Source organism: Haladaptatus sp. SPP-AMP-3, assembly GCF_049568665.1.
In the GTDB taxonomy this organism is placed as follows: Archaea; Halobacteriota; Halobacteria; order Halobacteriales; family Haladaptataceae; genus Haladaptatus; species Haladaptatus paucihalophilus.
The window spans coordinates 229,245-459,930 of record NZ_CP145901.1 but is presented as its reverse complement, the minus strand read 5'-3'; the positions used below and the strand labels follow the sequence as shown (position 1 = coordinate 459,930).

Genomic DNA, 230,686 nt, shown 5'->3' with positions numbered 1-230,686 from the left:
ACTCGAACGCCGTCGCCGACGGCGGGTCGAGGGTCGAGGAGTTCAGCTTCGAGACGACCACCTCGGACGTCGAAGTCACGTGGAAGGAGCGACTCGGGGACTTCTACACGGAGTTCGTCTATAAGCCGGGCCTCGTCGCGTGGGACGACCGCCGGACCCGTATCGGCGGTATCATCCTCTTCGTCTACGTCTTCATCGGAACCGTCGGCGCGTGGTTCTACCCCGAGCCGATTTCGAACCAAGTGCCGCGGAATCTCGCGCCGTTTCAGGACTGGAGCGCGCCGCTGGGGTCCACCCAGTCGGGCGTGGACGTGCTGGCGATGGCGATTCACGCGACGCCATCGATGCTCATCATGATCGCGACCGGCGGCATCTTCGCGACCGCCATCGCGCTGGTCATCGGGACCGTCGCCGGGTACAGCGGCGGAACCGTCGACGCCGTGCTGACGTCGTTTTCCGACATCGCGATGACGATTCCGGGGCTTCCCCTCATCATGGTGTTGGCCGTGGTCTTCCGACCGGACAACCCCGTCCTCATCGGCATCCTCATCACCGTCAACTACTGGGCCGGGCTGGGCCGGTCGATCCGGTCCCAAGTGCTCACCCTGCGCGAGGCGTCCTACGTGGAGGCCTCGCGGACGATGGGCGTCAGCACGCCGCGCATCCTGTTCAAGGACATCATCCCGAACCTGATGCCGTTCGTACTGGTCAACTTCGCCAACGCGGCCCGGTACGTCGTCTTCACGTCGGTCGGTCTCTACTATCTGGGAATCCTCCCGACGTCGGTTCCGAACTGGGGAATCCAGCTGAACAACGCGTACAAGCAAGCCGGTGCCCTCGTCGGGACGAGCGCGCTGTACCAACTGGTCGTGCCGATGGTCATGATAATGGGTATCGCGCTGTCGCTCATCCTGCTCGCACAGGGCCTCGACCGCGTGTTCAACCCCCGCGTTAGAACCCGTCTCGCGGGAGAATCGTCGTCGCTCGAAGAGTCAGACGAGAACTCCGAAGTGATGTCACAATGATATCCGAACAAACGAACGTCCACTCCTCCGAGGTAACGGATCCGATACTGAGTATACAGAACGCGTCGGTCACCTACGACGACGGCGAGTCGTACGTCCTGAACGACGTAAGTCTCGACATCGGGCGCAACGAAATCGTCGGCGTCGTGGGCGAGAGCGGGTCCGGCAAATCGATGTTCGCCGAGACCATCCTCGATGCGATTCCCGACCCCGGGATACTCGAAGGGCGGGTCGTCTACCGGCCGGACGAGGGAACGGAAATCGACGTCCTCGAACAGAGCGACGAGGAGCTACGGTCGATGCGCTGGGAACAGATATCGATGGTGTTCCAGGGTGCGATGAGTTCGTTCAATCCGACGATGTCCATCGGAGACCACTTCCACGACACGTTGGACGCGCACGATGCCGACCGAACGGCGGGAATAGAGCGGGCGCGGGAACTCCTCTCGGACCTCTACCTCGACCCCGAGCGCGTCCTCTCTTCGTACCCGCACGAACTTTCCGGCGGCATGCAACAGCGGGCGCTCATCGCGCTGTCGCTGGTACTGGAACCCGATATCCTCGTGATGGACGAACCGACCGCCGCACTCGACCTCCTGATGCAACAGTCCATTCTCATCCTGCTGAAGGAGCTTCGGGAGAAGTACGACCTGACGATGGTGTTCATCACCCACGACCTGCCGCTCGTTGCCGCGCTGGCGGACAGACTCGCGGTGATGTACGCCTTCGACATCGTGGAGGTCGGACCGGCCGAGGAGATAGTCGACGACGCGGCACATCCGTACACGCGGGCGCTACTGAACTCGACGCCGAGTCTGAACGCGCCGCTGGAGGAGATGCGTCCCATCGAAGGCCAGAGTCCGGCACCCATCAACGTCCCGGACGGCTGTTCGTACCATCCGCGGTGCCCGCTCGCAACCAGCGAGTGCGTCCGAAACGACCCAGCGTTCGAAACGCCGTCGCCGAACCACGCGGCCGCGTGTTTCCACTGGGAGGAAGCACGGGAGGAAATAGCGTTGAACTACGAAGACCTATTGGAACAGCCGTCCGAGCAGCCGGGAGGTGAGGACCGATGAACGACGCGCCGCTCCTCTCACTGAAGAACGTGGAAGTCCACTTCGAGAACGAGCCCGGACCCCTCGATTTCGACGGGGAGGCACAGACGGTCCGCGCCGTCGATGGAGTCACCATCGACATCGAGGAGAACGACGTCATTTCGCTCGTCGGCGAGTCCGGGTGCGGGAAGACGACGCTCGGCAAGACGGCCATCGGACTCCAGCGGCCGACCGCCGGGAGCGTCGAGTACAAGGGCCACGACATCTGGGACATCCGCGACGGAAACAGCGACGCGGACATCGCGTGGAGCGACGTGCGCCGGTCGCTACAGATAATCCACCAAGACCCGGGGAGTTCGCTGAATCCCAACCGTCGCATCGTGTCCATCCTCTCGGAACCGCTCCGGCAGGTCAGTCCCGGTCTCAGCACCGGCGAGCGACGGGAGCGCATCTATTCGCTGCTCGACAGAGTTGGCATGAGCCCGGCACCGGACTTCGCCGAGCGCTACCCCCATCAACTGTCGGGCGGAGAGAAACAGCGCGTCGTCCTCAGCCGCGCGCTGTTGATGAACCCGGACGTGATTCTGGCGGACGAGGCCATCAGCGCGCTGGACGTCTCGTTGCGCGTCGAGATGATGGACCTCATGCTCGAACTGCAGGACGTGTTCGACACGTCCTACGTGTTCATCTCGCACGACCTCTCGAACGCGCGCTACTTCACCGAACACGGCGGCGGGAAAATCGGCGTGATGTACCTCGGAAAGCTCGCAGAACTCGGCCCCGCCGAGCGACTCATCCAGAATCCACAGCACCCGTACACCGAGGTGCTCCGCTGGGCGACGCCGAACCTCGGCATGAACATGTCCGTCACGAGCGACTTCCCGATGCGGAAGATAGACGTCCCGGACCCGATAAACCCGCCGTCGGGCTGTCGGTTCCACACGCGCTGTCCGAAGGCGCGGGAAGTCTGTACGCGCGAGACGCCCGAACCGATTCCGGTGGACGAATCGTCGGAAGCGGCGTGTTTCCGGGTCGACGAGCGACACGAGTACTGGAACAGCGAGCCGCTCGACGGCGTGGAGCCGGAGTCCGACCCCGATTCGACGAGCGGCGGCGTCGAGATGGACTGATTCGAGCGCTCTGTCCGTACTTCGTAACCCGTTTTTCGATTTTACCGCCAGAAAAGCGGCCGAACGGCGTCGAGCGACGCGAAGAGGGGTTCTCCGTCTACTGCTCGGCTTCCTCGGGAGCGGGTTCGGGGACGATAGCACCCGAATCCACCATCGATGTGAGCGGGTTGTCGTCGATGTCGAGGGGTAAGTCCACTCGGCCGCGACGGCGTACCGATTCGTAGCCCGCGAACAGTATCTCAGTCGTGTTGAGTCCGATGCGGCCGCTGATGGTAGATTCCTCGCCCGTTTCGAGCGAATCGACGATTTCGGCGACCGCACGGTCGTGGAACCCCGAACCGTATCGCCCCTCCTCCGTTCCCGTGTGGTGCATCGTCTCGCCGCCGACGTCGATTTTCGTTTTAGTCCCATCCCGTTCGAGTTCGAGCATCGGACCGTCGGTCGCGTCGATTCTGATGACGCCCTCCGTTCCGCGGAGGAGGAGCGCCGCGCCGACGAATTCCGCCTCGGGTTCGGTGGAAGCCATGCCGTACACCCCGTTCGTGTAGCGCCATTGGGCCCACATCTGGTTCTCCTGATGCACGCCGAACCGAACGTCCTCGTCCCGGTAGTCCAGTCCCGCGATGACCCACTCGGCCGGTCGGTCGTCGTTGAACATTCCGGCGAGGTCGACGGTGTGCGCGCCGGTGTCGTAGAAGTCACCCCAACCGATTTCGACGCGTCGAAGCTCGCCGATTTCGTCCGCATCGAGCAGTCGTTTGGCCTCCGTGAACGGACGGCCGAAGCGCCGCTGTCGGTTGAACGTCAGTTGAACGTCACGACGGTGGCACTCCTGTACCATCCGTCTGGCGTCACCCCATTCGGTCGCCATCGGCTTCTCGCAGTGAATCGCTTCGACGCCGCGCCGAGCACAGCCGACGACGATATCCGCGTGTATCGCGGGTGGGACGGTGACGCTAACGATGTCCGGGTCCAGAGCGTCGATCATCTCCCCGTACGATTCGAAGACGCCGTCGTCCGGAATGTCGAACGTGTCGGCGAAGGCCGCTGCGTTCTCCGGGACGACATCCGCACAGCCGACGAGGCGGCAGTCGTCGTGGTTCGTGTACGCTTCCGCGTGTCGATACCCCATAGCGAATCCTTTGACGGTCGGGTTGGATGGGTCTGGCCCAGTCCCGACTATCGCGACGGTGTGCTCACTCATTGAGACATGTACTCAGTGGGAGAGCGGTATCATAGTGGTTTCCCCTGCTCCGCACCGTTTCCCGTCCCACCGGGTTCGTTCGTTGCCACTACCCCGTTATTTTATGGTGGTCGATTCGCCTACCGTGGGTATGAAACGCGGAGTGATAGCCATCGACGAGACGGAAACGCACGAAACACTTCTCCGAGAGGCCGGGCAGTGGGCCGCCGCGGCCGACGCGGAACTCGTGGTACTGACCTTCCTCGACGAATCGGAGTACGAAAAGGGCGTCGAGACGCTCGAATCGGTCGGGAAAGTCGAGAACGTGAGCTACGACACCGGTGCCGTCACGGAGGCGGCGGCCGACGACGCCACGGCGTTCGCCGCCGGTGTCCTCGACGGGACGGGCGTCGAGTTCACGACCGTCGCCGCCGTCGTCGGGGACAGGGAACGCGGCTCCCGCGTCGTCGAGGCGGGTGAGAAATACGACTGCGACCACGCCTTCGTCGTCGGGACGGGACGCTCTCCGGCGGGAAAGGCGCTCTTCGGCGATTTCGCACAGCAAGTGATACTCAACTTCGACGGACTCGTCACAATCACGATGGAGTGAGCGGTGTGGTCGGGGACCGGGGTAACGGAAAAAGCGTGAATTCGGGGCCGTTCTTCGCCGGTCGCTAGAACCGTCCCAAAACGTCGCCTCCGTGGGAGAGCGATTCCAACGGGACTTCGGGTTCGTCGTGTTCGTAAATCGCCCACTCGACACCGGCATCGCGGACGGCGCTCGCACAGGCCGGGACGTCCAGCACGCCGTCCCCGACCTCCGTCGGCGAGCGCGTCCCGTCGGCGTCGGAGACGTGAACGATCGGAATCCTGTCGCTCCAGCGTTCGAGGAACGCCGTCGGGTCCGCGCCCGCCGCCGCCGCCCAGCCGAGGTCGACTTCGAGTTTGAGCGCGTCCCCGGACGCTTCCGCGAACCGTTCGAACGCCGGGCGGTCCCCGACCGTCTCGAACTCGTGGTCGTGGTTGTGGTAGCCCAATTCGACGTCGTGTTCCGCGACCGACCGCGCGAGTGACGTGAGTCGCTCCGCGGTTTCGTCGATGGCCGCTTCGCTCTCGAAGTGCTCCGGGTCGAGCCACGGGACGACGAGTCGGTCACAGCCGAACGAGCGATAGAACGAGACCGTTTCGTCGAGGCCGTCCTCCAGTTCGTCGATACCGACGTGCGCGGCGACGGATTCGATACCGCCGTCGTCGAGCGCCGCTTTCACGGCGTCGGCGTCGGCGTCGGTGATTCGGTTCGCGAATTCGACGCCCTCGAATCCGGCGTCCCCCGCACGGGTGATCAGTTTCGAGAGGGGTTCGTCTACGGTACGGAGCGAGTACAATTGCACGGCTGGTCGTGCCATACTCGTACCACTCGAACGGGCGGGTGAAAACAGTTGCTTTCTCGGAAATCGTATCGAAACGCACCTCGACGGGTCGGCCGTAGGGTAGCGGTCGGTCTCGGCGGGGACGACAGGGAAAACTGAATATCGTCGCCTCCAGAGCAATGGGCATGCGTAACGACCAAACGCTCGACGTCGGGGTCGTCGGTCTCGGAACGCACGGGTTGAACCGTGCACAGACGCTGGTCGATTTCGACCAGCGAGTGTACGGTTCGGACGCGAGTCCGGACGCTCGAAATCGGTTCGAGCGGCGGTTCGGGAGTGCCCACTTCGAGAGTCCGACCGAACTGTTCGAGGAGGACCTAAACGCCGTCGTCATCACCACGCCGAACAAGTTCCACGAACCGGTCGCGACGGCCGCGATGAAGCGGGGTATCGACGTGTTTATGGAGAAACCGTTAGCCCACACGTTGGCGTCCGCGGAACGCATCGCGGACACCGCGGCCGAGACGGGCCAAACCTGCATGGTCGGCTTCCAGAGCCGATTTCTAAACGTCTGCAAGATACTCAAATGGTACATCGACAGGGGATTTTTCGGGGAGATAACGCACGTTCGGTCGGCGTACATGCGCCGCCGCGGTGTTCCCGGCCGCGGGTCGTGGTACACCTCGAAGGAACTGGCGGGTGGCGGCGCGCTCATCGACATCGGTATCCACGTGATAGACCTGCTCTTTTACTTCCTCGACGAACCGACCGTGACCGACGTCGCTTCGACCACGCGACGAGATTTCGGCAATCAGGAGTCCTATGCGTACCTCGATATGTGGGGCGAGGACGACGACGCAAACATGTTCGACGTGGAGGATTCGGCGTCGGCGTTCCTGGAGTTCGAGGGCGACAGGACGGCGACGATGGAAACCGCGTGGGCGGTCAACGCCGATTCCGTACACGCGTATCAAATCCACGGCACGGAAGCCGGGGCGCTCTTGGATATCACGGACATCCCTAACACGGACGGCGAGGTGTCCCAGACGCTCGAATTCTTCGAGACGCGGAGCGGCGGTGTGGACCACTACCTCGACACGTCCGTCACCGCGAACCGGAACAACCCGTACCGGGAGCAGATACGGGCGTTCCTCGACGCCGTCGCGGCGAACGACACGCCGGACACCAACACGGTCGAGCAGGCGCTCGCCGTCCAACGCCTCGTCGACCGCATCTACGCCAGCAACGAGTGACGGACGGCGTTTGACACCATCAAATCGAGAGGTACATTCATATATCGACGGGATACAGGTAGGGTCATGGCGAGAAACGGTCACGGAAGCAAGACCATCAAATCGGTGGGGAACGCGTTTCGGATTCTGGAAGCGCTGGAAGCGAACGAACCGATGGGCGTTACCGAACTGAGCGACGACGTTGGACTCTCGAAGGGGACGGTACATCACTACCTCGCGACGCTCCTCGAACACGATTTCGTCGAGCGGTGCGACGGGAAGTATCAACTCGGCCTTCGACCCCTGACGTACGGCGGCGCGGTGCGCGAGCGGGAGAAGGTCTTCCAAATCGGCAAGGAAGGGGTCGATAGGCTCGCGACGACGACGGACGAAACGGCCCGTTTGGTCGTCGAACGGGGCGGTTACGGAATCACGCTCTACCAGTCCACCCATCACGACCGCTCCGGGATACGGACCCACCTCGGAACCCAAGAGGACCTTCACAGCACGGCCGCCGGAAAGGCGATGCTCGCGGCGATGGACGACGAGCATATCGACGACGCCCTCGAATGGGGAGCGTTGCCCAGACACACGGGCAACACCATCGTCGACGAATCCTCGCTCCGAGCGGAAATCGACGATATCCGGTCCCGCGGTATCGCCTTCGACGACGAAGAGCAGTTCGAGGGAGTCCGCTGCGTCGCGACCGCGCTGGTGACGGAGATGGACGAACTCCTCGGCGCGATCAGCGTCAGCGGTCCCGTGGACCGAATCGACGACGGGACCTTCCACGAGGACATCCCACAGGAGATCCGGAACGTCGCGGGCGTCATCGAGGTCAACACGACGTACCTCGACTGGATGGAGTAGTTCAATGGCTGAACCAAATACCGATATTAATTTTAATTTAATCTGAATAACTTTTATTTCCATTTGAGTCATCTATTCGGCCGCGAGTGAACTATGATAACACGACGCGAGATACTGCAATCATCGGCAGTAGCATCGAGCATTGGAATCGGCGCGCTAAGCAACAGCACGACAGTCACGGCGACGGGAGCTTCGTTCGGCGATGGCGTTAACCTGCAACCGGCATACTTCTGCAACGGCGACCAGAACCTCGGTTGGGACTTAATGGACGACTATTCGGACATTCAGTCCGTTCGAATCGAGATAGAACCCGACGCACAAGCGACGGTGAGTGACGCGAAGCGATGGATTCGGGAGGCGAACGATCACGGCTATCACGTCGTCGCGAGTTACCATCAGGCGAGCCAGAACGGATCGGCGAACGGGTCGGCGCTCTCCGACGCCGCCGACTGGTGGGTCGATAACTACGACACCCTCGCACGGGGTGGGTCCTTCACCGTGAATCTGATGAACGAGTGGGGAGACCACAGCGTCACCGCGAGTGAGTATGCCTCAGCGTACAACGACGCTATCAGCGCGGTTCGGACTGTCTACAGCGATACCATCGTCTGTGACATCCCCGGTTGGGGACAGGAGACGCACGTCGCGGCCGATGCGTCGTCCGATATCGTCGACGACGATATCATCTTCTCGGCGCACGTGTACCCGGGCGCGTGGAACTCGGTCAGCGGCGACTGGCTGTCCACGTTGGACCTCGACTATCTGAATGATGCTGGAAGGCCGTGCATGCTCGGCGAGTTCGGAAGTGGCGGCAGTGGCAGCGCCAACTGGTCGGGCTTGGTCAACCACGCGAAGTCGCTCGGATGGCCCGTTCTCGGCTGGGCGTGGAACGGCGACGGGTCGTCCGACCCGATGAACATGAGTTCGCCGTACTGGGGCGACAGCTGTAGTGCCAGTTCGTACTCAAGGACATCGTACTTCGACACGGTATACGACAAGCTTGGCTGACGGTGCAAAGCGGGCGTGTGACGGCCGGGACGCCGAGAGGTATCTCTCTAACTTCCACACCCCGAACCGTCCGAGCGACGGGAAGGATTTATATACTTTCTTCGAGAGCTACCTCTCGTATGAGCGAGTCGTCCGCCTCGTTAGCAGAGGCATATCTACCCGAGTTGCGACGAATCCTGACCGACACCGTTCTCGATTTCTGGTACCCCCGCTGTCTCGACCGCGAGCACGGCGGCTACGTCCTCGGATACGACCGGGAGGGCGAGTTCAACGGGAACGACCACAAGATGATCGTCAGCCAAGCGAGAATGGTCTGGCTCTCGGCGCGTCTCGACCGTGAGGGGTACGGCGACGGCGAGTTCCGAGACGCGGCGGATCTGGGCTACGAGTTCCTCCGCGACGAGATGTGGGACGACGAGCACGGCGGCTTCTACTGGGAGGTGGAACGCGACGGGACGACGACCAAACCCGACAAACACCTGTACGGCCAGTCGTTCGGCCTGTACGCGCTGTCGGAGTACCATCGTTCCACCGGGTGCGAAGAGGCACGGGAACTCGCCGTCGAACTGTTCGAACTGCTGGAGTCGGAGGCCAAGGACGAACGGAACGGCGGGTACGTCGAGTACTTCGAACGCGATTGGACGCCCATCGAAACCGGCCAGACGTACCTCGAAACCATCGAACCCGACTGGTCGCCGAAGGAATCCGGCGACACCGTCCTCGACCCGACGCTCAAGCTGATGAACACGCACCTCCACCTGCTGGAAGGGTTCACGACGTTTCACGAGGCCATCGGCACGGACCGGAGCGCGGCGCGACTCCACGAACTGCTCCACATCCTCACGAGCACCGTCGTTCGGCACGACGTGACCGCCTGTACGGACAAGTACGATCCCGATTGGTCACCGAGACTCGACGACGAGGAGTTCCGTATCGCCTCGTACGGTCACGATTTAGAGACGGTCTGGCTGACGATGGAAGCGTGCGACGCGGTGTCGATGCCGGAGTCGCTGTTCACGGACCTGTACGAGGAGCTGTTCGACTACTCTCTCGAACACGGTTACGACGACCAGCACGGCGGCTTTTACTTCTACGGACCCCTCGGAGAGGGCGCGACGAACCGAATCAAGGCGTGGTGGGTGCAGGCCGAGTGTCTGACGAGCGCGTTGAAGATGTATCGCCACACGGGTTCCGAACGGTACCGCTCGGCGTTCGAGAACACCTTCGAATTCATCACCGACCATCAAATCGATTGGGACGACGGCGAGTGGTTTTCCGGCATCGACGAGGACTTACAGCCGGTCGGGAGGAAAGGCGCCGAGTACAAAGCGGCATACCACAACGGCCGTGCGCTGCTCGAATGCATCGCGGAACTTGAGTCACTATAGCGACGGATACAGCCGCCGCGGGGCGCAACCGCGATGCTCGAAGGGTGGCTGAGAGCTGTCGAATTGAAATCATCCCTTTATGAATGAAAAAATTAAGTGACAGATAGTCGTTTAGTATATTCACATCCAATATTTTTGAGAAATGGATGGGAAGGTACGCTATTCGAACGGACCTCAGCGGAGAAATTAGCACCCACTATGCCCTTAGAGATTATCTCACCTATCATCAATACGTCTTAAATTGATGTACGGGAATCGGAATGACTATCCACTCACCTCGGAACGGACATTATCGATTCATATATCGAAATATAGTATATCATTCACTGCGAACGTCGGTCACTCTCGCCTCGTTTAAACTCCCCCATATGTCGAGGGGAAACTCATTACTCCGGCGCTAGCAACTATCTATATAAGGGCGGATACATTGCATCACTAGCAACTGTCTCCACAACGAAGGAACCGATATCCAATGAACGAATACGAATTCACCTGCTCGGAGTGTGGGCAACAGATCGAAATCAACGGGCCGATGCGCGAGGCGACCCTCACGCACGGGTGTCCCGTGTGCGGGGCGGCCGTCAGCCAGGACAATTTCGCTCCGTGTTAGGAACCCGACCGTTCGCTCGTCTTTTCGACACTCTCTGTCTCGACGGTCGTTATTCGTCCTCTTCGCGGTCGATTTCCGTTCGACGGCCGCTCAACGTGGTCGGTTCGAATTCGTAGAGTCGGATGTCGAGGTCCTGTTTCGACTTACCCCAGATTTCGAAGAGGGGACGCTTTGCCGCACCGTACTGTTCGATGCGTTCGACGGTTAGTTCTTCGGGGGGAATCTCTTCGAGCAGTCCGACGGCGACGGCGCTTCGGTACGTCGTTTTGTCACCCGTCTCATCGTACACGACGAGGCGAGCATGCGGTGAGGACGCGAGGAAGCGTCGCTTTTCGCTCTCGGGCGTCGAAACGAGTCGCATGAAGAACGTCCGTTCACTGGCGTCGTACCCATACGAGATGGGAATCGAATACGGCTGTTCGCCCTGAGCGAGAGATAAGACGCCAGTCTCGTGCTCGCCGAGGAAATCGTCGATTTCCGACTCCGTCATCTCAGTTTCGTGGGCGAGTGTCATGGTCAGTACGTTTACCGACCGCGCGTTCTGCCTTAAACTATTCCCACTGCGATAGGCCACCCCTACCACAATCGGTACGTGCTGGCCAACGGCTCAGACGGGCGTGAACACGTCGGACGAGACGACGCTCCCACAGACCGCGCATCCGTGGTCGAGAAGGGCGTCCCTCATGACAGAGTCGACCGCGATCGACCGGGTGCACTCCGGGCAGACGAAGGTGTAGTTCTCGGTCCTGCTCATCGTTAGTTTGTAGTACGTCGTTCGGGGATAAATGACGTCCTCTATTTCCAAGGGCGTGAGAACACACCCGTCGAACCGCCACCCGACGGACGGCAGGGGTTCCTGCGTGCGTCACCACCAGTACGCTAAAGGTGTGCGGAGGGAAAGACAGGAATGGTACGATGGCGTCCGGGATACGAGCGACGGTGAAATTCGATTCTCCGGGTGAGTGTCCGCTCGCCCGGTTCTCGGAGACAGCGGACACGACTATCAATCACGTCTCGTCGAGCGTCGCCCTACCGAATTCGACGGGGAGCGTCACCGAGTTTTTCGTCGCCGTGGACGACCTCCCGGACGACGGAGACAGGGAACCGGTGTTCTCGTACGGGTCGTCGAACCTGTATCGAATCGCGCACGATGGAGACGTATGCTGTCCGTGCGAGTGTCTCGGTCAGTTCGGCTGTCCCGTCCACCGATACACCGCAGCGGAGGGTGCGCTGACGCTCGTGTTCCACGCGGAGGATTTCCGCCAACTACAGGACGTGATGGCGGAGTTCCGGGAGCGGTACACGTCGGTCGACGTGCAGCAATTACTCCAACCGCCGCTGGAAGGAACGCCGGAAGAGCGGGTGTTCGTGAACCGAGGGAAACTCACGGACAGACAGCTGGAGGTGTTACAAGCCGCCTACGAGAAGGGGTACTTCGAGCGACCGAAGCGGGCGAACGCGACGGAAATCGCTTCGGAACTCGGTATCAGCCAATCGACGTTCACCGAACATCTGGTCGCGGCACAGTCGAAGATTTTCGAAGACGTTCTGTGAATCGGCACGTCCGTTCGGTTCGCTTCTCGAACCGCCTCGCGCCGATATTCACCGGGAGTATATAAACCACCCCCGATATGAGTGGTGCAGACTGGTTTCGATGGCAGCCATCCAATAGTGTATGAGCCAATCATCTATGGCGGCGGTCGGAACGCAGGTACGACAGGGATACGCAACCGATTCGACGGTCGTCACCGATGCCGCCGAGGTACAGGCGATTCTCGATACGATAAACGACGCCGACTGCCGTGCCATCCTCGACGTGACCGGCAATGAGGTCCTCTCGACGAAGGAGATATCCGAACTCTGTGACATCCCGCTCTCGACCACGTATCGGAAACTCGACTGTCTCACCGACGTCGGACTGCTGGAGGAAACCATCAGTATCCGTCGGACCGGGAAACACACCAGCGAATACTACACGCGCGTCGCCGACGTGACGATGTCGGTCAACGCCACCGACGGACTCTCGGTCACGATTTCGTACTCCGCACCCCCGAACTAGTTCTCGAACACGCCGACGACGGGAGGACGGGAAATCCTTATTGTGTACTGACCGATTACCGACGGGTAGTATGGACGGATTCGGCGACGCCGTGGACGGGTATTTCGACGTCGAAGATCAGCTCTCCCGCTATTTACTGCAGCGTGCGGACGACCTCCGCTCGAAGGGACGCGACCGAACGGCCGCCATCGATTCACGAGAGGACTTCGAAGCACACCGCGAGCGCGTGCGTTCGACGCTCCGCTCGCGTATCGGCGGCGTCCCCGAGCGACCCGACGAGCTGTCGGTCGAGACGACCGGCCGCCGTCGGGGAGACGGGTACTCGGTCGAACTACTCACCTTCGAGAGCCGTCCCGACTTCCACGTGACCGCGAACTGTTACGTCCCCGACGGCGACGGCCCGCATCCGGGAATTCTCTTCCTCTGCGGGCACGCCGAACCGCCGAAGTCCGACCCGTCGAACCAGAAGGCGTGTATCGAACTGGCGCTACACAGGTTCGTCGTCCTCATCGTCGACCCGATAGGACAGGGGGAACGCAAGCAGTACCGCGACGTGGAGATAGAGGGAACGACCGTGAGCGGCGGCGGCGGGACGTTTCCACACAGCTACGCGGGCCAGAAGTGCTTCTACGCGGGGGCGAACCTCGCGCGATACATGATAAACGACGACCGATGCGCGCTCGATTACCTTCACAGTCGAAACGACGTGGACGACGACCGAATCGGCGTCGCGGGCACCTCTGGCGGAGGCGTACAGACCCTGTACCTCTCGCTCCTGGACGAGCGAATCGATGTCGCGGTCCCCTGCTGTTCGATTTCGCACCGGTACGAGCGGCTGAAAACGGGGGGACGAACCCACGCGGAACAGGCGATTACCGGCAGCGTCGCCGAGGGAATCGACGACGCGGACCTCGTGGCCGCGATGGCACCCCGGCCGGTCTGCATCGGCGCGGCGGCGTCCGACCGGTACTTTCCCATCGAAGGCGTCCACGAGGCGGTCGCCTCCGTCCGGCGTCTCTACGATATCTACAACGCCGGAGAACGGGTGAACCTCGTCGTCGGCGATACCGGACACTGTTCCGTGTACGAACTCGGAGAGGGGGTGTTCGAGTGGCTATGCGAGCGACTCGGCGACACCGAGCACGAACCACACGACGAGCTACCAACCCTCGACGAAGCCGAACTCCACTGTACACCTCGTGGGAGCGTCCGCGACGCGTACGCGGACGAACGGACGATAGACGACCTCATCCGGGAGTACGTCGCGAAGACGTATCCGGATTCGGGGACGAAACCTGCCGCCGATGCCGACTGCGAGTACGCCGAGCGGTTGCGACGGACGCTCACCGAGGCGTTCGTCGCCGACCGGGAAGGGTGTGAGCTGTTCCCGCGTTTCATCAGTCGAACCGAATCGGACGGGGTGGGGGTCGAGCGCGTCTGGTTCAAAACCGAACGGGACCCGGACATCGTTTGCACGGGCGCGTTGGTCACGGACCCCGAATCGGCCACCGAATCCCCCGCCGTGGTCCTGTACGAACGCGGGACGGACGAACTCCCGGAGCGGAGCGAAGACGTCGCGTCCCTCGCGCGCGAGCACGGGACGGCGTTCGTCTTCGACCCGCGCGGCGTCGGCGCGGTGCGGAACCGAAATATCCCGGTGCCGAACTGGGCCGACCACCACGACGGCATCTACGGCACCGAATTCAAGCTCGCGAACGACGCGTTGCTTCTGGGGTCGTCGCTCCTCGGAATGCGCGTTTTCGACGTTTCCCGCGCCGCGTCGTTCCTCCGCTCGGAAACCGACGCCGAGCGCGTCTCGTTCGTCGGCGACGGAATCGGCGCGTATCACGCCCTGTACGCCGCGGGCATCGCCCGGAACGTGGACCGGGTCACGCTCCGGTCGCTCGGACCGAGTTTCTTCGAGTTGGCGACCCGTCGGGAGGCCCCGTTCCGTCCACAACTCACCGCGTTCGACGCGGTTAACGACCGTGACGTCCCCCACGTGCTCGCGGCGCTCGACCGGCGAGGGGTGCGCGTCGAGCGGGAAATCAGCGAACGGAAAACCGCCGACCGATGACCGCCGACGATGGACGCGGGCGACGGCACACCGGCAAACGGTGAAGGGGGAGGACGGCGAATCTCAGCGTAGGACAATGTACTCTCACATCGTGATCGCCGTCGATGGAAGCGACGAAGCGAACCGGGCGGCGCGGCGGGGTCTCGCATTCGCGGGGGAGTTCGACGCGACCGTCGACCTCCTCCACGTCGTCGAACGGAAAGCGCTCGGACTCACGACGAGCGCCGACGAAGCGGAACGGCTTCGAGAGCGCGGCGAGCGAATCCTCGGTGACATCGAGGACACCGCTTCGGAACGCGGGCAGTCGGTGACGACGGCGCTTCGGGAGGGCAAGCCCGCCGTCCAAATCAGCGAGTTCGCCGCCGAACGTGACGCGGATCTCCTCGTCATCGGTCGTCAGGGGATGAGTGGGGTGGAAAAACAGCTCCTCGGCGGCGTCACCGAACAACTCCTTCATCGGAGCGCAATTCCCGTGTTCGTCGTCCCCAAGGATGTGAAGCAGACGGCGAAATCGACCGGCTACGCTCGCATCCTCGTCCCGACGGACGGGAGCGAAAACGCCGACGTCGCGGTCCCGCACGGAATCGAAATCGCTCGGCGGTACGATTCGGCCGTTCACGTCCTGAACGTCGTGGACCTACAGGTGGCCGGGGGAGCGTTCGACGCGGGTGGCCTGGAAACCGAATTTATCGAACGACTCGACGAGCGGGGACAAGCCGCGGTCGAGGAGGTTGCAGGTGAGGTCGAAGAAGGCGTTTCCAGACCGGTGAAAACCGCCGTCGAACGCACGACGTCCTTCGAGGGTGCCGCCGCGGGCATCCGAGAGTACGTCGAGAAAAACGACATCGAACTCGTCGTCATGGCGTCCCACGGCCGGTCGAACGTCGGGCGGCAGTTCCTGGGAAGCGTCACCTCGACCCTGCTCCGAACGGTCGAGGTTCCGATAGTCGTTGTGAAACGGGATTCGTGAGTCGCGACGCGACGGAACCCGTTTTTGAAGGGAGTGCGCTCACCGGAGAGTACACCTACGGAATCGGGAACGCGATTGAAGTCGTTTCGAGACGAACGCTTCATGGGGGTTCGATGTACGACTCGATTCTCATTCCGACGGACGGCAAAGACGGGACGAAGCCAGCGATCACACACGGTATTCAACTCGCAGCCGCGTGCGACGCGACGGTACATGCGCTGTACGTCGTCGATTTACCGTACCTCTCCGGGTCGCGGGCCGAACAGCGGGTCGAACCGCTCGAAGCCAAGCTGAACGAAGAGGGGCGGGACGCGACCGCTTCGGTCGGAGAGCGGGCGCGCGAACACGGTCTCGACGTGACGGAAACGGTTGCGACGGGGCTCCCGTTTCTGTCGATCATAGAATACACCGACGCGCACGACATCGACCTCGTAGCGATGGGAACCGAGGGTGCCGGAAGCTCCAAGGCCCGGCTCGTGGGGAGCACGGCGAAGAAGGTGGTCCGTCTTTCGGAGGTGCCGGTACTGACGGTTCGGTCGGTCGAAACCGCTCCGACGACGGAGTATACGGACGTCCTCCTCGCGACCGACGGAACGCGAGGGTCACGACGAGCGATTTCCCACTGCAGCGAGTTCGCCGCCGCGTACGATGCGACCGTCCACGTGGTCTCGGTCGTCGATTCGCGGGTGACTCGAAAGGGGGCGGGGCGTGAACTCATGGCTCAGCAAGCCGAACAGGCGTGCACGGATGCGGTCGCTCGGATTTCGAACACCGGCGTTGCGACTACCAGTGACATCCTTCACGGTCACCCCGCGGACCGAATTCTCGACTACGCGGACGACCACGATATCGACCTCGTGGTCCTCGGGACGCACGGCCGCTCCGGCGTCGACCGGTTCGTGATGGGGAGCGTCGCCGAAACGGTTCTAGGGCGAGCCACGACGCCGGTCCTGACGGTTCGGGACCTGAGCGAGGAGGACTGAGCAACGGCGACTATGCTTCGTGAGTGGAGAACTCGGTAGCTCAGCACGAATCGCTTCAAGACGGGCGTCGCGGTTCGTTTTGCGTCGATGGCGTTCGCTCTCGCGGCGAGCGTTTTTGTCACCCTTCGGAGGTCAACCGGGGAGCGCAGTCGGAACGGACAGCAAGGAGTAGATGTTCACAACCGCATCACTCGATTTGACGCCAACTCCATCGAGGTTCCCATCCGAACAGGTCGCCCGCCTTCCCGGTATCGACCAGCGACGAGTAGTCGTCATCGCCAAGCGCATCACGAACCTCGACGTCGGGGAAGACGTCCTCGATGAGTTCACGAGTGGGCGTCTCGGCGCTGGTGTCGGGTGCGGACACCCAGACGCGTTCGTGGCCTCGAACGCTCGCCTCGACGGCCAGACGGACGAGTTGGACCGCATCCGACATGTGAACGTACGTGAACAGCGTGTTTCGCTGGGTGTGAAAGTTGTCGGAGTTTCGCATTCCGTCGAGGGTTCGGTCGGCCTCGACGAACGTCTCTCGGGCGAGGTGGTCGTCGACGACCCACGGGAACCGCAAGGAGATTATCGTCCGGGGGCGGTCTTCGACGCGACGGGCGAATCCGTCGGCCGCGATTTCGACCGTTTGTTTTCCCAATCCGTAGGGGTTCGATGGCGTCAGGCGGTGATGTTCGTCCAGCGGAAGATAATCGACGGTGATTCCCTCGGGCTCGAATCCGCCGCCGATAGCGCTGAAACTCGATGCCAGTACCACCGTCTCGATTCCCAACGCGCCCGCGGCCTCGAGAACGTGATAGCTGGACATGACGTTACTCTCGTAGGTACGGTATCCGGGCGTTTCGTCCGGCGTCGGAATCATGCCCAAGTGCACGACCGCATCGGCGTCACTCTTCCCGAGCGAACTGTAGACCTCCCCCGCATCCACTAAGTCGGTCCGCAGATAGACGTCCGAGTGGTTCTCGTCGCGCTTGCCCCGCGAGAGGTTCACGGTTCGATATCCCTCCTCGTTCAGGTGCGCCAGCACGCCACGCCCGACCCGGCCGTTTCCGCCGGTGACGACGACTGTCTTTGTCACGACCCCCCCGTTCTCGCTCCTGCCGTAAAAATACTCGCCGCGTGTCGCTCCCCCGGTGGCCACAATTCATATACCCGTTCGGTGGCCCTCTCCGATACACTACCCCTCTTCTTCAATGAGCCATATCGAAAGCGACGATGATGAACGTACGGGAAGTATAGAATACATCCTCGGAAGGTCGTACGAACTCTTCGCGACTACCCTGTTCAGGGGGAACCGAAAAGTCGTACTCGTCCTCACGACTGCCGTCTTCGTTAGCATCGCCTATCTCCTGACGCATCGCTATCCGGCGTACGGTGCCGGACTCTTCCTCAAAACATCCGAAACCATCGTGAGCGGGAACTACGCGTTTCCCGACCGGGTGATGGGCTATACGCGAAGTGGGATTCCGTTCGCGTATCCTCCCCTCACTTTCTACGTCAACGCCATCCTTCTCGACCTCGGCGTGAGCCCGTTCCAAATCTCGCGCGTGCTACCGGCGATGGTGACGTCCATCGCCTTCGTTCCGTACTTCTATCTCGCCCGCGAGTTCCTCCCATCGTCCGAACGGGCGGGTGTTGCGGCGATCATCGCTGCCGTCACGCCGACGCTTCTCCAGTGGCATCTATCCGCCGGGGGAATCGTTCGAGCACCCGCGTTTTTCGTCCTCCTGTCCGGATTGTACGTCGGAATTCGACTGTTCCGCTATCGAACCCGCCGTTCCCTCGTCGTCGGCACTGTCCTGTTCGGGGTGATGCTACTTACTCATCCGACGTATTCGATGTTTTTCGCGGCCAGTTACGTCCTCTTTTTCCTCGGGGAGGACCGGTCGCTCGACGGTCTCGGACGGGGACTCGTCGTCGCCGGAGGTGGACTGCTAATCGCAAGCCCGTGGCTCGTGCGGGTCGCCTCGACTCACGGCATCGGCGTGTTCACATCGGCGGCAGGGACGCACGGTGGACTCGGAGCGGGCGTGACTGTATTTCTCGACCGGCTTGGCGACCCGTTCGCCGGTTTCCCCGTTATTTTGGTCTGGTACGTGTTTCTCACCTTCGGCATCTACTACCTCCTCCGGCGGCGACAGTACTTTCTTCCCCTCTGGTTCGGCGTTTCCGTCTTTCTGATGGACGAGATACGGTTCGCGTTCATTCCGGGCGTCATGATTCTCACGCTCGGGGTGACCGACGTGATGCCGGCCATTCGTGCCCGTCTCTCCCGGTCGGAACGGACCGCCACGTCGCAGATTGCCGTTACCGCGGTCGTCCTCTGCTTGTTCGTTAGTCTCGGCGGGATGTTCGTCGCGAATCAGTCGGTCACGAATCACGACCCGATGCCGTCGTTTATCGACGGCGAGGACACGTCGGCGATGTCGTGGGTACGGGCGGAGACGCCATCCGATGCGGAGTTCGTGGTCATCGGCGACGCCGCGGAGTGGTTCCCGTACTTCACCGACCGAACGATTCTCGTCGGTCCGTGGGGCGTCGAATGGAAGACACCCGCGGCGTATCAACGGCAGATGGACGCCTATCGGAGCCTCTCGGATTGCGACACGGCTCGCTGCCTGACCGATGCGCTCCGTTCGAGTGGCCGTCACCCGGCGTACCTCTATATCCCGAAAGGGCAGTACACGGTACGAGGAATTTCCACTGTACAATCGAGCCGTATGCGTCGTTCGCTCGAACGAAGTGACCAATACGAAATCTCGTACGAAAATACGGGCGTGCTGGTCGTCCGGATTCGTCCGCATACGTGACTCGCGTTGTACGCGTTCACGTTCGCTCGGCCGCCTATCACGAGGACGAGGAGGAACACAACTCAGCGATATGTAAAATCATCTCCATCGGGCACAGTCTTTATCGTACGACTCGACAATCGACCTTCTACGAATGGATTCCCGGATTTCCCGCCGTCGTTTCCTCCAAGTGGGTGCAACCTCCGCTTCCATCGGAGTCGCTGGCTGTAACGCGTGGTCCGTCTCGTCAGCCGATGAGACGGGTCGCACACGAGGCGCAAACGCTTTGTCGCGCGAACTGGCATCGAATCGGGACCCGGTGGACATCCGTGGGGCCATCTACATCCCGACGCGGGCGTTCAACCGGTACCAGATGTGGCGCGAGTACGACCCTGCGATTATCGAGCGCGACCTCGGGTACGCCGCCAGCCTGAACCTGAACGCCATTAGAACGTGGTTGAGCTACGAATTCTGGCTCGAAGACCGTACGGCACACGAGGAGCGATTGGAACACTTCCTCGAAACCGCCGACTCGTACGACATCGAGGTCCTTCTCGGCCTGTTCGACAGTATCGGCGAAGAGCCGACCTTGGAGAACTTGTACGACACGGACCTTCTCACAGGCGTCCAAACGTTTTCCCCATCGACGAGAACGATGTTGGACAAGGAACTCTGGGGGAACCCCCGCGACTTCATCTACTGGTTCATGAAAAAATACCGAGACGACGAACGGTTGCTCGCCATCGAACTCTCGAACGAACCGGGATGGAAGCGGTCGTCTCGGAAGTTCGTCGAGGCGATGACGAAGATGTTGACGCACTATCGGGGTTCGATTCCGCTCACCATGGGGTCGACGAGCCTCGCGAACAATACCGACTATCTCGACTGGGGGTTGGACATCCTTCAATTCCATTACAATTTCGCGCAGACCCCGGCGCTGTTTCGGCGAGTGCTCGAACAGGCGGCGCTCACGAAATCCAGACAGGGAAAGCAAGTGTGGCTCTCCGAATGGCAGCGGGTGCGGCCGGGTGAGGGGTTCTTCGCGGACGTGACCGGTGAGGCACGCTATCCGGACTACTCGTCGCTCGCCCCGCTCATTCACGAAGCGAACGTCGGGAACTTCTTCTGGTCGCTCATGCTACGGCCGGCCTCGGAACTCCACTTCCGTCGCCAAGGCGTGGTGAACGGCCTCTTTCACGAAGACGGTGCCGTCTGGAATCTCGACGACGCCCGCGCCATCAAAGCGATGTCCGGCGACCCGGAATACGACGGAACCGAACGCAAGGAGTACCCGGACTGGATGACCGAGATGAAGGGGTCGACGATTCCGAGAACCGGCCCCCGTCCGAGATGATGCGTGCCAACCACGCGGTACTGCCTAAGGTGCATCGTTTACCCCTCCCGAGTCGTTCGACAACCAGGGCAGCGGTTACCAGCGAACGGAAACGCCGCCCGTTCGGATCGAAATCGACGACACGTCACCGTTCGTCGGGAGCGTTATCGTCGTCGGTTCGACGATGATAGCGATGTGCCCACTGCCGGGTATCGGCACGTTCGCGACGCCGGTCCCCGCAACCGTCACCGTCGTGTCTCCTTCTACCACCGTCACGTCGCCGTTGACTCCCGTGCCCGCCGGAACGACGGGCGTGACCGGTGCGTCCGCTGGCTGGTCGGCCACGAGCGAGCCGAGCCAAATCCCCCCCAGGAAGAGCGCCAGTACAACCAGCATCGCCAGCAAGAGAGCGCCAATCGCTCCGATGACGACGGACAGCGTTCCACGGCGATTCGACCGCCGAGTGCGGCGCGATGCCTGTTCGTACCCCTCGTCGTAGCCACGGTCGTACTCCGACCCCACTTCTTGTTTTTTATTTGTCATTGTGCCACCCCCTACCGAGTAGGAACGCGCGAAATCCGTCGCGGAATAGCGCGACGGAAGACGAAAGTCGATGGAACCTCACGGACACCGTACGCAACGGCTGATTCATAGCGGTCCTCTTGCCCCCCGACGACCGGTCGTTCGTCGGTACCCCCGGTGAGTGCCCCTCGCCTCTCCAACTATAGATAGGACAGCTATCAGTATAAAGATTTGTAGAAATGGAGAACAGTCGGGGGGCGAGAGTGGGGAGGGTCGGCCGCTCCGACGCGAGGGTCAGCGGCGACGAAATGCCGATATCGTGGCCGAGCGCGCCGAGAAAATTAGACCTCGGTGAGAGAAAGTCCGAAAGATACCGTTCCGACTCCGATTTCGCCGCTATCGATTCGCTATCGGTCGGATAGCGACCCCGGAGTCCACGACCCGACGAAATCCTCGTGCGTGAACGGCTTCGCGTCCGCCCCGGCGTAGGTTCCGACGACCTGTCCGTCGCCTTCGAGGTAGTACTGGTAGGTCGTCAGGCCTTCGAGGCCGACCGGTCCCCTCGCGTGTATCTTTCCGGTACTGATTCCGACTTCGGCCCCGAGTCCGAACCGGTAACCGTCGCTGAACCGGGTCGAGGCGTTGTGGAACACGCTCGCCGAATCGAGACTCCGCATGAAACGGCTCGCACGCTCCGCGTCTTCGGTCACTATCGACTCCGTGTGTTTCGACCCGTACGTGGTGATGTGGTCGATGGCCTCGCCGAGCGAGTCCACGACTTTGACGGCGACGACCAAATCGCCGTACTCCGTCGCCCAGTCGTCCGACTCCGTCCGTTCCATATCGACGATTGCACGGGACGCCTCGTCGCCTCGCATCTCGACGTTCGCGTCCTCGTACCGCTCGACGATTTTCGGCAGGAACTCCGCGGCCGCGCTCTCGTGGACGAGTAGGGTCTCCACCGCGTTGCACACGGCGGGGTACTGCACTTTCGCGTCGTACGCGATGTCCGTCGCCATCGAGAGGTCCGCCGCGTCGTCAACGTAGACGTGACAGATTCCCTCCGTGTGGCCGAGGACGGCGATACTCGTGTTGTCCTGTATGTATTCGACGAACGCCGAACTGCCCCGCGGCATGAGGAGGTCGATGGCGTCGTCCATGTCGAGCAGCGCATCGACGTCCGCTCGCGCCTCGATGAGCTGAGACCATCCGTCGGGCATCTCGGACGTCGCGTCCCGAATGATTTCGAAGAGCACCCTGTTCGAATGGCTCGCCTCGCTGCCACCCTTCAGTATCACCGCGTTCCCCGACTTGAGGCCGAGGGCGGCGATTTGGACGAGCGCGTCGGGCCGCGATTCGAAGATGGTTCCGATGACGCCGATGGGAACGGTGCACTTGTACAGTTCCAAGTCCTCGTCGAGTTCGCGCGCCGTTTGGGTCTCTCCTAACGGGTCGTCCTGGGCGGCGACGCTCCGAACCATCTCGGTGATACTATCGAGCTTCGACGGCGAGAGTTCGAGTCGGTCCACGAGGGCCTGACTGTACTCCCCCGCCGCGAGGAGCTCTTCCGCCTCGCCAACGTCTCGTTCGTTGGCTTCGAGTATCTCGTCGCTTCGCTCGATAATCGCATCGGCAATCGCGTTCAGCGCCGCCGACCGCTCGTCGTCGGACAACTGTGCGAGTTTCAGTGCGGCACTCTCCGCCTCTTCCACTTTCGTTTCCGTCGATTTTTCAGTCATCGTTGGCTCCGTCTTCGGGAATGAATATCGTTCCGACCGCGGTTCCGTCTACGATTCGGTCTACGACGTCCTCCTTCGTGGACCGTGCGATGATGGCCGGGATGCCACGCTCGCTCACCGAGTGTGCGCCCGCAACCTTCGTTTGGATGCCGCCGAACTTGGCGGTCGCGCTTTCGTCGACCATCTCCTGTACGTCCCCGTAGTTGCGACCCACCGCTTCGATGCGCTCCGCCGCGGGATTTTCCTTCGGGTTGCTGGTGTAGACCCCGCCGACGTCGGTGAGCGTGACGAGCAGTCCCGCGTCCACGCCGACCGCCACCGACGACGAGAGCATGTCGTTGTCGCCGATTCGAATCTCCTCTGTCGCGACCGCATCGTTCTCGTTGATTATCGGGACGATACCCCACTCCAGCAGCGTTTCGACGGTGTTCTTGAAGTTGGTGAACCGTTCCGCGCTGTCGAGGTCGTTCTGCGTGACCAAAATCTGGGCGATCTTTTGGTCGTAGCGTTCGAAACTCTCCGTGTATCGACGCATGAGGTGAGATTGGCCGACGGTCGAGAGGGCCTGTGATTCCTCGACGGTATCGTTCGGATAGCCGACCCGACCCTTCCCGGCACCGATGGCACCGGACGAGACGAAGAGCACCTCCCGCCCGCGCTCCCGGAGCGTCATCACGTCGTCGACGAGTTTGTCGAGCTTTTCGTCGTCGAGCTTCGACGTCTCGTCCGTCAGCGAGTTCGTCCCGGCTTTCACGACGATTCGGTCGGCCGTTGCCGCCGCCCGTCTCGCGCGTTCTAGTGCCCGCGTTTCTCTGGCTTCATTCGTCGTCATAGTCAGGCGCCAACTCCTCCGAGCGATTTTCCGCCGCCGCAACTGCTTCCCCAATCGTTGCCTCAACGGAACTGTCGCGAAGGACTTCCATCCCCGCTATCGTCGTTCCTTTCGGTGAACACACCGCGTCTATCAGGTCCTCGATGCTCTCGTCGGACCGGAGCACGGTCTCGGCGGCCCCTTTGAACGTCTGTGCGGCGAGTACCGTCGCGTCCTCCGGACGCAGGCCGCTCTCGACGCCGGCCCACTTCATCGCGTTGAGTAGATAAAAGACGAACGCGGGTCCGCTGCCGTTGACGGCGGTTGCAACGTCCATCTGCGCTTCGTCTATCTCGACGAAGACGCCGAGGTCTTCGAGGAGCGACGCGACGTCATCGGATATCTCCGCTCCGGCGACCGCCGCCGCCATCGTTCCCGATTCGGCCGCGAGATTCGGCATCAGACGAACGACCGTCGCGTCGGTTCTCGCTTCGAGCGCCGTCGTCGGAACACCCGCGGCGATAGAGAGTAGCGTTTGTTCCGGGGAGAGGTCGAGTTCGGTAACGACGTCAGCGACCAAATCGGGTTTGACCGCGACGAACACGATTTCCGGTTCGGTTGCCACCGCGATATCCGTCGTCGTTTCCGAGCAGTGCCCCGATATCGCATCAAGGGCGTCCGGGTCCACGTCGTACGCGACCACGGAATGGTTTCCAGTTCTGGAGAGTCCCCGAACGAGGGCACCCCCCATGTTTCCACACCCAATAACGCTAGCCTGTACCATCCTATACTGACCCGTCGTAGGGACGGAGACTAAATAACGTTGGTAACGGCAGGGACTGCCATTCGAGTGAACCGGTATCGAATGGAGGGGAATTCGGCCGGTTCGTATCCTTTCCGCGGACCGACGAACGGGACACGACCGTGGTGGCAGATATCCCAGCGTGGAATCCCTGTCGTCGCGGGTCCGACGATGCGATTGTTCGACAATCCCCGTAGTGCGTTACTTCACTGCGCCGAATCCGTTTGCGATGGACTCGGCGTTTGTACGTCCGAGAGATACCCGGTGAGGTCCGTCGTCGAAATCATTCCGATGACGCCCTCCGTCTCGTCGACCACGGGCATGTGATGGAATCCGCCTTCGACCATGCGGTCGGAGACCTCCCGAATCGAATCCTGTATCGACGCGGTACTCACGTCGGCAGTCATGTAGGCGGAAACGGGCGTTTCGTCCTTGGGCTGGCGTTCGGCCACGATTTCGACGAAATCGGTGGTCGTTAGGATACCTTCGAGGTGGTTTTCGTCGTCGGTGACGATAACCGACCCCACGTCGTTAGAAAGCATCTTCTGTGCCGCCTCTTCCACGAGCGTTTCGGGCGTTACCGTCTGGAGCGTGGTCGACATGAGTCGCCCTACCAAAACGTCTTCCATACCGTTGTCTCTCTCCGAATATGGATAAAAGTTGCCGCTGATACAGTTTCAACTATCGGAACGATTGAACCGTTTGGGACTACTCCACGGGTACCCAGTTCGGCACCGGTAGCGGACGAAAAGCGCCGTGTTCCACAACCGGCGATTATGTCGTCACCTTTGTCATTGTCGTTTACAAACCACAATATCTGCCAGTCTCACTCACCTTATATGGGTCTGGGTAGCACACTGAACTGGCTATCATGACCAGGGATCGATTTATTCGGGGACTTCCCCGAACAAACTCCACCTTCCGATTCTGACGTACAGTTCCTCGATACCACGCTCCGCGATGGCGAACAAGCGCCCGGCATCTCACTGACGCCGACGGACAAAGCCGAAATCGCACGAAAACTCGATGCGACCGGCGTCGGCGTCATCGAGGCGGGCAGTGCGTGCACGGGAGCGGGCGAGAGAGAAACGATTTCGCGCGTCGCCGACCTCGGCCTCGATGCGACGGTGACGAGTTTCGCTCGCGGTATCAAGGGCGACATCGACTTGGCGCTCGACTGTGCCGTCGACGGTGTCAATCTCGTGGTACCGGCGAGCGACCGCCACATCGAGGGGAAAGTCGGGACGACGCGCGACGATGTTGTCGAGACAGCAGTCCGTCTCACCGAATACGCGAAGGACCACGACCTGTGGGTCGAAGTCCTCGGCGAAGACGGGTCACGCGCCGACCTCGACTTCCTCGAACGACTGATGCGCGCGGCCCTCGATGCTGGTGCCGACCGCATCTGCTACTGCGATACGGTCGGGCACGCGACGCCGGACCGCACGGCGGACGTCATCTCTCGATTGGCCCCGCTCGGTCCGACGAGCACCCACACCCACGACGACCTCGGCTTGGCGCTCACGAACGCGCTGGTGAGCGTCGCGGCCGGAGCCGACCTCGTTCATGCCACCGTCAACGGCATCGGCGAACGCGCCGGAAACGTCGCGTTGGAGGAAGTCGCTGTCGCGCTCGACCACGGATACGACGTCAAGACCGTCTCGACCGAGAAGTTGTACGACCTCGCACAAACGGTCGCCACGGCGACCGACGTTCCGCTCGCGCCGAACAAAGCCGTCGTCGGCGAGAACGCGTTCACGCACGAGTCGGGCATCCACACCGACGGGACGCTCAAGGACGACGCGATGTACGAACCGTACTCTCCGAGTGCCGTCGGCCGCGAACGGCGACTCGTTCTCGGAAAGCACGCCGGACGGGCGGGTGTTCGTGCGGCACTCGACGAACACGACGTCGACGTGACCGACGACGAGTTGAACGCGATAGTGGAGCAGGTGAAGGAAATCGGCGAACGCGGAAAGCGTATCACCGACACCGACCTGCTCGCCATCGCCGACGAAGTACAGGGCCGCGAACGGGACCAGCGCGTCGAACTGCTGGACCTCACCGCGACGAGCGGCGGTGCGACGCCGACAGCGAGCGTTCGACTGGCCGTCGACGGCGAAGAACACGTGGCGAGCGGCGTCGGGAGCGGTCCCGTCGACGCCGCCATCACCGCCACCCGGCGGGCGCTCGACATCGACGCGACGCTCGAATCGTATCACGTCGATGCGATTACCGGCGGGACGGACGCGCTCGTCACCGCCGAAGTCGAGGTCTCGCACGGCGACCACTCGGTGACGGTGAACGCGAGCGATTCGGACATCACTCGCGCCAGCGTCACCGTCATGCTCGATGCGTTCAATCGACTCCTCGACAGGAATCCGGAACCCGCTGTGGCCGACGATTAGCGCCTCGTACGGGGACCGGACGGGAACTCTTTTTTAGGGATACGTCCGTCGAGAGCGGAGTGCCGTTCGGGTCTCGGTGGGAACAGAAATCTACACAGTGCGTCTGTCTAATAGCAAGAATTATGTGAGAGAATGACTAACACAAAATCGTCGTCGTATAGTCATCCAACCAAGGTGGTCAGGAATGATTGCCTGTCGTCCACGCCACGGGGCAGACGTCACGCGACGTCTGCTTTCGATACGCTCCTTCATCCCGAACTAAGAGTCACGGAGACCGCAGGGACCGGCGACGAGATGCGAGTCTGACGATATCGGATTCCGTACATCGACCGGGCGAACCGCCCACAGATAGCACCGCTTCGGTACGCCACCGTGAGATTGCGATTCAGTAGAGCGTTCCACCGGGAGGAACCGATTTCTCGGGGGTGACGAGAACCGGATTTCCGTCGTCGCCCGGGACGCCGACGGTCAGCGCCTCCGATTCGAACCCCGCAATCCGAACCGAACCCAAGTTCGTCGCACAGAGCACCTGCGTCCCTACGAGGTCGTCGACGTCGTGGTGATACCCCAACTGTGCTGCGGATTGGAGGGATTCGTCGCCCACATCCAACCAGAGTTTGACCATCTCGGGCTTCTCCGCTTCGGGGAACGCTTTTGCCTCTCGCACCTCGGCCACGCGAATGCTCGCGTCGAACGGACTGTCGGTCATACGGCTTCACTACGGAAGACGCGAAGTAAGTAGTGACGTTCGCCGTCGGCCGTTGTTCGATGGATAGTGCAGTGGAGACGGTGATTACTTCGACCGAAGTCGCTCGATGATGCTCGCCGTCTTATCCATCGCCTCGATGTCGGAAATCGAATCGCCGACGCCGATCCGACCGGATTCGACCACGTCCGCACAGATTCCGCCGCGGCCGTCTTTGAGCGCTCGGGCGACGCCCTCCTGTTCGTTGAGTTGTTCGACGTGCGCACAGGGCGGCCGCGGTCTCGTCCCCTCCAACAGCGCGTCACCGACTCGAAAGCGGTGTTTCAGGAGGTCGTGTACGTCGATGCCCTCCGTGACGACGTTGCGACGATGCTCGCCAGCCGTCAGGTCGAGGCCGAACTCCCGGTCGATTTCGTCGATTGCTTCGTTCGCTATCAACGTAATCTGACAGACATCGTAGGGGGAGTAGTAGCCCGTCCCGTTGAAATATCGGTCCCCCCGCAGTCCCCTGTCGGCGACCGCGTGTACCTCCGTGACCGACTGCATCGGTTCGGACCCGGCCCCTGTGATGAAGAGGTCCGTAATCTGTGCCATACCGTCCCTTCGTCACGAACACGGATAACGACTCATCTCGGGTTTTCTCTCTGACGTGATGTCCAAAGCGGTGTTTTCGACCGCCCGATTCGAGCACCTATGCAGGAGGGTTCCGGGGGAGAACTCGGGGACACTCACTGGAAATCGTGAAGCCGATTCCTCGACGGTCAAATTACGGCTTGAATATGCAGCCCCACCGAGTATAATGCTCAAATACCACATCTTGTTGGAAGGAATTATTATGATACGACGGTGCTCGGAAAACGATACCGGACCCCCTGAAAAGCACGAATCGCTTCGACACCTCTCTTCTGATGACACGAGCGAATTGAATCGCGATAGCGAGCGAACCACGCATCAGGATAGCTCGGATTTGACTAGCACTGGTCCCACGTAAAATGGTCGAGCATACCCGTACACTCGGATTCAAGGTTGCGTTCGCGCTCGGCCTCGGGACCATGATTGCCGCCGGTATCTTCTCGCTGTCCGGGACGGCGGTGGCGGCGGTGGGGAGCAGCGCGATTATCTCGTTCGTTATCGCGGCGGTCATCGCGAGTATCACGGCGTACACCTACTCGGAGTTCGCCTCCATCTACAGCGAAAACGGCGGCGGATATCTGTTTTCCTCGCGCACGTTCGAGGAGGACCGATTGCTGTTCGCCATCGGTTCCTCGTTGTTCCTCGGATATTGCGCGACCACGGCGTTCTACCTCGCCACCATGGGCGAGTGGTTTCACCAGTTCATCATTCCCCACGGCATACCGATTCCGCACGGCGGTATCGCCGTTCTCACCGCGGTTCTCCTCGGCTACCTCAACTCGAAGGGGACCGAGGAGAGCGGCACGTTTCAGGTACTCGTGACCAGCGCGAAGGTGGCCGTTTTGGTGGTGTTCATCGCCGGTGCCTTCGGATTTGCCGGACCTACGCAAGCGGTCGGGGAGTTCGCGACCGGTTTTCAGACCGACGTCGGCGGCATCGTCTCCGTCGCCGCGGTCGCGTTCATCACGTTCTTCGGCTTCTCCGCCATCGCCGCCAGTGCGGGTGAAATCATCGAACCGCGGAAGACGGTCCCCAAAGCAATCGTGGCGAGTATCCTCACGGTGACGGTCCTCTACATCTTCGTCATCGTCGCCATGGTCAACTCGCCGATTCCGGCGGAGGTCGTCGCGAAGCAGGGCGAAACCGCCATGGGGAAGGTCGCCGCCGCGTTCTTGGGTTCGTTCGGAAAGTGGCTCATCGTCGCCGGTGCCATCTTCAGCATGGTGTCGGCGTCGAACGCCTCCATCCTGGCGGCGTCGGGTATCGGTTCGTTGATGGGGAAACAGGGTCAGGCACCCCGGCGATTTAACCGCATTCATCCGACGTACGCTACCCCGTTCTGGAGCGTTATCACGACGACGGGAGTCATTTCGACCCTCATCGTCGGCTTCATTACGCTGTTTCCTAGCGAGGGCGGGGTCGGCCCGCTTCACCTCGGTCTCAACGCGCTGACCGGGTTTGCGAACCTGAACCTCCTTGCACCGTTGGCGGTCGTCAACGTCGCGCTCATCGCCTCCCGACGTCGATTCCCCGACCTCGAACGGCCCATCCGGGTCCCGTTCTCACCGTGGTTGCCCGTGTTGGGAATCGTCGCCAATCTCGCGCTCATCGCGAAGTTGCCGCCGACGGGAATCGCGGTCGGCGTCGCCGTCGAACTGCTGTTCATCGCTGCGTATCTCGTCTGGGGCGGCGCACCCAACGTGGACGAACTGGTCAGACACGCCGTCGAACAACAGACGCAACCGCTCGGAACGACCGGGGACGGTCGAGCGGAAGAAGGGACGCTATCGGAACTCGATACCGACGCGGAGGCGACAGGAGAGGAACCGGAAGACCGCTATCGCGTACTGGTACCGATGGCGCGCATCAATCGCGCCCCTGACTACGTGCGATTGGCGGCGAAGCTGGCGAACGCACGCGCCGAAAACCCCATCGTTCACGTCCTCAACGTCACACACATACCAGATCAGACGCCGTACGAGATGGTCCAAGAGACCGCCGAAAAGCGAGCCGACCGACTCATGGAACGACTCGAGACCGTGGACGTGAACGCGGAGTATACCGTCGGCGGACACATCTCACGGGACGTCGGGTTCGATATCAACGAGACCGCTCGCAGTACCGGGGTGGACCTCATCCTGATGGGATATCCCGAGGAACACTACGAAATCGCGGAGTCGGTCGAATACAACGCTCCCTGTGACGTCCTGTTCGCACAGAACTTCGACATGGAGGGTTCGGAGGACCTCGACGCCATCAACGTCGGTGTGGGCGGCGGTCCGCACCACGAATCGATGCTCTCGCTCGTCGGAACGCTCGGGAAAGCGGGCGCAACGGTTCACGTCATCAACGTCAGCCCGACCGGTAACAACGGGACGCCGGAGGAGATGCAGGAAACCCTCGATGAACTGCCACCCGATATCGCCATCGAGCGCCACGAGGTCACGGCCGAAAGCGTCGCCGACGGAGTGGTCGACGTCGCCGCCGAGAACGGCGGGCCGCTGTTCATCGGAGCATCCCGGACGCGGTTGCTCAAACGATGGGTCCTCGGGTCGACTCCCGATCAAGTCATTCAGCAGGCCGACGCCGTCGGTGTCCCGGTCATCGTCTACGCGACCCCCACCGGCATCACCGGCCGTCTCGGTGAAGCGTTGACCCCACTCGGTCGGCTTACCCGACGAGTGTTCAGGCGAGACCAGGAACGAGATTCGGCCACGCCGGTTCGGTCGGACTGACGCCCATGTCGACGGTATTCGAACGCACACTGCGACGAACGTTTCGACTGGGGGCAATCGGCATCACCGTGTTCTCCGGTCTTTTCTTCCTCTATTTACTCGGTGGTGAAGCGATGGTCTCGCTCTCGACGGTGCATCTCACGTACCACTTTTTGGGCGTGCGGTCCGACTTCGCGTTCGACCTTCTCACGTCCCTCGTTGCCCTCTTCGTCTGTCTCTTTTCGCTCTCAGTCATCTGCTTGACCGCCCTCGGAAGTTCTGTATCGACGTATCGGGACGAGGTATCGCTCCTCGCCGCGTTCACGGGACTCGGGTTCGGCATGGGCGTGCTGAATACGACCGTACCGGCAACGGTCAGACTTCTCATCGCCCTCCTCTAGCCGCTTTGGCCAGTTCCCCGAAATCATCCGTCCGGGTACGGTCCTCACTTTTCCGCTTTCCAGTCTCCAGCCTCTTCGCCGTGGAACTCGCCCTTCGCTTCTCGCGTCGTCGGCCAAAACGTCACGACTGCCGCTAGCAAATAGAAGAGGAGGACACCACCGATGACGACGACACCGGGGATTCCCGGGACGGCAGCGGTCGCGAGCGGACTCTCGTTCGGAACGAAGACGGTGATGCGGAAGAACCACGCCACAAGGAGGACCGTGAGCAGCGGAAAATAGATCCGTTTCAATCGGCGAGACAGCGCTTCCCGTAGCGATACTTTCACCGTCGGTTTCCGAAGGTCCGCGCCGATCTTTTCTCGCCAGTCTCGGTGTACCGCGCCCTCCGGGTCGAACGCGTTGGCGAAGATATTCTCTTCGATCATCCGCACACGCGAGCGGGTCGCATCGTACGTGCGATACCGTCGAACGTCGAACAGCAGGAACATGACCATCGCAAACATCCCGATCAGCAGGAAATAGGGCGGACTATCCGTACTTTCGAACGAAAGCGCGAGCATCGCTACGATAACGGCAATCGCCCAGTCGATAGTGAGGTCCAAGCGGTCCAACCGAGTGGACATCTGTGAGACTTCGCCCCGGTAGTAGTGGGGCATCAACGAGAGGAAATCGGAACGCTCCTCTGCCGCCTTCGTCGCTACTTCGCGGGCGTGACGTTGCTCCGGGTCGAACTCCTCGTCTTCGCGGTCCCCCATACGAGTGAGTTGGAGATACGCGGATAACTATCGCTCGGTAGGTACGACGGGTACCACGTATCGAACAGCGCGGTCTCTGCGTCTCGCGACTGTATGGAGCAAGTTGTTCGGCAACGAGCGCAACCGTGCGAACCGCGAACAGGAGCCGATAGTTTCCCGTTCAGCGGTTACTGGACGATTTCCGGCCGTAAATCAGAGTTCACGAGCGGCCCGTTCCCCTTCGTGAATGGCCTCTTTGATGGTCCTCGGGGCGACCGCATCCCCGACGACGCGAACCTCCGATACCACATCCGACAGTGGGGCTTCGAGGCCGTCGTTCGACCGGTGAAATCCCGCGAGAACGATGCCGTCGAGGTCGGATAGTTCGACCGCTTTACCTTGTGTTTTGAGTGTCACTGTCGGCCAGTCGATGCGGTCGACGGTTGCAAACGTATGTAGTTCGACCGGGTTTTCCATCCCGAAGAGGTCGCGATGAAGTTTCGCCTTCGTCGGGCCGGTGAGTTCACCACCCGGGTCACCTCCCGGTTGTGCGAAATGCACCGTCCGCCCTTCTTCGGCGAGGAACTTCGCGGTGCCAACGCCCTTCCAGTGGTGCTCCCCGTCATCGATAACGAGAACTCGGTCTCCGGGGTCCTCGTACGTCGTTCCACCGGGGCCAACCGCTTCGGACAGTACCTGCGTGCTCGTCATCACTCGGGCGTCGTCCCATCCCGGAACGTCTTTCGCACGAATTCCGAGGCCGTGATACCCCCGCGGGAACGTCGGCTGTGCGGACCCAGTCGCTACGATGACCGCGTCCGGGGCCGCTCGTTCGACGAACTCGGTCGTCACCTCGACGCCGGTCCTGACATCGACGTTCTCCCGGTCGAGCGCTTCACGGAGCCAGAGGATGGGTTTCTCGAACTCCGCCTTGTTCGGAATCTCCTTCGCGAATCGAACCTGTCCACCGAGCGTCTCGTCCCGTTCACACAGGGTAACCTGATGACCAACACGGGCGGCGACCTCCGCGGCCTTCATTCCTGCTGGGCCGCCCCCGACCACGAAGACGTCCTTCGGGTCGGTCGTTTTCGTGACCATCCCGACGCCGAGTTCGGCTTCGAACCCCGTCGCCGGATTCAGCACACACCGGCAGGCTGCACCGTCGTAGATGCGCTGAATACAGCCTTGGTTACACCCCATACACTCGATGAGTTCGTCGAGGCGGCCCTCCTGGGCTTTGCGTGCGATGTGAGGGTCAGCGATGTGACCTCGCGTCATCGAGATGATATCCGCAGCACCTTCCTGGAGAATCTGGTCCGCTCGACGCGGGTCGGTGATTCGTCCTGTCGTGGCAACGGTCATCCCCGGATTTACTTCGTCGACGGTGGTACGGATTCGCTCGGCAAGCGGCGCAAGCAGCGCGCGTTCGCGTTGCATATCGGGAACGATGTAATCCTGTTTCTGGTACGTACCTGCTTTCACGACGAGATAGTCGATCTGTCCCGTCGCTGCAAGCCGACGGGCGACTTCCTCGTACTCGTCGATACCCATGCCGTACGGGGCATCGTCCATCGCATTCACCTGCAGTCCGACGACGAAGTCCCCGCCAACCTCGTCTCGGACGCTATCGACCGTCTCGTAAACGATACGCAACCGGTTCTCCAGCGAGCCACCGTACTCGTCGGTCCGTTCGTTCGAGTACGGTGAGATGAATTGCGAGAGCAGGTAGCCGCCGTACCCGGAATGAATCTCGACGCCGTCGAACCCGCCTCGTTGGATAACGCCCGCGGTCGTTGCGTATCCCTCGACCAACTCCTGAATCTCCTCGCTGGTCATCCGTCGAGGCATTTCCCGGTTCACCGGACCCGGAATATCGGACGAGGAGAGCACCGGTTGCTCGCTGATGAGACTCGTCATCTGCCGTCCATAGTGGAGGTCCTGGCAGAATATTTTCGCACCCGTTTCGTGAACGGCATCGGTCAGCCGTCGGAGTTGGGGCACGATGTCGTCATCCCAACCCCGAATCGCGCTCCCGGACATCGAGCTCGGATGGTTCGCGAGATACGCCATCACGATGAGCCCGATACCACCCGCACCGCGTTCGACGTAGTAGTCGATGAGGGTATCCGTGATTTCGGAGCCTCGGGCGTAGTTCGTGGTGTGGCCGGTCATCATCAAGCGATTGCGCAGGTCGACATCGCCGATGCTCGTCGGTTCGAACAGCCGCTCGTAGTGATACTCGTTCGGGTCGGTGTCGCCGACAATCGAGACGTCTTGTGTATCCTTTGTCATTGAATTCGAAGTGTGAATGTGTGAGATGCTATTCGTCTATCCGTTCCTCACCACCGTCAGCAAGGACACTCGGTGGCAGACGGCCACCCTTCAGGCGTCCGGTGTCGAGAACCGCCTTCACTTCCGGTTTCAATTGGTCGTACGTGGCCGTCGACGTGACCAACGAAACGAGGACGAACACCGCGATACCGATGACTTGCGCGACCTGACCGCCGAGAAAGCCCATCGGAATCGTCCAACTGAAGTACTGACCACCATAGGCCAGGAACAACGTCAGCAAGAGACCGACACTTCCGCCCCAGAGAATCCCTTCGGTAGTGGCACCTTTCCAGTTGTACGCGAGTGCGACGCCGGGGAAGATGACCGTCGCAAAGATGGCCCAGCCAGCAGCACCGAGAACGAAGATGAGACCGGGGAACGTTGCCGCGATTACCCCCGCGATGACGAGAATCGAAGCGGTTGCGATTCGCCCGTAAAGGACTTCCTGGCGGTCGGTCATCCCGGTGTTTCTGTACTCTTTCATGAAGTCGTGTGTGACGGCCGACGCACCGACGTTGAGGAACGCGTTGCTCGTGGACATGATCGCGGCAACGATGGCCGTGAGCACGAACGCCGTCACCACGTCCGGGGCGAAGTTAATGAGTGCGAGCGGCAACACCAAATCCGGGTTCTCGAAGCTCTGGATATCGCCACGTGCGACGGCGGCACGGACGTACGGACCGGTCCACCAGAACAGCGTCGTCATCAGATACGCCGCCCCCGAGATGAGTGCACCCCACTTCAGCAGCGAGACGCGACGAATCATGTAGAACTTCGTGATCGCCTGTGGCTGTCCAGCGTGTGTGAGGTTGATGATTAGAATAGAGAGCAAAAGGCCGATGGGCGCGAGACCGTTCCCGCCCAACGTCGTAAACTGGAAGTACTGTGGAAAGTCGGCCTGGACGGTGCTGATCATCGCGCCGACGCCACCGGGGTTAGAGGTGACGACGAACGCGAACGTCAGCACACCGGACAGTGCCATGATAACACCTTGAATCGCATCCGACCAAATCGCCGCGAGGACGCCACCGATGACTGTGTAAACTCCAACGACGAGAAGTCCGATGACGAGTCCCGTGATGAAACCGACGGGGAAGATTATCGACATGATAATGCCCAACGCCGCGTACTGTGCTGCGAGATATCCCATCGACCCAAGAAAGACGGCGACGGTTCCCAGCAATCGAACTCGCTCGTCCTCGAACCGATGATACATCGCATCGGGGACCGTGATCGCGTTGACCGTCGTTCCGAGAACGCGCATCTTCCGGCCGACGAGCCAGTACGAAAGAACGAACGAGAAGATGATGACCGTCGTCGCCCACATCATGAACTCGGTACCAATGGCGTACACCGTCCCGGAGAGGCCAACGATACCCCAACCACTCTGTGTCGACGCGAAAATGGACAGGGCGATGACGAAGATTCCGGCGTTGCGCCCCGCGACGTAGTAGTCCTCTTCACTGTTCATATGCCGACTCGCTACGTAGCCGATGCCGAGCATCAACACCGAGAAGAGGAGGAAAAAGACCATCGCGGTGGCCGATTGGTACTGCACGCCGAGGTTTTCCCCCCATGACTGAAGGACGATCCAGTCCATGATTCAGTCCTCCATGAGATTCGTGTCCTGCTCTGGTTGGGTTCGCTGCACGCTCGGTTGTTCGATACCCGAAACGTCCTCAATGTTCGTCCCGAGCGTCACCGCGCCGATGAGGAAGAGAACGACGCCGACGATGAAGAATTCGAGAACAGGCGACGGGAAGCCCCCGAGCCACAGAAGCGGGTCCATACTACCGTCCCCCGCGTTTTCGCAGACGAGTGTTCGTTCCTACCTGCCACCGATAGAGGTTGGTATGGTTGGACATGACATTCATAGAATCGCGAGTATATGACTTAAACTTTAATTACATTCACCCATGTTTCCCGCTGACGGGGACGAACATCCATTCGGGTACAGATCGATACTCGCGCGCTAGAAATTGAAGTTAAGGTCCCGCTCGGGTCGCCGACTCAGCGGTCGTTCGCTCTCGCCATCCGTCGCGCCGCTTCGACGAGGGTTCCGAGCGCCTGTTGAACGTCACTGTCCCGTAACGCCGCGATTAGGCCGAACAGGCCGAGTTTCTTCGGCTTCGTCTCGTCTGTGAACGCGCTCAATCCGGCGTCGAGCGAGTTGACGACCTCGGGTTGGGCGGCCGTTTCGGTCAGCGCGACCAAGCCCTCCACGTTTCGCCCCAGTTCGTACATGTCCGGCGTCTCGCGCTCCCGGCGGGCGTCCGCGAACCCCTCGACGGCAAGCCGCAAGTCCGCGATGGGTTCGCGGTTGTTCCGAGCGACGTCCGTCAGTTCGGGAACGAGGTCGTCGGCCAGTCCACGCGTCACGTCGAGGAGTTCGAGGAGTTCAACGAGCGCGTCGGCGTTCTCGCCGAGTCGTTCGAGGAGGACGATGGTTTCTTCCTTCTCGAACGCCGCTCGCAGTCGTTCGACGGTCGCACGGTTCTCGCGGACGACCGTGACGAGTTCGGGCACGAGGTCCTCGGTCAGCCCGGCACTGACTTCGAGCACGTCCAGCAGTTCGACCAACTGTTCCGAGTTGTGCCCGACCTTCTGGAGCAGGACGAGCGTCTCTTCGCGCTCGAACGCGACGCGAAGTTCGCGGATGGGTTCGCGGTTGTCGCGGGCGACGTCCGTCAGTTCGGGGACGAGTTCCTCCGCGAGCCCCTGCGTCGCGTCGAGGGCGTCGAGCAACGCGATGAGGTCCTCGGCGTTGTCGTCGATTTTGTCCACGAGCGCGTCGAGGTCCTCCGAGTCGCGTTCGGTAACCGCTTCCTGGGTCTGTGTATCACTCATTCGTGATCACCTACGGGAGCGGGTCGTAGCCGTGCAGCCAGAGGTTCCAGTACACCGACGGCAGCACGTTGACGTCCAAAATCCAGTTCATCTTGCTCTCGACGGGCGCAGAGATGCTCTCCTCGTAGTCGAACTCCGCCATCATCGCCTTTCCCTTCTTCGTGAGGAGCGGACAGGCGGCGTAGCCGGAGTACTCCGCGTGCGGCGTCCGTCCCTCGATGAGTGCTTCGAGGTTGTCGGCAACGACGTGCGCCTCTTTGCGGGCGGCCGCCGCGGTCTTCGAGTGCGGCGCGTTCTCACAGTCACCCAGCGCGAACACGTCGTCGTACTCCGTGTGCTGCAGCGTGCGTTCGTCTATCGTCACGTACTCGCCGTCCTCGCTGCCCTCGGTCAGGGGCGAGCCTTCGGTGATGGCCGTCTGGCCGTACTGGGGCGTCACCGGCGCGAGGATGTCGTACTCTATTTCCCGGCCGTCGGCGGCGCGGACGACCTGCTCGTCGGGGTCGACTTCTTCGACTGAGAAGTTCGCTTCGAACTGTATGTCGCGGTCGTCCCACAACTGGTAGAGTTTGTCCCGGTAGGGCTGGACGCCGAAGTGGTGGTCGGCGTTCCGGGTCATGATGAACTCCGTCTCGTCGCGGATTCCCTTGCGCCGAGCGAAATCCTCGGCGAGCATCGTCATCTTCAGCGGCGCGCCGGGACACTTGATGGGTGTGTCCGGTTGGGTGACGACGAACGTTCCGCCGTCGAAGTCCTCGAACGCCTCCCGCATCGCCATCGCCGCCTCGTAGTGATAGAACGGATAGACGGAATCGGTTTCCTCCCACCCTTCGAGCAGTCCGGGAGTCGCTTCGGGCGCGAGTCGGTGGCCGGTGGCGACGACGAGATAATCGTACTCGATGTCGCCCTCGGCGCACTCGACGACCTCCTCGTCGGGGTCGACGCCGGTCACCTCGTCCTGCACGAACTCGATGCCGTTGTCGAAGAGTTCGCGGACGTCCCGAGCCTGCTCTTCGGCGTCGAGATAGCCGAAGGGGATGAGGTAGAACGACGGCTGATACATGTGCTTCGTGCTCTTGTCGACCACCGTGATATCCGCGTCAGTGCCCAACTTCCGCCGAAGGATGTTCGCTGTCATGGCACCGCCCGTACCCGCACCGAGAACGACTATCTTTACCATACCTACTTACACGTGTAGTCCAACGCCCATCAAACTAAAGATAGAAGCAACATTGTTGTGCAATACTCACAACACCGAGAGGCGGCGGCAAAATTTGTATCCGAGCGGAAACGGGCGATACAGACCGATTGTGGTGTGTAGGGTCACTCCGTCTCTATCGGTGCGTCCACGAGGTTCCCCCATTCGCTCCACGACCCGTCGTAGTTTCGCACGGTCTCGTAGCCGAGGAGTTCGGAGAGGACGAACCACGTCAGGGCGGAGCGTTCGCCGACGTGACAGTAGACGATAACGTCGTCGTCGGTCGCCACCCCTTTCGCCTCGTAAATGGCCCGGAGTTCGTCGCGGCGCTTGAACCAACCGTCGTCGTCGAAGATGTTCGACCACGGAACGTGGACGGAATCGGGAATGTGACCGCCCACCATCGTCGCGGGCATCCCCTCGCCGTCCGGCGGTGCTCGGAGGTCGCCGACGAACTCCTCGGAACTCCGCACGTCGAGCAGCGTCACGTCCCCCGCGAGCGCCCGTTCGACGTCGTTACGAGTCGCTCGAAGGTGGTCGAACGGACCGCTCGCGTCGTACTCGCGCTCCGTAACCGACGGAACCTCGGTCGTCGTGGGATAACCCGCCTCGACCCAGTAGTCACGACCGCCGTCGAGGAGATAGAGGTCGTCGTGGCCGAAATATTTGAACAGCCAGTAGGCGTAGGCGGCGAACCAGTTCGACTCGCCGCCGTAGAGGACGACGGTGCTTTCGTCGGTGATGCCGTGCCGACCGAGCAACTCCTCGAACGTTCCTTTCTCCGGAACGCCGCGGCCGTTTTCCGCCGTTAGATGCGTCAACCAGTCAAATTTGATCGCGCCGGGAATGTGACCGTCCTCGTAGGCGTCGCCCGCGTCCGCTTCTATCAGGCGAAACGACGGGTCGTCGCTTTGCACCTCGTCCAAGCGCTCGGCGAGCCACTCCGCCTCGACGAGGGCGTCCTTCGCGTAGCCACTCTGTTCCGGCCCATCCAACGACAGTCCGTAACAGGTCTGTCGGGCGTCGCGGAGCGCCGGTGACGATTCGAGTAACCCAGCGTCGTCGAGCTGTTTGATACCGTAACGCGTCGTTCGTGCCGACAGCATCGTCTCCTCGATGAGGGCCTTTTGAGTCATTCGACCGTTCCGTTCGAGCGTCTTGTAGATGAACTTAGAACTGGGAGGGAGCCCATCGAGTTTCTCACGTATCGAGTCCGAATCAGACATCGCAGGTCACCTATCCGTCGTAGTGGTCCCAACGTAATGTGGTTGCCGGTTTGTTCCAGACAATTAGGACATTACCACACAATACTGCCGAGACCACCCCGAGCCTCGCCGGGCGGTCAGTGGAAGATGCGGAAACGGCCGGAAAAGAGGCAACAATGTAGTTTACCCGTGTCGAATATCCGATATCGGAGCGATAACCCGGCAACAAAACCGTCCTGACGAACCCTTATTATTGCATGGACAATACAATTCGATGCAATGGTTCAGGAAATCACGGTGGAGGAGTTGCGAGATAAGATCGACGCGAACGGAGACGTTACCCTGTTCGATACGCGAAACCCCGAAGACTACGCGGACTGGCACATCGCCCAGGCCGAGAACGTCGAGTACTCGGGCGCGAACGACGAACTGGTCGGCGACTTCGACGACCACCGCGAGGAACTCGACGCCGACGACGAGATTATCACCATCTGTGCGACCGGGAGTTCGGCCGGACAGTTCGCCGAGTGGCTCGAAGCGGACGGGTTCGAGAACGTGCTGACGGTCGAGGGCGGCATGGAATCCTGGAGCATGCTCTACGACGTCGTACCCATCGCAACGCGGAACGACGACGTGGAAATCCTCCAGTTACAGCGCCGTTCGAAGGGCTGTCTCGGCTACGTCGTCGGCGACAAGCGCACCGGAGAGGCCGCCGCCATCGACGTGACGCGCGCCACGGAGACGTTCAAGAACGCCGCCGCGGAGCGCGGGTTCGACATCAGGCACGTCTTCGATACGCACATCCACGCCGACCACATCTCCGGCGGTCGCCGACTCGCCGACGAACTCGGCGTCCCGTACCACCTCGGTTCGCCCGCCGCGACGCGCGACCCCGAATACGACTTCGACGGCGTCGACCCGAACGACACGATAAACGTCGGTGACGTCGATATCAAGTCGGTTCACACGCCCGGCCACACGACGGGCATGACCTCGTGGTTGGTCGACGACGAGGCGCTGTTGACCGGCGACACCCTGTTCGTCGAGTCCATCGGCCGCACCGAACTCCAGTTCGCCGACGCCGACGCGCGCGACGGGGCACGCGTCCAGTACGCGACGCTCCAGAAGGTCATCCTGTCCCTTCCCGACCACGTGAAGATTCTCCCGGGTCACTTCTCGGTCACCGACGACGGCGAATACGTGGACGTCACGCCCGGCATGCCGATGGTCACGACGGTTGGCTCCGTTCGGCAGACCAACGAAATCGTCCAGTTGGACGAGGAGGCGTTCGTCGAGCACATGTTCGAGAACCTCCCGTCGAAACCGCCGAACTACGAGACGGTCATCGCCACGAACCAGGGTAGCTACCGACCGGAAAGCATCGACGAGGAGAACGAACTCGAACTGGGACCGAATCGCTGTGCGGCGACCGAAGACAGCGTGGTCGCCGACGACTAACGATTCGATATCAACGCTCCTCCCGACGGCGTGAACGCCCGAGAACTCGTCGGAATCTCACTCACAGGTAGGCTAATCACGAGCTTTGTCTATTCGACACTCGTTTTGAGGACTCCGCCGAACACGTCGAAGAACGCCCGGGGCGAACCGCATGGCGGGCGAATAACTCGGCTGAGATACACATGTATATCTCGAAACTTACTGACTAGTCAATCCAACGGAACCGGGTGGGAAGACATCTTATACCAGCCATATCCGTCCGAATTCCCGCATTTCAAGCGTTCGTTCCTGTCCGTCAGCCGGTCGGAACCTCCCACGCCGGAACGTTTATCCGCGTGGCTAACTGAGTAGTTAGTAAGAAATGATTCGGAGCCACAGCACACATCATCGCACCGAGGAGGGACCCCGATAGTGGGCGTCCTCGATACGGACCGTCGAATTCTCGCGCTCGCGTTCGCGCGGATGGCCGACTCAATCGGGAATTCGTTCCTCATCGTCGTCCTTCCGCTCTACATCGCCAGCGGCGTGGTCAGCGGCGGAACGTTCGGCCTCAGCACCGCCCTCGTCACGGGACTCATCCTGTCGGCGTTCGGGTTCTTCATGAGCGGCGTCCAGCCCATCGCGGGGACCCTATCCGACAAGACCGGGAAGCGGAAAGCCTTCGTGGTCGCCGGACTCCTCATCCTCGCGGTTTCGAACTTCACGTATTCGCTCGCCGGGAGTTACGGCGCGATGTTGCTCATCCGCATCGGACAGGGAATCGGCGTCGCCGTCACCGTCCCGGCGACCATCGCGCTCGTGAACGACCTCTCCACGGACGACACGCGCGGCGGTTCGATGGGCGTGTTCAACACCTTCCGCATGCTCGGATTCGGTATCGGTCCCGTGGCGGCGGGCACCGTCATCTACGGCGGTCCGTACGCCGTCCTCGGCTACGCGGTCACGGGTTTCGAGGCGGCGTTCTACATCGCCACGCTCGGTGCGCTCGTCGGCGCAGTCCTCGTCGTCGCGCTGGTGAGCGACCCCGACATCGATGTCGACGCGGAGAACGCTGCAGACGCGGGCGGCGAGCACAGCGTCGCCGTCTTCGAGCGAGACGGCCACGGCGTGCTCGACTCCGTGTTCACGCTCGGCGTCGCGTCGCTCTTCATGGCCATCGGCATCGCCATCCTTGCGCCCTTGGAGAGCATCATCAACCAGCATCTCGGCCAGAGCGCGACGCTCTTCGGCATCGAGTTCGCGGCGTTCACGCTCGGTCAAGTCGTCACGCAGACCCCCGTCGGCACCGCGAGCGACAGGTACGGCCGGAAGCCGTTCATCCTCGCGGGCCTCGTCCTCCTCGTTCCCGCGACGCTCGCACAGGGACTCGTCGCGACGCCGCTCGGGATGGTCGCCGCTCGGTTCGTGCAGGGAATCGCCGGGGCGATGGTGTTCGCACCCGCCTTCGCGCTCGCCGGTGACATCGCGCGGAACTCGAACGCCGGGACGACGCTCTCCGTGCTGACGATGGCGTTCGGTCTCGGCACCGCCATCGGCCCGCTCGCGGGCGGGTGGCTCGTCGGCTTCGGCTACGTCGTCCCGTTCGCGTTCGCCGCCGCGCTCGCAACGTTGGGCCTCGCTCTCGTCTACACGCAGGTCGAGGAGACGCACGCTGGCGAGAATCTCGGCGAGGACCTCACGCGGGTCCTCTTCGGCCGCGACTCCCAGCCCGCGGACTAGCTCGACGGGGGAGCGCGGTTTTACACGGTTACTCGAATAATCGAAAATACGGTTAGGCGGCGGGCCGTCCCGCGGTGCTGTCGTCGGTTATCGTCTCACCGAAGTCCTCATCGTCGGAGGCGTCGAGTTCGGTGTACGCCGTCGCGAGCACGGCGGTCGCGAAGACCGTCGCAATAGCGCTGGCGGCTTGCGCGAACACCAAGGCGACGATATCGCCGACGAAACTGCCGCTCGCGAGGTCGCCGAAACCGAAGACGAGGTTGACGAGGAGCGCGATGAACGCCACCGCCACGCCCAGCACGAAGAGGTTGAGGCGGTAGCCCCGCGTCAGTCCCCAACTGCTTCGAAACGCCTCGACGAAGTTCTGGTCTTCGACGGCCACGAAGACCGTCCAGAACACCAGGGTCACGAGCAGGAAGATACCCGGAACGACCAGCGCGACGAGACCCAGTGCCACGATGATTGCGAAGACTATCGTCCCGACGAAGAGGTTGACCGCGGCCCAGACCATGTTCCGGGTGAAGAACTCTCGCGGGAGCCGCTCGGTCTCGTCGCTCACGAACACGCGGATGGCCGCGATGCTCACGACGAGCGAGGCGATGCCCAGTATCAGGGAGACGATACCGGCACCGAGCGGCGGAACTATCACCAACGGATTCGCCTGCACACCGGCGGCCCCACCCTGCCTGGCGACCCACCGGTCAACACCGAGTCCTAACACGCCGTTAAAGACAGAGATGACGAAGAGAATCCCCATGAGCATGAGGCCGTTTCGCTCGATACTTCGACTGAAACCTCGCTTGAGGATGGTTGTAATGTTGATCGGCATGGTCGACAGTATATATGTCACGAGAGACGATATACTCGCCGAGTAGTTCTCAGCGGGCGGGAAAACGGGGAGAGAGTGGGGTCAGTTCGAGCGACGGACGAACAGGCCGAGGACGAATCCGAACGCGAGCGCGAGCGCCACGTTCCGCGACTCCGAAAAGCGGACGAACCGCGTCTCGTCCGGCGTGATTTCGAGGACGCCGACCGGGGACGCTCCCACGCCGCCACCCAGTCCACTTCCCTCGTCGCCTCCGCCGCCGCCGAACCCGTAGCCGACTGTCGCAACCGGGACGACGGTCCGGTCGCCGGTCGAAATCGGGTCGCCGTACACCGTTTCGACCGTCGCGGTGCGCCGGAGTCGTTCTATCAGCGAGTCGAAATCGTCGAAGCCGTTCATAGCCCTCCGAGACGACGAGCAGCGACAAATGAGTTTGGGGAGCCGACACGATTCGGCGGGGGTGCTTCGGCACCATCACGGGCCGCAGCCGAGAATTCGGTCGGGAGATACACCGAGACCGCTCGTGACCGTGGTTCCGAGGTCAGTCGGGAGACGAGCCGGGCGGCGTCGAGTCGGTGACGAGGGCGTCGACGCGGGCCACGGTTCGCGTCGCGACGAGTTCGAGCGCATGCCTCGCCTCGCCGCCGTCCTCGCGGAGTACCATCGGCTCGGCGCTCGTGGAACGTTCGCGTTCCGCCTCCGTTCGGGGCAGTTGCAATCGGCCGAGGAGCGGAACCGAGACGCCGGGCGGGTCGGACGGGTCCTCACCGCGTTCGAGTTCGCCGACGGCGGGGTCGAGCGGAATCCGCCCGAGAACGGGCACCTCGAACGCCTCGGCCAATCGGTCGCCGCCGCCCGCGTCGAAGATGTCGTGGACGGAACCGCAATCGGGACAGCGGAACCCGGCCATGTTTTCGACGATACCGAGGATGGGAACGTCGTACCGGGCGAACCCTTCGAGTCCACGCCGGGCGTCGTCGACCGCGACCGCTTGCGGCGTCGTCACGACGACCGCACCTGTCACGGGCAGGTGCTGGACGAGCGAGAGCTGTACGTCCCCGGTACCGGGCGGGAGATCGACGACGAGGTAGTCGAGGGGACCCCAGTCCACGTCGCCGAACAGTTGCGTTAGGAACCCGTCCACGACCGGGCCGCGCCAGATGACCGGGTCGTCCTCGCCGACGATAAACCCCATGCTCATCACCGAGACGCCGTGCGCTTCGCGGGGAACCATTCGGTCGTCGGGGGTTGCGGTCGGCGTCCGTTCGCCGACACCGAGCAGTTGGGGCGCGTTCGGCCCGTAGACGTCGGCATCCAGCACTCCGACCGACGTGCCCGCATCGGCGAGCGCGACGGCCACGTTGGTTGCGACGGTGCTTTTGCCGACGCCGCCCTTCCCGGAGGCGACGGCGATGACGTGTTTCACGTCGGGGAGCAACTCGACGCGGACGCCGGGGTCCGGTACCCGCGGCTCGAAGCGGCACGTGACCGCATCGATGCCGTCGATAGCGCCGACCGCCGCTCGAACGTCGCGCTCGACGACCGCTCGGACGTCGCTCGCGGGGAGCGGCAGCGTCACCGGGACGATGGCCATCCGGCCATCGACGCGAACGCGTCCGAACCCGTCGAGTTCGTCCAGAGAGTAGAACAGACCGTCTCGCCCGATGTGGGCGTCCGCCAGCGCGCGTTCCACTTGAGCGGCGAGCGACTCGTCGTCGGATGGTGTCGTACCCATCGGTGTTAGTCCTCGTCGGCCGTCGTCGACAGGGATTCGGGGTCCCAGCGGCCGGGGCGTCCGATGGGACCGTTCACGAACCACCCCGCGTCCGCTCCGGAGTCGGTCGGGGGGGCGATGGGGCGTTTGAGCCACTTCGGGCGGCGAAGCCCGTCGGGTCCCGGAGCCGGTTTCGTCTCGGCGAGCCACTCGCGGTAGATTTCGAACGACCGCTCCGTATCGACGTAGATGTCGCCGTAGTAGTCGTCCGCCTCCGCCGGTCGGACGGTCACCTTCTGGTGCCAACAGTGCATTCCCGAGACGGGGTCGGGATGCGGGGCGTGCGTGAGGTTCTGTGCGACGCCGCCGTCCGTCCACCAGACGCGCTCGCTGTCGCGGTCGTCGCTCTCGAACGGATGGATGCCCTCGACCTGTCGCATCCCCCACCGGCCCGCCTCGGTGTTCAGGTCGACGGTCACCTTCCCGTACGGGTCGCCGCCCTCCTGAACGTCCGACTCGTCGTTGTCCGGGCGGTCGATTTTCCACTGTCCCATGTGGTGGCTCATCGCGGCGATTCCCGGTTTGATGGACTCCGTGACCCAGACCTCGTTGACGTAGTAGCCGATTTCGGTTTCGACGCGACAGAGGTCGCCCGTTTCGAGGCCGAGTCGGTCGGCGTCCTTCGTGTGAAGCCACACCGGGTTGTTGTGCGAAATCTCCTCCAACCACTTCGAGTTGGACGACCGGGAGTGAATCGCCGTCGGGAGGCGGAACGTCGGTACCAGCACCATCTCGCCGTTCTCGTAATCGACGTTCTCGGGGTGGACGTGGGATTTCAGGTAGTGCGGAACGGTGTATTCGAGGTCGTCCCAGCCCCACTCGGCCATCGTCCGCGAGTAGAACTGCTGTTTGCCCGTGGGCGTCGGGAACCCGCGTTTGGGTTCGCCGTCGACCATCACGCCGAGAACGTCCGAGCCGTCGGACGCGGACGCGCTCGACGGTTTCTCGCCGCGACGAATCGTCCCGTACTCGTCGACGGTTACGTCGTCGGCGTCGAGGATGGACTCGTCGAGCGGTTCCCGATGCAGTTCGTAGTCGTTCTCGGACGCCTCGAACGCCCCGTGGTGTTTCATGTATTCGAGGGGCGTCATGTCCTTTTCCGCGGCGAGTTCCACGAGGTTGTCCTCGTGCTCGAAGATGTACCGGTAATATTCATCCACGGTCATCTTCGCCGGGTCGTCGCCGTCGCGGTAGGGTGACTCGAAGTGCTCACGGATGCCGAGGGTTCCGTCCTCGTCGAGACGCCACGACAGTTCGATCCAAAATTCGTCTTCCTCCCAGACCTCACCAGGGTTGGCCTCGTAGGTGAACTCGACGTCCTCACCCTCTCGTTCGGCGTACTCGCGGAGGACGGGCTGTCGGTACGTGACCCACGTCCCGGCGTGCGTCTCTTGGCTCTGGATGTCGTGTCGTTCGGGCGAATGACCCATCGGGAGCACGTAGTCGGCGAAGTACGCCGTCTCGTTCCACGTCGGCGTGAGTGCGACGTGCATGCCGACCTTCTCCTCGTCCGTCAGCGCCTCTATCCACGAGAAGCCGTCCGGGTACGTGTAGACGGGGTTGAACACGCGCGTGAAGTACACCGAGAGCTTCCCGCGACCCTCTTTCAGGAAGTACGGGAGCAGTTGGCTCAGCTCGTAATGGGCGAACGGATACTCGGGCGGAAGTTGTAATTCGTCCCAGAGCCGCTGGCGTGGTGGCTCGTTCGGCAGGTGCGGGTCGAACGTGTGCCACGCGTTGGGCGCCGTACCGCCCTTGGTTCCGACGCTTCCCGTCAACACCGAGAGAAAGTGGAGGGTGCGCGAAACCTGCCAACCGCCGTCGTTGCCCGAGGCCGCCGAGCGCCAGATGTGGCTGGCAAAGCGGTCCCCGGCGGTGCCGACCTTCCGAGCGACCGTCTCGATTGTGTCGGCGTCGACGCCGCTTTCGGCCGCCGCGAACGCGGGCGTGAACCCGGCGTACACCTCCCGAATCGTCTCGATGTAGGACTCGAAGCTTCGCTCGCGGTCCGGGAACTCCTCGTCGAGAAACTGCTCCCAGTTCACCCAGTTGCGGACGAACTCGGCGTCGTACAAATCCTCTTCGAGGATGACGTTCGCCATCGCCAAGAGGACGGCCGCCTCGCTGCCGGGCTGGGTCGGGAGCCAGAAGTCGGCCATCGCGGCCGTGTTCGACAGCCGCGGGTCCACAACGGCCAACTGGCCGCCGTCCTGCATGCTTTCCATGATTCGCTGGGCGTGCGGGTTGAAGTAGTGGCCCGATTCGAGGTGCGCCGACAGGAGGAGGATGAACTCCGCGTTTGCGAAGTCGGGGCTCGGACGGTCGTACTTGTGCCAGAGGCCGTACCCGGCGCGGGCACCGGCGCTACAGATGTTCGTGTGGGAGTTGTGGCCGTCGACGCCCCACGCTTGGATGACCCGGTCCATGTACTCCTCGTGGCCGGGGCGACCGACGTGGTAGGTGATTTCGTTGCCGCGGTCGGCCACGATGGCCTCGCGCATCTCCCCGGCGATGTCGTCGAGGGCCTCGTCCCACGAGACGCGGGTCCATTGGCCGCTCCCACGGGGACCATCGCGCTTGAGCGGGTGCTCGATGCGTTGGGGGTCGTTGATCTGGTTGACGGTCGCGGGCCCCTTCGCGCAGTTTCTGCCGCGGGAGCCGGGGTGCTCCGGGTTCCCTTCGATCTTCCTGATGGAACCCGTCTCCTTGTCGATGTAGGTGAGAAGTCCGCACCCGGCTTCGCAGTTGAAACAGGCGGTCGGGACGACCGAGTACTCGGTCGGTTCGCCGGTCGAATCGTACTCCACCCACTCGTGCCACGTTTCGGGGTCGGGGTAGCTCGATAGTTCGCCCGGTTCGGCGATTCGATTGACAGCGCCACTGGTTCCCTGTCGTTGCTTCGACGTGCCCGTCGAGCGGTCGGACAACAGCCCGAGGCTCTCGGCGAGTTTCTCGATTCGACTGAGTTCGTATCGGTGTCCCATGGTTATGCGAGCGAGATGGTTTGTGGAGCGGTTATCCAGCAGTACTCGAAGGCGAACAGCCCGGCGAGGGCGAGCACGCCGCCGACCGCGACGACCGCGGGACTGGCGCTCACCGCGAGGGCGACGAGCGGCAGCGCGATACCCACGAGGACGCCGCCGAGCCAGAACGCCCGGCTGAATCGACCGCGAGTGATGCGCGCGGCGGCCTCCTCGGCGTCCTCGGTCTGGTGCGGCGTGAATATCTCCGAGGCGATTATCAGCAGATGGACGACGAGGCCAGCGGCGAGCGTGAGCCGAGAGAGGCCGACGAACGCGTCGAACCCGGCGACACCGGCCAGCCCCAACAGCCCCGTTACGCTGGCACCGGCGACCACCGCCTGGGTGAACATGTGGAGCGGCATCGTCGGACTCTGCCAGAGGTCGCGGCCCTTCGACTGGCTGAACAGGAATGCGGTGTAAACCGCCGTCGCGGCCGCCAGTACCGCCCCGACGCCGAGCGTGACCGGGTTGGTCACGAGCGTCTCGACACCGAGCAGCCAGCTCCCCGCGACGAGCGTCAGGAAACCGCCGGTGGCGGTCAGGATGTATCCGCCCTTCACGAGCCACGAGTTCCAGTTCGGGCGCAACAGGACCCAGTGGAACCGGGTCGGCTGTTCGAGGTCGAGGACGAGCAACAGCGTGGTGAGGCCGAGGAAAACGAGGCTCACGAGCGACGCGACGCCGATGGTGGTCGCGTTCGGCTCGACGAGCCCCGCGAGCGTGAACAGCGCCGGGAGCATGAACACGCCCGCGGCGATGGATTTGGTCCACGTGTACGAGTAGACCTCCCATCCCCACGATGTGTAGTGGCTCTCGCCGATATCGTAGACGCGTCGCGCCTCTTCGTGGAGGAGTTCGTACGCGCGCTCGGTCCGACTGTTCTCCCGTTCGTCCGACCCACCGCTGCGGTGTTCGTCCGCCCTTCCCGCGGCCGATGTCGCTGCCGTACCCCCGTCCGAGGCAACGCGGTCGTCGCACCGGCACTCACCGCCGCACTCACCGCCGCAGGCACACCCACCGTCGGACCGCGCCTCGTCGCTCCGTCCGAGGTCGACATCCGAGTTAGCGAGCGATTCGGCGGCGCGACGGATGTCGAACTCCTCCCGCGCTGCCCCGCGCGTCTCCACGCGGTTCGGGGCGTCCGACCACATGTAGTGGTCCTCGCGGGCGGTGGTTCCCGGCGTCGTGCTCCCCTCGTCCCCGTTGACGTAGAACAGCGTCGGGTCCGTCCCTTTCTCCGGTTTGCGCGCCTGCACCTCCTGTTTGGAAATCGTCTCGGCGATTTCCGTGTCGGGGTTCTCCACGTCGCCCGCGATGATGGCGTCTTCCGGGCAGACGGTGACGCAGGCCGGTTCGCGCCCCGTATCGACGCGGTGAGAACAGTAGTTGCACTTCGCCGCGGTCGAGGTCTCCGGGTCGATGTAGAGCGCGTCGTACGGACACCCTTGCATGCAGGCCTTACAGCCGATACATCGCTCGGGGTCGAAATCCACGATTCCGTCCTCGCGCTCCCAGAGCGCGGTGACCGGGCAGACGTCCGTACAGGGCGAATCGTCGCAGTGGTTACACCGCATCACGGAGAAGTTCCGGTTCGTGTTCGGAAACTCCCCTTTCTCGATGTACTTCACCCACGTTTTGTTGACGCCGATGGGGTCGTCGTGCTCTGTTTTACACGCGACGGTGCACGCGTGGCAACCGATACATCGCCTGTTGTCGATGACGAAGCCGAAATTGGTGATTGTCACCACCTCTCTTGAACAATGTTATCATTAAACGTGACATGGGCACTTATACTTTTCTTACTATTCACAATACCACACAATACCGGTAGCACGGTCGTCGGGAAGCGGATTCGAAGGGTATCCGAATGCGGAAGACAGTCAGCAGGTAGCACGTCACTGCCGGGTATCGACGGGTCGTCCGCTTGCCGCGCATCGAGAAGCGACCGATGGACGAAAACTCGAACGAACGCTCTCCGAACGACCGGTATGTGAAGATGGGTATTGCACGGAGGGAGCATACGTCACCGAGACGCGACGGGAACCAAGAGACGCGCCACGGAAACGCCCGACGCCGCCGACGACCGTCGTTCAGACGCTCGGTCGCACACCGCGAACGAGACCACGTGTGGTAAGGACCGCGAACGCGAGCGCAAGGAGCAGGCTCACCGCGAGGTGGACCGGGAACGTGAACAGCGCGTCCGCGCCGGGGGCGTTGACGTATCGGAGTCCGGCGATGGCGAGGAACGCGACGCCGAAGGTCGCGTACGCGACGAGCGCCGACAGGGAGATTCCGGAGAATCGCCCCGCCGTAACCGCAACGCCAGCACCGACCGACGCGCCGACGGCGAGACCGACGACGAGGCCGAGCATGCCGACGCCGGGGTTTTCGCCGTACAGGGCACTCAGTAGTTCGATAGTCGCGGCACCGGCGAGCAGGACGGTCGTGACGGCGCTCGCAATTCCGAAAAGAATGGCACGTGCGTTCATAGGTATATATTGGCGCGAGAAGAATATAACCGTAGACTGTGGCTCTTGCTCGGTGAGAACTAACTCGGCCGAGCGACCGATTCGACACCGCGCTCGCAAGAGTTGGGTAGGTCAACGGAGCACGTCGGACGTGGCTCGAAACGTCTCGTACGTCCGCTCGGCCCAGTCGCGGACGTCGGTCGAACTGCTTTCAACGAGGGCGCGCGGCATGCCGTCGTCGTCCTCGACGCCGATCTGGACCACGGTGTCGAACAAACCGAGATAAAACGGAACGTCTCGGTCGGTGACGCGAACGTCGAGGCAGTCGGATTTCCGCGTCTTATCGAACAACTCGGCGTACTGTGAACTGGATTGGAGGGTTCGGGCACAACCATCGCCGACGATGAGTTCGTATGCTACGTCGTCGTCTCGGATGCGTTGCCACGACGTTTCCAGCGCGTGTTTGCCGACCACGGGAAGCAAGAAGCGGGCGGTGTCGGCGGCTTTGATGGCATCGATATGACGATTCACGGTGGCGTACGGATTGGTCCGAGTGGCGAGGACCAACTCGGCATCGGCGAGTGCGTAAAGGTCGAGGTCGAATCGGTCCGGGTTAAGCCAGTCGAGGAAGGGTTTCAATCGTTCGAGCGTCGTGACGTATCGTTCGAGACGACGGTACTCCCGAACGGCAAACCTGCCGTACGTGGTTAATTCGTAGCCGTTCGACGTGAAGGCGAGAAGGTCGTTCACTTCTAACTCCCTGACGCCGCGGTCGACAGTCGACCGCGAGCTATCGAGTTCCTCGACGAGCGATCGCTTATCCACGGGTCCGTTCCGTACCGCGTTCAGGATTTCGATTCGCTTCCCCATGAGTTCTATCACCGCACCCCCAGTGTGCATTGGTATCATTACTCATCCCCACACTAGGTGTCCGACGAAACAGGTCAAATAGCTTCTGTTGACCACGACGGTCGTTTTTACTCGTCAGTGGAAACACGGAGTAGAAAAGGTGACATCCGCCTCGTCGATAACCGAGGCCTCGTGCAGGTGCTGATCCGTGCTACGGCAAGAAACCCGTACGACCGACAGCGGTGGGCAGCACCGATCAATCGTCTCCCGGCACGGCTGTCGATGGGGGGTCACCGGTCGCGGGCGACACCGTTGCGGCCTTCCACGCCATGATGAGCATGGTCGTGATGAGACAAAGCGCCCACAAGAACGTCGTCGGCATCAAGACGAACAACCGGAAACCTTGCCCTATCCAGATGGTGAGCGGAAGCAGCCACTGCCCGACGACGAAGAGGCCGACGACGGCGGTTCTGAGGGTACCGACGAGTTCGAACGCATCGACGGTGAATCCCAGCACGATTGCGAGTATCGACAGCACGCCCAGATGGGCGTGACCGCCGATCAACCACGGTGGAACGGCTCCCGAACTCTCCAACAGTGTGAACTGGTAGACGCCGACGACCATCATCGTCGCCAGTCCAAGGAAGCCGGACGTTTTCAGGATGCGACTCATGACACTAGATACTCGTTCCGACGCCGCTGTTACACCACTGGTCGTGATTTTGTCCAGTCGATGAACAACACTATATAAAACTATGGCACTGGGATGGGAGACGGTCAGATGCGTTGTCGAATAACGATATCGACGTTCCCGGAGGAGGTCCAGAACCGTTCGATACGGCCGCTGAATCGGTATTGGTCCCACGTCGGTTCGCTTCCCCCGAGTTGCCATTCGACCTGATGGTACTGGCTATTCGGCGAATGTCTCCGGGTCGAATAGATGCTATCGGAGACGCGGATGAGATAGTTCACCGGACGACCAACGTCTCTACTCTGAAGTCGGATTTCGCCGGGTCTGTAGTTTGATTCGTTCGTTCTCGATGCGCGTAGTTCGTCCCCATCGCCAGAACTGGACTGGGCGGTGGCGGGGGCGCTAAGCAGTGACCCCGCCCCGAGAACGGCGAGGAGTTTCATCGACGTTCGTTTCGTATCTTCCATAATCGTGGTCTGTGCCCGTACGAATGCGGAGCGGTCGGTGTGTCGGTACTGGTTCGTCCGTCAACGGGCGTTTCGTCACTGCGACCCGTCTGATACCTTCCTCCCGCCGCTAGCACCCATCGACAACGAACGTTACACGCGAACTCCCAATACCTCACTTGTTGCCATCGGACCCGGACGATGGAACGTCCTATATAACGATACCGGGAGAGCGGGAGGCGCCCTCGGGCGTCGAAGACGAACGAATCGAAGAGCGGATGAGAGCGAGCGGAACGGTATTCAGCGGATTTCGATGTCCGTCCAGTCGAGATATATCTCGAAGTCCTGATAGTCGCCGGTGACGACGCGACCGAGGGTGGCTTGATAGGGCGTAATGTACCGGGTACCGTCCTCGTCACGTTCGGGCAACGGGATAGCCGCATTCCGTTCATCGACGGAAACGATGACGTGCGATTCGACGGGAGACGTTCCGTAGAAGAGATAATACTCGTAGCTACGGCTCGGCGCGGGGAGTTCCGACGTCCACTCCTGTTCGACATCCGCCGCCAACGCCTCGGTTCTCTCCAAACGGAGGTTTACGTCGTGTTCGTACACCCAACACGCGCGCACCGAGTCGTCGTCCGAGCGAACGGGATGCATCGTGAACGGGTGTTTCTCCCAGCTTTCGATTTCCGATTTGCCGACCGCATCTCGGATTTTTGATTTCGAAACCATGATGCTATTCCAAAAGAATGTTTGATATATAAATTTTTCAGCTGGGCTGTCCATTGACCACAGCGTGAATACCGACATCGAGATGCGAGCGGAGCGTCGTAAACACCGTCAAAAAAAAAAAGATTCCGCCGAGACGGGCGACATCTATCCGAGAGTTGATTTCCGAAGTGAATGAATTCAGTACGGATACTGACGGAGAATAACGAGAGTATCATTCAAACCAAAATTAGGAATTTACAAAATTTAAAATGAAAGCCTATGAGAATATATGAACGAGATAATATCAGTGGTACGTACAGTATGCCGATGTTCGTAGACATTTCCTCACACGCCCGAATTATAATCGCATAATATTAGACGGAATATAATACAGTTCACACAAACATGATTTACAATTTGTAGATTGACGGGACAAACCACAATAGTTTCTCTGACTAAATCAAAAAATCAGTGTTATATTCTCAATAGGGAAAGTTTTAATATATTATGTATTAATGTGTTAATTGCATGTCCGTTGCAATCAACAGCACGGCGGCACAGATCGATAAAGAAAGCTACGACGCGGAATTCGACGCCGCAACGTCGGAAACCGAATTCGACGAGGACGACCTTCTCGGACCGGCCGAGATGTGCTGGTTCTCGTGCGGCCTCAGCTGCGGCCTCACCGGATGAAATAACGAAATCACAGATGCCCTTGCATCTGTTGCCCGAACGCTCCAGTCGAATGCGACAAGGGTCGAGGGTGCGGATCGTTTTGGTCAGTCACGTAAAAATAGTAGTTTGAGATGAAGTACGCCAAGCATGTCCGAACAAGAAATTTTAATAAACGCATACGATTCGCATCGATATATGTCGGTTGAAATTTGTGATATGTCCTTCGAGACGTATGAAAATTGGAGCGGCGTCGGTTCGACGGTGGTCGGCCGGCGTCATCGGTTCGGCGGTCGGCGTGCCGTCTACGGGCTAGATTGTACCACCCACACGACGCGGTTCGAATCCGTCACGGACGACACGAATTGAAACGACGAGACACGCCAACGGATTCGACAACAAACCACACTACGGACGTTTTCGAGGATACGATGGACACGACATTCACGGAACAGGAACGGCGCGAGATTGCTGGACGGGCACGAACCGTCCACGAACGAGTTGAAGGGCCCGCGAACGGGCCGGGAGCGGAACCGCCGATAGAGCCGGAACGGATTCTCCACGAGTGGAAGGACAAGTTCCCAAACGAAGAGGCGTTTTACGAGCGTCTCGAGCGCGACGGACTAACGGAGGAAACCGTCCGCGAACAGATCGCCGCAACGCGCTGGCCCGCCGACCATCCCCTTCCCGACTGGATACACACGGTCGAAGAGATGATTCGACACGTCGAAGCGACGCCGACCGGCGACCGACGTGAAATCGACGTTACGGTTCCCGAGGAGACGCCGTTCGTGGAGCTGTTGGCCAGCATCGCGGAGTACGCCCGGGAGCGACTACCGACGGATACCGTCACCGCCGACGCGGTGTCGCCGATGGTCGAGGGGTTCGTCTCACAGCTCTCGAAAACGTGTGTTCGGCCTCTGTACGTCGAATTCAAGAGCTTCGTCGAGTATCACGACCCGGAGTTGGCGAAAGCCGACCCCGGCGACGTTGCGAACCCGGACACGACGTACTACGACCAGTTCATCGACGCAATGTTCGAACACGGCTTCAAAAATCTCTTTGTGGAGTATCCGGTGCTCGGACGGCAGGTCGTCGTGTTCGTCGAAAACTGGATCGACGCGGTTACCGAGGTTTGTGAACGGTTGGAACGAGACGAGGCGACCCTCCGCGAACGGTTCGGGATCGGGGGAGATATCACGGCACTCTCCCCGCTCGCCGACGACGTTCACGGCGGGGGTCGTATTCCGGTCCGCGTCTCGTTCGAGACGGGTGACGTGATTTACAAGCCGCGACCAGTCGATGGGGGCGTCGCGTTTTACACGATTCTGGAACGGCTCGACGAGTATCTCTCGCTTCCGTCCTTCGAGACGCCGACGTACGTCCCCCGCGAGGGATACGGATGGATGGAGTACGTCGAGTATCGGGACGTACCCGACGAAACCGCCGCCACTCGGTACTACGAGCGTGCGGGTGCGATGTTGTGTGTCGCGTACGCGCTCAACTTCACCGACTGCCAGTTGGAGAACCTCATCGTCGACGGAGAGAACCCGATGATAGTCGACGGGGAAACGCTCTTCCACCCGCACATGGACGCGGACGCGAAACAGGTCCCGGAGGAGATATTCGACGTGATGGACGGCTCGGTCCTGCTGACCGCGCTTCTTCCGTGGTCCGCCGGAGACCCGCGCGAACCGGACAAGGAAGGGTTGGCGGCGTCGGTGGCCGGTTTCGGGAGGAAAAGCGGCCAGACGCAACTCGCGAATCGGTCGCTCCCGTCCGTCGAGGGCGTCAACACCGACGTGATGTCGGTCAAAGAAGAGGAGATGACGGTCGGATTGAGCACGAACACGCCGAGCATAGACGGGGAAGACCAGTCGCCGGACGACTACATCGACGCGCTCGTTCGTGGGTTCGAGGAGACTCACGAAACGATTCGTCGGCTCCACGTGGACGGAAAATTCCTGTCGACCATCGCAACGGACGACCTCATCGACGGCATCGAAAACCGTCTCGTGTACCGGGCGACCATGCAGTACCGGTCGATTCGGCGCTCGACCACCGCGCGAAACCCGCTCCGGGACGGTGCACGGTTCACGGTCGAGTTCGAAGACCTCGCGGTTCCGTTCTTCGACGGCCGGATCAAAACGGACCGACACTGGGAGTTGTACGAAGCCGAGCGGCGCGACCTTCGGCAGCAAGATATTCCGCGGTTCACGTCCCGGCCCGACCGACGACGGCTGTTTCACCACGGGGAACCGCTGGACGTAGTGGCGGACGAGTCGGGATACAACCACGCGAAACAGCGTCTCGACGCGATGGATGAGGGCGATTTGGCGGAACAGGTCTGGTTGCTCAGACAGATATACGATACCGCGGAAGCGGACGAATCGACGCCCGAACCGGCGGAGGTAACCGAAGACCGACTGCGACGCGACGCGTCGGAACTGTTCGACGACGTGATGGACGCGGCCATCGACACACCGGACGGTCACGGATGGATTTCGGTGTGTCCGACCAATACGATGGTCAATCTGGCTCCGGCGAGTTATTCGTTGTTCTGGGGACGAGGTGGTATCGCGCTCTCTGCGGCGGCGCTCTACGACGCGACCGGCGAACAGCGGTACCGACGGATGGTTTCGGAAACGCTCGACCAACTGCTCGAAGACCTCTCCAGCGGAAACTTTTCCGCGTCGCTGGGCGGAACGAAGGGGGTCGGGTCCGTCGTGTACACCCTGTCGGTCATCGCCGAGCTGCTGGACGACGACGCCTACCGAGCGGGTGCGTTGGCGGCGTCGCAGAAAGTGACCGAGGACAAACTCGCACGCGACGACGTGTTCGACGTCATGGAGGGGACCGCCGGGACGTTACTCGGACTGCTCGCCTACTACGAGCGGTACGGCGAGTCGAGCGTCCTCGACTGCGCAATCGAGTGTGGCGAACGACTGCTCGAAGCGCGCGTCACGGTCAACGGGTGTCGGGTGTGGAACACGGGCGACAGGGAGACGCCGATAACCGGCTTCTCGCACGGGTCGAGCGGAATCGCGTACGCGTTGGCTCGGCTCGCCGCCGCGACGGACGACGCGCGATACGCCGAGGCCGCGCGGGAGGCGCTCGATTTCGAATCGAGTTTGTACGCGCCCGACCAGGACAACTGGGCGAGTTCGTCGGCGGTCGAGAACTATCGGGACAGGTGGTGTCACGGGCGGGCCGGAATCGCCCTCGCTCGCATCGGTATCAGCGAACAGCTAAACGACGAGTCGTTGCTTTCAACGGTGAACGATGCGCTGTCCGCGACGGCGACGGAGCGGCCCTCCCATCTCGACAACGTTTGTTGTGGAAACCTCGGCCGCGTCGAGACGATGCTCGTCGGCGCGACGCGCGCCGACGGCGACCTCGATGCGGCGGAAACGTTGCTGGGTCGCTGTCTCACTCGTCGGGACCGCGACGGCGTACTGTCGCTCCCCGGCCACTCGGAGGCGTTCGTCAATCCGACGTTCTTCGACGGGATTTCGGGAGCGATTTACACGCTCCTTCGGCTCCGGGACCCCGACTCGCTCCCCAGCGTCCTGTTGCTGGAGTGAGCTCGCGACACCACAGTCGCGGAAATCAGCTGTGTACCGTTCGAATCGGTACAAGATACGCCACCGAAGAAGTCACTCGTCGGGTAGAACCACTGTTTTAATAATTTAACTAGAGCAATAAGTTTAATATGATTGCACTAATATGATTGTATTGCATGTCAGTTGTGATAGAAAATAAGAGTTCGATTCAGTTCGACAAGAAAAAATACGATGCGGAATTCGACGTGCCGATAGAAACGCCAGATATCGATGACGACGAGTTCGTCGCAAAAGCTGACGATTCGTGGTGTCTGATTACGTGTGGCGTGTTCACGTGCACGATCACCGGCTAACGCCGCCGCATCAAACGACGGTCCCTATTTTTAGTCGAGCGATGGTGCTACTCCCCCACAAAGGATTCTCAAAAGAACTACACAGACGAGGGATGATGACAATAATACAAAATAAAAGAGGAGTTAGTCGGACACACCATTAAATATCATCCTTAAATCGAGAATATTAGTATAGTACTATATAACGTAGGTACAATTTCAGTCCGGTAGTAAATTTTAATATATATCATGATATACGTATTGTATGTCAATCGTGATTGACAATCCGGTGGCAGCACAGCTTAACAAAGACGTCTACGATTCAGAATTCGAGATGGATGCGCTGGTTCCTGAATACGAGGACGAAGAAGACCTCGGCCCGGCGAAGCTGTGTCTTCTCACGTGCACCGTCAGCTGTGCAGTTACGGTCAGCATCTAAGCGACGGCGAGTGCTCGAACAGATCGACACATCACGCTATTTTACGCGACGCGCCATATCCAACTGAGTCACGACAGGATTATTTTCCACACCACAATATAAGAATATAATACAGAAATACAAAATTGAATATAATACTAATATTTAATACTGTACAATTTAAAGTGAACAATGCATGTCAGTTGCAATTGACAACACGGTGACGGCACAGCTCAACAAGAACGCGTACGACTCCCAGTTCGACGTCGAGATGACGGCCGACCTCGACGATGACGCGCTCGGTCCGGCGAAAATGTGCATCATCACCTGCCTCATCACGGGCATCTAAGCCGTCGGTACTGAGGAGGGAACTCCCCTCAATTCGAACGAATTTTATGTATCACCGTTCCCGTCCCCCAGCACCGCATACCGAAGCGCCCGCAGTAACAGGAACCGCCATCCGCCGTCCGTACAGTCGTCCGAAACGGGAAGCCGTCAGTAGTGTCCCATCACGCCTCTCGTGCGCGCTGTAATACCTGCTCGGTAGAAGCAGTAGTAGCCGATCACGAGGTAGAAGACGCTGGTTGCGACGAACAGCGCGAGTTCGGAGGTGGGAACCTCCCAGAGTCGAATGCCGTTTTGCATCGCCATCCGCGTGAGATAACTGCCGTGTGCCACCGGCAGGAGCTTCAGCCACTCGATGTCGCCGGTCGGTGCGGCGATGAGGCCGATGAAACCGAACTGGACGATTTGGAACACGTTTTCGATGCGTTTGTACACGAGGGCGAGTCCCGCGAACAGGAACCCGATTCCGATGACGGACATGAGGGTCAACAGCACCAACGGGACGACCGTCAGCGGGTCGATGGTCAGCCAGCGCCCCGTCGTGAGCATCATAAACACCAGCAGAACACCCGCCCAGAGGACGCTCATGCAGACGTTGACGACCGTCTTGACGGCCATCACCGTTCCAAGCCCGTGCGGGGACATGAACAACCGCTCCAGCGTCCCCCACTGGGCTTCGCGCGTCACGTTCCACGCCAGTCCCGAGTAGGCGATGATCGACAGGGTGAACAGGAAGAATCCGACGATGATTCCGTCCCACGAGTCCGTCAGGGCGGCACCGGAAACCGCCTGCCCGCCGAAGAAGACCACCGCGAAGAGGATTATCAGCGTGAGCAGTCGAGCAACGGTGTTGACGGGATAGCGGACGAGGAGGATGAGGTGTTTGAACACCATGACCTTCACGAGCGCGAGCAGCGAGGCGTCGTCCCGCGTCTCCGTTCCGGTATCAACGGTCGCCATCGGCGCTCACCTCCGTCGTGGCCGCGGTAGGCGGACCGTCCGAATCGCCGGGAACCGGCCGAGTACCCGTCGGGACGGACGATTCGTCCATCTCCGAACCGTCGGTCGGTCCGTCGCCGGTCTCGGTGAGTCGGAGGAACACCTCCTCCAAGTTCGGGTCCACGGACTCGACGTCCCGTAACTCCGCTCCCGCGTCCCGAATGGTGTCCATCACGTCGTATATCTCGTCGCCGTCGGTCGCGGTGAACGTGACGGTAACGCGGTCGCCGTCGTCGGAGCAGTCGGCTCCGACCGCCCGTTCGAATCGACGGAGAACGTCGTCGGCGACCGGCGATTCGAGCGTGACCTGATACTCGCGGGTTCGGAACAGTTCGAGCAGGGAATCGACGGTATCGTGTTCGACGACGGAGCCGTCGTTGAGTATCAGAACGCTGTCGCAGACGGTCTCGATGACGTCCATGTCGTGACTGCAGAGGACGATGGTGACGTCCTCTCGGTCGGCGAGACGGTCGAGTTCCGAGCGGAGTTCGAGGGAGGATTCGATGTCGAGTCCCAACGTCGGTTCGTCCATGAACACCACGTCGACGTCGCGTGCCAGCGTCGACGCGAGCGAGACTTTCTGTTTCATGCCGCGAGAGAGGTCGTTTACCGGCGTATCGGCGTACTCCGAGAGACCGAACTGTGCCAAGAGGGACTCGTGTCGCTCCCGAAGGTCGCTCGGGTCGTCGCCGCCCAGTCCCGCGAAAAACGAGAGGTTTTCCTGGACGGTGAGCCGCCAGTACACGTTTCGAGCGCCTTCCAAAATCGCACCGACGTTCCGATACGCTCTCCGTGGTTGCTCGTGGACGTCGATACCGGCGATTTCGACGGTCCCGGAATCCGGGATTACCAGTCCGAGGATGGACTTTATCGTCGTCGTCTTTCCGGCCCCGTTCGGCCCGAGCATCCCGACGACGGTTCCCGTTTCGATTTCGAAGGAAACGCCGTCGACGGCTGTGACAGCGTCGTCGCCGTCGCCGAACGACTTCCGTAATCCGTCGACCCGAATCGCCGGGGTCCCGCCCGAGCTCGTGTCAGTGACCATAGTTTTCTATTTGAATTTTACTTCTTCAGATACTTTAATTGTTATGATTATTTTTAACAGAGATTGCGTCTCACAATCCTGAAAGCGGCCGATTCAGGTGTCGAGCTTCGAATCACCGATATCGGCCAGGTGCCGAGAAACGGGACGGGCACCGTCAGGTTGGAATGCGGATGGTCACGACGCTCCCCGACGGGTCGTTTTCGCCGATGGCGATATCCGCACCCAAGCGAGAGACCCCCCAGTACACCAACCACAGGCCCAATCCGCTTCCGTGCTGGAGTGGCGTCTCTTCGCCGTCCAGCAGAACCGCGCGCTCGTGGTCCGGAATCGCGGGACCGTTGTCCCGCACTTCGACGACGACGGACTCGTCCGCTCGCCGGACGAAAATCGTGACTCTGGGGTCCGCCGTCCCGGTGTGTTTGAGCGCGTTATCGACGACTTCCGCGAACGTCGCTTCGAGAATCTCCCGGTCGGTGCGCGCGTCGATGCCGTCTCCCGGTGTCGAAATCGTGAGTTCTCCGTCCGGGTACGTTCGAGCGACGTCGGAAGCGACCGACCGAACCAACGCATCGACGTGCACCGGTTCGCGGTCGAGGGCCTCGCGCGCGAGCAATCGCTCCGCCCGTTCGACGGTCGTTCCGAGGTGGGCCAGTTCCTGCGAGACGTTCCGAATCCGCGCGGCGACGGTCGGCGTCTCCATGGGGCCGTCGTCACCGAGCGTTTCCGCGAACGCTCGAACGGCGTCGAGTTCGTTCCGGAGGTTGTGTCTGAGGACGCGATTGAGGACTTCGAGGCGCTGTTCGTGCGTCCGTTGTTCCGTCACGTCTCGGAAGAGGTAGACGTGGCCGATGTGCGTTCCGTGTCGCTCCGTCAGGGACGAGCGACTGACCTCGAACTCGCGGCGACCGTCGACGGTTTCGAGAGAGATGACTTCGCCCGTCGGGACGTCGAGCGCGACGCCGAGAACCTCGTCTACCGACTGGCCGATGGCGTTCTTCGTTTCGATGTCGAAGGTGCGCGTTGCCTCCCGATTCGCGTCCAGGAGGCGACCCTCTCGGCCGACGACGCAGACGGACGCCGACAGTTGGTCGAGAACGGTTTTCCGAGCGAGATGACCCGTGCTCGGGCCGCTTTCGAACAGTTGGTAGTTGCGCTGGACGAGAACGGCCGTCGCGCTGATGGCGACCGCACCCAGCAGAACCACGTCCGTTATCACCTCGAACCGTGCCGTTTCGAGGCTCGCCGGAAGGGCGAGGAGGGTAATGGTCGCCCCGAAAACGGTCAGGACGAGCGCCCTGTCGGACGGCAGGTCGTCGTACGAGATGGCCGACTGGAGGACGAGAAACACGCCGAAGCCGCCGGCCGAGATGGTCGCTAGCAACACGACGCTCCCGAAGGCGAACGAGGCGGATTTGAACGGGCCGGAGAGCGAACGTCGAATCACCGCGTTCACCCAGACGAACGCGGGTAGCAACAGCAACCCGGCGACCCGGCGACCGGTCATCGTCGGACCGCGACCGGTGTACTCGAACGCGAAGACGGCCCATATCACCGACGCGACCATCCAGCAGATGATGAGGCCGCCGAGAGCGAGTTCCGTCGAAAGGACCCCCGTTCGCCCGAGAACGACGAACCCCGTCATCGAAACCAGCGCGAGCAACAGGAAGACGAACGCATCCGCACCGGGGAGTTTCCGATGACGAACGGCCATGGCGGTTGCAACGGCGAACAACCCTATCGCACCGACGCTGGAGACGAGAACCGACGCGTCGGTCACGGTTCGACACCTCCATCGACGGGAGATGGAGCGCCTCGACCGGGGGAACCATCCCGACCGGACGAATCCGTCCGTCCCGAAGCACGCGACGCCGAACCGATTCCGGGAAGTCGGACGCGGATACGTCGACCGCCGGTTTCGTCTGGTGAAACGGAGACGGATCCGTTCGCGTGTTCGACCGCGAGTCGGGCGATCCGCATCGAGATGCCGTCTGAGAACTGTCCTTCGTCCTCGGCGGGGTCCGAGTCGGATGGACCGTCATCGACGATTCGTATCGTCACCATCTCGTCCATCTCTTCGACGGCGACGGCGACGGTTTCGACGGCGTGACGGACGGCATCGTCCAGCAGCGTTTCGACCGTGGTCCGGAGGAGCGACCCGCCGATTGCAACCGGGACCGGACCGTCAGGGAGCGTCGGCACGACGTCGATGGCAGCCGAATCGGCGTTCACCACGTCCCGGACTATCGGAACCGCATCGGTTCGCTCGTCGGCGCCGGTCCCGTCTCCGTTGGCCAGCGCGCGCTCGACCTCGCGGGTGCGCTCGACGAGCGTCAGCAGGTCCGTCGTCGTCGTGTAGATGCCGTCGCCGACGCCTTCCGGGTCCGTCGCCTCGGCCGTCTCGGAATCGAGCAGCGCGGTCACATCGTCCGCGACGGCTCCCATCTGCTCACGCATCGCGCCGGTCAGCAGGTGGTTGAGGACCGCCAATCGATCCTCACGATTTCGGCGGTCGGTGACGTCCTGACACACCAGGAGGTGGCCAAACAGGCGGTCACGGTCGTCCGTGACGCTCCGCACGGTGACCGACAGAATCGTGTCGTCGTCCGTTCGGACGTGGGTCGGTTCTTGGGCGGCGGCGGCGCTCACCGGGTCGAACGGAACCGGGAAGACATCGCCGAGCGACCGTCCGAGGACCGCGCTCCGGTCGATGTCGAACACCGTCTCGGCGCTCGGATTGAGGTCCCGAACTCGACCGTCGCGGTCGACGACCACGACCGCATCCGATAGCTCTTCGATGATTCGGTCCCGCCCGGCGACGCGGACGACGGGAAGCGTCTCGAACGGACGATAGCGGCTCACGGCCACGCTCAGCAGTCCGCTCGCGACGATGAACATGGACGGAACGACGATAGGGTTCGGAAACTTCGACGCGACCACCGGAACGAGGACGAGGACCGCGGCACCGCCCGAGAGTAGCATCGACCCGCGAATCAGGAACTCGTTTTCCTCGTAGGAGACCGTGACGACGACGATGAGGCCGATGACGACCAACGACGCCAGCACGAGGATGACGGAGTTGAGGAGAACGTTGACCAGAACGAACCGCTGGAAAAGCGACGTCGCACCGGCGATATCGATGCCGAGCATAGTGACGGACAGCCCAGCGACGAGCGCAACTGCTAACGGAGTAACGCGTCCGCCGCGGCCGGTATACCGGAGGGCGAAGAGGAACCAGAACCCACCGCCGAAGACGATGACGGAGTACATGCTAAGGAACCAGAATTTCGTGAGGAACGTAGTCACGAGCGGGTGGACGACGGCGCCGAAAAACACGACGACCGCAACGCCGAGCAAGGGCAGGGAGGTCGGTTCCGACCGAACTCGCCACATGGTCACGAGGAAGTATCCCGTCACGAGGACCGAGACGAGATTTATCGCGACGCGCAGCCCCAACTCGACGTCAATCATTCGACTAGCACATCACCGCGTGCGGCGCTGGGTTCCTGCTGACGGTGCGATACACTTCGCGGGGGAGAGACATGGTGTCACGGTCGGGGGTCGAACGGATGGAGCGCATATAACGGGCGGACACTGACGGATAGGTCTTATTTGTGAACGGTATTAAACCAAGAGGAAACCGACGCGGCCCGGAACGGTCGACGATAGCGACATCGGAACGGAGGGACGGGAAAGACGCCGCGGTCGTCCCGAAAATCGGCAGCAGACGGGTCGGGCACCGCATCTGACACGACCGCCGTTTCGAGATCGACCGGTCCGTTCGACAATCCATATGAGGTAGCTAGCGTCCAGCACTGAAAACGTCCCCTCTAGGAGTACAGATACCGTACGGGTCAGCACCGCGAGACGGCACCGACGTCGCGCGTGAACGTGGCATTTTCCCGTCGAGAATAGTTGGTGATTATATGATGGCGACGAGATACGACGGGTAAGGCTCGATTCAGATGGATAGCGATACGGACGACGAAACACTGGCGAAGGCACTCATCGTGGACGACCAAAAGGAAGTCGCGGACGCGTACGCGCTCCGACTCCAAGGACTCTGTTCGGTCGAGACCGTCTACGACGGGGAGGCCGCTCTCGCAACGGTGGAGGACTCGACGGTCGACGTCGTGCTCCTCGACCGCCACATGCCCGGCATGTCCGGGGACGAGGTGCTTTCCGAACTCACCGAGCGGGGGTTCGACGGCCGCGTCATCATGGTGACAGCCATCGACCCCGGCTTCGACGTGCTGGATATGCCGTTCGACGACTACCTCTGTAAACCCGTGGACCGCGAGGACATCCGAACGGCCGTCACACAGCAGTGTACGATTCTGGGATACGAAACGCTCGGCGAGTACTTCAGCGTCGAGTCCAAACGGGCGGTTATCGAGGCGGAGATACCCGAAGGAAAGCGCCAAGACCATCAACGGTATCTCGACATCGAGCGCAAAGCGGCGCAGTTGGCCCACCGAATCCATCGGTTACTCGACGACCCGCGCGAACTGTTCGAGGCGTTCGACGCCATCGACCGCGAGGGACGCTAAGTCCACTGGTACTCCCACACCGAACCGTCGCCGAATCGAGAGCTGGTGTGTTCCCGTTTCGTCTCCTACTTTCGAACCACCGAAACCGAGTCGTCGAAAAACGAATCCAACAGCTTCCGCTGTGCCGCCCGAAGGTGATAGAGGAGAGTCGAACCGGTGATACCGAGGGTGCTTGCGACCTCCTCGGCGGTGCTTCCCCGCGGCGATTCGAAGTAGTCGGCGAAAAAGGCCGTCCTGAGCACGGCCTCCTGTTGGTCGGTCAACCTGTCGCCGAGTTCGTCGCGGAGTTCGTTCGCGGTCGTAACGGGTCGCTCGCGTTCCCGCACGGCAACGACGTCCGCGTCGAACTGCCGCGTCACGGCATCGGCGATTCGACGAACGCTTTCGTCCGGGGAGAGTTCGACGACGATTCGCCCGGACCCGTCCTCGAACTCGGCGGACCGGATGGAGACGCCCAGCGTCGAGAGCACGCCGAGCAGGGTTTCGGTGCCGAGTTCCATCTCGACGGAACCGGTCTCCGCGCTATCGGTGACGATGCGGGAGACGACGGCATCGTCGCCGAAATCGAGCGTCTCGGCCACCGTCGCTGGCGGCTCGCCATCGACCCTGAAATAGCAGAGCAGTCCCCTGTCGTCGTGTGAAACCATCCCGGCGAGCGAGAGTGCAGCCGAGAGGTCGGCGCTGGCGGCCACGAGAGGAGAGGCCGGGTCCGTCACCTCGAACGTGAGTTCGGTGACGGTATCCGATAAGAGGAGGTTTCGATTGCGCGTCGCGTTCACGGCGAATCCGGCGATTTCGCCGACCGTCTCGAAACTCGCGCGCTCGCGGGAGGAAAACGCCTCCCGTTCGGACGAGTAGACGCCGACGACGCCGTGAACCTCCGTTCCGAACGTGAGCGGAATCGCGAGCATGGACTGCAACCCCTCGGCGAAGGCCGCTCGACGGACGGCCTCGGGGACCGTCTCGTCGCTCGCCAGCGAGCGAACGACTTGGAGCGTTCCCGTCTCGACGGCGCGTTCTTCCGGACCCATCGCGGGGGCAGACAGACTCTCCGCGAGGTTCTCGAACGTCCGACCGGTCGCCCCCGAGGACGCGCGGACGACGATTTCGTCCGCGCCGAGTTTCCGCTCCCCGACCCACGCGAACTCGTAGATGTCCGTCTCGCCGAGGCGCTCGCAGATGGTCTCGGCGATCTCGTCCCGCGTGGACGCGTCGACGAGATCGGTGAGAATCTCGGAGATGAGGCCGTTGAGGAGAATCAACCGGTCGAGTTGCCCTCGGACGTCCGCGACGGTCCGCTCGTGGCTCCGGCGGTCGGTCACGTCGCGGAGGTAGACCGTCACCTCGTCGCCCACCGGGACGAGCGAAACCACGAGCCACCGTTCGAGGTCCGGGTAGTACTCCTCGAACTCGCGGTCCTCCGTGAGCGGTCCCGCATCGAGGACGGTCGAAAGCGTGTTCTCGACGCTCCGCGGAAACACGGTTCCGACGTCGGCACCGGTTACGTCGTCCGTTCCGACGTCGAGGAGCCGCCGGGCGGCTTCGTTCACGCCGGTGACCGTACCGTCCGTCGAACAGCCGAGAACGCCTATCGGCGCTCGATCGAGTTTTTCGTCCATCGTTGTCTGGTGTCGAAGTCGCCCCTGTCGGTTTATCGATACGATTCCTGGTATTTCACCGTGTCGCTCGCTACGACCGCGGTGTCGAATCGTCGCGGCGAACGTCGCGGACATCGAATCTGGCTCCGCCGTCCGCCGACTCATCGATTCGAATCGTCCACTCGTGGGCCGCGACGATGCGAGCGACGATGGCCAACCCCAAACCGGTTCCCCGTTCGCGGGAACTGTATCCGGGTTCGAACACGACCTGTCTGTCCCGCGGCGGTATTCCCGGCCCGTCGTCGGCGACGTAGAAGCCGTCGTTCGAGTCCCGCGATAGCCCGCCGATGCGGACGGTCGGCGTCTCGCCGCCGTGTTCGACCGCGTTTCGGAACAGGTTCTCGAACAGTCGGCCAACGTGGTCCGCGTCGGCGACCGCCGTCGGAAGCGAGTCTTCCACGGTCAGCGTCGCCCCGTCCGTCTCCACCGTCTCCCACGCGGCCGCGGCCAGCGCCTCGAAATCGACGGCTTCGGAGGGGTCGACCGCTATCGTATCCGTCCCGCGGGAGGCGGTCAGAACGTCCCGTATGATGCGCTCCATGCGCTCGTGTGCCCGCTCGACGTGCTCGAAGTGCGCGTCGTCGCCGGTTTCCCGACCCGCGCGGAGACGGGCCTTGGCGACATCGAGCGGATTCCGGAGGTCGTGGGTGATGACGCTCGCCACCGACCCCCACCGCTCGTCTCCCGGTTGCGTCCGCGGACCTTCGCCACCGGGTGCGAAGACGACGTGTCCGCCGGACCCGTCGGACGCGGGTACCACCCGGACGAGATAGCTCGTCCCATCGGTTCCGTCGTTTCCGCCGTCCCCGTTGTCCCCATCGGCGTCGGCCCGTTCCGGGACGCGAAGACGAGTACTGAACTGCTCGTGCCGAGAGACGCGAGTCACGAATTCGGTCGGGGAAGAGGTCCCGGAAAACTGAAATCGGTCGAAGACGGTTCGAAGCGAGACGTTCGACGCGGCCGCGTCGAACGTCGACCGGAACGCCTCGTTACCCGCTCTCACCGTCGGTCGTTCGTCCTCGAAGTTGTATTCGAGCACCGGGTCGGGGTACCCGTCCACCGGGAGCGGTTGCAGTCCGTCGTCGGAGTCGTCGTCGGTCATGTGTCGTTAACGGTTCTGACGGCTGTAAGCTCGAAAATACGCGGAATCCGGCGTCCCGTTCCCGAGAGAGCGCGTCGCATTTATCCTACGTTACGCCGCCTCGAACTTAGTGGTGGATTCTAGCTATGCAGAGGTCGGCGTCGAAAGGAGGGCTGTCGAGAAGAAGGACTGTCGAGAAGGGAGTCAGTCCGGAAGAATGTCGGCGGGAGGTGGGTAGGTTGGGCGGGGGACGGAAGTGAGAGTGGAGGTGGAGTGGCGTCAGCGGGGGAGCGAATGGAGGGCGTCAGCAGGTTAACAGCGAGGGAGGAGGAGCGCTGAAGGAGGGAGCCGAGAGCGCCAGCGGGGAGTCGGTGGGAACCGTGGTGACTGAACGAGGTGCTCAGGTCTGTCGAAGCGCTTCGATGGGGTCGATTCGAGCGGCGCGCACGGCAGGGTACAACCCGGAGACGATACCGACGCCGACCCCGACCGCGGCGGCGATGGTGATCCAATCGACCGGATACGTCATCGGCCACTCCGCGAGGGTGACGGCGAGGTAGCCGAATCCGATACCGACCAGGATACCGAAGACCGCGCCGATGGCACCGAGGATGATGGATTCGACGAGGAACAACTGAACGATGTCCCGTTTCCGTGCGCCGATGGATTTCATGATGCCGATCTCCCGCGTTCGCTCGGTGACGCTGACTATCATCATGTTGGCGATGCCGATGGACCCGACGACGAGCGAAATCGCGGCGATGCCGCCGATGAGGACCGTCAGTTGGTCGAGAGTGGAGGACACGCGGTCAACCTCGTCTTGAATCGTCTGCACGACGATATCGAAGTCGTCGGCCTTGAGCTTCCGAGCGTCCGACCGTTCGTGCATGTAGCTCGCCGCGGCTTGCTTCACCGAATCGGCGTCATCCATGCTGGTCGCCCGTATTTCGACGCCGGAGTAGGCGCGCTTTTCCTCGCCGCCCGGCGTCTGGACGGTGGTCGCGTATTGTGAGCCGAGCGGGACGTACACGATGGGAGACGCGGCGTGACTGCCGATATCCTCATCGACGATGCCGGTCACGGTGACGGTCTTTTTCGAGCCGTCCTGGAACGAGAGGGTCACCGTCTCGCCCGCCGAGACGTTCCTCTCGAACAGCTGTGCCGCCCGCGTGTTCATCACCGCTTGGTCGTCCCCGGAGAACACCTCGCCCGCCGTGAACTCGTTCGGTTCGCCGTGTTCGAACCGATCGGGGGTCGTGGCCTGCACCGCGAACATGCCGGTGATGCTGTCGTTTCCGTGCGACAGTTGGGCGGCCGGAACGCTGCCCAACGGGGCGACGTACTCGACGTTATCGAGCTGTCGCAAGGCCTCGACGTCGGATTCGGTGTAGATGGGAGAGTGGCTCTGTTGGATACCGACAGCGCCCGTCGACCGCTGCGTCGATATCTTCATCACCGGTTCGTTCATCGCGCCCACGTCACCGAGGATGTTCGCGGAGAACGCACCGCCGAGAATCATGAACGTGATGACGGACCCGATGCCGACGATGACGCCGAGCGTCGTCAGCGTGGACCGGAGTTTGTGCGAGGTGATCGTCCGCCAACTGATGCGGAGGCTTTCGCCGAGCTTCATTCGTCGGTCCCTCCGGTGTCGTCGGTGTTCGAACGCTCCATGGAGGCCGATAGAACCTCGATGTCGTCGATAGCGCCGTCGACGAGGTGGATGATTCGGTCGGCGTATTCGGCGATTTCCCGTTCGTGAGTGATCATCACGATGGTCCGCCCCTCGTCGTGTAGCTCGGTGAACAGCTCCATTATCTCCTCGCCGGTTTCGGTGTCGAGGTTGCCCGTCGGCTCGTCGGCGAGCACGAGCGTGGGTTCGTTCGCCAGCGCGCGTGCGATGGCGACCCGCTGGCGTTGCCCGCCGGACAGTTCGTTGGGCGCGTGGTCCAATCGGTCGCCGAGGCCAACGCGGTCCAAGAGCGTGCGAGCGCGCTCGCGGCGGCTTTCTTCGACGGCATCGTGAAACACCATCGGCAGGGTGACGTTTTCCGCCGCCGTGAGTTTCGGCATCAGGTTGAACTGCTGGAAGACGAATCCGATTGCCGTGCCGCGGAGGCGCGCCCGTTCGTTGTCCGAGAGCGAATCGACCGCCTGCCCGTCGATACTGACGGTGCCGTCGTCGGGCGTGTCGAGACAGCCGAGCATGTTCATCAGGGTGCTCTTCCCGGAGCCGCTCGGTCCCATGACCGCGGTGAACGACCCGTCCGGGAGGGAAACGGAAACGTCGTCTAGCGCGTGAACCGGCTTTCCGAGGTGGTAGGTCCGTCGAACGCCGCTGGCCGAAACCACGGCCGTCCGGCCGTTCGCCGCCTCATCGTTCGTTCCGGGGCGAGATCTGTCGGTCGACGAGTCGCCGTCCAACACCGAGCGTTGGGAGCGACCCCCGTCGTCAGCGTCACTCATCATGTGTCGAAATAATCGAGGAGGTCCACCCCCCTGTCATGACACGCTAGCTATCACGATGCGTCACCGAACCGCGTCTAGTAATCACGACGGCGGCGACGAAGCGGGGTGAAAGCGTCACGACCGCGGTGCTGTTCCGTGGAAAACGACGCACCGAACCGGGCGCTCGCAGTCTCGCCGAGTCGTGTGAGGTTGTGACGGCTTCGTTCGAACGACGATACGATGGATCCGTTCGACCTCGTTGCCGATAAATTCGTTCAACCACGTTGCCGAGTCGGGCGCGCGTACGCTGAAGACTTCATATGTTGGGACGGGGGTTCAGACGAAGAGAACGCCGTTCCCGTCCAAACTGATAGACCCGTCGTTCGGCGGTCGTCTGCATAGTAAGACACCCAAACCAGAAGGCGGTGAACCATCCGTACGGGTAGAGATGAACGAGTCCTCATCGAACGACCGAGAACGGCACGCGTCGAATCGAACCACATCCCGGTCACGGAGACGGGTGCTGCAGCTAGCCGGGACGGTCGGAGTCGCGCTCGCCTCCGGCTGTCTCGATATGTTTCCCAGTGGGAGCGTCGAAGCGGAGGCGACTCCCGTCACCATTTCCGACGAGGCGCTCTCGAAAACGGGGTACAGTCTGGTCGAGACGAAGGGGTTCGGACTGACGAGCGGGTTCGACCTCCCGGACGGATTCAAGGGGGTTTCGGTGCACAGCCAGATTTCCAAATACCGTCGGAACGGGACGGATGCATCCCTTCCCGCATTGTATTTCGGCCTCAGCGTGCCGATAGCCAAAGCGAACGGGCGGACCATCGATCCGCTTCGGGAGATGAACGAACGGGAACTCATCGAAACCGAAGGCGGCGTCATCGACACCACCTTCTCGAACAACTACGGGACCGTGACCGTGAGCGGGAAAGACGGCACCGAGTCCATCAACCTCCTCGGAACGACGACGGACCTCGTTACCTTCGATGGCACGGCGAAGAAGGACGGAACCTCGACCGACTTGCGGTTTTTCGTCGCAAAGACGGTCGACAACGGGGACCAAATCGCTGTCATCGGTGCACAACCCTCGAACGCCGCGGACGAGGACGCGTTTAGACGGTTGACGAGGGCGCTCCAGCACGGCTAACGGGTCGGCAGCGACGGGATTCGTGAGGAGTCGAAGGCAGGAGCGTCGAACTCGTCCGGTTACTCCCGTTCGTCGAGCACGTCCCGAATCTCTTCACGGACGATGCGTCGGAGTTCCGCCTCGCTTCGCCCCCCGTCGTGTCGAGTTCGACGTCGCGCGGGACGGGAATCGGCGTGAGCATCTCGTTGCGGACCGGCGCTCGGTTTTGAAAAACGCGGTCCCGCGTCGGTTAGTAAAACTCGCGTCGGTGGCGGATATAAAGCCGTTCATCGAGAGGGGACCCGTCGTGCGGTTTCCACACTCAGCCGAGACTCGTTCGAACGGTCGGGAGCCGCCAACCGAACCGAACCGCGGCGACCCGCGTGACGAGCGTGACGGCCGCGCACCCGCTGGCCGCGACGTTCGCGTCCCCGCCGAGGGCGAGCAGGCACCAGTAGGCGGAACCGCCGATGACGGCGCAGCTCGCGTAGAAGTCCCGCATCAGCACGAACGGCGAGCGGTCGAGGAGGATGTCCGCCATCGCGCCGCCGCCGACGGCGTTTATCGTCGCCACCGCGACGACGCCGAACGGGGAGACGCCCGCTCCGGACGCGACGATGGCACCGGCGGTGGTGAACGCGGCGAGGCCGACGCCATCTGCGGCCAGCGAAATCGGGTGTCGGTCCGGCTCGTCGAGCAGGATGGACAGCGCGACCGCGGTGGTCACGCCGACCACGCCGAACCCGGTGTTCGAGAGGGTCTGGAGCGAGAGCGGGACGCGATTGACGAGCACGTCGCGGGTCGTTCCGCCGCCGAACGCGGTGACGAGGCCGACGACCGTCACCCCGAACGGGTCGAATCCCTCCCGAATGGCCTTACTCGCGCCGACGAGCGCGAAGGCGACCAACCCGACGGCGTTTGCGATATAGAACAGTTGGTTCGAAAGCATCAGTCACCGTCCCGTTGTGTCACCGCGGTTAATACGACAGCGATTGCGGTCGAACCGTCGGAAGTCGGCCGCGGAGTTCGTATCTGGTCGAGCGTCCGTGTGTGAAAAGACATGTTTTCGGCAGTAAGATACGCTCATCCCGTCAGACAATAATGATTAACCATGGTTGATGCAACCATCGACGTGATCCACCGGGGCGGACTGGAGTGCGACCTCAACTACCTCATCGAAGGCAACACGCTCGGGTCTCACGACGAACCGAATCCGGACACCGACTACGTGGAGATTCCCGTGTTCAACCTCGTCATCGACCACCCCGAGGGAACGATTCTCTGGGACACTGGTAACCACGAGGACGCGCTCGACGGTCACTGGCCGGAGGGGTTGAAACAGGCGTTTTATCCGCACGACGTTCGGGAACACGACCTTCGGGACGACCTCGCGGATGCGGGGTACGACATCGACGACATCGATTACGTGTTCCAGACACACCTACACCTCGACCACGCGGGCGGCCTGCACCACTTCGACGGGACGGACACGCCCGTCTTCGTCCACGAGGAGGAGTTGAAGTTCGCCTACTACAGCACGAAGACGGACGAGGGAAGCGGCGCGTACATCCTCGGCGACTTCGACCACGACCTCAACTGGCGGGTGCTCCACCGCGACCGAGAAACGCACTTCGAGGACGTCGAGTTCGTTCGTCTCCCGGGTCACACGCCGGGGTTGACGGGGACGGTTTTCCACCTCGACGGTGCGGGAACGGTCGCGTTCGCGGGCGACGAAATCTACCAGACCGAGAACTACGAGAACGGGACGCCGCTCGGCGCCGGACTGCTCTGGAGTCACCGCCACTGGTTCGACAGCCTCCAGAAACTGAAGGAGATAGAGCGCAAGCACGACGCCGAGGTGGTGTACGGCCACGACCCAGAGCAGTTCGAGGAGATTCAGGGAGGGTGGCCCTGAGATGAGTTACGAACGCTCCGTCTCCGCGCCGTCGCACGAACTCTCTCCGGAAACGGTCTGGCACATCCAGATGCCCCAGATTCGGTTCGGGCGGGACGCGACGGAGGAACTGGCGTTCCAGTTGCGCGACCTCGGCGTCGAGGAGGGCGCACACGGCCTCATCGTCACCGACGAGACGCTCTCGGACATCGGCCACGTGGGACGCGTCGAGACGCACCTCGAAGACGCCGGGTTCGCCGTCGACGTCTACGACGAATCGGAGCGCGAGCCGTCCATCGAAGCCATTGAGAACTGCTTGGAGTTCGTCCGCGACGAGAAGGGCGAGGTGGGTTACGACTTCTACGTCGGTCTCGGCGGCGGCAGTTGCATGGACACCGCGAAGACGACCCGCGCGGTCATCGCCAACGGCGGCGGCCCGCTCGACTACATCGCCGAACCGACCGGCGAGGGGAAAGCCCTTGACGAGTCGGGGCCGCCGCTCGTCCTGATGCCGACGACCGCGGGAACGGGGGCCGAAATATCGCCGGTTTCCATCCTCTCGGTGGAAGAACAGGAAATAAAGGAGGGCATCTCCAGCAACCACATCCGGGCGGACGCGGCGGTCCTCGACCCGACGCTCACGACCACGCTCCCGCCGGAACTGACCGCGAAGACGGCGATGGACGCCCTCGGTCACGCCATCGAGGGGTACACCACCCACGAGTACGACTCGCTCCTCCGGCCGACGGACCCCCGCGAACGGCCCGTGTACGCCGGACGGACCCCGCTCACCGAGATGTTCTCCGAGAAGGCCATCGACTTGCTGTCGGGCAACGTCCGAAAAGCGGTTCACAACGGGGACGACCTCGAAGCGCGCGAGAACATGTTGCAGGGTGCCCTCTTCGGCGCTATCGCGGGGCTGACCGCGGGCGCGAGCCTCTGTCACGCGATGGCCTACCCCGTCGGGAACAAGTATCACACCTATCACGGCGAGACCATCGCGGTGCTCACCCCCGCGAGCACGTTGGGATACAACGCCGCGAGCGACCCGGAGCGGTTCGCCTCGCTCGCCCGTCGGTTCGGCGTCGACACGACGGGGATGAGCACGAACGAGGCCGCGGACGCCCTGAAAGGGGAGTACATCCGACTCCAGCGGGACTTGAACGTCCTCCCCAGCGGCCTCGCCGAGTTGGCCGGGATTACGGAGGACGACGTGGATTGGCTGGCGAAACAGACCGTGGACACGCAAGCGCGGTTGCTCCGCTGTAACCCCCGGCCCGTGACGGAAGAAGACGTCCACGACATCTTCACGGACGCGCTGTACAACTGGGAACCATAGCACGGAACGCATCGGGTGCCGTGCGCCGCGAGCGATGTAGTTGACATCGATAACTATTCCCCGTATAATCTTTCCAAAGATAACGAATATTGGTCCGTCAGTCACCATCAATAAACACTTTTGCCGGTGTGGACACACGGCACGGACGACGCATGAATCTCGTTCACCACGTGGCGGACGCGGCGGCGGAACGCGGCGACGCACCGGCGCTCGTCTACGACGGACAGGAGACCTCCTACGAAACGTTCTGGACGCGAACGGGGCGGTTCGCGGCCGGACTCGCCGAGCGCGAAATCGGCGCGGGCGACCGGATCGCCATCTACCTCCCGAACCTTCCCCAGTTCGTCACCGCGTTCCACGGCACGCTCCGCACTGGCGGCGTGGTCGTCCCGATGAACCCCCAGTACAAGCGCCGCGAACTCCGCCACCTCCTCGGGGACAGCGGTGCGAAGGCGGTCGTCACCCTCCCGGACCTCGTACAGCACGTCGATGCGGTTCGGGAAGATACCGACGTGGAAGCCGTCGTGACCGTCGGCGAGGGTGACGGCGACGTTCGGTTCGAGGCATTCCTCGCCGACGAAACGCGTCCCATCGCCGACCGAGCGGACGACGACGTCGCCGTCCAACCCTATACCTCGGGGACGACGGGGACGCCGAAGGGCGTCCTCCTCACGCACCACAACCTCGCGTGGGACGCGGACGCCTCGATGGACCCCATCCCGGACGGAATCCGCCCGACGGACCGCCACCTCGGCGTCCTTCCGCTGTTCCACATCTACGGAATGACGGTGACGATGAACGCAACCCTGTTCGACGGCGGAAGCTACTACCCGCTACCGGCGTGGGACGCGGAGGCGGCCGCATCCCTCATCGAGAAAGCGGAGCTAACGCTGGTCCACGCCGTACCCGCGATGTACAACGACCTCGCGAGTCTGCCCGAAGACACGGAGTTCGACCTCTCATCTATCCGGTTCGCCAACTCCGGCGGAAGCGGCCTGCCCGAAGAGGTTCGCCGGACGTTCGAGGAACGGTTCGGCGTCGAACTACACGAGGGCTACGGCCTGACCGAGACGAGTCCGGTCACGCACGCCAACCACGCCGGGGAGCGGCGACCGGGCAGTATCGGCAGACCGCTGGACGGCGTGTCCGCCCGCATCGTCGACAACGCGTTCGACGAGCGACCGCCGGTGGAACGCGGCCCCGTCGAGGAGGGAAGCGTTGACCTCGACGAGATAACCGGCGAACTCGTCGTCGCGGGACCGAACGTGATGGCGGGGTACTACGAACGCCCCGAGGCGAACGCGGAAGCGTTCACGGAGGCGGACGGAAAGCGCTGGTTCCATACGGGCGACATCGCCTACGCCGACGAGGACGGCTTCTTCTTCGTCGTGGACCGCAAGAAGCACATGATCAACACGGCGGGGTACAACGTCTATCCGCGCGAAGTCGAGGAACTCCTCTTCGAACATCCGGCCGTCGCGGACGCCGCCGTCGTCGGCATCCCCGACGAACGCCGGAATGAGACGGTCAAGGCCTTCGTCGTCCCCGAACCGGACGCGGACGCGACGACGGAGGACGTGCGGGAGTACTGTCTCAAACGACTCGCGGCGTACAAACATCCCCGCGAGGTCGAGTTCGTGGAGGAGTTGCCGCGGACGACGACCGGGAAGGTCCAGAAGTTCCACCTCGAAAGCCGGGACTGACGGGACGAAAGGGGAAGAAACAGCGGGAGACGGAGACCTTTGAACGCGGACGAGAAGGGGGAAGTATGGCACACCCCAGCGTGCACCACCACGGAATCTCGGTTTCGGACCTCGACCGCGCGGTCGAATTCTACAGCGACGTGCTCGGACTGGAACTGCTCGACCGTTACACGCTCTCCGACGACGCGCTCGCAACGGCCATCGGGAGCGGACCGTTGACATCCTCCCCGCCCTGAAGGGCGAGGATTCCCGACCGCGTTGGGATATTACGGTTCGCGGTTCACGACCTGTTCACGTGGGGCGAAACAGCCCTCACTACGGTCGAACAGGTGAACCGCTGGCTGTGCCAACCAGCCGTTATCCCTATCTCCGCCGTCTATGGCGAGACTCGGGAGTACCTTTTGCCGAATGTTCTCCGCGCCGTTCACGTCCGCGTTCGCAACCGTATCGCACGTCTCACACACGTACAACCCGCGTTCAACCCGCTGGTTATCGTCCGTGTGACCACAACACGAACACGACTTCGACGTATCGCGTTCTGACACCAACTCCACGTCGATACCCTCGGCTTCTGCCTTATAGTCGAGTAGCGTCGTGAAGCGGTCGAACGCCCACCCGTGCAAGTCGAGATTACCGTGATCGCCCCAATTCCGGGGGTCGCCGTTCTCATCGTCTTCTCGGAGGCCGCCGAGGTCGCCAACGACAAGTCTACCGACACCTCGTTCGACGCACTCCTCAACAATCGCTTTCGAGAGTACGTGCAAGAAGTGCGTCCGACGACCCGTCCGTGTCCGGTCGAGACGAGTAGCCTCTCGGGACGACGAATCGTCGCACTTGGCTTTCTTCTTTGTGAAGTAGTATTCGTCTTCTTTGAGTGCGCCACCCGGATACAAAACCGACTCACCACCAAACGAGATAGCGGCAAAGTTGCAAATTCCGAGGTCAACACCAGCCACCTCGTCACCCGGCGGTTCCGGGTCGATAGTGGTGCGACAGACGAATTGTAACCGCCACTCGTCGCGTTTGTAGACGGCGCGAACCTGTTGAATGTCCCACTCGGTCAGGTCAACATCCGGGCGCGTCTGGTACTCGCACAGGATGAAGTCCGAGCGGTGTTCTTTGAGGTTGCGACCTTTCGAGAGGCGAACACGGGTGAACTGTGCGTCGTGCTTGAAGCCAGCCACTTTGAACGACACGGTTGAACGCGGGTGGGAGTCTCCGTTTTTGCGGTAGCCGGGCGGTCGGGCACGGTCGTCGCCGTTCCGACGCTTGCCGAACCAGCCGTTGAACGCTTCAGCGAGTTCTTCGAGAACGCGCTGACTGGATTGCGAATGCAAGTCCGTGTAGCGTTCGTGGCCTTTGAGTTCGGCTTTGAGTTCCCCGTCATCGGGAATCTCGCCCGTTTCGTCCCACTGTTCTTGCGTGTAGTAGCGACCGACGTTCCAGAGTTTTGAGGCGGCCCATCCGAGTTGGTCGAGGTCGTCACGAACCTGTCGCTGGTTCGCAATCGTGGCCTCGAAGGTTCGGACGGTTCGACTCATTTCTGGCTTCATAACTGGTTATGAAGCTCGTTCTCTTAATAGTGTCGGCAGCGTTGAATATCCGACCTTGCTATTGGTGGTGGATAGGGTAGGAGTTGTCGGCTGTATCCCCGCCCTAAAGGACGGGGTTTTAGCCTTGCAACTTCCATAATCGGCCGCTTCGCCCAACTCGGGGACGAGACGGCCCGCGTCGAACTCATCGAGTACGAGAAGGCTGACGGCGAGACGGGGAATTCGGACGACGGCGACGAGACGAGTGGCGCGGACCGCGCGGGCGGCGGCGACGACGGCCGCGCCCGTGACGTGTACGAAACCGGTGCGAAACACCTCGGGTTACGGACGGACGACATCGAGCAAGCGTACGCGAACCTGCCCGATGACGTGGAAACCGTCAGCGAACCGCAGACGACCGGCAGCGGGACGCGGATTTGCTTCCTCCGGGACCCTGACGGGAACGCGGTCGAACTCCTCGAACTGTAGGAACCCGTTCGAGCGATGCGGGACGGTTGGACGCGGGTTTTTTCTTCCAACCATAAAAAGAATCAAGTATTCAGCTGACAGTCGTTGCGTATGCGGCTCGAAGGTAAAACAGTGTTCGTCACGGGTGCGGGACAGGGTATCGGCGAAGCGACGGCCAAGCGGTGTGCGAGGGAGGGTGCGTTCGTCGTCTGTACCGACGTGAACGAGGAGACGGGACCGGAGACAGTTGCGGACATCGCGGACGACGGCGGCGACGCGGAGTTCTTCGAACTCGACGTGACGGACGCCGAGTCGTTCTCGAACCTCGTGGACGCCGTGGTCGCGGAGCACGAACTCGACGTGCTCGTCAACAACGCGGGGGTCGGTCACCCGCCAGCGTACGTGGAGGACGTACAGGATTCGGTCTTCGAGGGGGTCTTCGACGTGAACGTCCGCGGCGTCTGGAACGGCTGTCAGGCCGCGCTCCCGCACCTGAAAGAGCAAGGGTCGGGGAACATCGTCAACGTCGGGTCGCTGGCGTCCTTCTACGGACTGCCGATGCAGTCCGTGTACTCGCTGACGAAGGGTGCCGTGCTCAACTTCACCCGCGCCGTCGCCGCCGAGGCGGGCCGTGCGGGCGTCCGCGCGAACGCCGTCCTCCCGGCGTTCACGGACACCGAACTCGGGCGCGAGTTCTTCGAGACGCGACCCGACCCGGAGAAGGCGAAAGAGGAGTTGCTGAAGCGGTATCCGCTCGGCCGACTCGCGCGTCCGGAGGAGATTGCCGACGCGGTATTGTTCCTCGCGAGCGAGGAAGCCTCGTTCGTGAACGGCCACGGCCTCGTGGTCGACGGCGGATTTTCGGTGCAGTAAGCGCGCTTCAGAGAGTCGGGTTCCACGGACTCCGGCCGACGGATAAATCTCAACGCCGTGCTAATTCATCACATCTATCAGAAATTCATAAAAGATTTCATCAAACGGCGGTGGTAATTTTCGGTCGCATGGTCACACGAAAGTCCCTCCTGATACTTGGTCTCCTCGCGCTCGTCGTCGCCGCCTCGGTCGGCGGCTACGCGAGCATGAAGAGTTCCGACCAGGCACAGGATACCTCGACGCCATCGGAATCGACCATCGAACAGCACGCCCTCGGCAACAACACCACGGTCACCAGCGTCACCGGAACGGTGACCGTCGAAACCGAGCGGGCGAACGACACGCAGACCGTACGCGCCGACGTCTGGCAGCGACTGCCGAATCACGTCCGGTACGAGTACACGGACGGACCCACGGCGGGCGACGTGATGGTCTCGAACGGATCGGACGTCTGGATGTACAACGACACGCGGAACACCGCCCGTCACCTGCGGCTCAGCGGCGAGAACGCGGGTCTCGTTCAGAACCTCACTGAAGCGTTCCAGCAGTTCTCGGACGCGTTCACCGCGGAGTACCAAGGGGAAGCGATGGTCTCCGGTCGCGAAACCTACAAGGTGACGCTCCAGCCGAAAAACGAGTCCTTCGGAAACCTGATGCAGAACCAGACGGTCTGGCTCGACCAGGAGAACTGGTTCCCCGTCAAGACGCACGTGGAGACATCCGTCGGAAACGATACGACCGCGACGACGATGACGTATTCGAACCTGTCGTACAACGCGTCGATTTCCGACGAGCGGTTCACGTACACTCCGCCGGAGGACGCAAAGGTCATCGACGTCGGGCTGCCGGAAACCACGACGTACTCGTCGGTCGCTGACGCACAGGAGGCGGTCGATTTCGCCATCCGCGAGCCGACCGACGTTCCGGACGACTACTCGCTCGAAAACGTGACGGTTACGACCTCGAACGGCAACGCGTCGGCGTCGCTGCTGTACTCGAACGGAACCGACTCGCTGGTCGTCTCGCAGACGTCCGCGATGCGCCCGTCTCGCGGGGACCAGACCGTCTCGGTCGCCGGACACGACGCCACCTACAGCACCGTCGGCGAGCAGGGCCTGCTCCAGTGGTCGGACGACGACAGCGGCTACTCGGTGACCGGGTCGCTCTCCAAGGCGTCGCTCATCGACGTCGCCGAATCGATGTACTGCTGATTCGACGCCGATAAACCGGAGGTTCGATTCCTCCAACGATTTTTATTCGTCCCTGCCAACCGAGATGGGCTTCGGTTTCACGGGTCACGCTCCGTGCGCTCGCAGAAGTGCAGGCACTGAGTCGTCACGAAAACCGGTTCAGGGACCGCCTACTCGGCACCCACGGTACGGACTTCGACGTTAATTTTCGTACGTCCGGTTGATTCCGTGTCGTCGCAACAAGTGCCGAACGATGTTGAGTTCCCAACGAGTCCGCGTTTTGAGGCTCGTCCCGTACCGGGTCGTCTCGACGATGAATCCCGGCTCGTTCAGGTCGGCGTCGACCTTGTGGATGAGTAACGGACGGTCCCCGTCTATCAGATTACCGCGCTTGAATCGATAGTAATCGGGGAGCGAGTCGTCGAGGTGATACTGATTCATGTACTCTTTCGTGCGGACCGCGTCACGGGCGGCACCCGAAACGGTCGTCGGGTAGACGGCCTGGCCGACGCCATCCGGTCCGATGTCTTCCCGATAGATGCCTCGCGAACTGTGGAGATTGATAACCACGTCCGGGTCGTACGACGTAAGAACGCCCCAAATCGTCCGTGCGAGCGGTGTCGTCGGCGTTTCCCCCGGTGGGAACTTCCGATTGAGGTTACCATTATCATTGAAGTAGGTATCGCGTCGAATCGCAACCGGATTGGCCCGCGGAATCGTAACGAGCATTCCCTGGTCTATCGACCACGTTTTGATATCCTCGGCCGCTTCGTAACCGGCGGGTTCGTTACCATGTATGCCGCCTACCACGACCGCCGTCGGTCCCGATTTCTGCGTATCAGTCACGTAGACATCGGTTTCGTCCGGCGTATCATCGCGGATAGTGTATCTGGTCCGAGTCGCGGCTCGAGTCGTCCCCTGCGTTGCGAGAAACGCCGAAGCAGTAGCCGCGACTCCGGCGTGACGAAGGAACGAACGCCGTGTTCTATCGACTCCCGCATCCTCTCCTCTCTCGTTGTTTGACATCGGGTTACAAATTAAGGATTTTAATAATTAGTTATGTGCCGATATCTATCACGTCCGGAGGACGTACCGTTCGACAGGGGGTAATCAATTGAAATGAAGGGTTCAGGTAATTTACGACAAGGAAGGACAGAAACGACGATACCGAGGAACGTTTCGAAATCAAGGTGCAATGACGCTCATCAGAGCCTTTAGCCGGGGACTCACCTCGATTCGCCACATTCGCCACATTTGTTCGCGGATACGATACGGAAGGAGAGCAGGAAAGGCCTGTTCGCGCATCACGCCGGAACGATTTTGCTCGTCGTGATTGTGAATATCACCCATGGGAGAGAGCACTGGACGGGATTCACGGCACGGAGAGATAAACGGCATCCTCGAACGGAAACCCGGGACGCGGGAGGCCCGTGACGAGGAGAACCGGTACACCGTCGTCGGCGCGGCGAGTCGGGGGACGTTCGCGGACTGGCTGACGCCGGTCGAGGAACACTTCGTCTGCCATCGGAACGACATCCCGGACGCCGACGCGGAGACGTGGCGAGTCCGGGTGACGGGCGTTGACGACGGCGAATCGCTCTCGATGGAGGCGCTCCGGGAGGACTATCCGACGGTCGCCGTCGCGCACACGATGGAGTGCGCGGGGAACAACCGCGGCCAACACGACCCGGAGACGGGGAGCGTCCAGTGGACGTGGGACGCCGTCGGGACCGCGATGTGGAGCGGAACGCCGGTGAGGGCGGTACTCGAAGACAGTGGCGTGGACGTGAACGACGATTCGGACCGCTGGCTCACCGCCGTCGGCGGGGACATCCCAGCGGACGACGACGTGTACGTGAAATCGATTCCGCTGTCGAAGGCACTCGACGATTGCGTTCTCGCGTACGAAATGAACGGCGAACCGCTCCCGGTCGAACACGGGTATCCAGTCCGACTCATCGTGCCCGGATGGTACGGCACGAACAGCGTCAAGTGGGTCGAGGAACTCCGGGTGACGGACACGATGGTCACGGACGCGACGTTCGCCGAGGAGGACGACGGGCGGACGTACACCTACTGGCAACACGGTGCCTACCGCATCCATCCGGCGGACGCCGAACCGGAAATCGAGGAGACAGTTCCGACGGCCGATACGTGGGAGCAACTCGTCGGCGACGTGACTCATCCGTACACGTTCGACGAGAACGTGATGTCGCTTATCGGGGAACCGGACGGCGAACGCCCGGTCACACCCGACGCGGACGGACGGGTGGAGGTTCGGGGCGTGGCGTGGGCGGGGGACGACAGGGTGTCCCGCGTCGAGGTATCGACGGACGACGGCGAGACGTGGCACGACGCCGACCTGTACGGCCCGGACTACAGCGGCGCGTGGCGCTTGTTCGGCTACGCGTGGGAACCGAAGACGGGGTTCGACGGGACGGTCACGTTGCTCTCGCGGGCGACCGACGAGGAGGGACGGACCCAGCCGTCCCGCATCGCCGTCCTCGACGATTGGGCGGAGATTCCCGAGGAAGTTTACCCGTGGAACGAAGGCGGCTACGCGGCGAACGCTTACCGACCGAACGGCATCGAAGTGGAGGTCACGTCACGACGGGACGAGTGAGAGATTCGAAGAACGAAGGCGGATCGATGGCGCGCGACACCATCGATGTACTCCCGTTCGATGTTCACCGACTCTGCAACCCGAAACCATCCCGATTTTAATTTTCGTACGTCCGGTTGATTCCGTGTCGTCCCAGTAGATGTCGAACGATGTTGAGTTCCCAACGAGTCCGCGTTTGCAGATCCGTCCCGTATCGGGTCGTCTCGACGATGAATCCCGGCTCGTTCAGGTCGGCGTCGACCTTGTGGATGAGTAACGGACGGTCCCCGTCTATCAGATTACCGCGCTTGAACCGATAGTGGTCGGGGAACGAGTCGTCGAGGTGATACCGATTCATGTACTCTTTCGTGCGGACCGCGTCACGGGCGGCACCCGAAACGGTCGTCGGGTAGATGGCTTGGCCGACGCCATCCGGTCCGACGTCTTCCCGAAAGATGCCCTGCGAACTGTGGAGATTGATAACCACGTCCGGGTCGTACGACGTGAGGACGCCCCAAATCGTCCGTGCGAGCGGTGTCGTCGGCGTCCGTCCCGGTGGGAACTTCCGATTGAGGTTACCATTATCATTGAAGTAGGTATCGCGTCGAATCGCAACCGGATTGGCCCGCGGAATCGTGACAAGGGTTCCTCGGTCTATCGACCACGTTTTGATGTCCTCGGCCGCTTCGTAACCGGCGGGTTCGTTGCCCTGTATGCCGCCCACCACGACCGCCGTCGGTCCCGATTTCTGCGTATCGGTAATGTACACCTCGGTTTCGTCCGGCGTATCCTCGCGGATGGTATATTCGGTCCGAATCGTAGCGTCGCTAGTCCCCTGGGTTGCGAGAAAAGCAGAAGTAGTCGCTGCGGCACCAGTAAAACGTAGAAACGAACGCCGTGTTCGATTACATAACGCATCGTCCCCGTTCTTGTTATTTTGCATCGAGTCGTAGATATAGATAACAGCACTTAATTGTTCACAATTTAAAATACATTATAGATTTATAATAAGATAATAGTTTTTAATTAAGGTTTCCAATATAGATATTTTCCGAGGATATAAGCAATCCGACGTCGAGCCCACCAGCAATAGCCACACACGAGAGATGTAATGGGAAAAGACGGACGCAGCCATCCAGCATCGAGATTCTCGATAACTGGTCCAAAGGTTCTGAATGCGACAATTCGAAGGACGAAGACGGTCACTACTTTACACGCCGCGTCCATCGAGTACGCATGCACCTCTCCGAGTACGTCCACACGCCCGGAGCGCACTGTGGCTCCGCGTCGCTTCGAAACCTATCGGACTTCTACGAGTGGGGATTCGACGAATCGCTCTGTTTCGGCCTCGGTTCCGGACTCGGGTTCGGATACTACGAGCGCGGCCCGGCGAGCCGTCTCATCATGGGGCGCAACGGGCAGTTGGAAACGGGGTTCTTCGAGACGCTCGGCATCGACTACCGGGAGGACAGCGAACGGCCGTGGGATTCGGCGTGGAGCGACGTTCAAGAATTTCTCGCGGACGACGTTCCGGTGATGCTGTTCGTCGACCTCTACTACCTCGATTACTTCGAGACGGACACGCACTTCGGCCCGCACATCCTCCTCTGCGTCGGCACCGACGGCGACGACGTGCTCCTATCCGACAGCGAGTTCGACGCGATACAGCGATTGCCCGCCTCCCACCTTCGGGAGGCGTGGGACTCCGACCACGGCTTCGGCCCGCTCGATAACCGATGGCTCGTCGTGACCGACCCGACCATCGAAACCGACCGCGCGACCGCGAGTCGGGACGCGATTCGACGGACGGCAGACCTCATGCTCTCTGCGGAGGACGGCGGCTGGCACTCGCAAGGCATCGACGGAATTCGCCGGTTCGCGGCGGACCTCCCCTCGTGGACCGAGTTGGAGGATTCGGGCTGGTGCGCCCGATTCGCCTATCAGAACATCGAGCGGCGAGGAACGGGCGGCGGCGCGTTCCGCCGGTTGTACGCCGATTTCCTCGACCACGTTGCATCCGACCTCGAACTCGAAGGAAAGATTCCCGACCGCTTCCACGCCGTCGCGGACGACTGGACCGAACTCGGCGACACGCTCAAAGAGGCGAGCGAAGTCGAAGAGGAAGCGCAGCGAGCGCTGTTCGAGGACGCCAGCGAGCAGGCGGCGGCGCTCGCGGATCGCGAAGAACGACTGTTCACGCGACTTCGAGAAAAACTCTAAGACCGCACCCGACCCAACCACCCAGTCGCCGACGGAAGTCCACGATTCTCGATTCCGGATTCTCAACTCCCGATTCACTCCGACGGCGCGACGGCGCACGCGTCGCCCGCGGACGCGCCGGTCGCCCGAATGATGCTCCAGAGGAGCAACAGCACGCTCGCGGCGAAGAACGTGGACCCGACCGGCGACGACGGAATCATGAACGACCAGTAGACGGGAGTCACGGCGGTCCCGAACAGGACGCTGAGGGCACCGTAGAATGCGGGCGCACAGCAACAGCACGCGGTCGCGCCGGAGGCGGCGAGCGAGCCGGAGAACAGCGGTGTGGCGGAAACCGACTCCGAACCGGTCCACTGTTGGGTCACGATGGACGCGTTCAGGCCGGTTAAGCCGCCAAGGATAGCCATCAAGAGGAACGAGCCGACGGAGAGATAGCCGGTGAACGGAATCGACGGGAAGTACCACTCCACGGCGGGCCAGACGACGAGCGGACTGGCGACATCGTAAGGGATGATGAACGCGCTCGTCGGCGCGTTGATCCCGGAGTCCGGTTTGATACTCATCGTTCCGGCTGAGAACGCGAAGAAGACGCACATCAACAACCCCGCGACGATGCCGACGAGCTTCGGCGTCGTCTGGAGGCGGAGGCTCTGGAGGACGCCTCGCGCGTCGGTCCAAACGATGTACGCGATTATCGCCGGAAGCGAGAGCACGAGCAGGTACCCGAGCGGGTTGTAATACCCCTGTCCCGGCATGACGGTCGGGTAGAGTATCCACCCCGCCAACACCATGCAAAGCAGGGCGTACTGCGGTTTCGTCGGGTACCTCGTGAGCACGAGGAGAAAGCCACCCACGGCGAGGAGGCCGCCGATGAACAGGCTCAGAACAGGATAGATGGCGATGAGCTGCGGTGCCGCCCGACCGACGATTTGGGTTTCGACGAGGCCGATACCGCCGAAGACCGCGGTGACGGCGCTCGCCGTCAGAAGGACGCCAGCGAGCGGTATCGAGAGGAGTTCGCGCCGAATCGCCGCGGCGACCCCGGCCATCACGCAGATACCCCCGACGAAGAAGGAGAAGAGAATCCAGTGGGGCGTTGCCGCGTGCGTCGTCCCGGTGTGTGCCGCAACCGGAGACGCCGCGACTTCCAAACCGATACCGAGGAAAAGGAGGTTCCGGAGGGTTCGTTCGACGTTCATGGTATCGTTCGGGGTTCAGACTGTCGTGTGGCCGAGAATGCGCTCGACCGTCGCTTTCGTTTCATGTGCGTCTCCGTCCAGTACGGTGTCGGTTATCGGTGGCGTTGAAAGTAGGTTCTGGTGTGAACATCGAAAGAGGTGTCGATACGGGAGGAAAGGTCGGGACTCGGGGGAAAAAAGTCGGAACCCGGGAGAGAGAGGAGGTCAGGACTTGGGACGGAAGAGGGGGTGATTCTCCCGCTTCGACGGACGAACCGGACACGGCCTATTCGGCGAGGAGGCTGTCGACGAGTCGGGTGAACCGGTCGATGAACCGGTCCGGAATCGACGGCGCGATTTGCTTCAGGAGCGTTCGCGTCCGGTCGGGGCAGTTCACCACGAGCGTCACGCGGTTTTGGCCGTCTCGTTCCTTGACGATGACTTCCTGTTCGACGAGGCGACTCAGGTGCCACTCCAGCGTGCTCCGGGCGATGCCGAGGTCGTCGGCGACCGTTTGCGGGTCGGTCGGTTCGTGTTCGAGAACGTACCCGATGATGTCGCGCGACGTTTCCCGGCGGAACAGCGCGAGGAGACGCCGTTCCCACGGGTCGAACGACGGCGAGTAGTAGTGCGTTCGGCCGTACAGTTTCTCTTCGACGATGGAATCGTCGTCGAGCAGCCGGTGGACGTGATACTGAATTTGACCGGGAGCGAAATCGACCGACCGCACGAGTTCGTTGAAGTGAATGCCGGGGTTTCGCCGGATCTGAAGTTCGATTCGGGTACGTGTTTCCGTCATGTGTAGCTGTGGTTCCGTGTCGCTGTTCCTACCCGTTTCTCAGGTGACGAGACTTCTAAACCTCACGATGTTCCCGCGTGCTGTCGCGGTGAGCGCCTCGAAAAATGGGACCTCACGGAGCGACCGGGGTGCGGTCGGAGAGAAATCGTCGAAGTCACTGTTCGAACCCGTTCGAGAAGTCGGTGTCTACCCGGTCGTCGTCGGCGTCTTCGCGTCGAGGGCGGTCATCGAAGCCGTCGGATTCCATCCGAGCGAAGACCACGGCCGTGATGAGCAACAGCGCCGTGGCGAAATCGAGCGCGTGCTCTATCAGGTGATGGGTCGTCCCGGGCACGAACCCGAAGGCAGTGAGTCCGCCGACGAACGCCTTCGCCGCGAGCATCCCGAGCGCGAGCGACACGAACAGATAGGGTCGGGAGCGGCGCTGTGAAAAGGCGAGCACGCTGGCGCTAGCCAGCACGCTCGACGCGATGCCGCCGAGCACGATGAAGGCGAACGTCATATCCGTCGTGGTACTAGCGAGATGCAAGGGCGTAACCGGGTCGGCGAAGCCACCGCTCGTCGAACGAGCGAGCGCTCGCATCCACGGGGAGCCAAAGACGAGTGTCGGGATACCGAGATTCATACGGAGTCAGCGGCGTTACGTGGCGAGTTTGCTTCGATAGTGTATAAACCCTGCCACGACCGTCGTCGCGTTCGAAGGGTTACTCATCATGGATTCCTCCGGGCCGTATTCGGTTTCTCTTCGGGCGTTCGTCGGATCGGAACCGAACAACGTCGAGAGCGCGATGCGGAGCGGGCGCGGTACCGATTGGGCAGGGCAGGAGAGGCGGATAAGACGGACGAAACGGGCGAGACTGTCAGGTGTGTCATTGACGGCTATCGCCGCGGGTCGGAAAAGGCCGTTCTGGTGCGAGCCTCGAATGCGGGTCCTCGGGGCCGTATCATCCGTTGTCGATCCCGGTACGATTCGACGCGGCGAATCGCCGCCGCGTTTCGAGACGCGCGTTGGAGCGGTGTCGCCGCTGGACCGCTCCGCGCTAAACGAACGAAATGGGGCGAAAACGGCGCGTACCGCTCCGAGACCGGAATTCGAGGACCCTACCAGACCGTATTTGGGGAACGACTAGGTAGAACAGATAATGACGAAGCTTCGACCCGCCCCGACGCGGCGGGCGGTCCTCGTAGGTGCCGGAACGACGGGCGTCGCCCTCCTCGCCGGGTGTCTCGGGAGCGGAAACGCGAAATCGGTGGAGCCGATGGCGCTGACGGGGACGAAACAGTGTGAGACCTGCGGGATGATTCTGGAGCAACATCCCGGCCCGAAAGCGCAGTTCTTCTATCGGGACGAGGGACCCGAGCACGACGGTCCCGCGTGGTTCTGCAGCGCGTGGGAGGGATTTCAGTACGATATGCGAGCGAGCGACCGCGACTGGACGCGACGGGAGGGGTTCATCACGGACTATTCGGCCGTGGATTACGAGGTGTTCTCCGACGGCGGCGACCGATTCATCTCCTCGCATCTCCAAGAAGAGGCGTTCTCGCCCGTCAGCGAACTGGTCTACGTCGTCGGGAGCGATGTCGTCGGTGCGATGGGCGACGACCTGTTACCGTTCGGCGAGCGCGCGGACGCCGACGCGTTCGCGGACGAGTACGGCGGTGACGTCATCGACTACGACGCGGTGACGCCGCGGCTCATCGGACAAATCGGTCGCTAAAGGCTGAACGGTGCGGCGGGGCGCTACCAAACGCGACGGATGGCGACGGCGAGCAGAACTGCTGCCCACGCGAGAAGCGCCACGGTCGGAAAGAAGGGGGAAATCGTCGTCACGCCGCTCGTCGTCGCACCGATGACGGTCGTCATCACGAGCGCGCGATACGCGCTGGCCGGACCGAGCGCGAGGGCGGCCGCGAGCGTTCGTTCCCCGAGCATCCCCTCCGCGAGTCCGCTGAGCACGAGTAGGTCGAGACCGAGGGAGAGCGTCACGACCGAGATGACGGCGACGACGACGCCCGTGCGAACCGAGCGAGCGGTCGCGGAGACGGCGATACCGCCCACGAGGTTCACGATACCGTAGAGGAGCGTCAGCGAGACGAACCGGACGTAGAGGACGGGAGAATCGGCACCGTTCGTCGTGGCGAACAGGTATTCGGCGGGTTCCGGCCGAAGGAACGCTATCGCGCCGACAAGCGCGAGCGGCACGGTGAGGAGCACGACCAGCGCGCACAGTCGCGCCGACACGACGCCGACGACGTAGGCAGCTCGCGGTAGCGGAAACGTCCGCAGTACGGCGAGTTCGCCGCTGATTCGGTCGTCGAGCACGGCCCGGTAGCCGAGTGCGAACGCGACCACCGGGACCAACACCTCGACGTAGGTCAGGAGGTCGATTATCATGGGCACGTACCCGACCGTGACGCCGCCGCCCAGAAGCGTGAGTCCGATGACGGCGACCGCGAACCCGCCCGCCAACCCGAGATAGGCGCGGCTCCGTCGGATGGTCGTCAGTTCGCGGCGGAAGACCGGCCCCGCGGCGCGGAGTCCGAGGCCGCGGTCGGCGCGCGTCGGCCGTTGCGTGCCCGTCGCTGTCTCGTCGCTCACGCGTTCCCTCCGGCGCTTCGAACCGCGACGCGACCCTCGTGGTCCGCGACGAGATCGTCGAACAGCGTGCGGAGCGACCCCTCGTCGTCGGTGACGCTCTCGATACGTCCGCTCGTCGCCACTTCTCCGCGTCGGAGCGCCACCACGCGGTCCGACCGTTCCGCCACGAGTTCGAGGTCGTGCGAACTCAACAGGACGGCCGTCCCGTCCGCCGCGACCCGGTTCGCGATATCGAAGACGCGCTCGCTCATGGACGGGTCGAGGCCGCTCGTCGGTTCGTCGAGGACGACGAGCGGCGGCGAGCCGAGGAGCGCCGTGGCGATTCCGAGTAACCGCGTCATGCCGCCGGAGAGGTTCGACGCGCGTCGGTCGCGGGCGGATTCCAGTCCGACGCGAGCGAGCGTCGATGTCACGTCGTCCTCGCCGACGATGGCGGCGTACGCCGCGACCGTCTCCTCGACCGTCAGTTGACCCCGGAACGAGGGCGTCTGTGGAAGGTAGCCGATTGCCCGTCCCCGGTTCTCGGGACGCGTAATGTCCCCTTCGGTCGGTTCGATGAGGCCGGAGAGGGTGCGAAGCAGCGTCGTCTTCCCCGACCCGTTCGGCCCGATGAGCGCGGTTACGGTTCCCATCGGCACCGCGAGGGAAACGCCGGACAACACGGCGACGTCGCCGAAGCGTTTCGTGACGTCGGCGGCGGTGACCGCGGAGCGTTCCGTGGATTCGCGGGGTCCAGCGTCGTCGGTCGCGGACTGTTCGACAGCGTTCGGAAGGTCGGGATGCGTCGTCATGAGTCGTATGCAATCGCGGTTCGGTTGGCTGAGTCGTGCGCAACCACGGTTCGGTCGGAGAACTGTTCGGCGCGGGAAATCCGGTCGGGGTTGGACGGGTTCGAGAGCGGACGACGGTCCACCACGCCGTCGGTGCGCATCCCGGGGACGGTTCCGCGGAGGAACCGCGTCAATCGATACCCCGGTGACTCCGCCACCACGCGAACGGCGGGCACAGTGGCGAGTCGTCGTCCGACCGGGTCCGTCGGGGAAAACGAGCGGTCGAGGCGATCTCCCGCTGTTCGGCCGGGAGCGCCGCTCCAGTAGTTACCGACGCCATCGTACGTCCAGACGTGCAACGTGCTGTACGTCGACGCCGCGTGGCGCTCGTTTGAGACGAAATCGTTGTTCGAAACCGAGTTCGACGCGAGGAGGTCGGTCGCCTGCGCGCCGATTCGGTTTCCGTAGACGACGTTCTCCTCGTAAATCGAGTGGCTGGTCGTCACCTCGAAGCCGTACGTGTTGTTCGCCACGATGTTGCGCGCGACGTAGGCTCGACTCCCGGCGACGGAAATTCCGATGTCGGCTCCCGCCACCCTGTTATCGACGACCGTGGTGTTCGTCGGCTTCGTCATCACGCTGATTCCCGAGCGCCGCTGGTCGCGCATGGTGTTGTTCGCCACGAGCGTCCCGGAGGTGTACATCAGGTGAACGCCGATGCGTCCCCCGATCATGGTGTTGTTCCTGACGGTGAGGCCGTCCGCGCGGTGGGTTGCAACGCTGTCGCGGCCGTCGAGAAACCGCGAGTTCTGGACGACCCCGTTCGAGTACATCCACATGACGCCCATGCCGCCCTCGTACCGGTCGTCGCTCCCGTGAAGCGTGAGGTTCGTGACGACGGTATCGGTGCTGTTCGTGACGAAGACGCCGGTATCCGGCGTCGTGACCGTCACGTCGGCGACCAGCGCGGCGTCGGCGTCGTCGACCCGCATGGCCGCGCTGCTGTCCGCGTAGGCGTTTTTCACCCACGAATCCCATCCGCGACCGCTTCCGACCCACCCGGACGAGTCGGACCCGGCCCCGGACTCGGTTCCGGTGATGGAGAGTCCGACGACCGCGGCGCGGTCAGCACGAACGGTAACGACACCCGTCGAGTCGTTACCGCGGACTGTCGCACCCGGCGCTCCTCGGAGCGTGATGGGTTTACGGATGGTCACGTTCCCCTCGTAGGTGCCGCGGGGAACGAACACCGTCGTGTCGGCGGGCGCTCGGTCGATTGCCGCGGCGATTGTCGGCGCGTCGCGGCCGACGACGACGGACGTCGGCCGGTCCCGATAGGCCGCCGTCGCTCGCACGTCCCGGTCCGCCCCGTCGCGCTTGGACGACGCGTCCACTCCCGCACGGCGGTCGTCCGCCGTCCCAACCGTCTCCACGGCGGTCTCCCACCGAACGACGCGACCGCCGTGGTCCGCCGCGAACCGTTCCGCGTCGGTTCGGTCGCTGAACGCGGGGACGGCCGGTCCGGCCATCGTCCTGCCGTCGCTGTCGCGGACGAAGAACGCCCGGTCGGCGCGAACCCAGTCGGGAGTGCCGTCGTGCGCGAGATAGCCGTCCTCGGTCGTGCGGAGCGAAACCGTCGAGAGGTCGCTCACGTAGACGGCGATGGGCGTCCCGTACCGCTGTGCCGTCTCCGGAAGCCGGGATACCCGCGCGTACGCCGAGACGCCGTAGTATCCCAGAACGTACCGGTAGCCCGAGTAGAAGACCTCGACCTGCGGCACCAATAGGTCCCGCTCGCGGCTCTCCTCGATGGCGGTCGACGAGAGACCGGCCGAGACCGTTTCGTGGAACGCCACCGGTTCGGGTGTCGCCGTCGTATCGGCGGCGAACGAGCCGACCCCGACGGCGGTCGTTGCGATGATGAACGCGACACCGAGCACCGTCACACGTCGAAACACATCGATACTTCCCAGGCGACCAGTATAGCGTGACTGGTACACATCTCGAACCGCGCGACCGCCACCAGTGGTCCGTACGGTCGAAGAACACAGTCGAGCGCGATGTTTCTACCGAGTGATATCGCGTACATGCCGTTTTCAGCGTCTGTTCGGGCTGATTCGCCCGCCGTACCAGAATAACCTAATAAATATACTGGGACCGTTACTCCATGGTACGAACAGACCAGTCAGAGACCGAAGGGAGACTCGGCCGTCGGACGGTGCTGAAAACGGGTGCGCTCGGCGCGGGAATCGCTCTCGCGGGATGTCTCGGCGGCGGACCGGGCGCTGACGACGGCGAAACGGTCGCGGCGACGATGAGTCAAACGGGTACGACGAACGACGGGGAGACTCGAACGGAGGACGGAACGGAAACGGAGGACGGAACGGAAACGGAGGAAGGAGAGTCGGAACGAGACGACGAGACGACGGACGGTGAAACGTCCCGCGAGGACACCGCCGAGGGAACCCCCGAAACGCCCGCGAAGGACGAGAAATGCGCCGTCTGTAACATGAAAGTCGCGATGTATCCGAAGTACAACGCGCAGTTGCAGCGGACGGACGGCGAGCACGTCCACTTCTGTTCGACGGGGTGTTTGGTCGCCTACGTCGAAAAGCCGAGTCAGTTCGACGACGACGCGTCCCCCGACGACATCGGGACGAAGTGGGTTCACGACCACGAGTCGAAAGAACTCGCCAGCGTCGCCGACGAGTACTTCGTTCTCGAAATGAACGCCGAACACGTCGACGACCCGATGATGAAAAACCCGCTCGCGTTTTCGACCGAGAGCGCCGCGACCGCGTACGTCGAGGGCTACGACGACCTCTCGACGGACGATATCGTTCGGTTCGATGCGTTCACCCTCGAAACCGCGAAACAGTATCGAGGACGGTTCTTCTAGCGAGGCGAAGCGTTTGCAAGAACATCGATGATTTTCGCGGATAGTCTTGTGCAGTCGTCCGTTTACTCTGCACGTCCGCTCGACGACCGTGGCCGGACAATCACGGAGCGGTCACGATAGGCGCGGACAGTTCGGCAAGAGGAACCGTCAATCACCGTCGTACCGTCGCACCGGACATCAGTCACCGTCGTACCGGGCGTAGAGCGTACACCACGCGTCGGGTGCGATATCCCCTTCGACGATGGCGCACGCGCCGAGGTCGTCGCCGTTCTTGTCGGGGAGGTAGTGAATGCAGTTCGCACAGGTCGCGGTCCCTCGTGCGGCGTGGTAGTTGACGCCGCCTTTCGAGCGGAGCGCGTCCGGGTTCCGAGCGGTTCCGCCCTGCGCCGTCGCGGTCCGGTACGGTTTCGGAACGGGGTCCGCCGGTTCGTCGCCGGACGGACCGCCGAGACAACCCGCCAGCGCTACCGCGGGGGAGGCCCCGAGCCCTCGAAGCAGTCGCCGTCGAGAGAGACGAGTCGAACGGTCCATACGGCGATAACCGGGTGGACGGTAAATCGGCGTTCTGGTGCATCCCTCGAATTCGAGAATCATGCCGGTCGGTGGAGGGTTCACCGATATGCGTTTGAAACCTATTTGGTGTATTTTCGGTTGCATCGTGAAGTCGATGCGGGGTTCGAGAGGGGTCGATTTACACGCTGTCGGCCTTCTCGACTCGCTGTCGAGTGAGTTTGAGGACGCCCCGATAGAGGTCCAGCTGGACCTCCTCGTCGAGTCCGAGGAGGTCCCGGACCACCAACCGGTCGAGTTCGAGTCGGTCGGGAGCGACGCGCTCGAACGATACCGATTCCGGGTTGGAGGTTCCTAGTTCGTCGAAGATGGACGCGATGGGACGGGCACCGAGTTGCTCGAACCGCGTCGCTATATCGGCTTTCAACCGTTCGTCGACGACATCCAACCGCGGAATCGGCGTCCTTCCGTGGTCGTCGGTCGCGATGTCCAGCGCGCCCTGTCCCAGATTCACGCGGCCGTTTACCTCCGCGGCGAGCGCGCCGTACGTCGAATTGAGCAGTCCCGCGACGAACCGCCGGTTCCGTTCGCCGCCGGGAACTTCGATTCCGTGAAGGCGGTTGTCGATCCACGGTTGTTGGGTCGGAAACCAGTAGGCGTGGCGGCGGTCGATGTTCTTCATCGGGAGCACGTCCCCACGCTGGAGGTCCTCGGTGAGGTCGTACCACTCGACACCCCGGCCCGAAACCGAGGACGGGAACGGCGTGCGTTTGCGTCCGATATCGTCCCGGCTCGGGTCGTACTCCTCGCCCCAACGGACGTACTCGGCGACGTCTCCATCCAGTTCGTCCCGCGGTTCGTCGATGCGGAGGACGTATCGGAGCCCCCGACCCGGTTCGAGCGATTCGGGGTCGAACATCGGCGTCTCGAACGATTTCGGCGTTTTCAACACGAGATTCGGCTCCCATCCGTCCGCCGTCTCGTGCATCCAGTACGACCGCGGTATCTCCAGTTCCGTCGCGTAGCCGCCGTCGGGCCACTCGCCGGTGGCCGTCAGGACGAGGGAGTCCCCCTCCGGACGCGCGTCGTAGTAGTCGCTGGGAAGATAGAAGAACTGGTTCGCGCCGGTTCGGGTCCCCCGCTGGACGGCACAATGGGAGCCGAGCGGGACAAGTTCAGGGTCCGCGTTGCCCACGATATCGAAGAAGACCGTCGGCGCTCTGGTGTATTTTCCCCACTTGCCCGAACGGTAGTCCCCCCGCGGCCGCACCGACCCGTCGTCCTCGTCGGTGGTCATACTCGCGCCGCCCAGCCGCCACAGCGTGGGTTCGGGAACGCCGATGGACCGCCACCCGTCACCGGTTTTGAGCGTCAACCGTTCTCCGCGGAAGGGGAGGGAAGTGCCAGTTCCAGACCCGACGAGGACGGGTTCAAGGACATCCCCGGAGACGAATCGGTCGTATCCCGTGTACGCCGCCACGAACTCGACGTCGTTCGACAATCGGTCGGAGGAATTCCGATTTACGACGGAGAGAGCGGTGTTGACGTCCGCTTCCTCGAACGTCCGCCGGGCGCGGCTCTCGAAGAGATAGCGGACGTCACCCTCGGAGAGAAGAAACTCCTGTAATCGAACGCCGTAATCGACGTCCAACCACGCGTTCGAGGTGACGAACGACAGCGTGCCACCCTCCCGAAGCACGTCCATCGAGCGGAAATAGAAGTACAGGTACAAGTCGCTCGTCTTGTACGGTGCGATGTCGAACCGCCGTTCGACGAACTCGCCGAGCGCTCGTTTGTACGCCGACTTCGACTCGCGGGACGCATCGGTGCGGAACGCATCGGTAGCTGTGGCCGCGGTGGCGGTGGTCGTTGTGTCGGTCGTCGCATCGGGACCGGACTGGTGGGCGGTCGGCGGGGTGATGTTTTCGTGGCGAACGTACGGCGGGTTGCCGATGACGATATCGAACCCGCCGGTCGTCATCACGGCCGGGAAATCGAGTTCCCAGACGAACCCGTCTCGGTCGTCCGATTCGACCCGCTCCCGAAGCCGTTCGAGTCCGTCGAGCGTGGTGGGCGTACCCGTCGAGGACGCCGACTGCCGGTCGATGGCCCGCTCCAGGGCGGCGAGGACTAGATTCGTTCGCTGTGCTTCGACGAGCGTCGGGTCGTCGAGTTCCCCCTCGAAAAACCGGGTCTTTCGGTTCACGAACTCGCGGCGTTCCCCCTCCAGTTTCCCTCCCGTATCGTCCCCTTCATCGGCGCAGTGACGGAGTTGCTCGAAGGGGAGGTGCTCGTCAGCGCTGGCGTTCTGAACCAGCGTGTCGCCGACCAGCAGGTCGAACGAGAGGTCGGGAAAGAGGGATTGTTCATCCGGACGGGGAGCATCGGGATGAGTATCGCCGGGATGGGTATCGGTTGGGCAACCGTCTTCGGAGCGGAGCAACGAGAGCCAGAGACGCATCTCCGCGACGTGAACCGCCCACGGTTTGATATCGACGCCGGAGACGTTCTCGGAGAGGACTCGCTTTTTCAACCCGTACGTCCCCGCGTAGCCGAGTTTCCGATAGAGTTCGGTTAGAATCTCCGTCATCCCGACGAGGAACGCACCCCCGCCACACGCGGGGTCCACGATGTCGAGCGAGCGAAGGACGGACTCCAATTCATCGGTCGGGTCGGCGGGTTCGGGGTTCCAATCGATGGGGTCGCCGAAGACGAACCCGACCAGACGCCGTTCGGCGTCCGCCTCGTCGATGTCGAGTCGGTCGCGGAACTGTTCGTACAGCGCCATCCGGCACAGCAGGTCCACCTCGGTACGTGGCGTGTAGAAGATACCCGCCTCGCCGCGTTCCCGCTCGGCGATGAACGATTCGTAAATCGTCCCCAATATCCGAGGAGAGACCGCGATGTCGATGTCGTCCGGTCGCTCCTCGGCGAGCGTGAAGGAGTACCCCTCGAAGAAGTCACGGACGACGGAGCGCAAGGTGGCGTCCGAGAGGAAAGCGCCGTTCGTCTCGACGACATCCGGTCGGAATATTCCGCCGTCGAGTTCCGGACGTTCGGAAAGAGCGTCGGCGACCGGACCGGGGAACGCCGAGGAGTTGGGGAACGGCGCGGAGTCGGAAAGTGCCGAGGAGTCGAAAAGTGCCGTCGAATCCGATACTGCGGTATCGTTGGAAGCAGTCGTATCGGTGGGCGTCCCGTCGGGTTGATCGACGCGACCGAAGAGCGCGGAAAGCCATTTTTCGTGGAAGCAGTCCACATCGTCGGACCGTTCGTACTGCCGTAGAAACCACGGGAGGAAGTCCGTTCGCCCGCCGAGTCGCCCCGTTTTCTGCAGGAAGTAGAGAAGCGACAGCCGATTCAGCGTGAGGTGCGCACTCCGGTCGGCCGCGGTCTCCGCCACTCCCTTCTCCCGGAGTTCGGTGCGGAGGGTATCGAACATCTCCGTGTACCCCTCGTGGAACCGCCGCGTGACCGGCTCGAGACGGAATGCGTCGTGAATCCGGTCGTCGAGGTCGTCCGCGGTCGCGTTCAGCCCCCCCAGCGCGCTGGCGACGGTTCGATGCGTTTCGCCCGCTCCGAGGACGTGCCGCCGGAGAGCGGGTCGGCCGGTGGTGATGTCACCGATTCCGTCCTCGTACGGCGTCACGAGATGCCAAACGTCGGCGCCCGGAGCGTGAAAAACGGCCACGAAGGAACCGCTACCGCCCCACGCACCCGACAGGTCGGAATCGGCGATGTCCCGGACGACGCTTCGCTCGGCGGTCCGTGTGAGTTCCTCCAGTTCCACGTAGACGACCCGAAACGGCCCGGCTTTCGCAAACACGCGGGCGGCCATCGCCCGCGATTCGCGCGACCAATCGCTGACCGGGAGGTCCCCCCACGGAGTCTCGCCGGGCGACGAGGGGGTCGCTTCGAAATCGAGCACTTGCACGAAGAGGGTCCGAAAGAATCGAGTCGCCGCCTCCTCCGTTGGACGGGACTCGCGCTCGAACGTGCCGATCGATAGCCCGTCGTCGAGGTGGCGACGAACGACCCGCGTTCGGTCATCACACATGTTCGACGGGGAAGACGAGAAGTATTGGACCGTCGATACTGGTTCGCATGCGGGACCATGGTGTTCCGCCTTGCTTAAAGGTTACAAACGCGACTCGGGGTATCCACAGATAGAAGTGTGGTTGATTTAATGGATGAGAGAACGGTGCGGTGATACATCGGACAGCGACGGTTTTCCTCACGCCGTTCCGAAATAGTTTATTACGAATGGAACGGATTCAAGACGTGTTTCCAGAGTCCCCGCGGGTTTCACGCCGACAGCTACTCACCGCGGGAGGTGTCGCCGCCCTCGGTGCGTGGTACGTCCGCCCGTCCCTGTTCACGAGCGAGCAGTCACTCGACCCGTCGGTTCCGCCCGACGCGTGGCCGATGCGCGGTCGGGACCCGTCCCGGTCTGGATACGCGACGACGACGAGCGCGCCGACGGACGACGTTCGAGTCGCCTGGCGGACGACCGTCGGCGACCCGCATCTGTTCCAGTCGCCGACCGTCGCGGGCGACATCCTCTACGCCCTCACGCGACACGAGTTGGTCGCGCTCGACGCGGCCACCGGAACGGAACGATGGCGGTTCGCTACCGGAGGCGAGCTCCCGCAGGGAGGGCCGGTCGTCGCCGATGGGCAAGCGTGTTATAGGGCAGGAGTGAGCTTGTACGCCGTCTCCGAGAACCAAGCCCGGTGGAAGTTCGCCACGAACAGCAGTTTCGACGAAGTGCTCCCGGTCGGGAACACGATTTTCCTCGCATCGTACTTCGGGAGTTCCGACTCGCTCATCGCGTTGGATACATCGAACGGGATTCCTCGCTGGAAAACACCCAGCGAACATCGACATCGACCCCTCGCGTACGCGGACGGTATTTTCGTTGGAGCGGAAAGCTCCCGAAACACTCTCGTCGGCCTCGACGCAACGAACGGCGAAACGCGCTGGCAACTGTCACGGCCCGGGCTTCCCGGCGATATCGAAGCGGCGTTCGGGAACGGTCCGGTTATCTCGAACGGAACGCTCTACGGCGGCGCGGGGCGACTCTACGCGGTGGACGTTCGGGAAGGGTCGGTCGAATGGACCGCCGACGCGACCGGGGCGGTGATGGCGACGAACGGGAAAACGATATTCCGCGCCGGAGAGGGACACGTCGTCGCGGTCGATTCGACGGATGGTTCCACGCGCTGGAAGACGTCGGTGGGACGGACGGGGGAGAACCGGACGAGTTTCATCTCCGGCCTCGCGGTAACGGATACCGCCGTGTACGTCGGAGCGGAGTCGAGCCTCGTCGCGCTTGACGCTGCCAGCGGGGAACGGTTGTTCGCGTTCGAACCCAAGGAGGGAACCGGTTCAGTCGGACCGCCCGCCGTCGTCGGAGAGAGGGTGTACGTCGGCATCGAAAACGCGGTGTTCGCGTTGGAGGAAGCATGACGGACGAGAAAACGGCAAGTGGAAAAGCAACAGATAGCAAAGCGACGAGTGGCAAACCGACAGATAGCAAAACGGCGGATGACGAGGAGGGAGTAATCCGTCGAATCGAGACTGCGCTCGACCAGCCGCTTCGGCTGGTCGGCGTCTGGGTCGGGTTATCCGGTATCGTCAATAGCGTTCTCGGGTCGTTGCTTCAAGCGTGGATGATACGACCGCTCCCGATTTCGCCGTTTGTCGTCGGTAGCATTGTAGCTGTCTTCCTCGCGGTTCCACTCGTCGCGTATCGACCCGGCGTGGGGTTCGGAACGGCGTTCGGGTTTACCATCGTCGCTGTCGTCGCCTTCGGCGTACTGAACGCGATTGTTGGCAATGGATACGACACCGGCGCGGGGGTCAGCGGGTCGCTCTATCCGGTCCTCGATATCGCACTCCTCTGGACCGCCGCACTGCTAATCGCCGCCGCGCTGGTCGTTCGTACCGACAGCTAAGTGCACGGTTCCGCTTTCGACGGTGGATTACTCTGTTCGTACTCGGGAGGACGGCGACCGACTCGAGCTCGAGACCGAGCGATGAATTGATAGTTAGGATACATACTTTGGTTCACACACACCCCTCGTCCAGAGTGTAACGGGAGAAGGTGGGGGTGGGGTGGAGAGATGGGACAGTAGCGGTGGGGCAAAAAACGGAGTGTGGTAGATCGAGGAAAAAAACGAACGGATGGCGAAACGCATGGACGGTCCCGGAACATTACACCCCACACATCACACTCCCACAAACCCACGTTTCAGCGGTCTTCTGCGGGGTCGCTTCGACTGGAATGGAGTCGAAGACGAATAGAAATTCGTCTTCTATAAAGTGAAATTAGCTTAATGGACTTTTTGTGTTCTAGCATATTATACTTAACTATTTAATGATGCCCATAGACACGTGATTGATTATTAGTTCACTCCCGCCACCTCACGACGTCATCCTATATATTCCTCTATCTCTCATTTCCATTATATAGAACACGACGAACCGATATTGAGTATCCATTAAATTACTGTTGAATATATATCTGTTAGTTCTGCCACTCCGAGCAACGTCCCGAGTTACGCGACTGTCTCAATACTACCGTTACAATCCGTCTGAGCCCTTTAGACCGTGTTTTCCCCTTCTATCATAGTACGCCCCGTATCTCTTCTATCCCACCCACCATCCTCCCCGTTACACTCTGGACGAGGGGTGTGTGTCACCCCTTCCTTGCTTCCGACAAACCGACGCTAACCTCCAGACGAAACGTACCTTCCTTCGTCCAGTAACGCGTTTTCTCGCCCGTTATTTTCAACTGTCGTTCATTCGGTCTTTATCATCGAGATTTACTACCGACTTTCAGGAATACCTCTTTCAAAGACACCCGATTTTGCCACCGTTACACTCTGGACGAGGGGTGTCCAACATCACACAAAAAATATACGTTACTGCTCCGTTCGACTCCCCTGACGGTTTTCTACACGTCCGTTTTACGCTCCCGCTTTCGCTTTTTTGCTCTCCCGTCTTGTTCTTCTCTCCTGTCTTGCTCTCCTGTCTTGCTCTCATTTCATCTCGACTGCTCTCGTCGTTCGTGTTTCACTCTGGACCGGGCGTCTGTTCGGCGAGCAGGCTTCGACTTTCCGGCTCGTCGTATCCACCCTGTCCGTCGTATCCACCCTTCCCGTTCTCTTCTCATCCACTTCCCTTTCTCACCTTCTCCCTATCTTCTTTCGTCCTCTCTCCATCTTCTTCCGCCCTCTTCTCACCCTCTCTTTCCCCTTTCGATTCTTTTCACTCTTTCTCGGGTCTTGGTGATGAGAATATGACACCGACGAATTACGCCTCTTCTCTAGCATATTCGGTCGATATACACTCGACACGTTGTGTGTGGGGAAGGCCTAGTTATTTATACTGAGCGCACGCTGGCTGTCGTATGTCCGATGAACCTCCCCGGCTCTCCGATTTCGATACCACGGACGACCCGGCGAGCGACCCCCTGTTCAACGTGAACGACGAAACCACGACACAGGTGTTCGAACGAAAGGAGTTGCTGAAAGTCGGTCACGTCCCCCAGAGTACGCGCATCGTCGGGCGTGATTCCGAAATCGAATCCGTCGCGGCCGAACTCCGACCCATCGTCCGTTCCGACCCGCCGAACAACGTCATGATATACGGCAAGACCGGAACCGGGAAATCCCTCGTCACGCGGCACGTGACCGAACGCGCACGACAGGCTGCCGGTGCACAGAATGTCGACGTCGGTACCGTGTACGTAGACTGCGCACAGCACAACACCCATACCAGGGTCGCTCGGTCTATCACCCGAACGCTGAACGACGAGGACAAGACGGCGATTTCCATTCCGCGGACGGGTATCGGAAGCGGGGAGTACTACGATTACCTCTGGGAGGTTCTCGACCGCTGTTACGACGCCGTGATCATCATCTTGGACGAGGTTGACCGACTCGAATCCGACGACGTACTGATGCAACTCTCGCGCGCGCGAGAATCGGGGAAGGCCGATTGCCACCTCGGTATCGTCGCCATCAGCAACAAGATAGAGTACCGCGACCGGCTCAACGAGCGGGTCAAGAGCAGCCTTCGGGAGGAGGAGTTCGTGTTCCAGCCGTACGACGCGAACCAACTTCGGGATATCATGGAACACCGGCGCGACGCGTTCAAGGAAGGAGTCCTGACCGGCGACGTCATTCCGCTGACCGCCGCGTTCGCCGCACAGGAACACGGTGACGCGCGAAAGGCAATCGAAATCCTCCGCCACGCCGGGGAACTCGCGGAACGGCAAGGCGACGAACTCGTCACCGAGGAACACATCCGCGACGCACAGGAGTGGGCCGAGGTGGACCGCTTCGAGGAACTGCTCCGTGGGTCGACGACGCAGGTGAAGTTCATCCTCTACGCACTCGCGCTCCTGACGAAGGAAAACCGCGGCTCGGAGTTCTCGACGAGCGAAATTTTCACCCGCTATCAGCAGATCTGCAAGCAACTGGATGCGAACGTGCTGAGCGAACACCGCGTCTACGAACTCCTCAAGGAACAGGCGTTCCTCGGCGTCGTGGAATCGACGCGAACCGGCGGCGGCCGCGGACAGGGAAGCTACCTCGAACATCGACTCGTGCAGGACACCGACATCGTCCTGAAATCCGTGCTCCGTGATAGCCGATTCGACAGCATCGACATCGACGAGTAATCTGTTTTGTGTCACCACCGGACGCGCGTCTGACACCCCTCGTCCAGAGTGTAATATCGGTCGAGTGGGCCACTTACCGTCGTCTCCGTAGCTTCGCGCTGTCTGTTTCTGTTTCTTGAGTTACCGCTCTCCGTTGCGCTTCGGGCAGGCAGTACCACTATCCCGTTCGCCCTCGTTGGGCGAACCGATGTACGACGAGATTCTCGTTCCGACGGATGGCAGCGGCGGTGAACAGCAGTTCGTCGAGGAAGCGATTTCGCTCGCCGAACTCACGGACGCAACGGTTCACGTCCTTCACGTCGTTGATTCCGGACTTGGCGATTCGCTCTCCGAATCGACACAATCTATGGTTCACGACGACCTCAAAACGACGGGCGAAACGGCCGTATCCTCTATCGAAGGAACGGCGGAGCGTGCCGGTCTCGAAACGCGGACCGCCATCGTAAACGGCGACCCGGCAGAAGAAATCGTGAACTACGCCGAGGAGAACGACATCGACGCCATCGTGATGGGCACCCACGCCAATACGGGCGTCAGCCACCTCCTGCTCGGGAGCGTCACCGAGCGAGTCATTCGATTGACGACGGTTCCGGTGCTGGCGGTCAACCTGACGGAACACCACAAACAAGGGTGATTCCTGACCGACGCCGCGGTCGGAATCCTGACTGACGCTGCGGTCGGAAACGATTTCCCCACCGGGCCGTGTGGAAGCCACGGAAAACCGTGGGGCGGCTATTTGCCCGTCGCCCTCGAAGGAGTTCCATGACCAACCGACGGCTTGCGACGCTGGGCGTCCTGCTCGGTATCTTCCTCGCGGCCATCGACGGAACCATCGTGAGCACGGCGATGCCGACGGTCGTGCAATCGCTGGGAGGACTCGAACTGTACGCGTGGGCCTTCGCGGCCTACATGCTGTTCGCGGCAGTTTCGATGCCCCTGTACGGTCGCCTCGCCGACATCTACGGCCGGAAACGGCTGTTCTTCGTCGGCGCCGCCATCTTCGTCGCCGGGAGCGCGCTGTGCGGTGCGGCGGGGAGCATGCCCCAATTGGTCGCGTTCCGGTCGCTCCAGGGAGTCGGAGCGGGCGCGATGTTCGCCATCCCGTACACCATCCTCGGGGTGGTGTATCCGCCCGAGGAGCGGGGTCGAGCTATCGGCCTCGGGAGTACCGTCTGGGGGATTTCGAGCGTCGTCGGTCCGCTTCTCGGCTTCGTCATCGTCGAAACGATCGGCTGGCGAGGGGTGTTTTACCTCAGCGTTCCGGTCGGGTTGGTGGCCGTGGTCCTCGTGGCCATCTCGCTCGACGAATCGACCGGCAGCGCCGACCGCGACGTCGACTTCCTCGGCGCGGCCGTGCTGTCGGTCGCCGTCGGGGCGCTCCTCGTCGGGCTTCAACTCCTCGAAACGACGAGTTCGTGGGCGCTTCCGCTCATCGCGGCCGGAATCGTCGGCCTCGGCGTGTTCTACGCCGTCGAACGGCGCGCGACCCAGCCCATCGTCCCGCTGTCGATGTTCGACGATACTGTGTTCATCACGACGAACGTGACCGGATTCCTCACGAGTTTCGTGCTCTTCGCGGCGATTACGTACGTGCCGCTCTACCTGCAAAGCGTCCGTGGCGGCGCGGGAAGCGCGGCGCTGGCCGTCTTCCCCATCTCCATCGGCTGGTCGGGGACGAGCTTTCTCTCGGGCCGACTGGTAAATCGGGTCGGCGAACAGCGACTCGCCACCGTCGGGACCGTCCTCCTCGTCTTGAGTTTCGGCGCGGCGACGGTCCTCTGGACGGCAGATACGGCCCTTCCGCTCGTCATCGGCAACGTGTTCGTGATGGGCGTCGGCATGGGAATGGTCACGCCGCCGCTGTTGACGGCGATTCAGAACCACTTCGGGACGGCACAGATGGGCGTCGTCACCTCCTCCCAACAGTTCTTCCGCAACCTCGGCGGGACGATGGGCGTCGCACTCCTCGGGTTCGCCCTGAATCTCGTCATTCGAAACCAACTGACGACGATTTCCGGCGTCTCGAACCTCGGTCAGCTCCAACAGCGGTTACTCGGGTCTCCCACGCCGCCCGCCGGATTGGCGACGATTCTGACGGATGGACTGACGACCGTGTTTGCGCTGTCGGTCGTCGTGTCCGTTCTCGCGGTCGGGTTCGCCTACTACATCCCGCGTGAACGCGGCGAGTCGTCGGCCTCGGCGACGAGCGGCGACTGAGAATTTATCCCCTCGATTTCCCCAGCCCTCGGCTATTTGTTTCGGCTCCGCCAATCCATCCGCATGAGCAACCGGGATTTCGAAGATCTCGTCGTCGGCGACCGCGAATCGTTCGGCAGCTACACCGTCACCGAGGAGGAAATCCTCTCGTTCGCGGAGCAGTACGACCCGCAGGAGTTCCACGTCGATTTGGACGCCGCGGCCGAATCGATGTTCGGCGAACTCGTCGCCAGCGGGTGGCACAGCACCGCCATCTCCATGCGAATCCTCGTGGACAACTTCTTCGAGAACAGCGGCAGTTTAGGCTCGCCCGGCGTCGAATCCGTCACGTGGCCCGCTCCCGTCAAACCGGGCGAAACCCTCTCGCTCACGCTCGAAGTCACCGACAAACGCCCGCTCGAAAGCGACCCGAACCGCGGCCTCGTCACCTTCCACCTCGAAATGCAGAACGAGGCGGACGAGACGAAACTCACCATGGAGCCCAAGGTGTTCTTCGCGCGCCGCGGCGGGAACGAAACGGATACCTCGTAACAACCGTAGCGGACATCGCATACCAACCGAATACCAACCGAAGTGGACGACCCGTAACTACAATCGGTGTTTGTGTCTTACCAACGTATTTGCTCGCGAAGGTGAAACGTGGAGTATGTCACCCACCCGCCGCCGCGTTCTCGCCCTCTCGAACGCGCTCGTCGCCGGAACTCTCCTTTCGGGTTGTCTCGCCCCGCTCTCGTCGAACGATACCGGAACGAACGTTCGGACGGTAACCGGAGCAGAGAAGTCGAATCCCGTTTCGACCGACGAAGCGGCGATTCGAACGCTCGCCCGCGGAAACTCGGAATTCGGCCTGACGCTGCTCTCCTCGCTCGCCGAAACCGACCCGAACGAAAACCAGTTTCTGTCCCCGTTCAGCGCGTCAGTGGCGTTGGCGATGACGCACGCCGGGGCGCGCGGCGAGACGCGGGCAGCGATGGCCGACACCCTCCGGTTCCCCTTCGACGGCGAGCCGCTTCACGCCGCGTTCGGCGAGACGGACGAACGACTCGAAACCGCGGACGAGCGGGTGAACACCGACGCGGACAGGGGGACGCCGTTCCAGTTGACCACCGCGAACGCGATTTGGGGACAGGAAGGTTACCCGTGGCGCGACGACTTCCTCACCACGCTTCGAACGTACTACGACGCCGGTCTCAACGCCTGCGACTTCCAAGAGAATGCCGACGAAGCCACGGAGACCATTAACGCGTGGGTCGCCGACCAAACGGCGGGCAAAATCACCGACCTGCTGGGGAAAAACGCGCTCGATGCGCGAACGCGACTCGTCCTCACCAACACCATCTACTTCCGGGCGACGTGGGCAAGCACGTTCTCGGAGGAGAACACGAAACGGCGGCCGTTCACCGCGCTCGACGGGACGACATCGCGGGTGCCGATGATGTCCCAATCCGACTCGTTCCCCTACGCCGCCGTGGACGGCCAGCAGCTGATAGAACTCCCCTACGTCGGCAACGAGGTCGGGATGGTCGTCATTCTGCCGAAAAGCGGCACGTTCGAGTCGTTCACGGCCTCGCTTTCCGCCGACCGACTGGAGGCGTTGCTGGGAGAGATGGAGCGAACGGACGGCTCGATTGCGCTGCCGAAGTTCTCCCTCGAATTGTCGCTCGACCTCGGGACGACGCTCTCGGACCTCGGTATGTCCCGCGTATTCTCTCCGAGTGCCGATTTCGGCGGAATGGCCGACATCGAGGAGACGGGCGACAACCTCTTCATCGACAGCGTCCGTCAGAAGAGCGTTATCGAAGTCGACGAGAACGGAACCGAAGCGGCGGCCGCGACGGCCGTCGAAGTAGGTGTCACGTCGGCACCGCTGAATCCGTTCGAAATGACCGTCGATAGGCCGTTTCTGTTCCTGATTCGCCACAAACCGACAAATACGGTCCTCTTCCTCGGCCGCGTCGTCGACCCGACCGCCGGTCGTTCCGACTGAGTTCGCGGTCTCGAGACCGAGTGACTGTTCCGCTGTCGTGCTGGAGTGGCTGTTCTGCTGTCGGTACTGCTGTTCACCGCTCGCCGTTCACGTGGCCTCTTTGCGTCGCATCTTCGTCATCAGTCGCTTCGCCGACTCCGCTACCGAGTCCCGCCGCTCGGGTTTCGTCCACGTGTATCGAACGCGGCCGTCCTCCAACTGTCGTTCATCTCTCATCTCCCATCCTCGCCGTTCCAGCACTCGTTCGACCGTCACGTAGGGAAAGTACTCCTCGATGTACTCCCCGTTCGTCTCGTAGATGTTCGGCGCGTACAGTCTGGAAACCATGCCCTCCTTTTCCAACCCCCACTTGAGGTGGTAGTACCAGTAGTTGAGGTACGACGGCAGGTCGAGTTTCGGCAGTTTCCCGTAGCGTAATACGCCCTCCTGATTTTCCTGGGGGCCGTTCCACGACAGTGACGTGATGGCGTCGTACTCGTCCCCGTGACTCGGCGAATCGTTGAACGTTTCCAGCCATTGATGTTCTCCGCGCTCGGCCCTCGCGGTTTCTACGACGATTCTCCGCGACATGGACGACACTACGTCGTGCAAAACTATGATGATTGTGCACGCATCGTCGTCCGAGTTAGGTACGCACCGGTGCGCCAGGGGACGCACCGGCATCGGAAGTCAGAGGCAAGTGACGGTAGCACGGGGAACGGGTATCCGCTCGCTTTCGTGACGACTGCACGCCGTTCCGCGTCAACGACCGTGAAACTACCGCCACGGGTCCCAAATCCATCGAATCGTGCAAATGCTTTGTGGCGGAGACGACGCTCGATGCCATCTGCATCTCACCAGCCGTCGGGTTTATTGCGTCTCGGAAACAGGTGTGTCCATGAGCCGCAATTCGGATTTGAAAGACGAGTTCGATTTCGAGGGTGAACTCCCACCGACCCTCGACCGTGCGGCAATCGACAGAATGCGGACGGTAGCGCGCGTCTTCGACGACTTCATGCGCGTTCCGGGGACCGATTTCCGCGTCGGTCTCGACCCCATCCTCGGCGCGCTTCCGGGGGTCGGCGACGTCATCAGTGCCGGATTGTCCCTGTACCTCGTCCTCGAAGCGGCCCGCTTGGGCGTCTCGTTCACCACTCTCTTGCGGATGATAGCGAACGTGAGCATCGACGTGGTTGGCGGGTCGATTCCGGTCGTCGGCGGCATCATCGACGCGGTGTGGAAGGCCAACAAACGAAACATCGAACTGGTGTTGGAGGACCTCGCACACGACCCGCTGGACGATGACTTCGACAACGACCCCGAGGTCGTCGAGATAGAAATCGAGTAACCGTCACGAAACCTCCAGTCCGAAACGCGGCCGATAGTCTCTTCGCTTCCCTACGATACCCCCGGACGAACGCGCAACCCATCCGTTTCGAAGGTAGTTCTCCGCGGGCGCGATCGAAGCCGTAAGTTTCTCTACGCGGAACTGCCATGCTCTGCTCGATTGGCCATCCCCATGTTCGAGACGACCATCGGTGTCCTCCACGAATCGCCGTCCGCCATCGTCCCGCTCGCCGTCGTTCTCTGGCTCGTCGTGCGGGGCGTCCGCCGGAGCGGCTTTCCCACTCGACTCGCGCGATACGCCGTCGTTTTCGGCGCGCTTCCACCGTTCTGTCTCTTCGTCCTCGCGGAACTCCTCGGGAGTCGGTCGAGTCGGGACCTCGCACGCGCGCTCCTCGACGGCGAGATACGACTGCTCGCCGACACGCTCGGCCTTATCGACGCCGTGACCGCCGCGCTCCTCGAAGCGACCCTCCAGTTCGCTGCCGGTGTCCTCCCGAGCGACCGGCTCGGCGGCATCGCGTCGTGGGACCCGTTCGCGGCCGTTTCCGCCCTCGGCTTTCTCGCCGCGGTGTTCCTCGTCCAGTTCGTCACGGGCGTTGCCGTGACGCGACTCGCGGGACGGGCGGCCGACGCGTCCGATACGAACGAGTGGCTGACCGTCGCCGGAGTGGTCCTGTTCGTCTCCGGGTTGTTGTGGACGCTCCTCCAACTCGATCCCCTCGAATTCGGACGCCTCGAACTCCAAACCGCGGTGCTGGCGTCCTCGATGGGCCTCACTACCGGCGTCGCCGCGTCGAACCTCGCCGTGGACCTGCCCGTGGACGTCTCCGGGAACCTCCGTGCGTGGCGGTCGAAAGCCGAGGAGACGGACCCGACGGACGTCGGAACCTCCTCGTCCGAAGCCTCCACACGTGATACTCCCTTGTCTGAACCCCACACGTCCGGCACCTCGTCGTCCGAAACCGCTCCGTCGGAATCCCCGTCGAGTTCGGACCCCGGCGCTTCGCGGTACGCCGATTCGCTCCGGCGGTTACGGGAGTCGGTTCGGTCGCTCCGGCGTCGATAGCCACCGGAGCGATTACGACGCCGTTCCCTCGTCGCTCACCGCTTCGGCGGACGCGGTTTTTCGCCACTCATCGATGAGGTCGTCCGTCGTCGTTATCTTCGCATTGTACACGTCCGCGAGGTATTCGAGTCCTTCCGTGTGAGCCTCCTCGCTGAAGGCCTCCACGCAATCCCCCGGAATCACGATGTCGTAACCGCGGAAGAACGCCCCGGCCGAGGCGTGACGGATGCACATGTTCGTGTGCAGGCCGGTCAGGACCACTCGGTCCACGCCCAGACTCCGAAGGTGTTCGTCGAGCGCCGTTCCGTAGAACGCGTCGTAGGTCCGTTTCTCGAACACGTGGTCTCCCTCGTCGGGTTCGAGTTCGGGAATCACCGCCGCTCCTTCCGTCCCCTGCATGGCGTGTTCGCCCCACACGTCCAACTCGAAGTCTTCCGGTCGGTGGGCGTCGTTCGCGTAGACGACCGGAACGCCGTTCTCGCGCGCCGCGGCCGTGAGTCGGTCGAGCGGCGAAATGATGCCTTCCGCGCGCTCGGCGGCTATCTTCCCGGTCACGAAATCGTTCAGCATGTCGATGACTAGCAGTGCGTCAGTCATTGTTTCCCCCTCTGAAGGGGGTTGGCGTCCGACGGACAAAACGGTTCCAGTCGGGTCGATTTTCCTACCGAGAATCGTCCGGCGAGATGCCGACAAATCCCGCGCTCACGTCCCACAACCGCCGTCGAACGTCGTCGTCGTGCGCCTCGTCGGAGGCGTCCGCGATTACCCCGTCGCTGACATATTCGCCGGTCACGTCGGCGAATTCGGGCGAGGCGGCCGCCTCGATGACGGTCTCCGCGCCTTCTTCGACGTTCTTCGTGAAGGGAAGCGGCAGGACCGAGAACAACCCTAACAGTAATCGATTGCGAATCGAGGCCTCGCGGGTGAATCCCGTCCCCGGAACGAAACCGGGGTTGACCGCGGTCGCGGTCACGCCGGTGCCGCGGAGTCGCTCGGCCAGTTCGCGGGCGAACAGGACGTTCGCCAGCTTCGACTGGCTGTAGGCCTCCATGCCGTCGTAGTCGCGCTCGTGCCCCAAATCGCCGAAATCGATTGTACCCCGCTCGTGCAACTCGGAGGTCACGGTGACGACCCGAGCGGGCGCACTTTCGACTAGCGTATCGACCAGCAGGTGGGTGAGCAGGAACGGCGCGAGATGGTTGACGGCGAACGTGGCTTCGATGCCGTCCCCGGTTTCTGACCGACGGTGGCGGAACGTTCCCGCGTTGTTCACCAGTACGTCGAGCCGGTCGTGTCGGTCCCGAAACGCAACCGCGAGGTTGCGGACGCTTTCTCGGGACGCGAAGTCGGCGATGTACAGTTCGGCCCACCCGTCGCCGTTCCGCGCTTCGATTTCGCGCGCAACGCGCCGCCCGCGCTTTCGGTTGCGCCCCACGATTGCGACCGAGGCACCGCGGTCCGCCAACGCGAGCGCCGTTTCCCGACCGATGCCGCTGGTACCGCCGGTAACCAGGGCGACTTGACCGCCGAGATTCGAATCCGAGAACATCTGTACCCACTCTTCGAAGCGGGGGAAAGTGTGCGTATCGACGTGTCGTCGGACCGCCGTGTCAGAATATATTTCTGTTTCGGGCGAAACACTGTTTGTTCCATTCTAACTCTTCAATACATCAATATCTTACAGGTGGCAACAATGCCTTAGTAACTTCGAACCGACTCAATAATCGGTCCCACCATGCCAGATACCGACAAACGAGAGACGCTGAAACTGCTGAGCCTCGGAGCCGTCGCCCTCAGCGGCGTCGGCGCTGGAGTAGTCGCCGGAAACGATGACACCGATTCGGACTCGAATTCGGGTTCGGACGCCGAACAGCAACCGCCGACCGAACTGTTCAGCACGGGGGTGCTAACTGGGGAGAACGAGGTTCCCCCGAACGAGAGCGACGGACGGGGGGTCGCCGTCTTCCAGTGGACGACCGACGGCGAACTCGAATACGGACTCCTCGCGTTCGGACTCGACGCGTCGGTGACCAAGGCGCACATCCACACGGGCGAGTCGGGCGAAAACGGCCCGCACGTGGTCAATCTCATCGACGGCAGCGGCACGGAAGAGCAGTACCTCTTCGGCACCAGCGTGGTCGCAACCGGGACGATTTCCGACGACGATCTGGTCGGTCCCTACGAGGGATCCTCGCTCGACGACCTCGCTACCGAGATGACGGCCGGGAAGACCTACGTCAACGTTCACTCGAAAGCGTATCCCGACGGCGAGATCCGTGACCAAATCTATCCCGTCGGGGCGGTCGACGTCGGGTTCGAGACGACCATCGACGCGGGTAGCGACGAGGAAGCGAGCGCACTGCCGTCGCTCGACGTGAACATCTCGGGAACCGAGTGCCGATAACTCCGCCGAGGTGACACCGACGTTTCCCGTAGTTCCCTTTTTTACTCGCACGGTCGAACCGAACAGCGGGTGAGCTCAAGGATTAACAATCCTCCTCGTCGTACGGTTTCGTGGTGCTCTCTTCGATAAAGACGGTCTTCTGGAACGCGACGGACCGACGGCTTCGACTCCCGTGGCGGTTCGTCGTCGCCGGAATCGTGTTCGTGGTCGTTTCGCTCGCGGCGGCGGTTTCGCTTCGTCCGGTGTGGGTGTCCGCGTTCGTCGGGTTCCAATTCGCGTCGTTCGGGCGTCTCGGCAGCCTGTTGTTTCGAACCTCGTTCGAACTGGTTATCGTCGGTCTCTTCACGTACCTCGTCGGTCGGTTCATCGACCGCCGTCGGTTCGCCGACTTCGGCTTTCACCTGTCGGGGACGTGGTGGCTCGATTTCGGGTTCGGCCTCGCCCTCGGCGCGACGCTCATGACCGCCATCTTTCTGACCGAACTCGCGCTGGGATGGGTGCGCGTCACCGGCTTCTTTCGAACGGTGTCCGACTTGTCGTTCGTCACCGTCTTTCTCACCTCCGTTCTCGTGTTCGTCGTCGTCGGCGTCAGCGAGGAACTGCTGGTGCGAGGCTACATCCTGACGAATCTCGCGGAGGGTTTCCGCTGGTTTCCGCGGGTGTCAGGTGAGGTTGCGGTCGCGGCCGCGACGCTCTGTTCGTCGATTCTGTTCGGCGTCGCCCACATCTTCAATCCGAACGCGACGCTCACGAGTACGGTCGTCATCGTCCTCGCGGGAGTCATGCTCGCGTCGGGCTATCTGTTGACGGGCGAACTGGCGATTCCGATAGGATTGCACATCTCGTGGAACCTGTTTCAGACGAGCGTCTACGGCTTTTCGGTCAGCGGGCTTCGCCTCCCCGTGACGATTATCGCTACCGAACAGGTCGGTCCCCGCGTGTTCACTGGAGGACCGTTCGGTCCCGAAGCGGGGCTGGTCGGCGTCGGCGCTATCGTCGTCGGAACGGTCGCCATCGCCCGATGGGTTCGTTCCCGCGAACCGCCGCTCTCGCTGTCCTCGTCCGTGTGGACCCCGGAACTTCGATAAAACGGGTCGATAGGCGGCTCAGACGCCGGGGATTCCGAGCGCGCCCGAGGCGACGATATCGAACAGCGCGAACAGGTAGAGGACGATTGCGGCCGCGAACCACGCGACCAGTCCGATGACGACGGCCGTCCCCCACCCCCCGGGATACCGCCAGTTGATGACGCCGACCCACGCGACGAGCGCCAACAGCGCGCCGAGGATGGGAATCCATCCGACGAAGAAGCTGATGATTCCCCACACTATCGACCCGATAAGCGCCGTGACGATGGCGTGGCCGTAGCTTCCCGCGTACTCGGTCGTCACCCGCGCCCCGGCGTAGATGCCGAACCCGCCGATGAGCAGGCTGACGATGAAGACGATGATGGTGTCCACCACGGCCATACTATCGCCTCCGCTCCGTCCGTCGTCGTTCGGTTTCGAGACCGTTCCCCGCCGTATCGTATGAACTCACTGTCTTTCCCCCGACGGTCATAACGCTCCCCGGCATCGTGTGTCTGTCGGCTGTTCAGTTCACGTTCTCGACATACAGAGAAAAACCGCAGATCGGTTCGAGCCGCGTTCCAGCGGGCTATCTTTCTTCGCTGAGGCTATCACCCTTGCCCGATGAGCCGCTCCTCGTCCTCCCAGAATTCCTTGCGCAGTTGGTACTTCTGGACCTTGCCCGTCGCCGTCTCCGGCAAGTCCTCTTGTACCAGAATCTTGCGCGGAATCTTGTATCCGGCCATCTTGTCGCGGCAGAACGCCTCCACGTCGTCCTCTGAGAGGTCAGCGTCGGGTTTCGGGACGACGACGGCGGTTACCAACTCGCCCCACTCGTCGCTCGGCGTGGGGATGACGGCCGCTTTGGCGATTTCGGGGTGGTCGTAGAGCACGTCCTCGACTTCGATGGACGAGACGTTCTCGCCGCCCGAGATGATGATGTCCTTCTTGCGGTCCTGGATGGATATCATCCCGTCCTCGTCGATGGTGGCGAGGTCGCCGGTGTGGAAGTAGCCCGCGATGCGGTCGTTGAACGCTTCCTCGGTCGCCTCCGGCTTGTTGAGGTAGCGGTCCATCACCTGATTGCCGCGGACGACGACTTCGCCCATCGTTTGCCCGTCGGCGGGAACGTCCGTTCCGTCGTCGTGGACGACGCGAACGTCGGTACCGAGCACTTCGCTCCCCTGTTTGACCTTGAGTGACCGGCCGCGCGTGGCGAGGCGGCGCGGCGAGTTCGAGGTCGTGATGATGGGTGCGGTTTCGGTCAGGCCGTAGATGTGGATGATGCGCCAGTCGATGTCGTCCTCGACGGTCTCGATGGTCGCCGTCGCGGGCGCGCTTCCGGCGGTGGCGATGCGCAACTCGCGGTCGCCCGTCGTCTCCACGTCGGGATTGTTCTCCGTGTAGGCGATGACGCGGTTGAGTACGGTCGGCGCGCCGCACATGAACGACACGTCGTGGGTTCGAATCTTTTCGAGCGTTCGCTCCGGGGTGAACTTCCGGAGACAGACGTGCGTACCGCCGGTGCCGGTGATGGCGTAAGTGTGCCCCCAGCCGTTGCAGTGGAACATCGGGAGCGTCCAGAGGTAGGTGTCGTCGTCCCGAATCTCCATGTGCTGGTTGAGCACGAGCGCGTGCCAGTGTTCTGTCCGATGGGTGCGAACGACGCCCTTCGGGTCCCCGGTCGTCCCCGAGGTGTAATTGACGCTGGCGTCGTCGTCCTCCGAGATGTCGGCCCGCTCCGGCGGGTCGGCCGACGCCCCGTCAACGAGGGTCATGTAATCCTCCCAGTCGCCGTCGATTTCGTCGGCCTCGTAGCCGATGAACGTCTCCGCCGGAACAGAATCGCGGACCGCCTCCACCTTCTCGGCGAAGTCGTAGTCCGCGATGACGACCGACGCCTCGCAATCGTTCAGGATGTATTCGTAGTTCTCCGGAACGAGACGGTAGTTCATCGGGACGTACACCGCGCCCAGATGGTTGGTCGCGTACAGCGCTTCGAGGAAGTAGTGCGTGTTCGATGCGAGCATCGCCACTCGGTCTCCCTGTTCGATGCCGCGGTCGGCCAACACGTTTGCGAGACTGTTGACTCGCTCGTTGAACTCCGCGTACGTATATTCCGTGCCGTCATCCGCAATGACGCCAACCACGTCGTCGTAGAGATCGACGGCGCGGTCGAGGAAATCCATCGTCGTCATTTCCTTCTTCATGAACTGTCATGTACATGGTTTCCGGACGACGGCGTAAAGATTTCGACTCGTGCTAGCAATTACCGGATGGAAAAGAGACGCACTCTCCGCGGTCGCGACGCACATTTCGTTCGACGACGACCGACCCGGAACAACGCTCCTGTCCTTACGACCGTTCGTGAATCAAACAAAATACTTTTGGATTTTTAGGCCAGCCTAAAAACATGGCGGTGACACGGGTACCGTCGGAGGGTCCTCCTGACCTCCGCGACGGAAGCACGACTGACACATGGTAGGAAACACCCTCCACGACATTCGTCGGCACGTCGAATCGCTCGCGACCAACGGCGGAACGTACCACATCGTTTGCGGTCGAACCGGGACGAGTCCGGTCCCCGTCGCGGGACAACGGTTCGAGAGCAGGGACACCGCACAGACCGCGCTCCGTTTCGCCGAACGATACCGGGCGGCGCTTCGACGCTACGACCCGCACCTTCCCTATCACGACCTCATCGTATGCGAGACACCGAGGAGTTCCGACGCGGCGAGGGACGCCACGCCACCGTTCCGGCGTCCCTCCTTCCAGCGTTTCCCCCGTTCCGTCGGCGATGATTCGGTCACGGACCACCAACCCCTCATCGACTTCTGTCACGACGTCACCGGCGCGCTCTTCGAGACGCTCGCAACGGAGGGGTTCGCCGCCGTCGAGCGGGCGGTGATGGACGTGTATCTGGACGCCGCGGAGTCGATTTCGGACCGCGACGAGTTCTGTCTCATCCTGCTCGAAAGCATGGTCGAGGAGTTGACCGACCGACTTTCCGCCGACGAACAGGCTCGCGTGCTGGCGTCGGCAGCGGCCCGATTGCCGCCGACGGTCGATGACGGGGCGACGATAGAAACGGTGCTGGAGTACCTCGTTTCGGTGTCCATCGTCTCGGACTACCGGCTCACCTCGCTGGACGACACGGCGGACGAGCGCGCGTGGCTCGTCAGGCTCTCCGAGTACGCCCTGCAGGCGGACGAACGGTACCTCCCGACGCTCCCGCTCGCCATCGAACTCCGCCGAATCTACCCCGATTCGGTGTCGGTAGAGTGGGCTCGATCGGTCGATGCCGACGACTGGGAGTTGTGTCTGTCAGTGCGCTCTCCGACGGAATCCGACGGGACCGGACTCCTCCGTGCGGCGGTGCGCGATAGCTGAGTTTCTCGACCGCAAACCACACGAAGAACCCGTCCTCAGTCGTCGCTCGGAACGACGATGGGCCGTTCGTGGTCGTCCTCGCCGAGCAACGTGAGCGCGGCGAGAATTCCAGTCAGAATCACCAACAGCACGCAACCCAGATACTCCGTCGTGTAGCTGAACCGTACCGCGAACGGGAGGGCGACGAGCGGGCCGACCGTGGAGCCGAAGTCGCCGAAGACGTTGTACACGCCGCCGAGTTTCCCCACGTCGTTCTCCGGGCTGATGTCGCCGAGGTACGCGAGGAGCGGAATGTTCACCCCCTCGACGCCGATTCCGATGGCCGCCACACCGACGAACGTTCCCACGAGCGAGGGAACCAGCGCGAGGAGACCGAACCCGACGGCCAGAAAGCCGAGCGACGGAATCGAGACGAACGCCCGGTTCGAAACGCGGTCGGACGCCGGTCCCGCCACGAGCGTCGTCCCGCTGGAAAACAGCACGCTGACGGCCATGACGACGCCGCTGATTCCGGTCGCATCGAGGAATCCGATGCGGATGCCGACGACCGCCGCGTACTCCACGACCGTCGAGAGGAGCACCCCCGCGAAGAGAAACCGGACGACGAAGTTCACGAGACCAACGGAGAGGATGCGGACGTCCGAGGCGACGATGCCCGGAATCTCTCGGAGTCCGGTGTCGGTCTCGACGGTCGGGTTCAAATCCGGCAGGACGAAGAACGCGACGAGCGCCGCGAACAATCCCGCGAACCCAGCCACGAGGAACGCCGGGGTGAAGCCGTAGAGGTTGGCCACGAGTCCGCCGACGACCAGTCCGGCGGGAAAACCGAGACTCTGGCCGCCGCGCAAGTAGCCCGTCCACTTGCCCCGGTTCTCGGGCGTCGTCACTTTCGTCACCGTGCTGAACGCGCCGACGAACACGAACGCGGACCCGATTCCCCACAGCACGCGCGACCCGGCGAACGTCGTGGCGCTCACGGCGGTCGCCGTCACGGGGACGGTTCCCGCGAGTCCGTCCGTCCACGCGTCCGTCAGTCCGAGCACGTAGCCGAACGGCGCGAGTCCTTGGAGCGTGAAGCCGACGAGCATCGGCCGCCGCGTTCCGAATCGGTCGAGAATCGTCCCCGCGGGCGTGTTCAACAGCATCCGGGTGAAGCGGTTGATGGCGAGGATGATTCCGACGGTCAGCGCCGAGAAACCGAGCAGGGTGCCGAGACGGGGGAGCGTCGGAAATGCGACGCCGCCGCCGACGCCGCCGAAGAAGACGCCCGCGATGAGGCTGAGAACGACCGTTCGGGTGTCGCGGTCGCTACTCACTCCGCGACCACCGCGTCCCCGTTCCGTACGCCGGACCCTCCGCGGTCCGGTGGCGCGAAAACGAATCTCCACTCATATCTAGTCGGAGAGGGTTCACCCGGATAAACGGATGGATTACGGCAGTTTCGTCGATCCGGTCGTCCCGTTACCGTCCGGTCGTCGCCCGCCCGTCCCCCGCCACACCTCGATTCGGGTATTAGAACGCCGATTCGCGTGTCGAAAGCGGCGCTTATCGGTTGAGAATCGGGTCCTTGAGCGCGACGACTTCGCTCATGATGCCTTCGACGTTCTCGTCGTCCACGCCGTTCGTTCGGAGCGCGGTTTCGAGATGCTCGCCGACGGCATCGAAATCGGATTCGTCGAGGTCGAGGTGCGCGTGGGCTTCGCGCATGTCGCCACCCGTGTACTCGACCGGACCACCGGCGACCGAGCTGATGAACTGAATCTGGTGGGCGCGCAGTTCCTCCATGTCCATCCCCTCGAAGTACGGAATCAACTGCTCGTCGGACAGCACTCGGTCGTAGAAATCCGTGACGACAGCTTCGACCGCGCTTCGTCCGCCGATTTCGTGATAGACTGATTGAGACATTGCGTCACCACGATTGTCGGTCCGGGTTCCGCATACGACCTTTCACTACCATACTCGGGTTTATTTAAACTAATGTTATTTGATACCAAGGCTCGTGTGAACAAGCTCCGTGCCCCTCGATTCCATCCCTCATTCGGTCGATTCGTGGATTTCGACGACCGGCGATTCACTCCCGACCGTCGTCACGTCGAGAGAATCTGGTCGAGCAGTTTCGTCTGTGCGACCGAGAGGTGTTCGAGGAACGTCGCCACGGAGATTCCGATTTCGGTGGCGACCTCCTCGGCGGTTGTGCCCTTCGGCGAGTCGAAGTATCCCATCTCGTGGGCCGTTTCCAGTGCCTCGTACTGGCGGTCGGTAAACGCCGTGCGGTCCACGAACAGCAACGACCGCTCGTCGGTGGCCGCCGAGCGCGTGAGTCGGTTCACCGTGACGCCCTCGCAACACGACCGCAAGTCGGTGACGACGCCCCGGAGCGTTTCGAGGTCGGGCGCGATGAACGAGACGATGAGTCGGCCGGAGTCGGCCCTGAGGGTGCGGACGGGACACCCGTGACTCGGCACGCGCTGGCACGGACACTCGTTGTCGTGCGTGTACCGGTACACCGATTTCGTCTCGTCGACGAAGACCTCCTCGGCCGCCTCCGGTTCCGTTCCGGCGTCGTCGGACCGATCCACCGTCAGCTCCCCGACGACTTCGGTCGCCGTTCGGGTAGCGTGTTGGGCCACGCTGAGGGATTCGATTTCGAACTCCTCGCTGATCGACGAAACGGGACACCCGTCCGCGTCGCTCACCGCGAGTTGGACGTGGATTCCGGAGACCATACCTAAACGAATCCGCTCCCGACGGATAAGTGACTCAGTTCGCCGTCCCCCCATGTCTCGATTTCTCACCCCGACGACTGCCGGTAGCATCGGGACAACGAGTCGCGGGACGCGTCGTCCGAATCGATCACCGAAGCTGTGTCCGCGTGCTCCCCTCCGTGACCCCCCGGATTTCGAACCGCGCACCGCCGCTCGACGATTCGGTAACGTCTATCTCCCAGCCGTGGTCTTCCACGCACTCGGTGACGATGGTGAGTCCGTACCCCGTTCCGTTCCCCGAGGTGTGCCCGTAGTCGAACACCTCGGAACGTTCGTCGGGAGGGATTCCCCGCCCGTCGTCTTCCACGAAGAACCCGTCGGAGAGCGCCCCGACGCGCACCGCGACGTCCTCGCCGCCGTGTTCGACCGCGTTTCGAAACAGGTTCTCGAACACCGTCCGAAGTCGGTCCTCGTCGGCCAGCACGGTCGGCATCGCACTCTCCACCGAGAGCGTCGCGTCGAACGTTTTGACGTGCTTCCACGCCCGCTCCACGACGCTCGAAAGGGAGACGTCGTTCGGTTCGATGGCCGTCTCCTTGTTCTGTGCCATCCGCAACAGGTTGCGGATGATTCGTTCCATCCGGTCGTGTGCGCGTTTCACCTCCTCGAAATCGCTCTCCCGCCCGTTCATCTCGGCCTCCGCCAGGTACATCTGCGCGATAGAGAGCGGGTTTCGAAGGTCGTGTGAGACGATGCTTGCGAACTGCTCCAATCGACGTTCGCGCTCCTTGCGGTCGGTGATGTCGTGAAAATAGACCGAGAGACCCGTTTCAGACGGGTACGCGTTCATCTCGATCCAGATGCCGAGCCGTTCGTCGTTGAGTTCGAAGTTGGTCGGCTCCTGGGTGTCCATCGCGGTGTGAAACTCCTCCCACATGTCCGTCTCGGTGGCGGTGGGCAAGACGTCCCAAAAACGCCGCTCGAGCACCGCTTCGCTGGACTCCGGGAGAATATCCTCCGCACGGTCGTTGACGTGCGTAAATCGCCAGTCGTCGTCGAGCGCGAAGAAGGCGTCCGAAACGCGGCCGAGAATCTCGCTTAACTCGGTTTCGAGTTCGCTCCGTCGGCGTTCGAGTTCGTGCTCTCGCTGCTTGAGGTCGGTGATGTCTTCACCGGTGGAGATGACCCGTTCCAGCTCCCCGTCGGGCCCGTACACTGGACCGGCGCTGATGGACAGCCACAGGCGTTCGCCGTCCGGTTTTTCGATGGCGATCTCCTCGTCGTACACCGTCTCGCCGGTCGCGCGGACGCGCTCTGCGGGCGACTCCCCGTCGGCGAGCGGCTTTCCGTTCGCGTCGAGGGTCCGCCACTCGTCGGCGTCGTCCGACTTTTCCTGGAATTCCTCCTCGGACCGGCCGAGGAGTTCCTGCGCTCGTCGGTTCGCGAGCAGTATCTCCCCGTCCGAATCCTGTACGTAAATTCCGACCGGCGACGTTTCCAACAGTCGTTCGGTCTGGTTTCGCTCGCGGAGGAGTTGGTCGGTCCGTTCTTTCTGCTCGGTGATGTCGTCGATGGCGTACACCAGACGGTCGATTTCGTCCCCGTCGTCGATGGGGGCGACGTTGATAGAGAGCCACCGACGACCTTCCCCCTCGAGGTGGAACTGGCACCGAAAATCGACGACGGGGTCGCCGGTTTCGGCGACCCGTGCAAACGGGCGGTCGTCGGGTGGAATCGACTCGTCGTCCTCGTCGTAGAGGTTCCACGACCGCACCGTGTACCGGTCCAGCTTCGACTCCTCGATGCCGAGCCGGTCGGTGAGGCGGGAGTTCGTCCGGACGAACGTACCGTCCGACGAAACGACGGCGATGCCGACCGGGACGGTTTCGAGCGCCTGCTCGATTAAATCGCGCTCCTCCTTGACCCGCTGTTTCGCCGCCCGCCGTTCGGTCATGTCCCGAGTGACTTTGGTGAACCCTCTGAGTTCCCCGTCGTCGGTCCACAGGGCCGTGATGACGACGTTGGCCCAGAACCGCGTGCCGTCCTTCCGGACGCGGTACCCCTCGTACTCGGTGCGCCCCCGTTCGACCGCGATTTCGCGGTGGTGCTCCGGAATTCCCGCCTCCGCGTCGGCTTCGGTGTAGAACTTCGAGAAGTGTTCGCCGATTATCTCGTCGGCGGTGTATCCTTTGATCTTCTCCGCACCCTTGTTCCACGTGACGATGTGTCCCTCCGGGTCGAGCATGAAGATGGCGTACTCCTCTACCTCCTCGACCAACGAGTGAAACTGCGAGTCGCCGTTTCGTTCGAGGTCGCCGTCGCGCCACCACACCCGGTTTCCGGACGGGAGCTCTTTCTCCTTCACGACGCCTCGCTCGGCGAACCCTTCGAGGTTCGTCACGGCGACGTCCGGCCGACAACCCAGTTCCGTCGCAAACTCTCGCGTCGAAAACGGCTCTCCTCCATCCCCGATTCTGTCGAGCGCCTCGCGGGCCGCGTGCTCGGGGTTCATACACCACTCCTCTCGAACGGATTACCATAGTGTTTTCGTCGTCCGAATCGACGACCATCTCGCGTTCGCGTCTATTCCGGCTGAAAATAACGTCTAAATGGGGTGTTCGCTATCGCTCGCCCAAAAACCGCTCCGCGGTTCGACGGAAGAGGTCCGCGTACACGGCTTCCGATAACTCGCGCTCTATCAACCCTCGTCGCTCCGCTTCGTAGGGGTAGGGAACGTTCGGAAAGTCCGTACCGAACATGACCGACTCGGAGAGGGCCGCCAACTCGTCGTCCCCGATTTCCGACGGGTCGAACCCCAACACGTCCGCCGACCGCGGCGAGAGCGCCATCGTCGTGTCCAAAAACACCTGCTCGTGCTCCCGCGCGAATCCCATGAACGCATCCGCCTCGAACGTCCCCATGTGGGCCGCACAGGCGCGCACCTCGGGGTACGATTCGACGAACTGCTCGAACTGGTCCGCCCCGACGTGGGGACTCGATTCGAACATCGGAGCGGTCCCCGCGTGGAACACGATTGGGCGGTCGTACTCGGCGGCCAACTCGAACGCCGGGTCGAGTCGCGGGTCGGCCGGACCGCACTCCTGTACCGGACACTGGAACTTCAACCCGCGCGCACCCGCCTCGAACGCCGCTCGCACGACCGCCGCAACGTCGTCGTCGCCGTGCACCGTGGCGAACGGAACCGCCATCGCCGAGTCCTCAGCCGCGGCCAAAACCCACTCGTTCAACTCCGCCGCCATGTCCGGTTTGTGCGCGTAGGGAAGCGCGATGTACCGTTCGATGCCCGCCGCACGCAACTCGGCCTCCATCGCCTCGCGCTCGGTCGGGTGGTCGAAGGTCCACCCCGCCTCCGCCGACAGCGATTTCCGAATCGCCGCCATCAGTCGCGGCGGCATCAGGTGGACGTGTGCGTCGATAGTTCCCGAAACGGCCATGGAACTAGTTGTCATGCGACTCCTTTCAACAGTCCGGTTGCGGAAGGTTGGGTTCGGGTGATATGCCCGTGCTATTCGACTTCCCGCTTTCGACGGACCAACGCGGTCCCGAACAGCGCAATGCCGAGACCGATGAACACGAGCGGAACACCCATGTCGACGCTTTCGGCTGTCGTTCCGACGAAATCGATCGGCGGCGCACCGTTGAGCACGCCGACGTACCACAGAAGCAGATAGGAGAGTTCGAACAGCGTCGAGGAACGACTCCAAATGCCCGCTGCGACCGCCAGCGACGGGGCAAACAAGACCGCGCTCGCGTACCCGAGCAGTATCCCCGTCTGACCGGTAACGGCGAACAACACCACTGCGCCGCTTCCGAGCGCCATCGCTAGCACAACGCCCGCGACCCACTCCGCGACGAGTTGCCGTATCGGATACCTCGACGAGAGCACGAGGGCGGTCAGTCGGTGGTGAACTGTTCGGACGCCTATCGCCGACCAAACGAAGAGCGGCCAGACGAAGGCGAAAGGAAGAACCGTTCGTCGGAACGTTTCGACCGTGGCGGTCGAGGCCCCGGTCGTGAGGAGGGACAACGGTGCGGCGACGAGCGCGACTCCGCCGACGTACCACCACCACGGGTGTCCGCGGAGTGCAAGCCGGAGTTCCATCACGACGAGTCGTCCGAATCCGCCCGCATCGCGGTTCGTAACCGGTGTCAGTGCCGGGTCGAACCCCTGCCGTGTAGTGCGCTCCGTTTTTGCGTCCCCGCTTCGACCAACCGTCGGTAACGTGGGAAGGCGGGTCCGAACGCCGCGACGTATCGACGGCACCCCGACCCGCGAGAGCAAGCCGAATCGGAGCGATGGTACCCGGAATCGTGGCGACCGGTCGGACCCGTTCGAACCGAAGCGGTCGAACGACACCGCCGAGACGAGTACGATGACGACCGCGGTAGCGACGACACCGACACGCTGAGGGAGTACCCACCGTGGCCACGCTCCGCCGCTCCAGTAGAACGTTCGTTGTGCTTCGAGCATTCCGACGGACGGTAACCCACCGTCGTACATGGATACTCGTCGGACGAGCGCGTTCGACGTCAACTGATACACCGTGAGATACCCCATCACGTCGATTCCTTTCGTCCACGCTGGAATCTTCGCGGGAAGTCTGCCGTTTACCGAGGACAGGGTTGTTGCCAGTACCATCGGTACGAGCAGGAAGTAGCCGACGTTCCCGAGCGTTCCGTCCAGCGTCTCGACCGTCTCGAACAGCAGTGCCACCGCACCCACGAGGGCACCGACGGGGAGTGCGAGGACGACCAACGGGAGCAACAATGGAACCGGTTTCGTCGGTCCGATACCCGAAACCGCGTGATTGACGACCGTCGAGACGCCGAGCGTTACGACGATAACGCAGCCGAGTGCGACGTTGCTGAGCCACTTGCCGAGCAGGTACGTCCGGTCAGAGACGGGCGCACTCGCAACCAACGGTGCGATGTCGAACGTCCGGTCGCGTTCGAGCGCGTTCTTCATCAGGTAAAAGCCACCTAACAGGAGGACCGCCGCTCCGGTCAATCCTGCCTTCAAGCCGATGTACGCCGCCGTCGATTCCCCGTGGTACGCGGCGACCACCGTCTCGCCGTCGGTGATTTGATAGGCGAGTTTTATCTGCCCCACGTTGACGAGGTAGCCGATGTACGCGATAACAGCGAGTACGACCACCAGCTTGCGTGACCGGGTACGCTGACGGAAGTCGGCCCGTGCGACGTGGTACGCTCGTCGCACTTTCGTTTTTACTCCGGCCGGGCGTGACATCTCAGACCGCACCGTCCCGGTCGATGGTTTCGAGATAGGCGTCTTCGAGCGTCGGTGATACCTTCTTCCCGCCGTCCGTCGGTGGCGTTTCGGCGATGAGACGGATCGAGACGCCGTCCGAACACTGGAGTGTGCTACACACCTGATACCGCTCTCGAATTTCGTCTACCGTCTCGCTCGGGACGACACACTCGTAGACCTTCCCCTCGACGCGGCTGATGAGCTCCTCAACGCTTGAGTGGGTTATCAACCGACCGTTATCGAGAAGTGCAATCTTGTTCGCCGTCGCTTCGACGTCCGGAACGATGTGCGTCGAGAGGATTACGACTCTATCCGTCGCCGTGTTCGACAGTGCGCTTCGAAGCCGGACGCGTTCCTCGGGGTCCAACCCTACCGTCGGTTCGTCGACGACGAGCAGGTCGGGGTCGTTGAGCAACGCTTGTGCGATGCCCGCTCGTTGGCGCATGCCTCCGGAGAACGTCTTGAGCTTCCGCGTTCGGACGTCGACCAGATTCACGAGGCTGATGAGTTCTTCGATTCGTGCACTCGCGGTCTCGCCGTCGAGACCGCGCAACGCCGCGATGTATTCGAGGAACTCCGCGAGCGTCAAATCGGGATACACGCCGAAATCCTGCGGGAGATAGCCGAGTACCGGCCGAACCGCGTCGGGGGATTCGATGATATCCGTCCCGTTCCAGTATGCGGTTCCAGTCGTCGGCTTCATCACCGTCGTCAGAATGCTCATCAGGGTCGACTTCCCGGCCCCATTCGGTCCGAGGAGTCCGTGGATTCCCTCGTCCAGTTCGAGGTCGATATCCCGGATTCCCCAAACCTCCTCGGTGTAGCGTTTCCCGAGGTTCGTCGTGTGGAGATTCATATTCATCACCGCTCAATTATCTCACAAAAACATTTCTAATTGATATTTATGTCGGTGGTTCCCTCCCCGAACTCTCCCTCTCTTGAGACTATCACCGTTTCCCCGAACGATTTACCGTCTCCCCGCCTTCCCCCCGTATGCGACTCGACGACCTGTTCGTCCTCGACTGCTCCAGACTCCTGCCCGGGCCGTACGCGACGCAACTCCTCGCCGACCTCGGCGCGACGGTGGTCAAAATCGAGGAACCGGGCCGCGGCGACTACGCCCGGTCGATGGAACCCATCGGCGAGAGCGGCTTCGGGGAGATATTCGAGACGGTGAACCGCGGCAAACAAAGCGTCACCCTCGACCTCTCGGACGACGCCGGACGCGAGGCGTTCTACGAACTGGTCGAGGCGGCGGACGTCGTCTTCGAGACGTTCCGTCCCGGCGTCGCGGAGCGGTTGGGTATCGACTACGAGACACTGACCGAATACAACGAGGAACTCGTCTACGTCTCGCTTTCGGGCTACGGCCAGACGGGACCGAACACGGACCGAGCGGGCCACGACCTGAACTACGCCGGACTCACGGGCCTCCTCGACATGACGCGCCCGAACGAGGACTCGAAACCGGCGATTCCGGGCTACCCGATGGTGGACATGGCGAGCGGCCTGTTCGCGGCCTTCGGAATCGTGAGCGCGCTGCTCTCCCGGGAACGCGGGGCGAGCGGCACGCATCTCGACATCGCCATGACCGACGTGATGCTGTCGTTCGCGCAGGTGTTCTCCGGGAGCGCGTTCGCCGGGGAGACGCCCCGCCCGGGGGAGACGATGCTGACGGGCGAGTTCCCCTGCTACGACGTCTACCGCACCGCCGACGACCGGTACCTCACGGTCGCCGCGCTCGAACCGAAGTTCTGGACAGCGCTCTGTACCGCCATCGACCACCCCGAACTGATAGACGAGCATCTGAGCGACGACCCGGCGGTTCGGGCCGCCGTCCGCGACACCCTCCGGGACACTTTCGTAGAGCGGACGATGACCGACTGGCTCGTCGAGTTGGACGACGTGGACACGGCCGTCGGCGGCGTCCACACCGTGACCGAAGCCTTCGACCACGAACAGGCGCACGAACGCGGGATGGTCGTCGATTCGGACGACGCTCCGCCGCGAATCGGCTTCCCGGCCTTCGAATCCGACGAGCGATCGGTTCCGACCCGGCTTCCGAATCACGGCGAACACACCGAATCCGTCCTCCGGGAGGCCGGGGTGTCGGCCGAGACGCTCGCGCGGTTGACCGGCGATGAAGGGGAGAGCTGACCGGCTTCGGTTTCGCGTTCGTCGCCCGACGGCGGGCGGTGGATTATTGACACTCCCCGAGAGAGGTGAGCGTAGTGACACGAGCTACCATCGTCGGGGGCGGAATGACTTCGTTCGGCCCGCACGACCAACCGCTGGAGGAACTGTTCGCGGACGCCGCGTTCGCGTCGATGGACGACGCGGGCATCGCTGGCGACGAAATCGACGCCCTCTACCTCGGCAACGCGCTGGGCGGCCAAACCGAATCCGACACCCACCTCGCGCCGAAGCTGTCGACCCACATCGGGTTGCAGGGAATCCCCTGCCAGCGGTTCGAGGACGCCTGTGCGACTTCCTCGAACGCGTTCAAACACGCCGTGCAGGCGGTCGAATCCGGCGTCCACGACGTCGCCTTGGTCGGCGGCGTCGAGCGCTGTACCCCCGAGACGGGACTCGGGACCGGCGAGATGACGCGCATCTTCGCGGGCGCGTCCCACCGCCGGTACGAACAACCGACCGGGTTGACGTTCCCCGGCGTGTTCGCGCTCCTGACGAAGCGACACATGCACGAGTACGGCACGACGGAGGAGCAACTCGCCGAAGTCGCCGTCAAGAACCACCACCACGGCCAGTCCAACCCGAAGGCGCATTTCGGCCGCGACACCGACGTCGAGTCGGTGCTCGAAACCCCCATCATCGCGGACCCGTTCCACCTGATGGACTGCTGTCCGTTCTCCGACGGCGCATCGGCGGTCCTCGTCGTCTCGGACGACCTCGCAGACAGCTTCGCCGGTGAACCCGTTTCCGTGACCGGCGTCGGACACCGAACCGACGCGGTGCCGCTCGCGGACAAGGCGTCGCTCCCCGAAACCCGGGCGGCCCGCGATGCGGCCACAGAAGCCTACGAACAGGCCGGAATCACCGCGAACGACGTGGACGTCGCCGAGGTCCACGACTGCTTCACCGGGGCAGAGGTGCTGGCCATCGAGGCGCTCGGTCTCTTCGAGGACGGAACCGGCGGGCGTGCGGCGGCCGACGGAGAGACGTACATCGACGGCGAGATGCCCGTCAACCCGAGCGGCGGCCTCAAGGCGAAGGGCCACCCCATCGGTGCGACGGGGACGGCCCAACTCGTGGAGCTGACCGAACAGCTCCGCGGCGACGCCACCGACCGGCAGGTCGATGACGCACAAACTGCAGTCGCGCACAACCTCGGCGGCGACGCCGCGACGACCGTCGTCACCGTTCTGGAGGCACGAGCATGAGCGGGGACCGAACGTCGGAATCGGGGCCGCTGACCTACGCCGACTGGCGGGACCGTCTCGAAGACGGCGAACTCGTCGGACTCGAATGCCGGTCCTGCGGGCACGTCACCGCGACGCCCAAACGCGCTTGCATCGATTGTGGCGACAGAATCCTCGATACCTGCCCCCTGCCGACCACCGGCACCGTCCACAGCGAGACGACGATAACCGTCCCGCCGGTGGGATTCGAGGGGCCGTATCAGGTTTCCGTCATCGACCTCGGAGAGACGAAGCTCATGGGCCGAATCCGGAGCGACGAAGGCGTCGAAATCGGCGCGTCCGTCGAGTTCGTGGATACCGTCGAACTGGACGGCATGCCAGCGCCCGTGTTCGAACCGACGGGATAGGAGACGACCCGCTACCGACCGCGGTGGGGGTTCACGGCGAGCGGCCGGTGATGTTCTCGTAATCCGCTTCTATTTCCCGTCGGCCGAGATTCGTAATTTTGTAGAACGTCTGGCGGCCGTCCGCACCCTCCGGGGCACCGGTTCGGGAGACGAGACCCGTATCTATCAGTTCGCCCATGTGGTGAGTCAGGTCGAAACTCCCGTCGTCGATGGCGTCCGCGAGCGTCTTCCGCGAGAGCTCCTCGCGCTCGTAGAGGAGAAAGAGAACCGAATACCGCCGCGCGTCGCTGAGCGCCGCTTTTCGCGCCACGTGGTCGGCGAGCGTGCCGAAACCGCCGTCGAATAGCCGTTGGTTCACGTAGTCTTTGATGTTCCGTTCGTCGTCCGGAATCGGCGTCGATTCGGCGGCCATGTTGAATGAACGTAGGACGGCGAGGAACATCACCCTACCGATTACACAGAATATTTTCTTTGCTTTTGTGTTCTATTTTCGGCTGTCGATACCGCCGTCGATAGCTGTCAGTGTAACAATCGGCATACCAGTGATGAAAATCATGGAGACATGATTGTTTTATATCGCCACTCAACTACATAAAAATGTGAGTGAGAGCACGAGTTGGACTCAAGCGTTTTTGAAGAATATAGTGGCCCTATTTATTTCGTTGCTTATCGCAACTGTTGCAGTTATTCCCTTCGAGAAGAGTCCTGAACCGGGAACCGTGCCGAGGCCGGTCATGGTTATCGTATTCTTCACTGTATTCACGCTTCTGTATTTGTGGGATTCAGGGTATTTAAGACGCTGAGGCGGTGGTGTCGAATATCCCTCGCGTGATGTTGGGACTACCACTCTCGTTTCTGTAGTGGTGATTAGGACCGCAACGGCCAGACGAAGGCAGAGAGCGGTGAAGACGTATACTGTAACCTTACTCGGTCGGAACCCCGCGTGTCCGGGGCCGAAATCCTTGCAAACGCTTCAACGTCTCTCTCGTGAGTAGCTTACGAATTACTTCGTTTTATCGTGATTGGACTTCCGGTGAAGTAGCCGATTTCTCGGCGCTACTTCGCTTTCAGATTGTGCACCACGTCCAACCGCTCCACAACGTCAGCGGTCGGCTTGATCGCCTCTCGAATCGCGTCCGCCGGTTTGTACGCCATCGGCGCTTCGTCGCGCACCGACTCGACGACGGACTCGGAGTAGATGCCGTCCATCGCTTCGCCGAACTCGTCCATCGAAATCGTCTCGAAGGCGTCGCCGCGACTCATCGTTCGGCCCGCGCCGTGCGGGGCCGTCGAGTGGTACTCCTCGTTGCCCTTTCCGCGAGCGATGATGGAGCCGTCGGCCATGTTGAACGGGACGACGAGTCGCTGGCCCTCGCGGGCGGGCGTCGCGCCCTTCCGAATCGTCATGTCGCGGAAGTCGATGTAGTTGTGCGTCGATTGGAACCGCTCGACGGCTTCGACGTTGAGCGCGCCGCAGATGGCGTCGCTCATCAGTTCGCGGTTCCAGCGGGCGTACTGCTGGGCGAACAGCATGTCCACGTAGTAGCCGTGTGCCTCCCGCCCGTCCAGCCAATCGAGGTCGTCGTTCCGCTCTTCGTCGGGGCGGAGGGTCGACCCCGAGAGCGCGTCGAAGGCGTCCTCGATGTCGCCGCCGTCGAAGGCTTCTCGGACGCGCTCCGCTCGGATGTGCGATTCGCCCATGCCGCCCGTGACCCACGTGAACAGCTCGCCGTCGCCGGTGGTTTCCGGGTCGAACTCGAGGAACTCCTCGTAGCCGTCCGGAATCGCGTCCCGGATTTGGTCGGCCGCGCGGTAGTCCGAGGCGCGCCCTTGCCAGTACTCGGCGACGGCTTTGCCGAGGTAGCGCGACCCGCTGTGGATGACGAGCCAGTAGTCTCCCGACTCGCGCCCGCGGGCGAACTCCACGAAGTGGTTGCCGCCGCCGAGCGTCCCGGCGCTCTTGATGACGTAGCCCATCCCCTGTCGTTGCCCCGAAAGGACGCGCTCACAGAGGGACTTGAAGTACGACTCGCCGTAGCCGTCGAAGTCGAACGGGATGGGGTCGATGTCCCGACCGAATCGCTCCCGGTACGCGGCGTCGAACCGCTCGAAAGCTTCGTTCGCCCGTTCGAAGGGAAATTCGTTCACGAGGTGCGGTGCGTCGTCGTAGTCGTGGACCTCGCGGCCCATCGGAACGACGTCGCGGACCCGCCGCTCGCGCTCCGCGTGCGCGAGCGGGAGGTCGTCGCCGAGGTTCGTCGCGCACATTCCGCATCCGACATCGACGCCGACGATGTTCGGCACCACGCGGTCCGGGAGCGGCATCGTGAACCCGATGGGTGCGCCCGCGCCCCAGTGGGTGTCCGGCATTATCCGCACCGGTTCGGTGAACGCGGGGTGGTCGATGAGCTCCTGAATCTGGTTTAGACAGCCTGATTCGACGAGGCGCTCGTCCTCGACCATCACGCGAGCGGTCGTTCGTGACCCGTTCAACTCGATAGGCATTCTCTGGCCGATTGGAGACGTCGAACCGCCATGAAGATAGCTGAGGTGTGTCAGCACTTCCCGTCCGATTCGGAACTCGCCTCGTCGTCGCCTCCCCCGTACAGGTGGCACCCGACGTCCCGGCCGTCCACGCTCCTCCGTTCCGGGTGCTCCGTCTCGCACACCGTCGGGAACCGCTCTCCGAGCAGTTCCGCCGCGGCATCGGCGTTTCCGTCTATCGCCGCTCCGATGGCGTTCGAGACCGTTTCCTCCGCGTCCTGCTGGTCGAGCGTCGAGGGAATCCCGTACTCGCGCCGGATTTCGGACCGGAGGTCGGTCTCCGAAACGGTCTTCGTTCCATCGTCGCCGCTCCCGTCGGCTACCCGCTCGCGGACGGATGCGAGCCCGAAATCGCGGTCCCTGAGCGCGACGCGCAACGAGAACACCGCGTTCCACGTCGATTGCGTGAGCGACCACCCTTCCGGTGGAACCACCTTCGGACAGCGGGTGTGGAACCGACACCCCGACGGCGGTGACGCCGGGTCGGGCACGTCGCCGGTCAACTCGACCATCTCGTTCCTGTGGTGGGGGTCGGGCCGCGGAACCGTGTCGAGCAGCGCCCTCGTGTAGGGGTGTTTGGGGTCCGCGAACAGGGATTCGGTTCGTCCGGCTTCGACGGCTTCGCCGAGGTACATGACCACCACGCGGTCACAGAGTTGGTGGACGACGCTCATGTCGTGGCTGATGAGCAGAATCGAGAGGTCGAAGGCGTCCTGTAATTCCTCGATGAGCGCGAGGATTTCCGCCTGCACGGACACGTCCAGCGCCGAGACGGGTTCGTCCAACACGAGCAGGTCGGGATTCAGCGCCAGCGCCCGCGCCAGCGCCGCCCGTTGTTTTTCGCCGCCGGACAGTTCGTGCGGGTAGCGCTCCCGCTTCGCCTCGGCGAGGCCGACGAGTTCCAGCAACGTCGTAATCCGCTCCTCCAACCGCTCGTCGTCGGTGAGTCCGTGGGTGACCATCGGTTCCGCGATGGACTCGCCGATTGTCATCCGCGGGTCGAAACTCGAGGCCGGATTCTGGAACACCATCTGTACCCGCCGCCGGTATCGTTTCGTCTCGCGCTTGGACAGCGACGCGACCGAGCGCTCTCGGAATCGTATCCGACCCTCCGTCGGCGCTTCGAGCGAGACGACGGTCCGGGCGACGGTCGATTTGCCACAGCCGGATTCGCCGACCAGTCCGAGCGTCTCCCCGCGGCGGAGTTCGAAATCGATGCCGTCGACCGCACGCACGCGCCCCGTTTCGCGGCTCAACAGCCCCGAGGTGACGGGGTAGTGTTTTTTCAATCCGCGAACGGTGAGGAGGGATTCTTCGCTCGCGTTCGGTTCGCGTTCGGTCGCGTTCTCTTGTCTCATCGTTCGTCACCTCGCGGTGCCGTCGGCTCGGTTCGCGGTGTCGATTCGTCGTCGTCCGCCGCCAATCCGTCCGCTTCTGCGAGTTCGCTCGCGTCGTGGTCGTCGTCGTAGTAGACGCACGAGACGTCGTGGTCGCTTCCGTCCACGGCGTGCACGGGCGGTTGGTCGCCCGTCCGGCAGTCGTCCGTCGCGTGCGGACACCGGGGGTGGAATCGACATCCCGCTGGCGGGTCGGTCGGGTCGGGAAGCGACCCGCCGATGGGTTCGGGCGTCGCCCCTCGCCGCGGGACGCTATCGAGTAGTGCACCGGTGTAGGGGTGGGCCGGTCGGTCGAAGATGTCGAAGACGTTCCCGCGCTCCATCACCTTCCCGGCGTACAGCACGACCACGCGGTCGGCGATTTGGGCGACGACGCCGAGGTCGTGGGTGACGAACAGGACCGCCATATCTCGCTCTGCCTGCAGCGTCTGGAGCAGGTGGAGAATCCCGGATTGAGTCGTCACGTCGAGCGCCGTCGTCGGTTCGTCGGCGACGAGCAGGTCGGGGTCGCACGCCAGCGCCATGGCGATGACGACCCGCTGTTTCATCCCGCCCGAGAACTCGTGGGGATACTCGTCGAACCGTTCCGCGGGGTTCGGGATGCCGACCCTATCGAGGAGTTCGACCGCACGCCGCCGTGCGCGCTTTTTCGGAACGTCTCGATGGAGTCGAATGGCCTCCACGAGTTGGCTTCCAACCGTATACACCGGGTCGAGCGCGTCTTGCGGGTTCTGGAAGACGTACGCGATGCGGTCGCCCCGAATCGAGCTCAGCGTTCCGTTCTCGGCCGACGACAGGTCGTGCCCGTCGAACGTCACCGTCCCGGAGAGTCGCGCCGGTGGCGTCGGGACGAGTCGCGTCAGCGATTCGCACGCGACGGTCTTCCCGGACCCGCTCTCGCCGACGAGACAGACCGTCTCGCCGCGATTCACCTCGAACGAAACGCCGTCGAGCGCCCGAACGATGCCGCGGTCGGTGTCGAACGTCACCCGAAGGTCGTCCACCGAGAGGAGCGGGGCCATCTACACGTCACCTCGCGGGTCGAACGCGTCGCGGAGCGCGTCGCCGACGATGCTCAGTGCGACGACGGTGGCGACGAGCACGACGACAGGAACCGTCCATATCCACCAGACCTGCATCGGTTCCGTGTAACTGTGCGCGTTGAGACCGACCGATATCGTCTCGCCGAACGAGGGCATCCACCGACCGATGTCCCCGATTTCGATGAACGTGAGCGCCGTTTCGAGGAGGACGAGCTGTGGAATCTTCTGGGTTGTCCCGATGAGGACCGTGTTCGAAACGTTCGGGAGGAGGTGTTTTCGAAGGATGGTCAGCCGACTCACCCCCGCGCTTCTCGCCGCTTCGATGTACTGTTCCTCTCGACGTTGGATGACTTCGCTTCGGACGAGGCGAGCGACGTTCCCCCAGTTCAACAGGCCGAACACCACGACGAACGCGAAGAGACTCGGCCCGGTGAGGAAGACGAGGATGAGGTAGACGACGAACGCCGGAACGGACTGTTGGACGTCCACGTACCGCATGAGAACCGTATCGATGGCCCCACCGCTGTAGCCCGCGACGAGACCGACCGCCGTCGCCAGCGGTATCATGAACACGGCGGTGATGACGGCGACTTGAAGACTCACGTGCATTCCCGAGACGACGAGCGCAACCATGTCCTGTCCCAGCGCGCTCGTTCCGAGCGGGTAGGTCAGCGACCCCTGACAGTACCCCCCGACGGTGTGACCGATGCAGTTGGACGTGACCATACCCTCTTTGGCACTGAAGAGGAGGGGTGGCTGACGGGCCGCGTGGATGTGGGGTCGCGGCCGTCCCATCAACGCCGGGCCGACCAGCGCGAGGAGGACGAAGACGACCAGATACGCGAGACTGATGACGGCCACCCTGTTGGTTCGGAACCGTCGCCAGTACCGTCGATTTTTCGCGGCGTTCCGGAGCACGGGTGGAACGGCGAAACAGACGAGCACGAGCAGGCTCACCCGGAACAGCCACGTCAACTTCGTCGGCTCCCACCAGTAGATGATACCGACGTGGTGCGAACTCGTGTAGCGATAGAGCAACACCAGACCGGCGAGTCCGACGACGAAGGCGACGAGCCGCCACGGAATCGTCCGTCCGGTGCCGTCGAGCCCGTCCCAGTCGATGGATTCGAGCGGCGCTTCGCCCGTCCGTGTGCCGGTGTCGTTGCTCATGGGCCGTCACCGTGGAGGGGAGAGATTGGAGTCGGCGTCCGGGTCGTGGGCGATGGCATAACCGTACTACGCCATGGTATTTATCCCCGCGAGAAAAAGATGCCGAATCAACACGTTTGCCGCTCCACAACTATTATATCGCTATCACGTAATCGTTCGATGTCGAACACAATGAGTCGCCGCTCTTACGTCGTCAAACGGGTCGCGTTCTCCGTTTTCGCCCTCTATCTCGTGTTGTCCGTCACGTTCGGGTTCATCGCTCTCACCGCCGACCCCGGCGTCGCCTTCGTCGCACACGGGGCGTCACGACAGGCCGCCAGCGAACGGGCGAACATGTCCGAACGCGAGCAGATGGTCCAGCAAGCCATTGCGGAGTACAAAGCCGAGCACAACCTGAACAAACCGATTTGGCGGAGTTACGTGGACTGGCTGGTCGATATCACGACGCTCGATTGGGGGCGCTCGTACTCGCTCAACGGGACGCCCGTGCTGACGGTTCTCGGGCAGGCGATTCCGGCGACGCTCACGTACGTCGTTCCCGCGATGCTGTTCGCGCTCGTCGGGGGTATCGGTCTCGGCGTGTACGCCGCGCTCAATCCCGGAACGGCGCTCGAACGGGTCGTGACCGGCGGGTCCTACCTCGGCTTCGGGATTCCGAACTACTGGCTCGCGGTCGTCGCCGGGCTCGTCGGCGTTACCGCCTTCGCGACTCGATTCGCCCCGCCGGACATCGTACGGAGCGCGCTCCCCGCGGTTATTTTGGGGACGAGTCTTCTCGCCGGTCAGTTGCGGTACGCGCGAGCGGAGTCGCGCGAGTACGTTTTCCGCGAGTTCGTCAAACTGCTCCGCGCGAAGGGCGCGACGAACTGGCGCGTCGCGCGACACATCCTTCGCAACGCCGCGATTCCGCTCTTTTCTCTGTTCTTCGCCGACCTCATCGGCACCCTGGTCGTGAACGTGTTCGTCCTCGAATCCGTCCTCGGAATCCCCGGAATCGGCTATTTCGGGTTGCGAGCAATTCAGCAGCGCGACCTGCCCCTCATCCTCGGCGTCGCGATGGTCATCGCCATCGCGGGCATCGTCGGTAACCTCATCCAGGACCTCGCGTACTTCGGTCTCGACCCGCGCGTGGACTCGGAGTGAGCGACACTCGCTCTATTCCGCGATATCATCGAACTCCGGGCGCGTACGGTCGGAATAACCGTCCTCGAAAAATATCAGTGAAACACCATTCCTTTCAGAAAGTATATCTGTTATCGTCCCGGGCGTTGTATCAACGATATAGTAGAATGAGTAATCCAAACGACACCGACGACCCCTCCACGTCCGAAACGGTGCCCGTACCTGCCGATGATGGTTCCGAATCGGACGGACGAGGTGGTTCACGGCCTGTCTCCGACGACCTCTCCTCCACGCCGACCCCCGCGACGGGTGACGCTCTCGGACAAAACATCGACGCCTCACTGATCGCCGACGATTTCGACCCCGAAACCGACGACGACCTTCTCGGAGGACTCGACGTCGAAACGACCGAAGCGATTCCCATCCCCGACCGATTGGTCGACCAGGTTATCGGCCAGGATACGGCACGAGATATCGTAGAAAAAGCGGCGACACAGCGCCGTCACGTGATGATGATAGGGTCGCCCGGGACCGGGAAGTCGATGCTGGCGAAGGCGATGAGCCAACTCCTCCCGAAGGAGGAACTCCAGGACGTCCTCGTCTACCACAACCCCGACGACGGGAACGAGCCGAAGGTCCGCACCGTGCCTGCCGGAAAGGGGAGACAGATAATCAATGCCCACAGGGAGGAAGCACGGAAGCGCAATCGGATGCGAACGTTCCTGATGTGGACGCTCATCGCCATCATCGGCGGCTACGCCATCTTTCTCGCCGGAGATTTGCTGTTGGGCGCTATCGCGGTCGCGGTCGTCTATCTCATGTTCAACTACGGTTCGCGCGGGAACAACGCCGTGATTCCGAACCTGCTGGTCGATAACGCCGATACCGAAACTGTCCCGTTCGAGGACGCGACGGGCGCCCACGCGGGTGCGCTGCTGGGCGACGTGCGCCACGACCCGTTCCAGTCCGGCGGGATGGAGACGCCGAGCCACGACCGCGTGGAACCCGGCGCTATCCACCGCGCGAACAAGGGCGTCTTGTTCGTGGACGAGATCAACACCCTCGACATCCGCAGTCAGCAGAAGCTGATGACGGCGATTCAGGAGGGCGAGTTCTCCATCACCGGCCAGTCCGAACGCTCGTCCGGTGCGATGGTGCACACCGAACCCGTTCCGACCGACTTCGTGATGGTCGCGGCGGGGAACCTCGACGCCATGGAGAACATGCACCCGGCACTCCGGAGCCGAATCAAGGGATACGGGTACGAGGTGTACATGAACGATACCGTGGACGACACGCCGGAGATGCGCCGCAAGTACGCGCGCTTCGTCGCCCAGGAGGTCGAAAAGGACGGCAGCCTTCCGCACTTCACGCGCGACGCTATCGGAGAAGTCGTTCACGATGCTCAGCGCCGCGCGATGCGCAAAGACCACCTCACGCTCAAACTGCGTGACCTCGGTGGCCTCGTCCGCGTCGCGGGTGACATCGCTCGGGCCGAGGACGCCGAATTCACCACGCGCGACCACGTGCTGCAGGCGAAACAGCGCTCGCGCTCCATCGAACAGCAGATCGCCGACGACTACATCGATCGCCGCAAGGACTACGACCTCACCGTCTCCGCTGGCGACGTGGTGGGACGGGTCAACGGTCTGGCCGTCATGGGCGATGATAGCGGCATCGTCATGCCCGTCATGGCCGAAATCGCGCCTTCACAGGGACCCGGCAAGGTCATCGCCACCGGGAAACTGCAGGACATTGCCGAGGAGGCCGTCCAGAACGTCAGCGCCATCATCAAGAAGTTCAGCGACGAAAAGATTGCGAAAAAGGACATCCACATCCAGTACGTGCAAGCCTACGAAGGTGTCCAAGGTGATTCCGCGTCCGTGACGATGGCCACCGCGGTCATCAGCGCGCTGGAGAACATCCCCATCGACCAGAGTATCGCGATGACCGGTTCGCTGTCGGTCCGCGGCGACGTGCTCCCGGTCGGCGGCGTCACGCACAAAATCGAGGCGGCCGCGAAGGCGGGCGTCGAGACGGTCATCATCCCGAAGGCTAACGAGCAGGACGTGATGATCGAAGAAGAGTACGAGGAGATGGTCGAAATCATCCCCGTCTCGCACATCAGCGAAGTCCTCGAAGTCGCGCTCGTCGGAGAGTCCAAAATCGAACGCCTCACCGAGCGGCTCAGAACCATCACCGGTCACGCACTCGAACCGAGCGTCGAACAGGGTTCTCCGAGTCCGAGTACCTGAACGCGCTTGTCGCCGACGGTTTCGAGTCAGAGTTCTTTTTCGATGCGGAGTTCCTTGTCGGTCACGGTGTCGATAACGTCGCCGGGGACGCTCAGGTCGTCTTCGTCCACGCTTCCCCATCCGAACGCCTCCAGCCACGCTTCGCCGAGGCTGGGGTCGGGGTCCACGTAGGCCGTGTCATCCTCGACCTCCGTTACGATTCCGAGTTGGTCGCCGTCGCCGTCCATCAGGAACTTCCCTTCGTCTTCCTCACCGAGCGTTGCCATGTCCGTCGTGTTCACCGCGGTGCTATTTTCCCTTTGTGGCTACCGAAATGTAAGAAACGCTCCGGGACGAATTACAGGTCGTAGCCCCACTCGCGGAGGATGTCCGCCGCGGTGTCGAGGTTCCGCATGCCCGCGAGATAGATGGCCTCCCGCGCGTCGAGTCGGTAGATGTCGTCGCCGATAATGGACTCCAATTCGCGTTCGGCGTCCTTGGCGCGCCCGTCCGTGGAGTCCTGCACGAACAGCTGGTGAACGCTTTCGCGCTCGTCCTTGACGGTATCACGACGGAGTATGAGTGGTAGGTCTGCCCGGTTAATCTGTCTGGTATTATTCTCTGGTGTTACTGGCTCGGTTGACTCCTCGGTCGTCGTCTCCGAGTCGGTCGGTTCCGTCTCCGAAATCTCGTTCCCGTCGTCGTCGAAGGGATCCGATGCGCCGGTTTTCATGCTACCGTCTCCTGTGTCACGAACTGCTCCGAGATGTACGCCGCCAGCTCGTCGAACTTTTCGAGCGTCGTCTCCTCGTACTCCCGGAGGTCGCGGTAGTCCTCGCTCTCACCCAGTTCGAAGATGCTCACTTGGTTTTGCCACGCTTCGCCGAGCATGGAGCCGCGCTCCCGTATCGATACGGGCGCGACAGGGAGTTCCTGTTCGTTGAGCTCGTCCATCACCGACTGCTGGACGTTCGTTCCGCTGACTTTGTTCGGGACGACTCCAAGAATACCGACTTCGATGTCGCCGAGCGTCTCCTCGATGTTGTTCACCACGTCTCGAAGCCCCTCGACGCTCTGTTCGCCTTTCGCGCTCAGTTCCGCCGGGATGAGCAGGTTCGATGTCGCGTAAATCGAGTTGTAAATGTGTTGTCCGACTGTCGCCGGGGGGTCGATAATGAGCACGTCGTACTCGTCCGGGACGCCCGCGTCGGCGAGCACGCGCCGAAGTTGCTTCTCTTTCGGCCAGCGGTAGTTCGCGTCGTGCATCGACTGTTCCATCTCGGCCGCGCGTGTGAGGTTCTGTTCGAGCGAGCCGAGCATGTTGTGGCCCGGAACGAGGTCCAGGTTCTCGCCGACGTTCATCACGAGGTCGTCGAACTCGCCTTTCGGTCGTTCGACCATGTGCCGGACGATGTTGTCCACGTTCGCGTCCGACCGATAGTCGTCCGCGCCGAAGTGGTGTGTCAGTCCGCCCTCCTGCGGGTCCATGTCGATGACGAGGACTTGTTGTCCGCGCCGCGCGTGCGCCGCCGCGAGGTTCACGGAGAACGTCGTCTTTCCGACGCCTCCCGCCTCCGACCAAACCGTGTACGGAATCATACAGGAACCCTATCGTAAGCAACCCATAAAAACACTAGTCAGACGCACTGGGCAGTATTACTGAGAAGTAACAACGCTCAGTACCGTTGAATAGTATTTCTGGTCGTTGTGCCTGATCAGTACTGTTGCGCAGTACCTCTCCCGATACCGTCGGAACGGTCTCTGTGGTTGGTGTTTCTGAGCAGTAATGTTAGTGCGTGTTCCTGTCTAGTGTTGCTTATTGATGTTATTGAATAGTATGATCGGACGGTTTTACTAATCAGCCCGTTCGGACATTTGGGCGTCTTAGGCCTTCTAACCGCAATCTGGGGGGTGCTACGCTCGCTCGAATCAGCGGTCGTTTTCCTCCGAGCGTGGACTCGGCCAGCGTCGAATCGAGTCCGACTGTCGAACTGTCCCGCTCAGTCCGAACGGTCGATACCTTCTTTCAATACTACTGGCTAGTCTGTCTGGTCAGTAATTCTGAATAGTATGTCTACACAGTATTACTGTACAATAACGCTGCCCGGTCCCGGAGGGCAGAGTGCTCCTCCGCCGCGGACCGGGCGACCGCTCGGTTCTCAGGGTTCCAGCACGGCGCGGAATCGGACTTCGTTCTCCATCATCCGCTCGTAGGCTTCGTCGGCGTCGGCGAGGTCGAACGTCTCCACTTCGGGCGTGATGTCGCGGAGCGCGCTGAACTCCAAGGTGTCCTGTGACTCGCGGGCGTGTCCTGACGCCCATCCGCGGACCGCGCTGCGACTTCCGACGAGGGCGGCCCCGGAAACGTCGATGGGGTCGCCGGGAACGCCGACGACGACGACTTCCCCGTCCGTGCCGAGGCCCGGAACGACCGAGGAAATCGCGTCGGCGTTCGGCGCGGTCGCGAGGACGACCTTCGCACCGCCGAGTTTCTGTAGCTCTTCTGCCGGGTCGTCGGCCTTCGCATCGATGAAGTGGTCGGCACCCAACTCGCGGGCGTACTCCTCCTTGTCGGTGCCGCGCGAGATGGCCACCGTTTCGAACCCGGCCTGTCGGGCGTACTGCACGCCGAGGTGCCCGAGGCCGCCGATGCCCTGCACCGCGACCAGGTCGCCCGGTCGGGCGTCGGTGTGTCGGAGCGCGTTGTACGTCGTGATTCCCGCACAGAGCAGCGGTGCGGCGTCGGTCGCGTCGAGTTCGTCGGGGACGCGGGCGAGCGCCTCGGCGTTGACCGCCGCGTATTCGGCGTACCCACCGTCGACCGTCACGCCGTGGATGTCCGCGTTCTCACACTGCTGGAACTCGCCGCGGCGGCAGGCTTCGCAGGTGAAACAGTGCCCGCCGTGCCATCCGGCACCTACGCGGTCGCCCTCCTCCCACAGGTCCACGTCCTCGCCGACCGCATCGACGCGCCCGACGATTTCGTGCCCGGGAATTCGCGGATAGGAGAGGCCGGGGTAGCCGCCCTCCTTCGCGTAGGCGTCGCTGTGACAGACGCCACACGCCTCGACTTCGACGCGAACTTCGGTGGCACTCGGGTCGGGAATCTCCCGCTCCACGAGTTCGAACGATGCGCCCGGTTCGGCGACTTCGACTGCTCGCATCGACTCTGACATAGCACCTCGGGTAACGCCCCAGACGTCGATAAGTGGTCTGGAAACCGGAATCCGTCTCCCCTTTCGCCGCCGTTCGTGGCGGTCGAAACGAGGCATCGTTTTCCCGAGTCGTCACGCTTACCGCGCCGCCGGGCGATTTTCGACCGAGGAATCTACCTCCGTGTCGAGAAACTGGCGGTCCGTTGCGACGGTCACCGGGTGGCAAACGGCGGCGAGCCTCTGTTATTACAGCATCTTCGCCGCGACTGGCATCGTCCGAGACGCCTTCTCCCTGTCGGCGTCGAGCGTCGGCTTCTTCCTGACGGCGGCGCTGTTCGGCTACACGCTCGCGCTGTTCCCGAGCGGTGCCGCGGTGGACGGCTACGGCGAGAAACGCGTGATGGTCGTGGGATTGGTCGCGCTCGCCGTCGCCACCGTCGGCGTCTCCGTTGCGTCATCGTACGCGTTGTTGCTCGTGGCGGGCCTCGCGTTGGGTGCGGCCTACTCGTCGGCCATGCCCGCGTCGAACCGGGGCATCGTCACCAGCGCGCCGGACGGACGGCAGAACCTCGCCATGGGGTTGAAACAGGTCGGCGTCACGGCCGGGAGCGCCGTCGCCTCGCTCGTCATCACCGGCGTCGCCGCCGTCGCGGCGTGGCAGCTCGGCTTCTGGGTCATCGCGGTGCTCGCTGGTGGCTACGCGCTGGGGTTCGCCGCCGTCTACGGCGGGTCGTCCGGCGACGGACGGCTGTCGCTGCCGGACTTCTCGGAACTCCGGTCGAACGTGCCGTACCTGCTGCTCGTCGTCGCCGGGTTCTTTCTCGGCGCGTCCATCTTCGCCATGCTCGGGTACATCGTCCTCTACGTCGTGGACGGACTCGGCAAAACTACCGCCGTCGGCGGTATCGTGTTGGCGCTCACCCAAGTCACGGGAAGCGCCGCACGCGTCGGTGCCGGAACCGCCGCGGACAGGCTCGGCGGTGCCCGCGGGTCGGCCACCGTCGCGCTCGTCCAGATTGCGACCGGTGTCGTCCTGTTCGGCGCACTCGCCGCCGGGGTCCCCTCGTTCCCCGTCGCGCTCGCCGTCTTCGCTGGACTCGGCCTCTCCATCTACGGTTCGACCGGCGTGTTCTACTCCTGTCTGAGCACGCTCGTCGACGGCGACGACATCGGAGCCGCGACGGCGGGCGGGCAGACGGCGATAAATGTCGGCGGACTCGTCGCACCCCCCGTCTTCGGAATGCTCGTCGAACGGTCGGGGTACGGAACCGGCTGGGAACTGTTGGCCGGGATGACGCTGGTCGCGGCGATACTCCTCGTCGTCGTTCGCCGCTCGGCCTGACTACCGAACTAACTCGGCTATCGCGTCCGCCGTTTCCCGGTTCGACTCTACGCTCTGTAAAAATCCGAACACGCTCCCGGCGCTCCACGCCGCCGGAATACAGGCGTCCGGGTGTCGAACCGTCCCCGCCGACACGTCGCCGTCGAAGCCGACCATGAGTTCCGGGAAGCCGAACCGGTCCGGGAAGTCCGTCCGAACCGTGTCGGCGAGCGCGTCGAGTCCTCGAACGGCGAGCGTTTCGGCCGTCTCGTGGTGGCCGCGCTCCGCGAATCCCATCGCGGCGATGCTGGTGTCGTGGGGCCAGACGCTCCCGCGGTGGTACGAGAGCGGGTCGAACGAGTCGTGTGACGACGCGAACGTCCTGACCCCCGCCGACGTGAGCATGTCGTCGTCCGTCAGCCGGGTTGCGACTCGTGCGACCCGTCTATCGCTTCCCAACCCGCCCCAAATCGCGTGACCCTGATTCGACGCGACGCTCGGGATGACGCCCCGGTCGTCGATGCCGAGCGCGTAACACCCCTCCTCGGGGAGCCACAGCCGTTCCTCGAACGCCTCGGCGAGCGTTTCCGCGGCGTCCTCGCACTCCGCCGCGAGCGTCGAATCGTCCGCCCGCTCCGCGAGCGGCGCGAACCGCGTCAGCGCGCGGAAGACGTACCCCTGTACCTCGGCGAGGGCGACCGCCCCCCGTGCGGGCGTCCCGTCCGGCCGCGCGAGCGCCTCCGCGCTGTCCTTCCACCCGAGATGGGCGAGACCGAGCGGATGGTCGTGCGGTTCGTAGAAGAGGAACCCCTCGTCGTCCAACTCGGCGAGCGTCCACTCGACGGCCGATTTTGCGTGGGGATACACCGAATCGAACAGCGTCTCGTCCTCCGTCTCCGCCACGGTATCCGCGAACAGCGCGGCGAACAGCGGCGTCGCGTCGACGGTGCCGTAGTACGGCGTTCGAACGCTCTCGCCGATGGCGGGGAGGTCGCCGTGTCGTTTCTCGTGCATGATTCGGCCGGGCGCTTCGAGCGTGGCGTCGTCGGTTTCCGTTCCCTGCTCGTCGGCCAAGAACCGGAGCGTCCGCTCGGCGACGCTCGAATCGAACGGCAGGAGTTGATAGCTCACGAGCAGCGAATCGCGGCCGAACGGCGCGAGAAATCGCGGCGCGCCCGCCGCCGGGACGCCGCACGGAAGCATCAGCCCCCCGAGCGTTTCCGCGGCGCGGTCGATGAGCCGACCGTACCGCGGACAGTCGATATCCGCGTCGATTTCGGGCGTGTTCCGCGCCCCGGCAGGGAGGTCGATGTCGAGTTCGACCGTCCGCGTCGAAGCGGGTGCGACCGTCACGTCGGTCGAAATCGTCGCCGAACCGTCGGTAACGGCCGTCTCGATGCTGGTGTCCGAACTGACCGTCACGCGCCGTTCCGTTCCGTCCGCGAGGGTTCCCACGAACGCACACCCGTTCGGGTGCCGTTCGACCGAAACCGTCCTGTCTTGGCGCTCGCGCGGCGAGAAGAACGATGGAATATCGAAGACGTGGCCGAAATCGGGGGCGAGTTCGAACGCGACCGTCGTCTCCCGCGTGTCGGCGGTGTTGTTCGTGAGTCGCGCCGTGGCCGTCACGCCCATCTCCGTGAGTTCGACGCGCTTTTCGAGCGTCCACGGCCGTTGGTCGCCGCGACCGGTGCCGACCGTCGGGCTGGCGAGCGTCGTCGTCACGCCGCGGTCGCGGACTTCGCGGCCGAGGACGGTCCACTCCCCGCCGTCTCCGACCTCGATTTCGAGGGTCGAGAGGTAGCGATGGTCGGACTCGTACACGCCGGTTTCCGGCGTCCTCGGGGTCACGTCTCCCCTCGAATCGACGATCACCTGTCGGCCGGAGTCCACGGCGAGCGCACAGTCGTCGGGAAGCATCAGGCGTCCTCCTCGTCGTCAGGGTAGCTCACCTTTTCGATGATGATTCTGTCCGCTTCCATGTCTTCGAGCACGGCTCCCCATCCACCGATACCGTATTCCCCGTCGTCCGTCTCGATGACGATGGTCGCCTGTCCCGCGAGCGAGGAGAGCGATGGCGTCGCTTCCCCGTCCCGGAGGTCGCCGTTGGCGTACAGCACGTCGGTGATTTCGCCGGTGAGCGCCACGGTGTTTCGCTTCCCCATCTCCCGTCCTCTCGCTGTCGCGGTGATGGTCGCCCCCTCGGCGAGCACCGGCGCGATGTCGCGGATGCACCGTCGGATGTTCACGTACTCCGCCGGGAGCGTCTCGCTGTGGGACGTGTGGACCACGGCCCACGATTCCCAGAGCGCGGCCTCGAAATACCAGTGGAAGACGTACGAGAGCGTCTCGTCCTCGAACACCGTGCCGTACTGCTCGACGGGCTCCATGTGCGGCGCAAAGCAGGTTATCTTCCGGTCGACGAGCGCGAGAAACGGCGCGGGGAGGTGGCGGTGGCGCGCCTCCGTGACCACGCCGGACAACTCCTCTTCCGACGGGAGTTTGCTCGGCAGTTTGTGACTCGTGTTGAACGACACGGAGACGAAGACGCCGTTTTCGTAACAGGCTTCGAGGGCCGGGGCGAGTTCCTCGTACTGTTCGGGCGTCACGGATAGCTGTACTTGACTGGTCGCGTTTCGTATCGCCTCCTCGGCCCGTTCGATGACCGTCTCGACCCGTTTGAGGACGCTGATGCGGTGCCCACCTACCCCCGCCTGTTGCCACCGATTTTGAATCTCGGTCGCCGTGTTCGAGAGGGTTTCCGCCCGCGACTGGAGTTTCTGTAGCACCTCCGTCGGCTCTCTGGCGCGCGCCCGAAGCGCGTCCTGTTTGTATGTCTCCACGTAGCCCTCTTCCTCCAGGTCCCGGAGCACGTCGTAAATCCGCGACCGCGGAACGTCCGCCTGTTCCGCGAGCGACGTCGCCGACGCGCTCCCGAGATTCAACAGGGCGACGTACGCGTCGATTTGGTAGGTCGAGAGCCCCGCCTCTCGGAGTCCGTTGCGAAGTTCGTCGGTGTCCATCTGTGTGTCCCTTCCCATCCTATCGTGTTGAATGTTGTAACTGTCTCTCGGAATTGTGCGTCGTACCGACCATGCGAATTCTCATATTCACTCCTGTATCAAACTCATGAGCAAGATTTATATATGTCTTATTCTTCATGGTTGAGTAGGACAGAGCTCCTATGATAGGCGACCACAAACACGGGGAAAAAACGCGGCGTACGGTGCTGAAATCACTCGGCGGAGCGGCTGGCGTAACTGCTCTTGCGGGTTGTCTCGGCAGTCTCGGCGGCAGTGGTGGAGACGGTGGCTCGAAGGACGTCACCTTCTGGACGAGCAACGTGGAAAACGACCGACAGAAGGTTATCAAGGACGTGCTCAAATCCTTCGAATCCGACCACGAAGCGGCGGTCACGATGAATGCAGTCAAGGAGGACGACCTGCCGACCCGCATCTCCTCGGCGCGCGCCTCCGATACGCTCCCGACCGTCGCGGAATTCGGCCTCTCGCCGATGCAAAAGCTCGGTAGCGGCGGTCTCCTCTCGACGAAGGCGGCGGACGACGTTATCGATTCCATCGGCAAGGACGAGTTCTACAAGGGCGCACTCGACCTCACGAAAGCGCCCGACGGCGGCCACTACTCGATTCCGATGTACGGCTGGGTCGAGGGAATGTGGTTCCGAAAGAGCGTCTTGGAGGACAACGACCTGAAACAGCCGACGTCGTGGGACACCATGCTGAAGGCGGCGAAAGCGCTCCACAAACCGGACGACAATCAGTACGGTATCGTCGTCGGCACGAAGAAGACGGCGTTCGCCCGCCAGTGTTTCACCCCCTTCGCCCGCTCGAACGGCGCACGCGTGTTCGACAAGGAGGGCAACATCGTCTTCGACAGCAAAGAGATGATAGAGGCGCTCGATTTCTACGGTAAACTCTCGAAGTACACGCCGCCGGGCAAGGACACGTGGAAGACGGCGAACAACACGTACCTCAACGAGCAGTGTCACATCATCCAGTATTCGACGTTCATCATGGGCGACATCGTGGATAAAGGCGAGAAGATGGTGAAGGACACCGGATTCGCCCCGTACGTCGAACACGAACGAAAGAGCTCGTTCGGTCAAATCGTCGGTCTCAACCTCTTCGAGTCGGCCTCGGACGGCCAACTCGAATCCGGGAAGAAACTGACCGAATACATGATGAACGAGAAGTACGTCGACTGGCTCCACATGGCTCCCGGCGGAATGAACCCCGTCCTCAAGAAAACCGCGAGCAGTGACGAGTTCAAGGACAACGAGACGCTGAAGGCGTGGGGTTCGACCGTCGAGGACGTGTCGGCCGCCTTCGAGAACATCGAACGATTCGGCTACGTCGACGGCAAGGCGTTCCCGGAACTCGGCAACATCACGAACAAGTTCCTCATCGCGGACGCCATCTCGCGCGTCACCGACGGCGAGAGCGCCGATACGGTCGCGAAAGAACAGGCGAAGAAGATGCGCGACGCCATCTCGGAGTAATCGGTCGCTCGAAATCGACCATGATCCCATTTCACTCATGAGTTTAGCAAATCGTACGAAGCTGTCGCTGGACGGCGATTACACCGTCGAGCAGAAGGAGGCCATCCTCGGCTACCTGCTCATCGCACCGGCGCTCCTGCTGGTCGCCGCGGTCATCGTGTATCCCGTCCTATACAACGTGTACCTGAGCTTTACCAACGTCCCCCTGTCGCCCGACGCGTCCCCCACGTGGGTCGGTCTCGAACACTACCGAACCCTCCTTTCGAGCGGCGAGTTCTGGGCGGCGCTCAAGACGACGGTCATCTTCACGCTGTTCAGCGACGTGCTCGCCACCGCCGGTGGACTCGGCGTCGCCATCCTGTTCAACCGGAAGTTCCGCGGCCGTCGCCTCGTCCGCGGCCTCATGCTGTTGCCGTACGTCGCCCCGCTCATCGCGGTGGCCTACGTCTGGCAGTGGCTTCTTGACCCGCTGTACGGGATGGTTCCGTACTTCCTCAGCAACGTCCTCGGCATCTACTCGGGGAACATCGACCTGCTCAACAACGGCAAGACGGCGCTCTGGACGGTCATCGCCTTCGACGCGTGGCGCTACTTCCCGTTCGCGTTCCTGATGATCATCGCCCGACTGCAAGCGATTCCGAGCGACATGTACGAGGCGGCGAAAATCGACGGCGCGGGACGCATCGCCCGGTTCAAGGACATCACGCTGGCCGAGTTGAAGTACGTCCTCGCAACCGTCTTCCTGCTCCGCTGGATTTGGAACTTCAACAAGTTCGCCGACATCTGGCTGCTGACGAAGAAGGTCAACACGCTGTCGCTGTACGCCTACCAGACCGCGTTCGCGAACTACAACCACGGACAGGCGGCGTCCATCGCGATGGTGTTGTTCGTCGCGCTCATGCTGTTCGTGCTCATGTACGTCAGCTGGATTCTGGAGTGGTAACACATGATACAGACAATACTCGCTACGGTGTCCGAGGGCTTCGGTAACGCCTTCGGGCGAAGTCGCATCGAAACCAGCCTGTGGGAACGGGTCGTGTTCTACGGGGCGATAGTGCTCACGCTGTTCGTCTCGCTCCTCCCGTTCTACTGGATGGTCGTCACGAGTTTCATGCCGGAGAGCGCCATCTACTCGCTCCCGCCGTCGTTCGTGCCGCAGGACCTGACGCTGAAACACTACCAGAGCGTCTTCAGTCCGGAGACGTTCCCGTTCGTCACCTACTTCAAAAACAGCCTCATCATCTCGGTGATAACCGCGGGGATGTCCGTCGTCGTCGCCACGTTCGGCGCGTACAGCTTCGCCCGCCTCGACTATCCGGGACGGGGGCTGTTCTCGCGCGGCGTCCTGCTCGTGTACATGTTCTCGGGCATCCTGCTGGTCGTGCCGCTGTTCAAAATCATCGTCTGGCTGGGACTCGTGGATAACCTCGGCAGTCTGGTCATCACCTACCTCGTCCAGACGCTGCCGGTGTCGCTGTACATGCTCGGGAACTACTTCCGGAGCGTCCCGCCGGAGATCGAGGAGGCGGCGATGATGGACGGTTACTCGCGGCTGGAAGTCATCTTCCGCATCACGCTTCCGCTTTCGGCACCCGCCATCGTGGCCGTGTTCATCTACACGTACATGATAGCGTGGAACGAGTACCTCTTCGCCAGCATCTTCCTCCGAAGCCAATCGACGTTCACGCTCCCCATCGGTCTGGACGCGCTCTCGTCCGGGTTCCACCAAGTGTGGGGACAGATAATGGCCGCATCGCTGCTGACGAGCATTCCCATCGTCATCATGTTCGTGTATCTTGAAAAATACATGGTCGAGGGCCTCACCTTCGGCTCGGTGGAGGGATAATTCGTGTCCTCCGAAACGACCGAAATCGACGACGAATCGCCGACCCCCGCCGAAACGGACCGCTCGGCGGTCGAGACCAAGCGGGCCGGAATCTCGCTCTCGAACATCGAAAAGGCGTACGGCGACGTGCTCGCGGTCGAGGACCTCTCGCTCGACGTCGAACCGGGCGAGTTCCTCGTCCTGCTCGGCCCGTCCGGGTGTGGGAAATCGACCACGCTCCGGATGATAGCCGGTCTCGAAACCCCGACGGACGGCCGCATCGACATCGGCGACGAGGAGGTGACGAGGACCCTCCCGCAGGAGCGCGGCCTCTCGATGGTGTTCCAGAGCTACGCGCTCTACCCGCACAAAACCGTCCGCGGCAACCTCGAATTCCCGCTCGGGAAGATGGACGTCTCGGACGAGGAGCGCGACGCGAAAGTCGAGCACACGGCTGAACTGCTCGAAATCGAGGACCTCCTCGAGAAGAAACCCGGCCAACTGTCGGGCGGCCAGCGACAGCGCGTCGCGGTGGGCCGCACCATCATCCGTGAACCGAAGGCGTTCCTGATGGACGAACCGCTGTCGAACTTGGACGCGCAACTGCGGGTTCGAACGCGCTTCGAGATTCGGGAACTCCAGCAGGAACTGGGGACGACCACGGTCTACGTCACCCACGACCAGGAGGAGGCGATGAGCGTCGCCGACCGCATCGCCGTGATGAACGACGGCGAACTCCAGCAGGTCGGGACGCCCGAGGAAATTTACAAGACGCCGACCAACGAGTTCGTCGCCGGGTTCATCGGCAACCCTCCGATGTGTTTCTTCGACGTCTCCGTCGGGGAGGGCGTCGAACTCCTGCCGAACGGGGAGTCGGTTCGACTCAATACGACGCTCCCCACGGACACCGAAACCCTCGGCGTTCGACCGGAGGACGTCCATCTGCTCCGAACTCCGGCGGCGGACGTGGCGAACGTCTCCCGACCCGACCCGGACGACCTGACGAACGCGATGACCTGTGCGGTGCGGGTCATCGAACCGCTCGGTAACGCCTACGAACTCGAACTCGCGCGCGGGGAGTACACCTTCACCGCCCGCGTCCGGGCGCTCCCCGAGGGCGTCTCTCCGGGGGCGAACGTCGAGGTGGCGTTCGACCGCACGGAACTCCACGCGTTCGACGCGGCGGGGGAGGCGATTCGATGAACCGACCCGCGGACTGCGACCACGGAGGTGAAACCCATGGCGACGCTTGAACTGACCGACCTCACGAAGATATACGACGACGCACAGGGCCGCGAAGTCGCGGTCGATTCGCTCGATATCGACATCGACGACGGCGAGTTTCTGGTTCTCGTCGGGCCGTCCGGGTGCGGGAAATCCACCACGCTCCGGATGCTCGCCGGTCTCGAAACGGTGACCGACGGGACCATCACCATCGGCGACCGCGAGGTCCAACACCTCGCGCCGAGCGAGCGCTCCATCGCGATGGTGTTCCAGAGCTACGCGCTCTACACCAAGATGACCGCCCGCGAGAACATGGCCTACGGGCTGAAACACTCGACGGACTTGAGCAGGACGGAACGCAACAGCAAGGTCGAGGACATCGCGGAACTGCTCGACATCACCGAACTGTTGGACGACAAACCCGACGAGATGAGCGGCGGGCAGAAACAGCGCGTCGCGCTCGGCAGGGCCATCGTCCGCGACCCGGACGTGTTCCTGCTCGACGAACCGCTCTCGAATCTGGACGCCAAACTTCGGGCGCGGATGCGGACGGAACTCCAGCAGTTGCAGACCGACCTCGGCGTCACGGCGGTGTACGTCACCCACGACCAGACGGAGGCGATGACGATGGCCGACCGCATCGCCGTGATGAACGACGGCGAACTCCAACAGGTCGCGCCGCCGGAAGTCGCCTACGACCACCCGGAAAACGAGTTCGTCGCCACCTTCCTCGGCAGTCCCTCGATGAACACCTTCGAGGCGACGGTCCGCGAGGACGGCGACGAACTGTCGTTCCGCCACGGCGGGACGACGCTCGCCGCAGTTCCATCCGGCGCAGTTTCCCTCGCGGACGGCGAGTCGGTCACGCTCGGCCTCCGACCCGAGGACGTTCGACTCGCCGACAACCCGGCCGACGGGACGTTCGCCGCGACGGTGACCGTCTCCGAGTATCAAGGAAACGATAACTTCGTTCACCTCTCTATCGCGGACCGAGACCTCATGGCCCGCGTCCCGTCCGACACGTATCCGAACCCGGGCGAGACGCTCGGTGTGACCGTCTCCCCGCGGGACGTGTTCCTCTTCGACGCGGACTCCGGCGCCGCTCTCAAGACGCGAGGATTCCCCGACGAACAGACACAGCGACCATCCATCTCCAACTAATCCCTCCATCGACAAATGCCAAACCATACGACGGAAAACGCGATTCACGATTCGCCGACGACCGACCTCGACGACCCGACGTTCCACCTCGACGTCTTGGACGACCTCGTGTACCCGGCCGACTGCGACGGGTCGGTGCCGCTGGCGAGCGACCCGGACGACCGCTATCCCTACGCCTATCCGCGGGACATCGCCTGCATCACGAAGTCGTGGCTCGGCGCTGTCGAGGCTGATGTTCGCCCCGACCGGTGCAGACGACACATCCTCGACGCCGCTCGGTTCTTCCTCGACGCACAGGAGGAGGGGGGGCAGTGGCGACAGCGCTACGCGCTCGACGGCACCGACCGCGGAATTTACCGACAGGAGGACAACGTGGGACACGGCCTTCGCGTTCTCGCGCACGCCGTGTTCGCCCTCGATGCGACCGACGCGCTGGAGACGGTCGGTGCCTCCTTCGGGGAGGGCGTCATCGACGCGGCCGACCGCGCAGTCTCGCACGTCCGCGACGACCTCTTCGACCCGAACGCCCACCTCGTGGAGAGCACGACGAGCATCCACGAGGGGCGCATCGAGTCCGGCTACACCCTCTGGGTCAACTGCGTGTTCGTGTCCGCCCTCCGCGACATCGAACGGGCGCTCTCGCTCCTCCCGGAGGAGTCGGCGGCCGTCGAGGACGACATCCACCGCTTCCGCTCGCACCTCGAAGGCGGCGTGAAACGCGCGTTCACGAGTCCGGCACAGGTTCCGCGACGCTACTCGCCGGAGGGCGACCTCGACACCCGTCCGGACGTGACGCTGTTCGCGCCGTTCTACTTCGACCTCGAAGACCTGTTCGGGGACGCGCTTCACGAGGCCGCGAACCGAAGCGCGACCGCGCTTGAGGACCCCGAAATCGGCGGTATTCAGCGATTCATGGGCTTCTACCGCGACTTCGACGTCCACCAGCACGGCGGAAACGGACCGTGGTTGCAGTATACCGCGTGGCACGCCCAGTATCGGTTCGCCACCGGCGACCCCGACCGCGGAAACGACGTACTGGCGACGATTGCGCGCCACGCGAACGAGGAGGGTCACATCCCCGAACACCTCACGACCCGACGACGGTTCGAGGCGTTCATGGCGAACGAGTGGGACACGGGACTCGACTACGAGAAGGAGTTCGACGAGGGCGTCTTGCGCGACGTCTCGTTCGACTTCATCGCCGAGGAACTGGGCCACATGCGGGAAGCCTACCGCGACCTCGAAGCCCAGACGAAGGACCGCGACGTGGTTCGGTTCGCCATGCCGCTCGCGTGGTGCCACGCGGAGTACCTGACCGCACTCTTGACACGGGACGAGACCGAAGCGTGACCATGAACGGGGCGGACCACCGATGACCCACGACCGAACCGACCGACCGTCGCCGCGAACCGTCGCGCTCGACTGCCTGCACGCGGGTATCGACGCCGCACGGCCGCGGCACGTCGTCCGTCGAACGCTCTCCCGAGACGGGACGACGCTCACCGTCGCCGACGAGACGTTCGACCTCGACGACTTCTCGCGCGTCGTCGTCCTCGGCGGGGGGAACGCCGCCGGGGAGATGGCGACCAGCCTCGAAGTCGTCCTCGGCGAGCGCCTGACCGACGGCATCGTCGTGACGGACACGCCCGCCGAGACGACCCGAATCGACGTTCGTCTCGGTGACCATCCGCTTCCGAGCGAGCGCAACCGGGACGCGACCGGCGATATCCTCGCCGCCGCCCGCGACGCCGACGCGGAGACGCTGGTGCTCGCGCCGATTTCGGGTGGCGGCAGCGCGCTCCTCTCTTCGCCCGCGGAGGGCATCTCGCTCGACTCGTTTCGGACGGTCACGGACGGCCTGCTCCGCTCCGGTGCCGACATCCACGACATCAACACCGTCCGCCGCGCGCTGTCGAGCGGGAAAGACGGCGGTCTCGCCCGCGCCGCCGCTCCCGCCCGCGTCGTCGGTCTGGTCGTCAGCGACGTCATCGGCGACGACCCGTCGGTGGTCGCCAGCGGGCCGACGTATCCGAGTCGGGCGACGTTCGCGGACGCGAAGCGGGTCCTCGAAGAAAATCTCGATAGCGTTCCCGCGGACATCGAAACGGCGCTGCGCGAGCGGGAAGCGACTTCGCCCGAAAACGATGCCACCGACGCGTTCGCGCACGTGACTAACCGCGTCCTCGCGGACAACTGGACGGCGCTCGACGCGGCGGCCGACCGAGCGCGGGAACTGGGCTACACTCCGCTTGTCCTCTCGTCCCGCGTCGGCGGCGAGGCGGCCGAGGTCGGCCGCACCCACGCCGCAATCGGCGTCGAGTGTGCCGCGACGGGGCACCCGCTCGACCCACCCGCGGTCCTCCTCTCGGGCGGCGAAACGACCGTCACCGTCGATGGCGACGGAACCGGAGGGCCGAATCAGGAGTTCGCCCTCGCCGCGACGCGCGAACTCGACCGTTCCGGTATCGTCGTCGCCAGCATCGACACCGATGGCTTGGACGGGAGCACGGACGCCGCGGGTGCAATCGCGGACCACGAGACGATTCCGCCCGAGGCCCGCGACGACGCACGCGGAGCGTTGCGAAACCACGACGTGTACCCGTTCCTCGCCGCTCACGACGCGCTCGTCGAAACCGGCGAGACGGGAACCAACGTCAACGACTTGCGCGCCGTCGTCGTCGGGTCGGCAGACGAGAACGGAACGGGAGCGACGGACGACGCCGAACCATGAACCACAGGTACGGACTCAATCAGGCCGGATTTCCGGCGGCGGACATCGAAACGACGTGCGAAGTCCTCGCCGACGCCGGATACGACGGCGTCGAACCGAACTATCGAGCCGACGGACTGCTGACGACGCCGGGCGGCCGCGAGCGAGCTCGGCGGGCCGCCGTCGAACACGGACTCGACGTTCCGGCCGTTTCGACCACGCTCCACTGGGAGTATCCGCTGTCGAGCGCCGACGAGGAGACCCGAAAACGAGGCATCGATATCGCGCAGGAGATGGTGGACGCGGCGGTGACGCTCGACGCCGAGGAGATACTCATCGTCCCCGCGGTTATCTCCCCTGGCGCGGACTACGACGCCGACTACGACCGCGCGGTCGAATCGGTCCGCGAAATCGCGGGCTACGCGGCGGACGCCGACGTCGGCGTCGCGGTCGAGAACGTCCAGAACGATTTCCTGTACTCGCCGCGCGAGTTCATCGAATTCCTCGAAGCCGTCGAGGACGCCGGACGGGTTTCGGCCTACTTCGACGTGGGCAACGGCTTCCGATGGGGGCTTCCCGACCGCTGGATTCGCGGTCTCGCCGACCGGATTTCGAAGGTCCACGTCAAGGATTGGTTGACGGACCCCCACCGACCGACGTACCCGCTGCAGGGGGACATCGACTGGGAGAGCGTCGTCGCCGCGCTTTCGGATGTCGGTTACGACGGGTGGATTTCCGCCGAGATTCCGACGTACAACGCCGAACCGCACCGCATGCCCCCCGACGTGCTCGACACGATGCGGTACCTGTTCGAATAGAAAAATGACGTTTTAACTGAACACCATGACACGCACAATCGTCGTAGACCCGCTGTTCGAGGACGTATGGCCGCTCGCGGCGGACCACCTGCACCGACTCTGGACCGACGACGGCACGCCCGTCGAGTTCGTTCGGCTCTCCGAAACGAGGGAAACGAGATTGGGGGAGGCCGTCTCCACGCCCGAATCCGTCGAGAAACTCGTCTCGCTCGGCGTCCGCGCTTCCGTCGCCGACCTCCGAGAATTCACGAACGTGACGGAGGCCTTCGTGATGACTGACTCCATGTACGACGCGGACGAGGAGATAGCCGACTACTTCCGGGACCGCGGCGTGACGGTCCACGACCACACGAACGAAGGGTTCTGGAGCGAGTCGGTGTCCGAGTTCGGCATCGGACTGACCATCGACGCGCTCCGGCGGATTCCGCAGAAACACGCCGCGATGACCGAGACGCACGACCCGTGGGACCTCGACCAACTGGACAACGAGGTGCCCGGCGCACGCGGCCACCAGTTCGCGGACGACCCGAACTTCGTGAGCGGAACCATCGCCCGAAAGCGCGTCCGGGTCGCGGGAATCGGCAACATTGGAAGCCGCTACGCCGCCACGGCGAACCACCTCGGTGCCGACGTGGCGGCCTACGACCCGTTCGCCGACGAACCGTGTTTTCACAGCACGGGTACGCGGCAGGTGTACAGCATGGAGGAACTCGTGAGCGACGCCGACATCTTCGCCCCGACGATTCCGCTCACTCCCTCGACGGAAGGCGTCGTGACCGCAGACCACATCCGCGCGCTCCCGGAAGGGGCGATACTCGTCCTCGTCACGCGGGCGGGTATCTGCGATATGGACGCCGTTCGGGAGCGCGTGCTCGCGGACGAAATCGTCCTCGCCGCGGACGTGTGGGACGAGGAACCGCTCCCCCTCGACGACCCGCTCCTCGGGCGTCACAACGTCGTTCACACCCCGCACATCGCGGGCCGGACGCGCGACGCGAACGAGCGATGGGCCGAACACCTCGCCGCTCACTTCGGTTCGCCATAATAGGTTCCCCACCGAACGATGTATCGCCATCCGAACGAGGATCATCCCTTTCAGTACATCCAACGAAATCCACGACCATGACCCTGAACTATCACGACCCACGACAGCTTCGCCGCGAGATTCTCCGCGTTCTGAACTTCTACTACCCCGACTGCATCGATACCCGGTACGGCGGGTACGTCGCACAACTCGACGAACGAGACGGCTTCGTCTACGACGGCCGGACGAAACACCTCGTGGCGACCGCGCGTGCGGTCCACAACTTCAGCGTGGGCGCGCTCCTCGACGGCCCCGTCTGGTGCCGAACGGCCGCCGAACACGGTCTGTCCTTCCTCTCGAACCACCAGTGGGCCGCCGAGAACGGCGGCTACGATTGGATACTCCGCGGCCGGGAAACCGCGGACGACACACGCTACTGTTACGGTCACGCCTTCGTCGTCCTCGCCAGTGCGCGCGCGCTCGAAGCCGGAATTCCGGGCGCGGAAGAGGAACTCCGACGCGCCGTCGAAACCATCGACCGGCACTTCTGGGAACCTGACCACGGACTGTACGCCGACCGTGCCGACGGTGCGTGGGACGACCTCGCCCCGTATCGCGGGCTGAACGCGAACATGCACACCTGCGAGGCCATGCTCGTCGCCCACAAGGTGACCGGGGATGCGCGCTACCTCGACCGCGCTTACTCCATCGCCGAGCGTCTCGTTCGGGACCTCGCGGCCGAAACAGACGGTCGTCTCTGGGAACACTACGATTCGGACTGGGCGCACGACATGGGCTACAACGAGGACCAACCGGACCACCAGTTCCGACCGTGGGGCTACCAACCCGGCCACCATCTGGAGTGGTCGAAGCTCCTCTCGCAACTCGCCGACGTCCGCGACGAGGCGTGGCTCCGAACGTCCGCCCGCGAACTGTTCGATCACGCGACCGAGATGGGCTGGGACGACGACCACGGCGGCTTCTACTACACCGTCGATGCGGACGGATCCCCCGTCGTCGCGGACAAGTACGGCTGGGCGATAACTGAAGGCATCGGCGCGGCGGCGCTCCTCGGTCGGGACGACGAGGCGTATCGCTCGTGGTACGACCGACTCTGGGAGTACGCGGAGACGAACTTCGTCAACCCGAAACACGGCAACTGGTTCGAGCGCCTGTCCCGAACGAACGAGCGCGACGACCCCAACCGCGGCACCGCCGTCGAACCCGGCTATCACCCCATCAGTAACGTGTTCGCCGCGATGGACGCGTTCTGACCCGCTTCGTCCCTCGTGAATTCGAGATGGCGGTTCGCGGAGTTCCGCGACGACACCCCGAATCCGCGAGTGGATTTATGCGTCTCGGTGACTAGTAGGCGTGTATGCGTTCCATTCGCCTCACACGTGCATTGAGTCGCGCCCGTCACGCAGCCATCGGTGCCGCCATCGGCGGCGCAATCGGCGGGTTCATCAGTCGAAACGCGGCGAGCACCGGCGGCGCCATCGGCGCGTTCGTCGGCGCGATGGTCGGAGAGACGCGGGTAACCGCTCGCTCGCGTATCGACCGAGTCAGAGAACGGGGACAGAAACGCGTCGAACGGCCGAAACCCTGACCGCGCGTCCACCGACCCAAACGATTTCTATCGGACACCCCAACCGTCCACCATGGACGACGAAGACGGGAGTTCGCTGTCGCCCGAGGAGTTCGTCGAGTACTGCGAGACGCAGGCGGGCCTCCTCTCGGGTCGCGTCGAAACGATGGCGTCCGAAGCCGACGAACTGTTGGACGACATCGACGCGGAAATAGCGGAGATACGGACGCGTCTCGACGAAGGCGGCCCGGAGGGGGACGACATCGACGCCGCGGCGGTCGCGGAACTGGAGACGGACCTCGACGAAACGCGGGCGGTCGTCGAGACCAAGCGAGCGCGGATGGTCGCCTTTCGGGAACTGGCCGACGGATACGTCTCCCTCGCCGAGGACCTCCGGTCGGACGTTGACGACGGCCGGGAGGCGATGGAGCGCGTCGTTCGGTTCGAGGCCGACGCCGACGCGCCGGTCTACTTTGACGACCGGAAGACGGTGTACGAGGCCGCCACGGAGGGGAACTCGGACGGGGAATAGCGCCCACGGAGCGCATGGTTTGTCCGACGGAACGCGGTCGAACGCTCGTCGGAACGGTCGAATTCGATTCGGTATCGCGCCGTCGCCCGTCGTCACGTCGCCCACGAACTCGCTCGCGGTCGTGGCGGCCGACGGAGCGGTCGCTCTCGCCGCGGGCGTCGCCGCGTATGTCCCGCGTTGCCGCTTTCGTTCCACCGCTCGTCATCGGAGAATATATAAAATGTAAGACGTGTGTCCGAAGCGATATTTTATGTGGCGGGGGTGGTTGCTGACAAACGAGAATTTCCAATGACCGATAGATCACGCTCCCGTCTGTCTATACTGGATACACTGACGATCGACGGTTTCGACATCAGACCGAAGCTGATATTCGCATTCGTTCTGGTCGCCGGGCTGGTCGCCGTGACGGGGGCCGTTGGGTACGAAGCCGTGGCGTCGGTCGATACCGAGTCCCACAAAATCGCCGAGGACGGACGAGAGATGGACGCCGCAGCCGAAGTGATAATCGCCATCGAGCAACAGAAGGGGGCGATTCAGGCCGCCCAACTTGGGGAATCGGGGGCGAAAGCGGACTTCGAAGATGCGAGCGAGCGGTTCGACGAGCAGATACGAACCTTGGAATCCGCGCACTTGAGCGCGGAGGAAGAGGACCGCCTTTCCGCGATTCGCTCCCAGCACGAGGAGTACGACGAACTCGGAAGCCGGTTCTTCGACGCGCGAGCGGCCGGTGAGACGGACCGTTCGGCGCGGGTGGCGGGGGAGATGACCCCGTTGGGAACCGAGATGGAATCGGAGGCGCAGTCCATCAAACAGTCCGTTCGAACGCAGATGGGAGAGCAGGTGGCCGTCGCCGACAGCGCCACGCGGACCAGCCAGCTCGAAATCGTCGGATTGACTGGCCTGTCGTTCCTCGCGGCCATCGCCATCGGTCTCTTCGTCGCCCGCCGTATCACGTCGCCCGTCGAACGACTTTCGGAAGCGGCCGTCGCCGCGAGCGAAGGCGACCTCGACACCGACCTCGACGACCACCCCGAGGACGACGAACTGGGTCGGATGGTCGATGCCTTCAACGACATGCAGGAGAACTTGCGCGGGGTCTTCGCCGACCTCGACGGAGTTAGTCGCAATCTCAAGACCGGACGGCTAGAACAGGATATCACGACCGACTACCCCGGTACCTACGGCGAAATCATGCGAAACATCGACGAGGGAACCGACCAACTCTCCCGTAGTTTTCGGGAGATTCGGAGCGCGAGCGACGACCTCCGCGAGGGCCGACTCGACCGCTCCGTCGAGACGGACCGACCGGGCCAGTACGGCGTCGTTTTGGACACTCTCGACGACGGGATGACTCAACTGTCGGCGAGTTTCGACCAGATTTCGACCGCGAGCGAGGGGCTGAGAGACGGCCGACTGGAGCAAGCCATCGACGCCGACCGGCCGGGACAGTACGGTGCCGTCTTGGACGACCTCGCGGACGGCACCGACCAACTGTCGGCGAGTTTCGACCAGATTTCGGCCGCGAGCGAGGGGCTGAAAGATGGCCGACTCGACCACCGGGTCGAGACGGACTTCCCGGGCGACTACGGCGACGTGACGGCCGCCCTCGAAGCGGGCATCGAGCAACTCGGCGACAGCATCGAAACCGTCCAGCGCATCGCGGACGAGGTGGCGGGGTCCAGCGAAGACGTGGCGTGCAGCACGGAGGAGATAGAGCAGGCCAGCGAGGAAGTCGCCGAGTCCGTCGAGGAAATCTCGTACGGCGCGGAAACCCAGAGCGAGAGCTTTGATGAGGTCCTCTCCGAGATGAACGACGTCTCCGCGACCGTCGAGGAAATCGCCTCGGCCGCGGACGAAGTGGCCGCGACGGCCGCCACCGCCGTCGAACGAAGCGAAACGGGACAGGAGCACGCCGCCGAGGCGACCGACGAGATTCACGCCATCGAAGCGCGGGCGGACGAGGCGGTTACGCAAGTCGCAACGCTGGAGAACGAGATGGCCGAAATCGGCGATATCGTGGATATGATCGCCAACATCGCCGAGCAGACGAACCTGTTGGCGTTGAACGCGAACATCGAGGCCGCCCGCGCCGGTGAGGCGGGCGACGGGTTCGCCGTCGTTGCGAACGAGATCAAGGACTTAGCGGAGGAGACCACGCGTGCGACGGACGATATCGAATCCAGCATCGCCGATATTCAGGCGCTGACGACCGAGACGGCCGACGGGATGGAGGCGATGAGCGCCCGCGTGGAAAACGGCTCGGAGACCATCGAGGACGCCATCGAAATGTTCGACGAAATCGCGGACGCCAGTCAGCAAGCGGAGGGCGGCATCAGGGAGATCAGCGACGCCACCGGCGAGCAGGCCACCTCCGTCGAGGAGGTCGTTTCGATGATCGACGAGGCGGCCAGCGTGAGCCACCAGACCGCGGCGGAGGCGAGCACCGTCTCGGCGGCGACCGAGGAACAGACCGCTTCGTTGGCGGAGGTGTCCGGAAACGTCCAGCACCTCTCCGACCTCGCCGAGTCGCTCCACGAGCAGGTTTCGGACTTCGACGTCCGAGACGGGGCGACGACGGCGGCCGGGTCCCCCGCCGCGAGCGGGACCGCGACGGAAACCAGAGCGGACGGCGGGTCCGTGGCGGAAACCGTCGCCGATTCGCCGTTCGACCGCTCCGCCGACTCGTCGTTCGGCTTCCCCACCGATTCACCGTCGGGAACTCGGGACGACTGAGAGAGTAGTGGTCCGGTGCTGGTGATGACCGCGGCAGTCGCGGTGGTGATGGCCGCGAGCGGACGGCGCGCGTCAGCGACGACGACCCGTTCGCCATCGTCGGGGACGTTGCATCGTCGTCCGCGCCAAGCCGACTTTCTCTATCGTCTCTGCTATCGTTCGCCGACGTGTTCCCGACTCGTCGTCGGCCACAGGTGGCGAACCTCCTCGAATCCCGGTGCGCCGTCGAACATCCAGACGACCAGCGCGACTCCCGCGAGCGCGAACTGGAGGAGGACGAACGGCGTCGGTTCGAACTCCGCGAAGTGAGCGAGGAAGCTCTTCGGCGTCGAGTATGCCGGTTGCGAGAGGACGGGCCACAGCAGGAAACTCGTATCCCCGAAATTCCCGTTCATGACCGGCTTCACTGCATCCATGGCGAGGTGGCTCAGGTAGCCGATGGCGAACGCGCCCAGCGGCAGGTGTTTTTCGTATCGTCGCGCGCCGACCCAGAGGGCGGCGAGCAGGAGTCCGGCGGTGAAGACCGAGTGGGTCAGCGAGCGGCCGGTCGGAAGCAACGCGAACGTCCACGCGAGCGGTTTGTCTATCAGGTCGGGAAACTGCGTGCCGACGGCGACGGTCACCGCGCCGAGGGCCGACGGCGGTCGGTTCCGGTATCGACACCACAGCGAGTAGCAGAGGTAGCCGACAGCGAGGTGTCCCCAGGGCCACATACACTCTCATTTCTTGGACACGATGGTAGGTATTTCGGCTCCGAGAACAACCCACCGGATACCGAAGACCGATACTTTGGTAAGTCCGGTCCCTGTGGTTAATTATAGATGTCGACTCAACGTCGTCAACGATTTATCCACGGACAACTCGCGTGGATGCTCGTCTCCCTCCTCGCACTGGCGGCGTTGGGGTCCCTCTCGCTGGAACTGTTCTTCGTCCTCTCGCTCATCGGACTGCTCGTCATCGTCGAACTCACTGCACCGTTCAACGTGACGCCGCGGTGGCGACGACGGCTGAAGTGGTTCATCGCGCTCGGGCTGATCGTCTTCGGTATCATCGTCGTCCGACGAATTCTCGCCATTCTCCCGCCGGGGGTGTTCTGAGCGTGAAACGGCCGACCGACTACCCGACGCCGACGCTCGTCCTCGGGGCACTCGTCCTCGTCGTCGTTGTCGGACTCGTCGTCGCCTCGTCCACGTCGAGCGCCTCGTTCGGCGCGTACAACGGTGCGTGGGACGGAACGAGTAAGCTCCGCGGCATCGCGACGGACCGCGGGGCGGAGCCGCTGGTCGCCCACGATACCGCCGCCTACTCGCGCGTCTCGCCCAACGAAACCGTCGCGGTTATCCTCTCGCCGGGAGGGAACTACTCGGCCACGGACCGGGAGCGCCTTCGCCGGTTCGTTCGACGAGGCGGAACGCTCCTCGTCGCGGGCGATTACGGTCCGGAAACGAACCGACTGCTCTCGGCGCTCGGGACGGACGCGCGCCTCGACGGCCGTCCCATCCGCGACGACCGACGACGGTACCGCTCCCCCTCGATGCCGGTCGCCGAAAACGTCTCGAACAACTCGCTCGTTGCGAACGTGTCGTCGCTCACGCTCAACCACGGCACGGCGGTCGTGCCGAACAACGCGACCGTGCTCGTCAGTACGTCCGAGTTCGCCTACCTCGACACGAACCGCAACCGGCAACTGGACGACAACGAGACGATTTCGTCGCTGCCGGTCGCCACCGTCGAACGCTTCGGCGACGGGCGGGTCCTCGTCGTCGGCGACTCCAGCGCCATGATAAATTCGATGCTCGACCGAACGGGCAACCGCGAGTTCGTCCGCGCGGTCGTCGCCGACAATCGCACCGTCCTGCTCGATTACTCGCACACGTCGCGCCTCCCGCCGCTCGCGCTCGCGGTCTTGGTGCTTCGAGAGTCCCCGCTCTTGCAACTCCTCTTCGGCGGCGGCTGTCTCGCGCTCGTGTTCGCGTGGGCACAGCGGCCGGACCCCGTCCGTCGGCTGTGGTCGTCCGCCCGGTCCCGACTGGACGAGCGAACGACTCGTTTGACGGGCGAGCGAGCAACGGAGCGGTCGCCGGTCGAACCCCCCGAGATGTCCGAAGCCGCGATGATAGCGTATCTGCGCGACCAACACCCCGACTGGGACTCGGCGCGCATTCGACGCGTCGTCGCCACGCACCGCGACGAGCGCTCGAAGTGACGGTTCCGTTCAGCGAATCCATTGATTTATCCCTTCCCGTTCGAAAGACTCGGCAACGATGGACCCCGAGGCAGTCTACTCCGCCCTGACCGAGGAAATGAAGGCCGTTCTCATCGGCAACGACGACGTTGTGGAAGGAATCACCGTCTCGCTTCTCACTCGTGGGCACATCCTTCTCGAAGGCGTCCCCGGTGTGGCGAAGACGACGATTGCGAACGCGTTCGCACACGCGACCGGTCTCGATTTCACCCGCGTGCAGATGACGCCCGACCTGCTGCCCGCCGACATCACCGGCACCCACGTCTACCGGGACGGGACCGGGGAGTTCCAACTCCAGCGCGGGCCGATATTCACGAACCTGCTCGTCGCCGACGAGATCAACCGCGCCACGCCGAAAACACAGAGTGCGCTGCTCGAAGGCATGCAGGAGCGAACCGTCACCATCGAAGGCGACACCCTGTCGCTGCCGTCGCCGTTCATGGTCATCGCCACTCAGAATCCCATCGAGATGGACGGAACGTACGAACTGCCCGAAGCGCAACGCGACCGATTCCAGTGTAAACTCACCGTGGACCTCCCGTCGGACGAGGACGAGTTGCGACTCATCGACCGGTTCGACGAGACGCCGGACCTCGACCCGACCGACCTCTCGCGGGTCATCACCGTCGGTGACATCCTCGACGCGCGCGAGCAGGTGCGAACCGTGCACGTCGCCGAATCGGTCAAATCCTACATCCAGTCGTTCGTGAGCGCGTCCCGGACGCACTCGGACCTCGCGCACGGGGGGTCGCCCCGTGCGACGCTCGCGTTGCTCCACACCGCGAAGGCGCGCGCCGCGATTCACGGCCGCGACTACGTGATTCCCGACGACGTGAAGGCGCTCGCGGTCCCCGTGATGCGCCACCGCCTCGTCTTGAGCACCGAGGCGGAGTTGAGCGACCGCTCGTCCGTGGAAGTCGTCGAGGACCTCCTGGACACCGTGACGCCGCCGAACGGCGTGACGGACGAGGTTCCCGTCGAGGGGAACGCCGACGACTGACTCGACGACCGACACCGACTACCACCTCGTCGATCGACCGACGACGGTACCGCTCCCCGAACTACTTAGTTCTTCGACACGGTTGTTCGAGTACACCCGTGTCGCTCACGAAATCCGCGTCGAGAACGACCGTTCATAGCTTCGTCGCAACGGTGTTGACCATCTCGGTATCGTTTTGGTTCATGACCCCAACCCGCGGCGTTTCCAGAATCGTGACCGTCGCTCTCGCCGCCGTCACCGGGTCGCTCTCGTTTCTGTTCGTCACGTGGCTTCGAAACCGGTAGCGGCTCGAACGACCCACGTCGCCCCCTTTTTACGTCGGATCCGCTCGAATCCGTCCGTCCTCCAATCGAACCACGGTGTCGAACCGCGGCGTCAACTGCATGTCGTGGCTGATGACGACGAGCGCCGTGTCCGCCGTCTCCTGCAGTCGAAACAGCAGGTCGAGCACCTGTTCGGTCGTGTCGGGGTCGAGTTGGCCGGTCGGCTCGTCCGCGAGCACGATGGCAGGGCGGTTCGCCAGCGCGCGGGCGATGGCGACGCGTTGCTTCTCGCCGCCCGAGAGCGTCGCCGGATACTGGTCCGTGCGGTCGGCGATTTCGAGCCGCTCGAACAGCGTTTCGAGCCACTCTTCGTCCCGTTCGCCCGTGTGGTCCTGCGGGAGGGCGGCGTTCTCCCACGCGGTCAAATCCCCGATGAGTTGGAAGTCCTGAAAGATGAAGCCGAGCGTCTCCCGTCGCAGTTTCGCGCGTTTTCGTTCGGAGAGCGAAGCGGTGTCCTCGCCTCGAATCGTGACCGTCCCGTCCGTCGGCGTGTCGAGCAACCCGAGCACGTTGAACAGCGTCGTTTTACCCGCGCCGCTCGGTCCCTGCACGAGGAGCTGTGCGTCCGTCGGTATGGAGAGCGAGGCGTCCTCGATGACGTCGCGTTCCCCTCGAACGACGCGGACGGCGTTCGCTTCCAGTACGGTTTCGGTCATTCTCCCCCATCTACAATCGTTTTCGTCTAGTCTTTTCCGGTTCGATTAGGTCGCGTCCTCATAGACGGTCACTCCGGTCGCGTCTCGTGACGGTCGAATGACGATTCCGATTTGCGGCCGAAGGGCGATTCCGATTCGCGGCCGAATGACGATTCCGTTTCACGGTCGAAGGCCGTTTCCGTCTCGCGGTCGGCGGCCGTTCCGTTAGCCGTTCCACGCTGAACCGCGGTCGGCGTGGCGAGGAGGTAGGGAAGCGCCGCGATGAGGACGCTCAGCCCCATCAACACGAGCGCGCTCCCCACCGCGAGGGCGAGTATCGGGAGCGGGATGGCGGTCGAGAGCCGGATGCCGAAGACGGTGAACAACCCGGTGACGGCGAGGAGCCGCACCGTCACCAGTGCGGCCACGAGCGCGGCGGCGATGGCCGGAATAGAGAGGCGGCAGGCGTCGGCGAGGAGGATGCGAACCAGTCTCCCCCGCGTCGCGCCGGTCGCGCGGTACACCCCGACGGCGCGCCGTCGCGCGTGGACGGCTTGGGCGAACGTCGCCGTCGTTCCGCCGACCGCAGTCAGCCCGGCGAGGACGACCATCACCAACAACAGGAGGTTGAAGTTGCCGAACACGCCGCGGACGGCTTGCCCGAGTCCGCTTCCGCTGGCGTACTCCGTGTTCTGGGCGAGCGTGGAGAACGTCCGGTCGTCGCCGTGGACGGTGAACGAGTCCGCCGCAATCGTCCGTCCGCCCGACACCAGCCGAACCGAATACTCTCCCGGCGTCAGGCGGTCGTTCGAGTCACTCGACCCGGAATCTCCGGTAGCGCCGAGTTCCGACGTCGTGACAGCGGATTCGTACGGACCGAGGGAGACGGTTTTCTCTCTCGTCCCCGTCGGTGCGACGAGCGAGAGCGTCCGCGTTATCGGTTTGCTCCACGGGTTGAACACGACGAGTTTCGTCGTCGGACGGGAGACGGCGCTCACCTCGTCCGGCGAAACGCGAACGGCTCCGATCGGTTCGCGCGTCGCCCCCGACGCGACGTGTAAGCTCGACGTGTTCGTTCGGTTCCCCTTGCGCACGGTCAGGTCGTAGTTACCCTCCTCTCCCGGCAGGCGAACGACCGCGATTCCGTCCTCGTTCGTCCGCGCGGTTTGCTCCCCTACGCGAACCGTCGCACCGGAAACGTTCCCGCCGTTTACCGTCCGAACAGGGACTGCCATCGTCTCGTTTGGCGGTGCCTGTGACGGCAACGTGGGCACGGACAGCGGCGGCTCGCTGTACACACCGACCGACTGCGTGTACCCCTCGACGCGGAGCGTCCGATTTCCGAGCGACGATGCCGATACGTTCATCGTCACGGTCCGCCGTTTGCCACCACTGAGCGTGACCGTGCGCGAGGTCGAGGCGGAACCCAGTTTCGCCGTCAGCCGCCGTGTCTTTTCCGTCGAACCGGAGTTTCGCACCGATATCCGCACCGGTAGTTTCGTTCCGCGGACGGCGGTCTCCGGTGCCGAAACGCTGCTGACGACGATATCCGGCGTGTTCGATTGCGACCGCGACAGGCGAGCGTCGCCCCCCGCCGTGCGGATGAAGTGGACGGTGCCGGGGTCAGTCGAGAGGTCGTGTGCGGTCGCGAGCGGCACCACGAGTTGGTCGTCCCCGATTCCTTCGGCCGCGTACACGCCGGTAATCGTGACCTGCGTGAACGCTGGGGAGGACGCGCCGCCGAGCGTGAGGTTGTCACCGATGCCGACGTTCAGCGTCCGCGCGAGGTCGCGGCCGATAACGGCGTCGTACTTGTCCCGCGGTGCGCGCCCGGCGACGAGCGTCGCGTTCGACACCCCCGCGAACGAACTCCAGTTCGCCCCTCTGGCCAGATACGGCTGTCCGTCCCGGAGTTGGACGACGATGATTTCCGGGCTGGCCGTGACACCCTGTTGGCGGAGCAAGTCGGCGTATCCGGCGTCGATTCGGCTCGCCATCGGGTACGGCGCGCCGGGTTCGGTTACCGTCCCGCCCGACGTCGTGGCGAGGGGAGCGAGGACGCCGACCAACGACCCGACGAGGAGCACGATGAGGACGAAGATGGTCAGTACCGTCGCCGCCGGGACGACCGCCCGCCACTGGAGCACGGTCGTATCCACGACCGACGGCACCCGCCCGGCGGCCTTCGACCACCGCGTTTCGCTCGTCGCCCCTCCGCGCTGGCTGTATAACTGCTGGAGGCGGGACGGGGGCGTCTTCGTCGCCGGTCGGACGGCGAGCACGCCCGCGGCGACACCGGCGAACAGCAGGCAGGCGAATCCGGGGAGGAGAACCCGGAGCACGGCCGGTGTGACCGACGGCGACAGCGAAATCCGAAGCCCGGCGGCCACCGCGGCGTTGACGACCCCCCTCGTGACGATGATGCCGACCGCGTAGCCGAGGGCGATGCCGACACCGGTGAGCAGTCCGGCGCGAACGCCGAAGATGGCGAGCAGACTTCGCGGCGTCCCGCCGGTGGCGCGGATGACCTCGATGGCGTCCAATCGGTCGCGGACGCTCATCCGGGTGACGTTGTACACGACGACGAGAACGAGGACGCCGCCGCCGACGGTCGCCAGCCCCAACAGGTCCACCACGCCCCCCATCCCCGCGATGAAATACTGGTACAGGCCGGGCGTGACGACGCCCGCGATTCCGCCTCCCGCCCCGCCGCCGCCGCTCTTCGGCGTCGTATCCACGACGTACGCGCCGGTCGCGCCGAGCGACCGGACCGTGGAGGGGTCGCCGACGTACCACGACGACGGGAAGACGGACTTGTCCGCCGACGCCGGTGCGACGGAGACCGTTTTCGTCTGTCCGCTACCGACCAACCGCTGTCGAGTTCGGTTCTCGACCGGCCCGACGAGCGTCGCGTTCGACGGCGCGTGTGGAAACCGGGCTTCCCGCCACGAGACGGAGATGTCCTGAAGAACGGTCGGCGCGCTTTCCGGGACGCCGACGACGTACCCGCTCGTCCCGTTTTGCTCGACCGCCGCGACCGGGAGCACGATGTCGTCGCCCCCGGCGGCAGCGGTCGCCTCGTCCATCGAGTCGTAGTGGGTGACGGCCATCGAATCGCTGAATCCCGACGAAATCGACGACGTTTGCGTGTTCGCCGCGACCAACAACACCGTCGTTCCCACGAGGAACGCCACCGCTACCGCGATGATGACGATGGTCAATCGGTCACGTCGTGACCACTGCGTGCAAAGCCCCCGCTGATACCCCATTCAACCCCCTCGTTTTCCGTCCACTCGGGAGCCTCAATAGTATAGGCTCCTTACGCGGTGGAAACGAGTCCGTACCCCGTTCGGGAGGTCGCTGGTGCTCGTGGGAGTTCTCAGTCCGATGAGCCCATCGCATCCGTCGTTCCCGACTCCGTGAACCGGACGGTAACGTAGATATTCCGGTTCGAGTCCCGCTCTATTTGCCGTTCCAATCGGGTGGGATGGTTGCCGTACGCCGTCGTCTTTAGGGATATCGATGCGCTATGCTCGACGGAGAACGATGACAGACACACTCATCGACACGAACGTGGCGATTTTCATCGCACGAGCCGGAACCGAGGAGGTCGAATTCACCGAGCCACAGCAGGCGGTTGCCGATGCGGGCGCGACCGTGGATGTCGTTGGTGCCGAAACCGGCGAGGTTCGGACCGTCAACAACGACCTCGACGAGGGCGGCACCTACGAGGTCGAACGGACGTTTTCGGAGGTTTCCGCCGCCGACTACGACGCCCTGTTGATCCCGGGCGGTGCCGTCGGGGCAGACCGACTCCGTGCGGACAGCGACGCAGTACAGTTGCTTCGGAACGTTTTCGACGCGGGCAAGCCAATCGGCGTCATCTGCCACGGTCCGTGGACGCTGGTCGAGGCCGATGTCGTCGAGGGCCGGACGCTGACCTCCTACCCGAGTTTACGGACGGACATCCGAAACGCGGGCGGGGAATGGGTGGACGAGGAAGTCGTCGTGGACGAGGGACTGGTTACCAGTCGCAACCCCGACGACTTGCCCGCCTTCTGTGACAAAGTTGTCGAGGAGTTCGAGGAAGGGCGACACGAGCGGAACTGAACGCCGACCTGCTTCTTTCGCACGGCGTTTCGACCCGACTCGACCTGTTCTATGCCCCCGTTTTAGAATCCCTGCGCATGTAGCCTCGATTCTCATTGTGGTGGGTCTACACGACCTAGTCGGAGATTCACCATGACGACAGACTCGACCGAAAAGCTGCTCGTAGAGGGACTGCAAGAACTGTACTATACCGAACAGCAACTCGTCGACGCGCTGGAGACGTTGGCCGACCAGACCGACGAAGAAAGCGCGAAGAACGCGTTCTCCGAGCATCGCGGCGAGACGCAGGAGCACGTCGAGCGCCTCGAAGAGGTGTTCGAACAAATCGACGAGGAACCGCAGGACCGGAATGACCGCGTCGTGGACGCGCTCATCGAGGAGCACGAGGAATTCGCCTCGGAGAACGACGGCGAGGTACTCGACCGCTACAACATCGCCGCCGGGCAGAAGACCGAACACTACGAAATCGCCGCCTACGGTAACGTCACGTCGCTGGCCCAGAAACTCGGCCACGATGAGGCGTCGGACATGCTGGCGGAGACGCTCCGCGAAGAGCAGTCAGCCCTCGACGAACTCTCGCAGGTTGGCGAACAGTTCGACCAGCAGGCGACCGCAGATGACTAAGCATGCCAGCGTTCCTCGTTTTTTGCCGCTCGTTGGAAATGTCCGCTAGAAACCGAGCCATTGGTCTCGCTGATTCACAATCGAGAGGTGTCCACGAATGACGCTCGTTCAAACGCTTGGCGACGTGGAATTGGGTGAACGAATTCGGATGACGGTCGATGGCGACTCGACCATCGAGGGGGAGGCGACGCTCGTCGACTACGACCCGGAGGAACGACTGCGGGTCGAAATCGACGGCGAGGAGGATTCACGCGTTCGACGCGACGTTCGCGCCGACCGGAAGAACGGCGACTGGACGACCCCGAAGGTACGACGATATACTCCTGACCAAGGCGATTGGGCGGTGCGTGGGGTAGTCACAGACGTTCGAATCGAGGAACGATGACCCCCCGTCGAAACCCGTTTTAAATCGCCTGCGAGTTGAGCCCCGTCGTCTAAGCCCGTCGCGCCTGTCCATCGAACATCCATGAGTCATCAACGAGACGCGTTCGGCGGCGTGACGCGGCGAGCACTCCTCGCTGCCGGTATCTTCGGATTCGGATTCAGCGGCCTGATAGACGTACTGGTGCTCCACCTCGTGTTGCAGTGGCACCACCTCGTCTCCGGCCTGTATCCGCAAACCACGATGGCAGGACTGCGAACGAACATGCTCGCCGACGGGTTGTTCTCCATCACCATGGTCGTCATCATGGGAATCGGCGGCGGACTCCTCTGGCGGGCCGAACGACGCGCGGCGAGTCCGTTACCCGTTCGCCCGATAGCCGGTTCCGCCGTCGTCGGCCTGGGCACGTTCGACCTCTACGACGTTCTGGTCGACCACGTGCTTCTGGGACTCCACCAACCCCTCTCGCGGGGCGGTCGCTACAATCCCCACTGGATAGTCGTCAGCCTCCTCATCATCGGGGCCGGTCTCTACGTCTACCGAACGGGGTCGAGCGAGGGACGGGAAACTCCCTCCGAAAACGTCTGAACACCGATTACGATGACGCTCTCCCCTTTCATCCCGCTCCACCCGGGTTCTCCCCCGACGCCGGTCCCTCACTGGGTCGTGCTGATAGCCGCGGTTCTCGTCCTGTGGGTCGTCATCGCCGGAGGGGTGGTGGTGATAGACCGATTGTTCGACCGACTCCCGTGGACGACGTGACAATCCGAACGATTCGGCCGTCTACTCCTCGACCGAAACGGAGACGCCGAGCGGACCGTAGGCGTTGTTTCCGTACCCCTTCTCGTTCCACGGGTATTTTCCGTCCGTAATCCCGCGAAGCCCTTCGTCGGGGTCCGAGACGGTCGCCGGTTGCGTGCGTCCCTCTTCGTCGGTCGCCCGAGAGAGCAGCGCGTGCTCTCCCGCCGTCGCGTCCCACACGTACCGGAACTTTCGGACGGCGTGGCGTCCGAGGTCCGGTCCGACGAACTCGGCGTCGTCCCACGTCCCCCCGCCGTCGACCGACACCTCGACGCGCTCGACCGCATCGTCACCGGACCACGCGACGCCCGTGATTTCGACCCGCCCGTCGGCCGACGGCGCGGCGTCGTCCGTCGGCGACGTGATGAGCGACTTGACGAGTTGGTCGAAGCAGTAGGCGTTTCGAATCTCGTCGGTCTCTCGCATCTGTTCGTACGTGCTGAACGTCTCCACCGACTCGTAGCGCTCCGGTTCGTCGTCCTGGGCCGGAACGATTCGATACGAGGACTGCTGGTACTCCGTGTAGTCGCGCCCACCCTTCGACTCCCACTCGTCTCCCGACACCATCGTCTCCATGACGTGCATCCGGTCGACCCATTTGACGCTGTTGTTCCCGAACCACCCCGGGACGAGGAGGCGAAGCGGATAGCCGTGCTCCGGCGTCATCGGTTCGCCGTTCATCTCGTAGGCAAGCAGGCAATCGTCCAGCACCTTTCCCATCGGAATCGACCGACAGAACACGTCCTCGTCCTCTTTCGCTTCTCCGCCCATCACGGACAGCCATAGTCCGTCGTCGATGGCGGCGTCGTGCGCTTCGAGGACGGCACGAACCGGCGTCCCGGTCCACACCGCACTCCCGACTGCGCCGACCGTCCACTGGTCCCCCTCCGCGTCGGGGTCGAAGTACGCCCGTCCGTTCCCCGAACACTCCATCATGTGCACGACCGATTCGGTCGGGTAGTCGTGTTTTATCTCCGCCACCGAGAGTTCGACCTCATTCTCGACCATGCCGGTCAGCGAAACCGCCCACTCCTCGGCGTCGATTTTCGGCGTCCGGTGGTGAGTTCGGATGTAATGCTCCTCGCGCGGCGTCAGGTAGTTTTCGAGGTGTTCCCGGGAGGCGGTCTGTGCGTTCTCCGGCGATTCCGTTAGCACCTTCAACCCCGGATAGCGCTCGTCCAACGGCGCGTCCGGTCGGTCCGCCGGGTCGCGTTCGCGGTGGTCTTTCGGTTGCATTTGGGTTCGTCCTTCGACGAGGGGCCACTCCTTCGCTGTGCCTGCTGGTGAAAGGTACTTTGTGATACCGGCGAGAGGACTTCGCACCGCGACCGAACTATTCACGCTCCGTGCGGGCTCGAAACCCTGGGGTGCGGGAACGAACGATACGTGTTCGAGGTGTTCCTCGCGTTCGCCGTTCCCGACTCGGTGAATTCGACGGTAACGTGGACGTTCCGGTTCGCGTCTCGCTCGATTTGCCGCTCCAACAGGGTGGGGAGGTCGCTGTACGCCGTGTTGGAACTACGACTGACGACCACCGTCACGTTCGCGGGCGTCGACCGCCACCCCATTCCGCCGTACGCCGTTTGCACCCCCGACAGGGAGAGGTTCGAGTACGCGGGTCGGTCGAGCGTCGTTTCCACGTTCCGGTTCGTCGTCCGACTGAACGCGACGTTTGTCCCGGTCAGAACCCCCGTCCCGACCGTCGCGAGCAGGAGGATGGCGAGCGTCCCGTACACCGCCGTTCGTCGCCCGGACGGAATCGACTCGCGGAACGACCCATCCTCCTCCGCCCATCTCGGCGCGTACCCCATCCCGAGGAGCGTGACCAGCGCGCCGATGTTGATGGCGAGGATGTTGACGAGCAAGAGGAGAAACGCGCCGACGGCGAGCAGCGGCGTCGCCCACGCGATTGCGAGTCCCGTCGCCGCCGCCGCCGGGATTATCGCAGCCGCTATCATGACGCCGATGATGGTCGTGGACTGTTCCGTCGTGTAGCCGAACGCGCCCACGATACCGGCGATGATGGCGCCGAGCGTGGACAGGGCGGTCGGCGCGAGTCGAACGCCGACGAGTTCGACGTGCAGTATCGACAGTCCCGGCGGGACGACCCCCGTCCACCGGACGACCCATCCGAACAGCGCCGCGACGAGTACCGCGACGCCGAGACCGAGTCCTTGTTCTCTCACGCTGTCGACGAACAAATCCCAATCGCCCAAGAGAACGCCGGTCGGTACCGCGAGGGCGGAACTCACCTGCGGCGCGATAATCATCGACCCGATGATGAGCGCCGGTTGGTCCAGCAGCAACCCCGCGGCGGCCGCGATGACGGAGAGGAGCGTCCCGAGGTAGTAGAGTTGATACGGCCACTGCATCTCCCGGATTTTCGCGTGCAGTTCGACTTTCGAGAGTTTCTGAACGGACCCGCTGTACCGCTGTCGGAGTTCGGTGAAGTTCGGCGTCTCGACCAACTCCGCCTTCGTCGAGACGGTATCGACCTCCGCGTCGAGTCCCGACTCCCGAAACTCGTCGAGAATCGGTTCGACCATCGCGGTCGGAAGCGGAAAGAAAAAGAGCGCGCTCCCCTCGTCCTCGCTCACGACCGTGTAATCGACATCGTACTCGTCGAGAATCGACGCGACGGTCTCCCGTTCGTCGTCAGGCGTGTGGACGTGGAACTCTCGCATTAGTTGGTAGAATCGCTTGACTTTGCTGTATCTTCCGGCCGGTTTGCCCCGCGGAGGTACGCCCGCGGTTCACTGCCGTCCCCAGAATTCAGGTTCCCTCGGGGTTCACATCCTGCACCTCGACGATTTTGGCCTGCGAAACGAACGTTTCACCGCCGCCCGTGCGGACCTGAATCGTCCGACCCGGCAGGTCGGGGTCGTCGTCTTCGGCGGGTTCGTCCGGCACGGAAATCGCAACCACGTCGTCGAGGGCGACGGTTCGTCGTTGAATCGGGTCTCCCTCGTACTCGACGGTTTCCCACGTCTCGATGTCGAACTCGTTCATGTTCTTGCCGAAGTACTCCTCCGCGTCCTTGTCGACCGAATCCTCGGTCTGGGACTCCCCGGCCGTCCGATTGGCGTCCGCAACCTGCTCGTGTTGATACTGGTGGATGTGCGCGAACATCGTCGTGGCTACATCGGCGACGTCCTAAAAGATTCGGCGCGAACGCGGGTTCGACACGCGCGCTATTCGGCGTCCCCCTCCGCGTTACCGCCGCTCTCGTCCGCTCTCTCCTCTTGCGGTACGTCTCGCACCGAGCTCGGGTTCGTCCCGACCGATTCGCCCATCGAGACGGTCGGGGTGAGCGGGTCCCCGTGAAGGAGTTCCGGGAGGACGATGCGAACCGCCTCCAGCATCAGGATGAACAGTATCGGGAGCAGGAAGAAGCCGTACCAGCCGAAGAGGATGGGACCGAGCAGGTAGGCGAACATCATCATCACCATGTCGAGTTGGCGGCCGGTGATGTACGGTTGGAGGAACGTCTGGGGCAGCGTATCGAGCAGGAGGAAGTAAATAACGAGCACACCTCCGACGAACACGAGGTAGTCTCCGCCCGCGTTCACTGCCTGTATCCCGAGATAGCCGACGACCGGCAGGTAGACGAGTTTCCCGACGACGATGGGAATCAGGCTCGCCACGCCGGTGAGGAACGCGAGCACGAACACCATCGGAACGTGAAGGTCTCCCGGCGCGACGACGTTCGTCCCCCAGTAGGCGGCCGCCGCGATGAGTGACATCACGACGATGAACAGCAGGTTCCCGAAGAAGACGGATTCGAGGTCCTCGTCCACGGCGACGGCGTAGGCGTACGCCGTCGTGTCCTTTCCCCCGAACAATCGGATGAGACCGGCGGAAAGCTGGTCGTCGTTTTTCAGGAAGAAGTACGCGAGCGTCACCGAGAGCGCGATGAGCATTATCCCGCCGATGACAGCCGATGTGACCCGTAGTCCCGAGTGAAGCACCGTCTGCACGGTCTTTTGCGGGTTGGAGACGAACTGCTGTGGTTGCTGCATGGCGGCGAGGACCCGCTCCTGTTGTGCTTTCGGAAGTGCGCCGAGATAGTTCCTGACGAGCGCCGAATTTGCGGTACCGCCGAACGCTTGCTGTGCCTGCTGAAACAGATGAAACCCGGCGTACAGAGTGAGTAGGAAGATGGGAAGGAACACCACGAGGAGGGTCAATCCGGCTATCACCCCGTCCGAATCGGCCATGATGCTCACCCGTCGATAGATGGGACGGGTCGCGTAGTAGCCGAAGACTCCGAGGACCACCATCCCCACGAACGAGTAGGCGACGAACCCCGCGACGAGCGCGAGAAGGACGACGAAAATCCACCACCCGAGTCGGTTTCTGGGGGGAAGCGTGTCGAAGCGAATGTCTACCATCGTCTCGTCTAAATCACTCCTCCCTGCAAACCGTTGTGGCCGCATCGGGTGTTGCAGAACGAAACCGGCAGCGAAAAATGGCGTCGGTCCGCGTTCGATTTCCTACTCGTGTTCGCCACGACCATCGTGGTCGTCATCATCGTGACCGTCGTGTCCATGGCCGCCACGACCGCCGTGACCGTTGAAAAATAGTTTCACCGTTCCGTCCTCGTCGGCGGGGATGTGGACACACACTGCGTCTTTGTCCTCGCTGTAGCCGTACGTTTCCGGCGTGTCGGCGACCGTTTTCGGGTCGGCGCGCTCGTACTTACTCGACGCGGCTTGCACCTTTCGCGGCGCTTCCGACCGGTCGAGTTTCAGCAGGTACGACGACAGTTCCGACCCATCGTAGTTATCGACTTCAGTTTCGTGTTCGAAGGTGACGACGCCGCCGTTACTGGCGGAAACGGAGAATTCGGTTAGGTTGTACTCCCCGTCCTTGTAGTTCGGCGTCTCGCCGTCGTCCTCGTAGAAGGAGTACGTCGCCGCTTCGTCGAGGTAGGTGTCGAGTTCGAGAGTCGTCAGCGGTTTCTCGCCCGTGTATTGCTGGACGTCCCGCATCGGAACTATCGAATCCCGCTTCACGAAAATGGGGAGATGGTCGAGCGGTGCATCGACCATCAGCGTCTGCCCGCCCTCGTACTCCTCGCCGGTCCAGTAGTCCGTCCACCGTGCACCGTCCGGCAGGTAGACTTCCCGACTCGTCGCCCCCTGTTCGACAACTGGCGCGAGCATCAGCGCGTCCCCGAACATGAACTGGTCCGCGATGTCGTACGTCCGTTCGTCGTTTTGGAACTGGTACACCAGCGCCTGCTGGACTGGCTTGCCGGACTCCGAGGCTTCCTTGAACTCGGTGTAGAGGTACGGCAGCAACCGGTAACGCATTTCGATGTACTTCTTGCTGATGGCTTCGACTTCCTCGCCGAACGCCCACGGCTCTTGGCGCTGGTTGCCGTCCCCGGATTTCGCGTTGCTGTCATAGTGAATTCGGGAGAACGGGAGGAACGCGCCGACTTCTATCCACCGACCGAAGAGTTCCGCATCAGGCCGTTGCGCGAACCCACCGATGTCGTTGCCGACGAAGGAGACGCCGGACAGTCCGACGTTCATGTTCATGGGCAGGGACATCTGGAGGTGTTCCCAACTGCTCACGTTGTCCCCGGTCCACAGCGCGGCGTAGCGCTGGGTGCCCGCGTACATGTCGCGGGTCAGGACGAAGGGACGCTCGTCTGGTTTGTGCATTTCGAACGCGTCGTACGTCGCCCAGGTTTCGTCGTGGCCGTACAGGTTGTGATACTCTTTGTGCGATTTCGTGTCGGGACCGTCGTTGAACACGATGTCCAACGGCATCGTGTGGAATGGACCGTCGAACACGGCCGGTTCGTTCATGTCGTTCCAGATTCCGTCCACACCCGCCTCGAAGAGGACTTCGTGGTTGTCCGACCACCAGTTTCGAACGTCCTCCTGCAGGAAGTCGGGGAACGCGGAGTCGCCCGGCCACACCTCGCCGATGTACGCGGTGCCGTCGGGATTCGTCGCCCAGTAGCCGTTTTCCGTACCCTCTTCGTACATCTCGTACCCGAGGTCCTGCTTGACGGCCGGGTCGTTGATGGCGATGGCGTGAAACCCCTCCATCGATTTCAGCTCTTCGAGGGCCTGTTTGTACTCGTCGTCCCACGTGAATACGCGGTAATCCCGCATGTAGTCGATGTCGAAGTGCATCGTATCGAGCGGGATGTCCCTTTCGCGGTAGGTCCGTGCGACGTTCAGTATCTGTTCGGGCGTGTACTGCCACTTGCTTTGGTGATGCCCCAGCGTCCACTTCGCAGGAACGTCCATCTTCCCCGTGAGTTCGGTGTACCGGTCGACGACATCGCCGACGTCCGGTCCGTAAGTGAAGTAGTAGGTGAGTTTGCCGCCGTTCGCGTAGAAGTAGTAGTAGTCGTCGGATTCGGAGGCCATCTCGTAGTACGAGCGGTACGTGTTGTCGAAGAAGATGCCGTACGCCTCCTCGTCCCGAAGCCCGACGAAGAACGGAATCGTCGTGTAGAGATATTTGGTGTCCAACCCGTACGAGTACGCGTCGGTGTTCCAGAGACCGATGCTCTCACCGCGCTGGTCGAGGTTCAATCCCGCCTGTTCGCCGAACCCGTAGAACGATTCGTCTTCCGTCGTTTCCTTGAATACGTACGGTTTTCCGCTTTCGTAGCCAGCGGTGCCGTAGTCGAGGTAATCCTCGTTGATGACGGCTCCGTCGGCGTCGAGGAACTTGATTCCGAACGGCCGCTTTTTCACCTCGACGGTGATGGCGTCAGTTTCCAGCGCGTACCGGTTCGGACCGTCCCTCCTCGTGAACCGTGGCGTGTTCCATTCGTCCGACGTTTTTGCGATGCCGTGCGATTCGAACTCCGAGTCTCCTGCTTCGAGGATGGATATCTTTGCGAGGTCGGCATCGAAGAGGCGAACGTACGCCTCGTTCGTTCCGAGGTCGAACTTGACGCCGTTTTCGAGCGGTTGGATATCCTGCACGGAGAGATCTTGCAGTTCGTCCTTGTCCAATTCCGTGTCGTCTCCGGGTTGTGTTACCGCACCGACGCCGCGCGAAGCGACGGCGGTACCGGCCATCGCCACCCCGACGGTTTTCAGAAACGACCGGCGGTTAAATCCGTGTTGAAATTTTTCACCGTTCATTGCATTTGGAGGGTTAGTGCATGAACGTATATATTTATTTTATAATTTGAATACTTTCATACTAAAATACATACTCTTTTAAAATCCTATACGACAAATTTCCATTATATTGTAATATCTGGTATTATGTTTGAATATGTGTTATTCTCATTCCCTCCTCCCTCGATCTGAACGATATCGAAGCTTTGTCCCGGTCGAAGCCCCGCTCCGACTCGTCGGGTTCGTCGCGGTCGGCTTCTTGTTCGGGGCGTCCAACGGCGGCATCCACACCGGCCTCGATTCGGTGAGCTTCGCGCCCATCATGGTCGCCGCGATGTCGTTCGTGGTGTTTCAGGGCTGGCAGCTACTCATGTACTCGCAAGGGACCATCGAGGACCACAGCGACACCAACCCGACCGCAATCTACCTCTCGATTCCGACAGCCGTCTTCATCTACATCGGCGTCGCCATCGTCACCACCAGCATCGTCGGCGTCGCGCTGGCGACCGCCGCCTCGCAGTTCGGCGGCTACTGGGGCAAACTCGTCATCTCCCTCTCGGCGCTGTTCTCCACTGCCAGCGCCATCAACGCGACGCTGTTCACGAGCGCACAGTTCTCCGACCGTCTCATCGAGAACGGTCTCCTGCCCAAGAAACTCGACGCCAGTTCGCCCGACGAGTTCCACGTCGGTGAGGACTTGCCGAAGCGCATTATCCTCGTTCTCGGCGTGCTGACCGCGGCGTTCACCGTCGTCGGGAGTCTGGAGGGCATCACCTCGTTCGCGTCGCTGACGTTCATCGTCGTCTTCGGCGGGACGAGTTTCCTCGCGTTGACCCAGCGCGACCACGAAGACGTGTCGGCGATTCCGCCCGCAATCGGACTGGTCGGCACGGTTTTCTTTCTCCCCACGATGCTCTGGCACCTCTTTTCGGCCCAGCGCGGCGTCTTCTACACCGTCGCGGCGCTCGCCGTGGTCTCCGTCACCGTCGAACTGGCCTACTTCGAGACGGACCTGTTCAGTTCCTCCGCGGACGACCGGTCGTCTGTCCGTGGAGACTGATTCGAAAAATACCCATTCGTCGGGCCGCCGCCTTCGTCCGCCGATTAGAGTCCCTCAGTTCCCGCCTTCGTCCGAATCCGGTCCGATATCGTCGTCGTTCTCCGAGGGTCCGGCCGCTTCCGACGGCTCGGCCGCCGACGGCGATTCGTTGGTTTCGTCGGTGAGAGATCCGGTGGACGCACTCGCGTCCGAGGGGGCCGCCGCGGACTCCTCGCTGTGTTGCTCTTCCGGGGTGATGCCGTGTTCGTCCCGCATGTGCTCGTAGAGCTGTTCCTCTCGGTCGAACTCCTCGTCACAGTGCTCGCACGAGTACGTCTCCTCGTTGGATTCTGTTGCCATATCCTTCATTTCTCCCGCGAGACGTGAAAGGATTGTACTGGCACACGCAACCCCGCCCTATTCCCTCCCGTTTCGACATCGATGTTCGTGGAGACGTCCGGTCGAACCGAACGCTCGTCGTCTCGGACCCGTCAGTCGAAATGCACCATTCCCAACCCTGCAGTGGAGATTTAATACAACCGCCACTGTCTAGCTCTGCCATGGGATATATTGTCAAAATGCCCAAACTGGGGCTGGAGATGGACTCCGGGACGCTCAACGCGTGGACCGTTTCGGAGGGCGACGCGATAGCGGAAGGCGACGTCATCGCCGAAATCGAATCGGAGAAGACGACGGCCGAAATCGACGCGCGGGAGGAGGGCGTGCTCAGGCGGGTCTTCGTCGAGGAAGGCGACGTCACCGACCCGGGCGCGCCGCTCGGCATCGTCGCCGCACCCGACGCCGACATCGACGGGTTGGTCGCGGAGGTCGAAGGAGCGTCCGCGGAAACACCGTCCGAAGCGTCATCCGCCGCCGCGAGCGAATCCGCGACTCGAACCGCCGACCGGGAGTCGGCCGCCGAATCCAGCGGTACGGCGACAACGCAGGTCAAGGCGACGCCCCGAGCGAAGCGACGGGCCGACGAACTCGGCGTCGACCTGACGACCATCGACGGCACCGGGCCGCAAGGTGCCATCGACGAGAGCGACGTCGAAGCGGCAGCCGAAGGTGAAACGGCCGAACCGCCGACCGAAGACGAGACGGCCGAACCGCCGACCGACGTCAAAGTGACGCCGCGGGCCAAGCGACGGGCGGAGGAACTGGACGTGGCGCTTCACACCGTCGAAGGAACCGGACCGCAGGGTGCCGTGACCGAGGGCGACGTCGAGGCCGCAGCGGAGGCGACGGAAGCCGAGCCGGTGGAAGCGGAGGCGGCGGAAATCGAATCGGAGGCGAAATCGTCCGCCGAACCCGACGTTCCCGCCGGACGGGTGTTCGCCACGCCGAGCGCCCGCCGTCTCGCACGCGAGTTGGGTGTCGACGTGGAAACCGTCGGGGCGGCCGTCGACGGTCCGCTCACGGAAAGCGACGTTCGGTTGGCGGTCGAGGGAACGGAACGCGACGAACCGGAGACGGTCCCCGGAACCCGCGACGAGGAACGACCGCTGACGGGAATGCGCCGCACCATCGCGGACCGCCTCGGCCAGAGCGACCTCGAGGCGGTGCACGTCACCGAACACCGCTCCGCCGACGCCGAGGAACTGCTCGCCGCGTCGGCGGCCGCGGACGAGGCGCTCGCCCCAGACGTGTCCGTGACGGACGTCCTCCTGACCGCCCTGTCGGCGGCGCTCGACGCGCACCCGGAGTTCAACGCCACCTTCGAGGACGGCGTGCACCAGCTTCACGAATCACACAACATCTGCGTCGCCGTCGATATCGACGCCGGACTCATCGCCCCCGTCATCCGAGACGTGGATTCGCTTTCGCTCTCCGAGCTCGCGGCGCGGCGGAGGGAAGTGACCGCCCGCGCGCTCTCCGGGGAGTACACGATGGACGACCTCACGGGGGGAACGATGACCGTCTCGAACCTCGGCGTCCTCGGCGTCGAGCGGTTCGACCCGGTCATCAACCCACCCCAAATCGCCATCCTCGGCGTCAACGCCATCAAACGCGAAGTGGTTCCGACCGACGACGACGAGGTAGCCGTTCGCAAGCGCATCTCTTTCTCGCTCTCGTTCGACCACCGAATCGTGGACGGGGCGGACGCCGCACGCTTCCTCGGAACGCTCGTCGAGCACGTCGAAAACCCGTGGCCGCTCGTGATTGCGGCGGGCGAAAAATAGGGCGAAACTCCGTCACTCGACGCCGAAGTAGCCCTCGCTCGCGGCCCGTTCTACCACCCGCTCGATTCGGACGAGTCGCGGCCCGTCGGCGACGGGTCGCAATCTGACGGCCGCGTCCCGAACTTCGAGTTCGCGCTCGCCGTCGGCGCTGATAACGCCGCTCGAAACGTCGAACTCGAACGCCTCGCCGTCGTCGAGCACCCGGTGTTCCTCGACGGAAACGGTGGAAACGACGCCCGGAACGGTGACGGCCCGTACTTTCCGTCCTCGATTCCGGCTCTCGTCGCGGTCCTCTCGCTCGCCTTTCGCCTCCAATCGGAAGCCGACGCCGCCGGGGTCGTCGGGGCGGTGGACCGCGAGTCCGCCAGCGATGCCGGGGAGACCGATTTCGGTCGGCGACGCGCGCGAGACGACGCCGCCGATGATGTCCTCCGGGTCGAGAATCGCTCGGGTTCCGACGAACTGCCGGTCTAAGACCCCGAGCGTCGCCAGCCCGCGGATTCGGCGCACTCCCGTTCCGTCGTCGACGACTCCTTCTACGCTTCCGTGCCGCACCGTCGCCTCGTCGGTCGGAATCGCCTCCGTCGCGACGACCCCCGCGGCGACGCCCGCGACGGTTCCGTCGACGGGCGTCGGGACGACGTTATTCGTCCCGGTGGAGATGCTCACCACCGGCACGTCGCCGATACCGTGGGCCACGTCGCGGTTCGTGCCGTCGCCGCCGAGCACGACGACGGCATCCGCCTCGGCCGCGAACCGCTCCGCCGCGGTCCGAGCGTCCTCGCCGGTCGCCGTGACCGTCATATCCAGCAGGTTGACCGCGAGATCGTCCGGCGCGCCCGTCACGATTCGGTCCGCGAGTCCGGCGTTGTCCGGCATGACGAGGACTTCGATGTCGTCCGTCACCGTCAGGCCTTCGAGGGCGCACGTCGCCGTCCGACGTTTCGCGTAGTTGCTACTGACGCTGGCACCGCCCGTCAGCCGCCGGATGTCGCGTCCGGCGACCGGGTTGACGATGAGTCCCACTGTCTGGGACACTTATACGATGCGGTCGATGGCCGCTTTCACGTCGTCCGCGTCCGGGAGCACTTCCTCCTCCAGCGCGGGACTGAACGGGATGTGAACGTCCGCGACGCCGACGCGCTGAATCGGCGCGTCGAGGCTGAAGAACGCGTTCTCCATGACTCGCGTCGCCACCTCCGCGTGGGTGCCGTACGAGAGCGGACTCTCGTCGGCGATGACGAGGCGACCCGTCTTGTTCACGCTCTCGACGAGCGTGTCGGTGTCCAACGGGTAGAGCGACCGGAGGTCGATGACCTCGACGCTCGTCTCGCCCGCCAGTTCGTCCGCGAGGTCGAGCGATTCGCCGACCAGTCGTTGGGTCGCGACGACCGTCACGTCGTCACCCTCGCGTTCGACCTTGGCCGTCCCGAGCGGGATTGTGTAGTCCTCGTCGAGCGGTACCTCGCCCGTCTGTTCGTACATCGCCTTGTTCTCGAAGACGAACACGGGGTCGTCCGAGCGGATGGCCGACTTCAACAGTCCCTTCGCGGCCCGCGGCGTTCCGGGAGCCACGGCGATGATGCCCGGGAAGTGGGCGAACCACGTGTGCAGCGTGCCGGAGTGCTGACTGGCCGCGCCCATGCCGCCGCCCTCGGTCGTTCGAACGGTCACCGGCATCTCGGTCTTGCCGCCGAACATGTACCGATTCTTGGCCATCTGGTTGATTATCTGCTCCGAACAGACGCCGAGGAAGTCCGCGAACATGATTTCGACGACGGGTCGCGTCCCGGTCGCCGCCGCACCGACTGCCGCGCCCATGAATCCGGCTTCGCTTATCGGCGTATCCCGGATTCGGTCCTCGCCGTACTCGTCCACGAGACCGCTCGTCACTTCGAAGACGCCGCCGAACTCGCCGACGTCCTCGCCGATGACGAAGACGTCATCGTCGCGGTCCAACTCCTCCCGCATCGCCAGCCGAATCGCCTCTCGAACCGTCATCTCCTCCGTCTGGGACGGTCCGGACGACGGCGCGCTTTCCGTGCTCATCGGTCCTCACCTCCGTCGGTCCGCATCTGCTTTGCAAAGCCGTCTATCTCCGGTACCGTCGCGTTGAACATGTCGTCGTAGGCCTCGTTCGGGTCGGGGTAGTCCGCTTCTTTGGCGTTCTTCGCCGCCTCCTCCACCTGTGCGCTGATGTCGGCTTCCATCTCCTCGAACTCCGATTCCGTGATGGTTCCGGCGTCGATGAGTCGTTCCCTGAACGTCTCGATGGCGTCGTTCTCCTTCCAGAGGTCGATGTCCTCGTCCGTTCGATACGGTTGTTGGTCGCCCTCGAAGTGACCGCGGTAGCGGTAGGTGTCCGCCTCGATGAAGGTCGGTCCCTCGCGATCCACCGCGCGCTTTCGGGCCTCCTTGACGGCTTCGAAGACGGCGGTCACGTCCATTCCGTCGACCGTGAAGCCGGGGATGTTGTACGCCTCCGCCGTCTCGCTCAGGTTTTGGAGGTTGTGTTGCTTTTCGACCGGGGTCCCCTCGCCGAACTGGTTGTTCTCGACGAGGAATATCGCCGGGAGGTTCCACGTCGCGGCGAGGTTGATGGCCTCGTGAATCTGCCCCTGCGCGACGGCACCGTCGCCGAAGAACGCCAGCGCAACCGTGTCCTCGCCCGTGACTTGCGACGTGAGCGCGGCACCTGTAGCGAGCGGCGGTCCGGCACCGACGATACCGTTCGCGCCCAGCATGCCCGCATCGACGTCCGCGATGTGCATCGACCCGCCCTTGCCGTTGCAGTAGCCGTTCGCCTTGCCGTACAGTTCGGCCATCATCCGTTCCAAGTCCAGCCCCTTTGCGATGCAGTGGCCGTGGCCGCGGTGCGTGCTCGTGATGTAGTCGTCATCTTCCAGCGCGGCGCACGCTCCGACGCCGACCGCCTCTTCGCCGATGTAGAGGTGGACGAACCCCGGTAGCTCCCCGTCGCCGAACAGTTCGCCCGCCTTCGTGTCGAAGGCTCGAATCGTCAGCATCCGACGTAGCGCTTCTTTTTGTCCGTCTTCCGTCTCGATGTTGATTGCTACCATTGCCCACACAATAGACGACTCATCGACCATTAACTGTTATGAACATTTATGGACGTATCATCGAACCAATTCGAGTCGTTTGTCGACGCGCGCCCACTTTCGGAGAGAACCCCGTCGTCGAATACTCCCTTCCTCGACCTCCCTCAGAACCCGTCCCCGTGGATGCTGACGTCCGCGCGAAGCTCCTCTCGAATCGCGTCGTGGACGTGACAGAGGTCGTTCGCACGGTCCACGACCGCCCGCAGCGTCTCGTCGGGAGCGTCGGTTTCGACGGTGACCGTGAACCGAACGGCTTCGAGGTCGTTTTCGTCGTCACGGTCGGCTTCGGTGTCGATTTCGATACGGCCGAGTCCGTCGATGTCCCGTTGCCGTGCCCCGATTCGAAGCGCCACCGTGTAGCAAGAGGCGTAGCTCGCGAGCAAGGTATCGGTCGGGCTCGGGTCGTCCTCGGTGCGCGCGTCGATGGCGAGTTCGCTCCCTTGGATGCGGGAGACTGTTCTGTACCCGTCGGTCGAAGTCGTCGTGCTCTCGAGCATCGTCGGCTCCACGGTCAGCATGCACGTAGGGATTGTCGCCGTCCGCTACGGAAACGTTCGTTCCGAAAGAGGGACCTCGGATTAGAGATACGACCCGTCGTACGATTCCGCCGACTTCGGCGTGTGGACGTTTCCGCACTCGGCGCATTCGATGTGGTCTTGGGTGTCTCGTGTCGTCTCCAGCGACCCACAGTTGCCACAGTAGTAGCCGAACTGGTCGGTGAACTCCTCGTCGGTGTACGTGACGAAAAACGGATTTTCGGTTCCCGATTTCGCTTCGTCCGCGTTCGGATACACCGTCTTTCCGTCGTCGGTCGTGACGGTCGTCACTCCGTCGCGGGTTTCCGCGTTCTCCAGAGCTACTTCCGTCTGGTCGGGTTTCTCTTCCGACCCATCGTCCGACGCCTCCCGCTCGGTCGCATCGAGGATGTATCGATACTCGACCAGCGACTCGCCGCCGTATTCGACCCGCCGACTTCCCGCCTTCGAAAAGTCGAAGCCTTCGAGGAATCCTGCTCCGTCCCTGTTTGCTTCGAGCACGCTCGCGTGAATCCGCTCCGCGCCGTCCTCACGGAGCTTTTCGAGGGTCGCTTCGAGCAGTTCCTCGCCGACGCCCCTTCCACGGTGTTCGGGGTCTTCGAGTATCCAGCGTATCTCCCCGGTGTCGCCATCGAGGTGTCCTTCGACGAATCCCACGAGCGTCTCGAACTCCTCGTCTTCGAGCGCGAACACGTAGCCGTCGGAGCGCGCTCCCAACTCGGTCATTCTCCCTTCGTCGAACTCCGCACCGATGACGTTCTCGATCTGTTGTGGGCTCAGGGAGTACGAGGCGGTCATCGAGCTTCGCGTCAGCTCGTGAATCCGCTCTGCATCGTCCGTCGTCGGTTCGCGTAGTTTCACACTTCACCTTTCTCGGTGAGTCGGATAAACTCGCGCCAGAACGGTTACGGTGCTGTAGATGTCCCCCGATTTCGGTCCGCACGGCCTCTATCGGCTCGACCCCGTGCACCCCATCCAACTGTTCTCTGTCCGTCTTTTCACCGAACTTCCAAAAAAGAGCCTGTGACTGCAACGAAGAGACCGACTCACCACGGGTGATTGGCACTCGGTAGCACGGCATCCCTTCCGAAGCGAGCACGATGACTCGCTCGAAACGAGTACCGGGACGGGAGTCCGGGTACAGCGACTGCTGGTGCCGAATTGCGGCTCGTTCGTCACGCCGCAGTTCGCCCGCGCTTCGGGAACAACGACGACGAAGTGTTCGGTTGTTTCGGCTGTATGTCGGCTACGGCGGTCAAAAATGGGGCGGCGCGAGCCGAACGCTCTTCTCGTCACTCCTCGTCGTCGAACCGACACGTAACGAGGTAGTCCGACCGGTCGTCGTCGCTTTCGGCGCTTTCGAGCGCGACCGGGCGGTCCGTCCCGCGCACCAGTCCGACGGCCACGAACGACGCGATGGGGTGGTCGAACCGGTCCACCGCCCCGTACCGACTCCCGGTGATAGCGACGGTGACGCGGCCGTCCTCGTCCACGTCCGGCGTCGCGCTCTCGACCAGTTCGAACCCCTCGACGAGCGCGTCTGCGAGTTGATCTGCGAGTTCGGGGGGTCGGTCCGCGGTGTCGCCGACCATCCCCTCGAACTCGTGGAACAGTCCGGCCCCCGTCGGCGGCACGGCCACCCCTCGCTTGCGTTCGTCGTCCGTCACGACGAACAACGTCGTCGCATCGTCCCCGTCGGGCAGGTCGTACTCGCGGTGTTGCGGGACGAACAGCCGTACGCCCGCGTTCTCGTCCGCCGCGTTTCCGGTCGGGAGGTAGACGGACGTCCCCGACAGCCCCAGCGTCTCGACGAGTTCGGCACCGGTCGCGGCGTGGGCGGCGTAGGTTCGCTCGCCGACCGACGCCGAGACGAACTGTTCCGGGGTGAGGAAGTACGTGAGTACCCCGGCGAACAGCCCGGTTCCGGCCAGCGCGAAGAGAACGGTTTGCGAGGAGGGAAACAGCAGGCCGCCGAGCCCCGCCAGCGTACCGATTCCGGCCATCCCGAGCGCGGTCCGCCGATAACTCGTCTGCCGTGCGCGACGGTACTCCTCGCGCAACCGTTCGTTCTCCTCTGCGAGCAGTTCGAGTCGGGCGGTGAGGTCGGCGACGGATGCGTCGTCCGACGCCGCCCGCCGGTCGTCGTCGTTCGTGGTCGATGAAGCGGATTGGTTACTCATATGTTGTCCTCTACGAGTCCGAGTGCGACGTGTTCGTACCGATGCAGGCCGTACGAGACGACGCCGACGACGAGCACGACGGCGACGACGACCAGCGGGAGTCGGCCGCTCCACCGATAGACGGCCAGCGCTCCCCCGCCGAACAGGGCGGCGACGCCGCTCGTGACGCCGATTCGCCACCCCGGTCTATCTTGCCTGAGCGACGGTCCCGCGAGCACGGCGAGCAGTCCGAGTTCCAGCGGGACGAGGAACGCGACGCCGATGTCGTCGGCGAGGGCGGCGACGACGAGTTGTCCGAACGCCACCGTGTAGAGCGTCGGTACGGTGTACCACAGCACGAAGAACACTGTCCCGGCGACGAATCCCGGCAAACCGGTTGCGACGGTGCATCCAATCGCGACGAGCAGCGCGCCGACGCCGCCCAGCCACGTGGGGCGTTCGCGTCGCATCGTTACCGTCCCCCCGCGGCTCGTTCTCTCGTACGTCGCGTTTCGGCGAGAATCGCTTCGATTCGGTCGGCGGGGGCGACTTCGAGCGCCGTCACCCCGTCGAGCCGCGTGAGGTCGCGCCGGAACTCCTCGAAATCGACGTAGCCCTCGTATGCGCTCTCGACGGTTCCGACGCCCCCGCGCTCGAACAACACCGTCGGCGCGAGGAAGACGAGCACGTGTTCGGAGTGCCGTTGCGCCGCCCTGGCCGCCTCCCGAACTTCCATCCGATGCGTATCGTCGGTGAGTATGACCGTCATTACCGACCCGCGGACGCCGCCGAGGTAGGTTCGAACCGTCTTGTAGAGCGGGTCACCCTCGATTCGTTGCACGTATCGCTTCGACTCGACGACGTACGGGAGCAGGGTCCGCCCGAACGCCGAGTCCTCCGACCGGAGATGCGTCGCCATCTCGCGGGCCTCACGCGGCGTCTGCGCCCGCGCTCCCGACGGACCGTTCGTTGCCCGGTCCGTCTCAGTCGCGGTTTTCTCGGCGGTCGAAACGAGGTCGTGCAGTCGCGTTTCGATGGCGGTGTAATGTCGAGCGCTCGCGTCCGGTTGGCGGGTGGTCGTCACGCCAGCATCACCGACGGTGTACAGTGAGAGCGGTTCGGTGTTCGTCCGCGCGTTGTCGGCGTAGGCGAGCGCGACGTGCCGAAGGTAATCCAGTTTCGTCTCCCCCTCGATTCCCGTCGTCATCGAGGACCGGTGGTCGACGACGAGGCTGGTCGAGAGGTCGGTTTCCGCGTCGAATTCCCGGACGTGCGGGGTATTCATCCGAGCGGTCGCCTTCCAATCTATCTGCCGCACCGTGTCGCCGGGCACGTACTGGCGAATCTCGGCCGGGTCGAGACCGACGCCGCTGTCGCCAGTCTTGTGTTCGCCGAACGCGGTCGACATGCTCTCGCCGCCCATCCCGACGTGGAGCGCTCGCGGCCGTCGCGGCGCGACGGTCACGCTCGCGGCGTCCCCCATCGGCACCGTAGAGCGGAAGAGTCCAGCGCGGTCGGTGAGCGTTACGGTCGGCGGTTCACACTCGAACTTCCCGGCGACCGGCCAGCGGAGCGAAAACGTCGTCGTCGCGTCCCGCTCCCCGGCGGGGAGGGTGAACGATTGGTTCTCCGGGTCGCGCCCGGTCGCGGTCACCGGCGGACGCGGTTCGATCGCCGCTACGAGCGGCGACGGCTCGGAGAGCGTCGCGCTGACGGCGACCGACGTGTCCTCGTCGGTCGCCACGCGGCGCTGGGATATCGATTGGGTCACGGTGAGCGCGTCGGCGGTGGCCAACACGTCCCGCGTGAACCGATACTGTTGGACGAGCAGCGACGCACCGATTCCGGCCCCGCCGACGAGGAGCAGCGGCTGGTCGAGCAGCAACGCTCCGCTTGCGAGCAGACAGCCGAGCACCATCCCGACTTCGTATCGGCGCGTCACCTCCATACCGTTGACAACCCTCCCCCTCCCAATTTAATGTATTGTATTGGAAGCCGAAATATCCCCTTCTCCCCGCTCTACCTGTGAACTTATTTACACCCGTTTCGTCCTCCCGTTGGTCAACGAATGCCTGACGAACACGACCGATGGACGATTCGACGGTATCGAGACGCGGACAAAAACGCGGTTTTGCGGGTCCACGACCGGTCGCTCCGCGACTTGGCCGTGCGCTACTCACCGGAGGACAACCGGTGTCTTCGACACACCCCGACCGATTTCCTCGAACGCGAGGGGGAGTTCCTCGTCGTGACGGACAACGCGACGATAGTTGACGACCGCCTGCACGCGCGGACGAACGGAATCGCGGGCTGTGGTGGCTTTCGGCCGCGCGCTCGTGTGAGTTCATCCGGACGACGGGGTGCCGACGAACGTGGTCGCTCCCCGATAGTACCACTCACAGAAAGAAGCTGTTTTCACGGATGACTGTAATGCAATAGATGTGTCTCGGTTCGCCGCATCGCTCGGTCTTCTCGCCCTCCTCCTCGTAGCTACGGTACTGCCCGCACAGGCAGCGGCAGTGTCGACGTCCGACGTCGCTCGATTTTCCTCCCAACCGGAACACGTCGGGACGGCTTCGTTCGCCCGCAATAACTCCACGGTTCACCACGAAAACCCCGACGACGTGCAGTCAGAGGGTGACGTCTCGGAACTCGAACGGTGGCTGTCCAGTCGGCTCTCGTCGCAACTCGGGTCGAGCACCGTAAAAATCGAGCAAGGTCAGTACGAGAAGGCCCACTCGGTCCTCGGCGACGACTACGACGACCTCCTGAGCAAGTACGTCGAAGTCTCGGGACAGACGGACGGGACCGCGGACGACAAAACGGCGAAAACCCTGAAGGACGCCCAACAGAGTCAACGACGGTACGTCTCGCGCGTCCAACGCTATCACCAACTGTACGACCGCTATCAGCGGGCGAAACGGAACGGGAACGACGAGAAAGCCCGTACGCTCGCCCGGAAACTCGAACGTCTTCAGAAGGACATCGACCGCTCCAGTAGCAACCTGACGACGAACTACAACCGCCTCTCGAACGGGACGAACGTCAGCACGGCTGACGAGATGCGGCGGATTCGGAACGTCACGCAAAACGTCTCCAGCCAGCAGGCGACGGTGCGCGAGGCGGAGTTCACCCAGACGAACCTGACAGCCACGATACGGACGCCGAACGTGTCGTTTTTCGATCCGATTCGCGTCACCGGCCGACTGACGGACGAGAACGGCACCGGTCTCGGAAACCAGTCGATTCAGCTCCGTCTGGGTGGTAATCGTTCACAACGCGTCCGAACGACCGAGAACGGGTCGTTCTCGCTCGTCGGCAGACCGGCGGTGGTGTCGCGCGGCAACCGCTCCTTCCGCGTCGAGTACCACCCCTCCAACGAGTCCATCTATCTCGGCTCGAACGCGACGGTTCAGGCAAACGTCTCCCCCGTCGCCGCCATGATCGATATTTCGAACCACACGCGGCGGGTGCAGTACAACGACACGGTGGCCGTTTCGGGGCGCGTCCACGCCCGACAGGTCGGCGCAACCGACGTGCCGCTCGCCGTCTTCCTCGGGGAGACGCGACTCGGAACGACGCGCACCGGCCCGGACGGTTCGTTCTCCTTCAACACGACGCTTCCAGCGGACGTTCCCGCCAATTCGAGCGCCATCCGCGTCGCGTTTCCCTTCCGCGACCGTGCGATCAACGCCCTGAACGCGACGGCTCCGGTCGTGGTCGACCCGTCGGCGACGACGCTCACGCTCTCGGGAACGACCGGGAAGACGCGGAGCGTGGACCTCTCCGGATATCTCAATACGACGACCGGCGCACCGGTCGCGAACCAACGAGTGTCGATTCTCGTCAACGGGACGCAGGTCGCGTCCACCCGGACGGACGAAAACGGAACCTACCGGGTTTCGCTCGTCCTGCCGCCGTCCCTCGTTTCCGCGGACGGCAACGCGACGTTCGTCGCCCGGTTCGACGGACGGGGAAAGAACGTCGAGTCGGCGCACACCGCGACCGAACTCGCTGTTTCGGGTGCCGACGACGGTCCGCTAGACTCGACGACCCGCGGCTGGTTGGTGAGTCTCGGCGTGGCCGCCCTCATCACGCTCGGCGGCTTTTTCCTCTGGCGCTCCGACTTCGGTGGCGGCGACGCCGACCCCGATGGACCCGGCGGAGTGGCAACGGACGCCGATACCGTGACCGAATCGGACGACGCCACGACCGACCCGTCCGTGTCCGCGGCGGCGTTCCTCGACCGCGCTCGTTCGGCCCGCGATGCGGGCGAATTCGAGACGGCCGTCGAGATGGGGTACGCGGCGACCCGCGACCGATTCGACGCCGCGGTTCCGACGGCCGCATCGACCCACTGGGAGTTCTACAACGCCTGCCGGGAGGCCGACCTCGCCGCCGAGACGCTTTCGACCATCGCCGACGTGACCGAACGGTACGAACGGGCGGCATTCGCCGCGAATCGGGTGAGCCGCGAGACGGCGACGGCGGTCATCGACGCCGCCAGCACGCTCGTCGAAGACGGCGCTTAACTCCTTCCCCACGAGATATCCGCTATGGAACCGGATGACAATCGTCGCACCTGGGCCGAGCGCTCGGGGGCGTATTCGCCCGCCTACTACGCTCGAATCGGGGCGAACGAGGTGAGCGACATCCTTCGCACCGTCTTCGAGTACTACGTCGAGGAGGACGCGGCGATTCTCGAAATCGGCTGTAGTTCGGGACGTCACCTCGACCGCCTCCGCGACGAGGGGTACACGAACCTCACTGGCATCGACATCAACGACGAGTCGTTCGACGTGATGGCCGAGAACTATCCGAACCTCGCCGCGACGGGGACGTTCCACACCGGCGCTATCGAGGACCTCCTCCCCGAATTCCCGGACGACGCGTTCGACGTCATCTACTCGGTCGAAACGCTCCAGCACATCCACCCCGAGAACGAGTGGGTGTTCGACGAACTGATTCGCGTCACCGGCGACCTCATCATCACCGCCGAAAACGAGGGGAACAGCCCGCTACGCGGTCGCGGTTCCGAGAAAGTGAGCTACGTCAACGACGAATTCCCGCTGTACCACCGGAACTGGAAGCGGGTGTTCTCGGACCTCGGCCTCGCCCAACTCATCCGCGAACGGGGTAACCGCGACACGGTTCGCGTCTTTCGCGTGCTCTGATTCGACGGTCGGAGTCGGACGGTCACTCCGTGAGCAACCGTCGGAGGACGAGGTGGAGAATGCCGCCGTTCTCGACGTATCGAACCGCCGCGGGGGTTCCCACTTGGGCGGTCACCGGGAACTCGATTGTCGAACCGTCCTCGCGTTCCGCGACGACCGTGAGTTCGTCCTTGACGTCGAGTCCCTCGTCGAGACCGTGGACGGAGAACGTCTCGGAGCCGTCGAGACCGAGTGATTCCCACGAATCTCCGTTCTGGAACTGGAGCGGCAGGACGCCCATGCCGACGAGGTTGTCGCGGTAGATGCGCTCGTAGCTCTCCGCGATGGTGGCCTTCACGCCCAGCAGGTCGGTTCCTTTCGCCGCCCAGTCGCGGCTCGACCCGGTTCCGAACTCCGTTCCGGCGGCGACGACGAGCGGGGTTCCGTCCTCCCGATAGCGTTCGGACGCCTCGAAGACGGTCGTCTCCTCGCCGGTCGGCCGGTGGATGGTGTAGCCGCCCTCCACGCCGTCCAACATCTCGTTCTCGATGCGCACGTTGGCGAACGTGCCGCGCATCATCACCTCGTGGTTGCCGCGCCGCGACCCGTAGGTGTTGAACTCGTGCGGTTCGACGCCGTGGTCGAGGAGCCACTGCCCCGCGGGCAGGTCCGGGCCGAAGGGACCGGCGGGACTGATGTGGTCGGTGGTCACGGTGTCGCCGAGCAGCATGAGACAGCGCGCGTTCTCGATGTCCGCGACGCCGGGTTCCTCCAGCGGGAAGTTCGTGAAGAACGGCGGTTCGCGGATGTACGTGGACTCCTCGTCCCACTCGTACACGTCGCCGCTCGGCGCTTCGAGGCCCTTCCAGCGCTCGTCGCCCTCGTACACGGAGGCGTACTTGTCCTCGAACATCGACGTATCCACGCTGTCGTGAACGGCCGCGTGAATCTCGTCTGACGACGGCCAGAGGTCGGCGAGGTAGACCGGTTCGCCGTCGTCGTCCGTCCCGAGCGGTTCGCGTTCGAGGTCGATGTCCATCCGTCCCGCGAGACCGTAGGCGACGACCAGCGGCGGGCTGGCGAGGTAGTTCGCGCGAATCTTCGGGTGGATGCGCGCCTCGAAGTTCCGGTTGCCAGAGAGGACGCTCGTCGTCCAGAGACCGTGTTCGTCGATGGCTGTCTCGATGGGGTCCGGGAGCGGTCCGGCGTTGCCGATACAGGTTGTACAGCCGTATCCGACCACGTTGTACCCCAAATCTTCGAGGTACGGGAGGAGGCCGGACGCGTCGAGGTACTCCGTGACGACGCGGCTTCCCGGCGCGAGGCTCGTCTTCACGTAGTCGGGGACGTCGAGGCCGCGGTCGACGGCGTTCTTGGCGAGCAGCCCCGCGGCGAGCATCACCGAGGGGTTCGAGGTGTTCGTACAGCTCGTGATGGCGCTGACGACCACGGAGCCGTGGCCGATTTCGACCTCGGACCCGTCGTCCATCTCGACGGACACCCGCTTCGTGAGTTCGCCGAGATCTGGTTCCTCGGGCGCTTCCGCCGTTTCCGGCTCCGCCACCGTTCCTCCGTCCGTGGACGCGTCCGTTCCCTCCGCGTTTCCTCCCGCGCCGCCCTCGCCGAGCCAACGGGTGATGGCCTCCTCGCCCACGTCATCGATTTCGTCTCCGAACTCGTCGTAGAGCAGGTGTCGGAAGTGGGTCCGCATGTTCCCCATGGGAACGCGGTCTTGGGGGCGTTTCGGTCCGGCGAGGCTGGGTTCGACCGTCGAGAGGTCCAACTCGACCGTCTCCGTGTATTCGGGCTCCTGTTCGCCGAACAGCCCTTGCGCGTCGAGGTACTCCCGGACGAGTTCGATGTGCTCGGGGTCGCGTCCGGTGAGTTCGAGGTAGTCGAGCGTCGCCTCGTCTGCCGGGAACACGCTGACGGTCGACCCCTGTTCGGGGGCCATGTTCGAGAGCGTCGCCCGGTCCGGGACGGTGAGGTTCGACACGCCGGGGCCAAAGAACTCGACGAAGCGGTCCACGACGCCGACGCCGCGCAACTTCTCCGTGACGTGCAGAACGAGGTCGGTCGCGGTCGCGCCCTCGGGGAGTTCGCCGGTCAGGCGGACGCCGACCACTTCGGGGAGTTTCATCGTGATGGGCTGGCCGAGCATCGCCGCCTCCGCTTCGATGCCGCCGACGCCCCACCCGACGACGCCGATGCCGCCTATCATGGGCGTGTGGCTGTCCGTCCCGACCAGCGTGTCTGGGAACAACCAGTTCTCCCCGCCGACGTCGCGGTCGTGGACGACGCGCCCCAGATACTCCAGATTCACCTGGTGGACGATGCCGGTTCCCGGCGGGACGACGTTGAAGTCCTCGAACGCCTGTTGTGCCCACTTGAGCGCCTTGTACCGTTCGGCGTTTCGCTCGTACTCCATCTCGACGTTCCGCTCGTAGGCGTCCTCGGATCCGAAGTAATCGACCTGAACGCTGTGGTCGATGACCAAATCGATGGGGACCTCTGGTTCGACGATGGACGGTTGCTCTCCGGCGCGGTCCGCCGCCGAGCGAAGCGCGGCCAAATCGACGACCGCCGGGACGCCGGTGAGGTCCTGCAGAACGACGCGGGAGGGCGTGAACGGGAGTTCGACGTCCGGAACCTCGGGTTGCCACGAGGCGGCGTTTCGAACGTCATCCTCGGTGATCGTTTCGCCATCGACGTTCCGGAGGACGGACTCCAAGAGGATTCGGATACTCACCGGCAGTTCGTCGAGGTCGCACAGACCTTCGTCTTCGAGGACCGTGAGATCCGCCATCTTGTACGAGGTTCCGTCTACCTCGAACTCGCGGACCGCATCGAACGGGACTGAGTTACTCATCGTACCCGAAGCTTGGATGCCCGTCGTTATCAATAACCCCCCGAATCCTACGCCGTGAGAAGATGACTGGTGCGCTCACGGCACGCTCGTCGTTTCCACGCTCGGCGCTCGGTACGGGCATACATCTCGGAGATATCCGAAAGTAAAACGAGACGTGTCAGCAAGAATAATGACAATATATTAATACTATTGCCTGTCGTACACGACGCTGATAGCTCATGCAAGACGCCTCCCAAGCGCGAATGCCGCTGATCGGCGATCAGTTCCCTGACCTTCATGTGAACACCACGCACGGCGAGATGGATCTCCCCGACGAGTACGCCGGTGAGTGGTTCGTCCTGTTCAGCCATCCCGGAGATTTCACGCCCGTCTGCACGACGGAGTTCGTCTCCTTCCAACAGCACATGGACGAGTTCGACGAACTCGACGTCAACCTCATCGGACTCTCGGTCGACCGGGTTCACTCGCATATCAAGTGGACCGAATGGATAGAGGACGACATGGACACCGAGATTACGTTCCCCATCATCGCCGACGAAACCGGTTCCGTCGCCGAGTCCCTCGGTATGATCCACCCGGGGCAGGGCACCAGCACCGTCCGCTCCGTGTTCATCGTCGACCCGGACGGTATCCTCCGCCTGCTGCTCTACTATCCGAAGGAAATTGGGCGTAACATGGACGAAATCGTCCGCTCGGTCCGCGCCCTCGTCACCGCCGACGACGAGGACGTGGCGACCCCGGCTAACTGGCCGAACAACGACATGCACGGCGACAAGGTGCTCCTCCGGCCGCCGGGCGACGTTTCCGCCGCCGACGCCCGCCGCGAAGAGGCCGACGCGGAGGGTTATGAGTACCACGACTGGTGGTTCACGCTCCGCGAACCCTGACGATACACGACCGCGGTCCTCGAATTCGTCTTTTGATTGGACGTCCACTTTTGCGCCCTGTCCCATCCGTACCGTCGGTCCACCTTCGCCACTCGGATTTACACTCTGGATATCGGCCATCGACCTCAGTCGAGGAGTGGCTCCGCGTCGGTCCACAGCCGCTGAAAGTGCCGCTCGAATTCCTCGACGACCTGTGAATCTTTGACTCCCACCACTCCGAAGCGGTCGTCTCCGGACACGGGATGCGGAATGTCGATGGTCGTCTCACTTCGGTCGACCACATCGAACGACAGTTCGACATTCGGAATCGTTCTGATAGTAACGTCGACGGACTGTTCATCGAGTCGCTGTGGGAGTGTATCCGGGAGCGTCGTCACTACCGCTTCACTAAGCAATAGATCAACAGCGATGTCCGCGCTAGCACCCTCGAAAAACGCATCGAATTCCCGCTGTAGCGTCTCCCACGTCGCATTCTCGTAGGGTGTTCCGACGGCGGCGTGGACGTACTCCTCCGCGGTACGCACGTGCTGTCGAAGCGCCGTCCCCATTTCGTCGCTCCCGAGCGACCCGAGCCAGAAACTGCTCTCGGTCGGCGGCGTGGGTAGGAGGTTCGAACGCACCGTTTCGGCTCTCTCTCGATAGCGATTCCACTCTCGCTTCAGTTCGTGCGTTCGCTCGGCCAGTAGTCGCTCGACGACGGTCTCCGGTTCGACGGCGACGTACCGTTTCGGTTCTCCCGACCGCGTTCGTACGAGCGTGCGTGCTTCCAGACCGTTGAGCACATCGTAAATGCGGCCTCTGGGGACGCCACTATCCTCGGAGAGTTCGGTTGCGGTTACCGCTCCAGTCACTAGCAGAGTCCGATACGCCTTCTCCTCGTAACTTGACAATCCGAGCTCTCCTAACTCCGTCATGGGTGGTCGTCCTCGCCCATCCAGTAAATACGTTGGTCAATCGCGAGATTCGTGAGACGACTACTCGGAGGGGTTCGATACGAGCGGCTACGGTCCGTTCGTTCAATCGCTGGCGGTCGTCGCATGTCGAACCGCCGCCGTCGAACGCCATCCTGGTGAAAACGAATCGGAAGTGGCGGGTTGTTTCACTATTTACATATCCGTCGGCGCTGGAGCTGTCGGTATGAATCCGTACGTGTTGCTCGCCTGCGCGATCTTCTCCGAACTCGTCGGAACGACATCCCTCAAACTCTCGGAGGGATTCTCGCAACCGGTCCCCAGTCTCGGCGTCGTTATCGGTTACGGGTTGGCATTCTATTTGGTCTCACTGACGTTGGAGGAACTGCCGATCGGCGTCGTGTACGGAACGTGGGCCGCGTTGGGAATCGTCGGCGTCGCGGCTATCGGCACCGTCGTCTTCAACGAACCGATAGATATGATCGGTGCTATCGGAATTCTCCTCATCATCGGCGGTGTATACTGCGTTACCGTCCTCTCAGAGATGTCCGCACACTGATTTGACCCCCCGATTCGTCGTTCCGTTCGAAGCGATTCTCGCATCGGTTCGACCGAAATCGTACGCTCGAGCGGGCGCCGAATCCGCCGTCGTCCCGGACCTCGTGATTACCAGAAGTTGAGACCGGTTCTCTCAATGCATGTGGTGCAGATGTTGATAGAGATCATTGTACTTTAACGAGGATTGAGTGCGTAACTCGCGTATTCAGTCCTTTCTCTACATCCGCACAAGACCGGGTCCCTCTCAAGCAAGATTAAACGGGACAAGCGATAATGTACAGTAACATGCGGGAGTTCGTCTTCACAGTCGAATACGAGAACGGGGCTGAGGGGGTGATGGATCTATTCATCGAACATCCGGATTTGTATGCCCGGTCGATGGAGATCAATGCGACCAGCGGGACTGTGTGGGGTATTGAGAAGGTCGTCGGCCCCGCTGCTGTCCTCGACGAGTTCGATGACGAGTTGGAACGCGTCGCTAACGATCCGAGTACTACCGGAATGTGCGGCGCACCTGTGACTGAGTATGAGTACACGATCCTCTCATCGAACGCCGAATCGCGGAAGATTCACTGGCTTCGCCGAGAAGGCGACGGCCCACAGTCGATCCCCTTTGTCGCGGCGAAGCACATCGGCGAGGGGTTGATAATGCGCACTGAACGGCGTGGCAACCAATACCGGTGGCGACTGCTCATCGACGGGACAGCATCGGAGACTCACGAGGAAGTCCGTTCGAACCTACGAGAGGGGTTATCGCTTACTGTCGAACGACTCGGGACGCCACCGTGCTTGCTCGAAGACGGCCGCGTCCAGCAGACCCTCACGCCCGAACAGAAGTCAACACTTGAGGCTGCAGTCGAACGCGGGTACTACGAAGAGCCACGGCAGCAGTCGGTCACGGAAATCGCCGAAGACGTCGGTGTGTCGCGCTCGACGTTCCAGTACCGTCTCAACCGGGCCGAAGCATGGCTGGCACAACAGTTCGCCGCCGATTCACTCGATGTCGACCTGAACGTGGATCTCGACCCCGAGGACATCGAGTTCATCCAGTAGATGACACTTCGAACCCACGGGGTTGGAATATGTCGAAGTAAATCTCACCCCGACACCCCTCGTAGACCATCTTGTATGGCAACCGCGACTGATGCTAGAGTTCAGTTGATTCGCAACGCAACCATCCTCCTGGACGTTGGTGACACGACGTTCCTCGTCGACCCGATGTTCACACCGCAGGGCGAGATGCCGACGGTGACGGACAGTCCGGAGGTGCCTGAGTTCCTCACGACGGCGAACCAGAAGCGGAATCCGCTCGTTTCGCTGCCCGATGTCGACCTCACCTACGACGCTGTAGTCGTCACGCACCGCCACCCCGACCACTGGGACGAGGCGGCCCGGGAGGAACTCGACGCCGACGTGCCGCTGTTCTGTCAGCCCGAGGAGTCCGACGCCTTCACCGACGAGGGCTTCACCGACGTCCGGCCTGTCGACGACGAAACCTCGTTCGAGGGCGTCACCATTCATCGGACACCCGGTCGCCACGGCCACGATGAGTTAGCCGAAGGAATGGGCCCTGTCTCGGGATTCGTATTCGAGGGCGACGAGTCGGTGTACGTCGCCGGCGACACGATCTGGTACGAGCCGGTTGAGGAGACGCTCAACCAATTCGAGCCGGATATGGTGGTTCTCAACGGCGGCGAAGCGCAGTTCGACCAGGGCGAGCCCATCACGATGGGCGTCGGGGACATCAACGCTGTCCGTGATACGACTACTGCTATGGTCGTTGTCGTTCATATGGAAGCGATCAACCACTGCTTGCTCACCCGCGAGGAACTGCGGACGGAGACAGAGGGTGTTCACGTTCCTGAAGACGGAGAGCAAATCACTCTCGAAAACTAGCTATGGCTCGAACAGGACTCATACCACCTGGGGAGATACCTGAGGAGTACCGCGATCTGTTCAGCGAGGACTACGTCGGAGACCGGAACATCATCCGACTCCTCGTGAACGATCCTCCACTCCTAGAGTCGTTGTTCACCTCTACCGAGGTAATGACTAGGCATTTCACGTCCCGCGAAGAGGAGCTTATCGCCCTCGCCACCGCACGTGCATCCAACGCTGAGTACGAATGGCATCAGCACGTAGACTTAGCGTGTGATGCTGGGATTTCGACGACCGAGATTCGTGCTATCGGCGGCGACTACTTCGAACAGTTCTCAGATGACGAACGGACGCTCCTTCGGTATTCCGAAGCTGTGGCATCCGCAGAGGTGACCGACGACACGCATGCCGACGTGTCTGGAGTCTACGATTCGGCCCAACTCGTTGCGCTCGAAATGTTCGTTGGCTTCTATGTCGGACACTCGCACGTTGTCCGTGCCGAGGGGCTCTCCTTTGAGGAAGGTGAGTTCGTCGGCTGGACACCGAGCGACCAGCAAATCGAGAAAATCTTCGGATGAGCATTTAACACAGGGGTATAGATACCACAAGATGACCTCGAATCTCGTAAGGAGCGTTCCCGAAGTCCTTCTTGCGGATTCAGCCTAATCTACCGGCGACTGTTTTGATCAACGGTTCCACTCGTGCTTGACGCGCGGCCAGTGCGACGGGGAGAGTCACGGAAAGAAATCGGCGAGGATCTGCTTGACTCTGCCGAGGACCTCGTTCACGTCGATAACGTGCTAATGGACCGAAAGTTCGATAGCCAGCACGTCTTAGCGATGATTAGCCAGCGCGGGCTCTCTTACGTCGTGCCCAAGCGGATGCAGACCAGCGAGAAAGCGCAGGCAAAGCGATTGCGCCGACGTGATCAAGATCGGTATGAGACCGACCGGAAGCTCCATCTCGGGAAGAACGAGTGGCACAAGACGACGCTGGTCTGTCGCCGGAAAGAGGACTCAGAGTATGATGGCCATCGGCAGTACTCAGTGTTCATGTCCAACCGAGGCGGCAGTTTCCTCACTGAGTATGGATATCGGTGGGAGATTGAGCGCGGCTACAGGTCGATCAAACGATTCATGGCCGCCACGATGTCGAAGAATTTCGGGCTGCGGTTCTTCTATTTCGCGTTCGCGTGTCTGCTGTACTCGATCCGGCGAGCGGTTGATTTACTCGTGCAAGTCGAGTTGACCGGTGAGTACGAACACGCTCCGATTGTAACGGCCGATAATACGCTCACGCTGCTGAAGAAAGAGACAGGAATCGGCGAAAGGCTACTCTGTTCGAGGAAGCGCCCAAGTTCTGAGCGGCAACACTGGTAGCAGTTTCGGAGATCTCTCGAAATAGTTGGTAGTGAGACAAGAATGGTCGTTCGAGCGTCGGTCTGAAGCAGTTTTTGTTCACTAATTCGGCTAAAACCGCGCATCACTGCCCCTCTAAACCCGGTGAAGTCTCAACTTCACCCGATTGTAATTTGATATAGCTGTATGTAATTTATAAATAGCGGTACGATGCTTTCAGACTCTCTCGTTACTGGTTTCAGCATTTTAGCCAAAAACCCATTCACTTCCGCTTATATCGATAAGCGGAAGTAACTATGAGCGGATCGTCGCCCTCGGGGAAGCAGGTTTCGGCCACTCATCGGTTCGGTACCTTCCCAGCCCGGGTTTACACCGCTAAATAGTATCAACGGAATCTATCTGCCTTCGAACGCTGCCACCGATTCCGAGATCGAACGACGACTATCTCTTCGAGGTTGTCTGCCACATCGCACCAGTCGTCAAGTCGCCCGCTGGTCACGGTGGGTTACGAATTCGTCTGCGAGCCTCTCTTGCTGGAGTTTCGCGGAGTCCTGTGTCACAAGATGATAGAGGTACTCTCTCCCGTCCCCGGATTAGGCACGCACAGACTTTATAATTTTATATTCCAAAAAATATAAAATAATATGGCTCATAAGTTCAAACGACGATGAGCGACAAAGAACTCGGACGACGGCGCTTCCTACGATCGACTGCGGCCGTTGGTATCGGCGTTACCGGTGGAATCGCCGCGAACGGGACGGCAGCGGCAGCGAACACGCATGAAATCCGGATATCTTCCACTAGTAATTATTGGGAGTATCAGATACTCACTTCCACAGGCTACGACGACTTAGAGAAGGGTAATCGAGCGAACGGAGATGACTCGATTATCGCGCAGGGAGATATTGCGGATGGGCAGGTCAGTGATGGAGGGACAGACAACTACTGGATGGATTCTGGCGATTCGATCACCGGCATTGATGTTACCTATAACGATTACGGATACATACATATAGATGTAGACACACTATCGACTTATCAGGGAGTACTTGGGGTACGGAGAGACCAGAATCCGGACTGGCCCGGATATGATTACATCATTGATATCGATGGAGACGTGCAACCTAATGATAATCACGGGTATTTCGACTATGGTCAAGATTCTATTTCCGGTGGCACATTTTCCGGTACTGTTGACCCCGGAGATATAGACAGTGTCTATAGAACGGGTCCACCTACCCACGTATTTATTGAAGATCCAAACTCTCCCGGCCTCGGGTTGGAGATATTTTTATAATCTCCGCATAGATCGTGTACGAAATCGCGAAGAAAACCTTTTAGTGGACCGCAGACGCCGAGACAGCGGTCGATACCAGTCCAGAGCACCTCGTCGAGACCGCAGTCGGTATGATCGCTTCACTCCACCCCCCTGTTGGCGATTTTGGAATCTGACTCGACGAACTCACGGAAATTCCCCGCTAGCGTCTTTTTCACGTACGTTAGAACCTCCATACCGCGCGGAATCGTGTAGAGCGTTCCGGGCGAATCAACGGTCAGCGGCTCCGAACCCGGATTCTGAAGTCGGTCGATAGCAACTGCAAGCATCCCTTCGCATACCTCGATTTGGCGGCGTTCGACCTCGCGCCACGTGTATGCATCCGCTATCGAAACCTCGTCCTCGACGACGATCTCTCCGGCATCGAGTGAGTCGTCGATTCGTTGGAGCGTTATACCTGCAGACGGTTCATCGTGGAGGAATTCCCAGAGTCCTCCGGGTTGGCCACGATACGAACGAAGATCGCCACGATGAAAACTCAGTACGCCGTGCGTCGGCATCGAGAGAATCGGGTCGGTGAGAATTCCGAATCCGAACCGAATCACGACATCAGTGTTCTCGCCAACGGTTTCGGTGACGTTATCGGGCAGGTGATTTCCGAATTCGGTGTCGGTGACTGGCTGACAGTACAATCGTTCGGCACCACCCGTACCGACGACCGAATCGATGTGGCACGGCTTTCGGTACTCCGGCGATTCGGCCAGTTGGCGGGCGATTCCGAACAGTGACCAGAGCGCATGTGAACTGACCCGAGTATAACACTGTCGAAGGTATGCCGTGAGGTCGCTCGATGAGGCGTCGTGAAGGAACTCCGTGAGGTGTGCGGAGGCGGAATCGGCACGGATGACGAGATGCGTAATCTCGACGTTCGTCCGGGTTACCATCGTCTCGATGGCTCGCTTCTGCCAAGCGGGTATCGTTTCTCCGGGGAGAAGGATACCGACACGCAGCGGTTGTCGAGGCGGGGGATCCGTTGCCCGCGATTGCGCCGAATCGAGTGGTCGTTCGTGGACAGTCGAACACGTGTCTTCAGATGAAGGCATCGGGGTACACCTGACACTGGATGGTGACCGGTTTTACTTAGTTATCCGATGGACTAGTATGGATACTGAGTAGTAACCCGTGCCTGCTCTGGGCACACAGAGCTCATCCTATTGTCACATTATCGTTTACGAGTGTAAGAATATACTTCGTATCCCGCGGTGTGATTCTTTCGACACACTTCGCTCGCATACGCTGTGATAACGGCGGCGTTCGCGGACAGACGGCTCTTTACGACCACACGATTGCTCCACTTCCGCTCAAAAATAGGCGAATGTACCGGATTCGTTGCCTTTTGGAGCCTCAACCCCTTCGTCGAGATGTCGGATACCTGTATTCGCCAGCAACGGCGTGGACTATCGTCGGACCTCCTGATCTACAGCAGGTGAATCCCGGGGCGCGATAATCGACGATTCCACACTCGGCCACCGATTTATAAGACGAAAGCACGAGTCGTATCGTCATCCTTCGTCTCAACCAGTACGATTCGGAGGTACGATTTCACGCCGATGTCGGTACAATACCGGCACTCACGAAGTCGTTATCGAACCCTCCATGACGGCGTCGAACACCTTCCGCTCTGCTGTTCGAAGGTGCTGGTGGAAAGTTGGCGACGAGATACTGAGTGACTCGGCAATATCTTCCCCAGTCATCGGACGAGGCCATTCGAAGAATCCGGAGTTGTAGGCCGCGTTGAGCGATGTTCGTTGTTGGTCGGTGAGGTTCTCTTCGAGGAACTGGTCTAATTGAGCTATCGGATCACCAGTACGCGTGACCTGCCGTTGAGCGAGCAATTCGATACCCGGATATTCGGCTTGAACGGTTTCGATTATCTCCCGTACTTCGACGCTCGGTGCGAGGTGAATCCGCATGTGGTAGTCACCATTCTCGATCCGGGCCGTGTCAACGGAGCCTCCTTGCGCGGCTACCGTCGCGAGCACAGGTGGCTCGGATAGTCGGAACTCGAAGCGCGAAACGTCCTCTCCTTCATCGATTACGGTCATCGAATTCCAGTGAGGGAGCTGAGTAATCAACGCATCGAGTGCATCGCGAGCGTCGGTCGTTACGGTGCCGTATACGAGGTGCATTCCACCGCTGGTCGGAACGGATTGGTCGAGGGTGATTCGACCATCGGTTGTTTCGTCGATTCCGAGGGTCTCGAAGACGTTGGAGAGTTGGAACTCGAGTTCGACGACTTCGTTACTCATCAGTGCCCGCTTGCGCTCGACGGCGGCGATTGCTTGCCCCGTGATTTCGCCGAGTTGCCCGATTATCTCTCGTTTCTTGCCCGTGAACGCATCGGGTCGGTCGGAGTAGAGGTTAAGTATACCGTACAGCGTCTCCTCGTGGACGATCGGAACCGCCGCGGAGGAGCGAAATCCATACTTCTGTCCGAAATCCCGCCACGGATCGTAACTAAAGTCGGTGGAGATGTCCTGCGTGGTCTGTACCTCACGCTCGAGGATGGCTCTGCCTGTGGGTCCGTTGCTCCGTTCGTCGTTCGGGTCGACGGAAATCGTAATGTCGTCGAGATATCCTTCGACGCCCGTTTCCGTCCGAACACTCACCGTCTGGGTATAGTTATCGACTTCGCCAATCCATGCGGCTCGGTGGTTGTCCGTGTCCGTAAGTCGGTCACAGACTATCCTTTCTATCTCCTCGCGGGTGGATTGCTCGATAACCGCCTCGATGATATCGTGGAAAACGTCGTTGAAGTGGTTGAGTGCAGAGAGGTGCTCGCGTTGACGCTCCAATCTCCGCTCACGTTCGATCCGTTCGGTAATATCCTGCGACATCGCCATTCCGGCGAATACCGTTCCCCGTTCGTCGTAGATGGGGAAGGCCTGAACGCGACGGATTTGACCATCGAATTCGACTTCGACATCGTTCGTTTCACCGTCGAAGACCGCATTGAACCGTGGTTCGAATTCCTCGAGGAGTTCTTCGGGGAGGTGGTCGGACAGCCGTTCTCCTTCGAGCTCATCAGCCGAGATGTCGAGCCCTTCGAAAACGTCGCCCCCTACTGTCAGATATCGCAACTCTTCGTCGAATAGCACGACCGCCCCGTTCGGGAAATTATCTATGAGTGCCCGATACCGGCGTCTCAGTTTCTCCAGTTTCCGTTCTCTCTTCACGCGCTCGGTCACATTTCGAACGACCCCGATACGACCCATGTCCCCGCTCTCGAGTTCGAATCGGCCGAACCTGCTTTCGACTGTGAGCGTAGAACCGCCTGCCGTGTATATCTCCTCCTCGAGTTTTGCGACGCTCGAATCACTCGACTCCAGCTTAGCCAGTTTTGCCGCCTCGACGTCGAAGAAGTCGTCGCCAAAGATAGTTTGGACGTGGGAACCGATGAGTTCATCGCGTTCGTAGCCTGTCAACGATGTGAGTCCGTTGTTGACCATCGTGAATCGATAGTCGCTATCGAGGACGTAGATTCCGTCGTCAATAGCCTCGACGATGCGTTCGTACTGTTTGACCTCGGCCCGCTGCTCTTTGTACTCGGTTATGTCGTGGAAATATATCGAGACGCCCATCTCGGACGGATAGATGTGGGCTTCGAACCAGATTTCGCGCGGTTCGTAGAATATCTCGTGGGAATTCGATTCCTGATTCTCCATGACATCGGTGATTATCGACTCGGCGGCGGCTGTTTTGTCGAACGCGTCCCAGAGGTACTCGCCGGCGAGTTCGGTTCGTCGACGTCCGAGGAGGTCGCTTGCACGGTCGTTGACGTATGTGAATCGGTGGTCTTCGTCGAGTGCGAGGAATCCGTCGTCCATCCGCTCGAACACGTCCCCGAGTTCTTTCTTTCGGAGTTCCCGGTCGGTCATCTTTTGGCTCGTAATATCGGTGATGATTCCTTCGAGTACCGCGGTGCCGGATGTGTCGGTGACGCTACGACCGCGCTCCCAGACCCAACGAGTGTTACCATCCGCAGTTAGGATGCGATATTGGACGGTGAACTCACCGTCCCGTTCGAGTCCAGCTTGAATGGTCTCCCAGATTAGATCACGGTCATCTGGGTGAATGATGTCGTCATTCCAGCCGACCTCACCGGACTCGATGGCGCTAGCATCATATCCGGTGAGGTCGGCACAGGCATCACTAACGAACTCCATCGGCCACACGGGTTCGTTTCGACATCGATAGACCATTCCGGGCAGATTGCTGACGAGACTCGAGTACTGCTGTTTGTTCTCTTCGAGCGAGCGATCGGTCTGCTTGCGATCGGTGGTGTCGTAGTAGCGTTCGATCCGGCCACCGGCATACACACCGGTCTCGATGGGTTTACTGCGGTGTTCGAGCCACCGCTCCTTTCGGCCATCGTCGGGCGTCACGTGGCATTCGAACTGCTCCGTGTACGTGTTGTCGTCGTAGGTCGCAAAGACCGTCTCCCTGAACGCCTCTGACTCGGCGATAGTCGGCGCGATGTGATCGGTGATGAGCGCGCGCTTGTCCCGCTTGACGACCCGCTCATCGTCGAGCCCGAAGTATCGTTTCGCTGTCTCGTTGACCCATACCACTTGGAAGTTCTCGTCGAGAACGAACGCTCCTACCGCGGTGTCGTCGAGCAAATCGATGAGCGATTCGGCGGCAGGCGGATCGAGAGTATCATGTTTGGTGGGTGTCGGCGGCCGCCACCAGACTCGTGCGCTGGCCCCGACTTTCTTCGTTTCGAGTTCATCGTGTTCGACGAGGCGCTTCAGTCGGGTGTAGGTGCTTCGCTGTCCGAGGTCGAGGTGGTCTGCAACCTCGCTCGTCGTCCGAGGTGTCGCGTCTTCATCGAAGAGTGCGAGTGTTTCTCGAAGCGCATCCGTCAATGACGGTGGTTCCATTATTCCCGCTAGTAGCGATTCACGGTTATCAACCCTCTGCCGGAAGAGTCTCTGGCGCTATGCGTACTCGGGTTCGCTGAAACCCATTTGTCCTCGGAACTCGTAAACGACGTCCTTTATTTCTCGAATTTTTAATCGATTTCGAGAAAACACCCTAACAGATTAGAATGAACTCTTACCCAGTGACGGTACTTCCGGGAGTAACAACACCAGCAGTTACCGGTCGAACCGGCGCGAGAAACACGAGCAAATCCGTAAACGAACGAAACATGAGCAAGACTTCAAACGAACGAACGGGCGAAGGCGAGAACGCAGCCGCTATACAGGGGACATCACTGGACACCTTCTTCGAAATATTGGCGAATACGTCTCGCCGACAACTGCTATTTTCCCTCCTCGAACGCGACCGTCTGGACGACGACCACCCCTACGTTCCCACAGACGTGAACAGTACCGACGATCGAGAACGCCTATCTTCACTTCGAATGAGACACGTCCACCTCCCGATGCTCAGCGCTGCGGATGTCATCGAGTGGGACCATGAGAGCCGTACCGTTTGGAGGGGACCCCGCTTCGACGATATCCGACCACTGGTACAGATGGTCCAGGAACGAGCGGATGAACGCTCGATGAATTCATCGGGAAATGATGGAACGAACTCACCATGACAAAAACAGACCAGCGAACAGGTGACAATCTCGAACCGTGTGAGAATTGTGCGGTGCAGACGCCCCACGAAGTCTCGATCGAAATTCGCACTGAAAGCGACAAATCCCACACTGCGAAGTTCTCTCGCGAACCGTACCGGGTCATTCGCTGTCTGATGTGTGGCACAACGACGGCAACGCGGATGAACAACGCCTGAAGTATGTGGTCTATTCGCATCATCTCCCATAGATGGCTTCTACCCGGAGTGCGATGGAGTGTAAAATCGAACACGCGGGCGCCTCGCACGGATAGCGAGCCGAGCCCACCCACCATCCACGACACATGACCAGTTCAATCGTTGACGTAACTATCCCGAGCGAGCAGTTCGCGCTTGCACATACCCTTGCGGAACTCGAGACGGTGACGGTTGACGCTGAGCGGATCGCCGCCACCAGTGACGAGTTCTTGCTGTCCTTTCTCCGGTTCGACTCGCCCGAACGCGCGACGCTCGAAGCGGCGTTTGCCGAGGACGACAGCGTTGTCGACTTTCGGCTCATAGCCGAGTTCGAATCCGATTGTCTGTATCAGTTCGAATGGGACGACCACATCGAACATCTGGTTCGTCTTCTCGTAGAACAAGGGGGGACGGTGCTCCGTGCGACGGGCCACGACGACCGCTGGAATATCCGTCTGTTGTTCGCTGATCGGATGATGGCTACGCGCACCAACGACTGCTGTCTGGAACACGGCATCGATTTTGATGTCACTTCTATTCACGACCTCACCGACCAAAGTAGTAGTCGAGTAGGACTGACGGACCGCCAGCAAACGACGCTTCGGCTCGCTGCCGAGCGCGGCTACTACTCGGTGCCACGCGAGGTGACGGCAGACGACCTCGCGGAAGAAATCGGAATCACCCACCAAGCGCTCTCCGAACGCCTCCGGCGCGCGCATGGAAACTTGGTCCATCACGTCCTTCGCGGTGGAAAAGGGGGGTCAGACTCGGCGGAATCAGCACCGGCGGAATCCGAACTGGAGACGAGCGGGAACTAACAACGGCCTGCGTGCCCTCCGACCGCCCAAATCCACGAGCGGAAGTGAACTCCGAGGAACCCCGCCCCCGGGGGTGCGGGAAACCTGTCCTCGCCAAACGAACCTCGACACGAAAACCTCACCCGGTGTTCGAAAGCCCTCCGTCCAGAACGAGCGACTCCCCGTTGACGTAATCCGCGAGGTCGGATGCCAGGTAGAGTGCGCCGTTGGCGACGTCCGTCGGCGTGCCGAATCGACGCGAGGGAATCATATGCTCGTACATCTCCCCCTCTTCGGTTCCGACGATGGCAACGTCGTCGGTGGTCATCGTCGTCTCGATGACGCCGGGATGAATCGCGTTGACGCGGACGCCTTCCGGCCCGAGTTCGTCGGCGAGTGCGTACGTCATCAGTCGAACGGCCCCCTTCGAGGTACAGTAGGTGACGTACTCCCCGGTTCCCTCCAATCCAGCGACACTGGAGAGGTTGATGATACTGCCGCCGCCGTTCGTAACCATCCGTTTGGCGGCGGCTTGCGTCCCGAAGAACACCCCCTTGACGTTGACGTCCATCAATTGGTCGTACTCCCCTTCGGACACGTCGAGGAAGTCCTCTCCTCGGAAAATCCCCGCGTTGTTGACCATGACGTCGACTCCACCATACCGTTCCGCCGCTTCGACACTCGCCTCCAGGTCATCAGGCTTGGACACGTCACAGTCGACGTACGTCGCCTCGGAATCCGTTTCCTCGGAAATCAGTTCGTGCGTCGGCGTCCCGCCTTCGCGAGCGTCTTCACGAACGTCCGCGACGACGATATCGGCGCCCTCCTCGGCGAACGTTTTCGCAATCGTACGGCCGATACCACTCGACCCGCCGGTTATCACCGCTACCCTGCCGGACAGTAGTTCATCCATGATACCACCCCTCGCTAGACGGCAGCGAACAGAATATCAATTATTCAATAGTTCTGGCTTCGTCCAGTCGTAATTATCGTCTGTTCCATCGTACCGAAGCTGCTTCCTTCCGTGTACCGAAATCGGCCGTTCGTCGGCACTTTGGGCGGGGGAGTGGCGTGAGACCCTCTTTTCGTCCGACGGAAGAACGACGAGACCCGACAATCCGCCGACCCGACGCTCGCGGACGGAGTTTGTGTAGCTCTGCTCATACCTGCTCATCTGCTCGTATCCGAACCTCTGCTCATTCCTGCTTACGGAACGCACCCGCGAACGCCCCGCTATCGACGTCAGCGGCCGCTGTACCGGTTTCGAAGAGAATGTTCGGTCAGCGCGGCATCCGCTAGCCGTTTTCACCCTGAAAACTAGAGCGGTTCGTCTTGATAGCTAGCGGGGTCCTGCTGGTCGTCGACGGCTTGCGTGAACAGGTCTTCGGACAGTTCGTCTTCCGTTTCGTGGCTCACCCCATGGGCCGACACTCCGAGCGAAAGGAGTTCTTCTATCGCCTGTTCTCGATTTAGGAAGTCACCTTGGTCGACAAGGCGGTCGATGTCGCTGTCGATACGGTCGGGCAGCGTCACCTCAAACGTGACCATACAAGCAATCACAACCGCGGACAAATTAATTCTCGGGTCGAATTCGACTCTCACACGTTTCTCTAATTCCCCCTTCGTGAGAACGAAACGGTTCGGCGGGTTACGGTTACCTTCGACTCCGGGGAGTGCTCCTCGAATCCTCGAAAACGGTTTGCGTGTGTTCGTACTACGTGTGCTATGGCGACTCCGTGGGAACGTTGGCATCACGTGACCAAGGTCGATCCCGACAAATCACTTCGTAGTGGGGATACCTACGCCGCCATCGCCGACACGGGAACCGATGCCATCGTCGTCGGCGGCACTACGAACGTCACCGAATCGAACGCCCGGTCGATTCTCGACGCGCTCTCGTCCGCCGACGTTCCGGTGTTCGTAGAACCGACCTATCTGCCGACCGTGCCCCCGAACGACGCCTTTTCCGGCTACCTGATACCCATCGTCCTGAACGCGGGCGACACGACGTGGATAACGGGTGCGCACCACGAGTGGATTCGGTCGTCCGCGCGTATCGATTGGGAGCGAACGCACACCGAGGCGTACATCGTCCTGAACCCCGAGTCCGGGGTTGCGACGTATACGCGAGCGAATTGTGACCTCGCCATCGACGATATCGCCGCCTACGCCCGCCTCGCCGAGCACGTCCTCGACCAGAACATCGTCTATCTCGAATTTTCCGGGACGCTCGGCGACCCGAGCGTCGTCGCTGCGGCGCGAGATGCACTCACGGCCGCGAGTCTCTTCTACGGTGGCGGCATCCACGACTACGACTCGGCGTACGAGATGGCGCGCGTGGCTGATACGGTCGTTGTCGGCGATTTATTGCACGACGCCGGTCTCGAAGCGGTCGGGACCACGGTTCGCGGCGTCCGAGATGCAAACCGAACGTAACGACGGCGCGACGAGCGCCCGCGCTCGATCGTGTTCGGACGCCGAGGCGGAGTAACAGGCCCTGGCTCACGATCTCCGGCATGCGGCATTGAAAAAGCCGTGTCCATTATATAACGTGCCCCGATATGTATTGTCAATGGCACCGTCGTCTCCGACCATCGCGTTCCTGCACTCCGACGATCTCTCCTTCGAACAGCGGACGGCGTTCGACTGGGCCATCACCGAGTTGGGAACCGTCGAACGCGTTTCGTTCGCCGATTTGCGCGCGGGCGGCGATTTCGACGCGTACGACGTTCTCTGGTGGCACCGTGACACTCCCCTAGACCCGTCAGCTATCGCCGAGTTCGCCGACGCGTTCGCCGACTATTTCGAGCGCGGTGGCACCCTCCTGGTAACCCTCCACGCGCTGACCGCGGTCGAACCGCTCGACATCGATTCGGTCGCCCCGGATGCCGTCGGCACCGAACCGGTCGAAACGGCCGTTGGGCCGCTCTGGAAGTCCCAGTATGCCGACCATCCCGCCGTCGCGGCCTTCGACGATATCCGCTTCCATACCCGTGGCGACGGCGGTACGCAGCCGTATGCGCGGTACGTCGACGTCCTCCCGGAACGCGCGGACGTGCTCGCTGGCACGTATCGGGGAGATGTCGACCACCCGAACGAAGTGTCCGTCGTCCAGTGGAAACCCGGTGACGGCACCGTCCTCGGCGTCGGCGCGAACGTCGAGTTCGACGCGCCCGGCGCGGATGGCGGCCGCGAGACGTTCCTCGCGGGCTGTCTGCGCTTCCTCGGTTCGGGCGCCGAGGACGGACTCGTCGGCCGCCCGAAGGCCGCCGCCGACCTCGCCGCGATGCGCACCGCCTTCCGCGGCGACCACGACCGCCCGCGCTATCACTTCGCACCGCCCGCGAACTGGTTGAACGACCCGAACGGCCTCGTCGAGTGGAACGGCACGTATCACGCCTTCTACCAGTACAACCCGGGCGGGCCCTACCACAACACCATCCACTGGGGGCACGCGACGAGCGAGGACCTCCTCCACTGGGAAGACCACCCGGTCGCGCTCACGCCCGACCTCGACGGCCCGGACCGCGACGGCTGTTGGTCGGGCTGTACGGTCGACGACGACGGCACCGCTCGAATCCTCTACACGGGCGGTCGCGGAAATCGCCAACTCCCGTGTCTCGCAACCGCCGTTGACGACACCCTCGACGTCTGGGCGAAAGAACCCGCCAATCCCGTCGTAACGGACACACCGGTCGAACTCGACATCCTCTCGACCGACCACTGGGAGGCGGAGTTCCGCGACCACTGCGTCTGGCGCGAAAACGGCTCGTGGTATCAGCTCATCGGCTCCAGCATCGAGGGCGTCGGCGGGACGGTGCTCCGCTATCGGTCGGACGACCTTCGGGATTGGACCTACCTCGGGCCGCTGCTCACGGGCAACTGGGAGGGCGCTGGCCACATGTGGGAGTGTCCCGAACTCCTCGACCTCGGAGAGCGGTCCCTCCTCCACGTCTCGAACTACGAGAGCGTGCTGTACTTCCTCGGAAACGTCCGCGACGGGCGCTTCGAGCGCGAGGAGTTCGGCCACCTCGATTACGGCGACTTTTACGCGCCACAGACGCTCCACGATGCGTCGGGGCGTCCGCTCACGTTCGGGTGGCTGAAGGAGGCGCGCAGCGAGCGCGCGCAGTGGGACGCAGGATGGTCGGGCGCGCTCTCGCTCCCCCGCGTCCTCAGCGTCGAGGACGGCGAACTCCGCCAGCGTCCCGCGGCCGAGGTCACGTCACTTCGGAGCGGACATCACGGGTTCGAGTCGTTCGGGCTCTCCGACGGCCAGCGCGAAGTCCTCCCGACCCGCGGACGGTCGCTCGAACTCTCGCTCTCCCTCGACCTCGGGACCGCCGACGAGGTGGGCGTCGTCCTCCGCGAGACCGTGGACGGCGAGGAACGGACGCCGCTCCACGTTCGCCGGGGCGAACTCATCCTCGAACGGTCGACGTCGAGCCTCCACCCGGAAACGGCGGACGACCCGATACGGATGCCGCTCGACGGCGACGACCGAATCGACCTTCGGGTGTTCGTCGACGGGTCCATCGTCGAAGTGTTCGCAAACGAGCGGCGCTGTCTCACGGGGCGAATCTACCCGACCCGCGCGGACGCCGACGGCGTTTCGCTCTACGCTGCGGGCGGCGACGCCCGTATCGTCTCCCTCGACGCGTGGGAACTCGACGTCTCCGCCGCCCCGTCCGTGGATGTCGGTTCGACGGCCGAGGTGGGAGACGACTGATTCAGTAGTAGCCCCTATCGCTGTCGTCGCCGCCGTCGCTTTCTTCGTTCCCGTCGTCCGTCGCCCGGTAGCGAACGCGGTCGGGTGCGGCCAGCGACTCGCGTTCGAGCGGAATCCGTCCGTAGCCGAGTTCGCCCCAGATACGGGTTCGATTACCCGCGACCTGCAGGCGGAGCGTCGGCGCGTACGTCCCGCCGAAGCGACGGAATTGCTCCGCCTCCGGGAGGAAGGCGACGTCATCGAGTGAGAGTCCGTTGAGGTCGAAGTAGTTGAAAAAGGACGTGACGAGGATTTCGTCGCCGTGCCCGAACGCCAGCCACGAGTACGCCTGAAACGGGGCGTTCTCGGGATTCGAGACGACCAGCCCCGTCTCGTTTAGCGGTTCGTAGGGACCGAAGAGGGAGTCCGCGACGAAACCGTAGAGGGCGTCGAACCCGCTACAACCGGGCGCGAACGTGTGCTGATGGCTCGGCGTGAAGAGGTAGTAGCGCCCGTTCCGGACGACGACGTGCGGCCGTTCGAGTTCCTGATTGACGCGCTCGGCGTCGAGGAGCGGATCGAGGACCTCCCAGTCCGTCGGGTCGCCCGTCTCCGAGTACGCGATGCCGATACAGCCGTTGTACGTCCGCTCGGGGTCGGGGTCGTCGATGGGCGTGTTCCCCTCGAAGAGGAGGTACGTCTCCTCCGTTTCGGGGTCCTCGAAGAACCACGGGTCGCGGAACGTGTATATCGGCCCGTCCTGTCGCATCGACTGCTCCTGCGTCTGGTAGCGCTCGCCGTCCGGTTCCAAGAGCACCGAGTGGTCCCACGGGCCGTCGATACGAAGGCCGTCTCCGTCCGTCGAGACGGTACCGCCCGCGCCGACGCATATCCGCTGTTCGTAGGTGAGTTCTGGTTCGTCACGGTGGCCCGCGGCGGTGTAGTAGGCGTACACGGTGCCGTCGTCGAGGAGGGCGGACCCAGCCCACTGGCGGGAACCGAACGCCTCGCCCTCGGGGAAGACCGGCCCGCCGTAGGTCCACTCCCGCCCGTCCGTCGAGTAGAAGTACCGGATACGCGCTTCGTCGTGGCGTTTTCCGGGAAGAAGAGACGACGACGCGGAGAGCGAGAACGCGATTCGATAGCCGTCCACCTCGGCGATGGACCCGTCGCGTTCGCGGAGAAACCAGGTGTCCCAGAGGTGATACTCGTCGCTGATCCGCCGCTCGGGGGGATAGATTATCGGTGCGGTGGTGTCGGGGGTCCGGCGGAGTCGAGAAGCGTGGTCGCGCGTCCACTTGGAGCGCGGCATCCGTTGTTCGTGGCGGCGAGACATACTCACCTCCAGTTTTCGCGTAGACGACTAAAGTTTCACTCCTCTCCGTCCGCAATTGTACCATCTCCCGACAATCACGCCCTTGGAACGGATTCGGCCGACGCATCCACCGAGAGCGGCGAACCTCGGGGCGCGTTCCGCTCCCCGGTATCGAAACTCAGTACCCGTGTTCGGACGAATCGGTGCCTCCGGTGAACGCGTCCCGAACGGTGGCGACGGTACGTCCGGTGAGCCGACGGACGTTCTCGCGGCGGCGGATGAACAGCCACCCGCCGAGCAGCACGTAGACGACGGTGTAGGCGTGCAGCAAGGTGAGGCTCAACGAGGCTGCCGTCGGTTCCGAGACGAGTTGAAGCACGCCGAACTCCAACACCACCTGTGAGGCGAACAGCACGAGCAGCGTGAGCGCCTCGCGGACGTCTATCTCGAAGTTCACGAGGACGCCGAGCGCGAAGAAACTCTGTGCGGCGGTGATCCATATCTCCGCCGCCTGCTTCTCGTCGAACGCGAGCGTGCCGACGCTCCCCGAAGCGATACTGTAGACGACGGCGAGCGTGCCGATGAGCAGCGTCCACTGGTTCAGTTTCGAGGAGATGAGCGCGTTGAACCCCGCCGTCGAACGGGCCTTGTTCACCAGATAGAGGACGACGATTAGTTCGGGCGATTCGGAGGCCAGCGGTGCAATCCACTGGATCATGAAGAACTCCGGGATACCGAACGACGTCCCGAGCGTCTCCAACCCGTGAGCGAACGGATGGACCGCCTCGAATATCATGTACCCGGAGTACGCGAAGAGGCCGAACACGGCCGCGACCCGCGCTCCCTTCGAGAACGATTGAAGATAAGCGGGAACGCCGACGTGGGCGGTGTCCTCCTCGACGTCGTTCCTGATGATGACGCCGATGTAGAGCACGTACAGGCCGACCAGGATCAGCGTGTCACCGATACCGATTCCGCTTCCGAGCGGGATGAAAAACGCGTACACCGTCGCCGCGAGCAGGAACGTTATTTCGAGGGAGATGTTGCGATCTATTTTGACGGCATCGGTGAGCGACCCCGGCCGCTGGACGACCGACGAGTCACCGGACCGTGTTGCGCGGTAGATGGTGTAGAGCGCGATTCCGGACCACCCGAGACCGATGAGGATTCGGTTCGCGCCGGTCATGTTGGCGACGGCGAGGTTGGCGTCGTGACAGGCTTGTGCGAGCGTTCCCGGTTCGGCGTTGGCTATCGCGCTCCCCGAAAGCTGACCGCAGGCCTGTGCCGTCGCCCCGTTCGCCCCCGCGTTCCACGCGTAGTAGGCGTCGACGGCGTACTCGGGTGCGACGGCGAGAATCGCCAAAATCGCGATCGCGAACGCCCGCGGAACGTCCTTTTCGGCCGTTTCGGCACCCCACGCCAGCATGAACGAAGCGCCGACGATGGCGAGACCGGTCATTCCGACAACAATGACGGTCGAAAGACCGGATACCTCCTGAATGATTCCCGTGACGAGCCACGGCAGAGTCAGGGCGAACACGGCACTGATCGCGAGAAGCGGCTGTTTCTTCATACTGTCTGTAATTCCATCCGTGGTCTAAAAACACGTGATAACTCCAATGACGCCGATTTGTGGCGATAGAAGCGCTGAAACGACGATACACTCGTTTTCGGGCTTATTCCCGTATTTGGGGGATAGAAGACTCCTTGACGGCTATAACGGGAGATACGGCGATAGCGAGCGGTGAGCGGTCCGTTCGCCGCCGCCTTCAGCCCCGCCCGCCCCGTAACGGATGTCGTCTAAATTTCACGTGTCTGAAACGGTCGGCGACGTGACCATCAGTTTCGCACGAAGGCGACCCTTTTTATTGGTGGTCGAACATACGCCGAATATGCCAAGTGAACCCCAATTCGAGGTGTACGAGGACAGCGCGGGCGAGTGGCGCTGGCGCCTCGTCGTCGCGAACCGGAACATCATCGCGGACAGCGGCGAGGGATACTCGTCGAAACAGGGTGCCAAGCGGGGTATCGAGAGCGTCAAAAACAACGCGCCCGTCGCGCGGGTCGTGGAAAAGTGATACACTTCGGATTTCGGCCTACTCTCCCTCTGCCCAGACGTGTCTGAATTTCCCGCTTTTAGGGTCACGTCGTGGCGGTTCAGCTCCTCTCTCGAGGTGGATATCCGTGACCGATTGAGTGTTCAGAAATGCTCCGAGTTTCCGCTCAGTCTCCTCCCACACCGCCTGTTCATCGGTGTCATCCGTTACCGCCAGGCGAACTCGAAGGGAACGGGAATCGGTTTGGACGATTTGTGTTCGACGGACTCCCGGGATTTCCTCAACGACGCTCGAAATGGCGAGAGGAAATATCGGGACGCTTCCCTCTTCCTCGGTATCGAAGTGGAGAACGTCACCCTGTCTTCCCTCGATTTCTATCACCGGGAACGGACTACCACACTGACATGGTTCGTCGTACATCGTGACGCTATCGCCGAGGTCGTACCGGACGATGGGTTGGATACGATTTGCGAGGTTCGTCAGTAGGACCGTTTCGGAGGGCGTCCCTCGTTCGACCGGTTGGTAGTTCTCGTCGACGGGTTCGAGAACAACCCAATCGGTGTTCGCGTGAAGGTTGCCGTAATCGCATTCGCTGGCGAGGGAATAGAACTCCGTCGCGCCGTAGTTCTCCCGGACGGGACAGTCGAACGCTCGGCTCAACTCGCCTTTTTCAACATCCGAAACGGATTCACCGCTCGGTGTGATGAACGCTGGCGTTAGTTGCAACCGTCCATCGGCTTGTTCGTGTGCAAGTTCTTTGAGCACCGTCGCGTACCCGACGAGAATCGCTGGTTGGTAGGCATTGAGGTCCGCCACCAACTCGGAAAGCGGTCGTTTCGGGGAGAACAACCGTATTCGGGTGCGGAGAAATGGCCGTTCGCGCTGGAATAGGGCGACTCCCGACGCGGCCGCGTAGTGTCCCCCGGTGACGGCGATCTCCGCCGTCTTGAAGTTGTGGCGTACGAGTTTGTGCATGGTTTCGATATCGAGAAACGCGGGAAGCGACCAACGATCACCCACCGCATCGGTTGCGGTCAGAGCGTACTCATCTTGGAGAAAAATCCCTGGTCGGCCAGTCGTCCCGGACGTCGTCCACACCGGATACTGTCCGAGGAAGCGATGACCGATTTTCGATGGGTCCCCGACGAACGCATCGACTTCGTCTCGCGTCACGGCGGTATCGGTAACCACGTCGTCGAAGTTGTCCATCAGCATCGGCTTGGTCACCGGCGGCAGTGCTTCGAGGGTAGTAATCGGCCGCTCGACGCCACGATACTGCCGTTTGTAAAATCGGGACTGTCGGACGACGAACGTGAGTAGTTCTTCGAGTCGTCGCTTTTGTCGCGCTTCTATCTCGCTACGCGTGGCTCGTTTCGCCCGGAAGGCCTTGAGTCGAATCCGTAGCTTCTTCAGTGTGTTCAATTCGTACATGTTTCATCAGCTCGTAAGCAAGCCGGAGCGAGCGTCCCACGGTTTCGTCTCGCATCATTGGCTACGGGTTTCGTTCGAGCAAATACGATGTTCCGCTCTGGGATACGTTGGGAGCAATGTTATAGCAACCGAGTGGTTCCAAGCGGGTGAGAACCCCAACAACTGTTATCCTCGTCGCTAGCCGAGTGCTAGTGAGCGTGAGTCACAATGACCCTATCCGGAGCCCCATCGTGGGCACGGCGGCGGAAGGCGGCCTTGGATTCGATACCACCGGTCGAACGGACGGTTGAGGACGGAACCCTCCGCGTCACGCGACGGTTTCGCGGCCTCACAATCGAACAGGCCATGGGATATCTCGAACATCTCGGCGGCGAACGGCGCGGCGAGACCGAAATCGAGGGGGACGAATGGCAGGCGCGCCTCTCGGCTCGGCGGGTTCCCGTGGGACCGTCGTACCGACTGACGGAAGTGACGATCACGTGGACCGGACGGGAGGACGTTCTCGAACCCATCATCCTCCAGTTTCGCCTCAAGGCGTTCCGCGCGCCGGGCTGAGCGGTCCGCCCAGTGGTCGCCCGTCGGTTCGGGTCCCGTGACTCCGGCGGATTCGGGGACCGCGTTCGACTACTGAACCAACACCCTCATTCGAACACTCGCACAACACCCACCCAATGCGCCGCCGAACGTTCCTCCGAACTGGCACGGCACTTGCAGGGGGGTCCCTCCTCACCGGCTGTCTGGACTCGCTCGGATTCGAAAAACGATCCGCGTGGCGTGACCCGCCGAGAGTGAAAAACCGTCCCGCCGCGGTCTATCATCCCGCGTACATGGAGGGAATGAAGATGTACGGGATGGGTACGGATGGGGACCTCCGCTTCGCGCTAATGTACTCGTACCCGCATCGGTTCTGGAACGTCACCGGCCAATCGAACTCCAAGGTCGTCGTGCAACCGGACGACACGCTCCACATGATGGTCTCCACGTGGGACGCGAAAACGGAGACGACCATCCCGGCGGACGTTCAACTCACCATCGAAAAAGGCGGGAAGACGGTCGATAAACGGGCTCCGTGGCCGATGCTTTCGCAGAATATGGGGTTTCACTACGGGGACAACGTTTCACTCGACGGCAACGGCTCGTACAGCGCGACTGTCAGGGTCGGGTCGGTCGGCGTGCGCCGAACCGGGTCGCTCGCGTCCCGACTGTCGGACGGCGCGTCGGCGACCATCGATTTCGAATTCGACACGGACCAGATATACGACGTCGAGTATCGGGAGTTCGGCGAAAAGCAGGGGAGCCGCGATGCCCTCGACCCGATGTCGATGACGGTCCCGGTCGGTCGAGCGCCCGCACCGGCATCGCTGCCGGGAACGCTCGTCGGGACGAAACCGTCCGGCGACGCGAAGTTCGTCGTGACCGTCATCGAGGGGGAGAATCGCTTCGCCGACGGCGGGAAATCGTATCTCGCAGTGTCGCCGAGAACGCCGTACAACCGCATCGTGTTGCCGCGGATGTCCCTCTCGATGGAACTCCTGCGAAACGGGACGACGGTATCGAAGGGGACGCTCACCCCCGCCCTCGACGCGGCCCTCGATACCCACTACGGTGCTCCCGTCGGGGACGTGCGGTCCGGCGACACGCTTCGAATCTCGGTCGATTCGCCGCCGCAACTCGCCCGGCACGACGGGTACGAGACGGCGTTCATGGAAATGCCGCCGATGGAGTTCACGGTCTGATCACGACACGAACGCCGGACTCGCCGTCGGAAGCGAGACGAGCCACAGGCTGATAATCGTGTAGCCGATCATCACGAGGATGAACGGGTACTGGCTCCGAATCGCTTGCAGTCGGCTCGGAAACGTCGCGTACGCCTGCGAGTGGGCGACCCAGACGGCGAGCAGGTGACCGACGAGGACGAACCCGATGACGAGGCCGCCGAACCACTCCGGGAGGGTCAGGACGACCGGATTCGCCGGGGGAGAGAGCGGCGAGACGACCGCGGGGACGAGCGACGGGAGGAGCGAGACGAAGAACCCGAAGTAGTGTGCGAGGTGGTAGCCGACGGCGATGGCGAGCAGCGGCGGTGCGAAGCGGAGGGCGATGGTCCGGGGCGGAAGGTAGGTCTCCCCCGTCCGTCGGGTGACGCGGGACGCGAACCCGAAGGCTCCGAGGAAGAGGGCGTACCCGAGAACGAAGAGCAGTGCGTAGACCATGAGCGGGGGAACACCCGCATCGACGACGGCTGTGATGAACGACACGCCGGTCGACGTCGTGACGAACCCGCTGAACGTGAGTTCCCAGATGAGCGCGACGACGAAGGCGATGTCGGCGGTGGTCGCGACGGCCCCGGACTCGCGGAGGTCGAATCCGGGCGGGCGGAGCGTCACGCCGTCCGCGGACCAGCGGAGCGGGGCAACTTGCCCGTAGAAGTGGAACGTGACCGACACCGGGTCGGCGTTCGAAAACCACGACTCGGGCGTGTAGACGACCGCCCCAACGAGCGTGATGACTGTGTACGCACAAATCGCCGTCGCGAGCATGGCCGGAACCTTGTTGACCGGCATGACCGTTTCGAGCCACACCAGCAGCAACAGCCCGCCGACCGCGGGCCACCGGCCGACGCGGGACGGATACGTACGGCCGAGCGTGGGGAGTCGTCGCGCTATCGTCCGCCACGGGTTCAGCGCGGGCCACACGTTTCCGACGAGATAGACGACCATCGTCAGCCCCGCGCGGACGCCCCCGAACACGAGGATGATGGCGACGTTCACGGTCGGGATTTGCGGCCCGACGAAGCCGCGATAGATGATGATTGCGAGCCCCGCGACGCCGAGGAGTTGTGCGAGATAGAGAGCGCCTCGCCGAATCGGAGCCCACGTCGGGACGGCTTTTTGCCAGTCGTGCATCGACCGGATGAACGAACGGTCGGTGACGACGCTCGCCAAGATGGCCGACGCACCGATCACCGCGCCGCCGGTCGCCAAGTACAACCACTGTGGCACCGCAATCGTCCGACTCGACGCGTCCGAAAGCGCGACCGCCGCGTTGCTCGCGGCAACCTCGTCGATGACCGCGATACTCAGGAGAAACCCGAGTACGGCGATTACGAGCGACCGGGAGAGCGCGTCGCGGGGAACGTCACTAGAGGACATCGAATAGAGGAGGTTCGGAACCGTCGCTGTTGTAGTTGTCGGATGCGGAGCACGGGCGATGCTCGCGGGACACATCCGTCCCCCGTCGCGGTTGCCGACATCAAAACCCTCTCCACGGTTCGTCGCAAATATTTCCGTACAACCTGAATGAAACGTCTTCGAACCCTCCAAGAGTCCCCCGCAACGACCGTCATCTTCGCGAGCACCCTCGTCGCGGTGATGGGCGTCTCGCTCATCAGCCCCGCCCTCCCCGCTGTGCAGGACGCGTGGAACATCACGGAGGCACAGGCGAGTCTGTTGCTCTCCGCGTTCACCCTTCCGGGGGTGTTTTTGACCGTCCCGATAGGGATGGTCGCGGACAGAATCGGTCGCAAACGAATCCTCATCCCGTCGCTCGTCGTCTTCGGTCTCAGCGGCTCCGCTATCGTCCTGCTCTCGAACTTCGAGGCGATACTCGTCCTCCGAGCCATCCAAGGCGCCGCCAGCAGCGCCATCGCGACGCTCACTGTCACGCTGCTGGGCGACCTCTTTACGGGTGAGAAACGCCGAACGCTGATCGGAATGAACGCGGCGATTCTCGCGGTCGGTGCCGCGGGGTATCCGCTCCTCGGCGGGGGACTGGCGACCCTCTCGTGGATGGCACCGTTCGTCTGCTTCCTCCTCGGCGTCGTCGTCGCACTCCCCGGCATCGTCTTTCTCGAAGAACCGTCCGATACCGGAACGGACGCCGATACCAGCATCCACGAGTTCGTGACCGGTCCGACGTCGATGCGGCCCTATCTGGTCCTCTACACCGCGATATTCGGCATCTTCCTCCTCCTCTACGGTGCCCAACTCACGGTCGTGCCGTTCATCCTCGCCAACTCCTACCAGTACTCGTCGGGTGTTATCGGGGTCCTCCTCGGCTTACCCGCCGTGATGATGGGCCTGACGGCCGTGCAGGGCGACCGGTTGCTCCGGTCGTTTTCGAGTTTCCAGTCCATCGCGCTCGGCTTCACGAGTTACGGCATCGGTCTCGTCATGGTGTCGGTCGCGGATTCGGTCTACGTCGTCGCCGGAGCGCTCTTGCTGTTCGGTTTGGGGCAAGGACTCGCCGAACCGATAACGGACACCGCGCTGAACGAACTCGCACCGGACGAGTTCCGGGGGAGCATCATGAGCATTCGGACCACCGTCCTCCGCCTCGGAACCACCGTCGGTCCGCCGCTGTTCGTCGGGGTCGCCACGCTCGTCGGATATTCGCGAACGCTGCTCGTCGGTGGGTTCGCCGCCCTCCTCGTCGGCCTCGGCTGGTTGCTGGTCCGAAGCACACGGACGCGACCGGTCGTGCTTTCGGAACAATAGGCGACGTTAGCGAGTTCTCCTCTCCCGTGGGAGGAACGCGGCGGAAGCGACCAGCGACGAACATCCCGGTATCTCGGGGCGACGTAACTATTGTAACTGCATCTGGCTCGCGTGTTCGATTGCAACGTCGGCAATCTCGTTGATGCTGGCGTTCGAGCGGTCCGCGAGTACTCGAAGCAACATTCCCAATTGGGCGACGGTCATCTCCTGTAGTTCCTCGTTCCCGTCGGTGTCGTTCCCGAAGAAGTACTGTTGTTCGCCGTTCTCGTGAACGAGACCGACGTAGACAGATGTGAGTTCGTCTTCGGTAACCGCGTTCGCCGCTCGTTCCTGCAACTCCTCGAACTGAGGGTCTTCCATCGTCCGAAGGACGTCCCGAGCTTCCGTTAAACTACTGCCACGAAACGTCACCCGACTTTTTCACACGCCTCCCCTCACCACCCGCACTTCCGATACTGTCCGCGTCCAGTTCGGCTCCCCATCACTCTGAGCGCCCTCTGTCCTCATCGTCCTCGCGTCGCCCACGATAATCCGGTAATGAGTCGTCCTGCATGACGGCGGTGCGGCCGCCGTCCGCCACGAGGGATGCCCCCGTTACGAACGCGGCGTCGGAACTCGCGAGGAAGGAAACCACTCCGGCGACGTCCTCCGGGGTGCCGATGCGCCCGACGGGGTGGATGGATTCGAGGTGGTCGCGGTACTCCTCATCCATCTCCTCCATCGTACGGTCGATGGCGACCCATCCGGGATTGACGGTGTTGACGCGAACGTCGGGACCGAAATCGAGCGCCATCGAGCGTGTCATCCCGTCGACACCGGCTTTCACCGCGTTGTACGGGAACATCGCAGGCATCGTCAGTCGCGCGTGGTTCGAGGAGACGTTGACGATGCTCCCCTCGTCCATGTGCTCGCGGGTGTGCTTCGCACAGAGCCAGTACGAGCGAAAATCCGTCTCCACGACGAACGCCCAGTCGTCCATCGTCGCCTCGTCCGCCGCGGTGTTCGTCTCGACGCCCGCGTTGTTCACCAGCACGTCGAGACCCCCGTACTCCTCCGCGGTGGCCTCGACGAGCGCCGCGATGTCGTCGGGGTCGCGCATGTCCGCGCGAACGAACGTCGCGGTCCCGCCCGCCGCGTCGATAGCCGCGACGGTCTCCTCGCCGTCCGCTCGGGTTCGACCGGTGACGACGACGTTCGCGCCCTCGCGGGCGAACCGTTTTGCGATTCCCTCGCCGATACCGCGGGTCGACCCGGTGACGAGTACCGTCTCGCCCTCGAAGCGACGGACGCCATCGACGGGGGTTCGTGACTCCTGCATCCGTCACCACTCCGCGACGCTGCCGTCCTCGTGTCGCCAGACGGGGTTGTGCCAATCGACGTTCCCCGCCTTCGCTCGGACGTGCTCTTCGTCGATGTCGATGCCGAGTCCCGGCCCGTCCGGGAGGTCCACGTACCCGTCGCGGTACTCGAACACGGAAGCGTCGGCGAGGTAGTCGAGCACGTCGCTCGTCTCGTTGTAGTGGATGTCGAGGCTCTGCTCTTGGATGAGGGCGTTCGGCGAGACGGCGTCCACCTGAATGCACGACGCCAGCGCGATTGGCCCGAGCGGGCAGTGTGGTGCCATCGCCACGTCGTACGCCTCGGCCATGTCGGCTATCTTCTTCACCTCGGTGATTCCCCCCGCGTGGCTCAAATCCGGCTGGATGACGTCCACGCTCCCGTTCCGGAAGACCTCCTTGAAATCCCACCGACTGAACATGCGTTCGCCGGTGGCGATGGGGATGGTCGTGTGACGGGCGATTTCGGGTAAGACGTCGTTGTGCTCCGGGAGAACCGGTTCCTCGATGAACATCGGTTCGTGGGGTTCGAGCGCCTTCGCCAGCCGCTTCGCCATCGGCTTCGAGACGCGGCCGTGGAAGTCGACGCCGATGTCCACCTCGTCCCCGACGGCATCACGGACGGCCGCCAAGCGGGCGACGGCCTCGTCGATGGTCGCTGGCGAATCCACGCGCCGCAGTTCCGCCGTGGCGTTCATCTTCAGCGCGGTGAATCCGGCGTCCACCTTTTCGCGGGCGGCATCCGCCACTCGGTTCGGGCGGTCGCCGCCGACCCACTGATAGACGCGGATGCGGTCGCGGGCCGACCCTCCGAGCAAGTCGTACACGGGCGCGCCGAACCGCTTTCCTTTGATGTCCCAGAGCGCTTGGTCGATGCCCGCGATAGCCGACATGAGGACGGGACCGCCGCGGTAGAAGCCGCCGCGATACATCGTCTGCCAGTGGTCCTCTATCGAATCGGGCGATTTTCCGAGGAGGTAGGTGTCGAACAGTTCTTCGACCGCGGCACGGACGGTGTGCGCCCGCCCCTCGACCACGGGTTCGCCCCAGCCGACCACCCCGTCGCTCGTCTCCACCCTGAGGAACAACCACCGCGGCGGTACCTCGTAGAGTTCGTAGTCGACGATTCGGCCGCTCATTTCGGCTCCTCGTCCCTCGCGCGAAGATTCGGGTTGTACGTTCCGTTCAGCATGTTTCGCCGTTTCACACCGAGTTTACTGTTCGTCATCGCTTACAATACCATAGACCAGAAACTAGAGAAACTTAGTTATTTGGGAGAAAGGGGAGATATGTGTCGATTTTCACACTGAATGTGGAATACGACGGCGAATTTAAAGAAAATATCCGTAACCGGGTTAGAGTACTATATCACGATGCGTTCATCGATGGTGAACGAGCTACATCGATTGCTGGCGTGCCATCTCCGCCGCTACCGGTGAATTCGTTGGTATCGACCGGTTTCAGTCGAATCCGTGACGCTATTTTCTCACCGACTACCGAGCGCATCTGTTCACTATCGATGAACGATTTTTTGTGTCCGTACCGACATCCACGATTATGCCAAACTATCCGGTCGGTGCCACCGCGACGACGTTCGAAATCATCGACTCCCTGGCGACGCTCGAACGGGCCGGTGTCACCCAACTCGCCAACCGACTCGGACGCTCGAAAGGCAGCGTTCACAACCATCTCGCCACCCTCGAACGACTCGGGTACGTCATCAACGAGGACGGACGATACCGACTCGGCCTGCGCTTCCTCGAACTCGGAACGGGCGTCCGGGACACCGACTCGCTGTACCGCGTCGCCCGGCCGGAGATAGACCGCCTCGCGGACGCTAGCGGTGAGACGGCGAGTCTCGTCATCGAAGAGAACGGCGACGCCGTTTTCGTGTACAGAGCGGGCGACGACGCCGGTTTCGCGCTCCAAGACGGGAGTCGGGTTCCCCTGCACGCTTGCGCCGCGGGAAAGGCCATCCTCGCCCATCGTCCGCCCGAGAGTCTCGATTCGCTCCTCGACGGGGACACGCCGACACCGACGGACCGCACGATAACGTCGCGCGCGTCGCTGATCCGGGAACTACGGACCGTCCGCGACCACGGACTCGCGTTCGACCGGGGTGAACTCGACCCCGACCGACGCGCCGTCGGGGCGGCGATTCTGACCGACGACGGTCGCGCCGTCGGTGCCGTTACTGTCTCCGGCACCGCTCCAGGAATGAGCGGCAAACGCCTCGAAGAGGACATGCCGGGCCTCGTTCTCGGCGCGACAAACAGAATTACGGCCGAACACCAAACACGCGAATGAAATCGTTTGCTCACGGTGAATCTCGACATACGTGGCGATTCTATGCGTTCTCTCGCGGTATCACGGCACTTCGATAACCGTCGTCCGAATCGGCGAGCGAATGTGTTCACTATCGGTGAACGACCTTCCGTCGTCACCCGAGCAGGATACGTGTCGAATCGTCAGTTCGATTCCCGGCGGAATGCGTTCGAATCCTTCCGATCTCTCGATTTCTCATCGCGTCGGAGTACCCGTGGGATACCATTTTACGTGTGTTCTTCGTTGCTATACACCATGGAAACTCGACCGCTCGGAGAAACTGGCCACGAAAGTTCGATTCTCACGTTCGGCACCATCGCGCTCGACTTCCTCGACCAACCGGAAGCGAATCGGATGGTCGAGGACGTCCTCGATGCTGGCGTCAACCACTTCGACGTCGCGCCGACGTACGGCGACGCCGAGTTGAAACTCGCGCCGAAGCTCGCCGAACACCGCGATGAGATATTCTTGGGCTGTAAGACCCAAGAGCGCACCTACTACGGCGCGTGGGGCGAACTCCACCGCTCGCTCGACCGACTCGACACCGACTACATCGACCTGTATCAGTTCCACGCGCTCACCCGGTACGACGAACTCGACACCGTTACCGGCGACTACACCCCCGAGATGGCCCAAGACCACGACGAAGGGGCGCTTGCCGCGTTCAAGGAGGCGAAAGAGGAGGGACTCATCGGCCACATCGGACTCACGAGCCACGGCGACCCGAGCGTGATTCGGACCGCGATAAAACGCATCCCCGAACTGGAGACGGTGATGTTCCCGCTCAACTACACCTTAGATGCGAAGGAAGGCCCGGAGTACGATTATCGGTCGGTGTTGGACCTCGCCCGGGAACGCGGCCTCGGAACGCTGTGTATCAAAGCCTTCGCCGAGGAGCCGTGGCCGGAGGACCTCCCCAGAGACGAACGACCGTACGAAACGTGGTACCGACCGTACGACACTCCCGACGAAATCGAAACGTGTCTGCGCTACGCGCTCTCGCAAGGGATGACCTCGATACCGAGCGCGGGAGACCCGCGACTCGCCCCGATGATAGTGGACGCCGCACGGAATTTCGAGGAGATGGACGCCGCCGAACAGGAGCGGCTTCGTGACGACGCACGGGATGCCGACTCTCCCGTTCCGAGTCCGTGAAAGCGGTCTCCTCCCGGTGCGGACGTCCCCGGTATCGACACCGGAGAGCAGCGAGCGTCGGCCGACGGTCGTCTACCGCGGGGAATGGGAACAGTTATACCCCCGTCCTTCAAGGCTCTGTCAATGCCTGCTGCGCGTTGTAACCACTGCGGCTTACAGATGATTTCGTCTTCGTACCCGAAGGCGATGAAGTGGTACCACGACCATCTCCGTGAGAACCATCCGAAGGTCTGGCTCCGCGCCTAAATACGGAGGTCTGCGTACGAACGGCCGCCCGGTTCGGTGAGAAACGTCTTCTCCTCCCTGCTCATTCTGACGAACGTACGTTCGAGGAGCGTCCCTTTCGCATTTCATTGACGGCGGCGAGTACGTACAGCAACCCGACGATGCGAGTCCAGGGGTACACCCACGGTTTCCACTCGCACTCGGCCGCATCGACGTACACGAGTTCGGACCCGTAGTTGACGTAGGCGCGCGGGTACAACAGTGCCAGAACGCCGATGACACCGAGGAATCGCTTGAGCCGCGAATACGAGGCGTCGCTTCGCCACACGAGCGTCACGAAGGCGAGTCCCTCGACCCGTGCAATGGGAACGATCCACGACTGCAACTCACAGTCGTCCGGGTTGTCGAGCGCGAGCCGCTCGGCGCGTTCGATGAGCGCCTCCGGTGAGAGAAGTTCGATGAGGCCGATTACCGAGAGTATCGTGCGGAACATGCACGAACGAGTTGGACGCCCAACATGATGAATCCCGCTCCTCAATTCGAAATCGGTCCTCGAACGCTGCTATCGTCCGGCCGTCTCCGAACCCGACTCGACGGACGCTCACGCTTCGCTCTCGGATTCAGCGCGTGCGTCGGGTTCGTCGAGTCGCGTCGAGCACCACTGGCAGAATTCCAACTCCGGTTCGGCCGACCGGCCACAGTGCGGACAGGCCCGCTCCGTCCCTGATTCGCCGTCGGACGGCGAGTTGGGACCCGCTCGGTGTGCGAGCAAGTAGGCGTCCGCGATGCTGATTGAGGTCACCGCGAAGATGGGAACGAGTTCCGCGGTCGGAAACTGCGCACTCGTTGTGAGCGCCTGCAACGTCGCTTCGGGCGTCACGAAGGTCGCTACTCCGAGGTCGACCGAAAGCCACGCGACCGCCCGTCGCCACCGGCCCAAGTACGCGTGTCCCAATCCGGTCACGACTACGCCGAGGACGACCGCTAGCCACGGCCGCTTCTGTGAGTGACCATACCCCATGCGCTTACTGAATAATTAGTCAGTATTGAGTCTTTTGTTTGAATCCGCCGCTTCCCTCGCTCACGACCTCGAATTCGGATTACGGTTCGCCGACGGACTGAGGGTTCGTACCCATCGGTCGGTGCTCGATTCGGTCGATGGTCGCCCGCCAGTAGCGTTCGACGTCGTCCGGTAGTCCCCAGCCGACTTCGGCCTTGACCGGAATCCGACGCCCGTTGCGTTCCCGGTAGTCCCGGAAGTGGCCCGTCCACGATTCGTAACGCTCGTCCTCCATGCGATAGCGCTCCGCGGTGACGCGTTCGATTTCGTCGTGCTCGTTGAAATGAAAGACGACCGAAGCGGACGCGGACCGGTGTTCGAGCGTCGCCCTCGCGGACCGGCCGTCGATGGCCTCCCATTCGACGCCCTGTGCGGGGAGGAGCGCGGTCGGATACCAGACGGCTTCGGCGAGATAGCGAAGGAGTTCGCCCGCATCCATCTCGGGTGACGGACCGGCGTTCGCGACCGGAACCCCCCCGACCAGCCACGCACGGAGCACCCCGTCGCCGCCCTCGTAACAGTCGAGGACGCGCGCGGGAACCCGCGGAAGGACGTCGATGTTCGCATCCCAAACGAACCCCGGGGGCCGCGTGGTCACGTATTGGTCCGCGACGAGCGGTCGCCACGCGGAGTCCGGCCCGCCGAGTCGGAACTCCCCGCGTTGGTGCAGTCTGACGACCTGTACGTGTGGCTGGCCGTCCTCCAAGACGTGGGTGAAATACCGTCGGACGGGAGCGGGCAGGTCCTCGATGTCGTCCCGCGAGAACCGTCCGTCGCGCGGTTCGCTGTCCGACAGGAGTTCGTCGACGTGCGTTTCGATTTCGTCTTCGATGCGACGGTTACCGAGCGCGACGGCGGCGATGGCGGCGGCCACCGCTGCGAGGGCGAACGCGATGACCGCGCCGAGGCGGACCCGAATACGGTTCGACACGGACCCGTCGTCTTCACCAGGATTGCGCTGTCGAGTTCGGATGTCAGGGAAAACCACGTTTTCGAGACTCACAACGGCGTCGGGGTACGTAGGTGTACCTCCGAGACGGCCGTGAACCACCACGAACTCTTCGCTCGCGGCGTCCGCCCTCAGGGAACACGTGCGGACGGCGCTCGACCGACCGGCCGCCCGTGAGTGACCGTCCCGTCGCGGTCCGTGGGTCGGGAATTCGCCCCGTCAAATATACTGGACAATTTATACTTTTTCGAAACCATCTGGAACACATGGATGGGACGGAAAGCCGATTGAATCGGTCCGATTCCGACGAGACGGGGCTGTCGAGAGCGGGTGCCGCCATGTTCCTTGCCGGAGGGATTTCGTTCATGGGCATCATCACAGGGGAGGCCCTCTATCCGGACTACTCGACCAGACAGGACATCAGCGACCTCGGTTCCACGCAACCGCCGAACCCTATCATCCACGAGCCGTCGGCGACCATCTTCAACAGCACGATGCTCGTGACGGGTGCACTGCTTCTCGTCGCCGCCTACTTCCTCCACCGGTCCACGGGACGGCGCGTCCTCACGATACCCCTCGCCGTGTTCGGGTTCGGGGTCTTCGGCGTCGGCGTGTTCCCCGGCAACGTCGTTCCGTGGCACGGCCTCTTCGCCCTGCTCACGTTCTTCAGCGGCGGCATCACCGTCGTTCTCTCCTCTCGGGTCGTCACGCGCCCGTTCAATTACCTCTGCCTGCTGTTCGGCGTGGTATCGTTGGCGACGCTGCTGAGCGTGTTCGTCCTGCAGGAAGCGAATCCGCTGAACGTCCTCGGGTCCGGCGGCGTCGAACGGTGGGTGGCGTACCCGCTGTTGCTCTGGGTCACCGGGTTCGGCGGATATCTGCTGG

General features: G+C 62.5%; 206 protein-coding genes and 1 pseudogene (2 of these 207 only partly in view). 102 read left to right on the top strand and 105 right to left on the bottom strand.

The window, feature by feature from the left end:
- The 3 genes in view from V5735_RS22315 to V5735_RS22305 are tightly spaced (each overlapping or abutting the next) and all read left to right on the top strand, a layout consistent with a single transcriptional unit that may run on beyond the window.
- Positions 1–1,025: the 3' portion of an ABC transporter permease gene (locus V5735_RS22315; RefSeq protein WP_423746853.1), read on the top strand. The gene continues 16 nt to the left of window position 1, outside the view; 1,025 of the gene's 1,041 nt are visible here — the last part of the coding sequence; its start codon lies off the left edge, out of view; its stop codon occupies positions 1,023–1,025.
- Positions 1,022–2,101: an ABC transporter ATP-binding protein gene (locus V5735_RS22310; protein WP_423746852.1), complete on the top strand. Its 1,080-nt coding sequence runs from the start codon at positions 1,022–1,024 to the stop codon at positions 2,099–2,101. Before V5735_RS22315 ends, V5735_RS22310 begins: the two co-directional genes overlap by 4 nt.
- Complete coding sequence (locus V5735_RS22305; RefSeq protein ID WP_423746851.1) at positions 2,098–3,210, top strand: oligopeptide/dipeptide ABC transporter ATP-binding protein; 1,113 nt, start codon at positions 2,098–2,100, stop codon at positions 3,208–3,210. Before V5735_RS22310 ends, V5735_RS22305 begins: the two co-directional genes overlap by 4 nt.
- Before the next feature lie 97 nt (positions 3,211–3,307).
- On the opposite strand, the gene V5735_RS22300 is transcribed toward V5735_RS22305, so the two are convergent.
- Positions 3,308–4,414, bottom strand: coding sequence for a Gfo/Idh/MocA family protein (locus V5735_RS22300; protein WP_423746850.1), 1,107 nt, complete (start codon positions 4,412–4,414; stop codon positions 3,308–3,310).
- 130 nt (positions 4,415–4,544) lie between these two features.
- Between V5735_RS22300 and V5735_RS22295 the strand changes: the two genes are divergently transcribed.
- Complete coding sequence (locus V5735_RS22295; protein ID WP_423746849.1) at positions 4,545–5,003, top strand: universal stress protein; 459 nt, start codon at positions 4,545–4,547, stop codon at positions 5,001–5,003.
- Positions 5,004–5,067: 64 nt separating this feature from the next.
- On the opposite strand, the gene V5735_RS22290 is transcribed toward V5735_RS22295, so the two are convergent.
- Positions 5,068–5,799 carry a sugar phosphate isomerase/epimerase family protein gene (locus V5735_RS22290; protein ID WP_423746848.1) on the bottom strand — a complete coding sequence of 244 codons (732 nt, stop codon included), beginning with the start codon at positions 5,797–5,799 and terminating at the stop codon, positions 5,068–5,070.
- 143 nt (positions 5,800–5,942) lie between these two features.
- On the opposite strand from V5735_RS22290, the gene V5735_RS22285 reads away from it, so the two are divergent.
- The 5 genes from V5735_RS22285 to V5735_RS22265 all read left to right on the top strand — a co-directional run bounded on the left by V5735_RS22285 (position 5,943) and on the right by V5735_RS22265 (position 10,871).
- A complete protein-coding gene (locus V5735_RS22285; protein WP_423746847.1) occupies positions 5,943–7,016 on the top strand; it encodes a Gfo/Idh/MocA family protein in 1,074 nt (357 codons plus the stop codon).
- Positions 7,017–7,082: 66 nt separating this feature from the next.
- Positions 7,083–7,865, top strand: a complete 783-nt coding sequence (locus tag V5735_RS22280; protein ID WP_423746846.1) for an IclR family transcriptional regulator — start codon at positions 7,083–7,085, stop codon at positions 7,863–7,865.
- 93 nt (positions 7,866–7,958) lie between these two features.
- Complete coding sequence (locus tag V5735_RS22275) at positions 7,959–8,873, top strand: hypothetical protein (protein WP_423746845.1); 915 nt, start codon at positions 7,959–7,961, stop codon at positions 8,871–8,873.
- A 119-nt stretch (positions 8,874–8,992) separates the two neighbouring features.
- Positions 8,993–10,261, top strand: a complete 1,269-nt coding sequence (locus V5735_RS22270; protein ID WP_423746844.1) for an AGE family epimerase/isomerase — start codon at positions 8,993–8,995, stop codon at positions 10,259–10,261.
- A gap of 472 nt (positions 10,262–10,733) precedes the next feature.
- The gene (locus tag V5735_RS22265) at positions 10,734–10,871 is read left to right on the top strand and encodes a DUF7560 family zinc ribbon protein (RefSeq protein ID WP_423746843.1); all 138 of its coding nucleotides are present in this window, start codon (positions 10,734–10,736) and stop codon (positions 10,869–10,871) included.
- Between the two features lie 49 nt (positions 10,872–10,920).
- Here the strand turns inward: V5735_RS22265 and V5735_RS22260 are convergent, their stop codons facing one another.
- Positions 10,921–11,385, bottom strand: coding sequence for a pyridoxamine 5'-phosphate oxidase family protein (locus tag V5735_RS22260; RefSeq protein WP_423746842.1), 465 nt, complete (start codon positions 11,383–11,385; stop codon positions 10,921–10,923).
- 93 nt (positions 11,386–11,478) lie between these two features.
- Complete coding sequence (locus tag V5735_RS22255) at positions 11,479–11,625, bottom strand: DUF7560 family zinc ribbon protein (protein ID WP_423746841.1); 147 nt, start codon at positions 11,623–11,625, stop codon at positions 11,479–11,481.
- 161 nt (positions 11,626–11,786) lie between these two features.
- On the opposite strand from V5735_RS22255, the gene V5735_RS22250 reads away from it, so the two are divergent.
- The 5 genes from V5735_RS22250 (at position 11,787) to V5735_RS22230 (ending at position 16,960) form a co-directional block, all read left to right on the top strand.
- Complete coding sequence (locus V5735_RS22250; protein WP_423746840.1) at positions 11,787–12,425, top strand: helix-turn-helix domain-containing protein; 639 nt, start codon at positions 11,787–11,789, stop codon at positions 12,423–12,425.
- 121 nt (positions 12,426–12,546) lie between these two features.
- Positions 12,547–12,930 (top strand): helix-turn-helix domain-containing protein, encoded by a 384-nt coding sequence (locus V5735_RS22245; protein ID WP_423746839.1) that lies wholly within the window; start codon positions 12,547–12,549, stop codon positions 12,928–12,930.
- A gap of 70 nt (positions 12,931–13,000) precedes the next feature.
- Complete coding sequence (locus V5735_RS22240; protein ID WP_423746838.1) at positions 13,001–15,007, top strand: alpha/beta hydrolase family protein; 2,007 nt, start codon at positions 13,001–13,003, stop codon at positions 15,005–15,007.
- Between the two features lie 76 nt (positions 15,008–15,083).
- On the top strand, positions 15,084–15,977 hold the full coding sequence (locus tag V5735_RS22235; protein WP_423746837.1) for a universal stress protein: 894 nt from the start codon (positions 15,084–15,086) through the stop codon (positions 15,975–15,977).
- The gene (locus tag V5735_RS22230; protein WP_423746836.1) at positions 15,974–16,960 is read left to right on the top strand and encodes a universal stress protein; all 987 of its coding nucleotides are present in this window, start codon (positions 15,974–15,976) and stop codon (positions 16,958–16,960) included. Before V5735_RS22235 ends, V5735_RS22230 begins: the two co-directional genes overlap by 4 nt.
- 187 nt (positions 16,961–17,147) lie before the next feature.
- Here the strand turns inward: V5735_RS22230 and V5735_RS22225 are convergent, their stop codons facing one another.
- Positions 17,148–18,044, bottom strand: coding sequence for an NAD-dependent epimerase/dehydratase family protein (locus V5735_RS22225; protein WP_423746835.1), 897 nt, complete (start codon positions 18,042–18,044; stop codon positions 17,148–17,150).
- Between the two features lie 115 nt (positions 18,045–18,159).
- On the opposite strand from V5735_RS22225, the gene V5735_RS22220 reads away from it, so the two are divergent.
- Entirely contained in the window at positions 18,160–19,776 is a 1,617-nt protein-coding gene (locus V5735_RS22220; RefSeq protein WP_423746834.1) for a hypothetical protein, read from the top strand.
- Positions 19,777–20,041: 265 nt separating this feature from the next.
- Entirely contained in the window at positions 20,042–21,109 is a 1,068-nt protein-coding gene (locus V5735_RS22215; protein ID WP_423746833.1) for a glycoside hydrolase, read from the top strand.
- Positions 21,110–21,184: 75 nt separating this feature from the next.
- Here V5735_RS22215 and V5735_RS22210 read toward each other — a convergent pair whose 3' ends face one another.
- The 5 genes from V5735_RS22210 to V5735_RS22190 all read right to left on the bottom strand — a co-directional run bounded on the left by V5735_RS22210 (position 21,185) and on the right by V5735_RS22190 (position 25,591).
- Positions 21,185–21,631 carry a hypothetical protein gene (locus tag V5735_RS22210; protein ID WP_423746832.1) on the bottom strand — a complete coding sequence of 149 codons (447 nt, stop codon included), beginning with the start codon at positions 21,629–21,631 and terminating at the stop codon, positions 21,185–21,187.
- Between the two features lie 386 nt (positions 21,632–22,017).
- Positions 22,018–23,349: a glutamate-5-semialdehyde dehydrogenase gene (locus tag V5735_RS22205; protein WP_423746831.1), complete on the bottom strand. Its 1,332-nt coding sequence runs from the start codon at positions 23,347–23,349 to the stop codon at positions 22,018–22,020.
- Entirely contained in the window at positions 23,342–24,181 is an 840-nt protein-coding gene (proB, locus tag V5735_RS22200) for a glutamate 5-kinase (protein WP_423746830.1), read from the bottom strand. Before proB ends, V5735_RS22205 begins: the two co-directional genes overlap by 8 nt.
- Positions 24,168–24,911: a pyrroline-5-carboxylate reductase gene (gene proC / locus V5735_RS22195; RefSeq protein WP_423746829.1), complete on the bottom strand. Its 744-nt coding sequence runs from the start codon at positions 24,909–24,911 to the stop codon at positions 24,168–24,170. Before proC ends, proB begins: the two co-directional genes overlap by 14 nt.
- 257 nt (positions 24,912–25,168) lie before the next feature.
- On the bottom strand, positions 25,169–25,591 hold the full coding sequence (locus V5735_RS22190; RefSeq protein WP_423746828.1) for a CBS domain-containing protein: 423 nt from the start codon (positions 25,589–25,591) through the stop codon (positions 25,169–25,171).
- 252 nt (positions 25,592–25,843) lie between these two features.
- Between V5735_RS22190 and V5735_RS22185 the strand changes: the two genes are divergently transcribed.
- Positions 25,844–27,370: a (R)-citramalate synthase gene (locus V5735_RS22185; RefSeq protein ID WP_423747229.1), complete on the top strand. Its 1,527-nt coding sequence runs from the start codon at positions 25,844–25,846 to the stop codon at positions 27,368–27,370.
- 385 nt (positions 27,371–27,755) lie between these two features.
- Here the strand turns inward: V5735_RS22185 and V5735_RS22180 are convergent, their stop codons facing one another.
- Together V5735_RS22180 and V5735_RS22175 are read right to left on the bottom strand one after the other, a co-directional pair.
- Complete coding sequence (locus V5735_RS22180; RefSeq protein WP_423746827.1) at positions 27,756–28,079, bottom strand: tRNA-binding protein; 324 nt, start codon at positions 28,077–28,079, stop codon at positions 27,756–27,758.
- A gap of 84 nt (positions 28,080–28,163) precedes the next feature.
- Positions 28,164–28,670, bottom strand: a complete 507-nt coding sequence (locus tag V5735_RS22175; RefSeq protein WP_423746826.1) for an MOSC domain-containing protein — start codon at positions 28,668–28,670, stop codon at positions 28,164–28,166.
- 398 nt (positions 28,671–29,068) lie between these two features.
- On the opposite strand from V5735_RS22175, the gene V5735_RS22170 reads away from it, so the two are divergent.
- Both V5735_RS22170 and V5735_RS22165 read left to right on the top strand, forming a co-directional pair.
- Positions 29,069–31,444 (top strand): amino acid permease, encoded by a 2,376-nt coding sequence (locus V5735_RS22170; protein WP_423746825.1) that lies wholly within the window; start codon positions 29,069–29,071, stop codon positions 31,442–31,444.
- Between the two features lie 5 nt (positions 31,445–31,449).
- Positions 31,450–31,824, top strand: coding sequence for a hypothetical protein (locus V5735_RS22165; RefSeq protein WP_423746824.1), 375 nt, complete (start codon positions 31,450–31,452; stop codon positions 31,822–31,824).
- A 44-nt stretch (positions 31,825–31,868) separates the two neighbouring features.
- Here V5735_RS22165 and V5735_RS22160 read toward each other — a convergent pair whose 3' ends face one another.
- From V5735_RS22160 to V5735_RS22130, 7 genes are all read right to left on the bottom strand, one after another.
- Positions 31,869–32,582: a DUF2270 domain-containing protein gene (locus tag V5735_RS22160; RefSeq protein WP_423746823.1), complete on the bottom strand. Its 714-nt coding sequence runs from the start codon at positions 32,580–32,582 to the stop codon at positions 31,869–31,871.
- A gap of 192 nt (positions 32,583–32,774) precedes the next feature.
- Positions 32,775–34,853, bottom strand: a complete 2,079-nt coding sequence (locus tag V5735_RS22155; RefSeq protein ID WP_423746822.1) for an FAD-dependent oxidoreductase — start codon at positions 34,851–34,853, stop codon at positions 32,775–32,777.
- A gap of 28 nt (positions 34,854–34,881) precedes the next feature.
- Entirely contained in the window at positions 34,882–36,492 is a 1,611-nt protein-coding gene (locus V5735_RS22150; protein ID WP_423746821.1) for a sodium:solute symporter family transporter, read from the bottom strand.
- 3 nt (positions 36,493–36,495) lie between these two features.
- Complete coding sequence (locus V5735_RS22145; protein ID WP_423746820.1) at positions 36,496–36,681, bottom strand: hypothetical protein; 186 nt, start codon at positions 36,679–36,681, stop codon at positions 36,496–36,498.
- A gap of 221 nt (positions 36,682–36,902) precedes the next feature.
- The gene (locus tag V5735_RS22140; protein ID WP_423746819.1) at positions 36,903–37,739 is read right to left on the bottom strand and encodes a DUF1641 domain-containing protein; all 837 of its coding nucleotides are present in this window, start codon (positions 37,737–37,739) and stop codon (positions 36,903–36,905) included.
- Positions 37,740–37,749: 10 nt separating this feature from the next.
- Positions 37,750–38,919, bottom strand: a complete 1,170-nt coding sequence (locus V5735_RS22135; RefSeq protein ID WP_423746818.1) for an NAD(P)/FAD-dependent oxidoreductase — start codon at positions 38,917–38,919, stop codon at positions 37,750–37,752.
- A gap of 143 nt (positions 38,920–39,062) precedes the next feature.
- Positions 39,063–40,163, bottom strand: coding sequence for a rhodanese-like domain-containing protein (locus V5735_RS22130; protein ID WP_423746817.1), 1,101 nt, complete (start codon positions 40,161–40,163; stop codon positions 39,063–39,065).
- Positions 40,164–40,421: 258 nt separating this feature from the next.
- Between V5735_RS22130 and V5735_RS22125 the strand changes: the two genes are divergently transcribed.
- A complete protein-coding gene (locus V5735_RS22125) occupies positions 40,422–41,600 on the top strand; it encodes an MBL fold metallo-hydrolase (RefSeq protein ID WP_423746816.1) in 1,179 nt (392 codons plus the stop codon).
- A 411-nt stretch (positions 41,601–42,011) separates the two neighbouring features.
- The gene (locus V5735_RS22120; RefSeq protein ID WP_423746815.1) at positions 42,012–43,319 is read left to right on the top strand and encodes an MFS transporter; all 1,308 of its coding nucleotides are present in this window, start codon (positions 42,012–42,014) and stop codon (positions 43,317–43,319) included.
- Between the two features lie 52 nt (positions 43,320–43,371).
- On the opposite strand, the gene V5735_RS22115 is transcribed toward V5735_RS22120, so the two are convergent.
- From V5735_RS22115 to V5735_RS22075, 9 genes are all read right to left on the bottom strand, one after another.
- Complete coding sequence (locus tag V5735_RS22115) at positions 43,372–44,148, bottom strand: hypothetical protein (protein ID WP_423746814.1); 777 nt, start codon at positions 44,146–44,148, stop codon at positions 43,372–43,374.
- Between the two features lie 81 nt (positions 44,149–44,229).
- Complete coding sequence (locus tag V5735_RS22110) at positions 44,230–44,544, bottom strand: spore germination protein GerW family protein (protein WP_423746813.1); 315 nt, start codon at positions 44,542–44,544, stop codon at positions 44,230–44,232.
- A 142-nt stretch (positions 44,545–44,686) separates the two neighbouring features.
- Positions 44,687–45,880: an Mrp/NBP35 family ATP-binding protein gene (locus tag V5735_RS22105; RefSeq protein ID WP_423746812.1), complete on the bottom strand. Its 1,194-nt coding sequence runs from the start codon at positions 45,878–45,880 to the stop codon at positions 44,687–44,689.
- Between the two features lie 5 nt (positions 45,881–45,885).
- Positions 45,886–48,903 (bottom strand): molybdopterin-dependent oxidoreductase, encoded by a 3,018-nt coding sequence (locus V5735_RS22100; protein WP_423746811.1) that lies wholly within the window; start codon positions 48,901–48,903, stop codon positions 45,886–45,888.
- A 2-nt stretch (positions 48,904–48,905) separates the two neighbouring features.
- Positions 48,906–50,687 (bottom strand): 4Fe-4S dicluster domain-containing protein, encoded by a 1,782-nt coding sequence (locus V5735_RS22095; protein ID WP_423746810.1) that lies wholly within the window; start codon positions 50,685–50,687, stop codon positions 48,906–48,908.
- A 345-nt stretch (positions 50,688–51,032) separates the two neighbouring features.
- Complete coding sequence (locus tag V5735_RS22090) at positions 51,033–51,431, bottom strand: permease (protein ID WP_423746809.1); 399 nt, start codon at positions 51,429–51,431, stop codon at positions 51,033–51,035.
- A gap of 111 nt (positions 51,432–51,542) precedes the next feature.
- Positions 51,543–52,310 carry a helix-turn-helix transcriptional regulator gene (locus V5735_RS22085; protein ID WP_423746808.1) on the bottom strand — a complete coding sequence of 256 codons (768 nt, stop codon included), beginning with the start codon at positions 52,308–52,310 and terminating at the stop codon, positions 51,543–51,545.
- Between the two features lie 205 nt (positions 52,311–52,515).
- Positions 52,516–52,932: a hypothetical protein gene (locus V5735_RS22080; protein WP_423746807.1), complete on the bottom strand. Its 417-nt coding sequence runs from the start codon at positions 52,930–52,932 to the stop codon at positions 52,516–52,518.
- A gap of 764 nt (positions 52,933–53,696) precedes the next feature.
- Positions 53,697–54,131 (bottom strand): hypothetical protein, encoded by a 435-nt coding sequence (locus tag V5735_RS22075; protein ID WP_423746806.1) that lies wholly within the window; start codon positions 54,129–54,131, stop codon positions 53,697–53,699.
- Between the two features lie 507 nt (positions 54,132–54,638).
- Between V5735_RS22075 and V5735_RS22070 the strand changes: the two genes are divergently transcribed.
- The 4 genes from V5735_RS22070 (at position 54,639) to V5735_RS22055 (ending at position 59,444) form a co-directional block, all read left to right on the top strand.
- The gene (locus V5735_RS22070) at positions 54,639–54,803 is read left to right on the top strand and encodes a hypothetical protein (RefSeq protein WP_007983024.1); all 165 of its coding nucleotides are present in this window, start codon (positions 54,639–54,641) and stop codon (positions 54,801–54,803) included.
- Positions 54,804–55,213: 410 nt separating this feature from the next.
- Positions 55,214–58,366, top strand: a complete 3,153-nt coding sequence (locus tag V5735_RS22065) for a type 2 lanthipeptide synthetase LanM family protein (protein WP_423746805.1) — start codon at positions 55,214–55,216, stop codon at positions 58,364–58,366.
- A gap of 576 nt (positions 58,367–58,942) precedes the next feature.
- Positions 58,943–59,116: a hypothetical protein gene (locus tag V5735_RS22060; RefSeq protein ID WP_423746804.1), complete on the top strand. Its 174-nt coding sequence runs from the start codon at positions 58,943–58,945 to the stop codon at positions 59,114–59,116.
- Between the two features lie 175 nt (positions 59,117–59,291).
- Entirely contained in the window at positions 59,292–59,444 is a 153-nt protein-coding gene (locus V5735_RS22055) for a hypothetical protein (protein ID WP_423746803.1), read from the top strand.
- A gap of 146 nt (positions 59,445–59,590) precedes the next feature.
- Here V5735_RS22055 and V5735_RS22050 read toward each other — a convergent pair whose 3' ends face one another.
- The 4 genes from V5735_RS22050 to V5735_RS22035 form a co-directional block, all read right to left on the bottom strand.
- Positions 59,591–60,400 carry an ABC transporter permease gene (locus tag V5735_RS22050; RefSeq protein ID WP_423746802.1) on the bottom strand — a complete coding sequence of 270 codons (810 nt, stop codon included), beginning with the start codon at positions 60,398–60,400 and terminating at the stop codon, positions 59,591–59,593.
- A complete protein-coding gene (locus V5735_RS22045; protein WP_423746801.1) occupies positions 60,387–61,484 on the bottom strand; it encodes an ABC transporter ATP-binding protein in 1,098 nt (365 codons plus the stop codon). Before V5735_RS22045 ends, V5735_RS22050 begins: the two co-directional genes overlap by 14 nt.
- A 154-nt stretch (positions 61,485–61,638) precedes the next feature.
- Entirely contained in the window at positions 61,639–63,261 is a 1,623-nt protein-coding gene (locus tag V5735_RS22040) for an ATP-binding protein (protein ID WP_423746800.1), read from the bottom strand.
- A complete protein-coding gene (locus V5735_RS22035; RefSeq protein WP_423746799.1) occupies positions 63,258–64,952 on the bottom strand; it encodes a PAS domain-containing protein in 1,695 nt (564 codons plus the stop codon). Before V5735_RS22035 ends, V5735_RS22040 begins: the two co-directional genes overlap by 4 nt.
- 494 nt (positions 64,953–65,446) lie before the next feature.
- On the opposite strand from V5735_RS22035, the gene V5735_RS22030 reads away from it, so the two are divergent.
- Positions 65,447–66,031: a response regulator gene (locus V5735_RS22030; RefSeq protein WP_423746798.1), complete on the top strand. Its 585-nt coding sequence runs from the start codon at positions 65,447–65,449 to the stop codon at positions 66,029–66,031.
- A gap of 65 nt (positions 66,032–66,096) precedes the next feature.
- Here V5735_RS22030 and V5735_RS22025 read toward each other — a convergent pair whose 3' ends face one another.
- From V5735_RS22025 to V5735_RS22010, 4 genes are all read right to left on the bottom strand, one after another.
- The gene (locus tag V5735_RS22025) at positions 66,097–67,794 is read right to left on the bottom strand and encodes a bacterio-opsin activator domain-containing protein (protein ID WP_423746797.1); all 1,698 of its coding nucleotides are present in this window, start codon (positions 67,792–67,794) and stop codon (positions 66,097–66,099) included.
- A complete protein-coding gene (locus V5735_RS22020) occupies positions 67,721–68,791 on the bottom strand; it encodes a sensor histidine kinase (RefSeq protein ID WP_423746796.1) in 1,071 nt (356 codons plus the stop codon). The genes V5735_RS22025 and V5735_RS22020 overlap by 74 nt, the downstream gene beginning before the upstream one ends.
- A 379-nt stretch (positions 68,792–69,170) precedes the next feature.
- Entirely contained in the window at positions 69,171–70,403 is a 1,233-nt protein-coding gene (locus tag V5735_RS22015) for an ABC transporter permease (protein ID WP_423746795.1), read from the bottom strand.
- A complete protein-coding gene (locus V5735_RS22010) occupies positions 70,400–71,239 on the bottom strand; it encodes an ABC transporter ATP-binding protein (protein ID WP_423746794.1) in 840 nt (279 codons plus the stop codon). The genes V5735_RS22015 and V5735_RS22010 overlap by 4 nt, the downstream gene beginning before the upstream one ends.
- A 427-nt stretch (positions 71,240–71,666) precedes the next feature.
- Here V5735_RS22010 and V5735_RS22005 point away from each other — a divergent pair, with 427 nt between their 5' ends.
- Positions 71,667–72,371 carry a DUF6517 family protein gene (locus tag V5735_RS22005; protein WP_423746793.1) on the top strand — a complete coding sequence of 235 codons (705 nt, stop codon included), beginning with the start codon at positions 71,667–71,669 and terminating at the stop codon, positions 72,369–72,371.
- A gap of 301 nt (positions 72,372–72,672) precedes the next feature.
- Here V5735_RS22005 and V5735_RS22000 read toward each other — a convergent pair whose 3' ends face one another.
- Positions 72,673–73,299, bottom strand: a complete 627-nt coding sequence (locus tag V5735_RS22000) for a trimeric intracellular cation channel family protein (protein ID WP_423746792.1) — start codon at positions 73,297–73,299, stop codon at positions 72,673–72,675.
- A 162-nt stretch (positions 73,300–73,461) separates the two neighbouring features.
- Here V5735_RS22000 and V5735_RS21995 point away from each other — a divergent pair, with 162 nt between their 5' ends.
- The 4 genes from V5735_RS21995 (at position 73,462) to V5735_RS21980 (ending at position 77,522) form a co-directional block, all read left to right on the top strand.
- The gene (locus V5735_RS21995) at positions 73,462–74,265 is read left to right on the top strand and encodes an N-acyl homoserine lactonase family protein (protein WP_423746791.1); all 804 of its coding nucleotides are present in this window, start codon (positions 73,462–73,464) and stop codon (positions 74,263–74,265) included.
- A 1-nt stretch (position 74,266) separates the two neighbouring features.
- On the top strand, positions 74,267–75,583 hold the full coding sequence (locus V5735_RS21990; RefSeq protein WP_423746790.1) for a hydroxyacid-oxoacid transhydrogenase: 1,317 nt from the start codon (positions 74,267–74,269) through the stop codon (positions 75,581–75,583).
- Positions 75,584–75,735: 152 nt separating this feature from the next.
- Entirely contained in the window at positions 75,736–77,286 is a 1,551-nt protein-coding gene (locus V5735_RS21985; protein ID WP_423746789.1) for a long-chain-fatty-acid--CoA ligase, read from the top strand.
- Between the two features lie 65 nt (positions 77,287–77,351).
- On the top strand, positions 77,352–77,522 hold the full coding sequence (locus V5735_RS21980; protein ID WP_007982994.1) for a VOC family protein: 171 nt from the start codon (positions 77,352–77,354) through the stop codon (positions 77,520–77,522).
- A gap of 30 nt (positions 77,523–77,552) precedes the next feature.
- Here V5735_RS21980 and V5735_RS21975 read toward each other — a convergent pair whose 3' ends face one another.
- On the bottom strand, positions 77,553–78,827 hold the full coding sequence (locus tag V5735_RS21975) for an RNA-guided endonuclease InsQ/TnpB family protein (RefSeq protein WP_423747228.1): 1,275 nt from the start codon (positions 78,825–78,827) through the stop codon (positions 77,553–77,555).
- A 102-nt stretch (positions 78,828–78,929) separates the two neighbouring features.
- Here V5735_RS21975 and V5735_RS21970 point away from each other — a divergent pair, with 102 nt between their 5' ends.
- The 3 genes from V5735_RS21970 (at position 78,930) to V5735_RS21960 (ending at position 81,370) form a co-directional block, all read left to right on the top strand.
- A complete protein-coding gene (locus V5735_RS21970; protein ID WP_423747227.1) occupies positions 78,930–79,307 on the top strand; it encodes a VOC family protein in 378 nt (125 codons plus the stop codon).
- 90 nt (positions 79,308–79,397) lie between these two features.
- Entirely contained in the window at positions 79,398–80,159 is a 762-nt protein-coding gene (locus V5735_RS21965; protein WP_423746788.1) for an SDR family NAD(P)-dependent oxidoreductase, read from the top strand.
- 128 nt (positions 80,160–80,287) lie between these two features.
- Positions 80,288–81,370, top strand: coding sequence for an outer membrane lipoprotein-sorting protein (locus V5735_RS21960; protein ID WP_423746787.1), 1,083 nt, complete (start codon positions 80,288–80,290; stop codon positions 81,368–81,370).
- 180 nt (positions 81,371–81,550) lie between these two features.
- Here V5735_RS21960 and V5735_RS21955 read toward each other — a convergent pair whose 3' ends face one another.
- Entirely contained in the window at positions 81,551–82,195 is a 645-nt protein-coding gene (locus tag V5735_RS21955; protein WP_423746786.1) for a M99 family carboxypeptidase catalytic domain-containing protein, read from the bottom strand.
- Positions 82,196–82,697: 502 nt separating this feature from the next.
- Between V5735_RS21955 and V5735_RS21950 the strand changes: the two genes are divergently transcribed.
- Positions 82,698–83,972, top strand: coding sequence for a sulfite oxidase (locus V5735_RS21950; RefSeq protein WP_423746785.1), 1,275 nt, complete (start codon positions 82,698–82,700; stop codon positions 83,970–83,972).
- A gap of 97 nt (positions 83,973–84,069) precedes the next feature.
- Here the strand turns inward: V5735_RS21950 and V5735_RS21945 are convergent, their stop codons facing one another.
- Complete coding sequence (locus V5735_RS21945; protein WP_423746784.1) at positions 84,070–84,720, bottom strand: M99 family carboxypeptidase catalytic domain-containing protein; 651 nt, start codon at positions 84,718–84,720, stop codon at positions 84,070–84,072.
- A gap of 467 nt (positions 84,721–85,187) precedes the next feature.
- Here V5735_RS21945 and V5735_RS21940 point away from each other — a divergent pair, with 467 nt between their 5' ends.
- On the top strand, positions 85,188–86,171 hold the full coding sequence (locus V5735_RS21940; protein WP_423746783.1) for a BtrH N-terminal domain-containing protein: 984 nt from the start codon (positions 85,188–85,190) through the stop codon (positions 86,169–86,171).
- Positions 86,172–86,245: 74 nt separating this feature from the next.
- Here V5735_RS21940 and V5735_RS21935 read toward each other — a convergent pair whose 3' ends face one another.
- The 3 genes from V5735_RS21935 to V5735_RS21925 form a co-directional block, all read right to left on the bottom strand.
- Positions 86,246–87,370 (bottom strand): hypothetical protein, encoded by a 1,125-nt coding sequence (locus V5735_RS21935; RefSeq protein WP_423746782.1) that lies wholly within the window; start codon positions 87,368–87,370, stop codon positions 86,246–86,248.
- Between the two features lie 265 nt (positions 87,371–87,635).
- Positions 87,636–88,148: a winged helix-turn-helix transcriptional regulator gene (locus V5735_RS21930; protein WP_423746781.1), complete on the bottom strand. Its 513-nt coding sequence runs from the start codon at positions 88,146–88,148 to the stop codon at positions 87,636–87,638.
- Positions 88,149–88,302: 154 nt separating this feature from the next.
- Positions 88,303–88,773 carry a DUF7471 family protein gene (locus tag V5735_RS21925; RefSeq protein WP_423746780.1) on the bottom strand — a complete coding sequence of 157 codons (471 nt, stop codon included), beginning with the start codon at positions 88,771–88,773 and terminating at the stop codon, positions 88,303–88,305.
- 517 nt (positions 88,774–89,290) lie between these two features.
- Here V5735_RS21925 and V5735_RS21920 point away from each other — a divergent pair.
- Positions 89,291–89,866, top strand: coding sequence for a nitrous oxide reductase accessory protein NosL (locus V5735_RS21920; RefSeq protein ID WP_423746779.1), 576 nt, complete (start codon positions 89,291–89,293; stop codon positions 89,864–89,866).
- A 23-nt stretch (positions 89,867–89,889) separates the two neighbouring features.
- Here the strand turns inward: V5735_RS21920 and V5735_RS21915 are convergent, their stop codons facing one another.
- From V5735_RS21915 to V5735_RS21905, 3 genes are read right to left on the bottom strand one after another with little or no spacing between them, the layout of a single operon-like run.
- A complete protein-coding gene (locus tag V5735_RS21915) occupies positions 89,890–90,747 on the bottom strand; it encodes an ABC transporter permease (RefSeq protein WP_423746778.1) in 858 nt (285 codons plus the stop codon).
- Entirely contained in the window at positions 90,744–91,538 is a 795-nt protein-coding gene (locus V5735_RS21910; protein WP_423746777.1) for an ABC transporter ATP-binding protein, read from the bottom strand. The genes V5735_RS21915 and V5735_RS21910 overlap by 4 nt, the downstream gene beginning before the upstream one ends.
- Positions 91,535–93,475 carry a NosD domain-containing protein gene (locus tag V5735_RS21905; protein WP_423746776.1) on the bottom strand — a complete coding sequence of 647 codons (1,941 nt, stop codon included), beginning with the start codon at positions 93,473–93,475 and terminating at the stop codon, positions 91,535–91,537. Before V5735_RS21905 ends, V5735_RS21910 begins: the two co-directional genes overlap by 4 nt.
- A 209-nt stretch (positions 93,476–93,684) precedes the next feature.
- Between V5735_RS21905 and V5735_RS21900 the strand changes: the two genes are divergently transcribed.
- Positions 93,685–94,416: a nitrous oxide reductase accessory protein NosL gene (locus tag V5735_RS21900; RefSeq protein ID WP_423746775.1), complete on the top strand. Its 732-nt coding sequence runs from the start codon at positions 93,685–93,687 to the stop codon at positions 94,414–94,416.
- A gap of 177 nt (positions 94,417–94,593) precedes the next feature.
- Here the strand turns inward: V5735_RS21900 and V5735_RS21895 are convergent, their stop codons facing one another.
- Both V5735_RS21895 and V5735_RS21890 read right to left on the bottom strand, forming a co-directional pair.
- Entirely contained in the window at positions 94,594–94,947 is a 354-nt protein-coding gene (locus V5735_RS21895; protein WP_423746774.1) for a high-potential iron-sulfur protein, read from the bottom strand.
- A gap of 160 nt (positions 94,948–95,107) precedes the next feature.
- Positions 95,108–98,983 (bottom strand): Eco57I restriction-modification methylase domain-containing protein, encoded by a 3,876-nt coding sequence (locus tag V5735_RS21890; protein ID WP_423746773.1) that lies wholly within the window; start codon positions 98,981–98,983, stop codon positions 95,108–95,110.
- 206 nt (positions 98,984–99,189) lie between these two features.
- Here V5735_RS21890 and V5735_RS21885 point away from each other — a divergent pair, with 206 nt between their 5' ends.
- The 7 genes from V5735_RS21885 (at position 99,190) to V5735_RS21855 (ending at position 107,819) form a co-directional block, all read left to right on the top strand.
- On the top strand, positions 99,190–100,395 hold the full coding sequence (locus tag V5735_RS21885; RefSeq protein WP_423746772.1) for a PQQ-binding-like beta-propeller repeat protein: 1,206 nt from the start codon (positions 99,190–99,192) through the stop codon (positions 100,393–100,395).
- Positions 100,392–100,883, top strand: coding sequence for a hypothetical protein (locus V5735_RS21880; protein ID WP_423746771.1), 492 nt, complete (start codon positions 100,392–100,394; stop codon positions 100,881–100,883). The genes V5735_RS21885 and V5735_RS21880 overlap by 4 nt, the downstream gene beginning before the upstream one ends.
- 1,457 nt (positions 100,884–102,340) lie before the next feature.
- Positions 102,341–103,615, top strand: a complete 1,275-nt coding sequence (locus tag V5735_RS21875; RefSeq protein ID WP_423746770.1) for a Cdc6/Cdc18 family protein — start codon at positions 102,341–102,343, stop codon at positions 103,613–103,615.
- Positions 103,616–103,802: 187 nt separating this feature from the next.
- Positions 103,803–104,249: a universal stress protein gene (locus tag V5735_RS21870; RefSeq protein ID WP_423746769.1), complete on the top strand. Its 447-nt coding sequence runs from the start codon at positions 103,803–103,805 to the stop codon at positions 104,247–104,249.
- 128 nt (positions 104,250–104,377) lie between these two features.
- Positions 104,378–105,832, top strand: a complete 1,455-nt coding sequence (locus V5735_RS21865) for an MDR family MFS transporter (protein ID WP_423746768.1) — start codon at positions 104,378–104,380, stop codon at positions 105,830–105,832.
- Positions 105,833–105,895: 63 nt separating this feature from the next.
- Positions 105,896–106,363 carry a MaoC family dehydratase gene (locus tag V5735_RS21860; protein WP_423746767.1) on the top strand — a complete coding sequence of 156 codons (468 nt, stop codon included), beginning with the start codon at positions 105,896–105,898 and terminating at the stop codon, positions 106,361–106,363.
- Between the two features lie 115 nt (positions 106,364–106,478).
- On the top strand, positions 106,479–107,819 hold the full coding sequence (locus tag V5735_RS21855) for a serpin family protein (protein ID WP_423746766.1): 1,341 nt from the start codon (positions 106,479–106,481) through the stop codon (positions 107,817–107,819).
- An 87-nt stretch (positions 107,820–107,906) separates the two neighbouring features.
- On the opposite strand, the gene V5735_RS21850 is transcribed toward V5735_RS21855, so the two are convergent.
- Positions 107,907–108,389 carry a hypothetical protein gene (locus V5735_RS21850; protein ID WP_423746765.1) on the bottom strand — a complete coding sequence of 161 codons (483 nt, stop codon included), beginning with the start codon at positions 108,387–108,389 and terminating at the stop codon, positions 107,907–107,909.
- A 307-nt stretch (positions 108,390–108,696) separates the two neighbouring features.
- Here V5735_RS21850 and V5735_RS21845 point away from each other — a divergent pair, with 307 nt between their 5' ends.
- Positions 108,697–109,146 carry a DUF4112 domain-containing protein gene (locus V5735_RS21845; RefSeq protein WP_423746764.1) on the top strand — a complete coding sequence of 150 codons (450 nt, stop codon included), beginning with the start codon at positions 108,697–108,699 and terminating at the stop codon, positions 109,144–109,146.
- 171 nt (positions 109,147–109,317) lie between these two features.
- A complete protein-coding gene (locus V5735_RS21840; RefSeq protein WP_423746763.1) occupies positions 109,318–110,211 on the top strand; it encodes a hypothetical protein in 894 nt (297 codons plus the stop codon).
- Positions 110,212–110,223: 12 nt separating this feature from the next.
- Here the strand turns inward: V5735_RS21840 and V5735_RS21835 are convergent, their stop codons facing one another.
- Both V5735_RS21835 and V5735_RS21830 read right to left on the bottom strand, forming a co-directional pair.
- Complete coding sequence (locus V5735_RS21835) at positions 110,224–110,808, bottom strand: cysteine hydrolase family protein (RefSeq protein ID WP_423746762.1); 585 nt, start codon at positions 110,806–110,808, stop codon at positions 110,224–110,226.
- 64 nt (positions 110,809–110,872) lie between these two features.
- Positions 110,873–111,760 carry an SDR family oxidoreductase gene (locus tag V5735_RS21830; RefSeq protein WP_423746761.1) on the bottom strand — a complete coding sequence of 296 codons (888 nt, stop codon included), beginning with the start codon at positions 111,758–111,760 and terminating at the stop codon, positions 110,873–110,875.
- A gap of 186 nt (positions 111,761–111,946) precedes the next feature.
- Between V5735_RS21830 and V5735_RS21825 the strand changes: the two genes are divergently transcribed.
- Both V5735_RS21825 and V5735_RS21820 read left to right on the top strand, forming a co-directional pair.
- Entirely contained in the window at positions 111,947–112,615 is a 669-nt protein-coding gene (locus V5735_RS21825) for a CHRD domain-containing protein (RefSeq protein WP_423746760.1), read from the top strand.
- A gap of 113 nt (positions 112,616–112,728) precedes the next feature.
- Positions 112,729–113,703 (top strand): lysostaphin resistance A-like protein, encoded by a 975-nt coding sequence (locus tag V5735_RS21820; protein ID WP_423746759.1) that lies wholly within the window; start codon positions 112,729–112,731, stop codon positions 113,701–113,703.
- 18 nt (positions 113,704–113,721) lie between these two features.
- Here V5735_RS21820 and V5735_RS21815 read toward each other — a convergent pair whose 3' ends face one another.
- Together V5735_RS21815 and V5735_RS21810 are read right to left on the bottom strand one after the other, a co-directional pair.
- Positions 113,722–114,084 carry a hypothetical protein gene (locus V5735_RS21815; protein WP_423746758.1) on the bottom strand — a complete coding sequence of 121 codons (363 nt, stop codon included), beginning with the start codon at positions 114,082–114,084 and terminating at the stop codon, positions 113,722–113,724.
- Between the two features lie 209 nt (positions 114,085–114,293).
- Positions 114,294–115,892, bottom strand: coding sequence for a class I adenylate-forming enzyme family protein (locus V5735_RS21810; RefSeq protein WP_423746757.1), 1,599 nt, complete (start codon positions 115,890–115,892; stop codon positions 114,294–114,296).
- Positions 115,893–116,160: 268 nt separating this feature from the next.
- Here V5735_RS21810 and V5735_RS21805 point away from each other — a divergent pair, with 268 nt between their 5' ends.
- Positions 116,161–117,072 carry a DUF7551 domain-containing protein gene (locus V5735_RS21805; RefSeq protein ID WP_423746756.1) on the top strand — a complete coding sequence of 304 codons (912 nt, stop codon included), beginning with the start codon at positions 116,161–116,163 and terminating at the stop codon, positions 117,070–117,072.
- A gap of 35 nt (positions 117,073–117,107) precedes the next feature.
- Here the strand turns inward: V5735_RS21805 and V5735_RS21800 are convergent, their stop codons facing one another.
- From V5735_RS21800 to V5735_RS21770, 7 genes are all read right to left on the bottom strand, one after another.
- Positions 117,108–118,388, bottom strand: a complete 1,281-nt coding sequence (locus tag V5735_RS21800; RefSeq protein ID WP_423746755.1) for an MFS transporter — start codon at positions 118,386–118,388, stop codon at positions 117,108–117,110.
- Between the two features lie 229 nt (positions 118,389–118,617).
- Entirely contained in the window at positions 118,618–118,977 is a 360-nt protein-coding gene (locus tag V5735_RS21795; protein WP_423746754.1) for a group I truncated hemoglobin, read from the bottom strand.
- 182 nt (positions 118,978–119,159) lie between these two features.
- Entirely contained in the window at positions 119,160–119,798 is a 639-nt protein-coding gene (locus V5735_RS21790; protein WP_007981106.1) for a helix-turn-helix domain-containing protein, read from the bottom strand.
- A 127-nt stretch (positions 119,799–119,925) separates the two neighbouring features.
- Positions 119,926–122,289, bottom strand: coding sequence for a PAS domain S-box protein (locus V5735_RS21785; RefSeq protein WP_423746753.1), 2,364 nt, complete (start codon positions 122,287–122,289; stop codon positions 119,926–119,928).
- A 109-nt stretch (positions 122,290–122,398) separates the two neighbouring features.
- Positions 122,399–123,232, bottom strand: a complete 834-nt coding sequence (locus V5735_RS21780; RefSeq protein WP_423747226.1) for an amidohydrolase family protein — start codon at positions 123,230–123,232, stop codon at positions 122,399–122,401.
- Positions 123,233–123,303: 71 nt separating this feature from the next.
- Positions 123,304–125,016 carry a hypothetical protein gene (locus V5735_RS21775; protein WP_423746752.1) on the bottom strand — a complete coding sequence of 571 codons (1,713 nt, stop codon included), beginning with the start codon at positions 125,014–125,016 and terminating at the stop codon, positions 123,304–123,306.
- Between the two features lie 31 nt (positions 125,017–125,047).
- Positions 125,048–125,923 (bottom strand): ABC transporter ATP-binding protein, encoded by an 876-nt coding sequence (locus V5735_RS21770; protein ID WP_423746751.1) that lies wholly within the window; start codon positions 125,921–125,923, stop codon positions 125,048–125,050.
- A 137-nt stretch (positions 125,924–126,060) separates the two neighbouring features.
- On the opposite strand from V5735_RS21770, the gene V5735_RS21765 reads away from it, so the two are divergent.
- The 3 genes from V5735_RS21765 to V5735_RS21755 all read left to right on the top strand — a co-directional run bounded on the left by V5735_RS21765 (position 126,061) and on the right by V5735_RS21755 (position 128,854).
- Positions 126,061–127,224, top strand: coding sequence for a CaiB/BaiF CoA transferase family protein (locus V5735_RS21765; RefSeq protein WP_423746750.1), 1,164 nt, complete (start codon positions 126,061–126,063; stop codon positions 127,222–127,224).
- A gap of 104 nt (positions 127,225–127,328) precedes the next feature.
- Positions 127,329–128,468: a thiolase C-terminal domain-containing protein gene (locus V5735_RS21760; protein ID WP_423746749.1), complete on the top strand. Its 1,140-nt coding sequence runs from the start codon at positions 127,329–127,331 to the stop codon at positions 128,466–128,468.
- The gene (locus tag V5735_RS21755) at positions 128,465–128,854 is read left to right on the top strand and encodes a Zn-ribbon domain-containing OB-fold protein (RefSeq protein ID WP_423746748.1); all 390 of its coding nucleotides are present in this window, start codon (positions 128,465–128,467) and stop codon (positions 128,852–128,854) included. The genes V5735_RS21760 and V5735_RS21755 overlap by 4 nt, the downstream gene beginning before the upstream one ends.
- 31 nt (positions 128,855–128,885) lie before the next feature.
- Here V5735_RS21755 and V5735_RS21750 read toward each other — a convergent pair whose 3' ends face one another.
- From V5735_RS21750 to V5735_RS21725, 6 genes are all read right to left on the bottom strand, one after another.
- On the bottom strand, positions 128,886–129,296 hold the full coding sequence (locus V5735_RS21750) for a hypothetical protein (RefSeq protein ID WP_423746747.1): 411 nt from the start codon (positions 129,294–129,296) through the stop codon (positions 128,886–128,888).
- Positions 129,297–129,476: 180 nt separating this feature from the next.
- Positions 129,477–129,608 (bottom strand): hypothetical protein, encoded by a 132-nt coding sequence (locus tag V5735_RS21745; protein WP_423746746.1) that lies wholly within the window; start codon positions 129,606–129,608, stop codon positions 129,477–129,479.
- Positions 129,609–129,910: 302 nt separating this feature from the next.
- Complete coding sequence (locus V5735_RS21740; RefSeq protein WP_423746745.1) at positions 129,911–131,359, bottom strand: RtcB family protein; 1,449 nt, start codon at positions 131,357–131,359, stop codon at positions 129,911–129,913.
- A gap of 50 nt (positions 131,360–131,409) precedes the next feature.
- Complete coding sequence (locus tag V5735_RS21735; protein WP_423746744.1) at positions 131,410–132,756, bottom strand: ABC transporter ATP-binding protein; 1,347 nt, start codon at positions 132,754–132,756, stop codon at positions 131,410–131,412.
- On the bottom strand, positions 132,753–133,817 hold the full coding sequence (locus V5735_RS21730; RefSeq protein WP_423746743.1) for an ABC transporter ATP-binding protein: 1,065 nt from the start codon (positions 133,815–133,817) through the stop codon (positions 132,753–132,755). Before V5735_RS21730 ends, V5735_RS21735 begins: the two co-directional genes overlap by 4 nt.
- Positions 133,818–135,008 carry an ABC transporter permease gene (locus V5735_RS21725; protein WP_423746742.1) on the bottom strand — a complete coding sequence of 397 codons (1,191 nt, stop codon included), beginning with the start codon at positions 135,006–135,008 and terminating at the stop codon, positions 133,818–133,820.
- Between the two features lie 171 nt (positions 135,009–135,179).
- Between V5735_RS21725 and V5735_RS21720 the strand changes: the two genes are divergently transcribed.
- The gene (locus V5735_RS21720; RefSeq protein ID WP_423746741.1) at positions 135,180–136,151 is read left to right on the top strand and encodes an ABC transporter permease; all 972 of its coding nucleotides are present in this window, start codon (positions 135,180–135,182) and stop codon (positions 136,149–136,151) included.
- A 146-nt stretch (positions 136,152–136,297) separates the two neighbouring features.
- On the top strand, positions 136,298–138,385 hold the full coding sequence (gene lonB, locus V5735_RS21715) for an ATP-dependent protease LonB (protein ID WP_423746740.1): 2,088 nt from the start codon (positions 136,298–136,300) through the stop codon (positions 138,383–138,385).
- A gap of 26 nt (positions 138,386–138,411) precedes the next feature.
- On the opposite strand, the gene V5735_RS21710 is transcribed toward lonB, so the two are convergent.
- The 4 genes from V5735_RS21710 to V5735_RS21695 form a co-directional block, all read right to left on the bottom strand.
- Positions 138,412–138,651, bottom strand: a complete 240-nt coding sequence (locus V5735_RS21710; RefSeq protein ID WP_423746739.1) for a hypothetical protein — start codon at positions 138,649–138,651, stop codon at positions 138,412–138,414.
- A 71-nt stretch (positions 138,652–138,722) separates the two neighbouring features.
- Positions 138,723–139,097, bottom strand: a complete 375-nt coding sequence (locus tag V5735_RS21705) for a hypothetical protein (RefSeq protein WP_423746738.1) — start codon at positions 139,095–139,097, stop codon at positions 138,723–138,725.
- On the bottom strand, positions 139,094–139,963 hold the full coding sequence (locus V5735_RS21700; protein WP_423746737.1) for a ParA family protein: 870 nt from the start codon (positions 139,961–139,963) through the stop codon (positions 139,094–139,096). The genes V5735_RS21705 and V5735_RS21700 overlap by 4 nt, the downstream gene beginning before the upstream one ends.
- A 560-nt stretch (positions 139,964–140,523) precedes the next feature.
- Entirely contained in the window at positions 140,524–141,540 is a 1,017-nt protein-coding gene (locus V5735_RS21695) for an alcohol dehydrogenase (RefSeq protein ID WP_423746736.1), read from the bottom strand.
- A 160-nt stretch (positions 141,541–141,700) separates the two neighbouring features.
- Between V5735_RS21695 and V5735_RS21690 the strand changes: the two genes are divergently transcribed.
- Positions 141,701–142,861, top strand: a complete 1,161-nt coding sequence (locus V5735_RS21690; protein ID WP_423746735.1) for an MFS transporter — start codon at positions 141,701–141,703, stop codon at positions 142,859–142,861.
- Here the strand turns inward: V5735_RS21690 and V5735_RS21685 are convergent, their stop codons facing one another.
- Complete coding sequence (locus V5735_RS21685; protein ID WP_423746734.1) at positions 142,862–144,760, bottom strand: MGH1-like glycoside hydrolase domain-containing protein; 1,899 nt, start codon at positions 144,758–144,760, stop codon at positions 142,862–142,864.
- Positions 144,760–145,863 (bottom strand): TrmB family transcriptional regulator, encoded by a 1,104-nt coding sequence (locus tag V5735_RS21680; RefSeq protein WP_423746733.1) that lies wholly within the window; start codon positions 145,861–145,863, stop codon positions 144,760–144,762. The genes V5735_RS21685 and V5735_RS21680 overlap by 1 nt, the downstream gene beginning before the upstream one ends.
- A 161-nt stretch (positions 145,864–146,024) precedes the next feature.
- On the opposite strand from V5735_RS21680, the gene V5735_RS21675 reads away from it, so the two are divergent.
- The 13 genes from V5735_RS21675 (at position 146,025) to V5735_RS21615 (ending at position 160,974) form a co-directional block, all read left to right on the top strand.
- Positions 146,025–147,359 (top strand): ABC transporter substrate-binding protein, encoded by a 1,335-nt coding sequence (locus tag V5735_RS21675; protein ID WP_423746732.1) that lies wholly within the window; start codon positions 146,025–146,027, stop codon positions 147,357–147,359.
- A gap of 37 nt (positions 147,360–147,396) precedes the next feature.
- Complete coding sequence (locus V5735_RS21670; RefSeq protein WP_007981080.1) at positions 147,397–148,302, top strand: carbohydrate ABC transporter permease; 906 nt, start codon at positions 147,397–147,399, stop codon at positions 148,300–148,302.
- 3 nt (positions 148,303–148,305) lie between these two features.
- Complete coding sequence (locus V5735_RS21665; RefSeq protein ID WP_069450416.1) at positions 148,306–149,205, top strand: carbohydrate ABC transporter permease; 900 nt, start codon at positions 148,306–148,308, stop codon at positions 149,203–149,205.
- A 3-nt stretch (positions 149,206–149,208) separates the two neighbouring features.
- Positions 149,209–150,387, top strand: coding sequence for an ABC transporter ATP-binding protein (locus V5735_RS21660; protein WP_423746731.1), 1,179 nt, complete (start codon positions 149,209–149,211; stop codon positions 150,385–150,387).
- Between the two features lie 36 nt (positions 150,388–150,423).
- The gene (locus tag V5735_RS21655) at positions 150,424–151,569 is read left to right on the top strand and encodes an ABC transporter ATP-binding protein (RefSeq protein ID WP_423747220.1); all 1,146 of its coding nucleotides are present in this window, start codon (positions 150,424–150,426) and stop codon (positions 151,567–151,569) included.
- A 15-nt stretch (positions 151,570–151,584) separates the two neighbouring features.
- Positions 151,585–152,919, top strand: a complete 1,335-nt coding sequence (locus tag V5735_RS21650; protein ID WP_423747219.1) for a glucoamylase — start codon at positions 151,585–151,587, stop codon at positions 152,917–152,919.
- 22 nt (positions 152,920–152,941) lie between these two features.
- Complete coding sequence (locus tag V5735_RS21645) at positions 152,942–154,300, top strand: glycerate kinase type-2 family protein (RefSeq protein ID WP_423747218.1); 1,359 nt, start codon at positions 152,942–152,944, stop codon at positions 154,298–154,300.
- The gene (locus V5735_RS21640; protein ID WP_423747217.1) at positions 154,297–155,097 is read left to right on the top strand and encodes a sugar phosphate isomerase/epimerase family protein; all 801 of its coding nucleotides are present in this window, start codon (positions 154,297–154,299) and stop codon (positions 155,095–155,097) included. Before V5735_RS21645 ends, V5735_RS21640 begins: the two co-directional genes overlap by 4 nt.
- A gap of 25 nt (positions 155,098–155,122) precedes the next feature.
- Positions 155,123–156,142, top strand: a complete 1,020-nt coding sequence (locus tag V5735_RS21635) for an NAD(P)-dependent oxidoreductase (RefSeq protein WP_423747216.1) — start codon at positions 155,123–155,125, stop codon at positions 156,140–156,142.
- A 77-nt stretch (positions 156,143–156,219) separates the two neighbouring features.
- A complete protein-coding gene (locus V5735_RS21630) occupies positions 156,220–157,395 on the top strand; it encodes an AGE family epimerase/isomerase (protein WP_423747215.1) in 1,176 nt (391 codons plus the stop codon).
- 104 nt (positions 157,396–157,499) lie between these two features.
- Positions 157,500–157,730 (top strand): hypothetical protein, encoded by a 231-nt coding sequence (locus V5735_RS21625; RefSeq protein ID WP_018129030.1) that lies wholly within the window; start codon positions 157,500–157,502, stop codon positions 157,728–157,730.
- 52 nt (positions 157,731–157,782) lie between these two features.
- Positions 157,783–158,241, top strand: coding sequence for a hypothetical protein (locus tag V5735_RS21620; protein WP_423747214.1), 459 nt, complete (start codon positions 157,783–157,785; stop codon positions 158,239–158,241).
- A 288-nt stretch (positions 158,242–158,529) separates the two neighbouring features.
- Positions 158,530–160,974: a HAMP domain-containing methyl-accepting chemotaxis protein gene (locus tag V5735_RS21615; protein ID WP_423747213.1), complete on the top strand. Its 2,445-nt coding sequence runs from the start codon at positions 158,530–158,532 to the stop codon at positions 160,972–160,974.
- A 152-nt stretch (positions 160,975–161,126) separates the two neighbouring features.
- On the opposite strand, the gene V5735_RS21610 is transcribed toward V5735_RS21615, so the two are convergent.
- Entirely contained in the window at positions 161,127–161,687 is a 561-nt protein-coding gene (locus tag V5735_RS21610) for a metal-dependent hydrolase (RefSeq protein WP_423747212.1), read from the bottom strand.
- 108 nt (positions 161,688–161,795) lie between these two features.
- On the opposite strand from V5735_RS21610, the gene V5735_RS21605 reads away from it, so the two are divergent.
- From V5735_RS21605 to V5735_RS21595, 3 genes are read left to right on the top strand one after another with little or no spacing between them, the layout of a single operon-like run.
- Positions 161,796–162,071, top strand: a complete 276-nt coding sequence (locus V5735_RS21605) for a hypothetical protein (protein WP_423747211.1) — start codon at positions 161,796–161,798, stop codon at positions 162,069–162,071.
- A 2-nt stretch (positions 162,072–162,073) separates the two neighbouring features.
- Positions 162,074–163,180 (top strand): DUF4350 domain-containing protein, encoded by a 1,107-nt coding sequence (locus tag V5735_RS21600; RefSeq protein ID WP_423747210.1) that lies wholly within the window; start codon positions 162,074–162,076, stop codon positions 163,178–163,180.
- 58 nt (positions 163,181–163,238) lie between these two features.
- A complete protein-coding gene (locus V5735_RS21595) occupies positions 163,239–164,219 on the top strand; it encodes an AAA family ATPase (RefSeq protein WP_423747209.1) in 981 nt (326 codons plus the stop codon).
- A gap of 313 nt (positions 164,220–164,532) precedes the next feature.
- Here V5735_RS21595 and V5735_RS21590 read toward each other — a convergent pair whose 3' ends face one another.
- Together V5735_RS21590 and V5735_RS21585 are read right to left on the bottom strand one after the other, a co-directional pair.
- Entirely contained in the window at positions 164,533–165,198 is a 666-nt protein-coding gene (locus V5735_RS21590; protein ID WP_423747208.1) for an ABC transporter ATP-binding protein, read from the bottom strand.
- Positions 165,199–165,266: 68 nt separating this feature from the next.
- Positions 165,267–168,446, bottom strand: coding sequence for an FtsX-like permease family protein (locus V5735_RS21585; protein ID WP_423747207.1), 3,180 nt, complete (start codon positions 168,444–168,446; stop codon positions 165,267–165,269).
- 277 nt (positions 168,447–168,723) lie between these two features.
- On the opposite strand from V5735_RS21585, the gene V5735_RS21580 reads away from it, so the two are divergent.
- The 5 genes from V5735_RS21580 (at position 168,724) to V5735_RS21560 (ending at position 171,055) form a co-directional block, all read left to right on the top strand.
- Complete coding sequence (locus V5735_RS21580; protein ID WP_423747206.1) at positions 168,724–169,287, top strand: type 1 glutamine amidotransferase domain-containing protein; 564 nt, start codon at positions 168,724–168,726, stop codon at positions 169,285–169,287.
- Between the two features lie 132 nt (positions 169,288–169,419).
- Positions 169,420–169,911 carry a ferritin-like domain-containing protein gene (locus V5735_RS21575; RefSeq protein ID WP_423747205.1) on the top strand — a complete coding sequence of 164 codons (492 nt, stop codon included), beginning with the start codon at positions 169,420–169,422 and terminating at the stop codon, positions 169,909–169,911.
- Between the two features lie 97 nt (positions 169,912–170,008).
- Positions 170,009–170,296: a hypothetical protein gene (locus V5735_RS21570; protein ID WP_423747204.1), complete on the top strand. Its 288-nt coding sequence runs from the start codon at positions 170,009–170,011 to the stop codon at positions 170,294–170,296.
- A gap of 81 nt (positions 170,297–170,377) precedes the next feature.
- Entirely contained in the window at positions 170,378–170,881 is a 504-nt protein-coding gene (locus V5735_RS21565) for a DUF2243 domain-containing protein (protein ID WP_423747203.1), read from the top strand.
- Between the two features lie 12 nt (positions 170,882–170,893).
- Entirely contained in the window at positions 170,894–171,055 is a 162-nt protein-coding gene (locus V5735_RS21560) for a hypothetical protein (RefSeq protein ID WP_007981049.1), read from the top strand.
- A 21-nt stretch (positions 171,056–171,076) separates the two neighbouring features.
- Here V5735_RS21560 and V5735_RS21555 read toward each other — a convergent pair whose 3' ends face one another.
- From V5735_RS21555 to V5735_RS21535, 5 genes are all read right to left on the bottom strand, one after another.
- A complete protein-coding gene (locus V5735_RS21555; RefSeq protein ID WP_423747202.1) occupies positions 171,077–172,330 on the bottom strand; it encodes a sulfite oxidase in 1,254 nt (417 codons plus the stop codon).
- Between the two features lie 101 nt (positions 172,331–172,431).
- Positions 172,432–173,778, bottom strand: coding sequence for a TIGR00341 family protein (locus V5735_RS21550; RefSeq protein WP_423747201.1), 1,347 nt, complete (start codon positions 173,776–173,778; stop codon positions 172,432–172,434).
- 88 nt (positions 173,779–173,866) lie between these two features.
- Entirely contained in the window at positions 173,867–174,223 is a 357-nt protein-coding gene (locus tag V5735_RS21545) for a hypothetical protein (protein WP_423747200.1), read from the bottom strand.
- Positions 174,224–174,285: 62 nt separating this feature from the next.
- Positions 174,286–175,485, bottom strand: a complete 1,200-nt coding sequence (locus V5735_RS21540) for an AI-2E family transporter (protein ID WP_423747199.1) — start codon at positions 175,483–175,485, stop codon at positions 174,286–174,288.
- A 102-nt stretch (positions 175,486–175,587) separates the two neighbouring features.
- On the bottom strand, positions 175,588–178,215 hold the full coding sequence (locus V5735_RS21535) for a TIM-barrel domain-containing protein (RefSeq protein WP_423747198.1): 2,628 nt from the start codon (positions 178,213–178,215) through the stop codon (positions 175,588–175,590).
- Between the two features lie 136 nt (positions 178,216–178,351).
- On the opposite strand from V5735_RS21535, the gene V5735_RS21530 reads away from it, so the two are divergent.
- Positions 178,352–179,254 carry a hypothetical protein gene (locus V5735_RS21530; protein WP_423747197.1) on the top strand — a complete coding sequence of 301 codons (903 nt, stop codon included), beginning with the start codon at positions 178,352–178,354 and terminating at the stop codon, positions 179,252–179,254.
- A 54-nt stretch (positions 179,255–179,308) separates the two neighbouring features.
- On the opposite strand, the gene V5735_RS21525 is transcribed toward V5735_RS21530, so the two are convergent.
- Positions 179,309–179,593: a C2H2-type zinc finger protein gene (locus V5735_RS21525; protein WP_423747196.1), complete on the bottom strand. Its 285-nt coding sequence runs from the start codon at positions 179,591–179,593 to the stop codon at positions 179,309–179,311.
- Between the two features lie 218 nt (positions 179,594–179,811).
- Between V5735_RS21525 and V5735_RS21520 the strand changes: the two genes are divergently transcribed.
- Positions 179,812–181,416 (top strand): 2-oxo acid dehydrogenase subunit E2, encoded by a 1,605-nt coding sequence (locus tag V5735_RS21520; RefSeq protein WP_423747225.1) that lies wholly within the window; start codon positions 179,812–179,814, stop codon positions 181,414–181,416.
- Positions 181,417–181,428: 12 nt separating this feature from the next.
- On the opposite strand, the gene V5735_RS21515 is transcribed toward V5735_RS21520, so the two are convergent.
- The 8 genes from V5735_RS21515 to V5735_RS21480 form a co-directional block, all read right to left on the bottom strand.
- Positions 181,429–182,454 carry an NAD(+)/NADH kinase gene (locus V5735_RS21515; protein ID WP_423747195.1) on the bottom strand — a complete coding sequence of 342 codons (1,026 nt, stop codon included), beginning with the start codon at positions 182,452–182,454 and terminating at the stop codon, positions 181,429–181,431.
- On the bottom strand, positions 182,455–183,465 hold the full coding sequence (locus tag V5735_RS21510) for an alpha-ketoacid dehydrogenase subunit beta (protein ID WP_007981037.1): 1,011 nt from the start codon (positions 183,463–183,465) through the stop codon (positions 182,455–182,457).
- Positions 183,462–184,496, bottom strand: coding sequence for a thiamine pyrophosphate-dependent dehydrogenase E1 component subunit alpha (locus tag V5735_RS21505; RefSeq protein ID WP_423747194.1), 1,035 nt, complete (start codon positions 184,494–184,496; stop codon positions 183,462–183,464). The genes V5735_RS21510 and V5735_RS21505 overlap by 4 nt, the downstream gene beginning before the upstream one ends.
- Before the next feature lie 143 nt (positions 184,497–184,639).
- On the bottom strand, positions 184,640–185,032 hold the full coding sequence (locus V5735_RS21500) for an OsmC family protein (protein ID WP_423747193.1): 393 nt from the start codon (positions 185,030–185,032) through the stop codon (positions 184,640–184,642).
- Between the two features lie 81 nt (positions 185,033–185,113).
- A complete protein-coding gene (locus V5735_RS21495) occupies positions 185,114–185,932 on the bottom strand; it encodes a GNAT family N-acetyltransferase (RefSeq protein WP_423747192.1) in 819 nt (272 codons plus the stop codon).
- Between the two features lie 431 nt (positions 185,933–186,363).
- A complete protein-coding gene (locus V5735_RS21490; protein WP_423747191.1) occupies positions 186,364–187,251 on the bottom strand; it encodes a hypothetical protein in 888 nt (295 codons plus the stop codon).
- Positions 187,248–187,700 (bottom strand): hypothetical protein, encoded by a 453-nt coding sequence (locus V5735_RS21485; protein ID WP_423747190.1) that lies wholly within the window; start codon positions 187,698–187,700, stop codon positions 187,248–187,250. Before V5735_RS21485 ends, V5735_RS21490 begins: the two co-directional genes overlap by 4 nt.
- Positions 187,701–187,702: 2 nt before the next feature.
- Entirely contained in the window at positions 187,703–189,178 is a 1,476-nt protein-coding gene (locus V5735_RS21480; protein WP_423747189.1) for a DUF58 domain-containing protein, read from the bottom strand.
- A 120-nt stretch (positions 189,179–189,298) separates the two neighbouring features.
- Here V5735_RS21480 and V5735_RS21475 point away from each other — a divergent pair, with 120 nt between their 5' ends.
- From V5735_RS21475 to V5735_RS21465, 3 genes are read left to right on the top strand one after another with little or no spacing between them, the layout of a single operon-like run.
- Positions 189,299–189,655, top strand: coding sequence for a hypothetical protein (locus tag V5735_RS21475; protein ID WP_423747188.1), 357 nt, complete (start codon positions 189,299–189,301; stop codon positions 189,653–189,655).
- Positions 189,656–189,671: 16 nt separating this feature from the next.
- Positions 189,672–191,762 (top strand): carboxypeptidase-like regulatory domain-containing protein, encoded by a 2,091-nt coding sequence (locus V5735_RS21470; protein ID WP_423747187.1) that lies wholly within the window; start codon positions 189,672–189,674, stop codon positions 191,760–191,762.
- A 24-nt stretch (positions 191,763–191,786) separates the two neighbouring features.
- Positions 191,787–192,404, top strand: coding sequence for a class I SAM-dependent methyltransferase (locus V5735_RS21465; protein ID WP_423747186.1), 618 nt, complete (start codon positions 191,787–191,789; stop codon positions 192,402–192,404).
- 22 nt (positions 192,405–192,426) lie between these two features.
- Here the strand turns inward: V5735_RS21465 and V5735_RS21460 are convergent, their stop codons facing one another.
- Complete coding sequence (locus V5735_RS21460) at positions 192,427–195,252, bottom strand: aconitate hydratase (protein ID WP_423747185.1); 2,826 nt, start codon at positions 195,250–195,252, stop codon at positions 192,427–192,429.
- Between the two features lie 218 nt (positions 195,253–195,470).
- Here V5735_RS21460 and V5735_RS21455 point away from each other — a divergent pair, with 218 nt between their 5' ends.
- Positions 195,471–196,139 (top strand): peroxiredoxin, encoded by a 669-nt coding sequence (locus tag V5735_RS21455; protein WP_423747184.1) that lies wholly within the window; start codon positions 195,471–195,473, stop codon positions 196,137–196,139.
- A 125-nt stretch (positions 196,140–196,264) separates the two neighbouring features.
- On the opposite strand, the gene V5735_RS21450 is transcribed toward V5735_RS21455, so the two are convergent.
- Positions 196,265–197,053, bottom strand: a complete 789-nt coding sequence (locus V5735_RS21450; protein ID WP_423747183.1) for a TrmB family transcriptional regulator — start codon at positions 197,051–197,053, stop codon at positions 196,265–196,267.
- Positions 197,054–197,276: 223 nt separating this feature from the next.
- Here V5735_RS21450 and V5735_RS21445 point away from each other — a divergent pair, with 223 nt between their 5' ends.
- The 6 genes and pseudogenes from V5735_RS21445 (at position 197,277) to V5735_RS21420 (ending at position 202,141) form a co-directional block, all read left to right on the top strand.
- On the top strand, positions 197,277–197,609 hold the full coding sequence (locus V5735_RS21445) for a DMT family transporter (RefSeq protein ID WP_423747182.1): 333 nt from the start codon (positions 197,277–197,279) through the stop codon (positions 197,607–197,609).
- A gap of 284 nt (positions 197,610–197,893) precedes the next feature.
- Entirely contained in the window at positions 197,894–198,661 is a 768-nt protein-coding gene (locus V5735_RS21440; protein WP_423747181.1) for a helix-turn-helix domain-containing protein, read from the top strand.
- A gap of 75 nt (positions 198,662–198,736) precedes the next feature.
- A complete protein-coding gene (locus V5735_RS21435) occupies positions 198,737–199,504 on the top strand; it encodes an MBL fold metallo-hydrolase (protein WP_423747180.1) in 768 nt (255 codons plus the stop codon).
- A gap of 2 nt (positions 199,505–199,506) precedes the next feature.
- A complete protein-coding gene (locus V5735_RS21430; protein WP_423747179.1) occupies positions 199,507–200,064 on the top strand; it encodes a carboxymuconolactone decarboxylase family protein in 558 nt (185 codons plus the stop codon).
- A gap of 108 nt (positions 200,065–200,172) precedes the next feature.
- Positions 200,173–200,865: pseudogene (locus tag V5735_RS21425) on the top strand (transposase); the annotation flags it as partial.
- A 646-nt stretch (positions 200,866–201,511) separates the two neighbouring features.
- Entirely contained in the window at positions 201,512–202,141 is a 630-nt protein-coding gene (locus tag V5735_RS21420; RefSeq protein ID WP_423747178.1) for a hypothetical protein, read from the top strand.
- Between the two features lie 119 nt (positions 202,142–202,260).
- Here the strand turns inward: V5735_RS21420 and V5735_RS21415 are convergent, their stop codons facing one another.
- Positions 202,261–203,064, bottom strand: a complete 804-nt coding sequence (locus V5735_RS21415) for a formyltransferase family protein (protein WP_423747177.1) — start codon at positions 203,062–203,064, stop codon at positions 202,261–202,263.
- 687 nt (positions 203,065–203,751) lie between these two features.
- Positions 203,752–207,063 (bottom strand): PAS domain S-box protein, encoded by a 3,312-nt coding sequence (locus tag V5735_RS21410; protein WP_423747176.1) that lies wholly within the window; start codon positions 207,061–207,063, stop codon positions 203,752–203,754.
- A gap of 167 nt (positions 207,064–207,230) precedes the next feature.
- On the opposite strand from V5735_RS21410, the gene V5735_RS21405 reads away from it, so the two are divergent.
- The 3 genes from V5735_RS21405 (at position 207,231) to V5735_RS21395 (ending at position 208,764) form a co-directional block, all read left to right on the top strand.
- Positions 207,231–207,731, top strand: a complete 501-nt coding sequence (locus V5735_RS21405) for a hypothetical protein (RefSeq protein ID WP_423747175.1) — start codon at positions 207,231–207,233, stop codon at positions 207,729–207,731.
- Positions 207,728–207,928, top strand: a complete 201-nt coding sequence (locus V5735_RS21400; protein ID WP_423747174.1) for a hypothetical protein — start codon at positions 207,728–207,730, stop codon at positions 207,926–207,928. The genes V5735_RS21405 and V5735_RS21400 overlap by 4 nt, the downstream gene beginning before the upstream one ends.
- 125 nt (positions 207,929–208,053) lie before the next feature.
- Positions 208,054–208,764, top strand: a complete 711-nt coding sequence (locus V5735_RS21395) for a helix-turn-helix domain-containing protein (protein WP_423747173.1) — start codon at positions 208,054–208,056, stop codon at positions 208,762–208,764.
- 118 nt (positions 208,765–208,882) lie between these two features.
- On the opposite strand, the gene V5735_RS21390 is transcribed toward V5735_RS21395, so the two are convergent.
- Together V5735_RS21390 and V5735_RS21385 are read right to left on the bottom strand one after the other, a co-directional pair.
- The gene (locus V5735_RS21390; RefSeq protein ID WP_423747172.1) at positions 208,883–209,656 is read right to left on the bottom strand and encodes an SDR family oxidoreductase; all 774 of its coding nucleotides are present in this window, start codon (positions 209,654–209,656) and stop codon (positions 208,883–208,885) included.
- Between the two features lie 404 nt (positions 209,657–210,060).
- Entirely contained in the window at positions 210,061–210,291 is a 231-nt protein-coding gene (locus V5735_RS21385) for a ribbon-helix-helix domain-containing protein (RefSeq protein WP_007981005.1), read from the bottom strand.
- A gap of 177 nt (positions 210,292–210,468) precedes the next feature.
- Here V5735_RS21385 and V5735_RS21380 point away from each other — a divergent pair, with 177 nt between their 5' ends.
- A complete protein-coding gene (locus V5735_RS21380; protein ID WP_423747171.1) occupies positions 210,469–211,179 on the top strand; it encodes a phosphoglycerol geranylgeranyltransferase in 711 nt (236 codons plus the stop codon).
- Positions 211,180–211,315: 136 nt separating this feature from the next.
- Complete coding sequence (locus V5735_RS21375; RefSeq protein WP_423747170.1) at positions 211,316–213,472, top strand: GH32 C-terminal domain-containing protein; 2,157 nt, start codon at positions 211,316–211,318, stop codon at positions 213,470–213,472.
- 1 nt (position 213,473) lies between these two features.
- Here V5735_RS21375 and V5735_RS21370 read toward each other — a convergent pair whose 3' ends face one another.
- Both V5735_RS21370 and V5735_RS21365 read right to left on the bottom strand, forming a co-directional pair.
- Positions 213,474–214,787, bottom strand: a complete 1,314-nt coding sequence (locus V5735_RS21370; RefSeq protein ID WP_423747169.1) for a glycoside hydrolase family 68 protein — start codon at positions 214,785–214,787, stop codon at positions 213,474–213,476.
- A 157-nt stretch (positions 214,788–214,944) separates the two neighbouring features.
- A complete protein-coding gene (locus V5735_RS21365) occupies positions 214,945–216,339 on the bottom strand; it encodes a sodium:calcium antiporter (RefSeq protein WP_423747168.1) in 1,395 nt (464 codons plus the stop codon).
- Between the two features lie 319 nt (positions 216,340–216,658).
- Here V5735_RS21365 and V5735_RS21360 point away from each other — a divergent pair, with 319 nt between their 5' ends.
- Positions 216,659–216,844, top strand: a complete 186-nt coding sequence (locus V5735_RS21360; protein ID WP_007980995.1) for an HVO_2922 family protein — start codon at positions 216,659–216,661, stop codon at positions 216,842–216,844.
- A gap of 18 nt (positions 216,845–216,862) precedes the next feature.
- On the opposite strand, the gene V5735_RS21355 is transcribed toward V5735_RS21360, so the two are convergent.
- Positions 216,863–218,254: a phenylacetate--CoA ligase family protein gene (locus V5735_RS21355; protein ID WP_423747167.1), complete on the bottom strand. Its 1,392-nt coding sequence runs from the start codon at positions 218,252–218,254 to the stop codon at positions 216,863–216,865.
- Between the two features lie 207 nt (positions 218,255–218,461).
- Between V5735_RS21355 and V5735_RS21350 the strand changes: the two genes are divergently transcribed.
- Positions 218,462–218,809 carry a hypothetical protein gene (locus tag V5735_RS21350; RefSeq protein WP_423747166.1) on the top strand — a complete coding sequence of 116 codons (348 nt, stop codon included), beginning with the start codon at positions 218,462–218,464 and terminating at the stop codon, positions 218,807–218,809.
- Between the two features lie 116 nt (positions 218,810–218,925).
- On the top strand, positions 218,926–219,990 hold the full coding sequence (locus tag V5735_RS21345) for an iron transporter (protein WP_423747165.1): 1,065 nt from the start codon (positions 218,926–218,928) through the stop codon (positions 219,988–219,990).
- Here V5735_RS21345 and V5735_RS21340 read toward each other — a convergent pair whose 3' ends face one another.
- Positions 219,991–221,406, bottom strand: coding sequence for a hypothetical protein (locus V5735_RS21340; protein WP_423747224.1), 1,416 nt, complete (start codon positions 221,404–221,406; stop codon positions 219,991–219,993). It lies immediately after the preceding gene.
- A 147-nt stretch (positions 221,407–221,553) separates the two neighbouring features.
- Here V5735_RS21340 and V5735_RS21335 point away from each other — a divergent pair, with 147 nt between their 5' ends.
- On the top strand, positions 221,554–222,750 hold the full coding sequence (locus tag V5735_RS21335) for an MFS transporter (protein WP_423747164.1): 1,197 nt from the start codon (positions 221,554–221,556) through the stop codon (positions 222,748–222,750).
- An 87-nt stretch (positions 222,751–222,837) separates the two neighbouring features.
- Here the strand turns inward: V5735_RS21335 and V5735_RS21330 are convergent, their stop codons facing one another.
- The 3 genes from V5735_RS21330 to dgoD form a co-directional block, all read right to left on the bottom strand.
- Complete coding sequence (locus tag V5735_RS21330; protein WP_423747163.1) at positions 222,838–223,110, bottom strand: hypothetical protein; 273 nt, start codon at positions 223,108–223,110, stop codon at positions 222,838–222,840.
- Positions 223,111–223,231: 121 nt separating this feature from the next.
- On the bottom strand, positions 223,232–224,068 hold the full coding sequence (locus tag V5735_RS21325) for an SDR family NAD(P)-dependent oxidoreductase (RefSeq protein ID WP_423747162.1): 837 nt from the start codon (positions 224,066–224,068) through the stop codon (positions 223,232–223,234).
- Positions 224,069–224,071: 3 nt separating this feature from the next.
- Complete coding sequence (dgoD, locus tag V5735_RS21320) at positions 224,072–225,226, bottom strand: galactonate dehydratase (protein WP_423747161.1); 1,155 nt, start codon at positions 225,224–225,226, stop codon at positions 224,072–224,074.
- 418 nt (positions 225,227–225,644) lie between these two features.
- Here dgoD and V5735_RS21315 point away from each other — a divergent pair, with 418 nt between their 5' ends.
- From V5735_RS21315 to V5735_RS21305, 3 genes are all read left to right on the top strand, one after another.
- Positions 225,645–226,394: an IclR family transcriptional regulator gene (locus tag V5735_RS21315; protein ID WP_423747160.1), complete on the top strand. Its 750-nt coding sequence runs from the start codon at positions 225,645–225,647 to the stop codon at positions 226,392–226,394.
- Between the two features lie 273 nt (positions 226,395–226,667).
- Entirely contained in the window at positions 226,668–227,567 is a 900-nt protein-coding gene (locus tag V5735_RS21310; RefSeq protein ID WP_423747159.1) for an aldo/keto reductase, read from the top strand.
- A gap of 123 nt (positions 227,568–227,690) precedes the next feature.
- Positions 227,691–227,813 carry a hypothetical protein gene (locus V5735_RS21305; RefSeq protein ID WP_423747158.1) on the top strand — a complete coding sequence of 41 codons (123 nt, stop codon included), beginning with the start codon at positions 227,691–227,693 and terminating at the stop codon, positions 227,811–227,813.
- A 61-nt stretch (positions 227,814–227,874) separates the two neighbouring features.
- On the opposite strand, the gene V5735_RS21300 is transcribed toward V5735_RS21305, so the two are convergent.
- The 3 genes from V5735_RS21300 to V5735_RS21290 form a co-directional block, all read right to left on the bottom strand.
- Complete coding sequence (locus V5735_RS21300; RefSeq protein ID WP_423747157.1) at positions 227,875–228,285, bottom strand: hypothetical protein; 411 nt, start codon at positions 228,283–228,285, stop codon at positions 227,875–227,877.
- Between the two features lie 108 nt (positions 228,286–228,393).
- The gene (locus V5735_RS21295) at positions 228,394–228,813 is read right to left on the bottom strand and encodes a DUF7575 domain-containing protein (protein ID WP_423747156.1); all 420 of its coding nucleotides are present in this window, start codon (positions 228,811–228,813) and stop codon (positions 228,394–228,396) included.
- A gap of 79 nt (positions 228,814–228,892) precedes the next feature.
- On the bottom strand, positions 228,893–229,783 hold the full coding sequence (locus tag V5735_RS21290; RefSeq protein ID WP_423747155.1) for a DUF6920 family protein: 891 nt from the start codon (positions 229,781–229,783) through the stop codon (positions 228,893–228,895).
- Between the two features lie 284 nt (positions 229,784–230,067).
- Between V5735_RS21290 and V5735_RS21285 the strand changes: the two genes are divergently transcribed.
- On the top strand, positions 230,068–230,686 hold the 5' portion of the coding sequence (locus tag V5735_RS21285; protein ID WP_423747154.1) for a DUF998 domain-containing protein. Its footprint extends 23 nt past the window's final position; 619 of the gene's 642 nt are visible here — the first part of the coding sequence; the start codon lies at positions 230,068–230,070; the stop codon falls past the right edge of the window.

Excerpts from the sequence above, each read along its gene's own strand:
- V5735_RS21930 (WP_423746781.1), bottom strand. The coding sequence starts at position 88,148 with ATGACGGAAACACGTACCCGAATCGAACTTCAGATCCGGCGAAACCCC.
- V5735_RS21940 (WP_423746783.1), top strand. The coding sequence starts at position 85,188 with ATGCACCTCTCCGAGTACGTCCACACGCCCGGAGCGCACTGTGGCTCC.
- V5735_RS22145 (WP_423746820.1), bottom strand. The coding sequence starts at position 36,681 with ATGGACCCGCTTCTGTGGCTCGGGGGCTTCCCGTCGCCTGTTCTCGAA.
- V5735_RS22035 (WP_423746799.1), bottom strand. The coding sequence starts at position 64,952 with ATGATTGACGTCGAGTTGGGGCTGCGCGTCGCGATAAATCTCGTCTCG.
- V5735_RS21695 (WP_423746736.1), bottom strand. The coding sequence starts at position 141,540 with ATGTCAGAGTCGATGCGAGCAGTCGAAGTCGCCGAACCGGGCGCATCG.
- V5735_RS21870 (WP_423746769.1), top strand. The coding sequence starts at position 103,803 with ATGTACGACGAGATTCTCGTTCCGACGGATGGCAGCGGCGGTGAACAG.
- V5735_RS21475 (WP_423747188.1), top strand. The coding sequence starts at position 189,299 with ATGCCTGACGAACACGACCGATGGACGATTCGACGGTATCGAGACGCG.
- V5735_RS21460 (WP_423747185.1), bottom strand. The coding sequence starts at position 195,252 with ATGAGTAACTCAGTCCCGTTCGATGCGGTCCGCGAGTTCGAGGTAGAC.
- V5735_RS21370 (WP_423747169.1), bottom strand. The coding sequence starts at position 214,787 with ATGTCTCGCCGCCACGAACAACGGATGCCGCGCTCCAAGTGGACGCGC.
- V5735_RS21445 (WP_423747182.1), top strand. The coding sequence starts at position 197,277 with ATGAATCCGTACGTGTTGCTCGCCTGCGCGATCTTCTCCGAACTCGTC.
- V5735_RS22295 (WP_423746849.1), top strand. The coding sequence starts at position 4,545 with ATGAAACGCGGAGTGATAGCCATCGACGAGACGGAAACGCACGAAACA.
- V5735_RS22160 (WP_423746823.1), bottom strand. The coding sequence starts at position 32,582 with ATGGGGGACCGCGAAGACGAGGAGTTCGACCCGGAGCAACGTCACGCC.
- V5735_RS21705 (WP_423746738.1), bottom strand. The coding sequence starts at position 139,097 with ATGAAAACCGGCGCATCGGATCCCTTCGACGACGACGGGAACGAGATT.
- V5735_RS21330 (WP_423747163.1), bottom strand. The coding sequence starts at position 223,110 with ATGGAAGACCCTCAGTTCGAGGAGTTGCAGGAACGAGCGGCGAACGCG.
- V5735_RS21360 (WP_007980995.1), top strand. The coding sequence starts at position 216,659 with ATGCCAAGTGAACCCCAATTCGAGGTGTACGAGGACAGCGCGGGCGAG.
- V5735_RS22110 (WP_423746813.1), bottom strand. The coding sequence starts at position 44,544 with ATGAACGGCTTCGACGATTTCGACTCGCTGATAGAACGACTCCGGCGC.
- V5735_RS21865 (WP_423746768.1), top strand. The coding sequence starts at position 104,378 with ATGACCAACCGACGGCTTGCGACGCTGGGCGTCCTGCTCGGTATCTTC.
- V5735_RS22190 (WP_423746828.1), bottom strand. The coding sequence starts at position 25,591 with ATGGAAGACGTTTTGGTAGGGCGACTCATGTCGACCACGCTCCAGACG.
- V5735_RS22030 (WP_423746798.1), top strand. The coding sequence starts at position 65,447 with ATGGATAGCGATACGGACGACGAAACACTGGCGAAGGCACTCATCGTG.
- V5735_RS21465 (WP_423747186.1), top strand. The coding sequence starts at position 191,787 with ATGGAACCGGATGACAATCGTCGCACCTGGGCCGAGCGCTCGGGGGCG.
- V5735_RS21860 (WP_423746767.1), top strand. The coding sequence starts at position 105,896 with ATGAGCAACCGGGATTTCGAAGATCTCGTCGTCGGCGACCGCGAATCG.
- V5735_RS22005 (WP_423746793.1), top strand. The coding sequence starts at position 71,667 with ATGAACGAGTCCTCATCGAACGACCGAGAACGGCACGCGTCGAATCGA.
- V5735_RS21630 (WP_423747215.1), top strand. The coding sequence starts at position 156,220 with ATGACCCTGAACTATCACGACCCACGACAGCTTCGCCGCGAGATTCTC.
- V5735_RS21655 (WP_423747220.1), top strand. The coding sequence starts at position 150,424 with ATGGCGACGCTTGAACTGACCGACCTCACGAAGATATACGACGACGCA.
- V5735_RS22025 (WP_423746797.1), bottom strand. The coding sequence starts at position 67,794 with ATGAGTCGGCGGACGGCGGAGCCAGATTCGATGTCCGCGACGTTCGCC.
- V5735_RS21525 (WP_423747196.1), bottom strand. The coding sequence starts at position 179,593 with ATGGCAACAGAATCCAACGAGGAGACGTACTCGTGCGAGCACTGTGAC.
- V5735_RS21830 (WP_423746761.1), bottom strand. The coding sequence starts at position 111,760 with ATGTTCTCGGATTCGAATCTCGGCGGTCAAGTCGCCCTGGTTACCGGC.
- V5735_RS21385 (WP_007981005.1), bottom strand. The coding sequence starts at position 210,291 with ATGGTCACGTTTGAGGTGACGCTGCCCGACCGTATCGACAGCGACATC.
- V5735_RS21850 (WP_423746765.1), bottom strand. The coding sequence starts at position 108,389 with ATGTCGCGGAGAATCGTCGTAGAAACCGCGAGGGCCGAGCGCGGAGAA.
- V5735_RS21480 (WP_423747189.1), bottom strand. The coding sequence starts at position 189,178 with ATGGAGGTGACGCGCCGATACGAAGTCGGGATGGTGCTCGGCTGTCTG.
- V5735_RS21960 (WP_423746787.1), top strand. The coding sequence starts at position 80,288 with ATGGTCACACGAAAGTCCCTCCTGATACTTGGTCTCCTCGCGCTCGTC.
- V5735_RS22130 (WP_423746817.1), bottom strand. The coding sequence starts at position 40,163 with ATGTCTGATTCGGACTCGATACGTGAGAAACTCGATGGGCTCCCTCCC.
- V5735_RS21520 (WP_423747225.1), top strand. The coding sequence starts at position 179,812 with ATGCCCAAACTGGGGCTGGAGATGGACTCCGGGACGCTCAACGCGTGG.
- V5735_RS21560 (WP_007981049.1), top strand. The coding sequence starts at position 170,894 with ATGACGCTCTCCCCTTTCATCCCGCTCCACCCGGGTTCTCCCCCGACG.
- V5735_RS22100 (WP_423746811.1), bottom strand. The coding sequence starts at position 48,903 with ATGGGACACCGATACGAACTCAGTCGAATCGAGAAACTCGCCGAGAGC.
- V5735_RS22060 (WP_423746804.1), top strand. The coding sequence starts at position 58,943 with ATGTCAATCGTGATTGACAATCCGGTGGCAGCACAGCTTAACAAAGAC.
- V5735_RS21430 (WP_423747179.1), top strand. The coding sequence starts at position 199,507 with ATGGCTCGAACAGGACTCATACCACCTGGGGAGATACCTGAGGAGTAC.
- V5735_RS21835 (WP_423746762.1), bottom strand. The coding sequence starts at position 110,808 with ATGACTGACGCACTGCTAGTCATCGACATGCTGAACGATTTCGTGACC.
- V5735_RS21535 (WP_423747198.1), bottom strand. The coding sequence starts at position 178,215 with ATGAACGGTGAAAAATTTCAACACGGATTTAACCGCCGGTCGTTTCTG.
- V5735_RS22010 (WP_423746794.1), bottom strand. The coding sequence starts at position 71,239 with ATGATGAGTGACGCTGACGACGGGGGTCGCTCCCAACGCTCGGTGTTG.
- V5735_RS22165 (WP_423746824.1), top strand. The coding sequence starts at position 31,450 with ATGTCGACGGTATTCGAACGCACACTGCGACGAACGTTTCGACTGGGG.
- V5735_RS21310 (WP_423747159.1), top strand. The coding sequence starts at position 226,668 with ATGGAAACTCGACCGCTCGGAGAAACTGGCCACGAAAGTTCGATTCTC.
- V5735_RS21910 (WP_423746777.1), bottom strand. The coding sequence starts at position 91,538 with ATGACGACGCATCCCGACCTTCCGAACGCTGTCGAACAGTCCGCGACC.
- V5735_RS21410 (WP_423747176.1), bottom strand. The coding sequence starts at position 207,063 with ATGGAACCACCGTCATTGACGGATGCGCTTCGAGAAACACTCGCACTC.
- V5735_RS22300 (WP_423746850.1), bottom strand. The coding sequence starts at position 4,414 with ATGAGTGAGCACACCGTCGCGATAGTCGGGACTGGGCCAGACCCATCC.
- V5735_RS21740 (WP_423746745.1), bottom strand. The coding sequence starts at position 131,359 with ATGCCTATCGAGTTGAACGGGTCACGAACGACCGCTCGCGTGATGGTC.
- V5735_RS21790 (WP_007981106.1), bottom strand. The coding sequence starts at position 119,798 with ATGGTCTCCGGAATCCACGTCCAACTCGCGGTGAGCGACGCGGACGGG.
- V5735_RS21440 (WP_423747181.1), top strand. The coding sequence starts at position 197,894 with ATGCGGGAGTTCGTCTTCACAGTCGAATACGAGAACGGGGCTGAGGGG.
- V5735_RS21350 (WP_423747166.1), top strand. The coding sequence starts at position 218,462 with ATGACCCTATCCGGAGCCCCATCGTGGGCACGGCGGCGGAAGGCGGCC.
- V5735_RS21925 (WP_423746780.1), bottom strand. The coding sequence starts at position 88,773 with ATGAATCTCGGTATCCCGACACTCGTCTTTGGCTCCCCGTGGATGCGA.
- V5735_RS21845 (WP_423746764.1), top strand. The coding sequence starts at position 108,697 with ATGAGCCGCAATTCGGATTTGAAAGACGAGTTCGATTTCGAGGGTGAA.
- V5735_RS21400 (WP_423747174.1), top strand. The coding sequence starts at position 207,728 with ATGACAAAAACAGACCAGCGAACAGGTGACAATCTCGAACCGTGTGAG.
- V5735_RS21405 (WP_423747175.1), top strand. The coding sequence starts at position 207,231 with ATGAACTCTTACCCAGTGACGGTACTTCCGGGAGTAACAACACCAGCA.
- proC (WP_423746829.1), bottom strand. The coding sequence starts at position 24,911 with ATGGGGGGTGCCCTCGTTCGGGGACTCTCCAGAACTGGAAACCATTCC.
- V5735_RS21335 (WP_423747164.1), top strand. The coding sequence starts at position 221,554 with ATGAAACGTCTTCGAACCCTCCAAGAGTCCCCCGCAACGACCGTCATC.
- V5735_RS21305 (WP_423747158.1), top strand. The coding sequence starts at position 227,691 with ATGCCTGCTGCGCGTTGTAACCACTGCGGCTTACAGATGATTTCGTCT.
- V5735_RS21675 (WP_423746732.1), top strand. The coding sequence starts at position 146,025 with ATGATAGGCGACCACAAACACGGGGAAAAAACGCGGCGTACGGTGCTG.
- V5735_RS21540 (WP_423747199.1), bottom strand. The coding sequence starts at position 175,485 with ATGGTAGACATTCGCTTCGACACGCTTCCCCCCAGAAACCGACTCGGG.
- V5735_RS21665 (WP_069450416.1), top strand. The coding sequence starts at position 148,306 with ATGATACAGACAATACTCGCTACGGTGTCCGAGGGCTTCGGTAACGCC.
- V5735_RS21825 (WP_423746760.1), top strand. The coding sequence starts at position 111,947 with ATGCCAGATACCGACAAACGAGAGACGCTGAAACTGCTGAGCCTCGGA.
- V5735_RS22075 (WP_423746806.1), bottom strand. The coding sequence starts at position 54,131 with ATGGTTTCGAAATCAAAAATCCGAGATGCGGTCGGCAAATCGGAAATC.
- V5735_RS22290 (WP_423746848.1), bottom strand. The coding sequence starts at position 5,799 with ATGGCACGACCAGCCGTGCAATTGTACTCGCTCCGTACCGTAGACGAA.
- V5735_RS22270 (WP_423746844.1), top strand. The coding sequence starts at position 8,993 with ATGAGCGAGTCGTCCGCCTCGTTAGCAGAGGCATATCTACCCGAGTTG.
- V5735_RS21450 (WP_423747183.1), bottom strand. The coding sequence starts at position 197,053 with ATGACGGAGTTAGGAGAGCTCGGATTGTCAAGTTACGAGGAGAAGGCG.
- V5735_RS21735 (WP_423746744.1), bottom strand. The coding sequence starts at position 132,756 with ATGAGACAAGAGAACGCGACCGAACGCGAACCGAACGCGAGCGAAGAA.
- V5735_RS22045 (WP_423746801.1), bottom strand. The coding sequence starts at position 61,484 with ATGGTCACTGACACGAGCTCGGGCGGGACCCCGGCGATTCGGGTCGAC.
- V5735_RS21980 (WP_007982994.1), top strand. The coding sequence starts at position 77,352 with ATGGCACACCCCAGCGTGCACCACCACGGAATCTCGGTTTCGGACCTC.
- V5735_RS21615 (WP_423747213.1), top strand. The coding sequence starts at position 158,530 with ATGACCGATAGATCACGCTCCCGTCTGTCTATACTGGATACACTGACG.
- V5735_RS22280 (WP_423746846.1), top strand. The coding sequence starts at position 7,083 with ATGGCGAGAAACGGTCACGGAAGCAAGACCATCAAATCGGTGGGGAAC.
- V5735_RS21710 (WP_423746739.1), bottom strand. The coding sequence starts at position 138,651 with ATGGCAACGCTCGGTGAGGAAGACGAAGGGAAGTTCCTGATGGACGGC.
- V5735_RS21625 (WP_018129030.1), top strand. The coding sequence starts at position 157,500 with ATGCGTTCCATTCGCCTCACACGTGCATTGAGTCGCGCCCGTCACGCA.
- V5735_RS21340 (WP_423747224.1), bottom strand. The coding sequence starts at position 221,406 with ATGTCCTCTAGTGACGTTCCCCGCGACGCGCTCTCCCGGTCGCTCGTA.
- V5735_RS21810 (WP_423746757.1), bottom strand. The coding sequence starts at position 115,892 with ATGAAGAAGGAAATGACGACGATGGATTTCCTCGACCGCGCCGTCGAT.
- V5735_RS22255 (WP_423746841.1), bottom strand. The coding sequence starts at position 11,625 with ATGAGCAGGACCGAGAACTACACCTTCGTCTGCCCGGAGTGCACCCGG.
- V5735_RS21725 (WP_423746742.1), bottom strand. The coding sequence starts at position 135,008 with ATGAGCAACGACACCGGCACACGGACGGGCGAAGCGCCGCTCGAATCC.
- V5735_RS21640 (WP_423747217.1), top strand. The coding sequence starts at position 154,297 with ATGAACCACAGGTACGGACTCAATCAGGCCGGATTTCCGGCGGCGGAC.
- V5735_RS21815 (WP_423746758.1), bottom strand. The coding sequence starts at position 114,084 with ATGGCCGTGGTGGACACCATCATCGTCTTCATCGTCAGCCTGCTCATC.
- V5735_RS22115 (WP_423746814.1), bottom strand. The coding sequence starts at position 44,148 with ATGCCGATCAACATTACAACCATCCTCAAGCGAGGTTTCAGTCGAAGT.
- V5735_RS21565 (WP_423747203.1), top strand. The coding sequence starts at position 170,378 with ATGAGTCATCAACGAGACGCGTTCGGCGGCGTGACGCGGCGAGCACTC.
- V5735_RS21605 (WP_423747211.1), top strand. The coding sequence starts at position 161,796 with ATGTCGACTCAACGTCGTCAACGATTTATCCACGGACAACTCGCGTGG.
- V5735_RS21645 (WP_423747218.1), top strand. The coding sequence starts at position 152,942 with ATGACCCACGACCGAACCGACCGACCGTCGCCGCGAACCGTCGCGCTC.
- V5735_RS21375 (WP_423747170.1), top strand. The coding sequence starts at position 211,316 with ATGGCACCGTCGTCTCCGACCATCGCGTTCCTGCACTCCGACGATCTC.
- V5735_RS22205 (WP_423746831.1), bottom strand. The coding sequence starts at position 23,349 with ATGACTGAAAAATCGACGGAAACGAAAGTGGAAGAGGCGGAGAGTGCC.
- V5735_RS21500 (WP_423747193.1), bottom strand. The coding sequence starts at position 185,032 with ATGCTCGAGAGCACGACGACTTCGACCGACGGGTACAGAACAGTCTCC.
- V5735_RS21530 (WP_423747197.1), top strand. The coding sequence starts at position 178,352 with ATGTGTTATTCTCATTCCCTCCTCCCTCGATCTGAACGATATCGAAGC.
- V5735_RS21650 (WP_423747219.1), top strand. The coding sequence starts at position 151,585 with ATGCCAAACCATACGACGGAAAACGCGATTCACGATTCGCCGACGACC.
- V5735_RS21585 (WP_423747207.1), bottom strand. The coding sequence starts at position 168,446 with ATGGGGTATCAGCGGGGGCTTTGCACGCAGTGGTCACGACGTGACCGA.
- V5735_RS21795 (WP_423746754.1), bottom strand. The coding sequence starts at position 118,977 with ATGTCTCAATCAGTCTATCACGAAATCGGCGGACGAAGCGCGGTCGAA.
- V5735_RS21580 (WP_423747206.1), top strand. The coding sequence starts at position 168,724 with ATGACAGACACACTCATCGACACGAACGTGGCGATTTTCATCGCACGA.
- V5735_RS21485 (WP_423747190.1), bottom strand. The coding sequence starts at position 187,700 with ATGCGACGCGAACGCCCCACGTGGCTGGGCGGCGTCGGCGCGCTGCTC.
- V5735_RS22180 (WP_423746827.1), bottom strand. The coding sequence starts at position 28,079 with ATGACCGACAGTCCGTTCGACGCGAGCATTCGCGTGGCCGAGGTGCGA.
- V5735_RS21855 (WP_423746766.1), top strand. The coding sequence starts at position 106,479 with ATGTCACCCACCCGCCGCCGCGTTCTCGCCCTCTCGAACGCGCTCGTC.
- V5735_RS21950 (WP_423746785.1), top strand. The coding sequence starts at position 82,698 with ATGGGAGAGAGCACTGGACGGGATTCACGGCACGGAGAGATAAACGGC.
- V5735_RS21995 (WP_423746791.1), top strand. The coding sequence starts at position 73,462 with ATGGTTGATGCAACCATCGACGTGATCCACCGGGGCGGACTGGAGTGC.
- V5735_RS21755 (WP_423746748.1), top strand. The coding sequence starts at position 128,465 with ATGAGCGGGGACCGAACGTCGGAATCGGGGCCGCTGACCTACGCCGAC.
- V5735_RS21435 (WP_423747180.1), top strand. The coding sequence starts at position 198,737 with ATGGCAACCGCGACTGATGCTAGAGTTCAGTTGATTCGCAACGCAACC.
- V5735_RS21965 (WP_423746788.1), top strand. The coding sequence starts at position 79,398 with ATGCGGCTCGAAGGTAAAACAGTGTTCGTCACGGGTGCGGGACAGGGT.
- V5735_RS21760 (WP_423746749.1), top strand. The coding sequence starts at position 127,329 with ATGACTTCGTTCGGCCCGCACGACCAACCGCTGGAGGAACTGTTCGCG.
- V5735_RS21840 (WP_423746763.1), top strand. The coding sequence starts at position 109,318 with ATGTTCGAGACGACCATCGGTGTCCTCCACGAATCGCCGTCCGCCATC.
- V5735_RS21545 (WP_423747200.1), bottom strand. The coding sequence starts at position 174,223 with ATGTTCGCGCACATCCACCAGTATCAACACGAGCAGGTTGCGGACGCC.
- V5735_RS22310 (WP_423746852.1), top strand. The coding sequence starts at position 1,022 with ATGATATCCGAACAAACGAACGTCCACTCCTCCGAGGTAACGGATCCG.
- V5735_RS21395 (WP_423747173.1), top strand. The coding sequence starts at position 208,054 with ATGACCAGTTCAATCGTTGACGTAACTATCCCGAGCGAGCAGTTCGCG.
- V5735_RS21315 (WP_423747160.1), top strand. The coding sequence starts at position 225,645 with ATGCCAAACTATCCGGTCGGTGCCACCGCGACGACGTTCGAAATCATC.
- V5735_RS21635 (WP_423747216.1), top strand. The coding sequence starts at position 155,123 with ATGACACGCACAATCGTCGTAGACCCGCTGTTCGAGGACGTATGGCCG.
- V5735_RS21550 (WP_423747201.1), bottom strand. The coding sequence starts at position 173,778 with ATGCGAGAGTTCCACGTCCACACGCCTGACGACGAACGGGAGACCGTC.
- V5735_RS22150 (WP_423746821.1), bottom strand. The coding sequence starts at position 36,492 with ATGGACTGGATCGTCCTTCAGTCATGGGGGGAAAACCTCGGCGTGCAG.
- V5735_RS22155 (WP_423746822.1), bottom strand. The coding sequence starts at position 34,853 with ATGACAAAGGATACACAAGACGTCTCGATTGTCGGCGACACCGACCCG.
- V5735_RS21455 (WP_423747184.1), top strand. The coding sequence starts at position 195,471 with ATGCAAGACGCCTCCCAAGCGCGAATGCCGCTGATCGGCGATCAGTTC.
- V5735_RS21380 (WP_423747171.1), top strand. The coding sequence starts at position 210,469 with ATGGCGACTCCGTGGGAACGTTGGCATCACGTGACCAAGGTCGATCCC.
- V5735_RS22020 (WP_423746796.1), bottom strand. The coding sequence starts at position 68,791 with ATGACCGACGACGACTCCGACGACGGACTGCAACCGCTCCCGGTGGAC.
- lonB (WP_423746740.1), top strand. The coding sequence starts at position 136,298 with ATGAGTAATCCAAACGACACCGACGACCCCTCCACGTCCGAAACGGTG.
- V5735_RS21935 (WP_423746782.1), bottom strand. The coding sequence starts at position 87,370 with ATGAACGTCGAACGAACCCTCCGGAACCTCCTTTTCCTCGGTATCGGT.
- V5735_RS22170 (WP_423746825.1), top strand. The coding sequence starts at position 29,069 with ATGGTCGAGCATACCCGTACACTCGGATTCAAGGTTGCGTTCGCGCTC.
- V5735_RS22050 (WP_423746802.1), bottom strand. The coding sequence starts at position 60,400 with ATGGCGACCGTTGATACCGGAACGGAGACGCGGGACGACGCCTCGCTG.
- V5735_RS22210 (WP_423746832.1), bottom strand. The coding sequence starts at position 21,631 with ATGACAAATAAAAAACAAGAAGTGGGGTCGGAGTACGACCGTGGCTAC.
- V5735_RS21750 (WP_423746747.1), bottom strand. The coding sequence starts at position 129,296 with ATGTTCCTCGCCGTCCTACGTTCATTCAACATGGCCGCCGAATCGACG.
- V5735_RS21895 (WP_423746774.1), bottom strand. The coding sequence starts at position 94,947 with ATGGACCGTTCGACTCGTCTCTCTCGACGGCGACTGCTTCGAGGGCTC.
- V5735_RS22065 (WP_423746805.1), top strand. The coding sequence starts at position 55,214 with ATGGACACGACATTCACGGAACAGGAACGGCGCGAGATTGCTGGACGG.
- V5735_RS21880 (WP_423746771.1), top strand. The coding sequence starts at position 100,392 with ATGACGGACGAGAAAACGGCAAGTGGAAAAGCAACAGATAGCAAAGCG.
- V5735_RS22285 (WP_423746847.1), top strand. The coding sequence starts at position 5,943 with ATGGGCATGCGTAACGACCAAACGCTCGACGTCGGGGTCGTCGGTCTC.
- V5735_RS22080 (WP_423746807.1), bottom strand. The coding sequence starts at position 52,932 with ATGAGTCGCATCCTGAAAACGTCCGGCTTCCTTGGACTGGCGACGATG.
- V5735_RS22240 (WP_423746838.1), top strand. The coding sequence starts at position 13,001 with ATGGACGGATTCGGCGACGCCGTGGACGGGTATTTCGACGTCGAAGAT.
- V5735_RS21770 (WP_423746751.1), bottom strand. The coding sequence starts at position 125,923 with ATGAATCTCCACACGACGAACCTCGGGAAACGCTACACCGAGGAGGTT.
- V5735_RS21780 (WP_423747226.1), bottom strand. The coding sequence starts at position 123,232 with ATGGCCGTTTCGGGAACTATCGACGCACACGTCCACCTGATGCCGCCG.
- V5735_RS21570 (WP_423747204.1), top strand. The coding sequence starts at position 170,009 with ATGACGCTCGTTCAAACGCTTGGCGACGTGGAATTGGGTGAACGAATT.
- V5735_RS22250 (WP_423746840.1), top strand. The coding sequence starts at position 11,787 with ATGGCGTCCGGGATACGAGCGACGGTGAAATTCGATTCTCCGGGTGAG.
- dgoD (WP_423747161.1), bottom strand. The coding sequence starts at position 225,226 with ATGAGCGGCCGAATCGTCGACTACGAACTCTACGAGGTACCGCCGCGG.
- V5735_RS21325 (WP_423747162.1), bottom strand. The coding sequence starts at position 224,068 with ATGCAGGAGTCACGAACCCCCGTCGATGGCGTCCGTCGCTTCGAGGGC.
- V5735_RS22305 (WP_423746851.1), top strand. The coding sequence starts at position 2,098 with ATGAACGACGCGCCGCTCCTCTCACTGAAGAACGTGGAAGTCCACTTC.
- V5735_RS21490 (WP_423747191.1), bottom strand. The coding sequence starts at position 187,251 with ATGAGTAACCAATCCGCTTCATCGACCACGAACGACGACGACCGGCGG.
- V5735_RS21575 (WP_423747205.1), top strand. The coding sequence starts at position 169,420 with ATGACGACAGACTCGACCGAAAAGCTGCTCGTAGAGGGACTGCAAGAA.
- V5735_RS21730 (WP_423746743.1), bottom strand. The coding sequence starts at position 133,817 with ATGGCCCCGCTCCTCTCGGTGGACGACCTTCGGGTGACGTTCGACACC.
- V5735_RS21415 (WP_423747177.1), bottom strand. The coding sequence starts at position 203,064 with ATGGTAACCCGGACGAACGTCGAGATTACGCATCTCGTCATCCGTGCC.
- V5735_RS22090 (WP_423746809.1), bottom strand. The coding sequence starts at position 51,431 with ATGAACGCACGTGCCATTCTTTTCGGAATTGCGAGCGCCGTCACGACC.
- V5735_RS21765 (WP_423746750.1), top strand. The coding sequence starts at position 126,061 with ATGCGACTCGACGACCTGTTCGTCCTCGACTGCTCCAGACTCCTGCCC.
- V5735_RS21890 (WP_423746773.1), bottom strand. The coding sequence starts at position 98,983 with ATGTGTGATGACCGAACGCGGGTCGTTCGTCGCCACCTCGACGACGGG.
- V5735_RS22220 (WP_423746834.1), top strand. The coding sequence starts at position 18,160 with ATGAGCCATATCGAAAGCGACGATGATGAACGTACGGGAAGTATAGAA.
- V5735_RS22260 (WP_423746842.1), bottom strand. The coding sequence starts at position 11,385 with ATGACACTCGCCCACGAAACTGAGATGACGGAGTCGGAAATCGACGAT.
- V5735_RS21595 (WP_423747209.1), top strand. The coding sequence starts at position 163,239 with ATGGACCCCGAGGCAGTCTACTCCGCCCTGACCGAGGAAATGAAGGCC.
- V5735_RS22105 (WP_423746812.1), bottom strand. The coding sequence starts at position 45,880 with ATGGGTACGACACCATCCGACGACGAGTCGCTCGCCGCTCAAGTGGAA.
- V5735_RS22015 (WP_423746795.1), bottom strand. The coding sequence starts at position 70,403 with ATGAAGCTCGGCGAAAGCCTCCGCATCAGTTGGCGGACGATCACCTCG.
- V5735_RS21510 (WP_007981037.1), bottom strand. The coding sequence starts at position 183,465 with ATGAGCACGGAAAGCGCGCCGTCGTCCGGACCGTCCCAGACGGAGGAG.
- V5735_RS21345 (WP_423747165.1), top strand. The coding sequence starts at position 218,926 with ATGCGCCGCCGAACGTTCCTCCGAACTGGCACGGCACTTGCAGGGGGG.
- V5735_RS21390 (WP_423747172.1), bottom strand. The coding sequence starts at position 209,656 with ATGGATGAACTACTGTCCGGCAGGGTAGCGGTGATAACCGGCGGGTCG.
- V5735_RS21620 (WP_423747214.1), top strand. The coding sequence starts at position 157,783 with ATGGACGACGAAGACGGGAGTTCGCTGTCGCCCGAGGAGTTCGTCGAG.
- V5735_RS22055 (WP_423746803.1), top strand. The coding sequence starts at position 59,292 with ATGTCAGTTGCAATTGACAACACGGTGACGGCACAGCTCAACAAGAAC.
- V5735_RS22245 (WP_423746839.1), top strand. The coding sequence starts at position 12,547 with ATGAGCCAATCATCTATGGCGGCGGTCGGAACGCAGGTACGACAGGGA.
- V5735_RS21505 (WP_423747194.1), bottom strand. The coding sequence starts at position 184,496 with ATGGTAGCAATCAACATCGAGACGGAAGACGGACAAAAAGAAGCGCTA.
- V5735_RS21590 (WP_423747208.1), bottom strand. The coding sequence starts at position 165,198 with ATGACCGAAACCGTACTGGAAGCGAACGCCGTCCGCGTCGTTCGAGGG.
- V5735_RS21920 (WP_423746779.1), top strand. The coding sequence starts at position 89,291 with ATGACGAAGCTTCGACCCGCCCCGACGCGGCGGGCGGTCCTCGTAGGT.
- V5735_RS21720 (WP_423746741.1), top strand. The coding sequence starts at position 135,180 with ATGAGTCGCCGCTCTTACGTCGTCAAACGGGTCGCGTTCTCCGTTTTC.
- V5735_RS22265 (WP_423746843.1), top strand. The coding sequence starts at position 10,734 with ATGAACGAATACGAATTCACCTGCTCGGAGTGTGGGCAACAGATCGAA.
- V5735_RS22070 (WP_007983024.1), top strand. The coding sequence starts at position 54,639 with ATGTCCGTTGCAATCAACAGCACGGCGGCACAGATCGATAAAGAAAGC.
- V5735_RS22085 (WP_423746808.1), bottom strand. The coding sequence starts at position 52,310 with ATGCACACTGGGGGTGCGGTGATAGAACTCATGGGGAAGCGAATCGAA.
- V5735_RS21685 (WP_423746734.1), bottom strand. The coding sequence starts at position 144,760 with ATGCTTCCCGACGACTGTGCGCTCGCCGTGGACTCCGGCCGACAGGTG.
- V5735_RS22135 (WP_423746818.1), bottom strand. The coding sequence starts at position 38,919 with ATGGTAAAGATAGTCGTTCTCGGTGCGGGTACGGGCGGTGCCATGACA.
- V5735_RS21670 (WP_007981080.1), top strand. The coding sequence starts at position 147,397 with ATGAGTTTAGCAAATCGTACGAAGCTGTCGCTGGACGGCGATTACACC.
- V5735_RS21985 (WP_423746789.1), top strand. The coding sequence starts at position 75,736 with ATGAATCTCGTTCACCACGTGGCGGACGCGGCGGCGGAACGCGGCGAC.
- V5735_RS22000 (WP_423746792.1), bottom strand. The coding sequence starts at position 73,299 with ATGCTTTCGAACCAACTGTTCTATATCGCAAACGCCGTCGGGTTGGTC.
- V5735_RS22235 (WP_423746837.1), top strand. The coding sequence starts at position 15,084 with ATGTACTCTCACATCGTGATCGCCGTCGATGGAAGCGACGAAGCGAAC.
- V5735_RS21700 (WP_423746737.1), bottom strand. The coding sequence starts at position 139,963 with ATGATTCCGTACACGGTTTGGTCGGAGGCGGGAGGCGTCGGAAAGACG.
- V5735_RS21885 (WP_423746772.1), top strand. The coding sequence starts at position 99,190 with ATGGAACGGATTCAAGACGTGTTTCCAGAGTCCCCGCGGGTTTCACGC.
- V5735_RS21875 (WP_423746770.1), top strand. The coding sequence starts at position 102,341 with ATGTCCGATGAACCTCCCCGGCTCTCCGATTTCGATACCACGGACGAC.
- V5735_RS21610 (WP_423747212.1), bottom strand. The coding sequence starts at position 161,687 with ATGTGGCCCTGGGGACACCTCGCTGTCGGCTACCTCTGCTACTCGCTG.
- V5735_RS21680 (WP_423746733.1), bottom strand. The coding sequence starts at position 145,863 with ATGGACACCGACGAACTTCGCAACGGACTCCGAGAGGCGGGGCTCTCG.
- V5735_RS22175 (WP_423746826.1), bottom strand. The coding sequence starts at position 28,670 with ATGGCACAGATTACGGACCTCTTCATCACAGGGGCCGGGTCCGAACCG.
- V5735_RS22125 (WP_423746816.1), top strand. The coding sequence starts at position 40,422 with ATGGTTCAGGAAATCACGGTGGAGGAGTTGCGAGATAAGATCGACGCG.
- V5735_RS21420 (WP_423747178.1), top strand. The coding sequence starts at position 201,512 with ATGAGCGACAAAGAACTCGGACGACGGCGCTTCCTACGATCGACTGCG.
- V5735_RS21975 (WP_423747228.1), bottom strand. The coding sequence starts at position 78,827 with ATGAGTCGAACCGTCCGAACCTTCGAGGCCACGATTGCGAACCAGCGA.
- V5735_RS21990 (WP_423746790.1), top strand. The coding sequence starts at position 74,267 with ATGAGTTACGAACGCTCCGTCTCCGCGCCGTCGCACGAACTCTCTCCG.
- V5735_RS21365 (WP_423747168.1), bottom strand. The coding sequence starts at position 216,339 with ATGAAGAAACAGCCGCTTCTCGCGATCAGTGCCGTGTTCGCCCTGACT.
- V5735_RS21555 (WP_423747202.1), bottom strand. The coding sequence starts at position 172,330 with ATGCAACCGAAAGACCACCGCGAACGCGACCCGGCGGACCGACCGGAC.
- V5735_RS22275 (WP_423746845.1), top strand. The coding sequence starts at position 7,959 with ATGATAACACGACGCGAGATACTGCAATCATCGGCAGTAGCATCGAGC.
- V5735_RS21785 (WP_423746753.1), bottom strand. The coding sequence starts at position 122,289 with ATGAACCCCGAGCACGCGGCCCGCGAGGCGCTCGACAGAATCGGGGAT.
- V5735_RS21900 (WP_423746775.1), top strand. The coding sequence starts at position 93,685 with ATGGTACGAACAGACCAGTCAGAGACCGAAGGGAGACTCGGCCGTCGG.
- V5735_RS21805 (WP_423746756.1), top strand. The coding sequence starts at position 116,161 with ATGGTAGGAAACACCCTCCACGACATTCGTCGGCACGTCGAATCGCTC.
- V5735_RS21300 (WP_423747157.1), bottom strand. The coding sequence starts at position 228,285 with ATGTTCCGCACGATACTCTCGGTAATCGGCCTCATCGAACTTCTCTCA.
- V5735_RS22140 (WP_423746819.1), bottom strand. The coding sequence starts at position 37,739 with ATGAGTGATACACAGACCCAGGAAGCGGTTACCGAACGCGACTCGGAG.
- proB (WP_423746830.1), bottom strand. The coding sequence starts at position 24,181 with ATGACGACGAATGAAGCCAGAGAAACGCGGGCACTAGAACGCGCGAGA.
- V5735_RS21355 (WP_423747167.1), bottom strand. The coding sequence starts at position 218,254 with ATGTACGAATTGAACACACTGAAGAAGCTACGGATTCGACTCAAGGCC.
- V5735_RS21295 (WP_423747156.1), bottom strand. The coding sequence starts at position 228,813 with ATGGGGTATGGTCACTCACAGAAGCGGCCGTGGCTAGCGGTCGTCCTC.